Origin of the sequence: Alteraurantiacibacter aestuarii (assembly GCF_009827405.1) — a bacterium.
Taxonomy (GTDB): Bacteria; Pseudomonadota; Alphaproteobacteria; order Sphingomonadales; family Sphingomonadaceae; genus Alteraurantiacibacter; species Alteraurantiacibacter aestuarii.
This window is the reverse complement of the sequence record NZ_WTYY01000002.1, coordinates 280946-510900: the sequence shown is the minus strand read 5'-3', so window position 1 is coordinate 510900 and position 229955 is coordinate 280946. Positions and strand designations below refer to the sequence as shown.

216 protein-coding genes and 1 tRNA gene (2 of these 217 running past the window's edge) are annotated in these 229955 nt (G+C 63.0%); 139 read left to right on the top strand and 78 right to left on the bottom strand.

The genetic code is table 11. The features are described 5' to 3' along the window. Positions 1-1902, top strand: the 3' portion of a protein-coding gene (locus tag GRI32_RS05050; protein ID WP_160590059.1) for a hypothetical protein. It extends 2520 nt beyond the left edge of the window; 1902 of the gene's 4422 nt are visible here — the last part of the coding sequence; its start codon lies off the left edge, out of view; it ends in the stop codon at positions 1900-1902. Positions 1903-1924: 22 nt separating this feature from the next. Here the strand turns inward: GRI32_RS05050 and GRI32_RS05045 are convergent, their stop codons facing one another. Together GRI32_RS05045 and GRI32_RS05040 are read right to left on the bottom strand one after the other, a co-directional pair. Beyond that, the gene (locus GRI32_RS05045; protein ID WP_237437403.1) at positions 1925-2473 is read right to left on the bottom strand and encodes a T6SS effector amidase Tae4 family protein; all 549 of its coding nucleotides are present in this window, start codon (positions 2471-2473) and stop codon (positions 1925-1927) included. 5 nt (positions 2474-2478) lie between these two features. Further along, positions 2479-3114 (bottom strand): hypothetical protein, encoded by a 636-nt coding sequence (locus tag GRI32_RS05040; protein WP_160590056.1) that lies wholly within the window; start codon positions 3112-3114, stop codon positions 2479-2481. Here GRI32_RS05040 and GRI32_RS05035 point away from each other — a divergent pair. From GRI32_RS05035 to GRI32_RS04955, 17 genes are all read left to right on the top strand, one after another. Beyond that, entirely contained in the window at positions 3113-3295 is a 183-nt protein-coding gene (locus GRI32_RS05035) for a hypothetical protein (RefSeq protein WP_160590054.1), read from the top strand. The two genes, GRI32_RS05040 and GRI32_RS05035, sit on opposite strands and share 2 nt — an antisense overlap. Before the next feature lie 103 nt (positions 3296-3398). Continuing rightward, positions 3399-7328 (top strand): SIR2 family protein, encoded by a 3930-nt coding sequence (locus GRI32_RS05030; protein ID WP_160590053.1) that lies wholly within the window; start codon positions 3399-3401, stop codon positions 7326-7328. A 117-nt stretch (positions 7329-7445) separates the two neighbouring features. Beyond that, a complete protein-coding gene (locus tag GRI32_RS05025) occupies positions 7446-8843 on the top strand; it encodes a tetratricopeptide repeat protein (RefSeq protein ID WP_160590051.1) in 1398 nt (465 codons plus the stop codon). Between the two features lie 179 nt (positions 8844-9022). Next, the gene (locus tag GRI32_RS05020; RefSeq protein WP_160590050.1) at positions 9023-14428 is read left to right on the top strand and encodes an autotransporter-associated beta strand repeat-containing protein; all 5406 of its coding nucleotides are present in this window, start codon (positions 9023-9025) and stop codon (positions 14426-14428) included. A 184-nt stretch (positions 14429-14612) separates the two neighbouring features. Continuing rightward, positions 14613-15014, top strand: a complete 402-nt coding sequence (locus GRI32_RS05015) for a hypothetical protein (RefSeq protein WP_160590048.1) — start codon at positions 14613-14615, stop codon at positions 15012-15014. A 68-nt stretch (positions 15015-15082) separates the two neighbouring features. Beyond that, positions 15083-15661 carry an ANTAR domain-containing response regulator gene (locus tag GRI32_RS05010; protein WP_160590047.1) on the top strand — a complete coding sequence of 193 codons (579 nt, stop codon included), beginning with the start codon at positions 15083-15085 and terminating at the stop codon, positions 15659-15661. Between the two features lie 2 nt (positions 15662-15663). Continuing rightward, on the top strand, positions 15664-16875 hold the full coding sequence (locus GRI32_RS05005; RefSeq protein WP_160590045.1) for a CmpA/NrtA family ABC transporter substrate-binding protein: 1212 nt from the start codon (positions 15664-15666) through the stop codon (positions 16873-16875). Positions 16876-17099: 224 nt separating this feature from the next. Next, the gene (locus GRI32_RS05000) at positions 17100-18524 is read left to right on the top strand and encodes a CmpA/NrtA family ABC transporter substrate-binding protein (RefSeq protein ID WP_202385935.1); all 1425 of its coding nucleotides are present in this window, start codon (positions 17100-17102) and stop codon (positions 18522-18524) included. Positions 18525-18553: 29 nt separating this feature from the next. After that, positions 18554-19618 (top strand): ABC transporter permease, encoded by a 1065-nt coding sequence (locus GRI32_RS04995; RefSeq protein WP_237437381.1) that lies wholly within the window; start codon positions 18554-18556, stop codon positions 19616-19618. Next, the gene (locus GRI32_RS04990; RefSeq protein WP_237437380.1) at positions 19615-21318 is read left to right on the top strand and encodes an ABC transporter ATP-binding protein; all 1704 of its coding nucleotides are present in this window, start codon (positions 19615-19617) and stop codon (positions 21316-21318) included. Before GRI32_RS04995 ends, GRI32_RS04990 begins: the two co-directional genes overlap by 4 nt. 156 nt (positions 21319-21474) lie before the next feature. After that, positions 21475-22686, top strand: a complete 1212-nt coding sequence (locus GRI32_RS04985) for an alginate export family protein (RefSeq protein WP_160590044.1) — start codon at positions 21475-21477, stop codon at positions 22684-22686. Positions 22687-22935: 249 nt separating this feature from the next. Continuing rightward, a complete protein-coding gene (gene nirB / locus GRI32_RS04980; protein ID WP_160590042.1) occupies positions 22936-25422 on the top strand; it encodes a nitrite reductase large subunit NirB in 2487 nt (828 codons plus the stop codon). Next, positions 25419-25805, top strand: a complete 387-nt coding sequence (gene nirD, locus GRI32_RS04975) for a nitrite reductase small subunit NirD (protein WP_237437379.1) — start codon at positions 25419-25421, stop codon at positions 25803-25805. The genes nirB and nirD overlap by 4 nt, the downstream gene beginning before the upstream one ends. 4 nt (positions 25806-25809) lie before the next feature. Further along, positions 25810-28398 (top strand): nitrate reductase, encoded by a 2589-nt coding sequence (locus GRI32_RS04970; protein ID WP_160590041.1) that lies wholly within the window; start codon positions 25810-25812, stop codon positions 28396-28398. 17 nt (positions 28399-28415) lie between these two features. After that, positions 28416-29210, top strand: coding sequence for a uroporphyrinogen-III C-methyltransferase (gene cobA / locus GRI32_RS04965; protein ID WP_160590039.1), 795 nt, complete (start codon positions 28416-28418; stop codon positions 29208-29210). Between the two features lie 84 nt (positions 29211-29294). Further along, positions 29295-29690: a hypothetical protein gene (locus tag GRI32_RS04960; RefSeq protein WP_160590038.1), complete on the top strand. Its 396-nt coding sequence runs from the start codon at positions 29295-29297 to the stop codon at positions 29688-29690. Between the two features lie 2 nt (positions 29691-29692). Further along, entirely contained in the window at positions 29693-30682 is a 990-nt protein-coding gene (locus GRI32_RS04955) for a FecR family protein (RefSeq protein WP_160590037.1), read from the top strand. A gap of 38 nt (positions 30683-30720) precedes the next feature. Here GRI32_RS04955 and GRI32_RS04950 read toward each other — a convergent pair whose 3' ends face one another. After that, entirely contained in the window at positions 30721-32961 is a 2241-nt protein-coding gene (locus GRI32_RS04950; protein WP_160590035.1) for a CHASE2 domain-containing protein, read from the bottom strand. A gap of 107 nt (positions 32962-33068) precedes the next feature. Here GRI32_RS04950 and GRI32_RS04945 point away from each other — a divergent pair, with 107 nt between their 5' ends. From GRI32_RS04945 to GRI32_RS04920, 6 genes are all read left to right on the top strand, one after another. Then, positions 33069-33290, top strand: coding sequence for an RHS repeat-associated core domain-containing protein (locus GRI32_RS04945; protein WP_337190155.1), 222 nt, complete (start codon positions 33069-33071; stop codon positions 33288-33290). Between the two features lie 416 nt (positions 33291-33706). Next, on the top strand, positions 33707-34192 hold the full coding sequence (locus GRI32_RS04940) for a hypothetical protein (RefSeq protein ID WP_160590034.1): 486 nt from the start codon (positions 33707-33709) through the stop codon (positions 34190-34192). 90 nt (positions 34193-34282) lie between these two features. Then, complete coding sequence (locus GRI32_RS10685; protein WP_337190162.1) at positions 34283-34993, top strand: RHS repeat-associated core domain-containing protein; 711 nt, start codon at positions 34283-34285, stop codon at positions 34991-34993. 22 nt (positions 34994-35015) lie between these two features. After that, entirely contained in the window at positions 35016-35291 is a 276-nt protein-coding gene (locus GRI32_RS04930) for a hypothetical protein (protein ID WP_160590032.1), read from the top strand. 676 nt (positions 35292-35967) lie between these two features. Further along, positions 35968-36183, top strand: coding sequence for a glutathione S-transferase N-terminal domain-containing protein (locus tag GRI32_RS04925; RefSeq protein ID WP_160590030.1), 216 nt, complete (start codon positions 35968-35970; stop codon positions 36181-36183). A 34-nt stretch (positions 36184-36217) separates the two neighbouring features. Beyond that, positions 36218-37603 (top strand): MFS transporter, encoded by a 1386-nt coding sequence (locus GRI32_RS04920; RefSeq protein WP_160590028.1) that lies wholly within the window; start codon positions 36218-36220, stop codon positions 37601-37603. 86 nt (positions 37604-37689) lie between these two features. Here GRI32_RS04920 and GRI32_RS04915 read toward each other — a convergent pair whose 3' ends face one another. Next, positions 37690-38604 carry an SDR family NAD(P)-dependent oxidoreductase gene (locus tag GRI32_RS04915; RefSeq protein WP_160590027.1) on the bottom strand — a complete coding sequence of 305 codons (915 nt, stop codon included), beginning with the start codon at positions 38602-38604 and terminating at the stop codon, positions 37690-37692. Then, on the bottom strand, positions 38601-39512 hold the full coding sequence (locus tag GRI32_RS04910) for an SDR family NAD(P)-dependent oxidoreductase (RefSeq protein ID WP_160590025.1): 912 nt from the start codon (positions 39510-39512) through the stop codon (positions 38601-38603). The genes GRI32_RS04915 and GRI32_RS04910 overlap by 4 nt, the downstream gene beginning before the upstream one ends. Positions 39513-39614: 102 nt before the next feature. Between GRI32_RS04910 and GRI32_RS04905 the strand changes: the two genes are divergently transcribed. The 3 genes from GRI32_RS04905 (at position 39615) to GRI32_RS04895 (ending at position 41950) form a co-directional block, all read left to right on the top strand. Beyond that, positions 39615-40331, top strand: coding sequence for a glutathione S-transferase family protein (locus GRI32_RS04905; RefSeq protein ID WP_160590023.1), 717 nt, complete (start codon positions 39615-39617; stop codon positions 40329-40331). 108 nt (positions 40332-40439) lie between these two features. Next, complete coding sequence (locus GRI32_RS04900; protein WP_160590021.1) at positions 40440-40931, top strand: cupin domain-containing protein; 492 nt, start codon at positions 40440-40442, stop codon at positions 40929-40931. Between the two features lie 17 nt (positions 40932-40948). After that, positions 40949-41950 carry a hydroxyquinol 1,2-dioxygenase gene (locus GRI32_RS04895; RefSeq protein ID WP_160590020.1) on the top strand — a complete coding sequence of 334 codons (1002 nt, stop codon included), beginning with the start codon at positions 40949-40951 and terminating at the stop codon, positions 41948-41950. Between the two features lie 9 nt (positions 41951-41959). Here the strand turns inward: GRI32_RS04895 and GRI32_RS04890 are convergent, their stop codons facing one another. Beyond that, on the bottom strand, positions 41960-43318 hold the full coding sequence (locus GRI32_RS04890) for a sigma-54-dependent transcriptional regulator (protein ID WP_160590019.1): 1359 nt from the start codon (positions 43316-43318) through the stop codon (positions 41960-41962). Beyond that, positions 43315-44997 carry a sensor histidine kinase gene (locus GRI32_RS04885; protein ID WP_160590017.1) on the bottom strand — a complete coding sequence of 561 codons (1683 nt, stop codon included), beginning with the start codon at positions 44995-44997 and terminating at the stop codon, positions 43315-43317. Before GRI32_RS04885 ends, GRI32_RS04890 begins: the two co-directional genes overlap by 4 nt. A 201-nt stretch (positions 44998-45198) precedes the next feature. Between GRI32_RS04885 and GRI32_RS04880 the strand changes: the two genes are divergently transcribed. From GRI32_RS04880 to GRI32_RS04825, 12 genes are all read left to right on the top strand, one after another. Further along, on the top strand, positions 45199-46596 hold the full coding sequence (locus GRI32_RS04880) for a dicarboxylate/amino acid:cation symporter (protein WP_160590016.1): 1398 nt from the start codon (positions 45199-45201) through the stop codon (positions 46594-46596). Then, positions 46593-47534 carry an alpha/beta hydrolase gene (locus GRI32_RS04875; protein ID WP_160590014.1) on the top strand — a complete coding sequence of 314 codons (942 nt, stop codon included), beginning with the start codon at positions 46593-46595 and terminating at the stop codon, positions 47532-47534. Before GRI32_RS04880 ends, GRI32_RS04875 begins: the two co-directional genes overlap by 4 nt. 23 nt (positions 47535-47557) lie before the next feature. Next, positions 47558-50662: a TonB-dependent receptor domain-containing protein gene (locus tag GRI32_RS04870; protein ID WP_160590013.1), complete on the top strand. Its 3105-nt coding sequence runs from the start codon at positions 47558-47560 to the stop codon at positions 50660-50662. 74 nt (positions 50663-50736) lie between these two features. Next, entirely contained in the window at positions 50737-51843 is a 1107-nt protein-coding gene (locus GRI32_RS04865) for a M14 family metallopeptidase (RefSeq protein ID WP_160590011.1), read from the top strand. Between the two features lie 589 nt (positions 51844-52432). Beyond that, positions 52433-53182 (top strand): hypothetical protein, encoded by a 750-nt coding sequence (locus GRI32_RS04860; protein WP_160590010.1) that lies wholly within the window; start codon positions 52433-52435, stop codon positions 53180-53182. Between the two features lie 59 nt (positions 53183-53241). Continuing rightward, the gene (locus tag GRI32_RS04855; protein WP_160590008.1) at positions 53242-55842 is read left to right on the top strand and encodes a phage tail sheath family protein; all 2601 of its coding nucleotides are present in this window, start codon (positions 53242-53244) and stop codon (positions 55840-55842) included. A gap of 35 nt (positions 55843-55877) precedes the next feature. Continuing rightward, a complete protein-coding gene (locus GRI32_RS04850; protein ID WP_160590006.1) occupies positions 55878-56441 on the top strand; it encodes a phage tail protein in 564 nt (187 codons plus the stop codon). Between the two features lie 3 nt (positions 56442-56444). Further along, positions 56445-57176, top strand: a complete 732-nt coding sequence (locus GRI32_RS04845) for a hypothetical protein (RefSeq protein WP_160590004.1) — start codon at positions 56445-56447, stop codon at positions 57174-57176. 4 nt (positions 57177-57180) lie between these two features. Then, complete coding sequence (locus GRI32_RS04840; RefSeq protein WP_160590001.1) at positions 57181-57600, top strand: hypothetical protein; 420 nt, start codon at positions 57181-57183, stop codon at positions 57598-57600. Further along, the gene (locus tag GRI32_RS04835) at positions 57597-58238 is read left to right on the top strand and encodes a Pvc16 family protein (protein ID WP_160589999.1); all 642 of its coding nucleotides are present in this window, start codon (positions 57597-57599) and stop codon (positions 58236-58238) included. Before GRI32_RS04840 ends, GRI32_RS04835 begins: the two co-directional genes overlap by 4 nt. Further along, positions 58235-60175, top strand: coding sequence for an ATP-binding protein (locus GRI32_RS04830; RefSeq protein ID WP_160589997.1), 1941 nt, complete (start codon positions 58235-58237; stop codon positions 60173-60175). The genes GRI32_RS04835 and GRI32_RS04830 overlap by 4 nt, the downstream gene beginning before the upstream one ends. Continuing rightward, positions 60175-61194, top strand: coding sequence for a hypothetical protein (locus GRI32_RS04825; protein WP_160589996.1), 1020 nt, complete (start codon positions 60175-60177; stop codon positions 61192-61194). The genes GRI32_RS04830 and GRI32_RS04825 overlap by 1 nt, the downstream gene beginning before the upstream one ends. A gap of 71 nt (positions 61195-61265) precedes the next feature. Here GRI32_RS04825 and GRI32_RS04820 read toward each other — a convergent pair whose 3' ends face one another. Continuing rightward, entirely contained in the window at positions 61266-61433 is a 168-nt protein-coding gene (locus tag GRI32_RS04820; RefSeq protein ID WP_160589994.1) for a hypothetical protein, read from the bottom strand. On the opposite strand from GRI32_RS04820, the gene GRI32_RS04815 reads away from it, so the two are divergent. The 12 genes from GRI32_RS04815 (at position 61432) to GRI32_RS04760 (ending at position 75693) form a co-directional block, all read left to right on the top strand. Further along, positions 61432-62358, top strand: a complete 927-nt coding sequence (locus GRI32_RS04815) for a hypothetical protein (RefSeq protein WP_160589993.1) — start codon at positions 61432-61434, stop codon at positions 62356-62358. The genes GRI32_RS04820 and GRI32_RS04815 overlap by 2 nt on opposite strands. A 30-nt stretch (positions 62359-62388) precedes the next feature. After that, positions 62389-63045 (top strand): hypothetical protein, encoded by a 657-nt coding sequence (locus tag GRI32_RS04810; RefSeq protein ID WP_160589991.1) that lies wholly within the window; start codon positions 62389-62391, stop codon positions 63043-63045. 15 nt (positions 63046-63060) lie between these two features. Continuing rightward, positions 63061-63369, top strand: a complete 309-nt coding sequence (locus GRI32_RS04805) for a LysM peptidoglycan-binding domain-containing protein (protein ID WP_160589990.1) — start codon at positions 63061-63063, stop codon at positions 63367-63369. After that, entirely contained in the window at positions 63366-64511 is a 1146-nt protein-coding gene (locus GRI32_RS04800) for a hypothetical protein (protein ID WP_160589988.1), read from the top strand. Before GRI32_RS04805 ends, GRI32_RS04800 begins: the two co-directional genes overlap by 4 nt. Continuing rightward, positions 64508-65341, top strand: coding sequence for a phage baseplate assembly protein V (locus GRI32_RS10680; RefSeq protein WP_202385933.1), 834 nt, complete (start codon positions 64508-64510; stop codon positions 65339-65341). The genes GRI32_RS04800 and GRI32_RS10680 overlap by 4 nt, the downstream gene beginning before the upstream one ends. Next, positions 65338-65709, top strand: a complete 372-nt coding sequence (locus GRI32_RS04790; protein WP_160589987.1) for a GPW/gp25 family protein — start codon at positions 65338-65340, stop codon at positions 65707-65709. The genes GRI32_RS10680 and GRI32_RS04790 overlap by 4 nt, the downstream gene beginning before the upstream one ends. Further along, on the top strand, positions 65706-67211 hold the full coding sequence (locus tag GRI32_RS04785) for a baseplate J/gp47 family protein (RefSeq protein WP_160589985.1): 1506 nt from the start codon (positions 65706-65708) through the stop codon (positions 67209-67211). The genes GRI32_RS04790 and GRI32_RS04785 overlap by 4 nt, the downstream gene beginning before the upstream one ends. After that, complete coding sequence (locus tag GRI32_RS04780; RefSeq protein WP_160589984.1) at positions 67208-71515, top strand: baseplate J/gp47 family protein; 4308 nt, start codon at positions 67208-67210, stop codon at positions 71513-71515. Before GRI32_RS04785 ends, GRI32_RS04780 begins: the two co-directional genes overlap by 4 nt. Beyond that, positions 71512-73305, top strand: coding sequence for a hypothetical protein (locus GRI32_RS04775; protein WP_160589982.1), 1794 nt, complete (start codon positions 71512-71514; stop codon positions 73303-73305). The genes GRI32_RS04780 and GRI32_RS04775 overlap by 4 nt, the downstream gene beginning before the upstream one ends. A gap of 81 nt (positions 73306-73386) precedes the next feature. Further along, on the top strand, positions 73387-74313 hold the full coding sequence (locus GRI32_RS04770) for an alpha/beta fold hydrolase (RefSeq protein ID WP_237437378.1): 927 nt from the start codon (positions 73387-73389) through the stop codon (positions 74311-74313). A gap of 112 nt (positions 74314-74425) precedes the next feature. Further along, complete coding sequence (locus GRI32_RS04765; RefSeq protein ID WP_237437377.1) at positions 74426-75058, top strand: class I SAM-dependent methyltransferase; 633 nt, start codon at positions 74426-74428, stop codon at positions 75056-75058. An 8-nt stretch (positions 75059-75066) separates the two neighbouring features. Next, positions 75067-75693: a DUF962 domain-containing protein gene (locus tag GRI32_RS04760; protein ID WP_237437376.1), complete on the top strand. Its 627-nt coding sequence runs from the start codon at positions 75067-75069 to the stop codon at positions 75691-75693. A 22-nt stretch (positions 75694-75715) separates the two neighbouring features. On the opposite strand, the gene GRI32_RS04755 is transcribed toward GRI32_RS04760, so the two are convergent. Further along, positions 75716-77386, bottom strand: coding sequence for an aminotransferase class III-fold pyridoxal phosphate-dependent enzyme (locus GRI32_RS04755; protein ID WP_337190154.1), 1671 nt, complete (start codon positions 77384-77386; stop codon positions 75716-75718). 35 nt (positions 77387-77421) lie between these two features. Between GRI32_RS04755 and asd the strand changes: the two genes are divergently transcribed. The 3 genes from asd to GRI32_RS04740 all read left to right on the top strand — a co-directional run bounded on the left by asd (position 77422) and on the right by GRI32_RS04740 (position 81706). Next, a complete protein-coding gene (gene asd / locus GRI32_RS04750) occupies positions 77422-78318 on the top strand; it encodes an archaetidylserine decarboxylase (RefSeq protein WP_160589977.1) in 897 nt (298 codons plus the stop codon). Between the two features lie 161 nt (positions 78319-78479). Then, positions 78480-80789, top strand: coding sequence for an AAA family ATPase (locus tag GRI32_RS04745; RefSeq protein WP_160589976.1), 2310 nt, complete (start codon positions 78480-78482; stop codon positions 80787-80789). 11 nt (positions 80790-80800) lie between these two features. Further along, positions 80801-81706: an HNH endonuclease family protein gene (locus GRI32_RS04740; protein ID WP_160589975.1), complete on the top strand. Its 906-nt coding sequence runs from the start codon at positions 80801-80803 to the stop codon at positions 81704-81706. 40 nt (positions 81707-81746) lie between these two features. Here the strand turns inward: GRI32_RS04740 and GRI32_RS04735 are convergent, their stop codons facing one another. Next, a complete protein-coding gene (locus GRI32_RS04735) occupies positions 81747-83282 on the bottom strand; it encodes an alpha/beta hydrolase family protein (protein ID WP_160589974.1) in 1536 nt (511 codons plus the stop codon). Positions 83283-83453: 171 nt separating this feature from the next. On the opposite strand from GRI32_RS04735, the gene pobA reads away from it, so the two are divergent. The 3 genes from pobA to GRI32_RS04720 all read left to right on the top strand — a co-directional run bounded on the left by pobA (position 83454) and on the right by GRI32_RS04720 (position 87218). Continuing rightward, a complete protein-coding gene (gene pobA / locus GRI32_RS04730; protein ID WP_160589973.1) occupies positions 83454-84623 on the top strand; it encodes a 4-hydroxybenzoate 3-monooxygenase in 1170 nt (389 codons plus the stop codon). Between the two features lie 107 nt (positions 84624-84730). Further along, positions 84731-85633, top strand: a complete 903-nt coding sequence (locus GRI32_RS04725) for an alpha/beta hydrolase (RefSeq protein ID WP_160589972.1) — start codon at positions 84731-84733, stop codon at positions 85631-85633. Continuing rightward, on the top strand, positions 85626-87218 hold the full coding sequence (locus tag GRI32_RS04720; RefSeq protein WP_160589971.1) for a flavin-containing monooxygenase: 1593 nt from the start codon (positions 85626-85628) through the stop codon (positions 87216-87218). Before GRI32_RS04725 ends, GRI32_RS04720 begins: the two co-directional genes overlap by 8 nt. 43 nt (positions 87219-87261) lie before the next feature. On the opposite strand, the gene GRI32_RS04715 is transcribed toward GRI32_RS04720, so the two are convergent. Next, positions 87262-87405, bottom strand: coding sequence for a hypothetical protein (locus tag GRI32_RS04715; RefSeq protein ID WP_160589970.1), 144 nt, complete (start codon positions 87403-87405; stop codon positions 87262-87264). Positions 87406-87672: 267 nt separating this feature from the next. Here GRI32_RS04715 and GRI32_RS04710 point away from each other — a divergent pair, with 267 nt between their 5' ends. Further along, positions 87673-88368, top strand: a complete 696-nt coding sequence (locus GRI32_RS04710; RefSeq protein ID WP_160589969.1) for a pirin family protein — start codon at positions 87673-87675, stop codon at positions 88366-88368. A 99-nt stretch (positions 88369-88467) separates the two neighbouring features. On the opposite strand, the gene GRI32_RS04705 is transcribed toward GRI32_RS04710, so the two are convergent. From GRI32_RS04705 to GRI32_RS04690, 4 genes are read right to left on the bottom strand one after another with little or no spacing between them, the layout of a single operon-like run. Continuing rightward, positions 88468-89664 carry an ABC transporter permease gene (locus tag GRI32_RS04705; protein ID WP_160589968.1) on the bottom strand — a complete coding sequence of 399 codons (1197 nt, stop codon included), beginning with the start codon at positions 89662-89664 and terminating at the stop codon, positions 88468-88470. Further along, complete coding sequence (locus tag GRI32_RS04700; RefSeq protein WP_160589967.1) at positions 89664-90392, bottom strand: ATP-binding cassette domain-containing protein; 729 nt, start codon at positions 90390-90392, stop codon at positions 89664-89666. Before GRI32_RS04700 ends, GRI32_RS04705 begins: the two co-directional genes overlap by 1 nt. Beyond that, on the bottom strand, positions 90389-91687 hold the full coding sequence (locus tag GRI32_RS04695; RefSeq protein ID WP_160589966.1) for an efflux RND transporter periplasmic adaptor subunit: 1299 nt from the start codon (positions 91685-91687) through the stop codon (positions 90389-90391). The genes GRI32_RS04700 and GRI32_RS04695 overlap by 4 nt, the downstream gene beginning before the upstream one ends. Continuing rightward, entirely contained in the window at positions 91687-93084 is a 1398-nt protein-coding gene (locus GRI32_RS04690; RefSeq protein ID WP_337190153.1) for an efflux transporter outer membrane subunit, read from the bottom strand. The genes GRI32_RS04695 and GRI32_RS04690 overlap by 1 nt, the downstream gene beginning before the upstream one ends. Before the next feature lie 204 nt (positions 93085-93288). On the opposite strand from GRI32_RS04690, the gene GRI32_RS04685 reads away from it, so the two are divergent. Genes GRI32_RS04685 through GRI32_RS04670 form a run of 4 tightly spaced genes read left to right on the top strand, consistent with a single transcriptional unit; the run spans position 93289 to position 96745 of the window. Next, on the top strand, positions 93289-94350 hold the full coding sequence (locus tag GRI32_RS04685) for a HupE/UreJ family protein (RefSeq protein ID WP_160589964.1): 1062 nt from the start codon (positions 93289-93291) through the stop codon (positions 94348-94350). Then, positions 94350-95297, top strand: coding sequence for an MBL fold metallo-hydrolase (locus tag GRI32_RS04680; RefSeq protein ID WP_160589963.1), 948 nt, complete (start codon positions 94350-94352; stop codon positions 95295-95297). The genes GRI32_RS04685 and GRI32_RS04680 overlap by 1 nt, the downstream gene beginning before the upstream one ends. Before the next feature lies 1 nt (position 95298). Then, positions 95299-96171: an XdhC family protein gene (locus tag GRI32_RS04675; protein WP_160589962.1), complete on the top strand. Its 873-nt coding sequence runs from the start codon at positions 95299-95301 to the stop codon at positions 96169-96171. Next, positions 96131-96745 carry a nucleotidyltransferase family protein gene (locus GRI32_RS04670; RefSeq protein WP_160589961.1) on the top strand — a complete coding sequence of 205 codons (615 nt, stop codon included), beginning with the start codon at positions 96131-96133 and terminating at the stop codon, positions 96743-96745. The genes GRI32_RS04675 and GRI32_RS04670 overlap by 41 nt, the downstream gene beginning before the upstream one ends. Here GRI32_RS04670 and GRI32_RS04665 read toward each other — a convergent pair. From GRI32_RS04665 to GRI32_RS04610, 12 genes are all read right to left on the bottom strand, one after another. After that, entirely contained in the window at positions 96732-97544 is an 813-nt protein-coding gene (locus tag GRI32_RS04665) for a nuclear transport factor 2 family protein (protein WP_160589960.1), read from the bottom strand. The two genes, GRI32_RS04670 and GRI32_RS04665, sit on opposite strands and share 14 nt — an antisense overlap. Beyond that, positions 97541-99547, bottom strand: coding sequence for an acetyl-CoA carboxylase biotin carboxylase subunit (locus GRI32_RS04660; protein ID WP_160589959.1), 2007 nt, complete (start codon positions 99545-99547; stop codon positions 97541-97543). Before GRI32_RS04660 ends, GRI32_RS04665 begins: the two co-directional genes overlap by 4 nt. A 133-nt stretch (positions 99548-99680) precedes the next feature. Next, positions 99681-100967 carry an O-acetylhomoserine aminocarboxypropyltransferase gene (locus GRI32_RS04655; protein WP_160589958.1) on the bottom strand — a complete coding sequence of 429 codons (1287 nt, stop codon included), beginning with the start codon at positions 100965-100967 and terminating at the stop codon, positions 99681-99683. Continuing rightward, positions 100964-101536, bottom strand: coding sequence for a lysozyme inhibitor LprI family protein (locus GRI32_RS04650; RefSeq protein ID WP_160589957.1), 573 nt, complete (start codon positions 101534-101536; stop codon positions 100964-100966). The genes GRI32_RS04655 and GRI32_RS04650 overlap by 4 nt, the downstream gene beginning before the upstream one ends. Continuing rightward, a complete protein-coding gene (bioB, locus tag GRI32_RS04645; protein WP_160589956.1) occupies positions 101533-102540 on the bottom strand; it encodes a biotin synthase BioB in 1008 nt (335 codons plus the stop codon). The genes GRI32_RS04650 and bioB overlap by 4 nt, the downstream gene beginning before the upstream one ends. Next, positions 102537-104663 (bottom strand): methylmalonyl-CoA mutase, encoded by a 2127-nt coding sequence (gene scpA, locus GRI32_RS04640; protein ID WP_337190152.1) that lies wholly within the window; start codon positions 104661-104663, stop codon positions 102537-102539. Before scpA ends, bioB begins: the two co-directional genes overlap by 4 nt. A gap of 110 nt (positions 104664-104773) precedes the next feature. Further along, positions 104774-105196: a methylmalonyl-CoA epimerase gene (mce, locus tag GRI32_RS04635; RefSeq protein WP_160589954.1), complete on the bottom strand. Its 423-nt coding sequence runs from the start codon at positions 105194-105196 to the stop codon at positions 104774-104776. Between the two features lie 34 nt (positions 105197-105230). Further along, positions 105231-106058, bottom strand: coding sequence for an HAD-IIA family hydrolase (locus tag GRI32_RS04630; RefSeq protein WP_160589953.1), 828 nt, complete (start codon positions 106056-106058; stop codon positions 105231-105233). Next, positions 106055-107515 carry a biotin carboxyl carrier protein gene (locus tag GRI32_RS04625; protein ID WP_160589952.1) on the bottom strand — a complete coding sequence of 487 codons (1461 nt, stop codon included), beginning with the start codon at positions 107513-107515 and terminating at the stop codon, positions 106055-106057. Before GRI32_RS04625 ends, GRI32_RS04630 begins: the two co-directional genes overlap by 4 nt. Beyond that, a complete protein-coding gene (locus GRI32_RS04620) occupies positions 107515-108018 on the bottom strand; it encodes a biotin/lipoyl-containing protein (RefSeq protein WP_160589951.1) in 504 nt (167 codons plus the stop codon). The genes GRI32_RS04625 and GRI32_RS04620 overlap by 1 nt, the downstream gene beginning before the upstream one ends. Then, positions 108015-109052 carry a PEP/pyruvate-binding domain-containing protein gene (locus tag GRI32_RS04615; RefSeq protein WP_160589950.1) on the bottom strand — a complete coding sequence of 346 codons (1038 nt, stop codon included), beginning with the start codon at positions 109050-109052 and terminating at the stop codon, positions 108015-108017. Before GRI32_RS04615 ends, GRI32_RS04620 begins: the two co-directional genes overlap by 4 nt. Before the next feature lie 4 nt (positions 109053-109056). After that, positions 109057-110919 (bottom strand): PEP-utilizing enzyme, encoded by a 1863-nt coding sequence (locus tag GRI32_RS04610; RefSeq protein WP_160589949.1) that lies wholly within the window; start codon positions 110917-110919, stop codon positions 109057-109059. A gap of 338 nt (positions 110920-111257) precedes the next feature. Here GRI32_RS04610 and GRI32_RS04605 point away from each other — a divergent pair, with 338 nt between their 5' ends. From GRI32_RS04605 to GRI32_RS04590, 4 genes are all read left to right on the top strand, one after another. Continuing rightward, complete coding sequence (locus tag GRI32_RS04605; RefSeq protein ID WP_160589948.1) at positions 111258-112451, top strand: cation:proton antiporter; 1194 nt, start codon at positions 111258-111260, stop codon at positions 112449-112451. Between the two features lie 79 nt (positions 112452-112530). Beyond that, positions 112531-112941, top strand: coding sequence for a GFA family protein (locus tag GRI32_RS04600; protein ID WP_160589947.1), 411 nt, complete (start codon positions 112531-112533; stop codon positions 112939-112941). Between the two features lie 23 nt (positions 112942-112964). After that, positions 112965-114017 (top strand): TIGR00341 family protein, encoded by a 1053-nt coding sequence (locus GRI32_RS04595; RefSeq protein ID WP_160589946.1) that lies wholly within the window; start codon positions 112965-112967, stop codon positions 114015-114017. A 103-nt stretch (positions 114018-114120) separates the two neighbouring features. Beyond that, positions 114121-115056, top strand: a complete 936-nt coding sequence (locus GRI32_RS04590) for a DUF8021 domain-containing protein (protein WP_160589945.1) — start codon at positions 114121-114123, stop codon at positions 115054-115056. A 37-nt stretch (positions 115057-115093) separates the two neighbouring features. Here GRI32_RS04590 and GRI32_RS04585 read toward each other — a convergent pair whose 3' ends face one another. Next, positions 115094-116080 carry an AraC family transcriptional regulator gene (locus GRI32_RS04585; RefSeq protein ID WP_160589944.1) on the bottom strand — a complete coding sequence of 329 codons (987 nt, stop codon included), beginning with the start codon at positions 116078-116080 and terminating at the stop codon, positions 115094-115096. A 155-nt stretch (positions 116081-116235) separates the two neighbouring features. On the opposite strand from GRI32_RS04585, the gene GRI32_RS04580 reads away from it, so the two are divergent. From GRI32_RS04580 to GRI32_RS04545, 8 genes are all read left to right on the top strand, one after another. Further along, the gene (locus GRI32_RS04580) at positions 116236-118122 is read left to right on the top strand and encodes a nuclear transport factor 2 family protein (protein ID WP_160589943.1); all 1887 of its coding nucleotides are present in this window, start codon (positions 116236-116238) and stop codon (positions 118120-118122) included. A 34-nt stretch (positions 118123-118156) separates the two neighbouring features. Continuing rightward, positions 118157-118897 (top strand): hypothetical protein, encoded by a 741-nt coding sequence (locus GRI32_RS04575; protein ID WP_160589942.1) that lies wholly within the window; start codon positions 118157-118159, stop codon positions 118895-118897. 30 nt (positions 118898-118927) lie between these two features. Then, positions 118928-119962: an amidohydrolase family protein gene (locus GRI32_RS04570; protein WP_160589941.1), complete on the top strand. Its 1035-nt coding sequence runs from the start codon at positions 118928-118930 to the stop codon at positions 119960-119962. Positions 119963-119977: 15 nt separating this feature from the next. Beyond that, positions 119978-120445, top strand: coding sequence for a hypothetical protein (locus tag GRI32_RS04565; protein WP_160589940.1), 468 nt, complete (start codon positions 119978-119980; stop codon positions 120443-120445). A gap of 8 nt (positions 120446-120453) precedes the next feature. Then, positions 120454-121578, top strand: a complete 1125-nt coding sequence (locus tag GRI32_RS04560; protein ID WP_160589939.1) for a CaiB/BaiF CoA transferase family protein — start codon at positions 120454-120456, stop codon at positions 121576-121578. Next, a complete protein-coding gene (locus GRI32_RS04555) occupies positions 121578-122744 on the top strand; it encodes an OsmC family protein (protein WP_160589938.1) in 1167 nt (388 codons plus the stop codon). The genes GRI32_RS04560 and GRI32_RS04555 overlap by 1 nt, the downstream gene beginning before the upstream one ends. A 6-nt stretch (positions 122745-122750) precedes the next feature. Then, positions 122751-123320, top strand: coding sequence for a CDP-alcohol phosphatidyltransferase family protein (locus tag GRI32_RS04550; protein ID WP_160589937.1), 570 nt, complete (start codon positions 122751-122753; stop codon positions 123318-123320). Between the two features lie 133 nt (positions 123321-123453). Beyond that, the gene (locus tag GRI32_RS04545; protein WP_160589936.1) at positions 123454-124149 is read left to right on the top strand and encodes a CDP-alcohol phosphatidyltransferase family protein; all 696 of its coding nucleotides are present in this window, start codon (positions 123454-123456) and stop codon (positions 124147-124149) included. Between the two features lie 39 nt (positions 124150-124188). Here GRI32_RS04545 and GRI32_RS04540 read toward each other — a convergent pair whose 3' ends face one another. The 9 genes from GRI32_RS04540 to GRI32_RS04500 form a co-directional block, all read right to left on the bottom strand. After that, positions 124189-125031 (bottom strand): class III extradiol dioxygenase subunit beta, encoded by an 843-nt coding sequence (locus tag GRI32_RS04540; protein ID WP_160589935.1) that lies wholly within the window; start codon positions 125029-125031, stop codon positions 124189-124191. Continuing rightward, the gene (gene ligA, locus GRI32_RS04535; RefSeq protein ID WP_160589934.1) at positions 125031-125435 is read right to left on the bottom strand and encodes a protocatechuate 4,5-dioxygenase subunit alpha; all 405 of its coding nucleotides are present in this window, start codon (positions 125433-125435) and stop codon (positions 125031-125033) included. Before ligA ends, GRI32_RS04540 begins: the two co-directional genes overlap by 1 nt. 123 nt (positions 125436-125558) lie before the next feature. After that, the gene (locus tag GRI32_RS04530; RefSeq protein WP_160589933.1) at positions 125559-126467 is read right to left on the bottom strand and encodes a DUF8021 domain-containing protein; all 909 of its coding nucleotides are present in this window, start codon (positions 126465-126467) and stop codon (positions 125559-125561) included. Positions 126468-126488: 21 nt separating this feature from the next. Next, entirely contained in the window at positions 126489-127505 is a 1017-nt protein-coding gene (locus GRI32_RS04525) for a DUF8021 domain-containing protein (RefSeq protein ID WP_160589932.1), read from the bottom strand. A 68-nt stretch (positions 127506-127573) separates the two neighbouring features. Further along, positions 127574-128206, bottom strand: coding sequence for a glutathione S-transferase family protein (locus GRI32_RS04520; protein ID WP_160589931.1), 633 nt, complete (start codon positions 128204-128206; stop codon positions 127574-127576). Beyond that, positions 128203-128865 carry a hypothetical protein gene (locus GRI32_RS04515; RefSeq protein WP_202385931.1) on the bottom strand — a complete coding sequence of 221 codons (663 nt, stop codon included), beginning with the start codon at positions 128863-128865 and terminating at the stop codon, positions 128203-128205. Before GRI32_RS04515 ends, GRI32_RS04520 begins: the two co-directional genes overlap by 4 nt. Positions 128866-128892: 27 nt before the next feature. Beyond that, positions 128893-129300: a hypothetical protein gene (locus GRI32_RS04510; RefSeq protein ID WP_160589930.1), complete on the bottom strand. Its 408-nt coding sequence runs from the start codon at positions 129298-129300 to the stop codon at positions 128893-128895. Positions 129301-129336: 36 nt separating this feature from the next. Continuing rightward, positions 129337-131301 carry an acetate--CoA ligase gene (gene acs / locus GRI32_RS04505; protein ID WP_160589929.1) on the bottom strand — a complete coding sequence of 655 codons (1965 nt, stop codon included), beginning with the start codon at positions 131299-131301 and terminating at the stop codon, positions 129337-129339. 47 nt (positions 131302-131348) lie between these two features. After that, positions 131349-131792 carry a MarR family winged helix-turn-helix transcriptional regulator gene (locus tag GRI32_RS04500; protein WP_237437375.1) on the bottom strand — a complete coding sequence of 148 codons (444 nt, stop codon included), beginning with the start codon at positions 131790-131792 and terminating at the stop codon, positions 131349-131351. 77 nt (positions 131793-131869) lie between these two features. On the opposite strand from GRI32_RS04500, the gene GRI32_RS04495 reads away from it, so the two are divergent. The 3 genes from GRI32_RS04495 to GRI32_RS04485 all read left to right on the top strand — a co-directional run bounded on the left by GRI32_RS04495 (position 131870) and on the right by GRI32_RS04485 (position 135330). After that, positions 131870-132733, top strand: a complete 864-nt coding sequence (locus tag GRI32_RS04495; protein WP_160589928.1) for a p-hydroxycinnamoyl CoA hydratase/lyase — start codon at positions 131870-131872, stop codon at positions 132731-132733. 122 nt (positions 132734-132855) lie between these two features. Then, the gene (locus GRI32_RS04490) at positions 132856-134976 is read left to right on the top strand and encodes an acetate--CoA ligase family protein (RefSeq protein ID WP_237437374.1); all 2121 of its coding nucleotides are present in this window, start codon (positions 132856-132858) and stop codon (positions 134974-134976) included. Between the two features lie 162 nt (positions 134977-135138). Next, entirely contained in the window at positions 135139-135330 is a 192-nt protein-coding gene (locus GRI32_RS04485; RefSeq protein WP_160589926.1) for a hypothetical protein, read from the top strand. A gap of 267 nt (positions 135331-135597) precedes the next feature. Here the strand turns inward: GRI32_RS04485 and GRI32_RS10675 are convergent, their stop codons facing one another. The 7 genes from GRI32_RS10675 to tsaD all read right to left on the bottom strand — a co-directional run bounded on the left by GRI32_RS10675 (position 135598) and on the right by tsaD (position 143007). Next, positions 135598-136359 carry a hypothetical protein gene (locus GRI32_RS10675; protein WP_237437373.1) on the bottom strand — a complete coding sequence of 254 codons (762 nt, stop codon included), beginning with the start codon at positions 136357-136359 and terminating at the stop codon, positions 135598-135600. A 231-nt stretch (positions 136360-136590) separates the two neighbouring features. Next, positions 136591-137766 (bottom strand): acyl-CoA dehydrogenase, encoded by a 1176-nt coding sequence (locus tag GRI32_RS04475; RefSeq protein WP_160590262.1) that lies wholly within the window; start codon positions 137764-137766, stop codon positions 136591-136593. A 110-nt stretch (positions 137767-137876) separates the two neighbouring features. Beyond that, complete coding sequence (locus GRI32_RS04470; RefSeq protein ID WP_160589925.1) at positions 137877-138422, bottom strand: hypothetical protein; 546 nt, start codon at positions 138420-138422, stop codon at positions 137877-137879. Between the two features lie 183 nt (positions 138423-138605). After that, a complete protein-coding gene (locus tag GRI32_RS04465) occupies positions 138606-139355 on the bottom strand; it encodes an OmpA family protein (protein ID WP_160589924.1) in 750 nt (249 codons plus the stop codon). Positions 139356-139415: 60 nt separating this feature from the next. Beyond that, positions 139416-140966 (bottom strand): lipopolysaccharide biosynthesis protein, encoded by a 1551-nt coding sequence (locus GRI32_RS04460; protein WP_202385928.1) that lies wholly within the window; start codon positions 140964-140966, stop codon positions 139416-139418. Then, the gene (locus tag GRI32_RS04455; protein WP_160589923.1) at positions 140963-141961 is read right to left on the bottom strand and encodes an NAD(P)H-dependent glycerol-3-phosphate dehydrogenase; all 999 of its coding nucleotides are present in this window, start codon (positions 141959-141961) and stop codon (positions 140963-140965) included. Before GRI32_RS04455 ends, GRI32_RS04460 begins: the two co-directional genes overlap by 4 nt. Further along, entirely contained in the window at positions 141958-143007 is a 1050-nt protein-coding gene (tsaD, locus tag GRI32_RS04450) for a tRNA (adenosine(37)-N6)-threonylcarbamoyltransferase complex transferase subunit TsaD (RefSeq protein WP_160589922.1), read from the bottom strand. Before tsaD ends, GRI32_RS04455 begins: the two co-directional genes overlap by 4 nt. A gap of 48 nt (positions 143008-143055) precedes the next feature. Between tsaD and hemC the strand changes: the two genes are divergently transcribed. From hemC to GRI32_RS04435, 3 genes are read left to right on the top strand one after another with little or no spacing between them, the layout of a single operon-like run. Then, positions 143056-143982, top strand: a complete 927-nt coding sequence (hemC, locus tag GRI32_RS04445) for a hydroxymethylbilane synthase (RefSeq protein ID WP_160589921.1) — start codon at positions 143056-143058, stop codon at positions 143980-143982. Further along, complete coding sequence (locus GRI32_RS04440) at positions 143982-144662, top strand: uroporphyrinogen-III synthase (protein ID WP_160589920.1); 681 nt, start codon at positions 143982-143984, stop codon at positions 144660-144662. The genes hemC and GRI32_RS04440 overlap by 1 nt, the downstream gene beginning before the upstream one ends. Then, entirely contained in the window at positions 144663-145646 is a 984-nt protein-coding gene (locus GRI32_RS04435) for a hypothetical protein (RefSeq protein ID WP_337190151.1), read from the top strand. It abuts the gene before it with no gap. A gap of 37 nt (positions 145647-145683) precedes the next feature. Here the strand turns inward: GRI32_RS04435 and GRI32_RS04430 are convergent, their stop codons facing one another. Then, positions 145684-146943 carry an FAD-dependent monooxygenase gene (locus tag GRI32_RS04430; protein WP_237437372.1) on the bottom strand — a complete coding sequence of 420 codons (1260 nt, stop codon included), beginning with the start codon at positions 146941-146943 and terminating at the stop codon, positions 145684-145686. Here GRI32_RS04430 and GRI32_RS04425 point away from each other — a divergent pair. Next, positions 146927-148981 carry a protein-disulfide reductase DsbD family protein gene (locus tag GRI32_RS04425; RefSeq protein ID WP_237437371.1) on the top strand — a complete coding sequence of 685 codons (2055 nt, stop codon included), beginning with the start codon at positions 146927-146929 and terminating at the stop codon, positions 148979-148981. The genes GRI32_RS04430 and GRI32_RS04425 overlap by 17 nt on opposite strands. 4 nt (positions 148982-148985) lie before the next feature. Here the strand turns inward: GRI32_RS04425 and GRI32_RS04420 are convergent, their stop codons facing one another. Together GRI32_RS04420 and uvrB are read right to left on the bottom strand one after the other, a co-directional pair. Then, positions 148986-149567 carry a hypothetical protein gene (locus tag GRI32_RS04420; protein WP_160589917.1) on the bottom strand — a complete coding sequence of 194 codons (582 nt, stop codon included), beginning with the start codon at positions 149565-149567 and terminating at the stop codon, positions 148986-148988. Continuing rightward, complete coding sequence (gene uvrB, locus GRI32_RS04415) at positions 149564-151750, bottom strand: excinuclease ABC subunit UvrB (RefSeq protein WP_160589916.1); 2187 nt, start codon at positions 151748-151750, stop codon at positions 149564-149566. The genes GRI32_RS04420 and uvrB overlap by 4 nt, the downstream gene beginning before the upstream one ends. A 155-nt stretch (positions 151751-151905) precedes the next feature. Between uvrB and GRI32_RS04410 the strand changes: the two genes are divergently transcribed. The 8 genes from GRI32_RS04410 to GRI32_RS04375 all read left to right on the top strand — a co-directional run bounded on the left by GRI32_RS04410 (position 151906) and on the right by GRI32_RS04375 (position 158826). Beyond that, on the top strand, positions 151906-152439 hold the full coding sequence (locus tag GRI32_RS04410) for a DUF3617 domain-containing protein (protein WP_160589915.1): 534 nt from the start codon (positions 151906-151908) through the stop codon (positions 152437-152439). Next, the gene (locus tag GRI32_RS04405; RefSeq protein ID WP_160589914.1) at positions 152430-152963 is read left to right on the top strand and encodes a DUF3617 domain-containing protein; all 534 of its coding nucleotides are present in this window, start codon (positions 152430-152432) and stop codon (positions 152961-152963) included. Before GRI32_RS04410 ends, GRI32_RS04405 begins: the two co-directional genes overlap by 10 nt. A gap of 71 nt (positions 152964-153034) precedes the next feature. Next, a complete protein-coding gene (locus GRI32_RS04400) occupies positions 153035-153829 on the top strand; it encodes an esterase/lipase family protein (RefSeq protein WP_160589913.1) in 795 nt (264 codons plus the stop codon). 78 nt (positions 153830-153907) lie between these two features. Further along, the gene (locus tag GRI32_RS04395) at positions 153908-155338 is read left to right on the top strand and encodes a circularly permuted type 2 ATP-grasp protein (RefSeq protein ID WP_160589912.1); all 1431 of its coding nucleotides are present in this window, start codon (positions 153908-153910) and stop codon (positions 155336-155338) included. A gap of 16 nt (positions 155339-155354) precedes the next feature. Beyond that, positions 155355-156299 carry an alpha-E domain-containing protein gene (locus GRI32_RS04390; RefSeq protein WP_160589911.1) on the top strand — a complete coding sequence of 315 codons (945 nt, stop codon included), beginning with the start codon at positions 155355-155357 and terminating at the stop codon, positions 156297-156299. Positions 156300-156315: 16 nt separating this feature from the next. Next, on the top strand, positions 156316-157131 hold the full coding sequence (locus GRI32_RS04385; protein ID WP_160589910.1) for a transglutaminase family protein: 816 nt from the start codon (positions 156316-156318) through the stop codon (positions 157129-157131). Between the two features lie 50 nt (positions 157132-157181). Further along, complete coding sequence (locus tag GRI32_RS04380; RefSeq protein WP_160589909.1) at positions 157182-157943, top strand: proteasome-type protease; 762 nt, start codon at positions 157182-157184, stop codon at positions 157941-157943. Positions 157944-158148: 205 nt separating this feature from the next. Beyond that, entirely contained in the window at positions 158149-158826 is a 678-nt protein-coding gene (locus GRI32_RS04375) for a response regulator transcription factor (RefSeq protein ID WP_160589908.1), read from the top strand. A gap of 40 nt (positions 158827-158866) precedes the next feature. On the opposite strand, the gene GRI32_RS04370 is transcribed toward GRI32_RS04375, so the two are convergent. Continuing rightward, on the bottom strand, positions 158867-159547 hold the full coding sequence (locus tag GRI32_RS04370; protein WP_160589907.1) for an extensin family protein: 681 nt from the start codon (positions 159545-159547) through the stop codon (positions 158867-158869). Positions 159548-159720: 173 nt separating this feature from the next. Between GRI32_RS04370 and GRI32_RS04365 the strand changes: the two genes are divergently transcribed. From GRI32_RS04365 to GRI32_RS04355, 3 genes are all read left to right on the top strand, one after another. Beyond that, complete coding sequence (locus GRI32_RS04365; RefSeq protein ID WP_160589906.1) at positions 159721-160881, top strand: phosphoserine transaminase; 1161 nt, start codon at positions 159721-159723, stop codon at positions 160879-160881. A gap of 111 nt (positions 160882-160992) precedes the next feature. Beyond that, positions 160993-162576 carry a phosphoglycerate dehydrogenase gene (gene serA / locus GRI32_RS04360; protein WP_160589905.1) on the top strand — a complete coding sequence of 528 codons (1584 nt, stop codon included), beginning with the start codon at positions 160993-160995 and terminating at the stop codon, positions 162574-162576. A gap of 28 nt (positions 162577-162604) precedes the next feature. Continuing rightward, positions 162605-163717, top strand: coding sequence for an ATP phosphoribosyltransferase regulatory subunit (locus GRI32_RS04355; protein WP_160589904.1), 1113 nt, complete (start codon positions 162605-162607; stop codon positions 163715-163717). Between the two features lie 14 nt (positions 163718-163731). Here the strand turns inward: GRI32_RS04355 and GRI32_RS04350 are convergent, their stop codons facing one another. From GRI32_RS04350 to GRI32_RS04340, 3 genes are all read right to left on the bottom strand, one after another. Next, the gene (locus GRI32_RS04350; RefSeq protein WP_160589903.1) at positions 163732-164343 is read right to left on the bottom strand and encodes a glutathione S-transferase; all 612 of its coding nucleotides are present in this window, start codon (positions 164341-164343) and stop codon (positions 163732-163734) included. Further along, positions 164333-165283 (bottom strand): oxygen-dependent tRNA uridine(34) hydroxylase TrhO, encoded by a 951-nt coding sequence (gene trhO / locus GRI32_RS04345; protein ID WP_160589902.1) that lies wholly within the window; start codon positions 165281-165283, stop codon positions 164333-164335. Before trhO ends, GRI32_RS04350 begins: the two co-directional genes overlap by 11 nt. Positions 165284-165347: 64 nt before the next feature. Next, positions 165348-166220, bottom strand: coding sequence for an alpha/beta fold hydrolase (locus GRI32_RS04340; RefSeq protein WP_160589901.1), 873 nt, complete (start codon positions 166218-166220; stop codon positions 165348-165350). A 223-nt stretch (positions 166221-166443) separates the two neighbouring features. On the opposite strand from GRI32_RS04340, the gene GRI32_RS04335 reads away from it, so the two are divergent. Next, positions 166444-167733 carry an adenylosuccinate synthase gene (locus GRI32_RS04335; protein ID WP_160589900.1) on the top strand — a complete coding sequence of 430 codons (1290 nt, stop codon included), beginning with the start codon at positions 166444-166446 and terminating at the stop codon, positions 167731-167733. 93 nt (positions 167734-167826) lie between these two features. Continuing rightward, a complete protein-coding gene (locus GRI32_RS04330; RefSeq protein WP_160589899.1) occupies positions 167827-168825 on the top strand; it encodes a helix-turn-helix domain-containing protein in 999 nt (332 codons plus the stop codon). A gap of 110 nt (positions 168826-168935) precedes the next feature. Here the strand turns inward: GRI32_RS04330 and GRI32_RS04325 are convergent. Continuing rightward, positions 168936-169011 (bottom strand) — tRNA-Val (locus tag GRI32_RS04325). 96 nt (positions 169012-169107) lie between these two features. On the opposite strand from GRI32_RS04325, the gene GRI32_RS04320 reads away from it, so the two are divergent. After that, positions 169108-170355 (top strand): FAD-dependent oxidoreductase, encoded by a 1248-nt coding sequence (locus GRI32_RS04320; RefSeq protein WP_160589898.1) that lies wholly within the window; start codon positions 169108-169110, stop codon positions 170353-170355. Here GRI32_RS04320 and GRI32_RS04315 read toward each other — a convergent pair. Next, positions 170321-170974 (bottom strand): peptidase associated/transthyretin-like domain-containing protein, encoded by a 654-nt coding sequence (locus GRI32_RS04315; RefSeq protein WP_160589897.1) that lies wholly within the window; start codon positions 170972-170974, stop codon positions 170321-170323. The genes GRI32_RS04320 and GRI32_RS04315 overlap by 35 nt on opposite strands. 121 nt (positions 170975-171095) lie before the next feature. Beyond that, positions 171096-171647 (bottom strand): TlpA family protein disulfide reductase, encoded by a 552-nt coding sequence (locus GRI32_RS04310; RefSeq protein WP_160589896.1) that lies wholly within the window; start codon positions 171645-171647, stop codon positions 171096-171098. Positions 171648-171708: 61 nt separating this feature from the next. On the opposite strand from GRI32_RS04310, the gene argH reads away from it, so the two are divergent. The 7 genes from argH (at position 171709) to GRI32_RS04275 (ending at position 177534) form a co-directional block, all read left to right on the top strand. Next, positions 171709-173085: an argininosuccinate lyase gene (gene argH / locus GRI32_RS04305; RefSeq protein ID WP_160590256.1), complete on the top strand. Its 1377-nt coding sequence runs from the start codon at positions 171709-171711 to the stop codon at positions 173083-173085. Further along, positions 173082-173321, top strand: a complete 240-nt coding sequence (locus GRI32_RS04300) for a hypothetical protein (protein ID WP_160589895.1) — start codon at positions 173082-173084, stop codon at positions 173319-173321. Before argH ends, GRI32_RS04300 begins: the two co-directional genes overlap by 4 nt. 12 nt (positions 173322-173333) lie before the next feature. Continuing rightward, entirely contained in the window at positions 173334-174596 is a 1263-nt protein-coding gene (gene lysA / locus GRI32_RS04295) for a diaminopimelate decarboxylase (protein WP_160589894.1), read from the top strand. A 14-nt stretch (positions 174597-174610) separates the two neighbouring features. Continuing rightward, a complete protein-coding gene (locus GRI32_RS04290; protein ID WP_160589893.1) occupies positions 174611-175396 on the top strand; it encodes a precorrin-2 dehydrogenase/sirohydrochlorin ferrochelatase family protein in 786 nt (261 codons plus the stop codon). A 102-nt stretch (positions 175397-175498) separates the two neighbouring features. Beyond that, positions 175499-175660, top strand: coding sequence for a hypothetical protein (locus GRI32_RS04285; protein ID WP_160589892.1), 162 nt, complete (start codon positions 175499-175501; stop codon positions 175658-175660). An 18-nt stretch (positions 175661-175678) separates the two neighbouring features. Further along, a complete protein-coding gene (locus tag GRI32_RS04280; protein ID WP_160589891.1) occupies positions 175679-176632 on the top strand; it encodes a hypothetical protein in 954 nt (317 codons plus the stop codon). Then, positions 176632-177534, top strand: coding sequence for a transposase (locus tag GRI32_RS04275; RefSeq protein WP_160589890.1), 903 nt, complete (start codon positions 176632-176634; stop codon positions 177532-177534). The genes GRI32_RS04280 and GRI32_RS04275 overlap by 1 nt, the downstream gene beginning before the upstream one ends. A 13-nt stretch (positions 177535-177547) precedes the next feature. On the opposite strand, the gene ruvX is transcribed toward GRI32_RS04275, so the two are convergent. The 7 genes from ruvX to pyrE are packed head-to-tail and all read right to left on the bottom strand — an operon-like array spanning position 177548 to position 182884. Beyond that, positions 177548-178030 carry a Holliday junction resolvase RuvX gene (ruvX, locus tag GRI32_RS04270; protein ID WP_337190150.1) on the bottom strand — a complete coding sequence of 161 codons (483 nt, stop codon included), beginning with the start codon at positions 178028-178030 and terminating at the stop codon, positions 177548-177550. Beyond that, a complete protein-coding gene (locus GRI32_RS04265; RefSeq protein ID WP_160589889.1) occupies positions 178012-179151 on the bottom strand; it encodes a DUF3089 domain-containing protein in 1140 nt (379 codons plus the stop codon). Before GRI32_RS04265 ends, ruvX begins: the two co-directional genes overlap by 19 nt. Beyond that, the gene (locus GRI32_RS04260) at positions 179144-180256 is read right to left on the bottom strand and encodes an AI-2E family transporter (protein WP_160589888.1); all 1113 of its coding nucleotides are present in this window, start codon (positions 180254-180256) and stop codon (positions 179144-179146) included. The genes GRI32_RS04265 and GRI32_RS04260 overlap by 8 nt, the downstream gene beginning before the upstream one ends. Beyond that, positions 180249-181136: a signal peptidase I gene (gene lepB, locus GRI32_RS04255; RefSeq protein ID WP_337190149.1), complete on the bottom strand. Its 888-nt coding sequence runs from the start codon at positions 181134-181136 to the stop codon at positions 180249-180251. The genes GRI32_RS04260 and lepB overlap by 8 nt, the downstream gene beginning before the upstream one ends. Further along, entirely contained in the window at positions 181133-181534 is a 402-nt protein-coding gene (gene acpS / locus GRI32_RS04250) for a holo-ACP synthase (RefSeq protein WP_160590250.1), read from the bottom strand. The genes lepB and acpS overlap by 4 nt, the downstream gene beginning before the upstream one ends. A gap of 10 nt (positions 181535-181544) precedes the next feature. Then, positions 181545-182291 carry a pyridoxine 5'-phosphate synthase gene (locus GRI32_RS04245; protein WP_160590248.1) on the bottom strand — a complete coding sequence of 249 codons (747 nt, stop codon included), beginning with the start codon at positions 182289-182291 and terminating at the stop codon, positions 181545-181547. Positions 182292-182296: 5 nt separating this feature from the next. Continuing rightward, the gene (gene pyrE, locus GRI32_RS04240; protein WP_160589887.1) at positions 182297-182884 is read right to left on the bottom strand and encodes an orotate phosphoribosyltransferase; all 588 of its coding nucleotides are present in this window, start codon (positions 182882-182884) and stop codon (positions 182297-182299) included. A 228-nt stretch (positions 182885-183112) separates the two neighbouring features. On the opposite strand from pyrE, the gene coxB reads away from it, so the two are divergent. The 10 genes from coxB (at position 183113) to GRI32_RS04195 (ending at position 191914) form a co-directional block, all read left to right on the top strand. Beyond that, complete coding sequence (gene coxB / locus GRI32_RS04235) at positions 183113-184129, top strand: cytochrome c oxidase subunit II (protein ID WP_419866761.1); 1017 nt, start codon at positions 183113-183115, stop codon at positions 184127-184129. 54 nt (positions 184130-184183) lie between these two features. Then, a complete protein-coding gene (ctaD, locus tag GRI32_RS04230) occupies positions 184184-185896 on the top strand; it encodes a cytochrome c oxidase subunit I (RefSeq protein ID WP_160589885.1) in 1713 nt (570 codons plus the stop codon). A 119-nt stretch (positions 185897-186015) separates the two neighbouring features. Beyond that, positions 186016-186924 (top strand): heme o synthase, encoded by a 909-nt coding sequence (locus tag GRI32_RS04225; RefSeq protein ID WP_160589884.1) that lies wholly within the window; start codon positions 186016-186018, stop codon positions 186922-186924. Then, positions 186921-187046 (top strand): hypothetical protein, encoded by a 126-nt coding sequence (locus tag GRI32_RS10850; protein ID WP_272916778.1) that lies wholly within the window; start codon positions 186921-186923, stop codon positions 187044-187046. The genes GRI32_RS04225 and GRI32_RS10850 overlap by 4 nt, the downstream gene beginning before the upstream one ends. Then, positions 187046-187612: a cytochrome c oxidase assembly protein gene (locus GRI32_RS04220; protein ID WP_160589883.1), complete on the top strand. Its 567-nt coding sequence runs from the start codon at positions 187046-187048 to the stop codon at positions 187610-187612. Before GRI32_RS10850 ends, GRI32_RS04220 begins: the two co-directional genes overlap by 1 nt. Before the next feature lie 68 nt (positions 187613-187680). Further along, the gene (locus GRI32_RS04215) at positions 187681-188541 is read left to right on the top strand and encodes a cytochrome c oxidase subunit 3 (RefSeq protein ID WP_160589882.1); all 861 of its coding nucleotides are present in this window, start codon (positions 187681-187683) and stop codon (positions 188539-188541) included. A gap of 94 nt (positions 188542-188635) precedes the next feature. Continuing rightward, positions 188636-188965 (top strand): DUF983 domain-containing protein, encoded by a 330-nt coding sequence (locus tag GRI32_RS04210; RefSeq protein ID WP_160589881.1) that lies wholly within the window; start codon positions 188636-188638, stop codon positions 188963-188965. After that, positions 188962-189576: an SURF1 family protein gene (locus GRI32_RS04205; protein ID WP_160589880.1), complete on the top strand. Its 615-nt coding sequence runs from the start codon at positions 188962-188964 to the stop codon at positions 189574-189576. Before GRI32_RS04210 ends, GRI32_RS04205 begins: the two co-directional genes overlap by 4 nt. Positions 189577-189589: 13 nt before the next feature. Beyond that, entirely contained in the window at positions 189590-190990 is a 1401-nt protein-coding gene (gene thrC, locus GRI32_RS04200; protein ID WP_160589879.1) for a threonine synthase, read from the top strand. A gap of 9 nt (positions 190991-190999) precedes the next feature. After that, on the top strand, positions 191000-191914 hold the full coding sequence (locus GRI32_RS04195; RefSeq protein ID WP_160589878.1) for a class I SAM-dependent methyltransferase: 915 nt from the start codon (positions 191000-191002) through the stop codon (positions 191912-191914). Here GRI32_RS04195 and GRI32_RS04190 read toward each other — a convergent pair. Then, entirely contained in the window at positions 191911-192666 is a 756-nt protein-coding gene (locus GRI32_RS04190; protein ID WP_160589877.1) for a DUF1499 domain-containing protein, read from the bottom strand. The genes GRI32_RS04195 and GRI32_RS04190 overlap by 4 nt on opposite strands. Positions 192667-192793: 127 nt before the next feature. Between GRI32_RS04190 and GRI32_RS04185 the strand changes: the two genes are divergently transcribed. The 6 genes from GRI32_RS04185 to GRI32_RS04160 all read left to right on the top strand — a co-directional run bounded on the left by GRI32_RS04185 (position 192794) and on the right by GRI32_RS04160 (position 195773). Further along, on the top strand, positions 192794-193162 hold the full coding sequence (locus tag GRI32_RS04185; protein ID WP_160589876.1) for a dihydroneopterin aldolase: 369 nt from the start codon (positions 192794-192796) through the stop codon (positions 193160-193162). After that, positions 193162-193533: a Rossmann fold domain-containing protein gene (locus GRI32_RS04180; RefSeq protein WP_160589875.1), complete on the top strand. Its 372-nt coding sequence runs from the start codon at positions 193162-193164 to the stop codon at positions 193531-193533. Before GRI32_RS04185 ends, GRI32_RS04180 begins: the two co-directional genes overlap by 1 nt. An 11-nt stretch (positions 193534-193544) precedes the next feature. After that, a complete protein-coding gene (gene moaA, locus GRI32_RS04175) occupies positions 193545-194549 on the top strand; it encodes a GTP 3',8-cyclase MoaA (protein ID WP_160589874.1) in 1005 nt (334 codons plus the stop codon). A 16-nt stretch (positions 194550-194565) separates the two neighbouring features. Continuing rightward, positions 194566-194808: a MoaD/ThiS family protein gene (locus GRI32_RS04170; RefSeq protein ID WP_160589873.1), complete on the top strand. Its 243-nt coding sequence runs from the start codon at positions 194566-194568 to the stop codon at positions 194806-194808. 2 nt (positions 194809-194810) lie between these two features. Continuing rightward, on the top strand, positions 194811-195260 hold the full coding sequence (locus GRI32_RS04165) for a molybdenum cofactor biosynthesis protein MoaE (RefSeq protein ID WP_160589872.1): 450 nt from the start codon (positions 194811-194813) through the stop codon (positions 195258-195260). 78 nt (positions 195261-195338) lie between these two features. Next, the gene (locus GRI32_RS04160; RefSeq protein ID WP_160589871.1) at positions 195339-195773 is read left to right on the top strand and encodes a hypothetical protein; all 435 of its coding nucleotides are present in this window, start codon (positions 195339-195341) and stop codon (positions 195771-195773) included. Between the two features lie 20 nt (positions 195774-195793). Here the strand turns inward: GRI32_RS04160 and GRI32_RS04155 are convergent, their stop codons facing one another. Together GRI32_RS04155 and GRI32_RS04150 are read right to left on the bottom strand one after the other, a co-directional pair. Further along, entirely contained in the window at positions 195794-196477 is a 684-nt protein-coding gene (locus GRI32_RS04155) for a Crp/Fnr family transcriptional regulator (protein ID WP_160589870.1), read from the bottom strand. Then, complete coding sequence (locus tag GRI32_RS04150) at positions 196474-197010, bottom strand: hypothetical protein (RefSeq protein ID WP_160589869.1); 537 nt, start codon at positions 197008-197010, stop codon at positions 196474-196476. The genes GRI32_RS04155 and GRI32_RS04150 overlap by 4 nt, the downstream gene beginning before the upstream one ends. A 208-nt stretch (positions 197011-197218) precedes the next feature. On the opposite strand from GRI32_RS04150, the gene rplU reads away from it, so the two are divergent. The 3 genes from rplU to GRI32_RS04135 all read left to right on the top strand — a co-directional run bounded on the left by rplU (position 197219) and on the right by GRI32_RS04135 (position 198757). Further along, entirely contained in the window at positions 197219-197677 is a 459-nt protein-coding gene (rplU, locus tag GRI32_RS04145) for a 50S ribosomal protein L21 (RefSeq protein WP_160589868.1), read from the top strand. A gap of 35 nt (positions 197678-197712) precedes the next feature. Continuing rightward, positions 197713-197982 carry a 50S ribosomal protein L27 gene (rpmA, locus tag GRI32_RS04140; RefSeq protein ID WP_160589867.1) on the top strand — a complete coding sequence of 90 codons (270 nt, stop codon included), beginning with the start codon at positions 197713-197715 and terminating at the stop codon, positions 197980-197982. A gap of 178 nt (positions 197983-198160) precedes the next feature. Continuing rightward, positions 198161-198757, top strand: coding sequence for a GNAT family N-acetyltransferase (locus GRI32_RS04135; RefSeq protein WP_160589866.1), 597 nt, complete (start codon positions 198161-198163; stop codon positions 198755-198757). Positions 198758-198808: 51 nt separating this feature from the next. Here the strand turns inward: GRI32_RS04135 and GRI32_RS04130 are convergent, their stop codons facing one another. Further along, a complete protein-coding gene (locus GRI32_RS04130; protein ID WP_160589865.1) occupies positions 198809-199708 on the bottom strand; it encodes a metal-dependent hydrolase in 900 nt (299 codons plus the stop codon). Positions 199709-199737: 29 nt separating this feature from the next. Between GRI32_RS04130 and GRI32_RS04125 the strand changes: the two genes are divergently transcribed. Continuing rightward, positions 199738-200340 (top strand): TetR/AcrR family transcriptional regulator, encoded by a 603-nt coding sequence (locus GRI32_RS04125; RefSeq protein WP_160589864.1) that lies wholly within the window; start codon positions 199738-199740, stop codon positions 200338-200340. Positions 200341-200345: 5 nt separating this feature from the next. Here the strand turns inward: GRI32_RS04125 and ygfZ are convergent, their stop codons facing one another. Beyond that, on the bottom strand, positions 200346-201086 hold the full coding sequence (ygfZ, locus tag GRI32_RS04120; RefSeq protein ID WP_160589863.1) for a CAF17-like 4Fe-4S cluster assembly/insertion protein YgfZ: 741 nt from the start codon (positions 201084-201086) through the stop codon (positions 200346-200348). A gap of 138 nt (positions 201087-201224) precedes the next feature. Between ygfZ and GRI32_RS04115 the strand changes: the two genes are divergently transcribed. Next, positions 201225-202112, top strand: coding sequence for a DMT family transporter (locus GRI32_RS04115; RefSeq protein ID WP_160589862.1), 888 nt, complete (start codon positions 201225-201227; stop codon positions 202110-202112). Between the two features lie 40 nt (positions 202113-202152). Then, on the top strand, positions 202153-203190 hold the full coding sequence (gene pyrC, locus GRI32_RS04110) for a dihydroorotase (RefSeq protein ID WP_160589861.1): 1038 nt from the start codon (positions 202153-202155) through the stop codon (positions 203188-203190). Here pyrC and rarD read toward each other — a convergent pair. After that, a complete protein-coding gene (rarD, locus tag GRI32_RS04105; RefSeq protein WP_160589860.1) occupies positions 203187-204107 on the bottom strand; it encodes an EamA family transporter RarD in 921 nt (306 codons plus the stop codon). The genes pyrC and rarD overlap by 4 nt on opposite strands. Positions 204108-204470: 363 nt before the next feature. Here rarD and GRI32_RS04100 point away from each other — a divergent pair, with 363 nt between their 5' ends. Continuing rightward, positions 204471-205202: a hypothetical protein gene (locus GRI32_RS04100; RefSeq protein ID WP_160589859.1), complete on the top strand. Its 732-nt coding sequence runs from the start codon at positions 204471-204473 to the stop codon at positions 205200-205202. A 22-nt stretch (positions 205203-205224) separates the two neighbouring features. Here the strand turns inward: GRI32_RS04100 and astD are convergent, their stop codons facing one another. Further along, the gene (gene astD / locus GRI32_RS04095) at positions 205225-206634 is read right to left on the bottom strand and encodes a succinylglutamate-semialdehyde dehydrogenase (RefSeq protein ID WP_160590246.1); all 1410 of its coding nucleotides are present in this window, start codon (positions 206632-206634) and stop codon (positions 205225-205227) included. A gap of 134 nt (positions 206635-206768) precedes the next feature. Then, entirely contained in the window at positions 206769-208166 is a 1398-nt protein-coding gene (locus GRI32_RS04090) for a protein adenylyltransferase SelO family protein (RefSeq protein WP_160589858.1), read from the bottom strand. Between the two features lie 70 nt (positions 208167-208236). Here GRI32_RS04090 and GRI32_RS04085 point away from each other — a divergent pair, with 70 nt between their 5' ends. The 5 genes from GRI32_RS04085 (at position 208237) to GRI32_RS04065 (ending at position 213955) form a co-directional block, all read left to right on the top strand. Then, positions 208237-209100, top strand: coding sequence for an alpha/beta fold hydrolase (locus tag GRI32_RS04085; RefSeq protein ID WP_160589857.1), 864 nt, complete (start codon positions 208237-208239; stop codon positions 209098-209100). After that, positions 209097-210251, top strand: a complete 1155-nt coding sequence (locus GRI32_RS04080) for a glycosyltransferase family 4 protein (RefSeq protein WP_160589856.1) — start codon at positions 209097-209099, stop codon at positions 210249-210251. The genes GRI32_RS04085 and GRI32_RS04080 overlap by 4 nt, the downstream gene beginning before the upstream one ends. 131 nt (positions 210252-210382) lie before the next feature. Next, a complete protein-coding gene (locus GRI32_RS04075; protein WP_160589855.1) occupies positions 210383-211147 on the top strand; it encodes a tetratricopeptide repeat protein in 765 nt (254 codons plus the stop codon). A gap of 35 nt (positions 211148-211182) precedes the next feature. After that, positions 211183-212526 (top strand): PQQ-like beta-propeller repeat protein, encoded by a 1344-nt coding sequence (locus GRI32_RS04070; protein WP_237437370.1) that lies wholly within the window; start codon positions 211183-211185, stop codon positions 212524-212526. 70 nt (positions 212527-212596) lie between these two features. Then, a complete protein-coding gene (locus tag GRI32_RS04065) occupies positions 212597-213955 on the top strand; it encodes a DUF1295 domain-containing protein (protein WP_160589853.1) in 1359 nt (452 codons plus the stop codon). Between the two features lie 19 nt (positions 213956-213974). Here the strand turns inward: GRI32_RS04065 and ubiA are convergent, their stop codons facing one another. Beyond that, on the bottom strand, positions 213975-214877 hold the full coding sequence (ubiA, locus tag GRI32_RS04060; RefSeq protein WP_337190148.1) for a 4-hydroxybenzoate octaprenyltransferase: 903 nt from the start codon (positions 214875-214877) through the stop codon (positions 213975-213977). Positions 214878-214935: 58 nt separating this feature from the next. Here ubiA and GRI32_RS04055 point away from each other — a divergent pair, with 58 nt between their 5' ends. The 3 genes from GRI32_RS04055 to GRI32_RS04045 all read left to right on the top strand — a co-directional run bounded on the left by GRI32_RS04055 (position 214936) and on the right by GRI32_RS04045 (position 217939). Further along, positions 214936-215709: a class I SAM-dependent methyltransferase gene (locus GRI32_RS04055; RefSeq protein WP_160589851.1), complete on the top strand. Its 774-nt coding sequence runs from the start codon at positions 214936-214938 to the stop codon at positions 215707-215709. Between the two features lie 20 nt (positions 215710-215729). Continuing rightward, positions 215730-216482, top strand: coding sequence for a 16S rRNA (uracil(1498)-N(3))-methyltransferase (locus tag GRI32_RS04050; protein WP_160590244.1), 753 nt, complete (start codon positions 215730-215732; stop codon positions 216480-216482). An 86-nt stretch (positions 216483-216568) separates the two neighbouring features. Beyond that, a complete protein-coding gene (locus GRI32_RS04045) occupies positions 216569-217939 on the top strand; it encodes a glutamate--cysteine ligase (RefSeq protein WP_160589850.1) in 1371 nt (456 codons plus the stop codon). Between the two features lie 50 nt (positions 217940-217989). On the opposite strand, the gene GRI32_RS04040 is transcribed toward GRI32_RS04045, so the two are convergent. Further along, entirely contained in the window at positions 217990-218361 is a 372-nt protein-coding gene (locus tag GRI32_RS04040) for a VOC family protein (RefSeq protein ID WP_160590242.1), read from the bottom strand. Positions 218362-218503: 142 nt separating this feature from the next. Between GRI32_RS04040 and soxR the strand changes: the two genes are divergently transcribed. Then, the gene (gene soxR, locus GRI32_RS04035; protein WP_160589849.1) at positions 218504-218947 is read left to right on the top strand and encodes a redox-sensitive transcriptional activator SoxR; all 444 of its coding nucleotides are present in this window, start codon (positions 218504-218506) and stop codon (positions 218945-218947) included. A 13-nt stretch (positions 218948-218960) separates the two neighbouring features. Then, positions 218961-219386, top strand: coding sequence for a GNAT family acetyltransferase (locus GRI32_RS04030; RefSeq protein WP_202385926.1), 426 nt, complete (start codon positions 218961-218963; stop codon positions 219384-219386). 3 nt (positions 219387-219389) lie between these two features. Here GRI32_RS04030 and GRI32_RS04025 read toward each other — a convergent pair whose 3' ends face one another. From GRI32_RS04025 to GRI32_RS04000, 6 genes are all read right to left on the bottom strand, one after another. Continuing rightward, positions 219390-220127, bottom strand: a complete 738-nt coding sequence (locus GRI32_RS04025) for a superoxide dismutase (protein ID WP_160589847.1) — start codon at positions 220125-220127, stop codon at positions 219390-219392. An 87-nt stretch (positions 220128-220214) separates the two neighbouring features. Further along, complete coding sequence (locus tag GRI32_RS04020) at positions 220215-220694, bottom strand: GNAT family N-acetyltransferase (RefSeq protein WP_160589846.1); 480 nt, start codon at positions 220692-220694, stop codon at positions 220215-220217. Positions 220695-220700: 6 nt separating this feature from the next. Further along, entirely contained in the window at positions 220701-224126 is a 3426-nt protein-coding gene (locus GRI32_RS04015; protein WP_160589845.1) for an AAA family ATPase, read from the bottom strand. 26 nt (positions 224127-224152) lie between these two features. Next, positions 224153-224905 (bottom strand): thioredoxin domain-containing protein, encoded by a 753-nt coding sequence (locus tag GRI32_RS04010; protein ID WP_160589844.1) that lies wholly within the window; start codon positions 224903-224905, stop codon positions 224153-224155. A 107-nt stretch (positions 224906-225012) separates the two neighbouring features. After that, positions 225013-225702 (bottom strand): thioredoxin domain-containing protein, encoded by a 690-nt coding sequence (locus GRI32_RS04005; protein ID WP_160589843.1) that lies wholly within the window; start codon positions 225700-225702, stop codon positions 225013-225015. Continuing rightward, entirely contained in the window at positions 225699-226271 is a 573-nt protein-coding gene (locus GRI32_RS04000; RefSeq protein WP_160589842.1) for a DUF721 domain-containing protein, read from the bottom strand. Before GRI32_RS04000 ends, GRI32_RS04005 begins: the two co-directional genes overlap by 4 nt. Before the next feature lie 29 nt (positions 226272-226300). Between GRI32_RS04000 and GRI32_RS03995 the strand changes: the two genes are divergently transcribed. Further along, positions 226301-227338 (top strand): A/G-specific adenine glycosylase, encoded by a 1038-nt coding sequence (locus GRI32_RS03995; RefSeq protein WP_160589841.1) that lies wholly within the window; start codon positions 226301-226303, stop codon positions 227336-227338. Here GRI32_RS03995 and GRI32_RS03990 read toward each other — a convergent pair. Then, positions 227335-227556: a hypothetical protein gene (locus GRI32_RS03990; RefSeq protein ID WP_160589840.1), complete on the bottom strand. Its 222-nt coding sequence runs from the start codon at positions 227554-227556 to the stop codon at positions 227335-227337. The genes GRI32_RS03995 and GRI32_RS03990 overlap by 4 nt on opposite strands. A gap of 135 nt (positions 227557-227691) precedes the next feature. Between GRI32_RS03990 and GRI32_RS03985 the strand changes: the two genes are divergently transcribed. The 3 genes in view from GRI32_RS03985 to GRI32_RS03975 are tightly spaced (each overlapping or abutting the next) and all read left to right on the top strand, a layout consistent with a single transcriptional unit that may run on beyond the window. Beyond that, entirely contained in the window at positions 227692-229026 is a 1335-nt protein-coding gene (locus tag GRI32_RS03985; protein WP_337190147.1) for a serine hydrolase domain-containing protein, read from the top strand. Further along, positions 229026-229922, top strand: a complete 897-nt coding sequence (nudC, locus tag GRI32_RS03980) for an NAD(+) diphosphatase (protein WP_160589838.1) — start codon at positions 229026-229028, stop codon at positions 229920-229922. Before GRI32_RS03985 ends, nudC begins: the two co-directional genes overlap by 1 nt. Next, a protein-coding gene (locus GRI32_RS03975) for a DsbA family oxidoreductase (protein ID WP_160589837.1) crosses the window boundary here: on the top strand, positions 229919-229955 show its 5' end (the start). The gene runs 644 nt beyond the window's last position; the window shows 37 of its 681 coding nt (coding positions 1-37); its start codon is at positions 229919-229921; its stop codon lies off the right edge, out of view. Before nudC ends, GRI32_RS03975 begins: the two co-directional genes overlap by 4 nt.

The window sequence follows — 229955 nt, the reverse complement described above, 5'->3', positions numbered from 1 at the left end:
TCTTCCGTTGATCCGGCTACGGTTGCCGACCTGTCTGTTGTCGGCAAGAAACTCGCTATCACCCTGCCAGCGGGCCAGCAGTTTCTGGTCGAAATCCGCACGGTGGTGGACAGCGGCTTCTTCGAGGAGGGCGTGGATCGGCGCTTTGGTGATCTGGGCCGGGCCATCGCGGGCAAGCCCTATCGCGAATTTGGCGCCGCCGTGCTGGCCTTCGAATGCCTGCCAGCGACCGATGACATGCCCACGCCAGAGGCGGTGTGGAAGGCCATGCGCATAGAAGACGCAAATGGCGTCACCATCGCGCGCCTGTCTCCCGAAATGGATGACGAAACCTTCGATTATGTCGGCCGGATCGAGACGGTACGGCAGGCGTGGATCTGGGATGGGGGTCCGGTGCTGCCCGACGGACTGCCGCGGAATTTCACCAAGCTGGAGGAGGTGGGGCCGAGGCCGAATGCTGCACGCAGCAAGGATTTCGTGGAGTTCGAGGAGGACTATTTCTCCGGACGCGGCCTGTCCGGGCTGGCCGAACCGCCGGTGCAGCACAGTGCATTTGCGCAGGACGAGCTTTTTGCCCTGGGCCAGCGCAGCGATCGCGGTGCCGGATACATGCGGATACGATGCCGCCTGACAAGCCGGTATGATGCCTTGCGCAGGCCACTGGGCTTTACTGAAGCGCAGCTGCAGGTGTCATCACGCCTGTCCTCTGCTGCAACCAATGGAGCGCAATCCACGGGCGATCCGCTGGGCGGCTGGCGCGGGCGAGGGCTGGCGTGCCGGGGTGCGGCAAGATTGCCCACCCCGCGCATCGCCGTGGCCGCTCCGATGTTCTCAACCGCCGCACCGGGAGCGGCTTCGGGCGGTATACTGCTGTTCCTCGACCACCCGATGTTCGATACCGATCACGGCGGCGGTCTGGCCGAGCGGCTGGTGGCTGAGATCTGCATAGAGCAAATCCCGCGCAGACTGGTGCGCGTGGGCGATCAGGATCTTGCCGAGCCGGGCGAGACAGCAGCGCTGATGGTCGGCATGGACGGTGTCAGCAGCGACGGTGACGGCAATCCGTTCACCGCGCCAGATACCGGCGATGCCGTGCACCGCAGCCGCATTGCCACGCGCGATCCGGGAAGCGAAAGCTGGGATGGTCATGATCCCCAGCTGTGGACTCCGGGTGGCACAAGTCAGGGCACGGCACGTCTGCCCTGTTCGGCGATCCTTGGCTCTACGCTGGAGCCGGGCGCATCGGCGCCCATCATGAATTTCTCCATGGCGCTGCTCGATCCCGTGATCGGCGGAAAGCCGGAATACGCCCTCAGACCCGGGACCATGGCGCGCATTCGCGTGCGCACGGAGCTTGATCCCGCATTGGTGGAAGATGGTTCGGGTGAGCGAGTTTCACCCTGGTCGGCAGAAATCTGGGTGCAGATGCGCGCGATGGTGCCCGGCTCGCAAGATAGCGGCGAATGGACAAGGGAAGCGGATTCAGGCGAAATTCGGCTCACTCCGAAAGACACTGCCGCCCATGCCTATTTCAAGCATTTGCAGGAGGTGCATCGCGACCACGCTCCGGACGACAATGCGCCCTATCTGATTTCCGGTCTGGTCGCGGTGGTGGGCACCATCATTCGCGATATCAATGGCGAGGAACAGCTGCGCCCGCTGCATGTGCGTGAGGTCGATGTTGATGATGAGGAGCTGACCGTGCTCGATGCAGGCGATGTTTCCGACAATTGCTTTATCCGTCTGCTGGAGGTTGAACGGGTAACCATGCCGGCCTCGGCAGAGGCGGCGCGGCAGAACACGCCCAGGCGCTGGATCGATCCTGCGCAGCCCGATCTGGAACCGGCCGAGCGCATCGTCACCATCGGCCCGCTTTTCAGGGTCAAGGTTCCGCCAGCATGATCGTGCTGGCGGCGCTGGCGAATTAGCTGACGGCCCAGAGGCGGAAATCGAATGCCTTGGCCACGTGGGGCACGGGGCATTTGTAAACGCAGCCCTTGCCGTTCCACAGATCGGCGTGTCCTGAAGCGTCCGAAAAATTGGCGTGATACATCAGTATGCCGGTCTTGCGCGGCACGTCGGCGAAATTGAACGGCGTGCCCGGCTGCTTCGACATGCCCCAGGTTTCTGCGCCCAGCACATCTTCCAGAAAGGTCTGGAGAGTGCGGACCCTGATGATGATGTGATTGCCGTTCTTGTCCTTGTGATTACCGTCGGCAACGCCGTATTTCCTGGCGACCGGCGACGGCGAGGCGTTGAACGCCACCGACATGCGTATGGCACAGGTGTTCTGGTAGTCGGGATGATCGACCAGATCGGCAAATCCGCCGCCCAGAATATTGGTGTACAGATGTTTGCGCGACCGGTCCGGGTCGTCAGCATACTGGGCCGGATAATCAGCCTGCAGTTGTTTGAATGAAATTGCCATTGTCACCTCCCATTTTTCAGCTGCCGGCAAGCGAAGTGCCGGCATCGTGCTCAAGGCTGGTCGTCGCCGGTAACCTCGGCACAGATTGGCGTGAATTCCTTCACGTTCTCGCGATAGGCGCGGGCCCGCGGGCCTGACCCGTTATAGGCGCGGATCGCTTCCCACAGGTCACCGTTCTGGGCCTTGAGCTTCTCATCCAGTTCGCCTGTGACCTTGGCCAGGCAATTGCCGAAGTCATACCACTTCCGCTCCCGGAAAAAGTCCGGATCGGTGTAGCAATATTGCAGGTCATACTGGAAGATGCCGTATCCCTTGTAGAGCCAGTCCCTGGCGGACCAGTTCATCAGGCGGCGATATTTGTTCGCCTCATCTATCAGCAGCTGGGCAAATTCATCGCCAAAATCGGCGCGAAAGGCTGCTGCGTTGACGGGCCTGACACCTCGGGACGAATTGGGTGCATCGCCGCTGGCATCGAACACGCAGCGCGCAAGTATCGTCGCCGGGTCATGGTGATCGATCCAGCCGACCCACCGGTAAGCCGTTTCCTGACAGGCGATCGCACACAGATGCTTGAGCCGGTAAGGCTTGCCGACCACGGCCTGTTCCATCGGTGAGCGGAAATGTTCGATCAGCCATTCTGTGGCCTTGATCGCCTGCTTGCGGCTTATGGGAAGTTCATTTGCCATGTCTGGCTCCACTGCAATCCTGACGGTCTTTTCTTTCGTAATAGGCTGGTTTGTAATGAAAATTCTGATGAAGCCAAAACAAATTCATCCTGCCGCAGCAGTATTCACTTGGACGCTTGATTGTGAATTCAGCAGAGAAGGCTCCCAATTTCAAGCGGTGGTGACCAATAAGAACTTGTAAACGTGGGCTATTGCTCCAAAACTCGCCGGGAACGAAAGTTACAGGCAGGCATGGAACGATGCCTGGCGGCGCGTGAGGCGCTGGTTGAAATGCTGGGGGGCAAATGGACGGAGCCTATATTCAGACATATCTGCTCAATCGTCAGGCCGATTCCAATCGGTTGCGGCGGCGGGCCTATGAAAAGTTTGCCATCGCCCTGCGCAGTGGCCGGATGATTGCCTTCACCGGCTCCTATGCTTCGCAACATCTGGGATATGACAGCTGGGGTTCAATGAGCGCCGGGTATCTGGATTCTGTTGAAAAAAAGGATCCGCAGCTCGTCGCGCAGCTCAAGGCAATGATGGCGGACAATAATCGGCAGTTTGACGATACCGATCTGATGGATATTGCGGAACTCAGTGCGCATCTTGACCGGCATGTGGACGTAGAGGCGTTCAACAAGAATCGCGAGGATCTGGCCAGCAAGTTCGCATTGCCAAAATCGTTGAAAGATTTTGGCCATCTGCCCGATGTTTCATCCGCACTGATACACGATCTGGGCCTGCGCCGGATAATTACACTCAACTATGATCTTGAGCATGAGTGGACCGCATTTGTCGGGCCGCAGGACAAATCCGGGAAGGATGGGCAACAACGCAAGGACATCCTTGACAGCTGCTTTGGCGGCAAAGGCCCGGTCAGGAAGCGCGTGGTTCCCGGTTTTGGTCCGGTAGTGAGCGAGGTTCTGGGGCGCAAGCAAAGTGCAGAGCTCATCAGTTTTGCCTTGCATGATGATGATACGCGCTGCCGCATTCTGCACCTCCACGGGCGCAAGGATTGCCCAGAGACCATGATCGTCTCCCGGCGCGACTACCGCGATCTTTATTGGCAGAATGGTTTTTCAAGGCTCCCGTTCGAATATGGATTGCGCACGATCCTGTCGGGCAATCCCATATTGTTTGTCGGGCTGGGCATGTCCGAACAGGAAATCATGAAGCATTTCGAACAGTTCCTGAGCGACAATCCCAATCGTCGTTCAGTGCCGATGTTCCTGCTGTGGAAATCCCAAGGTAATGCCAATGCTGATCGGGCACTCAGGTTGCTGTTCAACCGCAAGCTGGGCGTCTCTGTCCTGTTCGACAAGGAGATCGCCGAAATCTCCGGCAAGGCCGATGAATATGTCGAGGCGTTGGCCAAGGCGCCGGATGAAGCGATCAGTAACGGGTTACGGCTCGAACTCCCTCTGCGCTACCTTGCCCAATGGTGCCGCACGACCAAGGCCCAGCTTCCGGTCACAGATGATATTCGCAATCCGCAGCTCAAGTTCAAAGGCGGGCCGGAACGTATCAATATCTGGCATGCAGAGATGAAAGATCCGCCGTCTCTGGCAGATGAAAGCGCCAGGGAGGTGGCAGCTTACCTGCGCGGTCTTCCTGCCATGCTGGTTGTTACCGGAAAGGCCGGAAGCGGGCGCGGGAGCTGGACGGAAACCTTCGCGACCTCACTTCTGAATGGCAGGACGAACTCCACACGGGTTGTCGTCATCAACGGATCCTTCGCGACCGAGACGGATTCGATCTTTGCGATTCTGTCTGGTGCCTACGACGGCCAGACTGCGTTCGAGGAAGCGCAGAGTCGGCTCACGGCAACAATGCAGATGCACAGTTTTCTGATGAAGTCGGTCCATTCGCAGCTGTCGGCGGAACCGGACGGAGAAGTAGAGGAACTGGTGATTATCATCAACGGCATGGAACGGTTCGTGGCACACAACGGGACCGCGCTCAGCACGGAACTGGACATGCTGATCCGTTTCATTCCCAACGCCTTTGCATTCATGCATCCGAATATGAGGAGGCGACTGGAAAAGCGTTTGCGGCTGATCCTGGTCGGCAGTCCGCGCCTGCTGCGATATGTCGGACAGGTGGCACCGGGCAGCTTCAAGGAATTGCAGCTGGTCCGTGATAGCGAGCCGAAGACATCCAGCATCGTTGACCCTGAGACTGGCGAAAAATTCAGGATCACGAGCGATGGGCCAACTTTCTTTGAACATCTGGCGGGCAACCTTCACCTGTCCGCCAGTCCGCCCACCAGTGTTGACGCCACGGTTACCCGGCAGGAGTTTCTTGCCCGGGTGGCAGAGCATGTGGGCAAGAGCCGACCAAACATGGCCTTTGCCATCCTCAGGTCACTGGCGTTCATTGGTCAGCCGGTGGAGCGCCATGTGCTGGCCCATGTTGTCGCCACCGAACAGGGCAAGGGCAATCCCGAAACAAAGGATGCGTTTAAGGACCGGATCAAGGAAGTTGATACTGAACTGGACTGGCTGATCGCCAACGGGATGGTCCTGAATATCGAGTCCTTTCCCGGCCAGGTGCGCCGGGTGGGCATGCACAAGGCGCTGGTTGCCGAGATTCGCGAGCGATACGGCGTGCCGCTGTCCGATGCCCGGCTTGCCGCAGGCTTCAATCTGGGGCTTTTTGCGGCGCAACCGCTCAACAGCGTGCTGCCTGAACAGGAATGGCATGACGAGTTGGCCCGAATGGTCGATTTCCTGTGCGGCCAGTATCAGGATCCCTCACCAGTCTTGCCACTGCTCCACCATCTGGCAGTTCAACTGCGGCGGGACAATCAGGTTGAGCTCAAGTCCGCATTATTGCATGATCTGACCCCGCCCCAGATTGCCAGCATGAGCTCTGCCCGGCAGGCGGATTGTCTGCGCGCTGCCCTCTCTCTCATGCGCAGCTATTTCTCCACCTCGTCCCTGCTGATGCAGGGCAATCACGGGCTGGATGTATGGCTGCGCAATGCGCCGCTGACCGATCACGCGGATCGCCTGCGGCGGCTGATCCGCCTGCACGACCAGGGCAGCCTGCTGCGCGGCATGATGCGGGCCAAATGTCCGCCCAAGGATCTGGACAAGCTGAACAAGCAACTTGGCTCTCCGGCGTTCTATGCCGATGATCTGTGCTGGCTTTACAATGAACTGGGCGTGGTGCTCGTTACGCAAGGCAAGCTGATCGAAGCCCGCGAAGCGCTGGAACAGGCGCAGGCCATCAACACGAAATGGATCGAATTCGGGGAGCGCCATCACAATTGGCGGCGCATTGCCATCAATCTGGTGCAGGTCTCCATCGATCAGGGCATGATCGAAGGTGCCGAGGAACTGCTGAGAGAAGTCGAAACCGCGATCGAGAACGACGCCCGACTGGTCTTGAGCGACAAGCAGTGGAAGAGCCTGCCCGGCGGGCCCTATGACAGCTTCCGGGACTATGCTCTGCGGCATTTCTCCAAACGGGGCGGTTCACGCTCGACACGCGCTGTGGACCAGTATTTTCCCGCCAACCTGTTTCTGGGGATCGGCCTGGTCATGGGTTATCGCGGCGTGTGCCAGCATTTGCGCGGCGCGCTGGCTCCGGCGGAGAATTATTTCAAGGATGCGATCAGGTTGATGGAATTGCTGGGCGAACAGCGCGCCTTTGCAATCTTTCAGCGTCACAATGTTTCGCTGTTGCGGCAGCTTCGCAAGATGGATGATGCCCTGGAAGCGCAGCGCCTGTGCGTCAGCAGCGCTGGCCCTTCGCGGCAGACCGATATCGATCACTCTGGCCGGATCGCGCTGGGCGAACATGGCTACCTCGCCAGTCGTGAGCAGGAACAGTGGCACCAGGCGCAAATGCTGCCCCAGCTCAAGGAAACCCTGCGTTATGCCACGGCCTGCGATATGTACCGCCTCCAGATCGAGGCGTTGCAGCAGATCGCCTTCCTGCAACTGAAGCTGGGGGATACGGATTCGGCATTCGAATATGTCTCTGATGCCTCGGCCATCGCGGCGCGCAATGGATTTGGGTTGCGCAAGATCGGTTTGCGCATGCTGCTGGGCCGTATTCTGGCAAGCAGGAATGAGAAGGACGCCGCACGCATCATTCTGGCTGAGGCATCAAAGCTGGGCACCCGCATCGGATATGCCCGCGCAGCCGAGGTTTCCGAAGATGAACTGGTCAAACTGGAGGCTGATCGTGTGGACATGCCCCAGGCCGGTACGCGCCGCGACTAGGTGGTGCGGAATGCGATCTGCGCACCTGCAATTGAGTGCTGAGGCCGTTGTGCGCTTGCATCGCTGTTATGCTTGTGGAACCTGCATGGAGGCATTCCTGCCAATGGAAACGGTTTGATGCGGATTGACGGTTGGAAATCCATTGCTGTTTATCTGGGCAGGGAACGCACCACCGCCATGCGCTGGGCTGCGGAGCGCGGCATGCCTGTCCACCGCATTCCGGGCGCGGGGCGCGGCAGCGTGTTTGCTCTATCCGATGAAATCGATGCCTGGCTGAAGGCCGGTGGTGATGCTGGTGCCGGAGCCGGAGCCGGGGTGGGCGTCGATCAACCGGGCGAGGGGGCAGGCAATGTGCCGGTGTCCACCGCGCCAGACAGCTCGATCTTCACCCGGGTGCGGGCGCTGAAGCTGCGATATCTGGCTCCGGTCGGTTTTGCCGGACTGGCCCTTGGCGCTTATGCCTACACCCAGCCCGGTGCGGAACAGCCGCGCGCGGAACTGCCTGCCAATGCCGCATTGGCCGCGCTGTATCTGGATGCGCGCGGCGATTGGGCGGAGCGCAGCGGCGCCTCCATCGAACAGGCCATTGCCAAGCTGCAACGCGTTGTGGAGCGCGAGCCCGGCTTTGCGCCAGCCTATGCCGCGCTGGCCGATTGCTACGTGCTGGCGCGCGAATTTGGCTCGCTTGGCGATGCAGAGGCTTTCGCCCGCGCGCAGGCCGCAGCCGATGCGGCCTTGCGCATAGACCCGGAAAATGCGGCGGCGCTGCGGGCGGATGGTTTTCTGCATTACTGGTGGCGCAATGACGGTGTGGCCGCAAAGGCCAGCTTCGAGCGGTCGATGGCGCTGGGGCCTGGCGATGCGCAGAGCCACTTCTGGTATGGCAACATCCTGATCGACAATGGCGATTTTGCCGAAGGGCTGGCGCAGCTTGACCGGGCGCGGTTGCTTGAACCGGCATCGCTGGCGCTGCAGGCCGATATTGCCTGGGCGCGCTGGTCGGCCGGTCAGGAAGCAGAGGCGCGCAGCAGCCTTGAGGACCTGCGCGATCGCAACCCGCAGCTGGCCACTATTCGCGATTATCTGGCGGTGATCTACCTGGCCGACGGGTCCATTCCCGCTTTCGTGAAGGAAGCAAGGGCACTGGCCGATATTCGCCAGGATGCAGGCAGCCTGCGGGAGGCTGAGCTGCTGGAAGCCTCACTCCCGCGCGGAAGCGAGGCCGTGCTGAACCTGCTGCTGGCAGAGACAATGGGCGAGTTCCAGCGCGGCGACCGCACGCAGCTGGTGTGGCCGATCTATGTCGCCAGCATGGCCGGCAGCAAGGCGCAGGTCCGCCGGTTGCTCGATATGGCGCAAGCCCGCAATGAACATTGGGGCAGCGCCGGCCTGCTGCGACAGGTGGCCAAGCGCTGGCAGGATGACAGCCAGATTTCCGCCATGCTGGAAATGCGCCGCAACCCCAGCCTGCTGCTCGCCGCCAGCCAGGGTGCCCGGACCAGACCGGCGGGTTGACGCATTCTGGCAGCGATTGCGCCCGAAGTTGCACGCGCAAAGCCGCAGGAAACCGCGATAAACCGCTATTTGCAGCATCTTGCCACTTTGAGCGGGACCACTAGCGCCCGCACAATCATCCGCGATGACGCGCCACCGCCCAATTGCCGGGCAAGGGCGCATGACAGCGGAGATGTCCCATGCTTCACGCTTCTTCAAATGCTCCCCGCAGGGCCCGCCTTGGCAGCCTGCTGCTGGCCGGTGTCGCCAGCATCGCCGTGACTGCAACGGCACAGGCCCAGTCACGCTGGGACGGGAGTGAGAGCACCAACTATGGCGAAGCCGGGAACTGGAGCACCAACACCATTCCCGATTCCGCAACCGCCGTGGTGATCGACAGCACAACCAACGCTCCGGTGATTGAGAACACCGCAACAGAAGAAGCGCGCAATCTGGCTGTGGGAGAGGCTGGCACGGGCCAGCTGACCATAAGGACCGGCGGCGATCTGGTGCTGGGCGATGTGAGCAATGGCGGCAGCCTGTCCATTGGCGGATCGCAGACCACTGCGGCCACCGGCGGCAATGGATCAGTTTTCGTAACCGGGACAGGATCGACCATCTCCGGCCCGGGCGGCCTGACGCTGGGCGTGGCGATTACGCAAAACAGCATCGGCCTGCTGGATATCCGCAATGGCGCGGTGGTGACGTCCAGCTCGGGCCGGATCGGCACCGGCCAGGGCAGCGCCGGAACCGTCAACGCGATCGGCGCCGGATCGCGCTGGGACATCACCAGCAATGCGGCAGGGATCACCATCGGCAATCTCAACTTCGCCGATGCGGTGGGCACGCTCAATGTGCTGGACGGCGGGGTAGTAAGCTATCCCGGCGGCGTGGGCTGGACGCTGGGGGCGGGCGGCACGATCAATGTGGCCGGGGCCGGCTCGCAGCTGACCGTGCCCACTGCCATTCAAACGCGCGGCGCGATCAATGTCAGCAATGGGGGCAGCGTCAGCTTTGACAGTATTCAAGGGCAATTCGGCGCATCAATCTCGGTCAGCGGGGTCAATTCCACTTTCACCACCGGCAATCTGGCGCTGGCGCATGGTACAGATGCCACTGGCGGGTCGCTGCTGGTGGAAAATGGCGGACGGCTGACCAGCGTGGGCTTCGGCCTTGCTTCCAACGGCGTGCCGGCCAGCATTGATGTGCTGATCAGCGGTGCGGGATCGGAATGGATCATCGCCGCTGGCGGTGCGCAGAACCTGGGGGCTGGCACCAATCTGGTGGATTTCCAGATCCTGGGCGGCGCAGTGGTAGACAGCACTGCCAGCATCAACAACTGGTCGATCGGTCAGGGGACATCTGTGCTGGTGTCTGGTGTCGGCTCGCAATTGCTCAGCGGCGGTGTGCTGAATTTCAACGCCACCACCGTGGGCGTGGTCCCCGGCACATTCATCATCGAAAACGGCGGCGAGGTGACGGTCAATGCCAATGGCCTGAGCGCGCTGGGATCGCTGGGCGGTCCGGTCAGCCGCAGTGTGGTGGTGCGCAGCGGGGGAGCGCTGAATTTCATTGGCGGGACGGGCGCAGGCCTGTCGGTGCGCAATGGTTCGATCCTGGTCGATGGCGGCACGCTGACCGGGCGGCTGGAACTGGCGGGCGAGGCTGATCGCCGCACCACCGTGACCGTGCAGGGCGGCGGCCTGATTGATGGCACCGGCGGCGGCAATTGGTCCGCCGATGCCGAAACCGATTTCATCGTCACCGGCGCCAATTCGCGCCTGATCGCGGTGGGCGCACCGGTTGTCGGCGGCGATGTCACCGTGTCAGCGGGCGGCAATGCCAGCTTCCAGGCCATCGACCTGGGAAGTGCCACCCGGACCAATTCCCTGACGGTTTCAGGCGCCAATTCCCAATTTACAGCGGGGGATTTCTTTGTCTCGCGCTTCACCGGTTTCAACACCAATGTGCTGGTGGAAAATGGCGGCAGGCTGGTCACCGGACGGGTGCTGGCTGCAACGAACAGCAACAACAGCGTGGTCAATCTGACTGTAACCGGCGCGAATTCGCTGTGGCAGATCATCTCTGGCGCGACCGCGCTGGACTTCGGCGCCGGTGCGGGGGATGTGAACCTGTCCATCCTCAATGGCGCAAGGTTCCAGAGCCTTTCCGCCATCAATCCTAGCTTCCGGCCGAACACCGATGTGCTGATCTCCGGCGCGGGCAGCACTTTCGATACAGCCGGCAACATCAGCTTCGGCGGTGCCAGCGTGGGCGAGCCAGTGGGTACGATTTTTGTCACCAACGGGGGCAGCCTGACTACGCGCGGTGCCAGCGACAGTGGCCTGGGCTTTGGCGGCGTCCTGCGCACCATGAGCATCACGGGTGGCAGCAGCTGGATCATGACCGGCGGTGCAAATTCCGGCCTGCAGATCGAAACAACGGACCTGCTGGTTGATAACAGCACACTGTCGGCAGAGGGCATTGTCAGCATCGGCCTGCGCTTTACCGGCACCAACCTGACCCTGCTCGATTCCGATTTCACCGCACGCCAGCTGAATCTTGGTTCAGTTGCCGGAAATACCGTCAATATCGGCGGCACGCGCACCAGCGCGGCGGGGGCCGCGGGGCTGTTCAATGTCGGCTCTGTCGGTCTGACCAATGCCAATACTCTGGTGCTCAACCATACTCAGCAGAACTACGACATATCCTCTGTCATTACCGGCAGCGCTGGCAGCAGCGGTCCACCGCGGATCGAGCATCTGGCCGGCGATACGATCTTTTCCGGCGCGGGCGGCGGCTATGGCGGCGTGCTCGACATCACCGGCGGCCGCGTGCGGGTGAACGGTACGCTGGGCGGAAACGCCATGCAGACTTCGGTCAGCAATGGCGCAACGCTGGGCGGATCGGGCACCATCGGCGGCGCGGTGAGCATTGCCGATGGCACGCTGGCGGCGGGCAATTCTCCCGGTACGCTGACGATTGGCGGGGCCTTGTCGCTGTCATCGGCATCCCTGCTGCAATTTGAACTGGGCGCGCCGGACCTTGCACCGGGCACCGGCAGTGACCTCATCAGCGTTGGCGGGAATCTCACGCTCGACGGCACTCTCAATGTGATCGATGCAGGCGGCTTTGGCGGCGGGCTGTACCGGCTGATCGACTATGGCGGCACGCTGACCGACAACGGGCTGGAGATCGGCAGCGTCCCCGCAGCCTTTGTTGCTGACGGGCTGACCCTGAGCCTGGCCACCACGGGGCAGGTCAACCTGATCGTGGATGCGCCCACTCCGACACCAACACCCACTCCGACACCAACACCAACCCCGACGCCCACTCCAACGCCTACGCCCACGCCGACTCCCACTCCCACCCCAACACCCTCACCGGCGCTCGATTTCATCTTCTGGGATGGCGCGAATACTGCGGCCAACGGGCGGATCGATGGCGGCAGCGGCACATGGAATGCCAGCGCCACCAACTGGACCATTGCCAATGGCAGCGCCAACGGAGCCTTTGAACCGGCGGATTTCCTGATCTTCACTGCGCCGACCGCTCCCGTGGAGGCGTCCGCCCCCTCGATCACAACGCAGGCGGTGCAGCCTTCCTCCGCATCGGGCATAATCACCATCTCGGACGATGCGGGACCGGTCACTCTGGCCAATGGCGCGCAGTTCGCGATCAATGGCTATACCGTCACCGGCGATGCGCTGGGGCTGACAGGCAATGTCACCATTCGTGTGGGCGACGGGACCAGCGATGGCGCGGCTTTCGTCGCTACGCTGGACGTGCCGGTCACCGGGGCGGGCAGGCTGATCAAGACCGATCTGGGAACGCTGATCCTGGCCGGTGCCGACAGCTATTCCGGCGGCACACTGGTCAGTTCGGGCACGCTGCAGGGCACATCTGCCACGCTGGGCGGTGCCATTGAAGTGGAGCAGGCGGGCACGCTGCTGTTCAACCAGCAGGCCGCGGGCAGCTTTGCCGGCACGCTTTCAGGACGGGGCGCCGTTTTGAAGGAGGGCGAGGGTGTGCTGACCATTTCCGGCAATTCGTCCGCCTATCTGGGGCAGATGCGGCTGACCGCAGGTGGCATCAATCTGACCGGGCAGATCGGCTCCACCCTGCTGGGAGCAGGGCTGGTCACATCCGCCAGCACCACGCTCACCGGCAACGGCACCGTCGGCAATCTGAATCTGGCAGGGGAGATCGCACCGGGAACGGGAACGGCCACTTTCAACGTGCTGGGCAACGCCATCTTCCGCGCGGGATCGACGTATCAGGTCGATCTGGCCGCCAGCGGAGCGAGTGACCGGGTTTACGCCGATGACGATGTGATCATCGAAGGCGGGACCGTGGTGATAAACCTGCTCGATCCGGAACAGGCCTATACCGATGGCTCGACCTTCGTGATTGCCGAGGGCGGGGAAGGGCTGAGCGGCACGTTCGCAGGCCTGAGCGAGAATTCCGCCTTCCTCGATTTCACCCTTGGCTACACCTCGTCCACGGCATTCCTGACGCTGGAACAGGTGCTGACTTTCCCCGATGTGGCGCTGACCTTCAACCAGCGGCAGGCGTCGCTGGGGCTGATGGAGCTCGGCCAGACCAGCGGATCGGACAGTCTGGCGGTCTATAACGCCATCCTGCCTCTGGACGCGGCAAGTGCCCGGGCGGCCTTCGATTCCGCTTCCGGCGAGATCTATGCCGATATCGTGGCATCGGGCCAGCAGGCGGCGCTGGAGCGCGGCGCGGCCATGCTGCGGCGCGGGCTGGAGCCGGGCGCGCAAGGCTGGGATGCGTGGGCATCGGGGCAGATCGGCCGCACAAGAGTGGCCGGTGATGGCAATGGCGCCCGCTTCACCCGCAATGGTGAGGCGCTTGAGCTGGGGATCGACTATCACGGACCGTCGGACAGCTGGGCCATCGGCATCAGCGGCGGCTGGAATCAGGCCGATGTGACCAATGACGATCGCCGTTCGCGCGCACAGCTGGACGGCTGGTTCGTCGGCGGATTTGCCCGCTATGGCGATCTGGGCGCGGGCGTCAGCCTGAGCGCGGCCGCCTCCTATGCGCAGCTCGATGGCAACAGCCAGCGCGCCATCACCGTGGGGGCGCTCAACCGCACCGCCAGCGCGCAGGTGGACAGCAGCTTTACCGCCGCTTCGATCGATCTGCGTTACGGTGTGGACATGGATGGCTGGGCCATCGGGCCATCGCTGGGCCTTGACCATGCATCGGCCCGGATCGGTAGTTTCAGCGAAAGTGGAGCGGGCGCATTGTCGCTATCGAGCGGCGGCTTTTCCGATCGGCGGATGCGCTATGCGGCTGGCGGGTTCATTTCCTTCAACGCCGATGGCACGCGCCTGCTGCTGGATGCCCGCTATGCCGGGCAGGATAGTGACAACATGCTCGCCAGCCTGCGGCTTGCCGGATCACCGCGGGACTTTTCCATCCTGCCGGCACGCGGCGGCGACAAGGGCCTGCTCCTCGACGGAACGGCAAGTTTCGACCTGAGCGATACTATCTCCGTGGGCGGCGAAGGGGGCGCCTATCTTGCCAATGGCGCAAGCAGCTTTTCCGCCAGCGCCTGGCTGCGCTGGAGCTTCTGACCGCGCAGCCGATACCTGACAGACAAGTGCAACCTGCAAGGCCCCGGCATGCGGCCCAACTTTGATAGGTAATGCTGAAATTTTCCATCACGCAGGGCCCCGGGCAATGCTCCCAGACCGCCGTGATGGCGCTGCCAACCACCGGTTTTCTGGGTAAAGCAAGCTTGCCATCGGAACATGCCTTGTGACTGGCGCAATCGGCGGTTTCAGCCTTGCGGCGCAGGCGGCAACGCAGACGGCAACGCAGGCGGTCGACAATGAAGTCACATCGCCGGTCGTGGTGCTCGTCGATGATTCGCTCACTGTTACCGATACCGGCAGCATCAATGTTGATGATAACGACGGTGTGAAGGTCAATGGCGACAACGTGACCACCACCAACAATGGCGGTACCGTCGTGGTCGCGGACAATGACTTCCTGATCGACTATTCGGCCGCTTTGGGCGGTGCCATTCAGGACGGTGTTGCCGCAGCTACCATCGATGCCCGCATTGCCGCATCGCTCAACGGCCTTGGCAACCTCGCCAGTTCCACGCTGGAAAGCCATCTCCACAGCCGCACGAATGGCAGCGTGTGGACCACGTGATGTCGCTTTTCTGACTTTTGTCGCTTTTGCTGCTTGTGCACACTAATGTTGCGGTGCAATATATTGGCATGAAAATCGCCATCGTTGATGAAAGCCCGGCGCGCGCCTCGATCATCGAGGAAGGCCTGGTCGAACTCGACAATCGCGAGGTTTTCATCCTCACCAAACGCGAAGGTCTGCTGGCCCAGATCGAACTGATCGGGCCCGATATCGTGCTGATCGACCTGGGCAATCCCTCGCGTGACGTGCTGGAGGAATACTTCGCCGTCAGCCGGGCACTGGCCCGGCCAATCGCCATGTTTGTGGATGAAAGCGACGATGCGGCCATCGCCGCCTCCATCGATGCGGGCGTGTCTGCCTATGTGGTGGATGGCCTTTCCAGCAATCGCATTCGGCCCCTGCTCGACCTCGCTGTGCGGCGTTTCAATGCCTTTGCGCGCCTGCAATCGGACCTGGTGGAGGCCAAGGGAAAACTGGCCGAGCGTGAACTGATCGACAAGGCCAAGCGCATCCTGATGGATTCCAGGCGCGTGACCGAGCCGGAAGCCTATGGCGAGCTGCGACGCAAGGCGATGTCGTCCAGCAAGAAGATCGTCGATATTGCAGAAGCGGTCGTGACTGCCGCTGAACTGATGGGAGATAATTGAGCATGGCTTCAGGCGAACTGACCATCGGATTTCTCCCGCTTGTGGATGCCTGCCTGCCCATTCTGGCGCATGAGCACGGCTTTGCCGAGGACGAGGGCGTGAAGCTCAGTTTCGTCAAGGATGTCAGCTGGGCAACCGTTCTCGACAGGCTGCTGTATGGGCACACCGATGCCGCGCACATGCTCGCCCCGCTGGCGATTGCGACAACGCTGGGCCTTGGGCGGCCAGCCCAGAAACTGGTGGCGCCGTTCGTGCTCGGCCTCAATGGCAATGGCGTGACTCTGGCCAAGGTGCTGGCAGAAAAGATCGCTACGCCAGGGGCTTACGCCAATCCGGTGACATTGGGTGCGAAGTTGAAAGTTGAAGCGGCCGAGCGCAAGGCGGCGGGCCGCAAGCTGCGCTTTGGCGTGGTGCACCGCTATTCCAGCCACAATCACAAATTGCGCTACTGGCTGGCGGCGTCGGGAATCCGGCCCGATGAGGACGTCGAAATCCTCACCGTGGCGCCGCCGTTCGTGGCCGATGCGCTGGCCAGTGGAGAGATCGACGGAGCCTGTGTGGGAGAGCCGTGGAACAGCCTGTGCGTGGAGCGCGACGTGGGCACGATCGTGCTGGCCACGGCGCAGATCTGGCGGCGCGGGGTGGAAAAGGTGCTGGCCATGAGAGAGGCCCGGCTGGATGAATTGCGGCCGCAGACCGAAGGCCTGATCCGCGCCATGCGCCGCGCCGGAAAGCACTTTGTCGACCCTGAGAATTTCGCCCTGAACGCCCGGATTCTGGCGCGCCAGAGCTATCTCGATGCGGATGAAAAGCTGATCGCGCGGGCCATTTCGGATCGCCTTGTCCTCACCCACGGGGCGAACCCGGTGCACTTTCCCGATTTCATGTTCCAGCATAGCGAAGCGGCCAATTTCCCGTGGGTCAGCCAGGCCGCCTGGCTGTACTCGCAGATGGTCCGCTGGGATCAGCTCAGCTTCGATTCTTCCGATGCCGAAAAGGCCCGTCAGGTGTTCCGTCCCGACATCTATCGCTCTGCCCTGAGCGATACGGGAGACGATTTGCCCGCCGCCAATTCAAAGGTTGAGGGCAGTGTCACCCAGTTGACACAAGTGGGTACTCAGCAGGGTTCTATAACCCTGTCGGCAAACAGTTTCTTCGATGGTCGCACCTTCGATCCCGAAGCTGTCGAGAGCTATCTTGACGCCCTTCCATGAACAGATTTTTTTGCTGCAGTGCAAAAAATCGCTTTACGAAATCGGTCCGAATCGCATATCTCTGCTGGCGAACGAAGCGTCCGCACCCGCCGATGGGTGACCAAAAGGACCTTCGATCGGTTTCAACATTGCGTGGCAACGTAGCCGCCCGAACTGGTTCCCATTCCGGGGCCAAGTCGAGGCGGTTTTTTTGCGTTCTGCGCTGATTTGAGAAGGTGGCAAGGATGAGCATTTCGCGACGGGGATTTACCAAACGCCTGACAATGGCAGCCATGGCCGGCGTGGCCAGCCTGGCTCTTGCTGGCTGTGGTTCAAGCGACGAAGCGGGTGAGACCGTGGCCGCCGCCAACCTGGATGGTGCCATCGAAAAACCCAATCTGACGCTCGGCTTCATCAAGCTGACCGACATGGCGCCGCTGGCCATCGCGCAGGAAAAGGGCTTTTTCGCCGATGAGGGGCTGAACGTCAGCCTGGTGCCGCAGGCGAACTGGAAAGTGCTGCTGGATGGTGTGATCGGCGGACAGCTGGACGGGGCGCACATGCTGGCCGGTCAGCCGATTGCCGCCACCATCGGCTATGGCACGCAGGCCGATCTGATCGCCCCGTTGAGCATGGATCTGAACGGCAATGCCATCACCCTGTCCAACCGCGTGTGGCAGATGATCCGTGACGATCTGCCCGAGGAAAACGGCCGCCCGATCCATCCGATCTCGGCATCCTACCTGCGCCCGGTGGTCGATGCGTTCGAAGCCGAGGGCAAGACCTTCAACATGGGCATGGTCTTCCCGGTCAGCACGCATAATTACGAATTGCGCTACTGGCTGGCTGCCGGCGGCCTGAACCCCGGTTTCTACACCGATGGCGACGTGGCCGGAACGGTTGGCGCCGATGTCCAGCTGTCCGTTACCCCGCCGCCGCAGATGCCCGCCACGATGGAGGCAGGCACGATCGAGGGCTATTGCGTGGGTGAGCCGTGGAACCAGCAGGCGGTGTTCATGAACATCGGCGTGCCGGTGATCACCGATGACGAGATCTGGAACGACAATCCCGAGAAGGTCTTTGGCCTGCGCAAGGATTTTGCAGAGAAATATCCGGCCACCACTGCCGCCATGCTGCGCGCCATCATCCGCGCTCAGGAATGGCTCGATGAAGACAATGGCGCCAACCGCGCCGAAGCGGTGGAGATCCTCTCACGCTCCAACTACGTGGGCGCCGATGCAGAGGTTATCGCTGCCAGCATGACCGGCGTGTTCACCTTCGAACAGGGGGACACCCGCCCGGCAGAAGGCTTCAACATCTTCTTCGATAAATATGCCGGCTATCCCTACTATTCGGATGCCGTCTGGTACCTTACCCAGATGCGCCGCTGGGGCCAGATCGCCGAAGACAAGAGCGATGACTGGTATTTCAACACGGCCCGCGCCGTCTATCGCCCGGACCTGTACCTTGCAGCCGCCAACCAGCTTGTCGAACGCGGCGAGATCGAGGCGGATGACGTGCCGGAAACCGATGGCTTCCGCGGTCCGCAAACCGGCTTCATCGATGGCCTCACCTATAATGGCCGCACTCCCAACCAGTATCTGTCCAGCTTCAAGATCGGCTTGCAGCAGGGGCAGCGCGTGACGGCATCGGGCGTTTCAGGAACCTGATCGGGATCATGAACAAAGGAAATTCAGCAATGGCTACCGCTTTCGATGAAATGCGCCAGACCGGTGACCCGGCTCCTGCACCCAGTCAGAACCGGGCTGCCGATGATGTGGCACCGGAGGCAAAATCCACATCCCAATCCACGGCCCCATCCACGGCTCCATTGTTGGGCGGGAAGGGCCGACAAATCGCCGGACAGCTGCTGGCCCCCTTCATCGGCATCGTGCTGTTCCTGGCCATGTGGGCCGTGCTCGCCCCGCAGGTGGACACTTCGCTGGGCGCCTTGCCGGGGCCGGTGGAAGTGGCCGAGCAGGGCGTGTCCCTGTTCGATGAATGGAGCGCAGCGAAGGAACTGGAGTCCGCGTTCTACGCCGATCAGGAAGCGCGCAACGCTGCCTATATCGCTGCGGGAGAGCCGGGGCGGGTGACCGATTTCGAATATTCAGGCCCGCCCACCTTCGTGGACCAGATCATCACCTCGCTCGCCACGGTGGCGCTGGGATTTGTGCTGGCAACGCTGGTGGCTGTGCCCATCGGCCTGATTTGCGGACTTTCGCCGCTGGTCAATTCGGCCATCAATCCGCTGGTGCAGATCATGAAGCCGGTCAGCCCGCTGGCATGGCTGCCGATCGTGACCATGGTCATCTCGGCACTGGTCACCAGCGCCGATCCGATCCTGGCCAAGGCCTTCATCATCTCGGCTCTGGTGGTGATGCTGTGTTCGCTGTGGCCAACGCTGATCAATACGGCGGTGGGCACCAGCAGCATAGACAAGGACCTGCTCAACGTTGGCCGCGTGCTCAAGCTGGGCTGGTTTGCCAAGCTGACCCGCCTCGTGCTGCCCGCATCGCTGCCGTACATCTTTACCGGCATGCGCCTGTCGCTGGGCGTCGGCTGGATGGTGCTGATCGCAGCAGAGATGCTGGCGCAGAACCCGGGCCTGGGCAAATTCGTGTGGGATGAATTCCAGAACGGCTCCAGCCAGTCGCTTGCGCGGATCATGTTCGCCGTCGTTGTCATCGGCTTCATCGGCTTCGGTCTGGACCGGATCATGATGTGGCTGGAAGCGCTTGTCTCCAGGAACCGGACGATATGACCATGACCAGCCACAACAGCGCCATGCCGATCCTCTCGCTCAAAGGCGTCACCAAAAGCTACGCCGGTCAATCGGGCGAAACGAGCCATGTCCTTGGCGGGATCGACCTCGATATTGCCGAAGGCGAGTTCGTGGCCATCCTGGGGTTTTCCGGCGCGGGCAAGACCACGCTGATCAATTCCGTGGCTGGCCTTGTTGAACCCGATGGCGGCGAGATCCTGCTGCGCGGCAAGCCGATTGACGGGCCGAGCAAGGATCGCGGGCTGGTGTTCCAGTCCTACTCGCTGTTCCCGTGGCTTTCGGTGCAGGCCAATGTCGCGCTGGCGGTGGACGCGGTGCACAAGGACAAGTCTGCGGCAGAGCGCGCCGCGCTGGTGAAGCAGAAGGTCGAACTGGTCGGGCTTGGCCATGCGATGGACCGCAAGCCGGCGCAGCTTTCCGGCGGCATGCGCCAGCGTGTTGCGGTGGCGCGTGCGCTGGCGATGGAGCCGGAAATCCTGCTGCTGGATGAGCCGCTGTCCGCGCTCGATGCGCTGACCCGCGCCAAATTGCAGGATGAGATCGAACGGATCCGCAAGGAGGAGGGTCGCACCATTCTTCTCGTCACCAATGACGTGGACGAAGCGCTCCTTCTGGCCGACCGTGTCGCGGTGTTGACCCCTTCACCCGCGGCACGGATTGGCGGAATCTGGGAGGTGGACGTTGCCCGTCCGCGTGACCGTGAGGCGGTGAACGACGATCCCGGCTATCAGCGGCTGCGCAAGGAAATCGTCTCCTATCTCGGATCGCTCAATGATGAGTCCGGCACGGTGGGCGAAAGCGCGGTGGACCTGCCCAACGTCACACCGCTGGACCTGGCCCCGCCGCCGCAAGCGTACCGCGATGCGGCGCAAAGCCCGGTGACCACGCGTTTTCTGGAATTCTTCAAGCTGGACAAGGTCTATCCCACGCCGAAGGGCCCGCTCAAGGTAGTGGAGGACTTCAACCTGCTGATGAACAAGGGGGAATTCATCTCGCTCATCGGCCATTCGGGTTGCGGCAAGTCCACCGTGCTGACGATGGCTGCCGGCCTGAACGAGATTTCAGGCGGTGGCATCGTGCTCGAAAATCGCGAGATTACCGCCGCCGGGCCGGACAAGGCGGTGGTGTTCCAGTCGCCCAGCCTGATGCCATGGCTCACCGCGCGCCAGAATGTCGCGCTGGGGGTGGAGCGGGTCTATCCGCATGCCTCCCGGTCGGAACGCCGCGATATCGTCGACTATTACCTCGACCGTGTCGGTCTGGGCGATGCGAAGGACAAGATGGCGGCGGAAATGTCCAACGGCATGCGCCAGCGCGTCGGCATTGCCCGCGCCTTCGCCCTCTCGCCGCGCCTGCTGTTGCTGGATGAACCGTTCGGCATGCTCGACAGCCTGACCCGCTGGGACTTGCAGGACGTGCTGGTGGAAACATGGAACCGCACCAAGGTGACCGCGATCATGGTCACCCATGATGTGGATGAGGCGATCCTGCTGGCGGACCGGGTGGTGATGATGACCAATGGGCCGCGCGCCACCATCGGCAAGGTGCTGGAGGTTGATCTGCCGCGCCCGCGCCATCGCCGCGAACTGCTCGAACATCCCAAATTCTACAAGTACCGGCAGGAAGTGCTGCACTTCCTTGCCGAATATGATCACGGGCCAACCGCAAAGGTAGCCTGATAGTCCCTCGGGAGAGGCCGGGGATGGCAAGGGCGCCACACCCCGCGAACTGAACCACATCGCCGGCCCGAGCCGGCACAAGGCGGGCAATGGCGCTCGCCTCTCATTCCAATTCTGGATGGTGGACCATGTCGGTCCGCTCAGGGAGGTGCTCCAATGCTGAAGAAATCTTGTCTGCTCGCTGCCATTTCGGTTCTTTCCATCTCCACGCCCGCAATGGCCGGCGTGGGCGATCCGATCCCGCTGGGCGATGATCTGGTGATGGACATCACCGCCAATGCGCGCGTCCGCTATGAAACGGTCGATCAGGACAATGCGCTGGGCAATGCCGATGCGCTGACCGTGCGCGCCCGCGTTGGTGCCACCTTCAGTGCGTGGGGCATCCAGATGCTGGTGGAAGGCGAAGGCACCACTGCGCTGGTCGATGATTTCAACGATACACTGCCCGGTAACGGGGTGGAGCCGTTCTCCGTGGTTGCCGATCCTGACAATCTGGAACTCAACCGGGCGCAGATCTCCTATATGAAGGACGGCAGCGGCATCACGCTGGGCCGTCAGCGGATCATCATGGGCAATGCCCGTTTTGTCGGCAATGTCGGCTGGCGGCAGAATGAACAGACCTTCGATGCCGTCCGCGCGCAGGCCAAGCTTGGCGTGGTCAACTTCGATGGCGTCTATGCCACGTCCAACCGCACGATTTTTGGCGTGGATAGCCCCAACGAGCATTTCGACGGTGACATGTTCCTGCTCAATGCCGGTCTCGATCTTGAGGCGGTGGATGTTACCGCCTTTGCCTATATCCTGGAATTTGACACGCGCGCGGCCTTCTCCAGCGAGACGTTCGGCCTGACCGCCAGCACTGCCATTCCGCTGGGCAGCACCAATGTGACCCTGTCAGCCACCTATGCCACGCAGAGCGATGCTGATCTGAACCCGGCCAACTATACCGCCGATTTCATCAGCGTGACCGCCGGTGTGGGCGTTGCCGGTTTCAACCTGTCAGCCAATTATGAGGAGCTGGGCAGCGACGGCGGCGTGGCAGCCTTCCAGACGCCCTTGGCCACGCTGCATGCCTTTCAGGGCTGGGCGGATATCTTCCTGACCACCCCGGCGGCGGGCGTGCGCGACTATAATGCCAGCATCGCGCGCCAGTTCGCCCTGCCGGGCATCGGCAATGTCAACGCAGCGGTCGCCTATCACAAGTTCGAAAGCGATTTCGGCAGCGTCAGTTATGGCAGCGAATGGGATGCCTCGCTCGGCTTCCGCCTGGCGGGCGTGGGCATGTTGCTGAAATATGCCAATTACAATTCCAGCGGCTTTTCCGTCGATACGCAGAAGCTGTGGCTGCAGGCCGAATTCGGTTTTTGATGGTTCGTGCCGGGGAAGCGACAGGCCGATTGTTGCGGTGCAATATATTTGCTTGTCGCTTCCCACCTCGATAGTGTAGCAAAGCGAAGTACGGGAATCGCGTGGTCCAGTGTCGGACTGCCTGGAGTCGAAACCCGCCAATCTAGATGCGTGGCAGTGGAGCCGCCTGTTGAACCCTGAAGGGGGTGAGACAAGGCGGCTTTTTTGCGTGCGCTTTCGGCCCGGGAAAACCGGGTCAGGAGACAGGACATGAATGCGCAAAGCGGCTTTGCAGGGCCTCCCAAAGTGAAAGAGCGGCTGGTCGTGATCGGCAACGGCATGGCCGGGTGCCGGGCGGTGGAGGAAATCCTCGAACGCGATCCCGGTCGCTATGCCGTGACCATTTTCGGGGCCGAGCCGCGGGTCAATTACAACCGCATCATGCTCTCTCCCGTCCTCGCCGGAGAGAAGACCTTCGATGAGATCGTCATCAACGGGCAGGACTGGTACGATGACAATGGCATCACGCTGGTGGGCGGCGATCCGGTTGCCGGCATCGACCGGAAAACCCGCACGATTGTCAGCGCATCGGGGCGGGTGGAGCCGTATGACAAGCTGCTGATCGCGACCGGTTCCGATCCGTTCATCATTCCCATTCCCGGCAATGACCTGCCCGGTGTCGTGACTTTCCGCGATCTGGACGATGTCGACAAGATGCTCGCTGCCGCCGAAACCGGCGGTGATGCGGTGGTGATCGGCGGTGGCCTGCTGGGACTGGAGGCTGCGCATGGCCTCTCACTCCGCGGCATGAAGGTCACTGTCGTTCACCTGATGCCCACGCTGATGGAACGCCAGCTGGATGAAGCGGCGGGCTGGTTGCTGCGACAGGAACTGGAAAGCCGGGGCCAGACCATCCTGACCGGCGCCAACACCGGGGTGATCCACGCCGTGGAAGGACGGGTGGCGGGGATCGAGCTGGAGGACGGCACCAGGGTCAAGGCGGACATTGTGGTGATGGCCGCCGGGATCAAGCCATCCACCACGCTGGCGCGGCAGGCCGGGCTCGATTGCGAGCGTGGCATCATGGTGGATGACCACATGGTCACGTCGGACCCGGACATTCTGGCGGTGGGCGAATGCGTGCAGCATCGCGGCCTGTGCTATGGTCTGGTCGCGCCGCTGTGGGACATGTGCCGGGCACTGGCCGATCATCTGACCGATGCGCCCAGCGGCTATGAGGGATCAGTCACCTCAACCAAGCTTAAGGTTTCCGGAATCGACCTGTTTTCCGCTGGCGATTTCTCCGGCGGGGACGAGTGCGAGGACATCGTCATGCGCGATGCCGCGCGCGGCGTTTACAAGCGGCTGGTGCTGAAGGATGACAGGATCATCGGCGCGGTCCTCTATGGCGATACCGCCGATGGAAACTGGTATTTCGACCTCCTGCGAAAGGAGGAGGATGTCTCGGACATTCGTGAGGGGCTGATCTTCGGTCAGGCCTTCGCCAGCGGGGGTGCCCTTGCGGACCCTAATGCCGCCGTTGCTGCCCTTTCGGACGACGCAGAAATCTGCGGGTGCAACGGCGTTTCAAAGGGCAAGGTCGTCCAGTGCATCACCAAGGGCGCGCACAGCCTCGATGCGGTCAGGTCCACCTGCAAGGCTTCGGCCAGCTGCGGGTCCTGCACCGGGCTGGTGGAAAGCCTGCTGTCGCTGACTCTGGGGGGTGAGGTGGAAACCGGCCCCTCCACCATGTGCAAATGCACCAGCTTCACCCATGACGATGTTCGCCGCCTGATCGTGGAAAAGGGCCTGCGCGAGATTCCCGAAGTGATGCAGGAATTGCACTGGACCACGCCCGATGGCTGTTCCTCCTGCCGTCCCGCGCTCAATTACTATCTGCTGTGCGCATGGCCGGGCCAATATGTTGACGATCAGAAGAGCCGTTTCGTCAACGAACGCATGCACGCCAATATCCAGAAGGACGGCACATACTCGGTTGTCCCGCGCATGTGGGGCGGGCTGACCAATCCGCGCGAACTGCGCGCCATCGCCGATGTGGTGGAGAAGTATGATGCGCCCATGGTCAAGGTGACCGGCGGCCAGCGGCTGGATATCTTCGGCATCAAGAAGGAGGATCTGCCCGCCGTGTGGGCCGATCTGAACGCTGCCGGGATGGTCTCTGGCCATGCATACGGCAAGGCGCTGCGCACGGTGAAAACCTGCGTCGGCAGCGAATGGTGCCGCTTCGGCACGCAGGATTCCACCGGGCTGGGCGTGAAGATAGAGCACATGACCTGGGGCAGCTGGATGCCGCACAAGTTCAAGATCGCTGTCAGCGGATGCCCGCGCAATTGTGCAGAAGCGACGATCAAGGACTTCGGCATCGTCTGCGTGGACAGCGGCTATGAACTGCACATCGGCGGCAATGGCGGGATCAAGGTCCGCGCCACGGACTTCCTGTGCAAGGTGGAGACAGAAGCGCAGGCGATGGAGCACTGCGCCGCCTTCATCCAGCTGTACCGCGAAGATGCGCATTATCTGGAACGCACCGCCCCGTGGCTGGAACGCAAGGGGCTGGACTGGATCAAGGCGCAGCTGTTCGATGATCCCGAAACCATCGGCAGGCTGGCCGCGCGCTTCCGCTTTTCGCAACAGTTTTCGCAGGATGATCCCTGGGCGCAGCGCGCCGCGGGCGATCGCAAGGATTTGCACAGCCACCTGGCACAGGTGCGCCCGCTTTCGATGGAGAACGCATGATGGCTGCTGTTGGCACCTGGCTGGATATCGGCCCGACCACGCAGATCGAGGCAGGGACCGCGCGCACCTTGCCGGTGGAAGGGGGTGAGGAGATCGCCGTTTTCCACACGATGCGCGGTGAGTTCTATGCGCTGGTCAACAAATGTCCGCACAAGGCCGGACCGCTGAGCCAGGGCATCGTCCACGGCGACACGGTGTCCTGCCCCTTGCACAACTGGCGCATTTCATTGCGCACGGGCGAGGCGCAGGGAGAGGACAAGGGATGCACGCCCACCATCCCGCTCAAGCTGGATGGCGGTCGGATCTTCCTGCTGCGTGAGGCGGTTATTGCTCCTGCACATGCAGCGGCGAAAAGCGCAACCACGCCAGCCAGGGCCGCCTGACCGCATGGCGGCGATCCGCACAACCTGCGCCTATTGCGGTGTTGGCTGCGGCATCAAGGCCGCGGTCACCGGACCGCGCAGCGTAGCGATCAAGGGCGACGTGGATCACCCGGCCAATTTCGGCCGCCTGTGCTCCAAGGGCACGCACCTGGGCGAAACCGTCGGGCTTGAAGGCCGCCTGCTGCATCCGATGATCGGGCAGCAGCGGGCGAGCTGGGACGATGCGCTGGACGAAGCCGCGCTGCGGCTGCGCCAGACGATTGCCGAACACGGCCCCGATGCGGTTGGTTTCTATGTCTCGGGCCAGTTGCTGACCGAGGATTATTACGTCGTCAACAAGCTGGCCAAGGGCTTCGTCGGCACCGGCAATATCGATACCAATTCTCGCCTGTGCATGGCCAGCGCGGTCGCCGCGCATATCCGCGCATTCGGGGAGGACGTGGTCCCGTGCTCCTATGACGATATCGACCATGCGGACCTGATCGTGCTGGTCGGGTCCAACACCGCATGGTGCCACCCGATCATCTGGCAGCGCATCGAAAAGGCGCGTGAGGAGCGCGGCACGAAGCTGGTGGTGATCGATCCCCGCCGCACCGAAACCGCTGAGGGTGCCGACCTGCATATCGCGGTGCCGCCAGACGGCGATGTGGCGCTGTTCAACGCCCTTCTGGCCGCGCTGCATGACCGCGGGCTGGTGGACGGAGAGTTCCTGCAATCCAGCTGCGACGTGCCGGACGGGTTCTGGAACGGGATCGACGCCGCGCAGCACGGCATCGATGCAGTCGATTTTGCGCAGCTGGTGGAGATGGCCTGCGCCCATCCGCGCATGCTGACGATGTTCAGCCAGGGCGCAAACCAGTCTGTCAGCGGGACGGACAAGGGCAATGCCATCATCAACCTCCACCTCGCCACCGGACGGATCAATGCGCCGGGCGCAGGGCCGTTCAGCATCACCGGCCAGCCCAATGCCATGGGCGGGCGCGAAGTTGGCGGGCTGTCCAGCACGCTGGCATGCCATCTCGGCTTCTCTGCTGAAGAGCGCGCCGATGTGGCGACATTCTGGAATGCGCCCAACATCTGCGGCAAGCCCGGCCTGAAGGCTGTCGACCTGTTTCGCGCGGTTCATTCCGGCCAGATCAAGTTCCTGTGGGTGATGGCCACCAATCCCGCCGTCTCCATGCCCGATGCCGCATTCGTGCGCGAGGCGCTGCGCCGCTGTCCCACGCTGGTGGTGTCAGACATCATTGCAGGCAGCGACACCGCGCGCATGGCCGATATTCGCCTGCCAGCGCTCGGCTGGGGGGAAAAGGACGGCACCGTCACCAATTCCGAACGACGCATTTCGCGCCAGCGCGCACTTCTGCCTGCGCCGGGAGAAGCGCGCGCAGACTGGCAGATCGTGTGCGATCTTGCCGCGCGGCTGGGTCACGGCGCTGCCTTCGATTTCAGCGAGCCATCGCAGATCTTCGCCGAATATGCGGCGATGACAGCGCTCGCCCGCGATCACGGAAAGGTCCTGGACCTGACAGGCTGGGCGGATTGCACGTCCGCGCAGTATCAGGAGATGGAGCCGTTCCAGTGGGGCGGGCGGCAGCCGCTTGCTGGTGGATTCCCGCATGAAAGCGGCAGGGCGCAGCTTGTGGCTGTGCAAACGCCCGCAGCGCTGGCCACCTCCCAGGCCTATCCCTTGCAGCTCAATACCGGGCGATATCGTGACCAGTGGCACACGATGACCCGCACCGGGCTCAGCCCCAGGCTGGCATCGCACAGGCGGGAGCCATTGCTGGAAGTACACCCTGCCGATGCTGGCGATCATGGTCTTGGCGATGGCGGGCTGGCCAAGGTCAGCACTCCGTTTGGTGAGGCGGTGTACCGCGTGTGCCTTTCCGACGGACAGCGCCGGGGGGACATTTACGTGCCCATGCACTGGTCACGGCAAACCGGCGCGCACAGCGGCACGGGCGGGCTGGTCCATCCGCTGTTCGATCCCATTTCCGGCCAGCCCGGCTTCAAGAACGTGGCTGCCACCATGGCGCCGGTGGAACCGGACTGGCGCGCTTTCCTGCTGTCCCGATTGCCGCTGACCGCCGATATGCTGGCAGGCACGCTCTATTGGGCACAGTCCGCGGTCGATGGCGGCTGGCTGACCGAAATCGCCGGGGACGGGGCCGTCGCGCTCGATAATCTGTTGCCGCAAGGCGACCGCAGCGAAGTGGCCGACCGGGCGCGCGGGATGCAGCGGATTATCGTCCACGGCGCTGATGGGGACCTTGAAGCTGCGTTTTTCCTGACCCGTTCGGGCGCTTTGCCGGACCGTGACTGGATCGCGCAGCAGTTCTCCTCGCCGGGCGCAGAAATGGTGGAACTGCTCGCCGCGCGCCCGTCCACCCCCGCGCCGGATCGCGGGAAACTGGTCTGCGTGTGCCACGATGTGCGCGATCAGGAGATCGGCGCAGCCATCGAAGGCGGGGCAGATACGATCAAGGGCGTTGGTGCCTGCACCCGTGCTGGCACCAATTGCGGCAGTTGCCGCCCGATCATTGCCCGGATGATCGAGGATGCGCGCGCTCTCACCGCGCAGGCCGTCAAATGATCGGGAAGGAAAGCACCATGATTGCAAGCGGCGAAGTGTGGCTGGTCGGTGCAGGGCCGGGCGATCCGGACCTCCTGACGCGCAAGGCGGAAAAGCTGATCTGTTCTGCCAGCGTGATCTTCCATGATGCGCTGGTGGGGGCAGGCGTGCTGGCGCTGGTTCCCCCGCACGTGCGGCTGGTATCGGTGGGCAAGCGCTCTGGCCGCCATTCGAAGGACCAGAAGACCATCGATGCGCTGATTGTGGAGGCGGCCCTCGCCGGTGAACGCGTGGTGCGGCTGAAAGGCGGCGATCCCTCCATATTCGGACGCGCGAGCGAAGAACTCGAAGCCTGCCACGCTGCTGGCATAGCGGTGCACATCTGCCCCGGTGTTACCGCCGCCAGCGCGGCGGCTGCTGGCCTCGGCCTGTCGCTCACGCTGCGCGGTCTGGCGCGGCGGCTGACCTTTGTCACCGCGCATACGGTCAAGGGCCAGGTGGTATCGCTCGACTGGGCGGCGCTGGCCGATCCCGAAGCGACCTTGGCCATCTATATGGGCAAGGCCGCCGCGCCGCAGGTATCCGCCGGACTGATCGCGGCGGGGCTGGCTCCGGATACTCCCGTCGCTCTGGTGGAAAATGCCAGCCTGGACGGGGAGAGCCATTTCTTCACCCGGCTGGACCTGCTTCCGCTGGCCGCGCGCACGGCGCTGGCGGGCGGGCCTGCGGTGATCCTGATTGGCCGCGCACTGGCCGGAAGGCATGGGCATGGCGCGAAATCTGCCGCCACGCAGGCTGCCGGGGCGACTGTGCCTGTCCTGCACGGGCGCTGATCCACAGGTCAGCCGGGTCCCACCATCGTTTGCCACTTGCCCCGCGCCTATGGCATAGTGCGCACAGGCAAGGGAGTATTCTCGATGATGCGGTCTCGCGTTCAAGGGTTTCTGGCCGGCGTTGTTCTTGGCACCAGTGCCATCGCGGTGATTTCGCTGGGGTCCGTCCCTGCGCGCGCGGAAACGCTGGAGGAGCTTGATGCCCTTTCCGACCTGACCGCCGATGAGGCGACCGGCATCGCCGCTGCCCGCGATCAGGCCACGCGCGGCCAGTTGCTCGATGCGCTGGCCACGCTGGAGCGCGTTCTCGCCGTCTTCCCCACTTCGCAGAACGCGCTGCTGATGCATGCGCTTTACCTGTGCCAGATAGATGACCGGCAGGGCGGGCTGGTGGAAATCGGCAAGCTGAAGGAAAAGAAATTCGGCGCGCAGGTGCTGTCTGATGCGCGCGCCCAGTGCCAGCGCGGCGGGGGAGCCTGATCATGGCAAGACCCAACCGTTTTCTCACCCTGCTGGCCTGTGGCAGCATGCTCTCCTCCACGCTTCTGGCCGCGCCGGCAGCCGCGCAGCGGGTGGAAGTGGGCAATGCCGCCACTGTGGTGGGCGAGGTGCGGCTGAGCAATGACCAGATCAGGAACCCGCAGGAGATACAGCGCCGCCAGCGCCTCGCCTGGGGCGATCAGATCGACACCGGCAGACGCTCGCAATTGCAGATATTGCTGCTCGACCGCTCCACCTTCGGCATTGGTGCGCGATCCAGCATGCGGATCGATCGCTTCGTCTATGACCCTGAAGAAGGGCGATCGATGTTCGTCACCTTCATCAAGGGCGCGCTGCGGTATTTTTCCGGCAGGCAGGAGGGGGAAAACACCGCCGATATCCAGACCCCGTCCGGCCGCATCGGTATTCGCGGCACCGCGCTGGACGTGCTTGTGGGCAAGGATGCCGAGAACATCGCCGAGGATGAGCAATTCGTCGGCAACGTGCGCAGCAATGACGATGAAGCCACTCTGGTGGTCCTGCGCGGACCTGGTGCGCAGACGGCTGGCGAGCTGACCGTCGGACTGGTGGAGGTGGAGGCCGCAGGCGTGACCGTGGTGCTGGATCAGCCGGGGCTGGCCGCATATATCCCGCGCAACGGTGCGCCGCCTATCGGGCCATTCCGGATATCGGATGCAGGTCTGGCCAAGGTGCAGGACGAGATTTCCCCGTCGGTCGCGCGCGCTGCCGATGGCGGCGGATTGCTGGATACGCTGCTGCCGGTTGCCGTTGGTGCCATTGCGGTTGGTGTACTGGTGGCGACAACCGGCGGTGGTGATGATGACCGTCCCCCCACGCAGGGCAGCGGGCAGACCCCGGATACAGCCGGCCAGCCCGGCGCCAATGATTATCCCGATTACCCTCCAAACACTGCCGGAACCAGCCCGAACAGCACCAGTGACACGGGCGGATCGAACAACCAGATCGATTGACGCAGGACGGCGGGTAGTGAGCAACGAATAGGCGGAGGCTATTTCTCCGTCGCCTGGAAAACGCCGTCCCAGCCTTCTCCCGGCGGGGCAGCGCGCAGCGCAGCGATGCGCCGGGCAAACAGGCTGTGCAGGCCGGGAACGCACAAGGCCTGATAATCGGCCAGACCGCCTGCCAGCGCCGTCTCCGCCGCGTCCCATTGCTGCGCGCGGTATGCTGCCAGCATGGCCGCATGCGCCCGTGCCAGCCGGATAAAGCGCTCGTCCGCCAGCAGATCCGCGTCACCCAGCAGGGCGAACAGCTTGGCGGGCGCGGCGCGGCCGACCACGCGCACATTGTCGATCTCGAACACAGCGAAGCCGTCCAGCTTCTGCACCAGCGCGTTGCCGGCGATGATCGGTACGCCATATTGCTTGGTCAGCCCCTCCAGCCGCGCGGCGACGTTCACCGTGTCACCGATCAGCGAATAGGACAGCCTCTGGCGCGATCCCATATTGCCCACGCAGCACAGGCCTGAATTGAGGCCGATGCCGATCTTCACCTCTCCCGGCCAGACAGCCCCTTCGCGGCCCGGCATGGTGCGGTTCAGCTCATTGGTGGCGGCGATCATCGCCAGGGCAGCGCGTGCGGCGTTGCGGTGATGGTCCGGATCGTCGAGCGGGGCGTTCCAGAAAGCGAGGATGGCATCGCCGATATACTTGTCCAGCGTGGCCCGGTGGGCGAGCAATATGTCGCTCATCGGGGTGAGGAAATCGATCAGGAAATCGATCACCTGACGCGGGGAATAGCGCTCTGAAATGCTGGAGAAGCCGCGGATGTCACACATCAGCACGCTCATGTCGCGCTCCTCCCCGCCCAGTTCCAGCTTGCTGGGATCGGCGGCGATCTGGCGGACCATTTCGGGCGAGAGGAAACGGTCGAAGGCCGCGTGGATATAGCTGCGCTGGCGCTCCTCGCGGTAGAACACCATCACCGTCTGCACGCCATAGATTACCACCAGCGCCAGCACCGGATAGGTGGGATCGAGCAGGTAATTCGCGCTGGTGAAGGCAAACCAGCTGCCCGCCGCCACCGCCGCCATTCCCGCCATTGCCGCCAATGCCCCCAGCGCCGCGCCCAGCCGGGGCAGCAGCAGCGCCAGCCCTGCGCCCAGCAGCACCACCAGCACGCGTTCAAGGCCGATGGCCCAGTCTGGCCGCTCCAGAAAATGGCCGGACAGGATCTGCTCCGCCGCTGCGGCGTGGACGGTCACACCCGCAATCCGCTCGCTCAGCGGAGTGGAGACGAGGTCCTGCAGGCCCACCGCGCTGCCGCCGACGAAGACGATCTTGCCCGCCACCTCCCGCGCCAGATCCTGATCGCTCAGGGCGCCGCTGATGATCGGTCCGGCGGGGATCATCTTGCGCTGGCCCGGTTCGGGATAATGCACCCACATCTCGCCTGCGTCATTCACCGGTATCTCTATGCCATCCAGCCGCACGGACACTGCCGCGCCGGGGGCAGAGGCGTTCTCCCCGCTACCATCGCTGGCCACCAGATTGGGCGATCCGGCATCGCGCGCCACGCGCACCGCTTCCAATGACAGCGACGGAACCAGCACTCCGCGATGGATGGCCACCAATGGCACGCGCCGCACGATCCCGTCGGCATCGTTATCCAGGCTGAGCGAGCCATTGCCCGCCGCCGCCTGCTCCAGCACCGGCAGCGGCTGCAAGGATCCGGCATAGCTTCTGACATGCGCCGTTGGCAGCGATCCGTGTAGGGTGAAGCTGGCCACAGGCTCGATATCGCGGCCACGCTGCGCTGCTTCCAGGAAGAAACCGGTCACCACCGGCACGGTGGAGAAACTCTCGGCGAACAGCGCATCATTGCTGGGCAGGCCGGCCAGAGCCTCGCTCAATGCCGTGCCGCGGCCCAATTGTTCATAGCGCGCGGCGATGTTGGCGGGCGATGTCCGGTCAGCTTCCGAGAACACGATGTCATAGGCGACCACCGCCGCCCCGGCCTCTCCCAACCGGCGGGTAAGCTGCGCCAGTTCGGTGCGCGGCCACGGCCACTGGCCCAGCTGCGCAATCGCCTCCTCGTCTATGTCGACAACGGCCACGCCCTGGGGTGCGCTATCCTGATTGGGAGCCAGCACCTGAAACGCATCGAATATCTGCATGCGCACACGCTGCAGCGGTGCGCTGTCCGCCAGTTGCAGCAACACCACCAATGCCAGCGCGGAAAAGCCGGCCAGTTGCGGCCCAAACTTCTCCAGCCGTGCAAGAAATGCTGCCATTGGCCCTCCCCACGGGCGATCAGGCAAACAGCGTATGATCGCGCGGAGGCAGCGTATGATCGCACGGAGGCGAATGCAAATCCCATGACAGACTGGCACAGTATTCCGTGCCCGCCGCCACCAACTCCGGGCGGTTCCAGTATACCGGGCAGGCATGGCTTCCCGAACTGGGCCTCTATTATTATAAGGCGCGCATGTACTCGCCCACGCCAGGCCGCTTCATGCAGACCGATCCGATTGGCTATGCCGACGGGATGAACATTCCCAATATTTTCTTCCAAGCTCCGAGGAATAATGACAATTCGGTTGCTCCTTCTGAGGCGCCGTGAAGTGATGACATCTGCTCCATTCAAGAGCGACGTCAGCGACACGAGGATGCTGTAGCAGAATCTGCGCTTGCCGTCCGTTCCCCTGGTTACTTAATTGTAACAAATGTTTCCTTTCGCGTGATTTTTTTAGGGACCAGACGGAAATTTGATTTCACCGCCAAGTTGTCGAGCAGTTGCCGACTTCGTCGCTTATCGTCCAGGTGCCGAGGGTCCTGGCAGTAGGTTTATCGTAGAAGTGAAGACGGGCAATGCATGCCTAAGCGCCAATCAAAGCCAAGTGTATCCAGATGATGGATCAAGGATTTTACTCCCAGTAGGAGCAAAAGCATTCGCCGCAGGCTACGAACCTGGCGCACCAATATTCACGCTGCCGATTGATTTAAAAATTGAAAGATGCCCATAAATTGAAATTGGACATGAACAAATACGAGCAATTCTTAGACGGGTTAGGCATGACATTGTGCCTAAGGAGCTTCACCGATTTTGGAGAGGTCTTCGTCCGGGCAATTGACCAAAACTTCTCATACCAAATTGTAATTAGTGGGAATGCGCGATTTCTAGAGATTTTGATGCAGATTACGATGAATGAAAAGCGAGGTGGAGTATTGCGAACTGCTGCTGACATCGCGCGTCAGAAGCAGATCGACTGTTATCCAAGCACTCCAATTCTAACGCGTTCGTTTTCTGATATGAAAACGAATATGTCTCTAGCTCAAGCCTATCAATCTGCCAATCTTGATTACTTATCTGCACATACTGACGAAATCTGCGATCTTTTGGAGGTTGCTCAAGAGCAATTTACAGATCCAGAATCAGAGAAAACGGGATGGAATTTCTCGCACGTTCCCAAAAGTCGGAAGGAGTATTTTGAGTCCGTATACAATTACCACAAATCCGAATGATGCTGGAGTTGAATTTTTCTGCGACTCCAAAAGAGTCACGGTGACAGGTGCAATAATCCCTAATTATCAACGCTCTGCGGAGGCAGCGATATTCGCATCAACACCTATGATGATTATGGCGTGCCCGCCGCCCCCAACTCTGGGCGGTTCCAGTATACCGGGCAGGCATGGCTTCCCGAACTGGGCCTCTATTACTATAAGGCGCGCATGTACTCGCCCACGCCAGGCCGCTTCATGCAGACCGATCCGATTGGCTATGCCGATGGAAGTGTGGTAGCCGATATTATCGTGATTGGTTGCAGGAACTACAATTCTGTTCCGCTCGGTGGCGGGTTTGGCGGAGCCGGATTGTTTGGTTTCTCAGATCCATTTGACGGCCATCTTGCCGAGTATGAAGAGCAATTGGCTCGAGATACAATTGTAGTAACGGCTAAGCGAGATGATGGGCCCACAGTCTTTGTCACGGCTGATGCCGTGGCGCCGCAAAGTGTTGAGGCTGAGCTTCCTTATGACCGGCGACCTGGGTCTAACAATGTCTTAGATGGGTGCACCGGAGTGCCGGACATTTTTCCTCGGTCGTGCGCTGCACATGATGTCTGCTACCAAACGCGGGGAATTCCTCGGGGCCAATGTGATCGAGAATTTCACGCCAATATGCATGTGGAAAGGCCGGAACTATTCGAGCCGCTTCTACGCCCACCTAGCTCTCCCAATATTACTCCCGTTGCGCCTCAAGAAACCTATTTCGTAGGTGTGCGGCTCTTTGGGGGGGATTGCAAGGTAGCTAGGCGGGTTGTTTGAATAATCCAATCGGAACATGGGCATGGATTTAGCCGCTTACGCCGTTGCTGTTGTTATGTCGGTCATCTCGGTGACGGTGTTCAGGATGATCACAAGTATACGATGGGCAGTTAAGCTGCCTCTCGCCGTTATTTCTGCTTTGACCGTAACGGAGATCATTGCCGTTGGCTTCATATACCCCTCCATAGGTTCCACCTATGGCATCGCAATCATGTTTCATCTTATCGTCATATCGATTACCGCCCTCGTCACCTTTGGTATTTTGTCGCAGCGAACACATTCGAATGACAAAAGTTGAAAAGATATTATTGGCCTTATGGTTGTTCGTTGAGCTTCCATACATTGCTGCTGGATGGATATACAACGGAGGGATCGGTCTGTATCTTCTTCGAAGAGACCCTAATCAATTTGACGTTGTAGATATTTCAGTAGAGATTCTAGTCTCTTACGGGATACCAATTTACATAGCTCTGGCGATATCGATCAGGTTCATCCGCCGTTGAAGTTATCACGATCGACTACCGAACCGCGCCGCAAAGTGTGAATGTGGGTGATAGCTGGGCAAACCTGCCTGCGGCTCATGATCCACGTGTCCAACAGCGCGCCATTAGTGCACTCAATAGTTCGCTATCTAATTACGGTGACAGGTGCAATAACCCCCAATAATTGACGCTCCGCGGAGGCCGCGCTCTTCGCTCCCAACGGCTCGGCTTCCTCGCATTGTCCTTCCCGGTATTCCGCATCATGTCACCCAGCGCGGTAGCCGGCGTGAGCAGACGTTTTTTGAGGACGGCGATTATGCGCTCTATCTCGATCTTGTGGCCGATGCTTTGGAGGCAGGCGACCGAATTGAACGGATCGGCCTTGCGCGCCCAGCCTGTCAAAGTCGCACCCGGCACGCCATTGTTTGACAGGCATCGGGCCCCAACCTAGACCTTTCGCGAATGCCTGCCAAAGGCATGAGGGAGAGGGGAATGCTCGAGGTTTTGACCTGGGAGCCTGACGCCAATTCGGGCAAGCCGCTGCTTTGCCTGCATGACAAGGGCGTGCCTTTCACCCACCGCTATATCGACATGGGGCAGGGCCGGCATGTCTCTCCCGAATTTCTCGCCATCGATCCTGCCGCGACGATCCCGGCAGTGGCGCACATGCCAATCATTGCCGCGATGGGTCCGGAACTGTGCCGCTGAGGCTGACCGGGAACTGAGTTTGGGGGGAGAGCCGATGGCGAGTGTTGTTGCACATGTTGTTGCACAGGGGGAGAGCGCTTTGCCGCGCGGGCAAGAGCCGTATCCGCCCTCTGGCCAGGGCTGGTATGCGGTTGGCATATTGGCGCTCACCACCACCTTCGCCATGCTGGACCAGGGCATTTTGGGTCTGCTGATCCAGCAGATCATCGTCGATTTCGGGCTGACAGACACGCAGGCAAGCCTGCTGCTGGGTCCGGCCTTCGTGCTGTTTTATGTGGTGCTGGGCGTGCCCCTGTCGGTGCTGATCGATCGCTGGCGGCGCACATGGATCATCTCTGTGGGCATTTTCGTGTGGAGCGCGGCCACGGCAGCCTGCGGACTGGCGAGCAACTTTGTCCAGCTGTTCATCGCCCGCTTCGTGGTGGGCGCGGGTGAGGCGGTGAACGGCCCGGCGGCCTATTCCATCGTGGCCGATTACTTCCCGCGTGACAAATTGCCGCGCGCGGTGGCGACCTTGCAGATCGGCTCTGTCGCGGGCAGCGGATTGTCGCTGCTGCTGGGCGGGGCGATGATCTGGATGGTTGCCAATATCGGCAATCCGGTGCTGCCGCTGGTCGGCCAGTTGCAGCCCTGGCAGGTGGTGTTCCTGGGCGTTGGCCTGCCGGGCATACTGGTCTCGCTGCTGTTGCTGACGGTCAAGGAACCGCCGCGCCGGATGATCAGGTCGCAGGTCTCGCAGGTTCCGGTGATCGGCGCGGTCAAATATATGTGGGCCAAGTTCCCCATATTCGGCCCGATGTTCATCGGCCTCACGCTCGGCTCGCTCGATGCCGGCGGGCGGGCATGGGGGGCCGCATTCTTTGAACGCACCTATGGCTGGCCGCCGTCCACATATGGCATGGTATCGGGCGTGGTCTCCATCGTGGCGATGCTGCTGGGGCTGTATCTGGGCGCCAAATGGGTCGACTGGTTCCAGGCGCGCGGCAAGATGGACGGGGCCTATCGCGTCATTCTCTACACCCGCTTCTTCGCCATTCCCTTCGCCATTCTGATGCCGATGATGCCCACACCCGAACTGGCGGTGGCGTTCAACGCGGTGGCCATGCTGACGCTGGGGATGACCGGGCCGATGCTGAATGCGGTGATGCTGATCATCACCCCCAATCAGGTGCGCGGGCAGGTGATGGCGCTGTACCTGTTCATCTTCACCGTGATTGGCCAGGGCCTCTCACCGGTGATTACCGGGGCGACCACCGATTACATCTTCACGTCGCCCGATGACCTGCGCTGGTCGATCATGCTGTTGCACATCATCTTCCTGCCCGCCGCACTGGTGGTGACATGGCTGGGGCTGAAGCCGTTCCGGCAGGAAGTGGACCGGCTCAATGCCGAAGATGCGGCTGAAGCTGCAAGCGCATGACCGGCGCTTCACGGTGGTGGATGAGGAGCGCCAGCAAGCCTTCGCTTTCGCCTGATCCAGGGTGGCTTGGTCAAAGACCGCCGAAGTTATTTCTCTGAATAGATCGGGCTTCCCACCAGGCCGGGTATCAAATCCTGCGCGGTCCTGGTGCGTGCTGCGTCCTCGCCCATCGCGCGCATCACCGCATCGAAACGCTGCTGCACGCCGGGGCGATATTCGGGCGCGGTGAAGATGTAGAGCGCATTGTCCCTGATTCCCTGCAGCACGATTTCGCCCGCTTCTTCCGGGCTGGCGGTCAGGCTTTGCAGCCGTGCCAGATCATCCTCGCTGAAATTGAAACCGGGCGGCGGGCCGCTGGGCGCGTCTTCCTGCTGCGCGTTGGCAAAGCGACCGGGACGGGTGGCCTCATAATCGCGGAGATTGCTGCGCACCCCGCCGGGGCAGAATGCCGATACGCCTATGCCTTCGGGTGCCAGCTCAGCGCGCAGGGCTTCGGAAAAGCCGACCACGGCAAACTTGGTCGCCACATAGATCCCGGCACCGCTATATTGCAGAATGCCGGCCATGCTGGCGGTATTGACCACGTGCCCGCCTTCACCATGCGCGCGGATGCGCGGCAGCCATGTGTGCACGCCGTTGAACAGCGAATTGATGTTGATATCGACCGCCCAGTCCCAGTCCTGATAGCTGGCCTTGCCGATGGATTTGGCCATGCCGATCCCGGCATTGTTGCACAGCACGTGCAGATTGCCCAAGGCGCTCTCCACCTGCTGTGCGGCTTCTTCATAGGCGTCACGGTCGGTGACATCGAGCGTGAGGAAAATGGCATTGTTCGCCAGCCCCGCATCGGCCATTTCCGCGCGCGCCTGATCCAGATGATCCTCGCGAATATCGGCGATGGCCACTTTCATGCCGGCCCCGGCGAAGGACTTGGCCATGCCCAGCCCGATGCCGCTGGCGCCGCCGGTGACAAAGGCGGTCTTGCCCGCAACATCCTTCATGACCGGCGCTCCCCGTCCGCAACATCGCCCAGCGCATCGGCCACGGCCCTGGCTTCCGCAGTCATCTTCGCGCGGCGCAATTCGCCTTCCCTGCGCCTGTCGTCGATTTCATAATCGGTGGGGAAGGCGGCCAGCATCTCGTCAAAATAGGCGGCCACTTCATCGCGAAATTCGCCGTGGGGGAAGATATACAGCTGGTTGTCCTCTATCGCGCGGGCCACGATTTCACCGATTTCGGCGGTCGACATGCCTGCCTCTATCGGATCGCGCTTTTCGCTGCTGACAGCTTCGCCCCCATGCGCCTTGCGGTACAGATCGCCCGCCGTCATGGCGCGCGTCTGGGTCATGCCAGGGCACAGCACTGACGCGCCGATCCTGTATGGTGCCAGCGCCAGCCGCAGCGCATCCGTCATGCCCCTGATGGCGAATTTGCTGGTGGCATATATGCCCGCAAATGCGGGGACCGGGATCATGCCCGCCATCGAACTGGTGTTGACCACATGCCCGCCTTCGCCGTGCGCCTTCATGCCGGGCAGGAAGGTGATCAGGCCGTTGATCGTGCCGCCAAGGTTGACGTCCATCACATAGTCCCAGTCTTCGTAGGAAGCCTCGTCAATCGGATTGCGCTGGCTGACCCCCACATTGTTGCACAGCACGTGCACATTGCCGAAAGTGGCGGCGGTGCGCTGCTGCGCATCGGCCATGGCGGCGCGGTCGGTCACATCCAGTTGCAGGCACATCACCCGGTTGGTGTGGCCCAGTTCACCCGCGGCTTCATCCAGATGGTTTTGCAGCAGGTCCGCCAGCACCACATTCATGCCGCGAGCCAGGAAGGCGCGGGCCATGCCAAGGCCAATCCCGCTGCCACCGCCGGTGATAACGGCCGTCCTGCCGGAGAATTCGCGCATCAATCCCTCTCCCGTGCGGCTTGTCTTGCCACGTGCTCACACACTAAGATGAAAGCAGCTGATTGCCACAAGGAAAATCGGCCGGAATATCGGGGACGGGGAATGCTTTCACTTTACCATTTCGGACCAGTGGCCAATTCACTTACCCCGCTATTGTGCCTGCTGGAAAAGGGGCTGGCATTTGAAAACCGCCTGCTCAATTCTCGCAATTGGGAGCATCACGATCCCGCCTTCCGCAAGATCAGCCCCGAAGGCATGGTGCCGGTGCTGGTGCATGACGGGCGCGTGGTGCGCGAATCCACCGTGATCAATGAATATCTGGAGGATGTCTTCACCGACAATCCGCTGCGCCCCGCCGATATGTGGGAGCGAGCGGAAATGCGCGTGTGGACCAAATATGTGGATGAGTATTTCTGCCCCGCGCTCACCGTGCTGGGCGCACATGGCGCAACGCCCTTTGCATCGAAGATAGACAAGGCGGAAATGGCGCAGCGGCTGGCCAACATGCCCAATGCCGAAGTGCGCGCAAAGTGGGAGAAAGTGTCCAGCACCGGCTTCAGCGAGGCAGAGCTGGAGGACGCGCGCCGCCGCCTCGGCAATGTGGCGTACAAGCTGGAGGGGCAGCTGGCGCACGGGCAGGACTGGCTGCTGGGCGAGCAATATACGCTGGCCGATATCAAATGGTATTCGATGGTGCCCGGCCTGCCGCGCATGATGCCCGCTATCTGCAACCCGGAGGCAACGCCTGCGATCATGGCCTGGCTGGAGCGTATGGTCGGCCGCGAGGCGGTGCGGCAGCTGGAGGGTTTCCACCCCTAGCTGCGCGCTCCTGCATCAAGGGCCGCTTTGCGCATTGCCCTTTGTCCGCCTTCAATGATAGCTTCGCTTCCAGATCGGCAAACTACCGGCACATGGGAGGGGCTTACATTGGCCTATAATACGCGCATCGGATCGCTCGATTCCTACACCAAGGGTGTGATCGAGCTGAAGGACGACCTGCAGAAATACGCTTTTTCCAACATCTTCGAAGTGGCGGGCGCGGCCAAGCCATTTGAACGGATCGCGGTGGCGCAGAACCTTGAATATGTGGCTGAAGCGATGCGGGTGGAAGGCGATTCCCCGTGGTATGTCGCCCCGCATGATGAATTCGCCATCGTGATGGACGGGGAAGTCACCTTTCGCTTCATCAAGATGCAGGATGACCAGCTCCCCAGCCATGAAGGCGGCGCCATGCAGCTGGGCGCGCAGCCCAATGGCCCGGTGATGGGCAAGGTCACCGCGCGGCGCGGACACCAGGTGCTGCTGCCCAAAGGCGCGGCCTACCAGATGGGCTCGGCCGCGCCGGCAGTCACGCTGATCCAGACCATGGACGGGCCGGTAACGGTCAAGCGCTGGTCTGAAATCTGCACGCTGGATTGACGGGAAAGGACAAGGCAATGGACGCAATTACCACCCCCGATAGCACCAAGGTCATCTCGACCGGCACCGATCCCGATACCGGCTATGACAGCTTCCGACTCGGCAATTTTGAATTCACCCGCGATGAATATTTCGCCCACATCAAATGGCCCAAGGGCAGCCATATCATCGAGGTCGACCGCTTCCTGCGGGCGATGGTGCGCGATATCGGCTGGGGCTTCTTCTACGGCTGGATCTTCTTCGACGATATTTTCGGCACCACCAATCACTACGGCACGGTGGACATGTTCGCCGGCTCCTATGACCGCGGGTACAAGGACCAGGGGCTGGATTATCTGGAAACCTTCGATGCGCAGGTGATCAGCGAGGCGTTTGAGACGATCTCGCGCAACTGGATCAACGAAGGCTATGATCCGCTGAGCGCGCCGCTGGAAACCGGCACGCCGATCGGCCCCAAGACGGTTGAGCGCACGGACGAGCTGGTGCGCGGCTTCCGTCCGGCGGAACGCATGCTGGGCCTTGAAGGCGATGCACCCGTTCGCTCCGACGCAACCGGCCATCCGATCAACCGCGCCTTTGCCGATATGGAATTCGACACGCCCGATATCGAATGCGAGCCGGGCTTTGAGGGCCAGCTGCATGCAATCAACCTGTTCGACCATATCGCCCGCGCAGATGTGACGTGGAACCCGTCCTTCACCGCCATTACCGGGGCCAGCATCTGCTGCGTGACATCGGAAGAGCACATGCTGCCGGTGATCCACGGCAATGACCGGAACGAATGGTTCATCCAGCTGACCGACGAAATTCACTGGAACATTGCGGACAAGGCCACCGGCGCGCCGCGTGGCCGGATCGTGATGAAGGCGGGCGATGTGTGCGCCATGCCGGCAGACATTCGCCATCAGGGCTTCTCGCCCAAGCGATCGATGCTGATGGTGATGGAAAACGGCACGCCCGGTCTGGAAAAGCGCTACGAATCCGGCGAGCTGAAACCCTATCCGGTCGATTTCGGGTAAGTTGGCGGCCTAGCTTTCGGAACGGAAATCTGCGGGTCTCAGGCCGTATCGGGCCAGCTTGTCATACAGCGTCTTGCGCTGGATTTTCAGGCTGGCCGCCACCGCCACCGCGCGCCCGCCATTGCGGCGCAGCGCATCTTCCAGCACCGCGCGTTCAAACCGCTCGACCATGCCGCGCAGCGATTGTTCATCCTGCCCGGCGTTTTCGCTGCCGGGAGCGATACGGGCGAACTGTGACAGGCCGAGCACGAAATTGCGGGCAAAGGCGCGCAGTTCGCGCAGGTTGCCGGTCCAGTCATGGCTGGCCAGATGGTGCCATTCCAGCTCGCTGATGGGCTGGGCAACCAGTTCCAGATCACGCTCATATTCGGCCACGAAATGGCGGAATATCTCCGGTATGTCGTCGCGCCGCTCTGCCAGCGTGGGCAGGGTGATCCTGATTCCGGACAGGCGGTGAAACAGCGACGTGGCCACGGCGGAGGCGGTGGGCAGGCCTTCGCCGTGGCGGGTGGCAGAGATTACGCGGATATTCACATTGCGCGGCCGGTCTGCGCCGATGGGCAGGACCGTGCGGCTTTCCACCATGCTCAGCAGCCGCGCCTGTATCGCCTCGGGCATGGTGGCGATCTCGTCCAGGAACAGCGTGCCGCCATTGGCCTTTTCTATCAGGCCAAGGCGCGACAGGCCGGAATAGGATTGGCCACTGCCCGGATCGCGTCCGAAGATCAGCAGTTCGGCATCCTCATGCGCCACGATCCCGGCATCGATGGTGATGAACGGGCGGCGATGGCGCGGCCCCAGATCGTGAATCTGCCGCGCCACGAAGTTCTTGCCCGTGCCGCTTGCGCCCGCGATCATCAGGTCGATATCGGCGGCGGCAACGTCTGCGATCATGCGGCTCAGCCTTTCGGCCTGTTGCGATGATCCCAGCACGCGCGGCGGTACGCGCCCGGCCAGTTCGCTACGCAATTTGCGGTTTTCGATCACCAGCGCGCGCTTGTCCGCAGCGCGGCGGATGGCATCGAACAATTGCCCGCTGGAATAAGGCTTGGTCAGGAAGTCGGCGGCACCGTCCTTCATCGCCTCCACCGCCATCGCCACATCGCCGTGCCCGGTGGTGAAGATCAGCGGCAGGTCCGCATCGCGCCGCCGGACCTCGTCAAAGAACTCCAGCCCGTCCATGCCCGGCAAGCGGATGTCGCTGACGATGACGCCGGGGAAATCCGCCTCCAGCCTGCGCAGCGCCGATGCGGCATTGCCGTGCGCTTCGACCTGAAAGCCCTCCAGCTCAAGGCCCTGCACAGTGGCCTCTCGCAGCGTCTCGTCATCCTCGACGAAGATCACGCGCGTGTTTGCATCCTCGATCATGCGCGGGGAATCCGCATGGTGAAGTGGGCGCCGCTTGCGCTGCTGCTGGCGGTCAGATCGCCGCCCAGCTCACGCATGATGTCGCGCGATATCACCAGGCCCAGTCCCAGCCCGTCGGCCTTGGTGGTGGCAAACGGCTGGAACAGCTGGTCCATCAGTGCCTCGTCTATCCCCGGTCCGTTGTCGCTGACGGTGAGCAGGCAGTCCTTTTCGTCAGCGACAATGGTGATGGCAATCTCGCCTTCCGGTCCGGCAGCATCGATGGCATTTTGCAGCAGGTTCACCAGCACTTGTTCCAGCCGCACATGTTCCGCCTGGACGATGATGGCCATCGTGTCCTCGGCAGGCAGGACAAGCTGCACCCCAAGGCTCTCCACCCGTTCATGCAGCAGCAGCAGAGCGCCGCGGATGGCCTGGCCGATCTCCATTGCCCGGGGATCAGATGGCTGGCGGCGGCTGAAGCGGCGCAATTCCCCGGTGATGCGGCCGATCCTCTCGGTCAATTCAACGATGCGGGTGAAATTCTGGGCCGCGCCCTGACTGTTGCCCGCCGCGAGCATGCGCGTGCCGTTTTCGGCAAAGACACGCGCGGCGGCGGTGGGCTGGGCGATTTCATGGCCCACACCGGCGGAAATCTGGCCCAGCGTGGCCAGCCGGTTTGCCTGGGTCAGCTGCTCTCGCAAGGTGCGGGTGCGTTCTGCCGCCGCGGCTTCCACGGTGACAAGGCGCTGGCGGCGCAGATACAGCCAGCCCCACACCGCCAGCCCGAGAATGGCCAGCGCGAACAGCAGCAGCAGCCTGCCATTGGCAATCGCGGCCTCCACCTGCGGTGAGGGGTCGACAAGCAGGTGCAGTTCCCACCCGTCAAGCGCGATTGGCTGCTGCGCGTCGAGCAGCGGAGCGGTCAGCACCCGGTCCAGCGTATCCGCCCGGCGAATTTCGAGCGGCTGAAGCGCTTCAATGCCGAACTGCTGGCGGTCGGCTTCCACATCCCGGCCTTCCAGCGCAGCGGGTGTGGCGGCCCGGAAGCGCCAGTCCGGATTGCTGGCGAGCAGCACCACGCCGTCCCTGTCCGTGACATAGACGCCCTCCGTCGCCGCGCGCCAGCTGGCCTCCAGCGTATCGAACTCCACTTTCACCGCGACAATGCCGATGGGGTCCGATGCCGGCCCGATGCGCTGGGCGACATAGAGGCCGGGGCGGCGGCTGACCGTGCCAAGCGCGAACTGCGTGGCGGAGCCTTGCTCCATCGCGGTGCGGAAATAGCGGCGGAAGCGGTAGTTCGATCCCACGAAGCTGGTCGGCAGGCGCCAGTTGCTGGCCGCCAGCGTCTCGCCCTCATCGGTCATCAGATAGATTGCTGCGGCACTGGTCTGCATGGCCAGCGCTTCCAGCCGCTCGTTCATCATCGCGCGCTGGCCGATCTCACCGGACAGGAAGGATTGCACCTGGGGGTCCTGCGCCAGCACCAGCGGCACCAGGATGAACTTGTCCAGTTCGCTTTGCAGGCCGGAGGAAAGGATCGCGGCATCATTGCGCGCCAGCGATCCCGCTTCGGCAATCGCCTGCGTGCGCATCAACCGGTCAATGCCCCACAATAGCAGGCCCGCCAGCACCGCCAGCGCCAGCGTGGCGAGGCCCGATCGGATGCGGGAGGAGGATAGCGAGATAGCGCTCATGACAGGAACACTGTGCGGAAAATCGCACAGGTGTCAAAATATCTGTATATTTTTCCGCACAATTTATCCGCGAAGTTTCTCTAACATATTGTAATACGGCGTTTGTATGGTTCTCCGGCCAACACTTGTTGAGCCGCCACACCTCTGGCTACACTGCGCCAACAAACGCCCGCAAAGGGCAATAGAGGATCGGGAGACACAATGGCGGCGAGCATTTCCGCAGACGGATCAACTGTAGCTGCACCGCGCAAGCCGCTCTACCGCATGCTCTATATCCAGGTGCTGACCGCGATTGTCGCGGGCGCTGTGCTGGGCCATTTCTTCCCCGAACTGGGATCCTCGCTCAAACCGCTGGGTGATGGCTTCATCAAGCTGGTGAAGATGATCATCGCGCCGGTGATCTTCCTGACCGTGGCCACCGGCATTGCCGGGATGAAGGACATGAGCCAGGTGGGCAGCGTGGCGGGCAAGGCGCTCGCCTATTTCCTGTTCTTTTCCACGCTGGCGCTGATCGTCGGCCTGGCGGTGGGCAATATCATCCAGCCGGGGTCCGGCCTCAATATCGATCCCGCCTCGCTTGATGTGGGCGCGGTGGCCAATTACGCGCAGACGGCGGAGGAGCAGACGCTGTCGGGCTTTGTGCTCGACATCATCCCCACCACATTGTTCAGCGCCATGACCGACGGCAAGATCCTGCAGGTGCTGCTGGTATCGATCCTGTCCGGCATCGCGCTGTCCGCCACCCGCCCGCATTCCGACCTGGTACTCGACGTGCTGACTTCGCTGGGTGAGGCGATCTTCAAGCTGGTGCACATGCTGATGAAGTTCGCCCCGATCGGAGCCTTCGGCGCGATTGCCTTCACCATTGGCGAATTCGGCATTGGCTCGCTTGCCAGCCTGGCGGCGCTGGTCGGCACGTTCTACCTCACATCCCTGCTGTTCGTGATCGTGGTGCTGGGCATCACCGCGCGTTTGGCGGGCTTCTCCATCTTCAAGCTGATCAAGTATCTGCGTGAGGAATTGCTGCTGGTGCTGGGCACATCCTCGTCCGAAGCGGCGCTGCCCAGCCTGATGGAAAAGATGGAGATCGCCGGTTGCCGCAAGACCGTGGTCGGGCTGGTGGTGCCCACCGGCTATTCCTTCAATCTGGACGGCACCAATATCTATATGACGCTGGCCGCGCTGTTCATTGCGCAGGCGGTGGGCATCGATCTGTCGCTGGGTGAACAGCTGGCGCTGGTGCTGGTGGCGATGATCAGTTCCAAGGGCGCCGCAGGCGTAACCGGCGCAGGCTTCGTGATCCTGGCGGCCACGCTTTCCGTCGTCCCCACCGTGCCTGTTGCCGGCATGGCGCTGATCCTGGGCATCGACCGCTTCATGAGCGAGTGCCGCGCGCTGACCAATTTCATCGGCAATGCCGTGGCCACCGTGGTTGTGGCCAAGTGGGAAAATGCGCTCGACACAGACAGACTGCGCGCCGCGATGGCGGGCACTCCCATGCTGCTGCCCGAGGAAGATATCGAACGCCACGAACGCAGCGGCCCGCATAGCGAGGCGCTGGCCGAACAGATGGCCGAAGCATTGGAGGGTCCGCGATGATTTCCCGGCGCAACATTCTGCGCAGCACTGCCGGTCTGGCGGGCGCTGCGGCCGTGGCGCGGGTCCAGCCTGCTCTCGCGCACGATCTGGAAGAGATCATGCTGTGGCCGGGCGATCCGCCGGGCAATGGCCGCGTGCGGGGGCCGGAGGAGGTTGGCGGACCGGGCACCGGCTATGGCGCGGTGTCCAATATCTCCACCCCGCGCATGCGCGTCTATCGGCCCAATGTGGCCAACGGCAAGGCCGTGCTGGTGTGCGGTGGCGGCGGCTATTTCCGTATCCAGCTGTGGAAGGAAAGCACGCCCATTGCCAGTCTGCTGGCGCTGAAGGGCTACACGGTGTTCGAGCTGATCTACCGCCTGCCCAATGATGGGTGGGATGCCAGCGCGCCGTTCATGGATGCGCAGCGGGCGATGAAGATCATCCGCTCCCGCGCCGCAGACTTCGGCATCAGGCCGGACCGCATCGGCATCATGGGATTTTCCGCCGGGGGACATCTGGCCGGATATACCGCGCTGCTGCCCGATCAGCAGCTGTATGCCGGCGGTGACAGCCATGAGGCGCAGTCAGCACGGCCCGATTTTTCGGCGCTGCTGTTCCCGGTCGTGTCCATGCGCGCGCCATTCGATACCACGCGCACGCGGCGCGAGATCATTGGCGATGATGCCAATCGCGCGGCGGAGGATGCCTGGTCGCTGGACACGCACGCCAGCGGATCATCGCCGCCCACGCTGATCATTTCGGCAGCGGATGACACCATCACGCCGCCGGGACACGGGATCAGCCTGTTCCAGGCCCTGCGCGCCAGGGGCGCACCGGCGGAACTGCATATCTTCGAGGACGGTGGCCACGGCTGGGGCCTTGGCACCGACAACCAGATCCTGAGTCAATGGCCGGACATTTTCGAAAACTGGATCGGCAAGAGAACATTCGAATGACTTCGATAAAGGGGAATATCGCCATGAGCATTACCACCATCGGCAAGCTGGCCCTGCTGTGCAGCACCAGCCTTGTCGCCACCACCATTTCCGCCAATGCGCAGGACGCGCAGCCCGCGGCCAGCGAGCAGGGCCAGTCGCGCACGCGTGACAATGACGTGATCGTCGTCACCGGCACGCAGATCAAGGGCGCAAAGATCGACGATGTGCTGCCGGTCACCGTGCTTGACGAGACATCGATCGAGGCGATCAACCCGTCTTCGGGCGATGAGCTGTTCCGCGCCATTCCGCAGGCCGGTGCCGTGGCCTTTAACGAGCAGAACACCACCGGCGGTGTGAACAGCGCGCGCGGCGATATCGCCTCGATCAACCTGCGCTCGCTCGGCACGGGCAATACGCTGCTGCTGCTCAATGGCCGCCGCATGGTTCTCGATCCCGGTTTCCAGACGGAACTGCTGGTGCCTGTCGTCTCTCCCGACACCAATTCCATCATGCCGGGCAGCGTGCGCCGCGTGGAAGTGCTGCGCGATGGCGCCTCTGCCATTTACGGCGCCGATGCGGTGGCAGGCGTGGTCAACACCGTGCTGCGCAGCAACCGCGAGGGCGGTTTCATCGAGGGCAATTACCGCTTCTCTGACGGAACCGACTTGTGGAACGGCAGCCTGCGCGGCGGCCTGGGTTTCGATTTCAACGATGGCCGCAGCAATATCACCGTCTATGCCGGCTATTTCCATGAGAACGGCATTCCCGCCAGCGAGCGCTTCTATTCGCAAAGCAGCGATCGCCGCTACGACCCGCGCCTTGTCGGCACGCCGTGGGAGGGTGATAGCGATTTCCGCGGCACTTCCACGCTCACCCCGTGGGGCCAGTTCGACATTCAGGGATCGCGCGCCAGTTCGGCGACCGATATTGGCGACGATGATTTCCAGATCCAGCCAGACAGCTTCTCCGGTTGCCTGCTCGATCTGGGCAATGGCATTTGCGCCGACAATGGCACTTCGGTGGACGTTGACCTGCGCTATGACCTTGATGCCGACCGCACGCTCTATTCTGACAAAGACCGCTATAATGCGTCTGTGCTGTTCAACCATGAACTGACAGAGGCGCTGGAGTTCTATTTCGAAGGCAGCTTCTATCGCACCAAGTCCGAGCGGCTGCGTGAATCAAGCGCCAATCTGACAGCGGTTCCCATCGGCATTTCCCGCAATGCGTACTGGAACCCGTTTGGCCCCGTTACCTTCCCCGATGGTTCGCCCAATCCCAACCGCCTGACCGATGGCATTGACGGCGTATCGAGCAGCGGACGTGACCTGATCATGGAACGCTACCGCGTGATCGATGCCGGGCCGCGTCTGGGCACGGTGGACAAGAATGAGTTCCGCCTCGTCTTCGGCCTGCGCGGTGATTTTGGAGAATGGGATTTCGATACCGGCTTCGTCTATCATCAGGCAAACAAGACCGATCTGACGCGGGGCCGCATATCGACCACCGCTTTCCAGGACCAGATCAACCTCAGCGATCCCAGCGCCTATAATCCGTTCAATGGCGGCTGCTATTACGATGATGGCCGGATTGCGCCTGCCAATGGCGATTGCACACCTAACAGCGATGCCGCGCTCGACCCCATCCGCATCGATGTGTTCCGCAAGGGTGAAACCACTCTGGCGCTGGCCGATTTCAAGGTTTCGCGCGACGATATCTTCACCATTCCCGGCGGCGATGTGGGTGTGGCAGCCGGTGTGGAATTCCGCCGCGAGACCTTTATCGATGATCGCGATCCGCGCCTTGATGGCACGTTCACCTTCACCGATTCAGTAACCGGAGATTTCTTCGGCAGCGATGTGCTGGGCTCCAGCCCGTCACCCGATACCAGCGGCAACCGAGAAGTTTATTCGGGCTTTGCCGAGCTGTTCGTGCCGGTCGTCTCGCCCGAAATGGACATCCCGCTGGTGCAGGATTTCGTGGTCCAGCTGGCTGGCCGGTTCGAACATTTCACCGATATCAAGGAAACCACCGTGGTCCCGCGTATCGCTGCATCGTGGACATTGTTCGATGGCCTGATGGCCCGCGGCGCATGGTCACGCGGCTTCCGTGCGCCCAACCTGGTGCAGGTGAACGATGTGGGCACCACCCGCGTCAACACGCGCGATGATTACGTGCAGTGCTATGCGCAGATCCTGAAGGACGATATCGACACATTCGATGATTGTTCGGGCGAGGGCACCGTATCCCTGCGCACCGGCACCAATGTGCTGAAGCCCGAGGATACCGAAAGCATCAACCTGGGCCTGGTGCTGACACCCGGCTTCATTCCGGGACTGGTGATCACGGCCGATTACTGGCGTGTCCAGCAGGATGGCATCGTCGGCGTGTTCGGTGATGACAATGCCATCGCCCTCGATCTGCTGCGCCGCCTGGACGGCGGATTCAATGAAAACGTGCTGCGCGATGATCCCGATGCAGACCAGATTGCGCTGTTCGAAGGCACGGGTCTGGACGCCGTGGGTGACGTTCGGCAGGTGCTCGATCCCTATCGCAACCTTGACAGCCGCACGGTCAAGGGCTGGGATTTCGGCCTGCAATATGCGGTGCCCGATTTCGGCCTTGGCGATTTCGATGTCGCGCTCAATGCCGCCTATCTCGACAGTTTCTTCCAGTCGCCCGGCGCGGATGGGCAGGAACTTCTCGATGCCGTGGCCGATGGCACATTGCCTGACAGCATCGTCATCAGCGACATCGGCGAGCTTCGTGAGCTGAACGGCCGGCCCAAATGGCGCTGGACCGCGCAGGTCAACTGGAACAATGGCCCCTTCCGCATCAGCTGGTTTGGGCGCTATGTAGGCGGTGTGTTTGATGACAGCGTCACCCAGGATGCCACCGATATCAATGGCGATCCCAATCCCGATCCCGGCTCCTTCTACCGGGTGGATGACTGGTTCGTCATGAATGCGTCGATCAGCTATTCGATCGACAATGATGGCCCGCTGGATGGCACGCGCTTCCGTTTCGGCATCAACAACCTGACCAACAAGGCGCCGCCGCTGGCCGACGAATCCTATGGCTATTTCAGCGATCTGCACGATGGACGCGGCCGCCAGTACACCTTCGAAATCCGCAAGCGCTGGTGACCTGATTGGCTGCATTTGACGCCAGATGGCTGTTAGCCTCGGCAATCCTCCTGGCGGGGGCAGGGTGCACCACCTTGACCCCGCCAGTTGGCGTTTCGGCATCAGCTGCAACCGGCTGCCACACGCAGCAGGCGGCCATTTCGTTCGATTTCGATGGAGCACCGCAGTCCGCCTGCGTGATTGAGGGGGAGCGGCAGTTCGCCATTGTCATCACCCCCGAACACGCCCCGCCGATCAATCCCAGCCCGTGGTATGCCTTTCGCTATGAAGCGCGCGGCAATGCGCCGATCAGCGTGCGGATCGATTATCTGGGTGCGGCCCATCGCTACACGCCCAAGCTGACCACTGCGGAGGGCACCAGCGAGATTTCCGCGCAGAGCGTCGATAATAGCGGAAGCGCCGTGCTCACGCTTCCGCCGGGCAGCGGCACCGTCAGCGCGCAGCCACTGATCGTGCAGCAGGATTATGATCGCCAGCTGGGCCAGCTTTCCGCGCTGGACGGGGTGGAACGCCTTACGCTGGGATATTCCCACACCGGCCTGCCGATAGAGGCGCTGCATTATGGCGACAGCTCCGCGCCCGAACTGATCGTGCTGCTGGGCCGTCAGCATCCGCCCGAAGTGACCGGCGCCTATGCGATGGAGCCCTTTCTGGAACAGGTGCTGGCCCGGCTCGCCAGCGATCCGGCGGCGCACGGGCGCTTCCAGTTGCTGGCCGTGCCGCTGCTCAACCCCGATGGCGTGGCGCGCGGACACTGGCGCGCCAATCTGGGCGGCAAGGACCTCAACCGTGACTGGGGGCTGTTCACCCAGCCGGAAACTGCCGCCGTGGGACGCTGGCTGGATGCCATGCCGCAAACCGCCAGGCCGGTGGTGATGCTGGATTTCCATTCCACCCAGAATAATCTGTTCTATGTTCAGGGCGACGAGGCAAGCGCTCCGCAGCGCCAGTTCCTGTCTCGCTGGCTGGAGGGGCGGGAACAGGAGTTTGCCGGATATCCATTCACCATAGAGCGCCGCAATGCCAACCCGGGATCGGGCACTTCGAAGAACTGGTTCCACGAGGCCTACGACATTCCCGCATACACCTACGAGGTGTCCGACAGCGCCGATCCGCAAGCTGCAGATGCTGCGGCACGGCAGCTGGCCGATGACCTGATCGACGTGCTGCTGCTGGATTGAAACGCTGCTTCGGCAGCGATCCGGACGTCAAAAGCCGACAATTGAAACGCGTCTTTGGTCGCCTGCGAGCGCATGGTGAACCCGCGCTGGTGGCTATCGCGTACAGCCGAAAGAAGGCTTCTGCGTCATCCCTGTCAATCAGGGGGCTATAAAAATGGCTCAATCTCAACAAAAAACAGATAAAATCGCGTGCCTTTAATAAAAATTCCAAAAAGGGAATATTAATATTTAAACATATAAATTGAATTAATTATAGAAGAAACTTGGATATTATAAAATATGATAATGTTATGTACTCAGTATATAAATGAGCAATAGATTGACAATATAATGCTCTGAGAAACAGTCATAAGCATACATAATTATAAAATCACGCAGATAGTTTCCCACTCAACTAAGTATATATTGGTAAGATAAGTATGAGTTTTTGAATATTTCAATATATATTCTACTGTGTAGGAAAAATACTATGAAATAGTTCATAATTAAGGAATCTGTCCCAAATTGGGTGGCAATTTTTGCGTCGATTGACTCTAAAGCAGTATAATATCGATCTGCATCCGAGATGAATTTACTCGGGAGCAAATTGATGGCGAACTCCAAGAAGCGATCCAAAGTATCTGAGCAGCCGGTGGCGGAGCGCCGCTCAAATTCAGACGACTATTTGGCGATTTCGGCGCTTATTGCGTCGATATCGCAGCTAGATGTGGAAACAAACCTGACATCCGCACTTCAGAATATTGCTGATGTGAAGATGCTGAATACCGAGCCGCAAGCTATATCTGAGCAACTTGGCAGAGCTCTCGACGTTGCTTTGGGTATCTACGAAGGGCAGGAAACTTCGCCTGGCGACGAGTGCGGCAACCTACCTTCGGACATAACAACTCCGTGCAACACCTATGATACCAGCATCGCGGATGCCAAATATGCTGATCGCAAGGATCAGGTGGCCGCAAACACGGCCTATAAATCCGCAGTAAACGCCTGGAATACCGCTGTGGCAGTTTACAATGATGCTGTTTCGGCCGCGAAGGTCGATGTCGATCACGCGCAAACAACGGCGATGAATGCGATCGGAGCCAAGTTCAACGACGACAGCAGCAGTCGGTGTGATTTCCTGATCGCCACTCTCAAGACAGACATCGCCACTGCTGTTCAGGCCTATGTCTCGGCTGTCGAAGCTGCCGGTTCGGCCCTGGCATCTGCGGCGGGCACGATGATGACCGCCTATGTCACCTACATCGGTGCCACCGAAAACACAGTGGTGGCCAAACTGCTGACCACAGCAACCGCCGAACAGACCTTCTGGCAGAGCGTCGAATCCATTCGCGATCAGTGATCCCGGCTTTCAGCCGGCGATCCTGAATCCGCCTGATCCAATAGAACAGAGGAAGCCCCATGAGCGTCGAAGTCAGCTATCCCGGTGTCTATATCGAGGAATTGCCCAGCGGCCAGAAAACGGTCACGCCGGTTGCCACCAATATTGCGGCCTTCGTGGGAAGGGCGCTGTTCGGATCGACCGACGAGCCGATCACGATCAACAGCTATGGAGATTTCCAGAACCTGTTTGGCGGGCTGCAGTTCGATTATCCGATGAGCTATGCGGTCCAGGATTTCTTCAACAATGGCGGATCGCAGGCGGTTATCGCGCGGCTGTTCGAGCCGACTTTGGGCGATGGCGCGGCGCGGATGCGCTTCCCGCCCGCACCCCCTGCAGCGCCCGATGGCTGGCTGATCGATGCCAATGCGACGGCCGGGGCAACCAGCCTCACCGTAGCTCCGCCAGATGCCGAGTCGGAGGCTGCACCCGTTGCCGGCATGACCTTCGCGCTGGAAGGCGATCCCGGCACTCAATATACCGTAACCGGCTTCACCCCGGCCAATAAGACCAAGAAGACATTGGCAAGCGTCACGATTGCCCCGGTCCTGGCAAGGGACTTCCGCAAATGCACCAAGATGGTGTTTCAGGCCGGGCCAAGTCCGTCAGGCTGGACAGGTTTTGCAGGGGGCAACAACCAGATCACCCTGGCGGGTGGCAGCGGCATTCCCGAACTTGGCGACCTGATCCAGTTCGCCAATGACACCACCGGCGCATCCTATGCGATCATCGCCAGCCCGCAGGTGACCGGGACCGACCCGAACAATCTGACGCTCAAGCTGACCCTGTCCGGCAAGCCCACGGCGGCCGACGGCGCGGTGATCTTCTCATCGCCTGTCGCCCTGCCGATGCCGCTGGGCTGGGAGATCGAGCAGACCGCGCTGAACAGCGCCAAGACCATCGCCACGCTCTCCATCATCAATGGCACCAACGCGCCACTGCCCGGCGATCAGTTCACCGTTGCCAATGATCCCAACACCTATGTGGTGGGCACATATACCGCGGCGACGGCCAAGGCGGACGCCACGATTACGGTCACCATTCTGGGCGGCGGGACTTTTTCGTCTACGCAGTTCTGCCTCTGCTGCGCGCCGATCTTCAACCGCGCGCCGCCTGAAAACGCCACGATCAAGAAACTGGCCAAGTCCGGCGATATATCGATCACGATAACCCCGCCGGAACTGGGCACGGTGGATATTGGCGACACATTCCAGGTCGAAGGTGACGATACCTTCTACAGCGTGCGCCACATCGATCAGAACACGATCTATTTCCTGCCCAAGGCCGAGGCCGACTTTACCAAGACCGGTATCACCTTCTTCCCGACGCTCCAGCTCAAGGCTGCCAATCCGGGCAAGTGGGGCAATCTGCTGACCGCCAAGACGGACAAGAACGGCATTTCTGCGGAAACCGCCAAGCAGTTCCAGAGCGAATATCAGATTACCGCGGACGACCTGTTTAACCTGACGCTGACGCTCTACAATGCCAAAGGTCAGGCGATTGCCAGCGAACGTTACCTCAACCTGTCGGTATCGAAGGAAGGGGAGAAGCAATATTACCCCAACCGGGTGGACAAGGTGCTGGCCAGCGAATCCGCGCTTGCCCGGGTGGACCAGATTTCCGGCATGCCGCCCGGCGATGGCCAGGTGGCACAAGGTGTGGGTGGCAATAACGGCACCTATCTGACGCCGACGACCTACCTCGGCAATCAGGACCGCAAGACAGGTATCTACCTGCTTGAAAAGACCGATCTGTTCAATCTGCTGTGCATTCCGCCAGACCGCCGTTTCCTGCCCGAAGTGGCCGAATCGATGCAGGATCTGGACGTGCTGGTACGCGGTGCGGCAGCGGAATATTGCACCAACAAGCGCGCCTTCTTCATTGTCGATCCGCCTGCAAACTGGGCGGACAAGGCAAGGCAGGGCCTGCTCTCGCAGCTTGATCCCTCGCAGGTCGGGATCACCGGCGCCAATGCCGGGGGCCAGGAATATGCGCGCAATTGCGCCGTCTACTTCCCGCGCATCTGGAAAGAAGACCTCAAGATGAAGGGGCGTCAGGCGTTGTTCCCGCCTTGCGGTGCGATTGCCGGTGTCATGGCCGCAACCGATGTCGGGCGCGGCGTGTGGAAAGCACCCGCCGGGCAGGCAGCGGGTCTGGCAGGCGTCAGCAAGCTGGACGTCAAGCTGACCGACGCAGAGAACGGTGAGCTCAATCCCAAGGGCATCAACTGCCTGCGCAGCTTCCCGATCGTGGGTCCGGTGGTGTGGGGTTCACGCACATTGCGCGGCGCCGATGCATTCGAGGACGCCTACAAATACATCCCGGTCCGCCGCTTCACGCTGTTCGTGGAGGAATCCCTCTACCGCAGCACGCAATGGGCGGTGTTTGAACCCAATAACGAAGCGCTGTGGTCATCCCTGCGGCTGGAAGTGGGTTCCTTCCTGGCAGGCCTCGCACGCCAGGGCGCGCTGTATGATTACACGGTGCAATGCGATGCCAAGAACAACACGGCTGACCGCATTGCCCGGGGAATCGTGACCGTCACCGTCGGGATCGCGCCGGTAGATCCGGCGGAGTTCGTCATCCTGCAAATTCAGCAAACCGCGCCTGCAAGCGCGTGATCTGAAACAGCCTCGCCAAGGATTGAGATAGAACCATGTCAACCAACACCGAATTTCCCAAGGCGACTTACCGCTACGATCCGTATCGCAGCCACAAATTCCGTCTCAAGTGGGATGGCAAATATGTGGCGGGCGTCTCGAAAGTCAGCGCGCTTTCGCGATCTACGCAGGTCGTCACCCATCGATCGGGCGGTGATCCGTCGGTCCCGCGGCGGATGCCCGGACAGAGCGAATATGCGGCGATCACGCTGGAGCGCGGCGTCACCCACGATCCGGCCTTCGAGCAATGGGCCAACAAGGTGTGGGATTATCACAATCACATCACCGATGATCAGCAGGGCGGCACCGGCAATCAGGACGTATCGCTCAAGGATTTCCGCAAGGACATTATCCTGGAGGTCTATAACGAGGCGGGCCAGAAGGTGCTGGCGTATAATATCTATCGCTGCTGGCCGTCGGAATTCGTCGCGCTTCCAGAGCTTGATGCCAATGGCAATGCCGTGGCCATTTCGATGCTCAAGCTTGAGAACGAAGGCTGGGAGAAGGATACCTCCGTCGCCGAACCGGCCGAGCCCAGCTACACACTGCCAGCGAGCTAAGCCGTGCCTGCGATCTCGCCAGCACAGATGGTGGCGATCTGGGAACGCGGCAAGCCGCAACCGGATTGGCAGCGCGCGCTCGAAATCGTGGCCGCGGGCGAGGAATGCGGCGACGCGGAGCACCTGCGCACGCTGACGCTGGGCGAGCGCAATGCCCGCCTGTTCGCGCTGCGCAAGGCCACTATCGGCCCGATCATGCGCGCCTTCGTCAAATGTCCGCAATGCAGCGAGCCGCTGGAATTCGAACAGTCGATAGACGAATTGCTGGATGGCAACGCCGCCGCGCCGCAGCGCGAGTTCAGCTTCGCCATCGATGGCTACACCCTCCATTGCCGGCTGCATGACAGCACCGATATTGCGCACACTGCGGATCTCTTTTTCGAGGAAGAAATTGCCGAGGCGCTGGTCGATCGCGCCTTGCTGAAGGCCGAACATGCGGGCGAAACACTGCCATCGGCGGCGCTGAGCGACAGCATGCGTGCGGCCATCGCGCGCGAAGTTGCTGCCCGCGATCCGCTGTCTCGCCCCGGCGTGGCGCTGGGCTGCGCTGCGTGCGAACATGTGTGGCAGGCTCCGCTCGATATCGCCGCCTTCTTCTGGACCGAGATCGAACGCCTGGCCCGGACCACGCTGGACGATGTGATCGCGCTGGCGCGGGGCTATGGCTGGCGCGAGAACGATATCCTGGAAATGGGCGCATCGCGGCGTCAGCTCTATCTCGAAGCGCTGGAGTGATGCCATGTCCAGTTCCGATTGGTTAGTGCGCGCTATTCAGGGAGACAGACCGCAAGTCAGCCCGGCGGCGGACTATGGCGCCCGGACGATAGACTTCTCTGCCCGTCACCAGAGCGAGGCCAAGCGCAGCCAGCCCATCCCCTTGCCGCTGCCGGTGATCGAACCGCGCAAGCTGCGCGGCGATGGCATGCCGGTGCGCTTTGCGGCTGGCAGTATCCGCCCGTCCGACCTGCCGATGCCCGTACAGGGCCATTCGCGCCCCGCTGCGCTGCAAATTCCCGGCGCGATCACGCCGCGGCCAGAGGATCATGACGAGGCCCTGTCCGCCGCGCGCCGGTCCACGCCCTCGCGTCGGCAGCGGATGGCAGCATCAGGCAGGACCGATCGGATGAGCCCGGATCAGATCAGGCGGGATCTGGGATGAGCGATTATCGCAGCATCGCCATGGTAACTTCCGCCTTGCAGCGCATTATCCAGACAGCGGTGAACGAGGTGCTGGACCGGGCGCGCGTGCATGTTGGCCCGCCCGATGCAAAGGATCACGATGGCAAGTCGGAGGTCAATCTCTACCTTTACCAGGTAACCACCAACGCCGAACTGCGCAATCACGATCTCCCGCGCTGGGGGGCGGACGGGAAACTGTGGCGCAAGCCGCAGGCCGCCATCAACCTGCATTACCTGATCAGCTTTTCGGGCGACGGGCTGGAGCCGGAACTGATGATGGGCAAGGTCGTGGGCAGGTTCCACGGCATGCCGCAGATCAGCCGCGCCCGGCTGGAGAATCTGGCGACCACGGAGCATTACACACCAAAGGGCGCGGTCGATCTGCTTGGGGCAGACCTTTCGGGCCAGCATGACACGATCTGCATCACCCCGAGCTATCTCGATTTTGACGAGATTTCGAAGCTGTGGTCATCGTTCTTCCAGGTCCGCCATCGCCGCACGCTGATGTATGTCGTTCATCCGCTGATGATCGATGCCGAACAGGCCGAATCCCTGCCCGAAGCCCTGCCCGAAGCGCAGGATGAAACAGCGGCTTACCGTGCCGGGGCGGGCCGATGAACGCGCCTTTGGAGAATATCGCCAAGAAGGCTCTGGTCGAAGATCTGCGACGCATCAGGCAGATGCTCGCGGCCTATGCCGGTGGCGATGTGGACGCTGTGCGGCAGGGCGAGCCGCCGTTGCGCTTTTCCACGCTGGATGGGGCCAGCAGTCCCACCCCGCTGGCATGGCTGATGCAGATTTTCGGCCTGACTGAATTTGAAGCCGACATCCTGCTGTTGTGTGCGGCGATGGAACTGGATGCCGAATGCGCGCATCAGGTTGTGCGCCTGCAGGATGGCGCCACGCCCACTTTCTCGCTCGCGCTGGCGGCATTCCCGGGTGCGCACTGGAGCGCGCTGCTGCCCGATGCTCCCCTGCGGTCCTGGCGCCTGCTGCATGTCGAGAAAGACATGCCGATCACCACCGCCACGCTGCGCATCGATGAACGGATACTGCATTATCTGGTGGGCCTGTCCAGCCGTGATCCGGGCACCGAAAGCCAGATGAAACTGGTGGAGGCCGATCTCGAACTCACCCCCGGTCACCGGCAACTGGCGCTGAATATCGCGAGCAGCTGGCGCGAAGCGACGCAAGCGGCCGAGGCGCCGCCATCGATCATGTTGCGCGGCGGCGATCCCGTTCTCAAGCGTGCAATCATTGCCGCTGCGGCGGCAAAGCTTGGCTATTGCGTGCACGAAATCCGCCTGCGCGATCTGCCAGCGGACAGGCACGAGCTGGCCGTGCTGATCCGTCAGGTTGAGCGCGAGGCGCTGATCAGTTCAAGCTGGATCATGCTTGCTGCCGGCAATGGCGCGATCGAGGGAGAGGCTCGCGAGCGGCTCGATCTGGTTCTTGCCCATGCCACGCTGCCGGTCACTGTTTCGTGCGGAGAGGCTCCCGATGGCGAACAGCGTCTGGCGGGTTTCGGTGTCCCGGCGGTCCCTCCTGCTGAAAGGCTGGAGCTGTGGCGCCAGCTGCTGCCGCCCGGTGTGGTTGCCGAACGGGCGATGGCGCAGCTGGGCTTCCAGTTCGATCTGTCCGTTGCCGCCATGCGCGCGGCGATCATGGAAGCGCGGGCGCAGACCGGCAGTGACGAGCCGCTGGACAAGGCGCTGTGGCGCGCCTGCCGCGATCAGGCGCGTTCAAGCATGCCGCCATCGGTTCGCCGGCAGGAACCCCGGGCAGACTGGAACAGCCTGATGCTGCCAGCGCGCGAGCGGGACCTGCTGCGCACCATCGCACAGCAGGTTGCCGCGCGTGCGGCGGTTCACGGAACATGGGGAATGGGCGCATCGGGCGCTGGCGGGATCGGTATTTCCGCGCTGTTTGCGGGGCCAAGCGGCACCGGCAAGACGCTGGCCGCAGAAGTGCTGGCGAATGAACTTCAGCTTGATCTGTACCGCATCGATCTGAGCATGGTCGTCTCAAAATACATTGGCGAGACCGAGGAGAACCTTCGCGCGCTGTTCGATGCGGCAGAGAAGGGCGGCGCCATCTTGCTGTTCGATGAAGCTGATGCGCTGTTCGGCAAGCGCAGCGAAGTGAAGGACAGCCAGGACCGGCACGCCAACATGGAAGTCAGCTATCTGCTCCAACGGATGGAAAGCTATGGCGGGCTGGCGATTCTGACCAGCAATCTGAAGGACAATCTGGACGAGGCGTTCCTGCGCCGCCTGCGCTTCATTATCGACTTTCCCTTCCCGGATGGTCCCGCCCGAAAAGCCATCTGGCGCGCAGCTTTCCCGGCACAAACCCCGCTGGACGGCGTGGATTTTGACAGGCTGGCAAAGCTGCATCTGGCCGGCGGCAGCATTCGCAATATTGCCCTGAACGCCGCTTTCCTCGCCGCGCACCAGGGCTGCGCCATCACCATGTCCCACATCGAGCAGTCCGCGCGGCTCGAATATGAAAAGCTCGGCCGCGCCCCTGGCGATGAAGAACTGGGAGGCTGGTGATGGGCAAGACCCCGGGCAACGGAAAGGCGAAGGCGGCCCAAAAGGGGCCCGGCAAGAAGATTGGCAAGGCCGACCGAACGACTTCCAGGGTGAGGACCAAGTCGCAGGTGCGGAGGGTCAAACCGCTGGCGCGCAAGGATCAGCGCGGCTGGAATTTTGATCATGAGAACGAGATCGCCGAATGGCAGGGACGCGGCCCAAGAACCCCTTTGGAAGATACCGGATACGGGCATTATACGGAGCGAGAGCAGCAACTTCTGCAAATGCCCGATGAGCATAAGGGCGGCCATGGCGGCTCGATGAAGAGCCTGCGCACGCACCATGCCGTTCCGGAAGAGGCGCTGAACCAGCTCTCCGATGTTGCCTATATGGCGAGCGCCCGGCTGGGACGGTATTACGAGGGGCCGACCGAATACAGCGGACTGGACCCGTCACCGGTCAAAGCCAGCGTTGGACACCGGGACAAGAACGCTCACAGGAAGGAATTCAGGCGGGCAACCGGCGAAGCCAGCGCCACCCGCTATCAGCAGGCCTCAGGAGATTATGTACCTGGGACCGATTATGAGATTCTCCATGCTCACGGCGTCGGTGAAGTTGGCAAGGTGAGCCAGCAGATCGTCAATCTTGCGTCTGCATCGCAAGGTGCCAATTCGCAGATGATCCCCTACGACAAGGCGATTTCCGGCAATCCCAGGATCCGCGTCGGCAGCTATTTCCAGAAGAAAAAGGGAACCCACCAGGCGGTGGCGATCCATCAGGTCTATTATCACGAAGCCATGGGCGACCAACCCATTTTTCATCAGCAGGTCGAACCGCATCGACCGGAGATGTCGCGCGAAGAATATGAATATCACGAAGCGCAGGCGGAAAGGCTGAAACAGCACATTCGCGCGCTCGAAGGCCCTCACGATGACGGATCGATCCAGCCCATGCAGATGGATGAGGAGAAGGATCAAGACGAAGATGAGGAAGCCGCTGCGACAATGGCATCGATGAGCATGCAGCGGGGTCATTTCTGATGACAGGCCTCGTCCACCCTCCTGTGCCCGGCACAAGCCGCCCATGCGGGGAGGCGCTTTGTGGCTAGTCGTTACGGTCCGCAAGCGGTGAAGACCGTGATCAGGAAAGCGCCTGGCGCGGCAGCTGCGCTGAGCCGGTCGATGGGGGCAGCGGCTGCGGTTCCTCGCCATTCATTCTCGACGCTTTCGCCGCGCTCATCACGATCGTCCGGTCCCGCCTCCAGCCTGTTTCGCACCATGAGCCTGCCGAACCAGGTGATCCGCCGCGAGCTGCATATCGCCGCGCAGGGCAGTGGCAGGCCCGCGGATCAAACCTCCAGCGTCACCCGTGTTGGCGATGATTATCACGGTGACACCGTGACCATCGCCGGACCGGGCAAAGGGCATCATGACTGGCGTGAGTGGCCAGCATTTGGCGGTGTCCAGACGGAAAGAGGCCAGCAGTCGCGGATTGACGAGACCATGCGGGAATTGGTTGCAGCCCACCGCCGCGGGGATGACGAGATTCACCTGTCGGGCCACAGCCGAGGTGCGGCGAACCAGATTCTGGCGGCCCAGATCCTGCATCACCGGGGCCTGATCTGTCCCGACACGGGTGAACAGGTAAGGCCGCCCGGCGTGACGGTCCACAGCCTCAACCTGGCCGATACGGTGCCCGAAATGGGCAAAGGCCATATGACCGTGGAGACAGCAGAGGGGCGTCGCAACGTGCCCTATGAACACAAGGATGCCGCGATTCCGCCCAATGTCTTGCGGGTGAATAATTACGTGGCCGGGGGTGAGGAGCGCCTGCGTTTTCGCGATCTGCCGATCCAGGCATCCTCCTCAACTGCGGTGCAGACGCATATCGTGCCCAATGCGGTCCATTCAGACGTCGGCGGTACACCCGGTTTCCAGAAGGATGCCGGTGATCTGGTGGTTTCGCATGCGGTTCAGTCACTGGGCCAGCAATACCCGGGCCAGTTTGGCACTGGCGGCGTGATGGCTGCCGGGGCCTATAATGCGGCGCTTCGCCGCCAGCAGCAGCGCCAGCCTGCACCCGGACTGGTGGAACAGGGAATTGGCCTGGTCACCGGAACGCAACAGCGGCAGTTCCCGCTCACCGCCCAGCCCCTGGGGTTTCGCGACGAGGATGAAGAAAGCGTGGTGTCCGGTGAACATTGACGCGCCCACCAGCAGCAGGAGCGTGCAGCCATGACTTATCAGGCGCGCGGTCCCAAGGTTTTGAAGGGCGCTTTCGTCACCATTCCGGTGTCAGGCGGATCGCCCAGCACGGTCGCCTTCCAGTATAATCCCGCCACATTGAAGCGCAGTCTGCAGCCACAGTTGGTCGGCGGGGAGCCGCAGGCGCGCTCGCAAGCGGTGCGCTTTACCGGTCCGCCGGTGCAGACCATCAGCATCGATATTGAACTGGATGCGGCAGACGGCATGTGCAGCGGCAATGCCGCCGCGCTGGCATCGGGCAGCCTGCCGCAGCTCGCCCAGCTTGAACTGCTGGTCTATCCGCAGCTTGCCGCCGTCAAACAGGCACAGGCGCAGCTGGCATCGGGCGTGATGGAAATTGCCGCCAAGACAGCGCCGCGCACGCTGTTTGTCTGGGGTGCCAAGCGCGTGCTGCCGGTCAGCCTGACGGGTTACCAGATATCGGAGGAGCTGTTCGATAACCGGCTCAACCCGGTGCAGGTGACGGTTTCGGTCACCATGCGCGTGCTCAGCTACACCGATCTGGACGCCTCCAGTCGCGCCAGTTTCGACTTCATGACCTATCAGCAGAATCTGGTCGAACTGGCCAGTTCGGCTGGCGGTTCTGGCCAGGCCACGGGCACCGGCATCAACGCCGGATCGTATTAAGGGGAGGGCGCACAGATGTTCGACCCCTCCAGCCGCTATCACGGCCTGCCCAACAGGCTCCACCGCAGGAGCGACGGGCGCGAATATGTGTACAAGGCGCGCCGCCTGATCCGCGACGATGCCGCTGTGCCCGCCAGCCATGAAGTGACCGTTGGCGCCGATGAGAGACTGGACACGATCGCCGCGCGTGAACTGGGCGACCCGCTGGCTTTCTGGCGCATCGCGGATGCCAATCCCACGCTCGATCCGTTCGCGCTGGTTGAACCGGGCACGACCTTGAAGATACCCTCTCTGGACCATGATTGCGCGCAGGTGGATGAATGAGCGCGCCCGGGTCCATCCAGCTCGAACTGTGGCTGGGCGACATGGTTGCCCGTCCGGCACCGGCGCAGGTCACGGCGCTGCTGCGCGGTGCCCAGGTCACGCGCAATTGCCAGGCTCCGGGGACTTTCCAGCTGACCTTCCGGCTCGACCGGGAAACCGGCTCCAGGGCCGACTTCGCATTGCTGACCGGCGGCATGGTCAAGCCGTGGAGCCGGGTGCTGGTGATGGTCCGGCTGGGATCGCAGCGCACCACGCTGATCGATGGTTTCGCCACCGCGCAGGCCTTGTCGCATGACGGGGACAGCGGTGCCTCGCAACTGGTCGTGTCGGGCGAGGATGTGTCCATCGTGATGGACCGGCTGCAACTGTCGCTGGAATATCCGGAGATGGGCGATGCGGCCATCGCCGCGCTGGTGCTAGCGAAATATTCGCTGGTGGGGATCGTGCCCGAAGTCACCCCAACGCCGTTCGATCTGGTCCCGCTGGAGATAGAGCGCACATCGCAGCAGAACGATACGGACCGAGCCTTCCTGTCCCGGATTGCCGCACGCAATGGCTATCGCTTTGCCGTCAGGCCGGGGCCAGCACCGCAGACCAATATCGCTTCATGGGGACCACCGGAGAATATCGGTAGCGTGCAAACACCGCTTTCGGTCGACCTTGGCGGGGCGACCAATGTCTCGAAGATCAACTTCCAGCTCGATGCTGCCGCGCCGGTGCAGGTGCTGGGCATGGTGCAGGACAATGATACGCAAATCGATGCGCCACTGGTAACGGTGGGCAGCACGCGCATTCCGCATCTGGCCACAAATCCCGCGCTTGATGCGCTGGGCCTGATGCAACGGCGCGAACTCTATACCGATCCGCGCCATGGCTATCTGCAGGCGATGCACGATGCGCAGGTCCGCACCGATACCACCTCGCAAGGGGTGCTGAAGGTTACGGGCGAGCTGGATACGCTGCGCTATGGCGGCGTGCTGGATGTGCCGGGCCTGATCGACCTGCGCGGTGTGGGCACGCATTATGACGGGCGTTACCGGGTCGAGCAGGTGACGCATAACCTCGGCATTGGCAGCTATACCCAGTCCTTCACGCTTGCCCGTGAGGGTACTGGCAGCACTATTTCGCAGGTGGCGGCATGAAGTGGCTGCGCAGGAAAAAAGCTGGCGAGGAGCGCTTCTGGGGCAAGTATCGCGGCAAGGTGATGGAGAACAAGGACCCGCTGTTCCAGGGCCGGATCATTGCCAGGGTGCCATCCATTTCCGGATCGCTGCTGAACTGGGCGCTGCCTTGCGTGCCTTATGCGGGCAAGGATGTGGGGTTCTATGCCATTCCGCCCGTGGGCGCCAATGTGTGGATCGAATTTGAAGGCGGTGACCCGGATTATCCGGTCTGGGCGGGCTGCTTCTGGGGGCCGGAGGATATCATCCACGCGCCCGAACCGGTGGTTCCCGAACTCAAGGTGTTCAAGACCGCGCACACCACCATCATCATCAACGATCTGGACGAGGTTGGCGGCTACAGCGTCCATTGCAACACCCCCGCCGTGGATGTGCCGCTGTCGATGGTGTTCAATTCCGAAGGCATCAAGCTCACCTGTCCCGAAGCCAACTTCCAGATGACGCCCGAAAGCATCACCCAGACCGTCCCCGAAGCGCGGGTTTCGGTAACCGCGGCGCGCATATCGATGACGGTGCCCGAGAGCACGCTGAACATGACGCCCGAAGTGCTGTCGCTGGCCGTGCCCGCTTCCTCGATCGAGCTGAGCGGGGAAGCGATCGAGGTTGAGGCACCAGAGGTGAGCGTGGACGGCGAAGTCAACATGATGCCTCTGGTCACGATTGAGGGCGACAATAACGTGGCAGGCGCGCTGACGGTGGAGCTGGAGGCCAATGTGGCCGGTGCGGTCACCATCGAGGGCGGGCTTGCCATCGAAGGCGGCGGCGAGATCGACGGGGCGCCGATCCTGTGACCACCAGAGCCGCCTTTCCCTATGGCCTGTTGCCTGCCGGCCCGACCCGGCTGGCCGAGGTTGACGATGTCCTGGCGCAGATGCTGGCGCAGATTGTGCTGGTCAGGCCCGGCGAGCGCGTGAACCGCCCCGACTTTGGCAGCCCCCTGCATGATCTGGTGTTCGATCCTTCTTCGGAAGCCGTTACCGCAGCCTTCGCCGCGCTGGTGCAAAGCGCGATCCGCCAGTGGGGGGGCACGACGATCGATGTGCTGGCGGTGGACATAAAGCCTGCTGGCGAGCGGGCGGAAGTGCACGTGACCTACTGCGATGCCCGCACCCGCACCGCGCACCGTATCGTCCTGCCATATTATGGAGAGACCGCGTGACGGCGGCGGCAAGCACCTATCTGGCGCGCGATTATGCCAGCATGCGGCGTCTGCTGATTGCCGAGCTGGAAGCGGCGGTGCCCGGTGCGGCGGATCTGCCGGTGGCCAGCATCGAAATGACGCTGATCGAGGCTATGGCCTATATCGGCGACTATCTGTCCTATGCCCAGGATGCGGCCGCGACGGAGGCCTATCTTCAGACCTGCCGGCAACGCCTGTCAGCCGCCCGCCACGCCGTGTTGCTGGGAAAACGGCTGAATGAGGGGTGCTGTGCCCGCACGCTGCTGCAATTTGATACCGGCGCAGACGCTGTGGAACTGCCCGCAGGGACGCAGGCACTCAGCCGCTTGGCCGGGCATGATGCGGTGCATGTGGGCGCGGCAGATGCGGCTGGCGATGTGGCACATGCTGCAACCGGATTTTCCACCCTGCATCCACTGACCGTGCGCCGGGAGAATGCCAGATTCAGCCTGTCGGACGCTTGCCCCACTCTCCTTGCGGGGGCCTGCCATGCCATGCTGGATGCGCGCGCAAAAGGGCTGGGCAGGGGTGATATCCTGTTGTTCCGGCACGTGGAAAGCGGCTGGGCGCAAGGTGTCAGGCTCAGCAGCGTGCACGTGGAAGGCGATGAGACGCGCGTGGAATGGCTGCCCGCCGATGCGCTGGCCCCTGCCATTCCCACATCCGGTCATTGGCAGGTGCTGGGCAATATCGCCGTGGCTGAGGAAGGCACGGCGGTTGAGCTTGCAGAGCCGGTGGTGCTGGATCGCTGCGGTACAGCGGCACTGGTGCGCGCGCCCGCGCCAGCTTTCGCCATGCCATTCGATAGCGACCGGGCCAAAGGCCTGCCACTGGCGCCGCAGCTGGCGTGCGATCCAGACATGGCCGAGCCGGTGATGTGGCTGGATGAGCAATGGGATCGCCAGCACGCAGCATGGCCCTTTGCGCGCTGGAGCGCCCGCCGTGATCTGCTGTCCATTGCACCCGGCACCCGCGCCTTTGTGCCCGAGGTGATCGGGGATGATCTGCTGCGGCTGCGCTTTGCCGATGATCCGGCCCATCCGGTTCCAGGCGATGTGCCCGCCTATGCCACATACCGGTCCGGCAAGGGCGCGCGCGGCAATATCGCCGCCAACACCCTGGTCCATCTCGTCGATGCCGACCAGCGCATTCGCCAGGTGAGCAACCCGTTGCCAGCATCTGGCGGATGCGATGCCGAGCCTTTGGTCACTGCACGCCGCACGATCCTGTCCCGGTGCGAGGGTGCCGCGCCGGGCCGCTGCGTCACCCCTGCCGACTATGCAGCGCTGGTTGCCCGCCATGAAGATGTGGCTGGCGCAAGTGGCGCGCCCACATTCGCCAACGGTTTGCGCCGTATCGACATATCCGTCCGGCGCGGTGCGGGCCGCAGCGTGGATGCGGACTTCAGGCGCGCGCTGCTCGATCTGATAGCGCCTGCCTGCCTGCTGGGTGATGTGGTGCACATCGGGGACGCGGGATGAGCGAGACAGTCCCCCCGGTTGAAAGCCACGCCGAAGCGCCCCCATCACCGGCATCGGCTGCGGTGCTGAGGCGCCTGCTGGCCGGAGCAGGGCGCACGCCCACGCTGGCGGGGCTGGTTTCGGACATGCCCGGCGATGTCAGCCGGGCCCTGCTGGGAGCATGGGCAACCGCCTGCGATATTCTCGGCTTCTACCGCGATCGCATTGCCGACGAGGCCTATCTTGCCAGCGCGCAGGAAGACGCATCGATCCTGTGGCTCGCCCGCATGGCCGGACTGAAGCGCCAGCCGCCACAGGTGGCCAGCACGCTGCTGAGCGTGACCCTGGCCGATGCGGCGGGCCAGCCGCGCGAGGTTTCACTGGCGCAGCGCGGCGCACTTGCAGTGCAGAACATTCCGCCTGCGGGCGAAGCTCCGGTGATCTTCGAAAGCACCGATATCATCGACCTGAAGCTGCGCTGGAATGCGATGACATTGGGCAGGCCATCGGTGGCCAGCGCGGCGGTTATCAGGCCCGGCGCGCTGAGCATGGCCTTTCCGGCAGGATCGGTGGATCTGCACAAGGGCGACGGCCTGCTGATCACCCTGGCGGACGATCCGGGCGCCGATCCGCCGCCCAAGCAGGCACGCTCTGTCTTCGTCATCGTGGACGCTGTCGAACATGACAGTCTGGCGGGCGTGACGCTGGCCAGCTGGTCCACTCCGTTCCCGCAGCTGTATTCACCAGAGCCGCAGTGCAAGCCATATCATCAGCCTTACGCTGTCCAGACGGTGGAGACATTCCGTAACCGCGCGGGCCTGTTCGGCCGGACTGCGCGCGCGTGGAGCGAGCTTCCCGCCGACCAGCAGCGCAAGTCTGGCACTGTTCCGGGTGGTCTGGTCCAGCTGAACGCCAAGCTGGGACAGCGCTGGCAGAACGCCAGCAAGGGATTGCCGCCGGGCGATGTCAGCTGTGTCCACCAGCTTGCCGACGGCACAATTCTGGCTGGCACCGGCGGCGGCCTGTACGTTCGCGAGAAACATGGTGAGTGGAAGGCGGCAAGGCTCCCGGCCGGGCGGCACGATATTCGCGCCATCACGGATCTGCCGGTGATCGTGCATGACCAGCCCAGCAGCTGCTGGCTTGTCCGCCAGCTTGAAAAGTTCAGCATCGTGCGTTGGCTTTTGCACCTGTTGCACCTCGATCGCGGGCAGAAGCGCGACGGTCTGCTGTATGCCGGAACCGCTGCTGGCTTGTTGCTGAGTTCCGATGATCGCGGGGCAAGCTGGGCGCAGGTCGGCCCATCGGCCAAGGCGCACGGTGCCCCCATCAATGATCTGCTGGTCATCCCCGGCAGCGGAACGGGGCCGGATCGGATTGTGGCGGCCACCAACCTGGGGTTGCAGCTGTTCAACTTTGCCACCGCCAAATGGGAAGTGACCACCAAGCTGCCCAGGGCCGGAACTTTTGATCCCGGCCTGAGCGGGGTGGCGGTCAACGCGCTGGCGCTGTTCAAAGGCTCGATCGTGGCGGCAAGCCAGCATGGCCTGCTCGTCTATCCCGTCAGCAAGGCGGGAAAGAAAACGGGCGCAAAGGGCAAACCGGCGCCGTTGTTCTCATGGTACAAGGCCAGCCTGCCGGGCAATCCCGATGTCGCCTGCACCAGCCTGTGCATGGCGCATGGCGGCAAGACCCTGTTCGTGGGAACTGGAGCCGGAATGGTCGCCACGCCCAACCTAGGCCGCTGGCGGGAATGCAACAGGGGCCTGTCCGATCCCGCGCCCGCGATCACATCGCTGGCGTTGCACGGCACGGACCTGTTTGCTGCCAGCGCCACCGGCATCATCCGCACACACCACGACTCCATCCACTGGCACAGCCTTTCGGATGAAGTGCTTGTGCTGTTCAGCGCCGATGGCTCGATGGTAAAGGAACTGGTGCAGCGCGGGACGTCGGGCAGCGATCTGATCGCCCGCTTTGCGCTTGCAGGAATTGCCGTGTCGCAAGCCGCCAGCTGGGAACGGGTCGATCCACCGCATGGCGCTGATTTTGCATGGATGCTCAAGAACCCGCTCGCCAAGGCCGAGCAGACGGACCATCACAAGTTGGATCGCTATCTGCTGGTCCAGCGCGGCACCGTTGTGCGTGTGGCGAAAATTGTCGCTCTGCCCGGTGTGAACGGGCTTTCCGCCTGTGGCCAGACATTGCTGGCCGCCACGCAGCGGGGCGATCCGGTTGACAGGCAGTGGCCCGATTTCGCCAATGCGGCTGACGAGCTGGTGCTGGACCGCAAGGTCGACGGGCTCAAGGCGGGTGCCCGCTTCCTGATGGCCGCTGCCGGGTCGAAGGCACAGACACCCGGCCTGCCCGATCCGGCCATTGTCGATCCTGATGCCTACAGGGTCGAGAGTGCATCCACCCGGTTGCACCGCGCATTTGGCAAGGCCGCCAATGTCACATCGGTAACGCTGGCTGAACCGTCCCCGGCGGTCACGCTGATGGACCTGCGCACCGCTCGCCTGTTCTTCAGCACCGGCATGGCCACGCCGCTGGCTACCCCGCCTCCCGAAGCTCCACTGCAGGGTTCAATACTGGATCTGGGATCACCGGCAGCGGGGTTGGGCATGCATCGCAAGCTGATCCTGTCCGGGCCGCGCCGCGCGCTTTTCGCGGTGCCAGACCTTCTGGCTCTGCTGGAAGGCGAACTGGACGATGCGATTTCAGCCACGGTGCGCTTGTTGCCCGGAGTAAAACGCAACAGCGTGATGCCGGAGCTTGATCAGGGCGTGATCGGCACTGCCGCGCGCCCCCTGCTTGCTGCTGCGGGCCTGGCATTGTCACGCAGTGCAAGCTGCCTCGCCCATGTTCCGGGCCAGCAATGGCTGATCCGCGATGGGGACCGGGGCTGGCACCTGATAGCGCCTTTAGAAGACGTCTGGTGCCAGCCGCTCCCCTTGCTCGAACTGGTTATGGCGGGTGAGGGCGAGAAGTCATGCCAGGTGGCCGGCGAGGACGGAGCGGCCTTTCCCCTGCCGCCGCTGCATGATTGCGTCTGGCAATCCCCCGCCTCCTGGCAGCAATCCGTGGCGCAATCGGTCAAGGTCGCACAAGATGTGACTGGCGACAGCTTGCTGGCAGGCGGCAAAGTCGGCCTGATCGCTCCGGTCACAGTCCCCTTCGACCGGGCGAACTGCCGCGTCTCTGCCAATGTTGTCACGGGACAGCAGACGCAGACCATCGCAGTGGAGGTGCTGGGTGATGGGAAGGGCAACGGGCCAGGCGGCAGGCAGGGCAGGGCCCTTCAGCTGAGCACTTCCCCGCTGGCATGGTCCGGCCCCGATGCGAGCGGTGCGGCGTGGCCTGATCTTGAGGTCTATGTCGATCCACCCGCTGGCGCCATAACCCGCCAGGACGCACAGCTGCTGAAGCAGGGACAGCGCTGGTATCCGACGGCCAGCATCGCCTGTGCCGGACCCGATGACCGGGTGTTCGAGATTGAAAACGGGCCGCACGGCAAGTCGCGGCTTCGCTTTGGCGACGGGCGCAACGGCGCCGCCCTGCCCGGCGGAACCAGCAATGTTGCGGCCACATACCGCACCGGAGGCGGCGCAGCGGGCAATGTACGGGCCAACAGCCTGCGGGTCCTGCGCCGGCGATCTTCCGGGGTCAGCAAGTGTACCAATCCCCTGCCGGCCAGCGGGGGCAGGGACAGCCAGCCAATCGCCTCGCTTTGCCGCAGGGCGGCGTCACACAGGTGCATCAATCAGCGGATCGTGACGCTGCGTGACTATGTCGCCTTTGCCGAGGATTTTGCCGGAGTGGTATCCGCCCGCGCGCAAGTGCTGGAGAAGGGCACCAAGGTGGCGATCAGTGTGCTGTGGGATGCAGAGTTGGGCGATCAGGAGCGATCTGACCGCACGCAAGCACTTGAAACGGCCATCGCGCAGTGCAGGGCCGATGCGCTCGATCTGGCCGTGTCCAGCGCCTGGCCGCTACTGTTCTCGCTTGAGGTGCAGGTCACGCCGACACCGCAGGCCAATGGCGATCTGCTTCCGGGACTGGTGGCACAGGCACTCTACGATGCCTTTGGCCCCGGGGCGTGGACGATCGGCCAACCGCTGGACAGGCAGCATGTCGAAATGGTGGCCAGGCGTGTGCCCGGCGTCGCCAGCGTCGGTCCCTGCACGATCAGGATCGCGGGCGAGGATGCCGCGCTGGACCGGCTCGAGCCGCGCCCTTCTGACATTACCGCCGGCGATCACCACTATGCCGCCCAGATGCCCGTGCTGGCGGCCAGCTGTGATGCACGGGTGAGCCTGACATGATGCGCGCAGCCCCATCATTCTTCGATCTGTTGCCAGAGCTTTACCGGCGGGCGGATAGGCTGGCGGGCAATGGCCAGTTGCAGGCGCTGACAGGGCTGCTGGACAGCGCCCGCGGCGATGTGGAGCGCGATATCCAGGCGCTCTATGCGGACTGGTTTGTGGAAACCTGCGCCCCGGGGGTGCTTGGCGATCTGGCGCAGCTGGCCGGGTGGCAGGGACCGCCGGAAGGCGCGTATGATGCGCGGGCAATGGTGGCCAGCGCGGCGCAACTCAACCAGACCCGCGGCACCGCTTCAGCAGCGCAGCGCTACCTCTCCCAATTGAGCGGGTGGCCTGTCAGCGTGAGGACAGACGACGCCGCAGGAGGGGCAGCGATCACTGTCTGGCAAGCAAGGTTGCGCCATCTGCGCGGCTCCACGCCCGTCCATGCACGGCGCGAAGGCCCGCATGGCCGCTGCTTCCGCCTGCATCCGCTGGGGTTCGATGCTCCGCTCTACCAGCGGCCGGGGGGCGATGGAGGCACCGATCTTGCCACTGGTCCCGCGCTGGAACGGGAGCTGGGGGACGATGTGCTCGCCGCCCATGTCTGCGTCAGCGTGCGCAAGGATGATGGAAGCTGGCAGCGGCTCTCCCTGCGGATGGGCGAACTGTCCGGCTGGTATTGCCGGGACATCGGCGAGCGTGAGGCGATTGTCGATCCGCAAACGGGGCGGATGCTGCTGGGCCGGGGTCCTTTCGAGATGGCCGATATTCTCGTCGATTGCACGATCAGCGAGATACTCCCGTGTGACAGGCGCTCAGAACTGGAACCGGCGGCCAGCGGCTGCTGGGTGGCGCATGTCCACCGTTCGGCCCCGCCAGGATCGCGCGGCGGGGTGCAGTATTTCCGCAGCCTGCGAGAGGCGCTCGACATCGCGGCGGGAGTTTCGGCTGATATCCATATCCGCCTGCTCGATTCCACGCGGCAGGAACTTGGAGAAGCGGGGCTGGCGGACAAGACCGGCAATTGTCCGCCCGATCCCAACCGCGCGCGGCACATCACCATAGAGGCGCGTTCAGGCGAAACGCCTGTTATCGCCGGAGTTCTGCGCTTCACCGCCGCGCACAGAGGCCTTGCGGTCGCACTCAGGGGCCTCACGCTGGATGGATCGATCGAGATTACCGGCAAGGTCTCCGCCGCGCTCGAATCCTGCATTGTCGCGCCGATTGCCCGCATGCGCAGCAGGGATACGATGGCTCCGGCAATCCGCTGCTGGTACGATGGCGCTGACAGGTGCGCCCTCAGCCTTCAGTCCTGCGCCATCGGGCCAATCGTCACGCATGGCCAATCGCTTGTGTACATGACGGACAGTGTGGTGGACGGCTACCGGCAGCGCAATGCCGTGGACGGCATGGCCAGACTGCACCTCACCCGCTCGACCATATTTGGCGATTTGAACTGCCTATCGATCGAGGGGCAGGACAGCGCCTTCATCGGACTGGCGATTGCCGGGGAAGGTGCTGCCATTCCCGGCTACCCGGAGGGACGCGACCAGTTCATCAGCAGCGACATCGCGCAGCCGGGCTATGCCATGCCGCGCCGGGGAAGCGCCTCGCTGGCGACCCGCGATGCGGGAAATTTTCCTGATATCGGAGCGACCAGACTGCTCGACATTCCTGCCCGTGAGGATCTGGTGAGGCAGGCTGTCGGCCTTGATGCAGATGCGGCTGATGGCTCCTCGCCAATTATCCCGCTGGGCGTGAAGGTCACCCTGCGCTTTATCCAGCAAGACGGCAGCGTCCATGATTAATGCGACAATTGTGACCATCTGACGATAGCCGCAAACCGCTCTTTGCATCTGGCGCGTTTTGGGAGATAAGTGGCGAACATAATGCCCCGCCACACAGTATTCCCGCGCCGGATACTTCCAGAAGCCATGTCGGTTACGCCATGGCTGGCTGATGACGGGTGGAGTTTGCGCAGTTTTTCGCTGCCCGCGCAGGCACCCTTGCCAAAAGGAAACATCTTGTTTCTGGGCGGGCGGGCCGATTTCTTCGAGAAATATCTGGAGCCGGTGCAGACGTGGAGCGCGGCAGGCTGGCAGGTGTCCGGCTTTGACTGGCGCGGGCAGGGCGGGTCCGGGCAAACCCACGCGGACGGCTGTTGCCACATGCCCGATTTCGGCCTTTTCCTGTCCGACCTTGAAGGCTTTGCCGCGCAGTGGATGGAACGATCCAGCGGCCCGCATGTCGTGATCGGCCATTCAATGGGCGCACATGTGGTGCTGCGCGCAGTGGCAGAGAGGCGAATCCAGCCCGATGGCATCATCCTGTCTTCGCCCATGCTGGGGATCAGGGCCGGACCGCTTGGCCAGCGCACCATCGGCCTGGCGGGGCAGCTGGGCCGGGTTCCCATGCTGAGCAGCAAGCCGGTGTGGGGCAAGAAAACGCCCACTCCGCGCCAGCACATCACCACCTGCCCCGATCGTCATGCAGACAAATTATGGTGGAAGGCGAAGCAGCCGGAACTGGCGCGCGGCGGCCCTACGTGGGGCTGGCTGGCGGGAGCTGTCGCATCGCTGGAAGCGTGTGAGCGGCAATTGCGGCGAAGGCCGATGGTGCTGCCGTGCATGATGCTGTGCGCCAGAAGTGACCTGGTGGTGGACAATCGCGCGATCAATCGGCTGGCCGCCTGTCTTCCGCGCCTCAGCCGTCATGAAATTTTCGGTGCGGGCCATGAATTGTTGCGCGAACGTGACCGCCCGCGCGGCGAGGCGATGGCGCTTATCGCCCGATTTTGCGAAGAAATCCGCAGCTGAGAACGCCGCCGCGCGCCCTTGCGGACACATCTCTGTCCCGGGTCTGTAGCAGGCATGCAATATTCGCAACGCATCTGCCCTGATGAAGAGGGAGCAATTTGCACTTATGACAATGCAAACGGCAGGTGTGGCGGCAGCATATGATCGCTGGGCACCGATTTACGATCTGGTTTTCGGCGGAGTCTTCGCCACTGGCAGGCGCGAGGCTGTGGTTGCGGCCGAGCAGGTTGGCCAGCGCATCCTTGAGGTGGGGATCGGCACCGGCATATCCCTGCCGCATTACCGTGCCGACAGCCGGCTGACCGGGGTCGATATCTCCCAATCCATGCTCGCCAAGGCCGAAAAGCGCGCCGCCCGGCTGGGCCTTTGCAACATTGACAGGCTGGCGGCGATGGATGCCGAGCGCATGCAATTCGCCGACGATGAATTCGATGTGGTGGTGGCGCAATATGTCGTCACCTCCGTGCCTGACCCGGAGGCCGCTCTCGACGAATTCCTGCGTGTGGTGAAACCCGGCGGCCAGATCATCATCACCACCCGCATAGGCGCCGGGCATGGCCTGCGCGGCAGCATCGAAAAGGCGCTGATGCCGGTCACCAGCAAGCTGGGCTGGCGCACCGAATTTCCCTGGAAGCGATATCAGGAATGGGCGGCGCGCAATTCCGGCGTGCGCCTGATCGAGCGGCGCGATCTGCCTCCGCTCGGCCATTTTTCGCTCCTCCGTTACGAAAAGATCGAAGGTTGAGACATCTCATGCACATTCGTGAAGACAGCAGACTGGCGCATTTTCGGGACCATTTGCGCGAACAGCGGTGGGACGATCACCGCTATTACCATCACAATCTGGTCAACCAGAGCCTGCACTTCGTCAGCGCGATAACCTTTCTGGTCGCCTATGTGATCGTGTGGCGCGATCCGTGGCTGGCGGCGCTGCTGGGCTGGGGCATTTCGATGACCAGCCGCCAGGCGGGCCACTTCTTTTTCGAGCCGCATGACTATGATCAGGTCAATGATTGCAGCCATGAATACAAGGAAGAGATCAAGGTCGGTTACAACCTTGCGCGCAAGGTGGTGCTGATGGGGTTGTGGGCGTTCAGCCCGGTGCTGCTGCTGGCCAATCCATCGCTGTTCGGACTGGTTACGCCGCATGCCGGACTGATGAGTTTCCTGGAGAACCTTGGCATGATGTGGCTGGCGCTGGGCGTGGGCGGACTGGTGTTCCGCACGGTGCAATTGTTCTTCATCCGCGATGTGGAGACGGGTCTGGTCTGGGCGACCAAGATCCTGACCGACCCGTTCAACGATTTTCGCCTCTATTGCCGTGCACCGGGCCAGCTGGCGCGGCGCGCGGCAGCATGGCGGCCCGGCAAGGCCAGTTGATCCCGGCTCAGCCGAATTTGGTTTAGGCGGAGCGGCCCAGCACGTGGCCGATCATTTCGTTCCTCAGCCGGCGACGGATCGCCTTGTCGCCCGCCTCGCCTTCGCTGGCGCGCCACCACCAGCCGCCGCTCTGCATCTGCTGCACAGCGGCGAGGAAGCGGCGCTCGACCTCGGCGAAGTCATCATCGGTATAGGCCAGGCTGAAGATGAAGCGGCCCGATCCCACCCAGCTCAGCGCCAGTCCCTGCGCGCGCAGATAGAATTGCAGCATCCAGTGATAACGGCCCGCCTGCGTGAAACAGACCATCCATATGGTGCCCAGATTGTTGATCCGAACCGGGTATCCGCCAGCCTCCAGCTGCGCGTTGAGGCTGTCGGCGCGGTCATTCCAGCGCGCGTCCAGCCCGTCATACAGCGCCATGCCCGTGGGCGTTTCCATGTACCGCAGGAAGGCGTCCATCGCGCCCATCACATAGGGGTGGGAATTGAACGTGCCGCGGGCAAAGCAGATGTCGGCGGGCTTGTCCTCGCGGTAACGCTTCATCAGGGCGGCACGCCCGCACACCACGCCCACCGGCAGTCCGCCGCCCAGCGTCTTGCCATAGGTGACCATGTCGGGCGTGACGCCGAAATATTCGCATGCCCCGCGCTGCGCCAGGCGGAAGCCGGTGAACACCTCATCCATGATCAGCACGATCCCGGCCTTGTTGCAGGTGTGTTGCAGGCGGGCGAGCCATGCGGCGTAATCGGCGCGCGATACGCTGGCCTGCTTGCGGCCTGTCACCAGCGTGGAATCGCCCGGCGCATTGCTGTTGGGATGCATTGCCTGCAACGGATTGACCAGCACGCAGGCGATATCCCGGCGCGTTGCCAGCACCTTAAGCGCCGCCTCGCTCATGTCTGCCAGCGTCAGCGTGTTGTCTGCCGGAACGGGATTGCCGATGCCCGGCTGCACATCGCCCCACCACCCGTGATAGGCCCCGGCAAAGCGCACCACGCGGGCACGGCCGGTGTGATAGCGTGCCAGCCGCACCGCCTGCATCACCGCTTCGGTGCCGGACATGTGGAAGGACACCGCATCCAGCCCGGAAATTTCCTTCAGCCGCGCCACATTATCCAGCACCAGCGGGTGCAGGCCGGACAGGGTCGGGCCAAGATCGGCGGTGCTGGCAATCCCCTGCGCCACCAGATCGCGGTACGCATCCACGCCCAGCAGATTGACGCCATAGGAGCCGGTCAGGTCGTAAAACGCATTGCCGTCCAGATCGGTCAGCTTCACGCCGGACGATGCCTGATAGAACGATCCGGAAGACAGATGCCGCCGCACCAGCGCGCTGAACTGGAATGGCACGCGGTAAGTGCTGGTGAAGTCCACATCGGGGATGCTGTGCGCCGCCTGTGCGCTCATCTCGGCAGATTTTGGGAAGCGAGCGCGATAGGTGTCCGCCAGCGCGGCAAATGCTTCCTGCCGCTGTGCCGCCACATCGGCAGGCGCATCATCGGCGTTGGCAAAATTGCCCTCGTCAAAGGCATAGTGCGGGATCAGCCGCGCCGCGCGCTTGGCCATGCGGACATGGCCGACCAGCCCCTTGTGCTTGGCGGCGGAGAGCTGGAGGCGGCGGCGGGCGGGGCGCAATGTCACCAGCGCCGCCGCACTGCCCAGCAAGGCCCAGCCAATCGAAGATATCTTCACAAATGCTCCTTCACATTCAGCCCGGGAAGCCCGCCATGAGTCTGCGATCCGCCATCAAGCGCCTGACCGCGCAGGAGGATCTCAACTTCCTCCTCACCAACTGCATCCCGCGCCATGCCGCGACCCGCTTCATGGGCTGGTTCAGCAAGCGCGAACATCCGCTGGTGCGGCTGCCCTCGATCGCCCTTTGGCAATTGTTTTGTGACGTCGATCTGACACACGCGGAGAAAGCGCGATTTTCCAGCCTGCACGATGCTTTCACCCGCAGGCTGAAGCCCGGCGCGCGGGCGTTTGTGGACGATCCCGCCGTGCTGGCGTCCCCGTGCGATGCCATCGTCGGCGCAACTGGAACGGTCACGGCGGGGCAGGCGCACCAGATCAAGGGCTTCGATTATGAACTGGCCGAATTGCTGGGCGATGCGGCGCTGGCAAGCGAGTTTGAGGGCGGGCAGTTCGTCACCCTGCGGCTGACAGCGGGCATGTATCACCGCTTCCACGCGCCCGCCGATCTGGTGGTGGAGCAGGTGCGTTATATCTCCGGCGATACGTGGAATGTGAACCCGGTGGCGCTCAAACGGGTGGAGCGGCTTTATTGCCGCAATGAACGCGCGCCGATCAGCGTGCGGCTGGCCGGGCGGCTGGCTGGCCCCCTTGCCGCTGGCGACCGGCTGCTGCTGGTGCCGGTGGCGGCGATACTGGTGGCGAGCATCCGCCTGCCCTTCCTCGATCCCATCCGCAATGTGCGCGATAGCGTGGCGGGCGTGTGGCAAGGCGCATTCGCCTTTTCACGCGGGCAGGAGATGGGCTGGTTCGAACATGGCTCCACCATAGTCGTGTTCGCCCCGCCGCATTACCGGCTGGCCGATGGCATAATCGAGGGCGCGGTGATCGAAGCGGGCTACGCGCTGATGACCAGCACGGGCAAGGATTGAAGTCGGCAGCGAAAGCCCGTTTCTCACCCCGGCAATCAAATAATGCGCGGTTTTACTTAACCGTCACAAATCGCCCTGGCGCTATACTTCAAACTTGCAGCCTCGCGATTGAGGCGTAACCTGCACGGTGACCGCAATTCACGCCAGAGGCAGGATCACCCATGCGCTTTTTCGACCGCAGTCAGATGGAACGGCCCAAGATGCTCGATTCTACTCGGGTGCGGGCGGCGCTGGATGAGGTCATGAGCTATCTCGGGCTGGAAGATCAGAAGATGATCAGTCAGCGGCGCATGCGGATCGATACCGATCTTCTGAACCATCCCGATATCACCGGCGCGGTGTTTGAGGGCTTCGGCGAGATATGCGCCTATTGTGAAACGCCCGCCAGCACATCGGGCCTGGGCGTGGGTCATCACCGCCCGCTGGGCGGGGCCGCCGATGAGAGCGGGGCGACCAGCCAGCTGCATTATGTGTGGCTGGCCTATGAGTGGGAGAACCTGCTGCCCGTTTGCGCTGCCTGTAATCGCCACAAGGGCAATCGTTTCTGGGTTATGGGCGAGCGGGGACGGCTGCGGGCGTCGATCCGTGAATTGCGCGGCGATGGTGAAAACAGCAGATCGCTCACCTCATCAATGGTCGGGGACCCGGTGCGGATGGAGCATGCCCTGCTGCTGGACCCTACCTTCGATGGCATAGCGGACGAGCTGCAATTCCTTCCCGGTGGAACGGCCTTTGCGGCGGGCAAGCGCGGTGCAGCCACGATTGAAATGCTGGGCCTCAACCGCGCGGACCTTGTCTCCGCGCGCAAGCAGGCCATGCGCTTCATGGCATCGATCCTGCTCAAGGATCTGGAGCATGTCGAAGCCATTCCCACGGGCGCTGAACACGGCTGGGCTTCTTATCTCATCGGCTTCGACAATTCGCTGATCCTGCCGCATCGCGGGGCGGTGACGCTGGCGTTGATGCGGCAGGCGAACGAATGGCTTCCGGGCAACTCTACCCTGCCGGTGATGCTGGGGCTGCTGGAAAAGCTGGAGGGGTCCGAACGTTACGACCTGCTCCGCCCGTTCCTTGAAGATGAGGCGCAGACAGGCTCAACCGCTCCGCCGCCGCCCGCACCGGCCAAGCGCCCCAGAAAGCCCTCGCGCACCGTCCGCAAGCAGGACCTGCCCGCCGCGGAACTGCCGCTGGAGAAGGTCACCATCAGCAATTTCAAGGCGCTGGCGGGGATCGAATTCGAACTGCCCAGCCAGACGCAGGATTTGCGCCGCGTTCCGTGCATGCTGATCCTGGGCGAGAACGCCACGGGCAAAAGCTCCGTCCTGGAAGCGATTGCCATGGCGCTGCTGGGCACGGGCGAAGTGGCTGAGCTGGACAAGCTGCTGGACGATGAGACGATCACCCCGTCCGAATTCCAGCACCGGCCCGATTTCGATAACTGGGATGTGCTGGCCACGGACCCGTTGCAGGTGTCCGTCTCCTTCCTGGGGCAGGAGCAGGGCGCCTATCTGGAGGGCGGCGGCAAGCAGTGCCATTTCGGCGGCAGCCTGGCCCCGTCCAAGATATTGCTCGCCTATGGGCCGCGCCGGTTCTTCGTGAAGAGGACCTCCCGCCGATACCGCGCGCCAGCATGGCGGGTGCGATCGCTGTTCGATCCGATGATGGTGATCCCCAATCCCATCCAGTGGCTGCTGGAACTGGATGACGAGAAGAAATTCGATGCCGCCGTGCGCGCGCTGCGAGTGGTGCTGATGCTGGATGATGACGCCAAGATCTTGCGCGACGGGGAGCGTATCCTGATCGATACGCCGCAGGGCAGCACACCGCTTTCCAAGATGTCCGTCGGTTACAAATCCATCGTCGCCCTGTCAGTCGATATCATCCGTGAGCTGTTCCACCATTACGATAATCTGGAGGATGCCCACGGCGTGGTGCTGGTGGATGAGATCGAAACGCACCTCCACCCGCGCTGGAAAATGCAGATCGTCGGCCTGTTGCGAGAGGCCTTTCCCAAGGTGCAGTTCATCCTCACCACGCACGATCCGCTGTGCCTGCGCGGCATGCAGCAGGGTGAGGTGTTCGTGCTCCAGCGCAATGAGGACAACGCCCGGGTGGAGACGCTGGAGGAGTTGCCCAATGTGCAGGGCATGCGCGCCGAACAGATCCTCACGTCCGAATTCTTCGGCCTGGGCTCCACCGATCCGGAAACCGACGCCAAGGTGGAGCGCTATCATTTCCTCGCCAAGAAAGTGGGCCGCACCGCCGCCGAGGAGGATGAGCGCAAGACACTGGTTGCGCAGATCGACAAGCGCATGATGGTTGGCACCACGATGGAGGAGCAGGTCAATGCTGCGGCGCTGTCGGTGATATCCGAAGGGACCGAGATCGATACCCTGCCGCTCGCACCGGTACGGGACGGTGATCGCAAGCGCATGATGAAGCAGGCCCTGTCTGGGCTGCTGTCGGATTAGGGGCGCGCGCAGTGATCAGGATCGAACGCGAACCCACCCCCGCCGTGCTCGACTTTGGCGATGCGGAAAGTCCCGCCGCCAGGGAGCGGCAGGCAATCGTCGATTATCTGGCGGCCGAGGGAAAGCTTCCCAAATCGCCGAAGTTCGAGGTCTATGCCCACGCCCAGGTGAAAGACGTGCTGATCGCCATGCATCACGGAAAATGCGCCTATTGCGAGATTTTGACGAGCGGCGGCTTTGACGGCGATGTGGAGCATTACCGGCCCAAGAAGGGCATCACCGATGCGGACAAGGCGGGGGTGGAGCATCCCGGTTACTGGTGGCTGGCGATGGCGTGGGAGAACCTGCTGCTGAGCTGCCAGCACTGCAACCAGTCTCGCCGTCAGCTGATCCACCAGGCCGGCCTGTCCGAAGCCGATATCGAACGCGAGCTGCGCGAAAAGAAGCTCAGGACCACCGGCAAGAAAAACCGCTTTCCCGTTGAAAACAATGCCTGGGTGCTGGATTTCCAGGCCGATATGGCGGGCGAACATCCGCTGCTGCTCAATCCGTGCGATACCGATCCTGAAGACCTGTTCGAGTGGGAGTTCGAGCGCTCCATATCCACCGTCAAACCGCGCGGCGGCGATCCGCGGGCGGAGGCGACCATCGAGATTCTGGGCCTCAACCGCCGCTTCCTGACAGAGGCGCGGGTGACGGTGCTCAATGGCCTGCGGCTCAAGCGCAAGAAGATCATCGACCGGCTCAACCGCGTCTCCGCCATGGAAGATGAGCAACTCGCCGCTGAACTGATGCAGACCGTGGTGGAGGATATGCTGGAGGTGAAGCAGGCGTGCAGCGCGGAAAATCCCTTCGCCGGTCTGGCGCGCGCTTTCCGCCGCAAATTGCAGGGCGAGATTGAGGCGATGCTGGCCTGAGGTGCGCCAGTTCCCCGCCAGTTCCCCGCCAGTTCCCGGATCAGTTCTCCTTCAGCGCCAGCGCATCCCTCAGCGCCTGGATATGGGCGGGGACGTGTGCCGCATCCCCGGTTTTCGCAGCGTCCATGTTCCAGTAGAGCAAATGCGTGAACCAGCGCTTCTTGCGGTCTTGCGGCGTACCGCCAGCGGTAGGAAGCACGGCAATATCCCTGATGCCGCTGACGGGCTTTTCCGTCTCGCCCGCGTCCAGCCCGAATATATCCGCCACAGGCCCGGAAACGATATCGCCGCCCACCACGCCGCGCAGGGGAGAGAAGATATTGGTCCAGCGGGTGAAGGCGAACAGCGCGGCGTGGTGCGGCACGCGCGGGGCTTCCAGATCGTGGGTAACACCTTCGCCCTTCACCTTGCCGGTGCGATAGGTGAAATGCAGTTTCTTGGTGGTGCCGTCATATTCCATCACCGGCGGGCAGGCGGGCAGCACGCGCTTGTCCTTGGCCTTTGAAACCGCCGCGCGGTCTTTTTCCATCAGGAATTCGGCGTGGGTGAGGGGTGATCCCATGGTCACGAAATCGCTGACGATCCACGGATTGCCCAAGGCGTTGAGCTCGCGGCGGCACAGCGCCTGCAATTTGCGGAATTCATCGAGATCGAAGTTGCCACCTGCCCGCGCGCTGCGGATCATCTCCTCCATCTGCGCGCGGCGGGGCTGGCGGAAGCCTTTCAGCTTTTCGGGATCGATCCGGTCATTGTGCCGGCCAAAGGCGTGGGTCAGGATATCGTAGCCCACGATGGTGCCCAGCGAATGGCCAACCACGATGATCCTGTCGTACCGGCTTTTGCCAGCCGATCCATCCTCTCCCACACCCATCAGTTCTTCCAGCAGGCGCACGCCATTCTCGCGGATTGCCTGGCGAATGGCGATGTTGCGGGGCTGGGCGCGGACATAGCGCGCCACATCGCCGACATGGCTGATCATGACCTTGATGATGAAGGCGCCAATCCCGCTCAGGACTGCCCAGACGAATGCCGTCATCCACCCCGGCCAGGATTGCACCCCGGCGGCGAGGCGGAATATCCAGTCGATTGCCGCAATGCCGGTCATTTGCGGGTCGATGGGCGTATCGCTGATTGCCATGCCGGCCAGGATCGATATCGCCACGAAGCCCAGCGTGATCACCCACATTAACAGCCACGCCGGGATCAGGCCGCGCGGCACATTGGTGAACGGATTGCGCCACATCAGGCCAAACAGCCAGTCCTTGACCATCTCGAAGCTGGTGCCGGTAACCTGATGCGCCCAGTAATATTCGAAAAAGTCGAACCGCCGCTGCGAATGGCCCGATCCGCGCGATTCGGTGGTGATCAGTCGCAGTTCGAAACTGCGATTGCGCTCATCAGGTTTGCTCCACGCGGCGTTTTCCTGCCGTGGCTTGCCAGTTCTGGGATCGACGCGGCTGGGTGTAATCAGCGACATGTCGCGGCTCCACACAGTATCGACAAAGCCGGAAAGTGTTTCCATCGGGATCTGTTCACCAATACCGTGAATCAGGATTATCGCTGTTCTATTGGCCACAGATGTCTCCCCCGTTCGAATCAGCACGCTGACCGTGAATTATTACCAGACTTCGCCGCGCCGCTCCAATCGCGGCGGTTGATCGGCGCTCCTCCTGCATCGGGCTGGACATTGGCGCCGCGGGCGGACACATCGTCAGTCAATCTGGAACAGGCAGCTATCAGGCAGGACATGAAAACACAGGTTTGCATCATCGGGGCGGGTCCGGCGGGACTTTTGCTGGGCCATTTGCTGCGGGCAGAGGGCGTGGACTGCGTTATCCTGGAACGGCGAACGCCAGACTATGTGCTCAGCCGCATCCGCGCAGGCGTGCTGGAAAACATCACCGTATCGTTGATGGAACGGCTTGGGCTGGACGCCCGGCTGAAGGCGGAGGGCCTGCCGCACGATGGCTTCAACCTGGCCGATGGCGAGCGGCTGATCCGCATCGATATCAAGGCCCTGACCGGCCAGCAGGTGGTGGTTTATGGCCAGACTGAGCTGACCCAGGACCTGATGGACGCCGCCGAAGCGCGCGATCTGCAGGTGATCTATGAAGCCGCTGATACCGCGCTGCACGATGTGGAAAGCGATGCGCCCTATGTCACCTACAACAAGGGCGACACGCCCCAGCGTATCGATTGCCGCATCATTGTGGGCTGTGATGGCTTTTATGGCCCCACCCGCCAGGCCATCCCCGCATCCGCCGGGCAGGAGTATGAGCGGGTCTATCCCTTTGGCTGGCTGGGCATCCTGGCCGATGTGCCGCCGTGCAACCATGAACTTATCTATGCCAATCATGAGCGCGGCTTTGCCCTGGCCAGCATGCGCAGCCCCACGCGCAGCCGCTATTACATCGACGTGCCGCTGACGGAGCGGGTGGAAAACTGGAGCGATGACCGGCTGTGGGATGAGCTGGCGATCCGCCTTGGCCCCGAAGCGGCGGCCAATATGACGCGCGGACCGGCGCTGGAAAAAAGCATCGCCCCGCTGCGATCCTATGTGTTTGCGCCGATGCGGCATGGTTCGCTGATGCTGTGCGGCGATGCGGCGCATATCGTGCCGCCAACGGGCGCCAAGGGCCTGAACCTTGCCGCCAGCGACGTGCATTATGCCGCCGCTGCGCTGACCAGCTTCTTCAAGGCCAATGATGCCGATGCCATTGCGGCCTATTCGGACACGGCGCTGGCGCGGGTGTGGAAGTGCGAACGGTTCAGCTGGTCGCTGACCAAGCTGATGCACCGTTTTCCCGACGATGGCCCCTTTGAACGCGCCATGCAGGTGGCAGAGCTGGACTACATCGCCACCAGCGTGGCAGCGCAGACCAGCATTGCGGAAAACTACGTGGGGTTGCCCGTCTGACAAACACCATCGCGGCCACCATCGCGGCAGACTTCCCACACAGGCTCAATCGCGTATGATCCTCTCCAGACGGGCCAGCAAGGCCCGCGACATGGGGAGGATAAGGCATGGCGAGCGAAGCCTTGCAGGAACTGATTGCAGGCATGCGAGCGGGCGGACCGGATTTTTCCGGCGATCTGTCCAGGGCGCGTGACGAATTCGAGGCCTTGCTGGCCACCATGCCGGTGGACGCCGGCTTTTCCTTCAATGACGTGCAGCTGGGCGGCGTGGCCGCACTGCACTGCAAGACCGGCCCGGCGCGCGCTGGTGCGCTACTCTATCTGCATGGCGGGGCCTTTGTTTCGGGCAGCGCGCAGGGGTATCGCGGGCTGGCGGCCAATGTCGGTCAGGCAGCGGGCCTGCCCACCTATGCGCTGGATTACCGGCTGGCGCCCGAACACCCTTTTCCCGCCGCCATCGATGATGCGCTGACGGCCTATCGCGCGCTGCTGAGCAGCGGGATGAAGGCGGACAGGATCGTGATCGCGGGCGATTCCGCGGGCGGCGGTCTGGCGTTGTCGCTGCTGGTGAAGCTGCGCGAAGAAGGGCTGGAAATGCCTGCGGCCGCCTATCTGCTTTCCCCGTGGGCGGATCTTTCCTGCAGCGGAGGCAGCATGCAGAGCAAGGCTCAGGCCGATCCCGCGCTGACCGAAAAGGGGCTGCATATCGCGGCAGGCCAGTATCTTGCCGGAACGCCCGTCGGCGATCCGCTGGCATCACCCGCCCACGCCGATCTGTCAGGCCTGCCGCCACTGCTGGTGCAGGTCGGTTCGGCGGAGATATTGCTCGATGATGCGGTGATGGTGGCGTCCCGGGCCGGGGCGGCGGGCACGCATGTGCAGTTGGAGATATGGCCGGACATGCCGCATGTCTGGCAAAGCTTCGCCTTCATGCTGGATGAAGGGCGCGCCGCGCTGGACGCAGCAGGTGCCTTCATGCGCAACCACACTTCGGGAGCCAGCCATGCCTGATTCTGCGAAGCTGGATGCGCTGATCGTAGGGGCGGGATTTTCGGGCCTCTACATGCTGCACAAATTGCGGCAGGAGGGCTTTTCGGCGCAGGTGGTGGAGGCCGGATCGGGCGTGGGCGGGACGTGGTTCTGGAACCGCTATCCCGGCGCGCGCTGCGATATTCCCAGCCTCGAATATTCCTATTCCTTCGATCCGCAGCTGGAGCAGGAGTGGGAATGGACAGAGCGCTATGCCGCGCAGGGGGAAATCCTCTCCTACCTCGATCATGTTGCCGACCGCTACGATCTGCGGCGGGACATCGCATTCGACACCCGCGTCACCGCCGCGCACTGGGACGAAGCAACATCGCGCTGGCAGGTGGAGACGGACACCGGCGGCAGCTTTGACGTGCAGTTCCTGATCCTGGCCACCGGCGCGCTTTCCGAACCGAAAATGCCCGACCTGCCCGGTCTGGAGAAGTTCGAAGGCAAGGTGCTGCACACGGCCAAGTGGGACGATAGCGTGGACCTGAAGGGCAAGACCGTCTGCCATTTCGGCACCGGCTCCTCGGGCATTCAGGCGGTGGCGGCGATGAGCGAATATGTCGGCCATCTCACCGTATTCCAGCGCACGCCCAGCTATGCCGTTCCGGCCAATAACCGACCGCTCGAAGATGGCGAGCAGGAGGCGGCCAAGGCCACCTACCGCGAAAAGCGCGACGTGGCGCGCCATTCACCGCTGGGCTTCGCCGCCCCGCCCATGCCCGGCAGCGCCAAGACGTTTGCACCCGCCGCGCTGAAGGAACGGCTGGAACAGGCCTGGAATGCCGGCACCACCGGACTTCTCAATGCTTTCGAGGACCTGTTGTTTGATGAAACATCGAACGAACTGGCGGCGAAATTCGCGCGCGGCAAGATTGCCGATGCGGTGCGCGATCCCGATGATGCGCGCAAGCTGACCCCGGACTATCCGCTGGGATCGCGGCGGCTGTGCAGCGAAATCGGCTTTTACGATGCGCTCAACAGGGACAATGTCGAACTGGTCGATGTGCGCGAGGAAAAGGTGGTCGATATCACCGCCCATGCGGTGATCACGGACAAGGCCAGCTATGCCGCCGATGCCATCGTGCTGGCCACCGGCTTCGATGCCTGCGTCGGCGCCGTCCTGGCGATCGACATCCGGGGCCGGGGCGGCCAGCAGATTGGCGAGGAATGGGCCAATGGGCCGCGCGCCTTCCTGGGCCTGACCGTGTCCGGCTTTCCCAACATGTTTGCCATCACCGGGCCGGGCAGCCCGTCTGTGCTGTCCAACGTGGTCGTCTCCATCGAACAGCATGTGGAATGGGTAGCGCGCTGTCTTTGCGATATGCGCGCCAGCGGCAAGCGGGTGATCGAAGCCGATGCCGATGCCGAGCAGGAATGGATGCGCCATGTGGACGAAGTGGCGCAGACCACGCTCTTCCCGCGTGCGGACAGCTGGTACAAGGGCCGCACCCGCGATGGGCGCGATGTGTTCATGCCCTATGTCGGCGGTGTGGGCGCGTACCGGGCAAAGTGCGATGAAATTGCCGCTGCCGGATATGAGGGCTTTGCGCTTAGCAGTTAGGGCCGGATGGCCATGTCAGGACAGCAAGGTCGGCCCTGCATGTTCAGCCCTGCATGTTCATGGCCAGGATCGCCACCGCGCCGGCAAGGCCAAGCAGCGCGAGGGCGATTCGCGCCTTGTCGATCCGGCCATCCTCGCTTTGTGGCGGAGAATCAGCGATTTCACGATGTGCGCGCCGGTCCCTCATCGTCGCAAGCTCCCCGTTAGGAAGCGCGCAGACTGCCAAATAGCACCGGCAAGTCAAGTCAGGCCCGGTTCAGCCCACCAAGGCGGGTCGAACCTTGATCACGCAGGTGGAAGTACCGTGTCGATACAGGGTTATCTTGTCAGTCCCGGAAAGCTTCCTATTTGGCTTCCAACACCCCTTAAACCGCCGTCGGGCCTGCTGGACCTTGCGTCCCGCACAGGCACGTCACAGCCTTCCGCCGTTACCGGCGCAGCATGGAGAACTGGCATGATCGATATTCGCCGTTTCGAAACGCTTGGCGGTGCCAACCACGGTTGGCTCGATGCCAATTTCCATTTCTCCTTCGCCGAATATTTCGACCAGCGCCGCATGCACTGGGGCAGGTTGCGGGTGTGGAATGACGATATCATTGGCCCAAGGTCCGGCTTTCCGCCGCATCCGCATTCCGACATGGAAATCATCACCTACGTGCGCAAGGGCGCGATCACGCACAAGGATTCGCTGGGCAATGAGGGCCGTACCGAAGCGGGCGACGTGCAGGTGATGAGCGCCGGCACCGGCATCACCCATGCCGAATACAACCTTGAGGACGAGGAAACGCACAGCTTCCAGTTGTGGATACTGCCAGACAGCAAGGGGCACGCCCCAAGCTGGGGAACTAGGCAGTTCCCCCGGGATGATCGCGCAGGGCGCTTTGTGGTACTGGCAAGCGGCCGCGAAGGTGATGGCGATGCCCTGCGCATCCATGCCGATGCGCGCGTACTGGGCGCAAATGTCAGGGCTGGCGAGACGATCGAATATGACCTGGGCGGACGCAAGGCCTACCTCGTTCCCGCCAGCGGACAGATCGAAATTGAAGGGGAAGTGATCAATGCCCGCGATGGGGTGGCAATTGCTGACCTTGCGACCTTGCAAATTGTTGCGGTGCAAGATAGCGAATTGGTTATGGTAGATACCGCCTGATTCCTTGCTTGGGGTAAAGTCAGGCGGCGGGCCGCGTCTTTTTGCAAAGGCGTGGCCCTTTCCTTTTTTGGCAGCAATACTTGCGCTGTTTCTTGAATTCTATTCGTGCCGCAGCGCTTCGATCGGGTCGAGCATACTGGCCCTGCGCGCCGGGAAATAGCCGAACATGATCCCGATCAGTGCCGAGATCACAAAGCTGAGTATGTTGATGAAGGGGTCGAACACGAAGGGGAAACCCAGCGCGCTGGACAGGCTGAAGGACAGCAGGAAGCCGAGTAATATACCCACCAGGCCGCCAAAGCAGCACAGTACCACTGCCTCTGTCAGGAACTGCATGCGCACCTCGCGCGCCAGTGCGCCAATGGCCAGGCGGATGCCGATCTCGCGGGTGCGCTCCGTCACCGAAACCAGCATGATGTTCATGATGCCCACACCGCCCACAACCAGGCTGATGGCGGCAATGGCGGCCACCATGATGGTGAGCGTGCCCACCGTGCTGGCAACCGTTTCATTGATGGCGGCCGTATCGACGATATCGAAGTCATTGGCCTGACCCGCCAGCAGCACCCGCCGCTCCCGCAGCAGGTCAATCAGCGAATTGGTCATGGTGTCCCCATCATAGGCGGAGTCATAGGATATCACCATGTAACCGATGTTGTTGTTGCCGGTGAAGCGGCGCTGGACATTGGTGAGCGGCATGAACACCGAATTGTCATCATCGCCGCCGCCGCCGACTGAGCCGCGCGTGGCAAATACGCCGATCACCTGACACGAGACATTGTTGAGGCGCATGCGCTCACCCACCGGACTCTGTCCGGGGATGAAAATCTCCTCCAGCACCGTCGGGCCGATGATGCAGACGTTGGAACCGGCCTGTTCCTCTGCCGGAGTGAACCGGCGGCCATCATCCATGTCTATTCCGCGCGCATCCATGAAATCGTTGCTGACGCCTTCGACCTTGGTTTCCCAGTCCTGTCCGTTGTGGATGGCGGTGACGTTCTGGTCGACCTGCCCTGCCACGGCCTTCACCCCGGCGATCTGTTCGCGCACGGCGGTGACGTCGTCCTCGTCAAAGGCGCGGAACTGGCCGCGTTCGCCCTGAACCGGGAAGACGATGTAGAGATTGGAGCCGAGCGAACTGATCTGTTCCTCGATATCGGCAGTTACGCCGCGACCCAGCGTGACCATGGTGATCACGGCGGCGACGCCAATGATGATGCCCAGCGTGGTCAGGAAGCTGCGCATCAGGTGGCGGCGGATCTCGCGCATGGCGAGCAGGAGCGTGGTGCCGAACATCAGGCGGTCACGCCTTCATGCTTGCCGTGGCGGACGCGGTTGCCATTCTCCACCCGTTCCACCAGCCCATCCTTGAAGTGGACGATGGTCTTGGCAAAATCGGCCATTTCCGGCTCATGCGTCACCATCAATATGGTGATGCCCTGGCGGTTGAGTTCACCCAGAAACTCCATGATCTCGATCGAGCGTTCGGAATCCAGATTGCCCGTCGGCTCATCGGCCAGCAGCACTTCGGGATCGGTCACCAGCGCACGGGCAATGGCCACGCGCTGCTGCTGACCGCCGGAAAGTTCCGCCGGAGTATGGTGTGCCCAAGGCGCCAGTCCCACACGGTCCAGCGCGCGCATGGCAGAGGCGTGGCGTTCGGACTTGCTTGCCCCGCGATAGACCAGCGGCAGCTCCACATTCTCCACCGCAGTGGTGCGCGCCAGCAGGTTGAAGCCCTGGAAGACGAAGCCGAGGTAACGGCGCCGCAACAATGATCGCTGATCCTTGTTGAGCGATTGCACTTCCGTGCCCAGGAAGCGGAACTTGCCCGTAGTCGGCACGTCCAGGCAGCCCAGAATGTTCATGGTGGTGGATTTGCCCGAGCCCGATGGCCCCATCACGGCAACAAAATCGCCGCGCTGGATGCTCATGTTCACGCCCTTGAGCGCCTGGAATGCAGCCGCGCCCGTGCCAAAGGTCTTGGTTATCCCCTCCAGTTCGATGATGGGGCCTGAGCTCACTGATCAGAGGCCCTGATCGCCGTGATCACCTTCATGCCAGCTTCCAGCTCGTCAGACGTGACCACGGTATAGCGTCCGTCGCTCAGCCCGGTGGTGACCAGTATCGCGCGCGGCTTGCCATCATCGCCCAGTACATAGACATTTTGCTGGCTGCCCGCGCCAATGCTGGCCGTGACCTCTTCGCGTTCAAGCCCGAAGTCATTGCCGGGTCCGCCGCCCAGCTGGACGCCCCCGTCTTCCTCTTGCTTGGGTGGCTCGAAACGCAGCGCGCCATTGGGCACGGCCAGCTGGTTGGCGGTGCTTTCCGTGGCGATATTGGCGGTTGCCGTCATGCCCGGACGCAGCAGTCCGCTGGCGTTGTCCACCGTGAGGCGAGCTTCATATTCGACCACCGAATTGCTGTTTGTTGTCTCAGCTGTAGTGGCGATATTGCCCGATGCGAGGTCCACCCGCTCCACCTGAGCGGGGAACTGGCGGCCCGGATAGGCATCGACGGTGAAGGTGGCGGACTGGTTCGCCTCGACCTGGCCAACATCGGCCTCGTCAATGTCCACGCGCAGCTGCATGATGGCGAGGTCTTCGGCCAGGATGAACAGCGTGGGCGTGTTGAAACTGGCAGCCACGGTCTGGCCCGGTTCCACCTGCCGCACCAGCACCACGCCCGAAACGGGGGAGCGGATCACCGCGCGGTCGCGGTTGGTCAGGGCGGTGGACAGCGATGCCTGCGCCGATGCCACATTGGCTTCTGCCGAAGCGAGCGCGGCCCGGTCACGCCGCACCGATCCTTCGGCCGATTGCATCTCTGCCTGCGAGGGCACGCGGCCATCGGACAGGCGATAGACTTCGCGCAGACGCTCCAGCTGGGCGGTGTCGACTTCCAGCGTGGCGCGTGCCTGCTCAACCGATGCGCGCGAGGCGTTGAGGTTTGCGCGGCTCTGCAGGATCTGATCGTCGATCACATCGGTATTGATCCGCGCCAGCACCTGACCGCGCGATACGATGTCATTCACGTCAACCAGCACGTCATCAATCCGGCCGGATACTTCGGAGCCGACTTCCACCTGGTTGGTGGGGCGCAGATTGCCGGTGGCGGTGACCACCAGATCAAGCGAGCGTGCCTCTACCTCCTCGGTGATATAGTCGACCGGCTGATCGCCGCGGCCAAAGATGGCATAGGCAATCAGCGCCAGAACGATGAGCAGGGCCGGGATCCAGACAATCCGCCGCTTGTAGAATGGTTTGGTGGCGTCTTCGCCCAGAAAGGCATCGATGTCCTGCGCTTGCGTGTCGTTCATCACTCGGTCCTGTCACTGGCAGGTAAGGGGAAGTCCTGCTCGCTCCATCCGCCGCCAAGCGCCTGGGTCAGGCGCACAAAGGCGCTGGCCCTGTCAGCCTGAGCGGAGACGAGCTGGTTACGGGCGGAAAGTAATTGGTTCTCTGCCGAAAGCAGGGTCTGGAAATCGGTCAATCCCGCCTGATACTGGCTGCGCGCCAGTATGGCCGAGTTGCTGGCTGCATCCAGCGCTTCATTGATGATGCCGACGCGGGTGTCGGCGCTGCGCTGGTCAACGGCGGCGCTTTCGACATCTTCCAGCGCGCCCAGAATCGATTGTTCCCATGCCGCCAATGCGCCGCGCGCGCCAGCCTCTGCACTGTCGATCTGCGCCTGTGTGCGGCCGCCATCGAAGATCAGCTGGCTGACGCTGGCAAACACGCTGGATGTCAGCACATCGAAAAGGTTGCTGATGCCCAGCGAATTGGTGCCGATATTGCCGCCCAGCCGAACCAGCGGCAGCAATTGCGCGCGGGCCACGCCGATCCGCGCGGTGCTGGCCAGCAGATTGGCTTCCGCGCCGCGCACATCGGGGCGGCGGCGCAGCACATCAGCGGGGGGCGCAAAGCCCGCCAGCAACGCCGGCTGGGGAATGGGCTTGACCGCCTGAAAAGCAGTCAGCACGCGTCCCGGCGGCTCCCCGATCAGGGTGGAAATGGCATTGGCGGTGGAAGTCAGGCTGCTTTCCAGCGAAGGAATGGTGGCGGCGGTCTGGGCGCGCTGGGTGCGGGCCTGTTCCACATCCAGGCTGGACACCAGCCCCGCCTGATTGCGCCAGCGGGCGATCCGCAGGTTGTCTTCCTGATAGGCCAGCGTGCTGCGGGCAATTTCCAGCTGCTGCGCGATCGAGCGGGCGTTGATGGCGGAAATCGCCACCTGGCCCACGATCAGCCGCTGCAGGTCTGCCAGCGAATATCCGGCGGACAGCAGGTCTGCCTCCGCCGCGTTCACATTGCCGCTGATCTGGCCGAACAGGTCCAGTTCCCACGATGCGTCCGCGCCCAGCGAAAAGCCGAACTGGTTGGTGGACAGATCACCCAGGTCGCGGCTGACCCGTCCGCTGCCCGAAACGGAAGGCAGGAAGCTGGACCGGGCCTGCACCAGACGCGCGCGCGACTGATCCAGCCGTGCGGCGCTTTGCGCCAGGTCCAGATTATTGGCGATGGACGCTTCGACCAGCTGGGTCAGCAGCGGATCGTCCAGCAGCAGCCAGTAATCGGTAATGTCGACGGAGATGGGGGCAGGATCGCTTTGCGCCCACTGATCGGGAATTGCGAAACTGGCCGCAGGCGGAGCAACATCTGCATGGGTGCAGCCGCTGGATAGCAGTGCAATCGCCATGGCTGTACTGCTCAGCACGCCCATTTTCATGTCTGGTTGAAAACCCAAGATTCCCCCGAATGGCACTTATTTGATCCCTGCTGCCCGCCTATCGCCGATCAGTGCTTGCTCCAATTGCAACCTTGTAACAAAGGGTAACAGGCCATCATGCATGTTATCCACCGTATATCGTTGTTCATGAAACTTAATTGCGCACCTGTCCTGCCCGTGCAACGCATTTGCATGCGCTGGCTTATGTTGTTTGGCCTGCTGTTCTTCCCTTTTACTGTCCAGGCCCATCCGGTCCCGTTCAGCTATCTCGATCTCGATCTGCAAGAACAGCAAATCGAAGGCACTTTGACAGTGCATCTGATCGACATCGGACATGAACTTGAAATGGACGAAGTGGCGATATTGCTCGACCAGGGTGTGTTGTCCAGCCAATACAGCCAAATCGGATCAGTTCTTGACGGCATGATCTCGATCGGCGCCGGAGAATTGCCCGCGCCGGAGTGGCAATCGGCAGAACCCTTGCCGGGCGACGATGCCATAAGGCTGCGCTTCACCATTCCCGCCCCGTCACCCGGCGCGCTGGAAGTGGACGCCAATCTGTTCCCGCGCGATCCGCTGCACCAGACCTTCGTCAATGTTTATGAAGATGGCGATCTGCGCCAGCAGTGGCTGTTTGATCGGGGGAGCGACCCGCAGACCTATTTTACCGGAACGAGCGCCGGTGTGCTGGCGGTGATGGGCACCTTCGTCCCGTCCGGCATTCACCACATCATGATCGGGCCGGATCACGTACTCTTCATCATCGGCCTGATCCTGCTGGGCGGCAGCTGGCGGCGGCTGGCGATCATCGTCACCAGCTTCACCATCGGCCATTCGGTGACTTTGTCCCTCGCGGCGCTGGATATCGTGATGATCCCGGCCGGGATCATCGAACCGCTGATCGCGCTCAGCATCGTGGTGGTGGGGGCGGATAACCTGCTGCGCGGCGATGGCCGGGACCTGCGTGCGGGTCTGGCCTTCGCCTTCGGGCTGATCCACGGTTTCGGCTTTGCCTATGTGCTGCGCGAGTTCGGCCTGCCCGATGCATCGCTGGCTTGGTCGCTGTTTTCCTTCAATCTGGGCGTGGAAATCGGCCAGCTGGCTATCGTGGCGGTGGTTGCGGGCCTGATGCTGCTGCTGCGCCGCCGATCCGAAAAAGCGGCGCGACACACCGCGACAATTGGCTCGCTTGCGGTAATGGCGGCTGGTGCCTATTGGTTTGTTGACAGAGTCTTTTTTGCGGGAGTGGGATGATGAAGCGGATTGCGGTCCTTGGGGCCATTGTGGTGAGCGGCCTGACGGCAGTGGGTGTAACTGCGCAGGGCCTGCCCGGCATCGAAGGCATCGAGCATGTGGCCGGCAAGGTCTACAAGATCGCCGGCGCCGGCGGCAACACGGTGGTGTTCGAACGCGCCAATGATGTCGTGCTGATCGATACCAAGCTGCCCAACAGCGGTGAAGCGATCATGACCGAGGTTCGCAAGATCACCGACAAGCCGCTGGCGATGATCATCAACACCCATTCGCACCCCGATCACATGGGTTCCAACAACGAACTGAGCGGTGACGGCATCGAAGTCATCGCACACGTGAATTCGGAAAAGCGGATGGAGGCCGAGGGCGGTCCGTTTGGCGCGTCCAACGTCGATCGCAGCTTCTCCAGCCACATGAAGATCGGTGAAGGCGCTGACGAGATTGACCTGTATTACTTCGGCGCGGGCCATACCGATGGCGATGCCTTCGTGGCCTTCCCCGCCGCGCGCACGGTGATGGCGGGCGATATCTACGCCTGGCACATGTCTCCGCTGATCGATCCCGGCTCCGGCGGCTCCATGCTGGCACTGCCGACTTCGGTGACGGCGGCCTATTACACCATTCCCAACGTCGATTACTGGATTCAGGGTCATGGCGGCGTCAGCACGTCGTCTGAATTCCTCAGCTTCGTGACCTTCAACCGTGCGCTGGTGCAGATTGCCGAGCAGACGGTGCAATCGGGCGGTACGGAGCGTGAAGCGCTCGACCGGCTGGCTGCCAACCCAAGCTTCGCCATCTTCCTGGGTACTGAAACACTGCCGGGCCTGGAATATGGCGGCAGCCCCAAGTCGCGCGCTCTCATCAACCTGATGGTGGCCTTCCAGGAATTGCGCGGCGAAGAACCGCAGCTGATCATGGGCCTGCCACGGGAAGAATGGCCCGAGTAATGTGCTGAGCGCGGCTGCGCTGGGAAACGACCATGACGCCCTGCGCGCCGCGTGCGCGCAGGGCGTTGGTCTGTGCACGATAACCCATATCGAAGGCAGTTTCTCGCGCCGCCTTGGCGCGCAGCTGGCTGTGCGCGCTGATGGCAGCGTTGTTGGCAGCCTGGCCGATGGCTGCCTTGAAAACCAGCTTGCGGCAGAGATCGCCAAGGGCGGGGAGCGCCGGGTAATGCGCTTTGGCGCCGGCTCCCCGATGATCGATTTTCGCCTGCCATGCGGCAGTGGCCTCGACATACTGGTCGATCCCGCTCCCGATCATGCGGCCTGCCGCGATGTGGTGGCAAAGCTTGACCGGCGGGAGGCAGCGATGCTGGCCTTGCCGATGGGAGCACTGGCACAGCGTCATTATGTCCCGGCGCTGCGGCTGGCGCTGTTTGGCGAGGGGCCGGAACTCGATGCGCTGGCCCTTCTCGCGCGGACGGCAGGGCTGGCAGTCGAAACCCACAGCAAGGACGGGAGCGAGGGCCGATCTTCCGATCTTTCGCTGGGCAAGTCCCCCAGCGGCATCGCCATCGACAGATGGTGCGCGGTGATCCTGCTGTTCCACGATCACGAATGGGAGCAGGCGATCCTGCAATGGGCGCTCCAAACACCGGCCTTCTTCATCGGCGCGCAGGGCGGTCAGACCGCGCGCGAGGAGCGGGCCGAGCGCCTGCTGGCCAGCGGCGTTGCGCCCGGCCAGATGGCGCGCATCGCCAGCCCGATCGGCATTGTCCAGCACAGCCGTGAACCCGTGGCGCTGGCGCTGTCCATCCTCGCCTCCGTGGTGGGTGAATATGAGGCGATCCACCCGCACCATGCACCGCGCGGTGGCTGAACCGGCTCCGCTGGTCGCCGTGCTGGCAGCGGGCGGGGCAACGCGCTTTGGCGGCGGCAAGCTGGATGCGTTGTGCGCTGGCAAGCCTGTCGGGCAATGGGTGCTGGATGCGGTTGCAGGGGCGGGGCTTGCCGCAGGCGTGATTGTGGTGGGAGAGGACCCGCCGCAATTTGCACTGGCTTCGGGCTGGAGCCTGATCGTCAATCACAGCGCGGAAGCGGGCCTTGGCACATCGCTGGCTCTGGCGGCAAACCATGCGCAGAAGGCGGATCGAGATCTGCTGGTGCTTCTTGCGGACATGCCGCTGATTACCGCTGCACATTTGCGCGAGTTGGCGTGTCAGCCCGGCACCAGCGCTACCGTGTCTGGTTCGACCTATGCCGGAGTGCCCGCGTTGTTCCACAAATGCCATTTGCCGCAGCTTGAAAAGTCATGCGGTGATCGCGGCGCAGCAGCCTTCTTGACGAGTCTGATCGACCTTGAGCATGTGCAAGTTGATCCTGCCATGCTCATCGATATCGATACGCCCGCCGATCTGGCGCGGGCAGAGCAGATATTGCTCAGGCGCGGGTAGTCACCGGCTCCCCGCCGCGCTGCACGCCGATATGGCAGATGCGGCCTTCGCGCAGGGCATAGGTCACGATCACCCGCACATCGATGTAATCGCCCTTGGCCAGCGCCCCGACCACGAAATCGGGCGCGTCCTGCACGGCGGTGAAGCGGCTGGTGCAATCGACGATCAACCGCTCATCATCGGCATCGAGCGAATGGATGGTCAGCGTCTCGCGCACCGATTTGAACATCTCGCTGTAGAAATCGGCAATGGCCTGCGCGCCGCGGATCGGCGGCAGGCTGCTGAGTTCCAGCACCACGTCATCGGTGTAGAAACGCGTGTAGCGGGCCGGATCGCCCGCCGAAAAGGCGGCGGCGTATGCGTCATAGGCCGCCAGCTGGCTGGGGTGTCCGCCCAGCGGAGCCAATCTGGTCACGCCCTGTTCGGGCGGCCATGCGGCGGTGGTCAATCGGGTGATCCTGCCCGCATCATCCAGATCGTAGCGGGCGAGGAATTTCACCGTGATGCTGTCACCGGGAAACATCTCGCCAAAGGGGAAGTCCGGGCGGTGCCTGGTGGCGTGGAAATCCATGTCGATGTCGGCAAAGATGGTGTTTTCGTCCTGCACATAATGCTGGATGCGCGGACATTCGCGCACGCCGTCATGCGCCCAGGCCAGGAATTCGCGCATCCCCTGCTTGCCGCTGCGCACGCCGCTGCCCGAATGCATGGCGCAGTCTTCGGCGAAGAAGCGCTCCACCAGAGCATCGTCATCGCCGGTCAGGAACATGTCGATATAGGCGAGATAGTCCATGCTCATGCCAGCTCCAGGATCACGAAATCAGTCGCCAGGCTGTCCCCTTCGGCAGCGTTGACGGTGGCAATCGTGCCGGCCTTGGTGGCGCGCAGGATGTTCTCCATCTTCATCGCCTCTATCGTTGCCAGTGGCTGACCGGCAGCTACCTCATCGCCTTGTTCCACATGCAGCTTCATCAGCAGGCCGGGCATCGGGCAGATCAGCAGGCGGGATGTATCGGGCGGTGTCTTTTCCAGCATGTGCTGCGTCAGCGGGGCCAGCCTTGCGGGCAGCACACGCGTGTGATGCCTGCGGCCGTGGGTGGTGATCGTCCAGCGATGGCGCTGGCGGCTGACTTGCAGCCCCAGCCGCTCGGTCCTGCCCGTGGCTTCGGCCAGGCGCATGCCCGGTGCCCATGAACATGTGCCATCGATCCGGTGGCCATCGACGATCGCATGGCCGTCACCCAGCGTCACATGGAACTGCTGGCCATTGTTGAACACCGCCCAGTCGGCGGGCAGCGGCGGCGCTCCGTCGATCTTGCCAGTGGTGCGCCCGGCGCGGGCCGTGCGGGTGAATTCCATGCCCGCCGCGCAGGCAGCGATCACCCGGCACCGCTCCTCATCTGCCGGAGCGCCGGAGAAGCCATCGGGATATTCCTCGGCAATGAAGCCGGTGGAAAGGTCCCCGCTGCGAAAGCGCGGATGCTGCATCAGGGCGGAGAGGAAATCGGTGTTATGGCCCGGCCCCTCGATCTCGAAATCGTCGAGCGCGCGGATCTGCAGGTCCGCCGCCTGATCGCGGGTTTCGCCCCAGGTGATCAGCTTGGCGATCATCGGGTCGTAATGGATGGAGACCTCGCCGCCTTCGGCCACGCCGTCATCCACGCGGACATTGTCCACCCCGCGCAAGCCCCCGCTCCACGGCTTTGCCGGTGGTCTGTAGCGCACCAGCCGCCCGGTGCTGGGCAGGAAGCCGCGATAGGGGTCCTCGGCATAGACGCGCGTTTCGATGGCGTGTCCGTCAATGCCGATATCGGCTTGCGTGAACGGCAGCGCCTCACCTGCGGCAACGCGGATCATCTGTTCGACCAGGTCGATGCCGGTGGTCGCCTCTGTCACGGGGTGTTCCACCTGCAGGCGGGTGTTCATTTCCAGGAAGTAGAAGCTCTCGCCCGTGGGGTCTGCGCCGCTGACGATCAGCTCCACCGTGCCTGCCGAGTGATACCCCACCGCCGCCGCCAGCGCGATGGCCTGTGCGCCCATCTTGGCGCGCATTTCGGGGGTCACGAAGGGGGAGGGGGCTTCCTCCACCACCTTCTGGTGGCGGCGCTGGATCGAGCATTCACGCTCATTCAGATGGACGATATTGCCGTGCTTGTCGCCCAGCACCTGAATTTCGATATGACGCGGGTGTTCGATGAATTTCTCAATGAACACGCGCTCATCGCCAAAGCTGTGAAGCCCCTCTCGCTGGGTGGCCTCGAAGCCGTCCTCCACGTCCGTATCATTCCACGCCAGCCGCATGCCCTTGCCGCCGCCGCCCGCGCTGGCCTTCATCATCACCGGATAACCGATACGGTTTGCTTCTTTCAAAGCATGTGCCGTATCGGAGATTTCACCGTCAGAGCCGGGAACGGTATTCACGCCCGCCCTGGCGGCGAGCCGCTTGGATTCAATCTTGTCACCCATCGCCGCAATGGCGTTCACCGGCGGACCGATAAAGGCGATGCCCTCGGCCTCCAGCGCTTCCACGAAACTGGCCCGTTCGGACAGGAAGCCATAGCCGGGATGCACCGCCTGTGCGCCAGTTGCCTTGCAGGCTGCGATGATCTTGTCCGCCAGCAGATAACTCTCCGCCGCCGGAGCAGGACCGATATGCACCGCCTCATCCGCCATGCGCACAAATGGCGCGCGCGCATCGGCATCGGAATAGACCGCCACCGTGGCAATCCCCATGCGCCGCGCAGTGGTGATAACCCGGCAGGCGATTTCGCCGCGATTGGCGATCAGGATTTTGGTGAACATCAGACCCTGCCTTCCCTGTCACCCTGAACTTGTTTCAGGGTCCATTTCGCAAATCGATGCGTTGCCGCAGCTTGCCGGATGGATGCTGAAACGAGTTCAGCATGACGAAAATTGATTGCGAACATGGGTGTGATCAAACCTTCGCCAGTCCGGCATCCAGATCGGCAATGATATCGTCGATATGCTCAATCCCCACGGACACACGCACCACGTCCGGACCCGCACCAGCCGCAACCAGTTCCTCTGCCGAAAGCTGGCTGTGGGTGGTGGAGGCGGGGTGGATGATCAGGCTGCGGGTGTCGCCGATATTGGCCAGGTGGCTGAACAGCTCCACGCCTTCGACCAGCTTGACGCCTGCCTCAAATCCGCCCTTCAGCCCGAAGGTGAACACCGCGCCGCCGAGGCCGCCCAGATATTGCTGCGCCAATGCGTGATAGGGATCGTCCGGCAGGCCGGCATAGGACACCCAGCCAACCTTGGGATGCGCCTTCAGCCATGTGGCCAGCGCCAGCGCATTGCTGCAATGCCGCTCCATCCGCAGCGCCAGCGTCTCCATGCCGGTCAGCGTCAGGAAGGCGTTTTGCGGAGCCATTGCCGGGCCCAGATCGCGCAGGCCCAGCACCCGGCACCCGATGATGAAGGCGATGGGGCCAACCGGCGCCAGCGCATCGGTCAGCACCGCGCCGTGGTATGACGGATTGGGTGCGGTGAGCGAGGGGAACTTGTCGCTGGCGGCCCAGTCAAACTTGCCCGAATCCACGATCAGACCGCCGACCGAATTGCCATGGCCGTTGAGGAATTTGGTGGTCGAATGAACGACAATATCGGCGCCATGTTCAATCGGGCGGCACAGGGCGGGGCTGGCCATGGTGTTGTCCACCATCAGCGGCACGCCTGCTTCATGCGCGACCTTGGCCAGCGCGGCGATATCCGTCACCACGCCGCCGGGATTGGCGAGGCTTTCGACGAACACCACGCGGGTATTCTCATCAATGGCCGCCGCCACTTCTGCCAGATTATCGGCATCGACAAAGCGCGCCTCCCAGCCGAATTTCTGGAAGCTGTTGCCAATCTGGTTGAGCGATCCGCCGTACAGCTTCTTCGCCGCGACGATGTTGCAGCCCGGTTCCATCAGCGTGTGAAAGGCGATGAACTGCGCCGCATGGCCCGATGCCACACCCAGCGCGCCCACGCCGCCTTCCAGCGCCGCGATCTTGCCTTCCAGCGCGGCATTGGTGGGGTTCATGATGCGGGTGTAGATATTGCCGAATTCCTGCAGCGAGAACAGCTTGGCCGCATGCTCGGCATCGTCGAACACGTAACTGGCCGTCTGGTAGATCGGCGTGATCCGCGCCTTGGTGGTGGGATCAGGCTCGCAGCCAGCGTGGACAGTGAGTGTTTCGAGGCGTTGGTTGGTCATTGAGTTTCCTCCCCCAAGTCTAGTTCTGGCCCGAACTGGGCACGATAGAAGCGCATCATATCCTCAATTTCGTCAGCCCGCACGGCGGCAAGACGCGCGCTGCAGAAATTGCGGTCGGCAGTTCCACCCCAGCCGCCACGCCCCCTGTGCGCTTCGGCTTCGCACTGGGCGGCGGCATAATCCCGCCATGCCTCTTGCGACAAGGTGAGCAGGTCCATCAAGGCCGGGATATTGCAGCCGGTGGTGCTGTCTTCGCGTGTGCACTCATCGCGCAGGTAACTGTCAGCAACGTCGGCAATCAGCACCGACTGGTCCCATGTCGTCTCAAGCTCGCCTTCAGCCAGCGCGGCAAGCTGCTGGGAGCACGTCAACTCGCCGGGATATGCCGGGCCGTGGCACCACTTATCGCCCGCTGCGAAGCGCTGGGTGCGCGAAAGGCCCGGCTGCGCCATGGCATCCTCCAGCGTTTCGAACTGCGTGATCGCGTCATCCGCAACTTGCCCGGAAGCGCTGGCAGGAAGCAGGGAAAATGCGGCGGCGAGCACCAGCAATGTCGCCTGCGTTCTCATTCCGCCGCCGCCATTTTGCACGCCCGCATCGGTTCCGCGCCCTGCATCGGCGTTAACCCCAGCCGCGCAAACATCGCCGCATCCTCATCATCGCCCGCATTGGGCGCGGTGAGGAGCTTGTCGCCGGTGAAGATCGAGTTCGCCCCAGCCATGAAACACATGGCCTGCGTGGCCTCGCTCATGGACTCGCGGCCTGCAGACAGGCGCACCATGCTTAGCGGCATGCAGATGCGCGCCACGGCGATGGTGCGGATGAATTCGATATCGTCGATTTTCGCCAGCGGTGTATCCGCCAGCATATCGCCCAGCACCGTGCCTTTTACCGGCACCAGCGCATTGACCGGCACGCTTTCGGGATGCCGCTCCAAGGTTGCCAGCGTGTGGACGAAGCCCACCCGATCGCTGCGCGTTTCGCCCATGCCGACGATGCCGCCCGAACAGACGTTGATGCCCGATTGGCGGACGTTACCCAGCGTATCCAGCCGGTCCTGATAATTGCGCGTGGTGATAACCCGTTCGTAATATTCCGGCCCGGTGTCGATATTGTGGTTGTAGTAATCGAGGCCCGCCTCGGCCAGCATATCGGCCTGTTGGGGCGTCAACATGCCCAGCGTCATGCAGGTTTCCAGCCCCATGGCGCGCACACCGGCCACGATCTGCACAATCGCGGGCATGTCGCGGTCCTTGGGATTGCGCCATGCCGCGCCCATGCAGAAGCGCTGGCTGCCCGCATCCTTGGCCTGCGCGGCGCGCTGGAGGACTTGTTGCACGTCCATCAGCTTGGTCGCCTCAACGCCGCTGTCAGCCTTCACGCTTTGGCTGCAATAGCCGCAGTCTTCCGGGCAACCGCCGGTCTTGATCGACAGCAGAGTGCACAATTGCACCTCGTCTGCGGCATGGTGCAGGCGGTGCGTTTCGGCGGCGCGGAAGACCAGTTCAGTGAACGGCAGGTCAAACAGCGCGGCGATTTCCTCGCGGGTCCAGTCGGTGCGGATTTGGGTCATTCAGGGTCCTCAATCGGCGGCATATTATGCCCCAGCAGGCGAAGCATATCGGCTGCGCATTCGACCACGTTGGAGCCGGGGCCGTAAATGCCCTGCACACCTGCTTCGCGCAGGAAATCATAGTCTTGCGGCGGAATAACGCCACCTGCCACCACCTTGATATCGGCGCGGCCTGCTTCGCGAAGATGCTGGATCAGTTCGGGCACGAGCGTCTTGTGACCAGCCGCCAGCGAGCTTGCGCCGACCGCATCCACGTCCAGTTCCAGCGCCATTGTAGCGGTTTCTTGCGGTGTCTGGAACAGCGGCCCGCTGGTGACGTCAAAGCCCATTCCGGCAAAGGCCCCGGCGATGACATTGGCGCCGCGATCGTGCCCATCCTGCCCCATCTTGGCCACCAGCAGGCGCGGTTTGCGGCCAAGGCGGGCGGTCACTGCCTCTACTCCGGCGATCACCTGCGCATAGCGGGCATCGCCGGCATAGGCCTGCTTATAGACGCCGGTGACGGGTGTGGGGGTTGTGCCATAGCGGCCGAACACGTCCTCCATCGCGGCGGAAATCTCGCCCAGTGTCGCATCGGCGCGGGCCGCTTCCACGGCGAGGGCGAGCAGGTTGCCGTCCCCCCTTGCACCCTCTCGCAATGCGTCCAGGGCCGCCTTGCATGCAGCTTCATCACGGCCACTTCGCACCTTGGCAAGGCGCGTGATCTGCCCAAGCCGCACGGCGTGATTATCAATGTCGAGCGTGTCGATGCGGGAGCGGTCTTCGGATGGATATTTGTTCACCCCCACCACCACGTCTTCGCCCCGGTCCACGCGCGCCTGCCTGGCGGCAGCGGCTTCTTCGATGCGGCGCTTGGGCATGCCGCTGGCGACAGCTGCGGTCATGCCGCCAAGCGCGTCCACCTCGGCCATCAGTTCGCGCGCCTTGTCGGCCAGTTCCGCTGTCAGAGCCTCGACATAATAGCTGCCGCCCAGCGGATCGACGACATTGGTGATGCCCGTCTCCTCGGCCAGCACCAGCTGCGTGTTGCGGGCGATGCGGGCGGAAAAATCGGTCGGCAGGGCCAGCGCCTCATCCAGCGCATTGGTGTGCAGGCTTTGCGTGCCGCCCAAGATGGCCGCCATCGCCTCCACCGTGGTGCGGATGACATTGTTGTAGGGGTCCTGCTCCTGCAGCGACACGCCGGACGTCTGGCAATGGGTGCGCAGCATCTTTGACTTGGGATTTTGCGCCCCAAGCCCCTCCATCACCTCATGCCACAGCGTTCGTGCAGCGCGCAGCTTGGCGACCTCCATGAACACATTCATGCCTATGCCGAAGAAGAACGACAGGCGCGGGGCGAAATCATCGATATGCTGGCCCGCTGCCACGGCGCGTTTCACATATTCCTTGCCGTCGGCGATGGTGAAGGCGAGCTCCTGCACCGCCGTCGCACCCGCTTCATGCATGTGATAGCCGCTGATGGAGATCGAGTTGAAACGCGGCATTTCGGCGGAACAATAGGCGATAATGTCCGACACAATCCGCATGCTTGGCTGCGGCGGATAGATGTAGGTGTTGCGGACCATGAACTCCTTGAGAATGTCGTTCTGGATCGTCCCGGACAGCTGATCGCGCGAAACGCCCTGCCGTTCCGCCGCCACGATATAGAAGGCCATGACCGGGATAACCGCGCCGTTCATTGTCATCGAAACACTCATTTCACCGAGCGGGATCTGGTCAAACAGGATCTGCATGTCGGCCACCGTATCGATGGCCACGCCCGCCTTGCCGACATCGCCGACAACGCGCGGATGATCGGAGTCATACCCGCGGTGCGTGGCGAGGTCGAAAGCCACGCTCAGTCCCTTTTGCCCGGCGGCGAGGTTGCGGCGGTAGAAGGCGTTGGAATCCTCGGCGGTGGAGAAGCCCGCATACTGCCGGATCGTCCACGGGCGGCCGGTGTACATGCTGGCATAAGGCCCGCGCGTGAAGGGCGCGAAGCCCGGCAGGCCGGGATCGGCAGGGGCGTCTTCAGCGGTGTAGAGCGGCTGGATCGCGATGCCTTCGGGCGTGTGCCAGGTGAGGTCGCGGCCTTTCACCTCTTTGGAGGCCTTGGCCTGCCATTCGGATTTGTCAGCCACGAACAACTCCCCCGTCATGCTGAACTTGTTTCAGCATCCATGTGCTCGCTTCAACAGACGGCGCAATTGGAGAAATGGACCCTGAAACAAGTTCAGGGTGACGATATTGATTAAACATCACCCGGAGTTTCCATGATCTCTGTCAGGATGCCGCCCATGTCCTTTGGGTGGACGAAGAAGATCGGCGTGCCATGCGCGCCAATGCGCGTGGGGCCAAGGATGCGCTTGCCCTGCGCTTCGAAATTGGTCCGCGCCGCCTCGATATCAGGCACTTCGAAACACATGTGATGCTGTCCGCCCAGCGGGTTCCTGGCGAGGAAACTGGTGATGGGCGATGTCTTATCCAGCGGGCTGAGCAGTTCCATCTGCGCCGCGCCTTCGGCAGTATCCATGAAGCACACCAGCACGCCCTGTTCGGGCATTTCGAACGGGGGCGTGGTCAGCGTGGCACCCGCGCTCTCCCGCCAATGGGCAATCGCCGCGTCCATATCGGGCACGGCAATGCCGACATGGTTCAGGCGTCCGAGTTTCATGGTGTTTGCCTCTCCCGAATAGCTCGGACGAAGGCTAGCCCAATCCGCAGGCCTTTACCAACTCGCTGATGTTGGGGATCACCAGATCTGGGGTCTTTTCGGGCGGCTGGCTCGCCCATTGCGCGGCATCGGTGGCTCCGCTGGTGACGGCAATGCCGATGGCGCCGCTGGCGACGGCCATCTGCATTTCGGCGGTGGCATCGTCTCCCACCACGCCCACGTCCTGCTGCGCGCAGCCCAGAACCTCGGCGATCATCTCCATCGCGTGCGTGCTGGGCTTGCCAGTGGGTTCAGGCTCCATCCCGGTGACGCGCGAAATCGCCCCGTTGATGGCGCAGCTATAGCCGAAGCTGCGGCCTTCCTTGGTGGCGAAATACGGCACGTCGGAAGCGGACAGGAACGCTGCGCCATCCAGCACCCGGCTGCAGGCGATGTGGATATGGTCCATCACGCATTCGGGATGCCAGGCGACATAGACCGCATCGGCATAATCCGCCGCCGCATCGCCCGGCAGGCAGCAGTTGATGGCCATTTCGGACAGCGCATCGACCACGCCCTGCGTGCCCAGCACCAGCACATTGTCATAGCCCCGGTCCGCAATCACGCGCGCGGCCACGGAGTTGGGGGTGAACAGCTTTTCGTCCGGCACGGGAACGCCCGCATCGCGCAGGCGCGGGCCCTGTACGCGCGCGGCATAGGCGCTGCCATTGGTCAGCGCGAGCCACGGAATGCCCAGCCGGTCCAGCTCCTGCAGAGCCTCAGCCGCGCCTTCAATCGCGTCATAACTGCCCAGCTTGCGGTTGGACAGGATCAGCGTTCCGTCCAGATCGAACATGAAGCCTTTGGGTGTGCGAACGCTCATGCAGAAACTTCCAGTTTGAAATCGTCTTTTTCGACGCTGAACTGATCGACATCGCGGCGGGCCAGGATAGTGCGGACAAGCTCCATCACCGCCACCGTATCGGGATCATATTCTTGGCGAGCGGGACCGGCGGCCTGCATTGCATCGACCAGATCGACGGGCATGGTGGCGCGCAGCAGGAATTCCTCGTCAGACAGGTTCGATCCGATCCTGCGGCGCAGTTCGGGCAGGTCGGCCATGCCGGTTTCGGCCTGCAATTCCTTCGTTCGCGGATTGGCCATGATGCGGTCCATCACCGCCTGATCGACCGGAGCATTGGGGCGGCCAAACTTGCCGATGGCGAAGCGGATGATCTCATCCGGGATGATCGCCCAGCGTTCCTTGCCGGTCACGTTCATCACCGCCTGCGTCTGCAGCATCTGGGCAAAGGGGGTCATCACGATGGGCCAGCCCAGTTCCTCACGCACGCGGCCGATTTCCTCGATCACTGCGCCTTCCAGATGGCTCGCGCGCTGGTCTGCCAGATGGCGGCGCATGGTGCCGACCATTCCGCCGGGCAGGTTGTGTTTGTAATAGGCGGCATCGAACGCCATCGGGCTGCCGGTGGGAAGCCCCTCGGCCTCGGCCATGGCAGTCCAGAAATCGGCGACTTCCTGTGCGGCCTCGTCATCGATATCGACGGTGTGGCCCTGTGCCCGCAGATTGGCGATCATGCGCATGATCGGCGGATTGCTGGTGCCATCCGCTGCGCCGCCGCTGGCGCATTGCACGGCGGTAACGCCCAGTTCCGCAGCTTCCAGACAGGCCGGTTCGGCCTGGCCGATGGTGCAGTGATTGTGCAGTTCCAGCGCCTTGTCGCCGATCTGGGCCATGATGGCGGGGATCAGTGTCTGTGCGCGCTTGGGGGTCAGCAGGCCGCCGGGGTCCTTGATATACAGCGCGTCAATGTCCGGGCTGGCGGCCATGATCCGCGCGGCCTCGGCATAATGGGCATCGTCGTGGATCGGGCTGATGGAGAACACCAGCGCGCCCACCACCTGCTCTCCGCCAGCGCGCTTGACCAGCTTCGCCACTTCCACATTGCTGCTGGCGTCATTCATCGGATCGGCCAGCGCGAAACGGCGGATGCCGTTGGTGGCCAGCGTCCTGAATGCCAGCTCCATGAAATCGGGCGTGGCGGTTTCCCACGCGATGAAGCGGAAGCCGGTGGACAGGAACTGCAGCGGCGTGTCCTTGCAGATCGCCGCCATGGAGCGAATGCGCTCCCACGGGTCTTCCTGCTTGTAGCGCACCGCCACGCCCATGTGGGTGGAGGTGGTGAAATCGATTGCCTTGTAGCCCGCGCGCTCCATCGCAGGCGCCACGGTCAGCGTCTTGGCGGTATCGACGCCGAGCGCCCCCCACAGGCACTGATTGCCATCACGCAGGCTTGTCTCGACGATCTGGATATTGGCCATCAGCCGCCCACTTTCACGCGGACCAGCGGCTGGCCTTCTTCCACCGGCTTGCCGTTCTCGGCCAGGATCGCGGTGACAGTGCCGGAAACGCCGGCGCGGATCGGATTCATCAGCTTCATCACCTCGATAATGGCGATGGTTGTATCCTCGCTGACGCTGTCGCCAAGCTGGACAAAGGGCGGTTCGCCCGGTCGCGGGGTGAGGTAGAAATTGCCCAACAGCGGCGCGACCACGTCGACTTCTCCGGCACCGGGGCCGCTGCTGGCGGAAGGTGCGGGAGCGGGTGCTGGTGCCGGTGCTGCATTGCGTGAGGGTGCACGGCCAGACCTGGCGGGCGGGGCCTCATCCTCAATCTCTTCATCATCGCCGCCGCTCCATCCGCCGCCGCCATCGCGGCGAATACGCAGGCGAAATTCGCCCATCTGCAGATCGAGCGAACGGAAGTGGCTTTCGTCCAGCAGCGCAGCAATCTCGGCAATGTCCTTGCCGGTAAGGCGGCTCACTTCCTGCCCCCGAAGATGTTCATCACATGCGCCAGTGGGTTATCGACCGGCTTGGTCACCGATGCCACGTCCTTGGCCGACCACACGGTTTCGGGCCGCGACTGGAGCAGCAATATGTTGCCGTCCTTGTCCAGCGCCCATTCGATATCCTGCGCCTTGCCGTAATGCCGCTCCACCTTGCGGCCCACTTCGCGCAGGCCCATCAGGTCTTCGTCTGTCAGGCAGGGTGTGGTGCGTTCATCGCCTTCCAGCTCAATCTCGACAATGCCGCCGCCCGGTGCGGGCACCTGCTTGGCGTGCTTGTCCGAGATATCGCGCGCGGAAATCTCTCCGGTGATCTTGCCGACCACCCATTTGTCCGGCGTTACCTCGCCTGAGACGACAGAGGAGCCAAGCCCCCATGCGCCTTCGATGGTGATCACGGACTTGTCGCCGGTGGTCGGGCTGCGGGTGAACATCACCCCGGCACAGCGCGCATCGACCATCTGCTGGATGACCACGGCCATCGCCACGCCATCCTCGGGAAAGTCCTGCTTGCGGCGATAGATCATGCTCTCGACCGAATAGAGACTGCCCCAGCATTCGCGCACCTTCATCGCCATGTCCTGCGCGGTCAGCACCCACAGGAATGTGTCCTGCAGGCCGGCAAAGCTGGCATCGTCGGCGTCTTCAGTGGTGGCGGAGGATCGCACGGCGACCGGCTGGCCGTCCGGGCACAGCTCGTCCATCGCCGACATGATCGCCTGTTCCACCGCTGGCGGCATGGGTTCGTTCATCACGCGGGCGCGCAATTGTTCGGACAGGCGGGTGGCCGCGCCCAGGTCATTGGGGTCGAGCGCTTCGACCTGCCCGCGCACGTCCTCGCGCGCTTCCAGTGCGGCGAGGAATGTCTCGAACGCGCTGGTGGTGACCACGAAACCGGGCGGCACGGCAATGCCGGCCTGCGTCAGCTCACCCAGAGAGCCGCCCTTTCCGCCCACGGTCGGGCGATCGGCAATGCCGACATCGGCAAACCATGCAACAGCAGGGGTCATTGGCTCAGACTTCCTCGAGCAGTTTTTCTGCATCCGCGTCCAGATCATCGAGGATGGTCACGGTGCCGCGGCCGCCATCCACGCGGATGCGCATGCCGTCCTTGATCAGCTTGGTCGCCTTGCCCGTGCCGACAACGGCGGGCAGGCCATATTCGCGCGCCACGATGGCCATGTGGCTCATCGATCCGCCAATGTCCGATACCGCCGCGCCAATCTTCTGGAAGATCGGCGACCAGGTGGGGTTGGTAACCTGGCACACCAGGATATCGCCCTGCTGGATGCGGCCCATCTCGGCCACGGACTTGACCACGCGCGCGGTGCCTTCGACCACGCCCGAACAGGCGGCAAAGCCTTTCAGTTCCTTCTCGTTCTCGGTTCCGTCGTCGAGCCATTTGTCGAGATTTTCGCGGGTGATGCCCCACAGCATGTTGATGGCCGGATCGTCGATCGCATCGGGAACGGCGCCAAGGGCAGGCGGGCAGTCATGCTTGCCCCATTCCTCAATCGCCGCCCGGCGCTGGGCCACCAGTGCAGGCCAGTGCTTGGGGCCGCGCGCTTCGGCGCCGATGCCCCACGCGAGCATCAGGTCGATGATCGCGCTTTCCAGCTCATATTGGGTGAGGTGGAACACGTCCTCCTCCACCCCGTCGTCACCGAAGAAGCCATGTGCCAGCAGCAACCGGCCAAACTCCCGGATCTTGTTGAAGAACAGGTTGGTGTACCAGTGCTCGCAATAGAACTTGTGGCCTTCGACGTATGGGAACACGCGGTGCGCCAGACTGATCAGCTGGTCATAGGTGGCCTTGTCTTCCTCTGTGTCCAGCAGTTCGCGGTAATCGATCACCAGCTGTTCACGCTCTTCGATCAGCTGCGCGGTCGGGCGTTCCAGGTTCATGCCGGCCTTGATCTTCTCGATATAGCCGGGGAAGGCGGCGAAGGGCAGCGACAGGTCATCATTCCAGCTGCGGTGATAATGGTAGAAGCCATCGCCGCTGCTGACGTTGAACCACGGGTTGCGGCTGGTCTCCAGCTCGGCCAGCCATGCCTGGCCTTTCTCACCCAGCGCGTCGAGGTCTGTCAGCACCTTTTCGATATCGGCATTGTCGACGAAATGCGCATCCACGCCCAGTTCCACCGCGCTGCGGGCGAGGCGCTTCACTTCCTCGTCCGGGCGGAAGATCTCGGCTTCCATGCCCGCCACCATGCGGCTGATCGCCTGGTCGGAAATCTCCGGGAAGGCCTTCTTGCAGAAATCGAAAAAGGTCATGTAGGCGCCATAGCCCAGCAGCAGGAATTCGAAGTGGTGGTGCCACATCCGGTGGTACCCTTCGATCTGCTTCTGGTAGATCACCAGCAGATCATGACTGGCGGCCACGCCCTTGCCGGTATGGGTCGTTTCGATCGGCTCATAATCGGGCAGGGACGGGGTGGGCAGCGCCTGCGCATCGGCGATCAGCGCCTTCATCTTGTCTTTCCACTGGGCGTACAGGTCTTCCCAGTTTTCGTAATAATAGAAGGCGCGCTTCTGGAATTCGCCAATGCGCTCCTCGATCTCGGCCGGATCGGTCACCGCCACGCCGCCGATGAACACGCGGCCGTTGATGACGCGGTGTTCAATGCCCTTGGCCGTGGGCAGCACATGCACGCGGGTGTTGAACGCGCCCATCGCGACATAGGCGGCCTCTGCCGTGATCATGTCGAAATGATGCATCGGCTCGGGAAAATGCATGGAGTTGTAGAACCAGAACTTGCTGTCATCCTCCGGCACGAAATGGGTGTAATAGGGGTATGCGGCCTGCGCCTGCTCAGTGCCCGGCACCACTTCCAGCGAACTGGGAAGCGGGAAGCCCTTTTTCGTATCGCTCATGGATATCCTCTCAAGCAATTTAGGGGCGCCGCCCTGCCTCTTGTGGACAGTGGCGGCGCGCCCAGGCCTCCTCTCCGAGGCTTAACTTTGCGCACTTTTCGACCCGAAGTGCTCAAAGGCTGATCGTCATTTGAAACGGTGATACAGCACTGCGGGGTTAAACCCCAAGGATTCTTGCGCATATCAATTAGGATAAAAGCGCAGGGTAATTTGTCTTGGTTGCATGTGAGACAAGCGCGCGAGAGGCCACTTTCCAAGCTGCCGGTTCAGGCGCATCTCATCATCCGGGGGGCTGCCTGATTCGCGGCATGCCAACGCTGGAGACCTGCTGCCAAATCATGCCCACGACAAGTGAGACCTTCCTCGTCGCCCTGCTGCTGATCTTCACCGTGCCCTTTGCCATATGGCGAGGGCTGCGCACGGATTACTATGCTCCGCTGGTGGTGGTGCAGATAATTGGCGGCATCGTGCTGGGGCCGGGCGTGCTGGGGGCAGTCTGGCCAGCCTATTATTCCGCCATCTTCACCCCCGATGTGATCGGTGCACTGAACGGTATTGCGTGGTGGGCGGTGATGATGTTCGTGTTCGTGGCGGGTGTGGAACTGGATCTGAGTGCGGCCTGGGCCAACCGCCGGGAATCCGCGATCACCGCCTCGCTGGCGCTGGCAACGCCGCTGGCATTTGGCGCGGCGGCAGGTGCGCTGGTGCTTGCCACACCGGGCTGGCTGGGGCCGCAAGGCTCGCTTGCGCAGGGCGTGCTGGGCATTGGCATGGCCTGCGCGGTCACCGCCTTGCCGATCCTGGTCCTGCTGATGGAGAAGCTGGGCATTTTCCACCAGCCGCTGGGCCAGCGCCTGCTGCGCTATGCCAGTCTGGATGATCTGGCGATCTGGGGGGTGCTGGCTATCATCCTGCTGGATGTGGAGCGGATCGCGCGGCAGGGCGCGTTCCTGCTGGCATTCGCGCTGGCGGCCCGGGCCGTGCGCAAGGCCATGCGCAGACTGGCGGAAACCGATCGCTGGTATGTGGGTCTGGTGTGGCTGGCAGGCTGCGGTCTGGCGGCGGACTGGGCCGGGCTGCACTTCATGGTCGGTGCCTTTCTGGCCGGCTGCGTGCTCGATACCGGCTGGTTTTCGCGCCAGAAGCTCGACTCCTTCCGCGAGATTGTACTGCTTACGGTGATGCCGGTGTTTTTCCTGTCCACCGGCCTCAGAACGGACTGGAGCGGCGGCGGTCTGGCAGTTTTCGCCGTGGCCGGCCTGCTGCTGGCGGCATCAGTGGCGGGCAAGCTGGTGGGCGTACATATGGCCGGGCGCCTGCTCGGCTGGCGCAAGGGGGAGGCATCGCTGATCGGCTGGCTGTTGCAGACCAAGGCGCTGATCATGATCATTTTTGCCAATGTCCTGCTCGACAAGGCGATCATCACTTCGCAGACCTTCACCGCGCTGCTGCTGATGGCGGTGGCCAGCACCATGCTGACCGTGCCGATGGTGTCCCCGCGCCTCAGGCGGTTGCAGGACGTGAGTGAATAGGCAGGATCAAATCGCTTGTTTTTGGCGGCCCGCGCGATCAGGCTGGCTGGCGACTGTTTGAACAAGCGGGGAAGGTCTCATGACACTTGAAGGCGGATGCCTTTGTGCAAGGTCGCGCTATGCGATTTCTGGCGAAGTCGAGTGGGCGGGCAGCTGCTATTGCACCGACTGCCAGAAGGAATCGGGCAGCGGCCACCTGACCGCCGTCGCCGTGCCGGCTGCTGCGATCAGTTTTTCAGGACCGACAAGAGTGTTCCAGTCCATTGGCGGCAGTGGCGGCAATATTGACCGGATTTTCTGCGCCGAATGCGGCAGCACGCTGTTCAGCCATCCGCATGTGATGGGTGACATACGCATCGTGCGCGCTGGCACGCTGGACGATTCCTCTGCCGTTGAACCGGCCATGGCGGTGTTCTGCAGCCAGGCGTCGGCGTGGGACCAGCCGCCGGCGGGCATCGCCACCTTCGCCCAGATGCCGCCAGTCCAGTAACTCGCCGGGTGAGGTAGCACACGATGTCGGCACGCCTGGTGGAAGTCTATCTGCCCGATACCCATGCCGATCGGCTGGAGATCGTGCTCGCCCGCCATGCGCGCCGCTTCTGGCGTGAAAGCGTGCCGGGCAATCAGGAGAAGTACTCCTGCCTGGTCCAGCAACGCTATACCGAACGCCTGCTGGAAGACCTTGAGAGCGAATTTGCCGAGCTGGAGGGCTTCACCGCGCTTGTCTCTCAGATAGAGGCGGCCATTCCTCCCGTGATCGAATCCGCCGAAACGGAACTGATCGATCTTCGCGACAGGCCACCACCCACGCGGCTGGAGCGTTTTCTTACCCGTGACCGCATCAGCACCGACGAGCTGTATGACGATATCGAGGAAAGCCTCCACATCACCCCCAGCTTCCTGCTCACGGTATTGCTGTCTGCGGTGATTGCCGGGCTGGGCATGCGCAGCGGACAGACCGCGGTGGTGATCGGCGCCATGATCATCGCCCCGCTGCTGGGCCCGACAATGGGTGTGGCGCTGGCGGCAACGGTGGGCAATGGAAAGCTGGGCCGCGAGGCCGCGATCACGCTGACAGTGGGCAGCATCGTTGCCGTGCTGGCCGGGGTCGCAGTGGGCATGATGGTGGAGATCGATCCGCTGGTGCCCGAATTGCACAACCGCACGCTGGTGCAGCCTGCCGATATTGCGCTGGCGCTGGCTTGCGGAATGGCGGGCGTGCTGGCGTTCAGCCGCGCTGCCTCGCTCACGCTGGTGGGGGTGATGATCGCCGTCGCGCTGGTGCCGCCGCTGGCCGCTTCGGGCATTTACCTTGGCGCCGGATATCCGGTGGCGAGCGGCAATGCGCTGTTCCTGTTCACCATCAACCTGGTGTGCGTGAACGTGGCGGGCATCGCCACCTTCCTGTTTCAGGGCCTGCCGCCCAAGAGCTGGCGCATGACTGGCGGCATCTTCGCCACCTGGACGGTGGTGCTGATCATCCTGGCATCGCTGATGGCCGGACGGCTGGTGCTGGGGCTGGGCACGCTTGAACATGTCGGCAGCGCGCTGGCTCCGATGATGTAGTTCCCTGCGGGGGATCGGGGCTTGTCCTGCGCTGCTGCGGGGTGCACCTATCAAGCCAGTCCCGAGCGCCTGCAACGGGCATTGGCCGGGTATGGAGGGGATAATGGCAGAGTTTTTTCGCGCGATTCACGCCAGGGCCTGCGCCGCTGCCGGTGCATTGATGCTGCTTGCCCTGCTGCCGCAGGCCGCCTCCGCTCAGGCCCCCGCCGCTCAGGCCGCCACCGCTCACGACTGTGACAGGCAATGTCTTTCTGGGATGATCACCGCCTATATCGATGCCCTGGTTGCGCATGATCCGGCAAATCTGCCTTTGCCCGAGCATGTGCGTTTTACCGAGGATTCGTACGAAATCGAAATTGGTCAGGGCTTGTGGGAAACGGTCACGGCCAAGGGCGGCTTTCGGCAGGATTACATAGACAGCGCAAGGCAGATCGCCGCCGCGCATGTGGAGCTTCGCGAAGGCGACATCCCGGTGCTCTATTCACTTGTCCTGCATGTGGAGGACAGCCGGATTGCCGGCATCGAAACGCTGATCCAGCGTATTGCACCGGATTCGCCGTGGCAGCCGACACAGCTTGGCGCGCCGATCCGGGGGATGAATGATCCGGTGCCAGCCGCACAAAGGCAATCGCGCGAATCCATGATCCGAACGGCGCTGACCTATACCGAAGGGCTCAGGATCGGCAATTTCACCGACGGCGGCACGCCCTTTGCGGCGCAAACCTACCGCGTGGAAAACGGGGTGATCACTGCCGGGCCGGGCTGCGGACGCGCAGATTGCGGCATGTATGCCCAGCGCATCATGCTGCATCCCGATATCATCCCCAGCGTGGCTGCGGTGGATGAGGAGAACGGCGTGGTGGTGCTGTGGATGAACTTTGGCTTCACCAATTCCTATGGCGATGGCAATGCGCTGGTGACGTATGAGGCGTTCAAGATATGGGGCGGACAGATCCGGTCGATCAACGCCTTTTTCCGCACCATGCCACTGGCAACTCCGCGCTTCTGGAATTCGACGGACCCGATTGCCATTCCATAGGGCCGGGCCAAATTCCGGCGTTCCAGCCCGGATATGATCAGCTGCGCGGAGCGTTTCCTGCGCGCCATTCACGCGGGGTGACGCCATAGCGTTTGCGGAACAGGCGGGTGAAATATCCCGGATCGAGGAAGCCGGTGCGAAAGGCGATATCGGCGATCGACAGATTGCCCGCGCGCGGATCGCACAGCAACTCGCTTGCCCGGTCCAGCCTGGTGGCGTTGAGTTCCTGCACAAAGCTGGTGCTGCTGCCTGCCAGCAGCGTCTGCAGATAGCGTTTGGAAATGCCCACCTGCTCGGCCACCATTTCCGGCGAGAGGTCGGGATCGGAGTAATCGTCCTCGATCCGCCGCAGGATGCGGCTGGCCAGCTGGCCGCGGTGGCGCCCGTGCTGGTTGCGGGTTTCATCGCCCAGCTCCACTCCGGTGGCCAGCGCCAGCAAATTGCCGAACTGCTCGGCAATCAGCGGGCGGGGCAGCGGAGAATCGTCCAGCCCGCCATCAAGGATCGTCTCCAGCAGCGCGCCCAGCGGCGCACCCCAGCCCTTGCGTGCAGACATGGGCCGCGCCAGCAGGCCGGTGGGATCGGGCAGGTACTTGTCCAGCCAGCCCTGCGGCATCATCAAATCCACCGCCTCATGCTCGGTGGCCATTTCCATCTGGTAGAAGCGGGTGTTGTCCAGCATCACGAACTGGCCGGGCTCCACATCGAACACGCGACCGGCCATATTGGTCTTCAGCACGCCGTCGCGCGCATAAACCAGCTGGATCGAGGGTGTGGCGCGCATGGTGGTGTGATGCGCGCCGATATGCGTCACCCGCTGCGCCGGGGCATACAGGTGCAGCAACCGCAGCTGGCCGATTCCGTGGCTGATCCAGCGCGCGGCAAAGGCGTCTGCATCGAACACCTCCACTTCGATGGGGGCGATGGTGCTGGCGGCCCAGTCACGCCACGCGCTGATCGCCTCCCGCTGGCCAAGCCCGGTGGAGGTCCAGCTGTCATCCTGAGAAATTGCGGGTTTTGCCATGATGCGCAGGCTAGGGCGCGCAGCGCGGCGGGGCAAGCTTTGGGCAATTGAGCAGTTGTCCTGATCAGTGCAACCGCTAGGGTCTGCGCCAGGGTCGGGGTGGCGATTGGCGGGAGGGTCTGGATGCAAATTGTCTGTGCTGGGACGCTTGAGGCATGGTGGTGATCCGCTGGCTGGCTCTGGCGATGGCAGCCTTGCTGCTGGCCCCGCAAACCGCCGCTGCGCAGGATCTGGCGGTACAAACCGCGCAGGCGGAAGACCTCACCTCCGTGCGCGAGATCAAGCGGGTGCAGGCCGCACTGGGCCATCTGGCCATCGGCGGCCGGTGGGAGAATATCGGCGCCTTGTTCACCGATGATGCGGTGCTGCAATGGAATGCCGGGGAAGTGCGCGGGCGCAGCGCCATAATTGCCCATTTGCGTGATAATCAGGGCGGCGGCGCGGACGGCATGGCGGTGGGCCGCATGAATCTGCGCCTGTTCATCAGCCCGGTGATTACGCTGGCCGCCGATGGGCGATCTGCCACCGGACGCTGGCACGAAGTGGCGATGATGGCGCAGGCCGGGGTCTCCGCCGATTGGGCGGGCGGCACCCATGTTGTCCAGTATCGCCTGACAGATGACGGCTGGCGCATCGCCGAAATGCGCTATTTCCCGCAATTTGCCGGACCTTATGCCGATGGCTGGAGCCATGATGCGGCAACTCTGGTGCGCGCGCCCTATCATTATACGCCCGATCAGGCCGGCGTGGTCATTCCGCAAAGGCGGGCGAGTCGGCCCCAGACCCAGGCCGAGATCGATACGCGGGCGAGCCTGCTTCTGGGGGCAAGCCGGGCACAGAACCTTGTTGCTGCCTTTGGCTATTACCTCGATCGCGGCATGTTTGATGATGCGGCGGAGCTGTTCGCACCCGGTGCCAGCATCCGCGTGCAGGGGCAGGGCGTGTGGAGCGGGCCAGACGGTGCGCGCCGCTTACTCAGCCGCTTCGGGACGCCGGGCCTGGACGAAGGTGAGATGAACGATCACCCCTTGCTGATGCCGCTGGTCAATGTGGGGGCGGACGGCAATTCCGTGATCGTCAACGTGGTGGAACTGGGGATGGAAGGCCAGCACGGCGGCACCGGATACTGGTCCGCCGCACTGGTGGATTTCCGCCTTGTGCGCGCAGAGGATGGCATATGGCGCATCGCCGCCATGCAGCGCGTGCCGCTGATGCGATCAACCTATCAGGATGGATGGGCGCATCCGCTGCCAGCATCGCTGCCCGTTCCCGCAGGCGGAGAGCCGGACAGCGCGCGCGAGCGGGAGGTCGGCTTCGATGCCGCGCCCACCGTGGTCATGCCCTCCAGCCTGTCGCTGATCGCACCTTCGGCGCGCGAAGCCGTGGTTGCCCCCGTTCCCGGCGCGCTGGCGATGGCCGAGGCGTTTGACGGGGCGGAGAATGTCTCCAACGCCTATGGCTATTACATCGATCAGTTTGCCTGGCGGGACACCGCCGCCATATTTGCCCGCGACGGGTGGAAGGAGCTGTCCTACATCGGCACCTTCATCGGCCGCGATCGCGTGCTCGCCAGCCTGATCCAGCGTTACGGCGAAGGCGGGCCGAACGATGCCATGCAGGCGATTCACCAGAAGACCCAGCCTTATGTGACTGTCATGGACGGCGGTCAGCGCGCGATGGTGCGCACGCGGCTGATGCAGATGAATTCGTCCGCCAGCGGCCCGGGCAGCTGGATTGCCGGGATCTACGAGAACCAGGTGGTCAAGGAAGGTGGCATCTGGCGCATCCACGGGATGGACCTCGATTATGTCTGGCTGGCCGATTACGCCAGCGGCTGGACCGGTATCGATCCGGCGGGCAGCGCACGCTTTGGCGTGTCTGATGATGTGATTGCCGAATTTGCTCCCGATGCCCCCTTGCGCGGCGAGACATTCGCGCCATTCCCGCGTATTGCACCCGTGGGATTTCACTTTGCCAATCCGGTCAGCGGGCGCGAACCTGCTGTCAGGTTGCGCTGGTCTGACGGTCATCGCGGTCCATAAGGGCCGGGTGACTGGTCTGTGGGGAGGGTAACGCATGGCGACTGTTTCATCGTCCAAAGTCGGAAAATCGGGCTTTCGTCCCAGCTTCCACCTGTGGCTGGTGCTGGCGATGGCGGCCTTTGTCTTCACCGGTTTTGGCCTGACCTACCTTGGCCCGGTTGCTGCGGGAACGCGCACCGGGGATGCCCCCATCGTCCACCTGCACGGAATCGCCTTTTTCAGCTGGATGGTGCTGCTGGTGGTGCAGGCGCTGCTGGTCAATATGCGCAATGTGAAGCTGCACCGATCGCTCGGCATGTTCGGAATTGCCGTGGCCACGCTGGTGGTGGTGATGGGCGTGTTCATCACCATCGCCGCCGCCTCCACCACCGATCTGGTGGGCAATGGGCCGGGCGTGTTCTACCTGTCGGTGTTCGCGCCGCCCAGCTTTGCCATCCTGTTCGTGATGGCCATCCGCGCGGTGAAGACGCCGGTGGTGCATCGCAGCCTGATATTGATCGCCACCATCAGCATCCTGATGCCCGGTATCAACCGCGTATACATGGCCGGTGTCGGGCTGGATTACGTACCCTTCGTGCAAACCTACATGACCATGAACGCCTTTCTGGCCGCAGTTGTGTGGCATGAATGGCGCGGCGCAGGCACCGTCAGCCGCGCCACATGGATCGGCGCTGCCATCGTGGTGGTGCCGCAACTGCTGCTCTATCCGGTCTCCTCCACAAAGGGCTGGGCGGATTTTGTCTTCTGGCTGGGTTCATTTGCCACATATCACTGATAACAAACCTACCAAATAGAGAGGGAAGTCATGGGAAAAACACGTCTGATCGCCTGCGAGGAAGCCTGGTCGATCCCCGAAGTTGCCGAGGAATTGCGCAAGGTTGCACGCGGACCGTCACAAAGCAGCGACAAGCTGCTGGTAGGCGGCATCTACGATGCGGACCATGACACCACCGGCTATGGCAAGATGAACTTCCTCGAAGGGTTGAAGGACGTGGAGGGCCAGCGCCTGTCGCAGATGGACGAATATGGCGTGGACATGCACCTGCTCACACTCACCGCGCCCGGCGTGCAGATGTTCGATGCCGATACCGCTACCGAGCTGGCAGCGCTGGCGAATGACCGGATGGCCGCAATCTGCGCCAAATATCCCAGGCGCTTTGCCGGGCTTGGCAGCTTTGCCCCGCATTCGCCCAAGCGCGCGGCCAAGGAAATCCAGCGGGTGATGACCGATCTCAAGCTCAACGGCATGGTGGTGAACGGCCATACCAATGGCGAGTATTTCGATGATCCCAAGTTCTGGCCGATCTTCGAGGCGGCAGAGGCGATGAATGCCACCATCTATATCCACCCGCGCGGGCCGTCAGACACGCTGAAGGGTCCGCTGATGGACTATGCGATGGATAGCGCCATGTGGGCATATGGGGTGGAAGTGGGCACCAACATGCTGCGGATGATGGCGGGCGGCGTGTTCGACCATTTCCCCAACCTCAAGATCTGCGTCGGCCATATGGGCGAGATGGTGCCGTTCTTCATCTGGCGCATCAATTTCATGAACAGCCGCGCGCAGCAGGTGGGCCGTGCGCCCAGGACCAAGCGCAGCATGGAAGAGTATTTCAAGGACAATTTCGTCTTCACCACCAGCGGCGTGGAAGACCCGCTGGCGCTGCGCTATGCGATTGACCGCATGGGCATTGAAAACGTCATCTGGGCGATCGACTATCCCTATCAGCCGATGAAGCCGGCGGTGGATTTCATCGAGAACTTCCAGTGCACCGATGCAGAGCGCCATGCACTCACTCATGGAAATGCCGAGCGCGTGTTCCATATAGCACCCGAGTAACAGGGGAATTTGCGGATGATTGCTTTTGTCGGTTTCATGGCTGCGGTGATGCTGGTGTTGCTGTTTGCGCCTGCCTCTGCGGCGGCACGGCTGCTGCACCGGCAACTGGTTGAACTGCCGCTGGAACGCCTCGCCCGGATGGAGCGCCATCATCTGATCATGCTGATGATCATGGTCGGCTTCATGATCGGCGGCGGGGAGATCATGGCCCTGATGGGGCCTGAAATCATCGCTACCTATGCGCTGGATCTTTCGATCTACCTCGATCTGGTGATGGTCAGCTATGCGGTTTCGGTTGCGCGGCAGACCAGGACTGCACTGGCGCATCTGCGCGGCAGTTTCAGCCGATTGCTCAGGCGGCCCGAGGCTGGCAGGCGCAGGCGGGCTGTCCGCAAACAGGATCGCAGCAGTCCGGCCAACGATGATGAAACCGACCCTGCCTTTGGCAACCTCAGGCCCCATGCCATGCTGATGGCTGCGTGAGACTGGCCATGACTGCACCGCTTGAAGGTATCAAGGTTGTCGAACTGGCGCGTATCCTGGCCGGCCCGTGGGCTGGTCAGGTGCTCGCCGATCTGGGCGCGGAAGTGATCAAGGTGGAAAGCCCCGAAGGCGATGACACGCGCCGCTGGGGGCCGCCCTTCATCGAAAACGCCGATGGCACCAAGGACGCGGCCTATTTCCACGCCGCCAATCGCGGCAAGACCTCCATCCTTGCCAATTTCAGGGACGCGGATGACCTCGCCCGGGTGATCGACCTGATCCGCGATGCCGATGTGCTGATCGAGAATTTCAAGACCGGCGGCCTCGCCAAATTCGGCCTCGATTATGAAAGCTGCGCGAAGATCAATCCGCGCCTCGTCTATTGCTCGATCACCGGCTTTGGCCATGATGGACCCTATGCCGCCTATGCGGGCTATGATTTCATCGTTCAGGGGATGAGCGGGATCATGGATCTGACGGGCGAAAAGGACGGCCCGCCAATCAAGATCGGGATGGCCTATGCGGATATCATGACCGGGCTTTACGGGGTGATCGGCATACAAGCCGCGCTGCACCAGCGCGAAAAGACCGGGCGCGGCCAGCATATCGACATGGCGCTGCTGGATGTGATGGTGGGCACGCTGGCCAATCAGGCGATGAACTACCTCACCAGCGGCGTGGTGCCGCACCGCATGGGCAACGCCCATCCCAATATCGTGCCTTACGAATCCTTCCCCACATCCGATGGCTGGCTGATCATCGCGGTCGGTAATGATCGCCAGTTCTCCCGGCTTGCAGGGCTGATCGGGATAGAGGTGCAGCCCGGCTGGCAGACCAATGAAGGCCGGGTGGAACACCGCGAAGCCGTGTCTGCCGCCGTCAGCGAGAAGACCCGCCAGTGGCCGCGTAACAAGCTGCTGCTGGAACTGGAGGAGCACGGTATCCCCGCCGGCCCGATCAACGATGTGGGTGAGGCGCTGAACGATCCGCAGGTGAAGGCGCGCGGCATGGTGCTGGATATGCAGCGGCGCGACGGCACACGGGTCAAGGGCATCCGCACGCCGATCAGTTTCTCCGATGCCGAACTGGCGCTGGGGACCCCGTCACCGCGCATGCCGCACCGGGAGGATTGATGGCCGCGCACGGCAATATCCTCGGCCCTGATCCGCGCCCGTCCTTCTTCGCGGTGGAGGGCGGGGCACAGCGCCTTGCCCCGCCAGCAGACCGCAAGGGCCTCGCCGTGAGATTTGCCGCGCGGTCGCTGTCAGTGATGCAGAAGGAGGGGCTGGTGGCTTCTTCCGCGGGCGATCAGGTGTGGCGGCTGGTGTCCGACGAAGGCGCCTATCTGGACGGATTTGACGAGGCGCCGTGCCCGCTGTCCTTCCTCACCACCGGCATGGTTTCAAGCTACATGACGGAGCTGCTGGCGCTGGCCAAACAGCGCGGCATTGCCATCCGCGACGTCACGCTGGTGCAGGACAATTACTACACGATGAAAGGCTCCGCGCTCAAAGGCACGATGACCGGCGGCGCGAAGGACATCGACCTTGAAGCGCGGATAGACAGCGACGCCGATGCCGAGGCGTTGCGCGCGCTGGTTTATGATGCGGTGGCAGCATCGCCGCTTAACGGCCTGATGCGCGGTGAAAAAGAGAGCCTGTTCACACTTTCTCTCAACGGTGAGGAAGTGAAGCCGGACAAGGCAAGGCCGGTGGCGGGGGATGTGCCGGGTGATCCCTCGGCGCAGATAATCGGCGCGCAGCCCGCCACCAGCGAAGCCTTCATCCGCCGCGCCGGGACCAGCCCGCTGACAGCGGAAGCCACCTCCTCGCAAAGCTCCAGCCTTGCCGAGGAACAGGACCGCATTTTGCACATTCGCGGCATCTGCACCCTGCGCGAAGACGGGGTGAAAATGGTCGAACAGCAATTGTTCAACCCGCACGGCTCCATCTTTCATTATCTGTGCGATGAGGAAGGCCGCGCGCCCGATGCCGCCAGCTATATCGCCGCCGGAATCGGCTTCTGCTTCATGACCCAGCTTGGCCGTTACGCGAAGATCGCGAGGAAGGACCTGTCCGCCTACAACATCGTGCAGGACATCCATTTCTCGCGCGGCGGAGCCAGCGGCGGCACGGGGCAGGCGGGCAGTGCCGACCCGGTTGAAACGCATGTCTATCTGCAAAGCGCTGAGGACGAGGCCTTCGCCAGAGCCGCGCTCGACATGGGCGAACAGACCTGTTTCCTGCACGCCTTCTGCCGCACCGATCTGAAGGCGCGCGTGCGGGTTTCGCAGCTTTAGCCCGCCATGCGTGCCATCGCCTCCAGGTTCGCCGATTTCCTGACCGTATACCGGCTGGCTGCGGCACCCGTGTTGGCATTCATGGCGATGAGCGGGCACCGCGATGCCTTTTTCATCCTGCTGATCATAAGCCTGGCCACCGATCTGGTCGATGGCCCGATTGCCCGGTGGGCCGGCCATGCCTCTGCATTCGGGGCAAAGCTCGATTCGATGGCCGATGGTTCCACGCTGATCGTCGGCTTTTTCGGGCTGTGGCTGTTTGAGCGACACACTATGCAGGCCGATGTCTTCTGGCTCTACCTGTTCTTTGCCACCTATGCCGCTGCGGCGACTACCAGCCTGATCAAATTCCGCACGCTGCCAGCCTATCACCTGTATCTGTCCAAGACCGCCGCCAGCTTTTCAGGGCCGTTCGTCGCATGGCTCTATTTCGTCGATTACTCGCGCCCGTTCTTCATCGTGCTGGCCTCCATCGGGGTGATGGCAAATTGCGAATCCGTCCTCGTCACCCGGCGCCTGAAGCGCTTTCGGGCCGACGTCGGCAGCCTGCTGTTCGTGGAGCCCGGCCAGCGCTGAAGACTGATGGCAACGACCGGCTGCGCTGACCCGACGCACCTGTCCGTGACAGCCATGCCTCCACACGCCTGAACTGATGCTCTGGACATGAGGCGAAAATTCACGGTAAATAGCTCTTTGGAAGCTGTCAGCGATGGATCCAGTACAAGGGGTACAAGCGGCCCCTATCAACCGCATTCAGGAGAATCTGGTCGCCCGGATTGAACGGCGCGCGCTCAACCGTCTGTGCGCCGATATGCCGCACTGGGTCACGCCCGACATGCTGACCTATACCGGACTGGTCGGGGCCTTGCTGGTATTCGCCGGATATCTTGCCAGCAATCTTGATCCCAACTGGCTGCTGCTGTCCATCGGCGGATATATTGTCCACTGGTTCGGCGATTCACTGGACGGCAGTCTGGCCCGCTTCCGCAAGATCGAGCGCCCGCGCTATGGCTATTTCCTCGATCACAGCTGCGACGGGTTTGCCACCATGCTGGTGGTGGTCGGTATCGGTCTCAGCTCCTATGTCGCGCTCAAGGTCGCGCTGATCGCGCTTGCGGGATATCTGCTGATGTCGATCCACGCATTTCTGTCCGTGCGCGTGCTGGGAGAATTGCGGCTCTCCTACCTCAACGCCGGGCCGACAGAGCTGCGGCTGATCCTGATCGGACTGACGCTGGCGATGTATTTCGCCGGACCCGAACAGGCGATCATCTGGGACCTCAACGGTTTCGATCTGTTTGTGGGCGGTGTCGGCCTGCTGCTGATCGCGCTGTTCGTGGTGCAGACCGCCGCCACCGCGCGGCGACTGTCCAAGGAAGAACCGGCGAGGAATCACCGCCAGTAAGCGGGCCATTACGTCGGGGCCAGCCTCCGGCGACCGGCCCTAGCTGCGCGCCTCATACACCACATGGCCCACTGCGGTGTTGCTGGCGGGCACGCGGTAGAAGCGGTGGAGTTCTTCCACGCCATAGCCCAGCGCCGCGCGCATGATCAGCCACATGATCAGCTCGATCCCCTCGGTCCCCGCTTCGCGCAGATATTCGATGCGGGTCATCGGGGTCAGCTCTTCCGGCTCATGCGCCAGCAGATCGAGGAAGCGGTTGTCGAACTCGGCATTGATCAGGCCGGCGCGCGTACCCTGCAACTGGTGGCTCATCCCGCCCGTGCCCCAGATCTGCACGTTCAGGTCTTCCGGGAAGGTCTTCACCGCATTGCGGATCGCCTCGCCCAGTTTCCAGCAGCGCTCGCCCGACGGGGTGGGGAACTGGGTGACGTTGACCGCCAGCGGAATGACCTTGCACGGCCATTCCTCCGGCTGGCCGAACACCAGGGACAGCGGCACGGTGCACCCGTGATCGACGTCCATCTCGTTGATGATGGTGATGTCGAATTCATCGATCACCAGCTGTTCTGCCACATGGGCGGCCAGGTCGGAATGGTTGTGCACGGTGGGCACCGGGCGGCGGCCCCAGCCTTCATCGGCGGGCAGGAATTCATCGGCAAAGCCGATCGCGAACGTGGGCACGATGTCCAGCATCAGCGCCGATGCGTGATCGTTATAGACCAGGATCACCACGTCGGGCGTGTTGCTCTTGATCCATTCCTTGACGAATTCGTAGCCGTCGAAAATCGGCTTCCAGTATTCGTCCTGGGTTTTGCCAAGGTCGATGGCCGCGCCGATGGCGGGCACATGGCTGGTGGCGATACCGGCGGTTATGCGCGCCATCAGTTCTGATCCTTCTTGGAACGCAGGCCTTCGGGCGAACGCCCGCCCTCGCGCATCATTGCCGCATATTCTTCTGCCGACATGCCCGACATGGAGCTGACCGCCTTCTGCGCGCTCCAGCCATCGGTGCTGGCCAGCTTGACCAGGAAATACATGTTTCCGCCCAGCTCGATCAGGCGGCTGAGGTCGCGCGCGAGCACGCCTTGCTTCTGCTCCTCGGTCATCTTGTAGCGGTCCAGATAGGCGCGCTCGTCAGCCTTGAACGCCTCGCGGTTCTCCGGCTTCATCAGGCTCATGCAGAATTTGTGCAGGTGATAGGCTTCGCGAGAGCGCTTTGCCGTGAACACCTTAGTGCCTGGAATATCTTCCAGATCTTCGAGCGAGTAGAGCCTTGTCCGGGCCATGGTGCAGACCTTTTATATGAATATCACCGCCCCCGTAACAGGGGCGGTGATATCAAGCCAGTCATTGGCAATTGCAAAGACTGCAACTGCCGGTGCAGTTAAGACGCACTTATGGTGCTTTTGTCAGGCGTTGGGATCGGCCTGGCCCATCATCATCCCGCCTTCATCATTGGCCTGCGGGCCGGGAATGGCGGTGAGCGTGTGAACCTGGCGGAACTTGCCATCGATATAGCGGAAGCTGTGCGAATCCGGGCCGCCGGTCGATCCGCCAAAGCGGCAGAACACGTTGATCACGCCCAGTTCCTCATCGATCAGGTAATCGCGATTGACGATATACAGCACGCCGCCCGGCATGCCGACTTCGCAGCTGGCATCCGCCCGGCCTTCCCGGTTGGTATAGGCACCGCCTTCCAGCCGGGCGCAGGGCGTGCCCCACGGAATATCGGTGAACTTGTCGGCAAAGCCATCCAGATAGGCATTGGCCCCGCGGATCATTTCCGATGGCGAGGTGCGCTGGTAAGGGGTCAGCGGTCCCCAGTTCTCTCGTTGCGTATACAGCAGATAGGCATTGGCGTTGAACAGCCAGTCACCCTGCTCGGTAACGATGGAATCGACGCGGATGATCTCCCCGTCATGCATGTAAAGCCGCGTGCCGATGACATAGGGATGGCCGCCCTCGGTCACGATGATTTCGGTAAAGGTCTTGCACCGGCGGTCATCGTGAAAGCTCATCGCATGGGCGATGGGCAGGGCGGTGTTCCACAGGCCTGCGGACGCCTCCACCGTTTCCATGTTCTGCAGGTAATGCGCGTTCGATGCCAGCGGCAGGGCGGAAGTGTCGCCGCTGCGCTGTGCCTCCACGAAAGCCGTGGTGGCGGCTTTCAGCTGGTCACGGTCGCAGGTCGGATGATCCTGCAACGGCGCGAACGGGCTGGGCGGCGGGCCATTCTGCGCCATTGCGGGCGCGGAGATGGCAAGGGCCGCCAGCGCTACGACTGAGTGCGCGGCGATGGTGGTCAGTTTCTTCAGCATGTCTTGTCCCCCCAGAAGTGTTCAGCGAATGTCCTGCGGTTCTTCGCTGCGGCAGGCCTCATAGGTGCTCCAGCCGGAACACATGCCGTATGGGCCGCGGATGAAGATCGCTTCGATATGGCTGATCTTGCCCTGGTCGATCTTGAACAATTCGCCCAGCTGCCAGCTCCAGTTGATCGGACGGTGGTCGAAGAAGGCGAAGGCGAACACCACGCCGCGTTCCCGGTCCACCGCCACAATGCGGCGATCGCGGATCGATGTGACCGCGCCGATCAGCGTGGTTTCCAGCTGCTGGCGGCAACCGGCGCGCGCGCCAGAGCCTTCCGGCCCGGCGGTGACGATGCCGTTTTCATAGCGGATGCAGTCGTCGGTGAAGGGGTAGTAATCATTGCCGGTATTGCGCTCCACCGCCTCGAAATAGGCGCTGGCCATTTCCACCAGTTCGGCGCGCGTGTGGCGCTCGCCTGCGGGAACGGCGGTGAGATAGGCCGGGTTGGGCGATCCCATGGCTTCCACCATCTCGCCGGTATTGCCAAACGGTCCAGCCGGGGCAGCATTCGCGCCCAGCGGGCGATCGGGCCGTGCGGCGATCTGTTCGATTTCGGAGATCTTGCCGTCCGCATCGATGCGCAGGCGCAGGCTCACCCCAACAGGCTCCGGATCGCGCTGCGGGCCGGTGGCAGAGCTGTTTGCCTGCTCCCTGACGGTGAGCAGAGCGGCGACCTGCTGCGTTTCCACGTCGGGAACGATCAGCTGGTAAGTGCCGGCACCCGTGGTGGTGGCCCACAGACCTTCATTGCCCAGCGGCAATTCCACGCCGTTTTCGGTGAAGCGCACGCTGCGGGCGAACAGGTCATCGGACACCGTGCCATCGGCCATTGCCTGGACATAGCGCTCGACAAAATTTTCCAGGCATTCGCGCTGGCATTCATATTGCGGCAGCGGCACCCCGGCCACCTGCGCCGATGCCGGCACGGCCAGAGTGCTGGCAAAACTCATTGCGGCAACAGCAGTTGCCAGACGAATCTGTCGGATCATTATTCCCTCCCAAGAATCTCTCAGGCGGGGAGTTAATCAGCTTTACAGTCGCTTGGCCAGACGGTTCGTCAGGCTTCTTGCGCGCGCTGGTATGCCGGCCGCGCCTGCAAGCGCTGCCAATAGGCGACCACGTGACCGGGAAGCACCGCTTCGCATTTGGTGAATTCCGCCAGCAGGAAGGCATAGCCGATGGAGATATCGGCAATGGTGAAGCGCGCTCCGGTCACATAATCGCGCCCGTCTGCCAGATGATCGTCCAGATAGGCGATGCGCTTTTTCAGCTGGCCCAGCTGGTCCTGGATCGTGGCATTGCTCTGCTCCCCGGTGAAGATGCGGGTGCGGAAGATCGTGCCGATGGGCGTGGCCAGGTCCGCCTCGCCGAAATGCAGGAATTGCAGGTGCTCGGCGTAGGCTGCGGGATCGGGCATGGGGCCGGTGGTAAGGCCTGCCGCCTTTGCCTCTCCCGCCACCAGCCGCCGCCCGGTGAGATATTGCAGGATCGCCAGGCTCTCGAACATCACGATGGGGGTTTGCGCATCGGTATCCTCGATGGTCGGCACAGAACCGAGCGGGTTCACCTTCAGGAAGCTGTCGGGCACCGGAATGCCGAATTTCTCCAGCGCATAGTCTTCTCCCAGTTCCTCCATCAGCCAGACGACGCGCTGGCTGCGCGAATTGGGGACGTGGTAGATTTTGATCATGGCTCTTGCTCTCCCTGCGCCGTTGCGCGGAACATATTGAGGATCGCCGCCATCGCCAGCGGAAAGGTGATCGCCCATGCGGCCGCTGGCCAGATCAGCACGGGGAAGGCCATTTGCAGGGCCAGGAACGGCAGGATCGCACCGTTGGCAATCATCGCAAATCTGGCGAATTTGGCGCGCGATGACAGCGGCAGGCCGAATGCGGCGATCAGCGTGGCCGCGCTCATCAGGCTGTAGCCCAGCAGGTCGATGGCAAACAGGAAGGATTCGTAAGGGACGAACAGCAGCAGCTCTATGCCTGCCGTTTCGCCACTGGCGATGCGCGGGGCGACAAAGGTCAGCTGGACGAAATAGACCATGCCGGTCAGCGTCGCATACATGATCGCAAAGGCCAGGCCCGCCAGCGTGAACACCTTGCGATCAGCAGGGGCGCTGACGTGCAGCGCGGCACACAGCACCACAAAGGCAGGGCCGAGCAGCAACGATGGCGCGAGCAGCAGGAAGATGCCCAGCGCCGTGCTTGAAGCGTTGGGCCCTCCGCCAGAACCCAGCATCCCCGCCCATTCGAACAGCTGGGCGATGATATAGGCCAGGCTGAAAGCCAGCGAAGCGGCGGCGGACCAGATGCCTGTTCGCCTTGTGGCGAGGGAAAGGATCATGCTGCGCCCTCCATCGGCAAGGCGCGATCAGTCAGCCAGCTTGCGCGCGACAAGCCAGCCGCCGATCACCCCGCCGACCACCTTCAGGCCGTGCGCCAGAAGATAGGCCGGGCGAACGCTGCTCTCCAGGTCGAAGTCGGCGACTGCGCCATTCGCGATCAGCGTCAGCGCCACGTAGAGCACGATGCCCCACAGTCCGGCGACAAAGCCGTTGAGGACCGGAGCAGTGGTTCCGTTTGCCGTCCAATAGCCGGCCGGAATGAACAGCAGCAGCGCCAGCGGCGGGATCACCATATCCAGCACCGGGTTGGGGTCCGGCATGGACGCGAACAGCGCGATGGTGATGGCTATCAGCACGATCTCGACAGCGACCGCGGCGATCAACGGACGGCCCCGGCGCAATCGCGGCGCGGTGGTTGCAGTATTGCTTGCCATGATTATTCCCCCTCCAGCGACCCGGAGGGGAAATTATCATGCGTGCGGCCGGTTCGCCAGCAGATCATCCACCACGCCGGGATCGGCCAGAGTGGACGTGTCCCCCAGATTGCCGACATCGTTCTCGGCGATCTTGCGCAGGATGCGGCGCATGATCTTTCCACTGCGCGTCTTGGGCAGGCCGGGAGCAAATTGCACCACGTCGGGCGTGGCGATGGGGCCTATTTCCTTGCGCACCCACTGCACCAGTTCCCTGCGCAATTCGTCGCTGTCATCGGTTCCCGCAACAGTGGTGACATAGGCATAGATGCCCTGACCCTTCACGTCATGCGGCATGCCGACAACGGCAGCTTCGGCCACCTTGGGATGGAGGACCAGCGCGCTCTCCACCTCGGCAGTGCCCATGCGATGGCCGGATACGTTGATCACATCGTCGATGCGGCCGGTTATCCAGTAATAGCCGTCCTCATCCCGGCGGCAGCCATCGCCGGTGAAATACATGCCCGGATAGGTGCTGAAATAGGTCTGGAAGAAGCGCTCGTGATCGCCAAAGATGCTGCGCATCTGGCCGGGCCAGCTATCCAGGATGACCAGCGCGCCCTCTGTTGCGCCTTCCAGCAGCGTGCCTTTTTCCGGATCGACCAGCGCGGGCTGCACGCCGAACATCGGCCTGCTGGCACTGCCGGGCTTCAGCGCCGTGGCGCCGGGCAGTGGGGTGATCATGTGGCCGCCTGTCTCTGTCTGCCACCACGTGTCGACAATCGGGCAGCGCTTTTCGCCCACCACATTATAATACCATTCCCACGCCTCGGGATTGATCGGCTCGCCTACGGAACCAAGTACTTTCAGGCTCTTGCGGCTGGTTCTTGTCACATAGTCATCACCTTCGCGCATCAGTGCGCGCAGGGCGGTGGGGGCGGCGTAGAAAATCTCTACCTGATACTTGTCGATGATGTGCCAGAAACGGCTGAAATCCGGGTAATTGGGCACGCCTTCGAACATCAGCGAGGTGCCGCCATTGGCCAGCGGACCATAGACGACATAGGAATGCCCGGTGACCCAGCCGATATCGGCGGCGCACCAGTAGATCTGGTTCGAACCATCGGCATGGGGGCGGTAATCGAAGGTGTATTCATGCGTCATGGAACACCACACGCCATATCCGCCAGTGGTGTGGAGCACGCCCTTGGGCTTTCCCGTGGATCCTGAAGTATAGAGGATAAACAGCGGATCTTCGGCGTTTATTTCTTCCGGCTCGCAAATATGGCTGCCCGCGGCGATGGCTTCGTGCCACCACACGTCGCGGCTTTCATCCATGGGGATGTCGGCACCGGTATGCTGCACCACGATGACGCGGCTGACGTCCCTGGCGTGATGCTCCAGCGCCTCATCCACATTGGCTTTCAGCGGAATGCGCTTGCCGCCGCGCAGGCCTTCGTCGGCGGTGATGACGATGGTGCTGGCGCAATCGTCGATCCTGCCGCCCAGCGCCTCCGGGCTGAAACCGGCGAACACGATCGAATGCGCTGCGCCGATGCGGGCGCAGGCGAGCATGGCCACAGCAGCTTCGGGGATCATCGGCAGGTAGATCGTCACCCGCTCCCCCTTGGTCACGCCATTGGCCTTGAGCACATTGGCAAAGCGGCACACCTGTTCGTGCAGATCGTTATAGGTGAGGATGCGGTTGCGGCTTGTAGGATCGTCCGGCTCCCAGATGATCGCCGGCGTATTGCCGTGCGTTTCCAGGTGGCGATCGAGGCAGTTGGCGGACAGGTTGAGCGTGCCGTCCCAGAACCAGCGAATGCCGAAATCCTGCTGGTCGAAGCTGGTGCCCTTCACCTGCGTGAACGGCTTGATCCAGTCGAGCCGCTGCGCCTCCTCGCGCCAGAAGCCTTCCGGGTCTTCGATGGAGCGACGGTATTTCTCATCATAGGTGGCGGCGTCGATGATGGCGTTGTTCGCCCATTCGCTGCTGACCGGATAGACTGCGTTGTCGCTCATTTCGTGCTCCCAGGGGTCTTTGTGCAAGACTTAGGGAATGGGCTGCCTCAACGCCAGAGGGCATCCAGCGCGGGCAGCAAATGATCGCGGTGCTGCGCCGGAATGCGGGCGAGAAGTTCGGCTTCGAACCGCTCGATCATCGTGCGCGCCTGTTGCGTAATCTCGGCTCCCTGTGCGGTCAGCGTCAGTCCTTGCGACTTGCCGTCAATCGCCTTGCGTTCAATCAGCCCGGCATCTTCCAGCCGTTTGAGCAGCGGCACCATGTTGGCGCGCTGGATATCCAGCTGGCGGCCAAGAGCGCTGGCGGTGACGTCGGGATTCTCGCCGATCAGGATCAGCAGCGACGCATCGACCTGACGCAGGTTCAGCTCCCCCAGGCGGCTCGCCAGTTCAGCCGCCGCGGCATTGGCGGCGCGGCGCAGCGAATAGCCGGGCAGGGAGGGAAGCGGATCGCGCATCGTGCAACGGGGATAGCGATTGTTGTTGCTCATAGCAATCACAATCGCTATGGGCGATAGCAATTCAAGCCCACAGGGACGCGAATCGCGCCCTTTACAGGAGAGCAGTCATGGCCAAGCCATCCCAACCCGATCCCCGTCCCGAAGAAGAGACCGTCAAGTATGACGTGATTGACGGCGTTGCGTGGGTTTCCTTCAACCGCCCCGACAAGCGCAACTGCATGAGCCCCAAGCTCAACCGCCAGATGCTGCGCGTGCTGGAAGAACTGGAATTTCGCGACGATGTGCAGGTGCTGGTGCTGACGGGTGAAGGCACGTCATGGTCGGCCGGCATGGATCTGCTGGAGTATTTCCGCGAAGCCGAACAAGTGGGCCTGTCGCAGGTGCGCAAGCATCAGCGCGAAGCCTACAGCTGGTGGGAACGCCTGCGCTGGTATGAAAAGCCTACCGTCGCCATGATCAATGGCTGGTGTTTTGGCGGTGCTTACGGCCCGCTGTTCGCCTGTGACCTCGCCTTCTGCGCCGATGAAGCACAATTCGGCCTGTCCGAAATCAACTGGGCCATCCTGCCCGGCGGCGGCGCATCCAAGGTGGCGGCCAATCTGATGGGTTTCCGCGATGCCATGTATCACGCCATGATGGGTGAAAACCTGACCGGTCCGCAGGCTGCGGCCAAGGGCATGGTCAACGAATCGCTGCCCGCTGACAAGTTGAAGGCGCGTGTGCAGGAAGTGGCCGATGTGCTGAAGGCCAAGGACAGTCAGGCCGTGCGCGCCACCAAATGGGCGATGCGCCGCGTCATGGAAATGACCTATGACAATGCCGAGGACTATCTGATCCGGGCGCAGGAAGCCCTGAACCAGTTCGGCGGCATTGCATCGCGCAAGGAGGCCACCAAGCAGTTCCTTGATGACAAGACCTTCAAGCCCGGCCTTGGCGTTTTCGACAAGACCAAGCTGCAAAAGGAAGACTGATCGCATGATCGGAGCGGCGGCACGGGCACTTGTCCATGCCGCCGCTTCTTCCTAGGGAAACCAGAACCAGAGAACATGCCCCGGTGCTGCCGGGGTTTTGCATGTCCAGAGGGATGAGAGAAATGACCACCCGCCGTTTCACCAATGACCAGATCGATCGCCTGCTGCGTCCCAGGAGCGTTGCCGTTGTCGGCGCTTCGGATCGCCACGGCGCGCTGGGCGCCACGCTGCTCAACAATCTGGTTCAGTATGAATTCGACGGGGACATCTACCCGGTCAATCCCAAGCGCGACGAGCTGCTCGGCCTCAAGGTCTATCACTCGGTCAACGATCTGCCCGAAGGCGTGGATTGCGCCGTGCTGGCGATCCCGCGCCCCTTCGTGATCCAGACCGTGCGCGATCTGGCAGAGCGCGGCTGCGGCGCGGTGGTTATCTATTCCGCCGGTTTCTCCGAAGCCGGGGAAGAGGGCATGCGCGACCAGATCGAACTGGGCGAGATTGCCGGGAAATACGGCATGGTCATCGAAGGCCCCAACTGCCTGGGCTGCACCAATTACATCGCCCGCGTGCCGCTGACCTTCGTGGAAACCAACATGGTCAGCCCCGGCCCCAATGACCGCGCCGTGGGGATCGCCAGCCAGTCCGGCGCGCTTGCCGCCGTGCTCGCCACTGCGCTGCATCCGCGCGGCTGCTTCGTCTCAACCTCTGTTTCCACCGGCAATGAGGCGGCTTCGGGCGTTGAGGATTATGTCGAATGGCTGGTGGATGATCCCGCCACCCACGTCATCACCCTGTATGTCGAAAGCCTGCGCCGCCCGAAGGCCTTCATCGCTGCCGCCCGCCGCGCGCGCGAAGCCGGCAAGCCGGTGATCATGCTGCACCCGGGCAAGAGCGACAAGGCGCAGGAAAGCGCCGCCACGCATACGGGCGCGATGGCCGGTGACTACGCGCTGATGAAGACCAAGCTGATGCGCGAAGGCGTGATCTTCGCCGATACGCTGGAGGAACTGGCCGACATCACCGAGATCGCCCTGCGCTGCAAATCGCTGCCCGGCGCCAACATGGCGGTGCTGGGTGAAAGCGGCGCGCTGCGCGGCCTCGCCTTCGACATTGCCGAGGATATCGGCCTCGACCTGATCCACCTGGACGATGACAACAGCCCGGAACTGCGCGCCATCCTGCCCGATTTCGTGCCGGTGTCGAACCCCACGGACATCACCGCGCTGGGCCTCAGCGAGCCGGAGATCTACACCAAGGTGCTGACCGCGCTGCTGGAAGATGATCGCATCGGATCGGTGGTCGCATCGATCATCCAGTCTGACCCGATCACCTCCAGGATCAAGTTCCCCGCCATCATCAAGGTGCTGGAAGACGGCACTTTCCCCAAGCCGCTGGTGTTTGCCGGGGTGGATGAGGGCGCGCGCGTACCGCAGGAATATATCGACGGCCTGCGCGCCGTGGGCATTCCGTGGTTCCCCAGCACCGAACGCGCCTATCGCGCGATCGCCCGCCTGGCAGACCTGTCCAAGCGCGACCTGACCGATCGCTCGCAGGAACCCATCGTGGTTCCCGGCCTCGCTTCCGAAAGCGGCGTGATCCCCGAATACAAGGCCAAGGCGCTGCTCGGCCCGCTGGGCATTTCCTTCCCGCAAAGCCAGTTCGCCGCCACGGCGGAGGAAGCTGCCTCGGTCGCCGAAGCGCTCGGCTATCCGGTGGTGATGAAGGCGCAGGCCGCCGCGCTGGGTCACAAGAGCGATGCGGGCGGGGTGATCCTCAACCTCAAGACCCGTGCCGACGTGGCCGAGGCGTTTGAGCGCATGTACCAGAACGTCGCCAATTACGATGCCTCCATCGCGCTGGACGGTGTGCTGGTTGAAAAGATGGGCCGCATGGGCACCGAAATGATCGTCGGCGCCAAGTCCGATCCCGAATGGGGTCCGGTGGTGCTGGCGGGCTTTGGCGGCGTGACTGCCGAAATCCTCAAGGACGTGAAGCTGTTCACGCCCGACATGGGCAAGGACCAGGTTGTCGCCGGTCTGTTGGGCCTGAAGCAGGCAGCGCTGCTCAAGGGCTATCGCGGATCGCCCGAACTGGATGTGGACGCGCTGGCAGACCTCATCGTGCAGATGGGCCGCATCATGGACGGCAACCCCGCCATCCGCGAAATCGACCTCAACCCGGTGATCCTCCATCCCAGGGGAGAAGGCGTTGTGGCGCTGGATGCCCTGATGCTGGTGGACTGATGCCGGTGGACTGATGCCGTTGGACTGATGCCGTTGGACTGATGCTGGCAGATTGACGGGCCAAAGAGTCCCGGAACGGTAACAAAGCAGGATCACACTTCGCACCGGGCAGGATTCGCCCGATGCGGAGGCAGTCCAATCAAAGGCGAATTGATCCAAGGCATGTCCGGCGCATATTGCGCCTGCCCCAGCGACGACATCTGCGCGGATGAGGATGTGATGCTGGCTGAGCTGGCAGCCACGCTTTATGCCTGGCCCAATCGGAATATCGTGTTCGAAAAGGCGATCCATGCCGTTGCGCTGGAACTGCTGGCGATGGCGCAGCATGCAGTCGCTGAGGCACCCGGGGATTAGGCCACCGAACCGGCGCAATGATCGGCGCATTGTTCGGCGCTTAAAGGCGCTTTCCTACAGGCGGGGGTTTCGTCCAATCGGCGGGAGGCTCTTTCCACCGTCGATCCATACAGTTGCGGCTCTGCGCCGCTTTCCCGACAAGCGTCACCTTGTGAAAGTTGACTAAGCTGCTGGTTTGCAATGATAGTTATGGAAATGCCAAGGTGACACGGTGTCACCTTTGTCACCTTCGCCACCGTTGTCATCTGCGCAGCCCTCCGGCAGATCCTATCGCACGCGCCTGTCATAGGTGATTCTGATGCGCACCCAGCTTCCCACCAGCGAGGCGTTGCCGCGCCGGGGCGGGCGGACCTGGAACTGCCACGCTGCGGCCAGCACGGCGCGTTGCAGGTTCGATCCGGTGGGATATTCCTCCAGCCCCACGCAATCTTCCACCCGCCAGCCCGGCGCGGTCTTGCAGGCGATCAGCGCCCAGCTTCCGGGATTGGCGGTGGAAAGATATCCGGCCATCTCCTGATCGGTCGGTTCCTGATACCAACGCGCACCATACATCGGCGATCCATCGGGGGCGGTCCCGACCACCTGGCTGTCAGCGGGATTGGCGGCGGGCGCGGGCGGACCATAGGCAGGCCCGCTGGGCGCATCGGGCCGTCGGCGCGGCAGGTTGGATATGTCGGTGGAGGCAAATTCCTCGGGCGTCAGCGTAACCACGGGCGGGCCGACCGGATTGACGGACAAGGCGCGTTCCAGCGTGGGTGCGGGTGGGGGAAGCTGGCTATCGGGCGTTTGCTCGCTTGGAGTGGCTGGCACCTGGACTGCGGGCTGCGTCGCCGCCTGTTCCTCCTGCGCGGGAGCCTGCTCGGCCGCCTGCGATACGTCGAAGCTGGCGATGCTGGAATCGCTGCCGGCAGGCTGGAATCCGGTGCGGCCCATCATCACGATCAGGAGGATCAGCAGAGCCTCCAGCACCAGCGCGAGCACCATGCCCACGGCGCGTTCGCCAAACCGCTCGCGCAGGCGGTCCGCCATGCGAAGGGCCGGGTTGCCGCGAACCGCTGCTGGTGATGTCTGCTTCAAGATGGCCGGAAAGCCTTTTGCGTTAGGGAGCAATACGCCGGATAGCCGCCATTACACCGCTCTGCGAGCCATGTCCTGCCTGTCGCGTGCGCCTGCCTTCCGCGCGCGATAATATGGCGGCGATGAACGGCAGCTTTCACCGCGTCCACCAGCCGCCATCATGCTCCAATCGAAAGCCTGCGATCAGAAGGCAGCGATATCGGTGATGGCGCGGCCCAGGATCAGCGCGTGAATATCGGCCGTCCCTTCATAGGTGTTGACCGTCTCCAGGTTCAGCATGTGGCGCATCACTTGATATTCTTCCGATATGCCATTGCCGCCATGCATGTCCCGCGCGGCGCGCGCCACGTCCAGCGCCTTGCCCACATTGTTGCGCTTGACGACGGAGATCATCTCGGGCGCGAAACGCCCCTCATCCATCAGCCTGCCAACGCGCAGCGACGCCTGCGCGCCGAGCGAAATCTCGGTCAGCATATTGGCGAGCTTGAACTGGAACAGCTGGTTGGCGGCGAGCGGCTTGCCGAACTGCTTGCGATCGAGGCCATACTGGCGCGCGGCATGCAGGCAGAATTCCGCCGCACCCAGAACGCCCCAGCTGATGCCGTAACGTGCGCGGTTGAGGCAGCCGAACGGCCCCTTGATCCCCTCCACGCCGGGCAGCAGGGCATCGGCGGGCAGCTTGACCTCGTCCATCTGGATCATGCCGGTGGTGCTGGCGCGTAGCGAAAGCTTGCCGCCGATCTTGGGCGCGGAAAGTCCCGCCATGCCCTTTTCCAGAATGAAGCCGCGGATCTTGCCGCCATGCGCTTCTGACTTGGCCCACACGATGAACACATCGGCGAAGGGTGAGTTGGAAATCCACGTCTTGGAACCGCTGATGGTGTAGCCATCGCCATCCTTCTTGGCGGTGGTCAGCATGCCGGCAGGGTCGGAGCCCGCATCGGGCTCGGTCAGGCCAAAGCAGCCGATCAGTTCACCGCTGGCGAGGCGCGGCAGGTACTTCTGCTTCTGCTCTTCGGAGCCGTAAGCGTGGATCGGATACATCACCAGGCTGGACTGGACAGAGGCCATTGAGCGGTAACCCGAATCGACCCGCTCAATCTCGCGCGCGACAAGGCCATAGGCGACATAGCTGGCACCCGCGCCGCCATATTCATCGGGCACAGTCACGCCCAGCAGCCCCGCCTCTCCCATCAAGGGGAACAGTTCGGATGCGTCCACCTCGTCGCGGAAGTCGTCGATCACGCGCGGTTGCAGCACGTCTTGCGCAAAGCCGTGCGCGGCTTCGCGGATCATCCGCTCTTCGTCGGTAAGCTGGTCGTCCAGATTGAGGGGGTCTGCCCAGTCGAAAGGCACCATTCCGGCCATGAAACAAGTCTCCTTTGCAACCGCCTTAGCGACATTGGAACGGCTCGCCAATCCACTTGGGCAATAAGCGTAAGCGCGCCGGAAATTCCGGCCTGTCGCTGTCAGTTGCGTCCGAACTGGCTTTCATAGGCAACCAGGTCGCCAGCGGCCAGAAGCCGGGCCTGGGTCACCCAGTCATCGCGGCGGATGCGGCCCTGAAAGCGGCCCATCTGCGCGTCCACGCGGTCAATCTCGGCATCGTCCCATGCGGCGATCTGGGCAAAGCTGGTGATCCCCATTTCGGCCAGCTGGCTGTTCAGCTTGGGACCAAGACCCTTGATCCGGGTGAGATCGTCTGCCTTGGCGGCTGCCGGTGCCGGTGCCGGTGCCGGTGCCGGTGTGGGAGCAGGGGCGGGCGCTGGAGTAGCTGCAACGGGCGCCACTTCTGGCGTCGCCGCGGGCTTTGGCTGAACGGTGGCGTGTCTGGCAACGGCGGGCGGAGCATCGATCAGCGCCTGATTGCGCTTGGCGGTCTGCGCGCCGTCTTCCTTGCTTTCCAGCTCGACACTGGTCTTGCGATTGGCGACGAAAATCCACCAGGCGACGATCAGCCCGATGATCACTGCAATCACCAGCAGAACCCAGTTTGCCTGTATCAGTTCAGCCATCTTCCCAACCTTTCAATCTATTCCCGGCCCCAGATCAGCCAGCCAATGCCAAAGCCCAGCGCATAAGCGACCAGCAGAAGGACCAGCAGTTCGAGCCAGATGGGCATGATGGGTTCTCTAGGGTGGCTGGGGGCGATTCGGCAATGCGCCAGTTGGGACAGCAGAATGTGCGGCGGGGTTTGTTCAGTGCGGTCCGGGCGTATCGACCGGGGTCGGGCGAATTGGCTCCGTCGCGATAACGGCGAATTCGATGCGCCGGTTGGCGGGGTCAGCAGGGTCCAGCCCTTCGACAGGATCGCGTGAGCCGATGCCGCGAACGCGCAGTCCGTCTTCGGGAATGCCGCGGCGGACCAGTTCGCTGCGCACAGCTTCTGCCCGCACTTGCGAGAGTTCCAGATTGCCCGGTTCCGGGCCGGAGCTGTCTGTATGGCCGGTGATCGAGATGATGCTGCCAAGGCAGGGCCGCAGGGCGGTGGCTACCTCATCGATCAGCTCCGCGCTGGCGGCATCGATCCGTGCGGAGCTTTCCTCAAAGCGGATGGTGCGCGCGCGCAGCAAGGCATCGACATCTTCCTGGCAGTGCAGCGGCTTGACCGCCTGGACTTCTGCCTCGGTCAGCATGTTGCCATCGGCCCAGCGCACGCCGCCCACACCCTTGGTATTGCCCACCGCGCGGGCGATGCGGGCGCGGGTCGCTTCGCTCAGCGGTTCGCCGCCGCTGAGCACGGGATGGCGGCTGGGCAGCCCATTGGGAGAACTGAAGCGCGCTTTCACCTGACCGCCGCCGCCTGCCTGTTCGATCGCGGCATCGGCGCGCTGCGAAAGCGTGGCGGCGATATCGGCACCGGTCATGCGTCCGCCAATCACCGCCAGCAGGAAAATCATGAAAGCGCCAAGCGCCAGGGCAATGCGGGGTTTGCGAAGCAGGGACATGCGCTGCCTCCTAGCCTGACTGGCCCATGCGCGTCGAGCCTGTGTGACGCGCCGCGACCCTCAAGTATCGGTCTTTTCTGCGGCCAGCGCCTGATTATCGTCATCGCTTTTCCTGCGGCGGAACAGCACCCGGTCTTCCGGTCCGAAACCGCGTGTCCAGATGATCCAGCCGTAAACACCCAGTATTGCAGGGATGCCGAATGCCAGCTCCGCCCATTCGGGCAGCATGATCACCACCTGGCCCACCGCCACTGCGGCGGCTGTTGCCCACACCAGCGGCCAGCGCCAGTTGTTGATCGGATGTTGCAAGATGCGGCTGAGCATTACTGCCTTGATGACCGAGGCCGCTGCCAGCGCCAGCATCAGGGCCGCTGCCGCCGCGGCTGCACGGAAGTAATCCGCCCGCGCGGCACTGCCGAAATCGAGCTGGTCGATCAGCAGCATGGCCCCCACGGTCAGCAGGCCCTGCAACACGATAGTGCCGATGGAGACCCACAGGTTCCTGACCCGCGCGACATAGATCAGCGCCGCTTCTGCCACCACGGCGGTTGCCGCCACAACTTCTGCCGCCAGCAGGAAGGCCAGCGCGCCAGTGCCCGGCACGAATTCCCCGCCATTGCCGAACAGGCCCATCAGCGCCTCCCCCGGAATGCCCAGCGCCAGTGCGATGCCGGCCTGCGCGGCCACGATCCAGAAGCCCACCTGGCACACCTGCCGGGCGATGGCGGCGTAATCCTTTTCCTTCAGCTTGGCGGTGATCACCGGGCCAAGGATCGGTTCAAAACTGGTCTTGAGCTTTTGCGGAAGGCTGGCGACCTGCTGGGCCATGTAATAAATGCCCACCGCAATCGGTCCGGCAAACAGGCCAAGGATGAAGATATCGAGCCGCCTTGTCCCCCATTCGATCGCATCGGCCACCGCCAGCGGCAGCGCGCGCATGATCATCCGGGCGATGCGCAGCGGGTTCGGCACCCACGATCCGGGCAGGCCATAGGTACGGAAGAACGGCCGCAACGCCGCCGCAAGCCCGGCATAGATGGAGGCGAGATAGGCCATCGCCAGACCAGATTCGCTGATCTGCGGGATAAAGAAGAACACACCGGCAAGGATGGATATGCTCCACGGCTCCACCACGGCGCGGGCGCGCACGGTGGTGGCGATATCGAATTTATACGCCTGCGCCGCCAGAACGATCTCGGTCAGCGCAAAGCCGGGGATCGCCAGCACGATCAACCTGTCCAGATCTGTATATTCGCCGCTGGGGAACAGCGGGGCGGGGAATGCATAGAGGATGGCCGCGCCGATGATTGAGAACACCAGCGCCACCAGCATGCTGTCGGCAATCAGTTGCGCCTGGTCTTCCTCGCCATCCACCAGCCGCTGGGCCAGGCCGCGTTTCTCCCCGATGGAGCTGACCAGCGCCACCAGTTCGACCAGGATCAGGGCAGACGCAAAGCGCCCCACCGCTTCGGCCCCGTAGAGCTGTCCGGCGATGAACAGGAAGGGCAGGCGCGCAGCCAGCCGCAGCAGGAAGCCCAGGAAATTGGTCCGTCCGCCCTTGGCCAATGCGGCGATATCGCCGCCGGGCTTGTCTGCAGCGGCCTCGCTCAAGGATCGGTGCCTTCAGCCTTGAGCGGGCGGGTGAGAAGATCCTGCACAACCGCACCCGCCGATCCGCCATCCAGCAGGCGGCACACGGCATCGACGATGGGCATGGCCACGTTCAGTCTTACCGCCAGATCGCGCAGCACGGGCGCGGTGTGCGCGCCTTCGGCCACGGTGCGCCGGTCGGCCATCAGCGAGGCGGCGCTCTGCCCTTCGCCCAACGCCTTGCCGAGCGAGAAATTGCGGCTGGAAGTGGAGGAGCAAGTGAGCACCATGTCTCCCAGGCCGCACAGGCCCGCCAGCGTGTCGCGGCTGGCACCCAGCGCCTCGCCAAAACGCAGCATTTCGGCATAGCCGCGGCTGATCAGCGCGGCGCGGGCGTTCTGGCCAAGGCGCAGTCCCTCCACCACGCCGCAGGCAATGGCGAGCACGTTCTTGACCGATCCGCCGACTTCCGCGCCGACAAGGTCTTCCGAATAATAGGGCCGGAAAGTGGGCCGGGCGATGACTGGGGACAGCCGTTCCCACTGCTGCGCCCCGCCGCCGCAGGCAAGAGTGACGGCGGTGGGCAGGCCGGCGGCCACCTCATGCGCAAAGGTGGGGCCGGACAGCACGGCAATGTCGCTGGCGGGCGCGATATCATGCGCCACATCATGCATCATCCGGCCCGATCCCGCCTCGATACCCTTGGAACACAGCACCAGATCGCGCGGCAATGCGGGCATTGCGCGCATCACACTGCCCAGATGCTGCGCCGGGGTGACAATCAGCGCGATGTCGAGCGCGGCGATGCGCGCCAGATCGTCGGTTGCCTGAATGCCGGGGGCCAGCACGGCCGAGGGGAGGTAAAGATCATTGCAGCGGCTGGTGTTGATCGTATCCGCCAGCCCATCTTCCAGCGCCCACAGCAGCACGTCGCGGCCATCGCTGGCGAGCATCTGCGCCAGCGCGGTGCCCCATGCACCGGCTCCCACCACGCCGATTGTCAACGCCTTGCTCATGCCTTCACTCCTGCGCCGCGCACCGGCTCTGCCTGTGGATCGAGTGGCCAGCGCGGACGGGCGGATATATCAAGCGGATCGCCCCCAATGCCAAGCGCCAGCCGCTCTATTCCTGCCCACGCGATCATTGCCGCGTTGTCTGTACACAGCATCAATGGCGGGGCGGTGAATGAAAGGCCATGCGCGCTGGCCAGCTGCTCCAGCGCGGCACGAATTGTGCGGTTGGCGGCGACACCGCCTGCCACCACCAGCGCACTGACCTCGCCCATATCGGCCAGCGCGATCTTCAGCCGGTCCACCAGACATTCGACCGCGGCCTGCTGGAAGCTGGCGGCGATATCTTCTGCGGCATAGGCACCGCTTTCGGCAGCGCGCATGACCGCGCTTTTCAGCCCGGCGAAGGAGAAATGCGGCTCCCCGCTGCCCACCAGCGGGCGCGGCAGCGGCACGGCGAAGGGATCGCCGGTTGCAGCCAGTTTTTCCACCGCCGGACCGCCGGGATAGCCAAGACCCAGGATCTTGGCGGTCTTGTCGAACGCTTCACCCAGCGCATCATCAATGGTGGTGGCGCAGCGGCGATACCGGCCCACGCCGTCCACCCGCAATATCTGGCAATGGCCGCCCGATACCAGCAGCAGGGCATAGGGAAATTCCAGCGCGGGATCGGCCAGGCGCGGGCTGAGCGCATGGCCTTCAAGGTGATTGATCGCCAGCAGCGGCCTGTCGCTCGCCATCGCCAGCGCCTTGGCTGTGACCAGACCAACCATGACCCCGCCGATCAGACCGGGACCGGCGGTGGCGGCAATGGCGTCACAATCGTCCAGCGATTTGCCCGCTTCGCGCAGCACCTTGTCGATAATCGGGGTCAGCCGCTCTGCATGGGCGCGTGCGGCAATTTCGGGGACCACGCCGCCATAAGGGGCGTGTTCCGCCTCCTGACTGGCGATGATCTGGGCGAGGATACGCCTGTGCCCATCCGCCCCGGCTTCAACGAGGGCGGCGGCGGTTTCGTCGCACGAACTTTCAATTCCAAGTACAAGCACCATCGCGGCGCTTCCACTGGACGTAAATGCCCATTAGGGCAAGCAACCCATATGACCCAGAACATCAAGATACGGCTCGGAACGCGGCGCTCGCCGCTGGCAATGGTGCAGGCGGAGGAGACCCGCAACCGGCTGTGCGAAGCGCATGGCTGGGAATTGAGCGCGGTGCAGCTGGTTCCCGTTACCGCCAGCGGAGACAAGGTGCAGGACCGCCCGCTGGCCGATATCGGCGGCAAGGCGCTGTGGACCAAGGAACTGGACCAGTGGCTGGCCGAAGGCACAATTGATGCTGCGGTCCATTCGCTGAAAGACGTGGAAACGATCCGCCCCGCTGAACTGACCATCGCCGCCATCTTGCCGCGCGCGGACAAGGCCGACAGGCTGATCGGCGCAGAATCGCTCGCCGCATTGCGCCCCGGGGCGGTGATCGGCACCAGTGCCCCGCGCCGTGCGGCGCAGGCCTTGCACATGCGGCCCGATTGCACTGTGGTGAGCCTGCGCGGCAATGTCGCCACCCGTCTGGCCAAGCTGGCTGCGGGCGAGGTGGATGCCACCTTCCTGGCGGCTGCGGGGCTGGACCGGCTGGGGCAGGGCACCACCGGCCACTCACTGGATGTGGAACATTGGCTGCCGGCCCCGGCACAAGGGGCCATCGCGGTGGAATGCCGCACGAATGACGCGGCGGCGCTGGCGGCATTGGCGGCACTCGACCACGCGCCCAGCCGTGCTGAGGTGATGGCAGAGCGGGCGCTGCTGCTGGCGCTGGGCGGGACGTGCCATTCGTCGATCGCGGTATTGTGCAATCTGAAAGGGCAGGAACTGCACATGCGCGCGGCGCTGTTCAGTCCCGACGGGGCAGAGCGGGTGGAAGCAGAAGCGCGCTTTGCCGCCGGTGACGCGCAGGCTCCCGCACTCCTCGCGCAGGAGCTGCTTTCGCGGGCGAGCGCGGCCATAACCGATTGCTTTGCTGCCAGCTGATGAGCACGGCGATCCTCTCGATCCGTCCCCAGCCGGGCGCGCAGGCAACCTGCCAGACGGGCGCCGAGATGGGACTGGAGATCACCCCGTACCCGCTTTCACGCATAGAGCCGCTGGCGTGGGAGGCACCCGATCCGGCCACCATCGATGCGCTGCTGATCGGCAGCGCCAACGCCATTCGTCACGGCGGAGAGAGCCTGCGCGCCTTGCGGGGCAAGCCCGTATTCGCGGTGGGGCGCAGCACGGCTGCCGTGGCCAAAAGCGCCGGCTTCACCGTGCAACTGGCCGGGCAGGGCGGGTTGCAGGAACTGCTGTCCCGGATTCCGGCCGGCAGGGTGCGCCTGCTGCGTATTGCCGGGCGCGACCATGTGCCGCTGCAATTGCCCGAACAGGTGAGCATGGAAACGCGCATCGCCTACGCGGCGCAGGACGTGGCCATGCCCGATCCGATGCAGGCGCAACTGGCAGAGGGCGCGCTGGTGCTGCTGCATTCAGCAGGCAGCGCCCGGCACTTGCGCGCCGAATGCGAACGGCTGAATCTGGACCTGGGCGCAATCGCCATCGCCGCGCTGGGGCCGCGCATTGCCGATGCGGCGGGCGAAGGCTGGGCGCGGATCGGCACTGCTCCACAACCCACGGATCAGGCGCTGTTGGCCTTGGCGGCAGACATGTGCCATTAGGTGCGCTTCCTGAATGAGGCGCTGCAAAGGCGCCCGGCCAGGGTCGCTAAGGACGTTATGGAAGAAGGCTACTCATATCCCCGTCAGACTGCGCAATCGCGCAGGCTTTCCACGCGCGCAATCGTGCTGGCCGTGCTGGCCGCTTTCCTGCTGGGCGTGCTGGCCACATTCATCATGACGCGCGGCGATGGCATGACGCTGGGCGAATTGTTCCGCCTGCGCAGCGATGATCAGCAGATCGTGGTTGATCCCGCGCTGTTGGGCGCGTCTCCCACTCCCACCTCATCCGAACCGGCAGAGGAAGTCGTGCAGGAAGCGCGCGCTGCGGTTGAGCGTGTGCAGCAGGTGGAGGTGCAGACCGGCGGCATAGACCAGCGCGTGGCGGCGATGGAACAGCGGCTGACCAGGCTGGACCTGCAATCGCAAGCCGCCGCCGGCAATGCCGCACGCGCGGAAGGCCTGCTGATTGCCTTTGCCGCGCGCCGCGCGATCGAACGCGGCCAGCCGCTGGGCTATCTGGAAGATCAGCTGCGGCTGCGCTTTGGCGATGCCCGGCCCAATGCGGTGCAGACGGTGATCGATGCCGCGGCCAATCCGGTGACGCTGGAACAACTGGTTGCCCGGCTGGATGGCATCGCGCCCGATCTGGTTGATGTACCGGACGATATGGGCCTGCTCTCGCGCATTGGCCATGAACTGTCCCAGCTGTTTGTGATCCGCACCGATGATACGCCTTCGCCCGTGGCGGAGAACCGGCTGGAACGGGCGCGCACCAATCTGGAGAGCGGGCGGATAGAATTCGCCATCACCGAGATTCGCAACATGCCCAATGCAGCACTGGCGGAACGGTGGATCGCCGATGCGGAGCTTTATGCCGCCGCCCAGCGCGCGCTTGAAGCGCTGGAAACCGCCGCCATTCTGGAGCCGAGGGACCTGCGTGATGCTTCGGGCGACCGCGTGGCCCAGCCCAGCCCCGCAAACTAACCCGGCCAGGTAGGTAGGCGGGCCAGTCCCGCTTTACCTAGCCCTTGAGCAATTCCGGCATTTTCCCGCTCACGCCGCGTGCCTCATCCATGAACCAGCGCTTGAGCGCGGGTGTGCGCTGCACAGCGGCCATGCCCATGCGGCGGATGATGCTGGGGGCCTTGCCGGGAATGCCGAACAGGCGCGTCAGCCCATCGGTGGCCAGCGCCACGGTGAAGCTGTCCAGCCCGCGCCAGTTTTCATACCGGGTGAGCAATTGCGCATCGCCCGGGTCCAGCCCCAGCCGCATGCCTTCTGCCAGCACTTCCACAAGCGTGCCGACATCGCGCAGGCCCAGGTTCAGGCCCTGTCCGGCAATGGGGTGAATGCCATGCGCGCTGTCGCCCACCAGCGCCAGACGCTGCGCGGTGATGCGCGCGGTGTGATGGAAGCCCAGCGGATAGGACATCACCTTGCCGTGCTTTTCGATAGCACCGAAAACGCCATGCATGCGCTTGGCCACTTCGGCGGTGAAGGCGCGGTCTGACAAGGCCAGAACACCCGCTGCATCGTCTTCCGAAACGGTCCACACCAGCGCGCTGCGATGGCGGCCCTGATCATCGTCTAGCAATGGCAGCAGGGCAAACGGACCGGCGGGGTAGAAAATCTCCCACGCCACATTGCCGTGAGGTTTTTCATGCGTCAGGCTGGCGATCATCGCGCGGTGCGAATAATCCCATTTGGCGATTGCGATGCCTGCCTCATCGCGCGTGGGCGACTGGCGCCCCTCGGCTGCGACCATCAGGCTGGCTTCCAGCTTCGTGCCGTCTTCCAGCATGGCGGAAACGCCGTGCTCGCCGCGCGTGCGGGACACGACATTGGCCCTGGAATGCCAGGAGATCAGCGGCTCCTTCGCCGCCGCTTCGAACAGGGCGAGGCGCAACTGCTGGTTGGCGAACATCCGGCCCAGCGATCCTTCATGCGGTTCCGGCTGGAAATCCAGCCTGCCGGGCTTCATGCCATCTGTCACCGCAATGCTGGCGATCGGGCAGCCGAATGGTTCCAGCGCGTCGGCAATGCCGATATTGGTGAACAGGTTCCAGCTGGCGGTGGAAATGGCCGAGGCGCGCCCGTCAAAGCCCTCCGCCGTCAGTTCCGCCGGGTCTGCCCGGTCCACCACGTGGCTGGACATTCCCTGCCGCGCGGCGGCAAGGGCCAGTGTCATGCCCACCAGGCCGCCACCAAGGATCAGGAGTTCGCGCTTGTCCGTCATGGCTGCTGCTCCTAGATCGTCTCCCACGATGCGCGCAAGTCTCATGGACCTTTTCCGGTATCTGCTGGTGGCAGTGGCGCTCAGCCTCGCGCTTCCCAACGCCGCGTGGGCGCAGGGCAATCCGCCGGACATGATGGACCGCGGCAGCGCGCGGCTGGTGGCCGAACGCGCCATCGCACCGGGCGCATCGGGCGATCTGGCGCTGGTGTTCCTGCCCAATGAGGGCTGGCACGGCTATTGGCGCAATCCCGGCGACGCGGGGCAGGGCATGGTGCTGGAATGGCAGCTGCCCGCAGGCTGGAGCGTGGGTGAGACGCAATATCCGGTGCCCCAGACCTATGTGATCCAGGGGATCATGAACCACATCTTCGAAGGCGAGCACGCCGTGCTGGTGCCGCTGGCGGTGCCGGACGGAACCGCGCCGGGCGCCTATCGGGTCACCGTGTTCGCGCGCTGGCTGACGTGCAGCGAGAGCCTGTGCGTGCCGCAGCAGGCCACGCTTTCCACCGCGATATCCGTTGGTGAGGGTGTAGAGGTCCACCCGCGCTTCGATAGCTGGCGCGCGGCCATCGCGCCGCTGCTGGACCGCAAGGCCAGCCTGCAATTCACCGCCGAGGCACTGCGCCTGTCGATCCCCCTTCCGGCGGCGATGGAAATTGCCAGCCCGCATGTGTTCATCGCGCAGGAGCAACTGGTCGATTACAACGCGCCGCAGCGTTTCTACCGCGATGGCGATGCGCTGATCGTGGAAATTCCGCGCGGCGGCCTGCGGCATGAGGCTCAGGCGGTAAGCGGTATCATCGCGCTGGGCGGCGCGCGTGACGGCCTGCGGTTCGAGGCGGAGCCGGGTGAGGTGTCTACCGGCGGAGAAGCGCTGGACGGGACCGAACAGCCCACCTCTCTGGCATGGCTGATCCTTGCCGCGCTGGCAGGCGGGCTGATCCTCAACCTGATGCCCTGCGTGTTCCCGATCCTGAGCCTGAAGGCGATGACGCTTGCCCGCGCCGGCGAGAGCGCGGCGGGCGCGCGGCGCGAGGCGCTGGCCTATAGCGCCGGTGTGGTGCTGGCCTGCCTTGCGCTGGGCGGCCTGCTGCTGGCGCTGCGGGCGGGCGGGGAACAGATCGGCTGGGCATTTCAGTTGCAGGAACCCGGCGTGGTCGTCGCGCTGCTGGTGCTGGCGGTGCTGATCACGGCGAATTTCGCGGGCCTGTTCGAACTGCCCTCACTCTCCGTAACGCGCACAGGCGGGCCGGGCTCCTCCTTTGCCACCGGCCTGCTGGCCGCTTTCGTGGCGACACCTTGCACCGGGCCATTCATGGCGGCGGCGCTGGGTGCGGCACTGCTGCTGCCGACCGCGCAGGCGCTGCTGCTGTTTGCCGCGCTGGGCCTTGGTCTGGCGCTGCCGTTCCTGCTGCTCGGCTTCGTCCCGGCGCTGAGGAACCGCCTGCCAAGGCCGGGACCGTGGATGGACCGTTTCCGCAAGGCGATGGCGATCCCGATGGGGCTGACCGCGCTGGCGCTGATCTGGCTGGCCACGCGACTGGGCGGGCAGGGCTTTGCGCTGGTGGCGCTGGTGATGACAGTGGGACTGGTGATCGCGCTGATGGTGACCGGCAGATTGCAGCGTGCGGGCAAGCTGGCGTGGCCCGCCTTTGGCCTGATAGCCGCGCCCTTTGCCCTGTTTGGCGCCTTTGCCCTGCCGGCAAGCTTTACGCCTGCCACTGCGGGACAGGCAGAATCGATTCATTCACCGATCAATTACAGCGAGGCGGCCCTCGCCGAAGCGCGCGCATCGGGCCAGCCGGTGTTCCTGTGGTTCACCGCCGACTGGTGCCTGACCTGCAAGGTGAACGAGGGCGTGGCGATAGAGCGCGACGAGGTGCGCGACGCGTTCGAAGCGGCGGGCGTGGTCACCATGCGCGGCGACTGGACCGTGCGCGATGAGGCGATCACCCGCTTCCTGACCGAGCAGGGCGCTGCCGGTGTGCCGCTCTACCTGTGGTATCCGGTCAATGGGCCGCCCCAACAGCTGCCGCAATTGCTGACGCCAGACATGCTGGTGGAACTGGCCGAGGCTGGCTGACCGGCTACTCGGCAGCCTCTTCGGTAGAGGCCTGCGCCTGCTCGTCATCCTGCGCCTGCATCACCTGTCCGCCTGCGCGGCACCAGGTCACGAATTCTCCCGGAATGCGGCTGCCCGCGATTTCCAGCATCCCGCCACCGGGCAGGGTGGCGGTGATGTCGCGCGGGCCGGTGAACACGTCCAGCTGCGGATCATCGGCGGGCAATGTCGCTTCCCAGCGCCACTCGCCATCGGTCAATTTGGCATCGACCAGAAAGCGCGAGCGCATGCCATTGCCGATCACCGGAAACAGCGCGGAAAGGCCGGGCCGGGCAGGTGCATGACGGATGATCGCCAGCTGCGGCGGGCTTTGCTGCAGGCGGCAATCCAGTGTGATCAGCGGATCCTGGTCTGCCTCGCCAAAATGGATCGCCTGCCCGCTTTGATTGACCACCCATGCGGCAGTCGACGTGTCCGGCGATTCCAGCATCACCTGCGGAGAGCTGGTCCGCACATTGGCCAGCGCAATGCGCTGCACCGGCGCAGGCTCCGGCCTGTCGCAGGCGGCAAGCGGCAGGATACAGATCGCCGCGATCAGCAGTCTCACTTGCCGAATTTCCTCTGCGTCTTGCCGTAGCGCATCTTGCGCGTGCCGGGTTTGCCTTCGTTGGATCGCCCGACCATCGGCGCCTTCTTGTCGCCATCGGGAATGCCCAGTTCGCCTGCTTCCAGCCGGCGGATTTCGTCGCGCAGGCGGCCTGCTTCCTCGAACTCCAGATCGGCGGCGGCATTGCGCATGCGCTTTTCCAGATCCTCGATATAGCTGCGCAGATTGTGGCCGACGAGGTTGTTGACCGCATCGTCCTCGATCTCCACCAGCACGCTGTCACGGCTGGCGGTGTGCGCCACGATATCCTGAATGCCGCGCTTGATGGTGGTGGGGGTGATGCCGTGCGCTTCGTTATATTCGCGCTGCTTCTCGCGCCGCCGATCGGTCTCCGCCATGGCGCGTTCCATGCTGCCGGTGATCCGGTCTGCATACAGGATCACCTTGCCATCCACGTTGCGCGCGGCGCGGCCGATGGTCTGGATCAGCGAGGTTTCGCTGCGCAGGAAGCCTTCCTTGTCCGCGTCCAGAATGCACACCAGCCCGCATTCGGGAATGTCCAGCCCTTCGCGCAGCAGGTTGATGCCCACCAGCACGTCATACACGCCCAGCCGCAGGTCGCGGATCAGCTCGATCCTCTCCAGCGTCTCGACATCGGAATGCATGTAGCGCACGCGCAGCCCCGCTTCGTGCATGAACTCGGTCAGGTCCTCGGCCATGCGCTTGGTCAGCGTGGTAACCAGCGTGCGATAGCCGTTCTGCGCCACCTGGCGACATTGCTCGATGCAATCCTGCACCTGATCTTCCACCGGGCGGATTTCCACCGGCGGATCGATCAGGCCGGTGGGGCGGATCACCTGTTCGGCAAACACGCCGCCGGTCTGCTCCAGCTCCCACGTGCCGGGAGTGGCGGAAACGGCCACGGTCTGCGGGCGCATCGCATCCCATTCGTTGAAGCGCAGCGGGCGGTTGTCGATGCAGCTGGGCAGACGAAAGCCATATTCGGCCAGCGTGATCTTGCGCCGGTGATCGCCCTTGGACATGGCGCCGATCTGCGGCACCGTCTGGTGGCTTTCATCCACGAACAGCAGCGCGTTTTCGGGCAGATATTCGAACAAGGTGGGCGGCGGCTCGCCCGGCAGGCGCCCGGTCAGGAAGCGGCTGTAATTCTCGATCCCGTTGCAGCTGCCGGTGGCGGCGATCATCTCCAGGTCGAAGTTGGTGCGTTGTTCCAGCCGCTGGTGTTCCAGCAGCTTGCCCTCCGCCTCCAGCTCCTTCAGCCGCTCCTCCAGTTCGAAGCGGATTGCCTGCGTCGCCTGCTTCATGGTCGGGCCGGGCGTGACATAGTGCGAATTGGCATAGACGCGCACCGCATCCAGCGCCGTGCCCCTGGTTCCTGTCAGGGGATCGAATTCGCTGATCTCCTCGATCTCGTCACCAAAGAAGCTGATCCGCCAGGCGGTGTCTTCCAGATGGCTGGGATAGAGTTCCAGATTGTCACCCCGCACGCGGAAAGTGCCGCGGGTGAAGGCGGCGTCATTGCGCTTGTATTGCAGCGAAACCAGCTTGCGGATCAGTTCGCGCTGGTCGGCCGTTTCGCCCCGCTTGATGTCGAAGATCATGGCCGAATAGGTCTCGACCGAACCGATGCCGTAGATGCACGATACAGAGGCCACGATCAGCACGTCGTCCCGTTCGAGCAGCGAGCGGGTAGCCGAATGGCGCATCCGGTCGATTGCCTCGTTCACGCTCGACTCTTTCTCGATGTAAGTGTCGGAGCGCGGGACATAGGCTTCGGGCTGGTAGTAATCGTAATAGGAGACGAAATATTCCACCGCGTTTTCAGGGAAGAAGCTCTTGAACTCACCATACAGCTGCGCGGCCAGGATCTTGTTGGGCGCCAGCACCAGTGCGGGGCGCTGCAATTCCTCGATCATCCTGGCCATGGTGAAGGTCTTGCCGCTGCCGGTAACGCCCAGCAGCACCTGCGTCTGCTCGCCTTCCTTCGCCGCCGCCACCAGATCGGCAATGGCGGTTGGCTGATCGCCCGCCGCCTCATAATCGGAGACGAGCTTGAACGCCTTGCCCGGAAGCGATTTTTCCGGGCGCTGCGGTTTATGCGGGGTGAAGGAGGCTGACGTATCAGGCTCTTCCAGTCCGCGGCGGATTACGAGTTCGGCCATGTGCATTCATATGGGGAAGAGCGCGCCAACGCGCAATCTCATTGGCAATCGGCGTATTGGCTCATTGGCTGATTGGCATATGGCATCAGGCTTGTTAGTTTGCCGGTATATTGGCGGGGAGGGATTCCCTGCCCGCTATCCTTGGGGGAATTCCAATGCGCAAATCCTTGTATGTCCTGCCGCTGGCCGCGGCCCTTGCCCTGACTGCCTGTGGCGGCGATGCCGATGGCGATGATGTCACCGCGGACGAAATGGCCAGCCAGCTGGCCGATGCCGAAACGCCGCAGCCGGGCCAGTACCGCTCCACCCAGGAACTGCTGGAACTCGACGTGCCCGGAATGCCGGAGGAAATGGCGGGCATGATGCGTTCCGCCTTTGCCGAGGGCGCGGCGGAAGAGACGACCTATTGCCTGACCGCGGAAGACGCGGCCAGTTCGCGTGAGCAGATGCTGGCCAACATGGCCGAGAGCGACTGCAACGTGGAGCGTTTTGACATGTCCGGCGGCACCATCGACGCGGCGATGAACTGTCCCACGGGCCAGGGCATTACCGGCGATGTCAGCCTGACCGGAACGATGGATGGCAATGGCGCGGACATGGTGATGAGCTTTTCGGCTGACATGCCCGGCATGGGTCCGGGTACCATCCGCATGCGCGTGGTTTCCGAGCGGATCGGAGAATGTTCCTGACCCGCAGGGCTGCGGCCCTTGTCCTGTTATTGACCGGTCAGGTGCTGGCGGGCTGTTCCAGCGAACCGCCCAGTCAGGAGGATATGCTCGCCAGCGCGGGCAACATGGTGAAGCCGCTGCCCGGCCTCTATCGCACCACCTCCCGGCTCACGTCGTTTGACCTGCCTTCCGCCAGTCCGCAGGAAGCGCAGCGCATGCGTACGATGATGGACGTGCTGGAACCGCAGGAAGGCACGATCTGCCTGACCGGCGCCGATGCCGACGAGGGCTTTGTGGCCCTGCTGCGCGACATCCAGGAGGGTGATTGCGCGGTGGAGAGTTTCGATGCCGGGGCCACGCGCCTGCACGCCAGATTGCAATGTCCCGGCGCCGGCGGCAGTTCCAGCACGGTGGAGATGACGGGCACGGGCAGCGCCGAAAGCTCGCGCATGCAGCTCGACATTGAACAACGCGGGCCAGCCATTCCGGGCGGGCTGCTGGAAATGCAGTTCGTCGTCGAGAATCAGCGCGTCGGCGATTGCTGACGCCTGTTGCGGAAATATGTCCGGCTTCAACCATTGCTGGCCCAACAAGTCAGTTGTGTTACAAGGAAGCTATGGGCGCCGCAAAACTGAAACATTTTCCTGTTGCACAGGGCCTGTCCGAAAGGGCGGGGATGCTCGCCCATGCGGTCTCGCGCCGGGTCGAACTGTTGCGCCAGCAGCCGCCGCACAATGCCGCGCACCCCTCCCGCGTGCTGATGCTGGGGGAGAGTACGGCCTTTGTTGAGCCGGTGCTGCGCCACTTGCGCGCGCCTTTGCAGGTTCCCGTGGCCAGCCAGCGCAAAATCGTGATCCTTCTGCCCGGCTTTGCCACCCACCCGTTGCGCATGCGCTATATGGCGCGCCAGCTGGAAGCTGCCGGTCATGTGGTGAAGCGCTGGGGCATGGGTTTCAACTTCGGCCCGACGGAGGAGAATTTCGAAATCCTCTCCCGCCGGGTGTGCGATGTGCATGATCGCTATGGCCAGAAGGTGGTTCTGGTGGGCTGGAGCCTTGGCGGAATTTTCGCGCGGGAGATTGCCAAGCGCCATCCGCAGCATGTGGCCAAGGTGGTGACGATGGGCGCGCCGTTCAGCCACACGCCCTATTCCAACAATGTCTGGCGCATCTACCAGCTGATTACCGGCCATTCGGTAGAGAGTCCGCCGGTCGCGGCAAATATCGCCGCCAAGCCCCCGGTGGAGACGGTGGCTTTCTGGAGCCCGCGAGACGGGGTGGTTGCAGCGCGCAGCGCATGCGGCTGTGCCGGAGAGCGAGACCGGACCCGCGCCTTGCGCTGTACGCACATGGGCTTCTCCAATTCGGCAGAGGCCATCCTGGCTGTTGCCGAGGAACTCGATGCCGCCTGATCCTGACGGCATTTTTTCAAGACGGCGCTTGGCGCAAGCATTTAAACGTGTAGTGTTGCAGTGCGGCAAAAGGTGTTTATGAGTAATCCAGACGTTCCGAATTTCGACGAAATGTTTGAGCCAGACGGCACGGTCCGTCCGGCATACCGCGATTATGCGAACTGGCTTGACCAGCAGGAACCCGCGGCCATGCGCCGCAAGAATGCCGAAGCCGAGAATTTCTTCCGCCGCAGCGGTATTACTTTCAACGTTTATGGAGAGGGCGATGGCGAAGAACGCCTGATCCCCTTCGACATGGTGCCGCGCATCGTGACCGGCAGCGAATGGCGCCGCCTGTCTCGCGGGATCGAACAGCGGGTGCGCGCGCTCAACGCCTTCATGCATGATCTTTACCACCGGCAGGAGATCATCCGTTCGGGCCGCCTGCCGCAGCGCCTGTTCAGCAATAACGAAGCATGGCTTCCCGAAATGGTCGGCTTCAATCCGCCCGGCGGCGTGTACACGCACATCGTCGGCATCGATCTGGTCCGCACCGGACCTGATGAATTCATGGTGCTCGAAGACAATGCCCGCACGCCCAGCGGCGTGTCCTACATGCTGGAAAATCGCGAGACGATGATTGCGATGTTCCCTGAGCTGTTTTCCCGCATTCCGGTCCAGCGCGTATCCGATTACCCGCGCCGACTGGCGAAAAGTCTGGCCGCCTGTGCGCCCAGCGCCACGACGGACAAGCCGGTGATCGCGGTGCTGACGCCGGGCATCTATAACTCGGCCTATTTCGAGCATGCCTTCCTGGCCGATCAGATGACGGCTGAACTGGTGGAAGCGAGCGATCTGCGGGTGATTGGCGGGCGCGTGCAGATGCGTACCACGTCGGGCTACAAGCCGATCGACGTGCTCTATCGCCGCGTCGATGACGATTTCCTCGATCCGCTGACTTTCAATCCCGGCAGCATGCTTGGTGTGCCCGGCATCATGGATGTCTATCGCTCCGGCGGGATTACCATCGCCAACGCGCCGGGAACGGGTGTTGCCGATGACAAGGCGATCTACAGCTTCATGCCGGAGATCGTGGAGTTTTATACCGGTGAAAAGCCGCTGCTGCCCAATGTGCCGACCTGGCGCTGCGCGGAAGCGGACAGCCTCGCCTATGTGCTGGACAATATTGCCGATCTGGTGGTGAAGGAAGTTCACGGTTCCGGCGGCTATGGCATGCTGATCGGGCCGACCTCTTCCAAGCGAGAGCTGGCGGATTTCACCAAGAAGCTTCAGGCGAGGCCGGAAAACTATATCGCCCAGCCGACGCTGGCGCTGTCCACCGTGCCGATCTTCACCAAGGCCGGCCTCGCGCCGCGCCATGTGGATCTGCGTCCGTTCGTGCTGGTGTCGCCCAACGGGGTGGATATCACGCCCGGCGGCCTGACCCGCGTAGCGCTGAAGAAGGGCTCGCTGGTCGTCAATTCAAGTCAGGGCGGCGGCACCAAGGATACCTGGGTACTGGACGACTGATGGCAGGAGCACTCACATGTTAGGCCGGACCGCCAGCTCCATATTCTGGATGTACCGCTATCTCGAACGGGCGGAGAACACCGCCCGCCTGCTGGAGGCCGGCGCCCGCATGGCGTTGACCCGCGGGGCCGATGGGGCGGAAGATGAATGGCGTTCCGTCATCGTCACGCTGGGCCTGCGCAAGGCGTATGAAGCGGCGCATGATGTCTATACCGGGCCGCAGGTGTGCAATTTCGTGCTGCGCGATGCCGACAACGCCGAAAGCGTGCTGAAGATGGTGGAAAGTGCGCGCAACAACGCGCGCGCATCGCGAACGTCCATCACCGCAGAAGTGTGGGAAGCGGTGAATGAAGGATGGATGACGCTGAAGGGCGCGATGGCCCGGCCAGTGCGCGATGCTGCGCTGGGCGAAGTGCTGCGGCAGATCCGGCGCGAGGCCACTCTGGTGCGCGGTGCCACCTATGGCTCGATGTATCGCAATGACATCTATCATTTCGCGCGGTCCGGCACCTATCTTGAACGGGCGGACAACACCGCCCGTATCCTCGACGTCAAATATTACCTGCTGCTGCCGTCCTATTCCTATGTCGGCTCCACGCTGGATTCGGGCCAGTGGGACAATGTGCTGCGGTCACTGTCCGGTCGGCGCGCGCATCGCTCGCTCAACGCCGGCAGAATGGATGCGCGCGGCATTGCCGAACTGCTGATCCTGGATGGCCGTTTCCCGCGCAGCTTCCCCTTTTGTTACGAGGCGCTGTCCGACAATCTTCAGGCTCTCGCAGAAATGCACGGTCAGGAGAGCAGGGCGAACACCCTGATGCAGGAGGCGAAGAACAAGCTGGCCGCGGCGACCATCGACACCATCTTCGATACCGGGCTGCATGAATTCCTCGTCAATTTCATCGTTGGCAACCAGGCTATCGCCACCGCGATTGCCGAAGATTACCTGTTTGCCGATTGATCCGGGGTCCACAATCATGCGCTTAGCCATCAATCACACGACCCATTACGTGTTCGACCAGCCGGTAAAGCACGCGTTGCAGCGCCTGCGGCTGACGCCCAAGGCAACGCAGGGGCAGATCATTGTCGACTGGACGATGAGCTTTGAAGGCGCGGTGCTGGAACTGGAATATGATGACCAGAACTTCAATCACACCTCGCTGATCTCGGTCCTTCCCGGAACGCAGGAAGTGGTCGTCAGATGTCAGGGCACGGTGGACACCAATGACAGTGCGGGCGTTCTGGGTACCCATTCGGGCTTCCTGCCGCTGTGGTCGTTTCTGGCGCAGACCAAGCGCACGCGGCCAGGGCCAAAGCTGAATGCGCTGATCGCTGCCGTTCGCCGTAATGATGATGACAAGCTGGCCATGCTGCACAGTCTTTCGGCCGCCACGATCGAAGCGGTGAAATATGAAATTGGCGTGACCCATGTGGACACCACCGCGGAACAGGCGCTGGCCGATGGCGGCGGCGTTTGCCAGGACCACGCACAGATCTTCATTGGTGCGGCGCGCGCATTGGGCATTCCGGCGCGTTATGTCAGTGGCTATCTGATGATGAATGACCGGATCCAGCAGGAGGCAACCCACGCCTGGGCGGAAGCCCATGTGGAGGGGCTTGGCTGGGTCGGTTTCGATGTTTCGAACGGTATCAGCCCGGATGAGCGCTATGTGCGTGTCGCCACGGGCCGTGACTACCGCGATGCGGCACCCATAACGGGCACCAGCTATGGTGCATCGACCAAGGACCTGACTGTCGACCTTTCGGTCGAACAGCAGATGGTCCAACAATGACGGTCCGGACAATTGTCTGCCGTTGAATTCTTGAAAGTACAGGTACTCAAATGACTTATTGCGTTGGCATGGTGCTCGACAAGGGCCTGGTCCTGATGAGCGATACGCGCACCAATTCGGGCGTCGACAATATCTCGATCTTCCGCAAGATGACCCACTGGACGGTGCCGGGAGAGCGCATCCTGTCGCTGATGACGGCGGGCAATCTGGCCACCACCCAGGCGGTGATCAGCCGGCTGGAGGAGCGCACCAAGGCACCGGGAGAGAGGCAGAACTCGCTGCTGGAACTGCCCACCATGTTCCAGGTGGCTGTGGAGATCGGCAAGCTGCTGCGCGAAACCGTGCACGCCACCCAGTCCGAAAACGGCCAGAACGGCAAGGGGCGCTTTACCGCCTCGATCATCCTCGCCGGGCAGATTGCCGGGATGGAGCCGCGCCTGTTCATGATCTACCCGGAAGGCAATTTCATCGAAGCCAGCTTCGACACGCCGTTCTTCCAGATTGGCGAAACCAAGTATGGCCGCCCGATCCTGATCCGCGCCTATGACCGCTCGATGAGCTTTGAAGATGCGGTGAAGCTGCTGATGGTCAGCTTCGATTCCACGCTCAAGGCCAATCTCTCGGTCGGCCTGCCGCTGGACCTGATGGTGATCGAGCGTGACAATTTCGAGCCGCTGCATATGCGCCGGATTGACCAGACCGATCCTTATTTCGATGCCATCTCATCGAGCTGGAGCGAAGCCTTGCGCAGTGCGTTCCACTCCCTGCCGGATTACAGCTTCCAGCAGGACACGGACAAGGCAACTCGTTGAATTGCCTCAACAACTAGGTGTCTCTACCTAGGGAAAACATCATAAGTAGACTTCCTTTCCGGGATAATACCGAATTCCGCTCCACAATGGATGGAATTCAATCGTGCAATTCTCCCGAAAAACAGTCGCCCGGCAGGTATATTTGCTTGGTTATGGTTCAGACCTTTCGTGCCAGGCCCCGCCAATGGCTGCACATATCTGAGCCATGGAAAAACGACTCACACTTCACATCCTGGGCGGCGACAGCCGTCTTCGCGCGGAACATTCACGCCTGGCCTTTTCGCTCGGCCATCATGCAGAGGTCTATTCGGATATCGCCGAATTGCTGATGATGTCGCCCACGAAAGGCGTGATCATCGCCTGCGACAGTATCCTCACCAGCGGGGTGGACAGCCTGCTCGAACGGCTCAGCGATGCCGGTGTCTGGTTGCCGGTGGTCGCCGCCTCTCACGCGCCCGATGTGGATGAGGTGGTGCAGGCGATCAGGGCCGGTGCGCTCGATTATCTGCGCCTGCCCCTGAACGAGGAGGAGTTCAGCCGCATGGCCACGCATGTGATGGTCGATGCGGGCCGCCATGCCGAAGCACGCCGCCGGCTGGTGGAAGCCCGCCAGCGGATCGGCACGCTGAGCAAGCGAGAGCGTGAAGTGCTGGAATGGCTGAGCGAGGGATGTTCCAACAAGGCGATTGCCCGGGCGCTGGAAATCAGTCCGCGTACAGTGGAAATCCACCGCGCCAACATGATGGAAAAGCTCGGCGCGCAGCATGCCGCCGAAGTGGTGCGCCTGCGTCTGGAAGCCAATTACGACGTGGACGGTAGTGCCACCTACCAGACATTCGACGAAGGTGAGCGGGCCCCGCGTGCGCGGCTGGCTGGCGAATAGCTCTGTCCTCAGCCCTCGGCGGCCATAGGCACGGGCCAGATCAACGGCAGAACGAACTGCCCTCCATCACCCCTTCGACGTGGAAATGATCGCGGTGGGCGGCGTTGTATTCAGGGCCGAGCACGGTCGCAAAGCGGCGGCACGCGCTGCCTTGCACCACCCGCAGGAACTCCCGCTCTGCCGAAGAGCCATTGTTCCAGTCATCGGCCACGCTGATGCGGCGGCCATCGGCCAGGATGAAGGCGGCCACATCGATGGCTCCGGCGGTGGCATGGGCGGATCGGCGCGCGGAACCGGCAACATTGCGGCAGGAATAGCTGCCCATGGTCTCTATGCGTTGCAGCGGCGATCCCAGCAGCTGGCGGGCGGCGCGGTCCACGCCGAAGCGTGCCCAGCTGGCAAAGACATTGCCCACATCGCATTGCACGGGGCCGATATTGCTGACCGCCATGGTGGTGATATCGCTGCGCAGCGCGGTCAGCTGGACAGTGCCGATGTTGCTGCACCCCTCACCAGTATAGCGATCGGGAAGGGGGGAGAACTGCACACCTGCCTGGCCAAGCCGGGTCAGGCACTGGCTCTCCTGCGGGCGGGCGGCGGTGGCAACGGTAACGCTTTGCTGCGCGCGGGGCGCAGCGCGCTGTTGCCCGCGTGATTCGGGCACGACCGAGCATCCGGATAGCAGTGCAGCCGACATGGCGATGATGGCAAAGCGGGTCATACTGATGTTTCTGGCGGACCTGTGGTTAATATTTTCCTAATTTCCGGATGGCGAGCGCGCGCAGCGGTGCAGAAATCATAATCGCGCTTGACTCAGATCGGCATCCGCCTAGGGCCGCCGACGGGCCACGCGGTCCCAACGCCGCGCGAGCTCTCTGCAAGGAGAGAATACAAATGAGTACCGAACCTACGCTTCGTCCGGAGCGCCCGTTTTTTTCATCCGGACCCACCTGCAAATTTCCCGGCTGGTCGCTCGACAAGCTCGATATCAAGAGCCTGGGACGTTCGCATCGCTCCAAATATGCCAAGGGCCGGCTGAAATATGCCATCGACCTGAGCAAGGAATTGCTCGGCGTTCCCGATGATTATCTGGTCGGCATCATGCCCGGCTCCGATACCGGCGCGCTGGAATGCGCGATGTGGTCCATGCTGGGCAACCGCCCGACAACTGTGGCCGCATGGGAAAGCTTCGGCAACGTGTGGATTCAGGATGCGGTCAAGCAGCTCAAGCTGCCCAACCTGCAGGTGCTGGACGCCGATTACGGCCATATTCCCGATCTTGCGCAGATCCCCCAGGAAAACGATGTCGTTTTCACCTGGAACGGCACCACTTCGGGCGCGAAGATCCCCAATACGGATTGGCTTGCGCCGGGCCGCGAAGGCATCACCATCAACGATGCCACCAGCGCCGTGTTCGCGATGGAGATGGATTGGGCCAAGCTCGATGCCACCACCTACAGCTGGCAGAAGGTGCTGGGCTCAGAAGCGCAGCACGGCATGCTGATCCTCAGCCCCAAGGCGGTTGAGCGGATCGAAAGCTATGATCCCGAATGGCCGCTTCCCAAGCTGTTCCGCCTGAAGAAGGGTAACAAGATCAACACCGGCATCTTCGAAGGCGCCACGATCAACACCCCCTCCATGCTGGCGACCGAAGATTACATCATGGCGCTGGAATGGGCCAGGTCGATCGGTGGCCGCAAGGCGATGTTCGAACGTGCCGATGCCAATGCCAAGATCGTGACCGACTGGATCGAGAGCACGCCCTGGCTGCGCAACATGGTTCCCGATCCCGCCCAGCGCACCAACACCGGTGTGTGCATGGTCTTCCAGGGCGAGTGGTATGACAACCTCTCCGCTGAAGAGCAGGCAGCTGTGCCCAAGACCATCGCTTCCAAGCTTGAAGCAATGGACATCGGCTATGATTTCAACGGCTACCGCGATGCTCCGCCGTCGCTGCGCATCTGGTGCGGTGGTTCGGTGGAAGCCGAGGATATCAAGCGCCTGCTGCCGTGGATCGAATGGGCTTATGAAGCCCTGAAGAACGGCACGCTGTAAAGCTGACCGGCGTGGCCCCGCTTCGTGCGGGGCCCGCTATCCCCTTTTTCAAACGGCGACGCCACACATCCCCCTTTCGCGCGCCTGTTCTCATTTTACGGGAGAATTCCCATGACCAAGCCCAAAGTACTCATTGCCGACAAGATGGACCCCAATGCCGCCAAGATCTTTGAAGATCGCGGCTGCGATGTGGACGTCATCACCGGCAAGACGCCCGAAGAACTGATCGCCATCATCGGCCAGTACGATGGCCTCGCCATTCGGTCTTCCACCAAGGTGACGGCAGAGATCCTCGATGCGGCCACCAATCTGAAGGTCATCGGCCGCGCCGGCATTGGCGTGGACAATGTCGACATCCCCTACGCCAGTTCAAAGGGCGTGGTGGTGATGAACACGCCGTTCGGCAATTCCATCACCACTGCCGAACACGCCATCGCCCTGATGTTCGCACTGGCCCGGCAAATTCCGGAAGCCAATGCGCAGACGCAGCAGGGGCTGTGGCCGAAGAACGGCTTCATGGGCGTGGAAGTCACCGGCAAGGTGCTGGGCCTGATCGGCGCCGGCAATATCGGCTCCATCGTCGCATCGCGCGCGCTGGGCCTGAAGATGAAGGTTGTCGCCTACGATCCCTTCCTGACGCCCGAACGCGCCGTGGAAATGGGCGTGGAGAAGGTCGATCTGGAACAGCTGCTGGAACGGGCCGATTTCATCACCCTGCACACGCCGCTGACCGATGAGACGCGCAACATCCTCAACCGTGATCGTCTGGCCAAGGCCAAGAAGGGCGTGCGCATCGTCAATTGCGCGCGCGGCGGGCTGATCGATGAGGTCGCTCTGAAGGAAGCGCTCGACAGCGGCCATGTGGCAGGCGCCGCGCTGGACGTGTTTGCAGTGGAACCGGCCAAGGAAAGCCCGCTGTTCGGCACGCCCAATTTCATCTGCACCCCGCATCTGGGTGCATCGACCACTGAAGCGCAGGTCAACGTGGCCTTGCAGGTGGCCGAACAGATGAGCGACTTCCTGCTCACCGGCGGCGTTACCAATGCGCTCAACATGCCTTCGCTCAGCGCCGAGGAAGCGCCCAAGCTGAAGCCGTACATGGCGCTGGCGGAAAAGCTCGGCTCGCTGGTCAGCCAGCTGGCTCACGGCAATCTGACCGAAATCACCATCGAGCGTTCGGGCGCTGCTGCCGAACTCAACGGCAAGCCGATCGAAGGTGCGGTTCTGGCCGGCTTCATGCGCCACTATTCGGACACGGTGAACATGGTCAACGCGCCTTACCTGGCGAAGGAGCGCGGCTTGCAGGTCCGTTCCGTCCGTTACGAGCACGAGGGCGTGTACCACACGCTACTGCGCGTGACCGTGGCCACCAGCCAGGGACCGCGTTCGGTTGCCGGTACGCTGTTCGGCGAAAACGCACCGCGTCTGGTGGAGATCTTCGGTATCGGGATCGAAGCCGATCTGGATGGCCACATGCTCTATGTCGTCAACCAGGATGCGCCCGGCTTCATCGGCCGTATGGGCTCGCTGATGGGTGAGGCCGGAATCAACATCGGCACCTTCCACCTTGGTCGCCGCGAAGCGGGCGGGGAAGCTGTGCTGCTGCTTTCGGTTGACCAGCGCATCCCTGCCGATGTGATCGACAAGGCCAGCAAAATCGAAGGCGTGAAGGTCGTGAAGGCGTTGTCTTTCTGACGTGGAAGGCGCTAGGGGCTTGCGGGTGATGAACGATCCTACATCGGACCTGCTGCCCGAAGGGCTGGAAGACCGCCTGCCGCAAAGCGCGGCAGCGGCAGCCCGTATCGAATATGCTGCAATGGCGGTGATGGGCGCGCACGGTTTTGACCGTGTGCGCCCTCCGCTTATCGAATTTGAAAAGAGCATGGCCCGTCGCACCGATGGCCTGCTGACGCGGCACATGTTCCGCTTCGTCGATCCCAAGAGCCTGCGCACGCTGGCGCTGCGATCGGACATTACCGCACAGGTCGGGCGCATTTCCGCCACCAGCCTTGCCACCACGCCGCGCCCGCTGCGCCTGTGCTATGCTGGGCAGGTGGTGCGCATCGCCGGGGACCAGCTGGAGCCGCGGCGCGAAAACCTGCAGATCGGCGCGGAGCTGATCGGCAGTGACAGCGCGGCTGCGGCAGGCGAAATGGTAGAGCTGGCGATTGCCGCTCTCGAAGCTGCCGGTGCCACCGGCATCTCTGTCGATTTCACCCTGCCGGATCTGGTGGATACGCTGGCACAGGATACCTGTCCGCTCGATCCCGAGCAGCGCGATGCCGTGCGCCGCGAGCTGGATGCCAAGGATGCAGGCGGGCTGAAGGAAGCGGGCGGCGAGGCGTATATCCCGCTGCTGTTCGCCAGCGGACCGTTCGAGGAAGCCGCCGAGAAACTCGCCGCCTTCGATGCCGGCGGGGCGCTGGCCACCCGGCTGGAAGGCCTGCGCCAGATTGCCGCACGCGTGGCGGGCAAGGCGCGGCTGACGCTCGATCCGTCAGAACGCCACGGCTTTGAATATCAGAGCTGGTTCGGCTTCACGATCTTTGCCGATGGCGTGCGCGGTGCGCTGGGCCGCGGCGGCACCTACATGATCGGCGGCAGTAACGAGCCTGCCACCGGCTTCTCGCTCTACCCCGAAGAACTGGTCGAGGCGGTGAAGGGTAATGAGGACCTCGGCGCCAAGGTGTTCCTGCCGCTGGGCCATGATCGCGGCGCTGCGGCGCAGTTGCGCGGCGAAGGCTGGCGCACGCTGGCGGCGCTTTCGGAACAGGATGATCCGGCAAAGCTGGGCTGCTCCCACGTGTTGCAGGGCGAAGAGCCGGTCGCGCTGTAGATCAGTCGGCCAGATTAGTCGGTCGGCACCCAAATCGGGTGCTTTGCCATGATCGCGGTGAACAGGTCCGATGCCAGATAGCTCTCCAGCCAGGCCTGCAAGGCTGGCAATTGCTGTGCAACAAACCAGTCCCGGTCAGTATGTGCGAATTGCCGCACGAAGGGCGCGATGGCCGCATCGGTGAAGCTGCGGGTTGGTCCGCACAGGAATGGCTGCTGCGCCAGCCGCTGCTCCAGATCTTGCAGGATCGCCAGGCCTCCCGCGCGGTGTTCCAGCGGATCGGCGCCATCAAAGCGCGAGGGATATTTGTAGCGGTCGAGGTGCTGCTTGAACGGCCCGTCATTGGCGGCGATCAGTGCATCGTCAGTGCCGCTCAGCCATCCTTCGGGGTCGCTCAGCGCCAGTGCCCAGCGCATGATATCGAGGCTTTCCTCCAGCACGCGTCCATCCGGCAACAACAGCACCGGCACCGTGCCCTTGGGAGAGATTTCCAGCATATGCGCAGGCTTGTCGCGCAGCACGATCTCCCGGTGTTCGATCGCTATGCCGCTGTTCTGCAATGCCAATCGTGCGCGCATGGCATAGGGGCAGCGGCGAAAGCTGTAGAAGACCGGCCTATCGGTCATCCGTACCGGCCAGCCTTGCACCGACATGCGCCTGGCCGCGCTTCCTTGCCAGCCGCATCTGCTTCTGGCGTTCGGCATAGCGGCTGCGCTGCTGCGGCGTGCGCTGAGCGTGGCAATGCGGGCAGGACACGCCGTTTTCATAGAATTCCGAAGCCCGGTCCTCCTCATCCAGAGGGTGGCGGCAGGCGCGGCACAGCGTGTAATCGCCCTGCTGCAGGCCGTGACCCACGCTGACGCGTTCGTCGAACACGAAGCACTCACCGCGCCAGCGGCTTTCCTCCTCGGGGATATGTTCGAGGTAGGAGAGGATGCCGCCCTTCAGGTGATAGACGTCCTCGATCCCTTCGGAGCGCAGGAAGGCGGTCGACTTTTCGCAGCGAATGCCGCCGGTGCAATACATCGCCACCCTGGGCTTGTTGGTGCGGCCCAGCAGCTCTGCCCGGCGGGCGCGGAACCATGCGGGGAAATCGCGGAAACTGGTGGTCCTGGGATCAATCGCGCCTTCGAACTGGCCGATCGAAACCTCATAATCGTTGCGCGTGTCGATCACGATCGTGTCCGGGTCTGCGATCAGCGCGTTCCAGTCCTGCGGATCGACATAGGTGCCCACGTCGCCCACCGGATCGACACCGGGCTGGCCCAGCGTCACGATCTCCTTCTTCAGCCGCACTTTCATCCGGATGAAGGGAATCTCTGCCGCGCGCGAGAACTTGATTCCGATATCGGCGCAGCCGGGCAGGGCGCGGATGTGACCCAGCACCGCGGCAATGGCATCATCGGTTCCGGCGATGGTGCCGTTGATGCCTTCCTCCGCGATCAGGATGGTGCCCTTGATGCCCTGCGTATCGCAGACCTGCTGCAGCGGTGCCTGCACCGCCGCGCAATCGGTAAAGCGCGTGAACTGGTAAAGTGCGGCAACGCAGATCGGCAAGCTGGTCATGATGGCAGCGCCTTTAGCATGGCCGCAGCAAAAGCAAAGCCGCCGGGGTGCAGCCGCGCGCTGATCAGCGGGCGAATATCCGCGCCAGGAATGCATCCACTACCGCGGTTGCCGGGTAATCCGCCTCTCCCAGATCGCGATTGATGGCCCGGTGCCCGCGCAGGCCCCGGCCGGAAAATCCCTGTACCGTGGCGGGCGTTCCGGCGCGGCGCAGGGCCGCACCCAGCTCCCCGCTCTGGCGCGTACCGTCCTCGCGCTGAACATGCAGGATCAGGAATTCCGGAGCATTGGGCGCGGCGGCGTGCAGCGTGGGCGACAAGGCCCGCTGGCGTGCCGGATCGGTGCCGAACGCCTGGCGATAGGTATTGCCCATCAGCCGCGCATTCTCGTCCATCTGGTCGGGCACATCATAGGCCGCCCCGTCCAGCGGGATGATCCCGGCCACCGCATCCATCGGCAGGCCTGCACCGCGAAAATATTGCGGATCAGTGCCCACCAGCGCCACCAGGTGCGCGCCCGCACTGTGGCCGATCAGTGCGATACGCCCTGTATCGAAGTGCAGCGTCGCGGCGCGCTGGCGCAGGAAGGCGAGCGCGGCGGCAACATCGGCGCCCTGCTGCTCCACGGTGAAATCCGGCACAAGGCGGTAATCGATGGAGGCGACGGCGTAACCCAGCGCCTGCCAATGCTCCAGCTTGGCGGAGCGGCGCATCATGGTCTTGTCCCCGCGCTTCCACCCGCCGCCGTGGACGAACACCACCAGCGGAGCATCCAGCGATGCGCCGGGCCAGTAATCCAGCGTCTGCGCATCGTCGCTGCCATAGGCCAGCGTCTGCATGGTGGCATCCCGGCTCTGCGCGTTGATGGCGGCGGACAGCGGCGGCATGGCCGGCACCACCAGTGCGGCGGCAATCAGCGTCAGGGCAAGTTTTCGCACGGGGTCGCTCCTGTTCAACATGCGTGCAATGCTGGCGGGCACATGAATTGTGCATGACCGGGGCGCGATGGCGCCCGTTTCCACCATCTGCGGTTGACATTGCATACCGCCACGCTAGGCCGCGCAACGCAATCGGAGCGCTGCTCCGGCCTGTCTCATCCCGGCGTCGAGTCCTGTCGAAGGACGCCTTCGGATCCACCTGGCAGGGTGGAGGAGTGTACCCATGGCCAACGTAACCGTGATCGGCGCCCAGTGGGGCGATGAAGGCAAAGGCAAGATTGTCGACTGGCTGGCGTCTCGCGCCGATGTCGTCGTCAGGTTCCAGGGCGGGCACAATGCCGGCCATACGCTGGTTGTCGGCAACACCACCTACAAGCTCAGCCTGCTGCCTTCGGGCATCGTCACCGGCACATTGTCGCTGATCGGCAATGGCGTGGTGCTCGATCCGTGGGCGCTGAAGGACGAGATTACCCGGCTGGAAGGGCAGGGCGTTGCGATCACGCCGGAGAACTTCGGTATTGCCGACAATTGCCCGCTGATCCTGCCCGTACATGGTGAGCTGGACGTGATGCGCGAAGCTGCCGCCGGCAAGGGCAAGATCGGCACCACCGGACGCGGCATCGGCCCGGCCTATGAAGACAAGGTGGGCCGCCGCGCCATCCGCGTGTGCGACCTTGCCCACCTGCACGAACTGGAACCCCAGCTGGACCGTCTGTGCGCGCATCACGATGCGCTGCGCGCCGGCTTTGGCGAGCCGCCGATCGATCGCGCCGCCCTGCTGGAAAAGCTGCGCGGGATTGCGCCGTTCGTGATGCAATACGCCCAGCCGGTGTGGAAGCGGTTGAACGAGGTCAAGCGGGCCGGGGCGAAGATCCTGTTCGAGGGCGCGCAGGGTGTGCTGCTCGATGTCGATCACGGCACCTATCCCTTCGTCACCTCCTCCAACACGGTCAGCGGCACCGTGGCCAGCGGATCGGGCCTTGGCCCCAGCTCCGCAGGCTTCGTGCTGGGGATCGTCAAAGCCTACACCACCCGCGTCGGCTCCGGCCCGTTCCCCACCGAACTGGAGGATGAAGTCGGCCAGACACTGGGCGAAAAGGGCCATGAATTCGGCACCGTTACCGCCCGCAAGCGCCGCTGCGGCTGGTTCGATGCGGTGCTGGTGCGCCAGACCTGCGCCATTTCCGGCGTCACCGGCATTGCGCTGACCAAGATCGACGTGCTCGACGGGTTTGAGACGATCAAGATATGCACCGGCTACATGCTCGATGGCCAGATGCTCGATTACCTGCCCGCCCACGCCGCCGATCAGGCCCGCGTGCAGCCGGTGTATGAGGAGATCGAGGGCTGGGAAGGCACCACCGTGGGTGCGCGCAGCTGGGCTGACCTTCCCGCGCAGGCGATCAAGTACATTCGCCGGATCGAGGAACTGATCGATTGCCCGGTGGCCAGCGTGTCCACCAGCCCCCAGCGCGACGACACCATACTGGTGCGCGATCCTTTCGCGGACTGATCACGCCGACCGGTCCCGCTACCGACCACACAATTCTTGACACGATCCCCATTTGTTCTCATCCTGTTCCAATACGAATCAGGGAGTTCTTCGATGGGTCAGGTCAATTTTGCCTATGGTGCCGTGGCCGATGCGGTTGGCCTGCCGTTTGCTGTTTCGGTGTTTGCCGATGATGACCGCCTGCGGGACGAGATTTGCGCCGATGTCGAATCCGCCGGACTGGGAATGCGCGAATGCGGTTCTCTGGCGCAATTGCTCGAAGGCGATCCCCGCAGCCTGGGGGAAGCGATCCTGATCGATTGCCCGCTGCCCGGTGCACAGGGACTGGCCGCGCTTTCCCGCCTCGATACGCGCGCCGCGCGCTCTGGTGCGCGCCTGGTGATTTCCACCAGCGTGGACGGGCTGGAGGATGTGTTTGCCTGTTGTTCGCAGTCCGATCCGCAAATCCTCGTCAGTCCGCGGCGGGCCGAACGGGTGATCGCGCTGGGGCAGATGCTGGCTCGCATTCCCAATCTGCGCCTGCGCGAATTGTCCGATGAAGACCGGCTTACCCTGTTGCGCCTGACGGAGCAGGTGAACCAGATTTCCGAGAAGCTGGAACGGATGGGAGAGCCTGCAGAATCTGGACGCAGTGTCCGCAGTCCCACACGGGCTTTTCGGTTTGACGAGCAGGCGGGCGGCCCGCAATCAACCGGTGACAAGCAATCGTCGAGCGACCGGCTGGTGCGTTCCACCCGCCCGCCATTGCCCGATCCCCGGCTGGTGCGCCGGATCATCCATCAGCGGCAGCTGCGGGCGCGCTTCTTCGATGGGGACCTGTTTGCCGATCCCGCGTGGGACATGCTGCTCGATCTCACCGCCGCGCGGGTTGAACATAACCGTGTTTCGGTCACTTCCTTGTGCATTGCATCGGGCGTGCCGCCCACCACCGCGCTGCGCTGGATCAGCCAGATGACCGATTCCGGACTGCTGGAGAGGGTGGAGGATGACACCGATCGCCGCCGCGCCTTCATCGCGCTGAGCGACAAGGCAACCGATGGCATGGCCCGTTATTTTGATGAAATGGGCAAGAACGCCGCGCAACTGGTGTGAACGCCCTGATCGCAGGGGCAGCAGAGCCGCGGGCCGTTATTCCGGCTTCATTTGCAGTGGGAATTTCCGATCTGAAAACCATCCGCCAGATGGCTTTGCCTGGTCGAAAATGGTGGGCGATGACGGGCTCGAACCGCCGACCCTCTCGGTGTAAACGAGATGCTCTACCAACTGAGCTAATCGCCCCACTATCGCAATAGCGACGCGGCCCCTAGCGCAAGCTTGCGGCGCTGGGAAGACCCAGTGTTGGAAGTTTCTTCGCTCCGCTGTTAGGCCAGCGCGATGAACCGCCTCGATATCGCCATCGCCGGCTGCGGAATTGCCGGACTCGCTTCGGCTTTATTGCTGCACAGGCAGGGGCACCGCGTCACTCTGTACGATCGCTTTGCCCGGCCGCGCCCGGTCGGCTCCGGCCTGATGATCCAGCCCACCGGCCTGGCCGTGCTCGCGCGGCTGGGCCTGGCGCAGACCGCCGTTGCCAGGGGTGCGCCGATCCAGCGCCTGCACGGGCTGAACCGCGAAGGGGAAGCGGTGCTGGAGGCGGATTATGCCGATCTTTCCGTGCCCGGCGTTTTCGGCCTCGGCATCCACCGCGCCAGCCTGTTCGATCTCCTTCATTCTGCCGTGCTGGCGGAAAAGATCCCCGTGCTGACCGATCATGAGATCTGCACCAGCGAGGAAGGCACGGGCCAGCGGATCATTCGATTTGCCAATCGCGATGCGCCCGCCAGCCATGATCTGCTGGTTGATTGTCTGGGCGTCGGGTCCCCGCTGACACCCTCGCAAGGCCAGTATCTACCCTTTGGCGCGCTGTGGACCACGTTGGAATGGCCGGAGGACGGCGCATTTGACCTCACCTTGCTGGAACAGCGATATGAAGCAGCGCACCGCATGGTTGGGATATTGCCCACCGGTGTGCGCCACAGCGGCGGGCGGCGGGAGTTCTCCTTCTTCTGGTCCCTGCAACAGCAGGATCATGCCGCGTGGCAGGCCAATGGACTGCAATGCTGGAAGGATGAGGTGCGCGGCCTGTGGCCACAGTGCGAGACGATCCTGCCGCAGATCGCCAGCGCCGATCAGATGACATTTGCCCGCTATGCGCACCGCACCTTCGCTACGCCGGTGGAAGCGCGGCTGATCCATATCGGTGATGCCTGGCATTCGGCCAGCCCGCAGCTGGGGCAGGGTGCCAACATGGCGCTGCTGGATGCCTGGGCTTTGGCTCTGGGGCTGGCGGGGGAGGGTGACCTGCAAGCGCGCCTGCATGGCGCGATTGCCCTGCGGCAGGCGCATGTGCGGCTGTATCAAAGGCTGACAGCGGCTTTCACCCCGCTCTATCAGTCGCACAAAGGTGCACCGGCAGCCTTGCGCGACCTGCTGCTGGCACCGGCATCGCGCATTGCGCCAGGCCCGGCGATAAAGGCGATGCTGGTGGCAGGCATGGCCGGATCACCGCTGGGCAGGCTGGGCCTTGCCTTTCCCGATTACGAAGCACTCAGGCCGAAAGGGCAATCCGCGCCCGGGCAGTAAATCCGGACTGTGCATCGCCCTCCATCGCCAGCATCATGTGGCTGCGGTCATCGCCCCTGAATGCCCAGTCGCGCTCGGCAGGCCAGCGGGCGAGATTGGCGGCGCTGTCACCGTAAAGCGCGCGGTCGCCATACACCTCCTCGCACGGTCCGGTCGGCAAGCCCAGCTGCGATACCAGAAGCGGCGCAACGCCGCCCATCGCTGCTTCCACATCGCTGAAAATCTCGACATGCAGATGCGGTGCGCGCCCGCCGTAACAGCCCGGTACAATGGAACTGAAACGCGCTGTGCCCGCCGTGTCGGTGGGTTGTAGCCCGCGCAGATAGTTCACGTCGCGCCTTGTATAGAGCGAATATTCGCCCCCTGCATCGCATTGCCACAGATAGATCGCGCGGCGTGCCAGCACTGCGCAATCATCGTCCGAACGGGTCAGCTCCAGCTCGATCTGCATCGGAACGCCGCCAGCCTCACCTTCCAGCCCGGCAAAGCTGGGGCGAATGTCACTGCGCAGGACATCGGCGAGGTCGAGCACGTTGATCCGTGCGTCGCGCCCGCCCACGCCATCTGCGGGGTATGGCCCGCGAATCTCTGTGGGCGTTACCCGGCAGGCCGCCGCCACTGCTGCCTGCGCGCATGCGCTTGACCCACAGCCCGCCAGCATTGTCCCACCAATCCCGGTGGCAAAGGCGCCAAGAAAGCGCCGCCGCTGTATGTCACGGCAGAACTGCGAGTCTTGGGGTTTACCCGTCATCGGCCAAAGCCTCCTGCACCAGCACGCGCGCTTCCTCGCTGCCCCAGTCATAGGAGCCGATCACGCGCCACACTTCCTTGCCGTCTGCATTATACAGCACCGTCAGCGGCAGCACCGCGCCGCCGCCAAAGGCAATCGCCAGATCGTTGTTAGGGTCCATCCATCGCGGCAGGTTGGTAAAGCCCCGCTCCTCGAAAAACGGCACCACGGCGTCGGCTCCGGACAGGTCCTCGCTCACCGTCAGCACGCGCACGTCTTCGCCCAGCTCGCCCGCAAGCGCATCCAGCAGCGGCATTTCCACCACGCAGGGCGCGCACCAGGTGGCCCACAAATTGAGCAGGATGGGCCTGTCGCCGCTATCGGCCAGCTCCATCGTGATGCCTGCCGGGTCGCTCAGCATCACCGCCGGAATCGCCTCTCCGGCAAAGGTGCGGTCCAGCGTGCCGGTGAATTCCTCGACTCCGGTTTCCGAAGAGACTTCTTCGCCGCCTTGCGCGGGGTCTGCCTCCCCGGTATCGCAACCCGCCAGAGCGGCAGCCATCAGGCAGGCCAGGAATGCAGGGAATTTTTTCGTCTTGAGCAAGGGTAGTGCCTCCAACAGCATGTGGGGTGGGCGGTTCGCGGAAGGGCCGTCTGCCATCATGCGTGAGATTAACGCATCGATCCCGTTCGACAAAGCCCTGTGGCGACAGGACATCGCCGCCAGCCGCGCGCATGTGGCGATGCTGGCCGCCTGCGACATTGTGACCGCAGACGATGCACAGACGATTCTGGACGGTCTGGAGCGCGTTTCGGGCGAGTATGAAGCCAATGGCGTGCCCGAGGACTGGGACCTCGAAGATATCCACATGACCACCGAGAGCCGCCTTGCCGAACTGATCGGCCCGGTTGCTGGCCGCCTGCATACGGCGCGCAGCCGCAACGACCAGGTGGCGACCGATTTCCGCCTGTGGGTGCGTGAGGCGATGGACGATGTCGATGCCGGGCTGGCCGCGCTGCAGGATGCGCTGGTGACGCAAGCAGAGGCGCATGCCGGTTCCATCATGCCCGGTTTCACCCATTTGCAGACCGCACAGCCGGTGACGCTGGGCCATCACCTGATGGCCTATTACGAGATGATGCGGCGCGACCGTTCGCGCTTTGCCGATGCGCGCGCGCGGATGAATGAAAGCCCGCTGGGCAGCGCGGCACTGGCTGGCACCGGCTTTCCGATAGACCGGGAAATGACCGCGCAGGCGCTGGGCTTCGATGCGCCCACGCGCAACAGCCTGGATGCCGTGTCGGACCGCGATTTCGCCATCGATTTCCTGCAGGCCGCGGCGCAGTGCAGCCTGCACCTGTCCCGCCTGGCGGAAGAATTCGTGATCTGGGCCAGCCAGCCTTTCGGCTTTGTGCGCATGGCCGATTCGCTCTCCACCGGCTCATCCATCATGCCGCAGAAGAAAAACCCCGATGCGGCAGAGCTGGTGCGCGGCCATGCCGGGCGGATCGTGGGCTGTGTCACTGCTCTGATGGTGACGATGAAGGGCCTGCCGCTCGCCTATTCCAAGGATATGCAGGACGACAAGCCGCCGGTTTTCGAAGCCGCGCAGCTGCTCGGCCTGTCGATCGCGGCGATGACCGGCATGGTGGCGGAAAGCACTTTCAGGACCGAACGCATGCGCCAGGCGGCAGAGCTTGGCTATGCCACGGCAACCGATCTGGCAGACTGGCTGGTGCGCGCGGCGAATATTCCGTTCCGTGAGGCGCATCACATCACCGGCGCTGCGGTCAAGCTGGCGGAAAGCCGCGGAATCGCGCTGGATGCGCTGCCGCTGGACGATTTGCAGGCCATCGATGCCCGGATTGACGAGCGGGTCTATGCCGCCTTGTCGGTGGAGGCTTCCGTGGCCGCACGCGCTTCTTATGGCGGCACTGCGCCCGATCAGGTGCGCGCCCGCGTGGCAGAGGCGCGTGCACAGCTGGAGGCCGAGCGATGAAGAAACCGGCCATAGCGGCCCTGGCGCTGATGCTGTGTTCCTGTGGCCAGATGGGCGAACTGGAACCGCTGGAGGGCGCATCGCTGCCGCCTGCTCCGCACGGTGCGACAGATCCGCTGACATCGTCCGAGCTGCTTGAAACCAGCCCGCAGGCCGTGCCCGAACGCAGCGTGGAATTGCGCCGCGAATCCGAAGAACGCGAGGACGATCCCTTTGATCTCCCGCCCGAAGGTTAGACTGTTTTAAATATGGACCATTTCCAGCTGAAGAACGGCGAGCTGCACGCCGAAGACGTGCCTATGTCGCGCATTGCCGAGGAATTTGGCACGCCCGTCTATGTCTATTCGCGCGCCACGCTTGAACGCCACGCACGGGTGTTTCGCGAAGCGTTGACGCCGCTGGGCAAGATCCATCTGGCCTTTGCGGTGAAGAGCAACCCCAACCTTGCCGTGCTGCGCGTGATGCAGCGCGAGGGGTTTGGCGCTGACGTGGTATCGGGTGGAGAGCTGGCGCGCGCGCTGGCCGCTGGCATGCCCGCATCGGACATAGTGTTTTCCGGTGTTGGCAAGACCACCCGGGAAATGATGCAGGGCCTCGATGTGGGAATCGGCCAGTTCAACATCGAGAGCGAGGAAGAAGGCGTGGAGCTGGCCCGCATCGCCGATGCCGCAGGCCGCACCGCCCATTGCGCGCTGCGGGTCAATCCCGATATCGACGCCGGAACGCATGAGAAGATTTCCACCGGCAAGAGCGACAACAAGTTCGGCGTGCCGATTGATCAGGCTGCCGGCATGTATGCGCGGCTGTCTGCGCTTCCCGGCCTCGATATGCGCGGACTTGCGGTGCATATCGGCAGCCAGCTCTCCGATCTTGCTCCGCTGGAGGAGGCATTTGCCAAGGTGGGCGCGCTGATGGCGGACATTCGCGCCGCTGGCTTCACGGTGACCCATGTCGATCTGGGCGGTGGACTGGGCGTGCCTTACAAGGCGGGCGAAGTGATGCCCAGCCCGGCCGAATATGGCGCCATGGTTGCCCGCGCGACCAAGGGCTGGGACGTGACGCTGATGTTCGAACCGGGCCGCGTGATTGCGGGCAATGCCGGTGTTTTGCTGACCGAAGTGATCCGCGTGAAGCGCAATGCCAACCGCGATCCGTTCGTGATTGTCGATGCGGCGATGAACGATCTGGCGCGGCCCGCGCTTTATGGCGCCTGGCATGATTTTGACGCGGTGGAGCCCACCGGCCAGCGGATGACCGCCAATATCGTCGGCCCGATCTGCGAAACCGGCGACACTTTCGCTATGGGGCGTGAGATGGATGCGCTGGAAGCGGGCGACCTGGCGGTATTCCGCACCGCCGGAGCCTATGGCGCGACCATGGCATCATCCTACAATTCGCGCGGCTTCGTGGCCGAGGTGATGGTGGATGGGGACCGCGTGGCCAGCGTGGCAGACCGTATCCTGCCAGAAGATATCTACGCTGCCGAGCGCGTGCCCGAATGGCTCGACTGAGATAGGAACAGGCCATGCGATCGCTCCCGCTCTTCCACCGCCTGACCGGACAGCCGGTTATCGTATTGGGAGACGGGCCGATGGCCGAACCCAAGCAGCGGCTTGTCGAACGGGCCGGGGGGCTGGTGATCGGCGATCTGCAGGAAGGCATCGACAAAGGCGCCCGGCTGGCCTTCATCGCGCATGAAAGTCAGTCCGCGTGCGAGGGCGATGCCATTCGCGCGCGCTGCGCCGGGTTACTGGTCAATGTGGTGGACCGACCGGACCTGTGCGATTTCACCACGCCCAGCCTGCTGGAACGCGATCCGGTGATCGTGGCCATCGGCACATCGGGCGCATCGGCGGGACTTGCCAAGCAATTGCGGCTGCGGCTGGAAGGGCTGCTGCCGTCCGATCTGGGCGATCTGGCCAGCGCGCTCAATTCCCTGCGCGACCGGATCAAACAGCGCTGGCCGCGCATGGGTGACAGGCGCCAGGCGCTCGACAATGCGCTGACCGCAGGTGGCCCGCTCGATCCGCTGCGGGCAGGGGCGGCAGGCCGTATCGAGGACTGGCTGCACGGGGCGGCGAATGCCGGCGAGGCAGGCCGCATCGAAATCACCATTGCCAGCGATGACCCGGAGGAGCTGACCCTGCGGCAGGCCCGCCTGCTCGGCAGTGCCGACGTGATTCTGCATGATCCGCATATCCCACCGCAGATTCTCGATCGCGCGCGCGCCGACGCCTTGCGCTTTGCTTTGCCATACCACGGTCATGAATCGGACGGCCTGGTCCTGATTATCACTCGCGCAAGTCATTGATTTTCAATCTATTACAATCATTTAATTTAACTCCTTGTCCGCTTCCCGCCACTCCATAGGCAGGCGGGGCGCGGGGCTCCGCCGGCAGACGGAGAAAAAAATATGAAACTGCCCAAGATCGATCTGGCGAGCCTGCCTGATCTCAACACCATCACCGGAATGTTCGGTTCCATGCGCACTCCCAACCCCGGCCATGACGATACGATCGTTGTCATCGCCACCATCGTTTACGAATCGTCGCCTCCCGGCGGCGGTCTGTTCTGAGGCGCCAGGGTCGCAGCGATGCGTATTGATCCCAGCATCGCGGCGCTGCGGGGCAACAGAGCCCCGCAGCGTCAGGCCCAGGCCGCGATGAAAGTGGCCTGTGATGACTGGCGCGCCGAAAAAGGCGTGGCCCAGGCACTGGCCGAATTCGAAAATTTCGGCACAGGCGCGGCGCTGGAGGATTGCCCGCTTCTCGAAGACATCTTCACCGGCCAGGGCGCGGCTGAGCAGCTGATGAGCGCGCTTGTGAGCCATTTCTGCGCCGCTCTGTCCGGCAACTGGCTGGGCCATCCGCCCTTCCGCAATGGGTATGATGGTCGCGCATCCACCATTCTGCTGGGCAAGACCGGGCGCGCGCAAATGCTCCTTCAGGCCCGCGAACCGGGCACGTTTGAGTATCCCTGTGCCACCTTCAGCGATGCCTTGCGCTATGATGCCACGCTGGCCGGATCGGCCAGTGCGCGCATCCTGCGCATTCACGGCCCGCGCGAACTGGTGAGCTTCAGTGAGGAACCCATCACCCTGCGCGCCGGTGTGCGCCTGGCATTCGACTGTTCCAGCGAGATGCTGATTGCCGAAACGGTCGAGACAAGGCTGGTCACATTGCGCCTGTTGCAGGTGGGCGCACCGCCGCAGCCGGGGCGCGAATATTGCCGGGAGACCGGCCGCCTGCTGCACCAGTCATCGGGCAGTCTGGCCACCAGTCGCAAGGAGATGATGGTCACGCTGCTCGGCCGCATGGAATGTACAAAGGCGCCGCCTGTCCTAAGTCGCCTTGCGCGCGATGAGCATGACGAAAGCCTGCGCTGGCAGGCGGTTCGTGAATGTCTGGCGCTGGACACCGCGCAGGGCTTCACCCTGCTTTGCCAAATTGCCCGCGACATGGAGGATGGCCTGTCCGATCCGGCCGGCGCGCTGCGCGCCCAGCTGCTGGAAACCCATCCGCAATTGCGCGAACTGGAGACACAATAATGCCAAGAGTGATCGACTACCGCGACGATGCAACCAGCTCGCTGGGTGATTGCGTAGAGGCGTTGAAGAGCGATGGTTTCCACCCGCAGGAGGAGGAATCGCTGCTGTCCGCCGCGCGCTGGCTGCGCCGTCTGGGCAATGATCGCCAGTTCCTGGCCGACATCATGCTGGCCGAACTCAAGGATTCTGCAGGCGGTGAGGAAGACGCCAGCTCCTACGGCGCGCAGGTGGTGATGCTTTCACCGCTGGGCCGCGAATTCTTCCTGCGGGCCAATTTCTGGCCCTCGCAGCAGGACTACGTGTTCCGCGCATCGGGCCATTCTGCCTTCAGCTATGAATTGCCGCACGATCACAATTTCGATTTCCTCACCCTCGGCTATTTCGGGCCGGGCTATGCGTCCGACTATTACGAATATGATTATGAGGCGGTGGAGGGCGTGATCGGAGAAAAGGCCGGGCTGCGTTTTGTCGAACGATCGACCCTCGATCCGGGCAAGCTGATGCATTACCGCGCGCACCGTGATGTGCATTCGCAATTGCCGCCTCAAAGCCTCTCCGTCTCGCTCAACATCATGCACTCGGGCGGCGCGCAGGGTTGGCTCGACCAGTATCGCTTCGATGTCGAGAAGGATGAGATTGCAGGCGTCATCAGTCCCGGCGGCAGCGAGATATTCCTGCGCGTGGCGGTTGGTCTGGGCGGCGATGACGCGCGCGATCTGGCGGAGAACTTTGCCCGCCACCATCCCAGCGAACGGATGCGGCTGACGGCGCTGGAAGCGCAGGCAGGCATTCTGCCGGTGGCGGAGCGCGACGCGCTGTGGCGAAGGGCAGAAGGCAATGGCAGCCGCCTGATTGCGGGCGAGGCGACCAATCGCCGCGCCGCCCTGGCTACTGCGGCCTAGATACTGCTGCGGCCTACAGAATACCCCCGGCCAGCCGGTCTATCGCCCCTTGCAGGATGATCGCGGCGGCGTGGCTGTCGATCTTCTCGGCGCGTTTGGCGCGGCTGAAATCCTGCGAGATCATCGCCCGTTCGGCGCTGGTGGTGGACCAGCGCTCGTCCCACAGCAGCACCGGCAGCTCCAGCACCGCCAGGTTGCGGGCAAAGGCGCGGCTGGCCTGCGCACGCGGCCCCGCGCTGCCATCCATGTTGAGCGGCAGGCCGATGACGATGCCTTTCACATTGCGCTGGCCAATCAGCACTTCCAGCGCGGCCTTGTCCTTGGTGAACTTGCCCTTGGCCAGCGTCTTGCCCGCCGTGGCGAAGCTCCACTGCGCGTCGCAAAAGGCGGTGCCTATGGTCTTGGTGCCAAGATCCAGCCCCAGCAGCGCGCCGCCTTCTGGCAGTGCATCGCGAAACTCCGCTGCGCTTTCGGTAATCAGCTTCCCTGCTCCCACGCTGCCACGCGGCGCACCACATCCTGTTGCAGGGACCGCCAGAACAGCGGGATGTCATAGACGTGGTAATTGTTGAACGGCAGCACGTAGGTGCCCATTTCCGGCGGATCGCCGATCAGCAGAAAACCGGCATCGTCGCAGCGCGCGGGCACGGCACCTGTCACCAGTTCGCCACTGCCCAGATCATCGCTGGGAACCAGCGTACCCAGATTGGCCCCTGCAGGCTCGCTGCCGCCGGGCGCGCCGGATAGCGGATTGGTGCACAATATCGGGCTGTCGCCGCGCAGCTCTCCATCAAAGCCGGTGCTGCCCGCATATTGCGAGAACATGATCCCGGGGTCCGCCGGTTCGGCAAAACTGGCCCAGCTGACGATGCAGCCGGCCTGCTGGGCCGTGGCGCAGGCAGGCAGGGGCAGGGCGGGCAGATCGTGTTCCACCGATATTGGCCAGCCGATGGGATATGCCATGGCGATGCGCTGTTGCAGCGGCGTGCCGGCAATGCGCTCCCTCAGTAGCCGCAGGATATGCTGCGATCCCTGACTGTGCCCGGCCAACACGATCGGCATATCCGCATCAATGCTGGAGAGGAAATAGGTGAAGGCCAGGTCCACGTCGCGGTAAGCGGCATCCACCGCCTGCTTTGCTTCGTCGCTGTCGGAAAGAAACGCGCCGAAAGTGGCCTGGCGATAACGCGGTGCCCAGATTTCGCTCGCCTGATTGAAAGCGCTGCCCAGACCGCGCACCAGCAGCCGGGCAAGGTCCTGCGATGGCTCATCGTCGAGCGGAGCATTCCACACCCGGTTGTCGGTAAAGCTGGTGGGGTGGACGAAGAAAACCGCAAAGCGCGGTAGGGGCGTGTCATTGACCGCAGGCGGCGGCACAGACCCTTCGGCCTCCTGCGGTTGCCAGCGCGCCGGATCATTGGGCGCACCCATGCCGGGACGGGAGAACCACATGTCCGGATTGGTATAGGCATTGTCCGCCAGCGCATCCTGCGGGACGAATTCCGTGCGCGGGACCAGGGTAAGCTGGGTCAGCTCCTTGCTGTAAATCCGCAGCACGAACAGCGTGACCGCCACCACCAGGATCAGGATGACTATGGTGTAGAGGAACCTACGCATCGCCCAGCGCCGCCACGGCTTCTTCCTTTGCGCGGATCACCGCCTGATCGCCATCCTCGTTCTGCTGCGCCCGGCGTTCCAGCGCCACCTTGATCATCGCCAGCAGCGGATCGGCCAGGAACAGGCCCAATATGCCGAACAATATGCCCATGATCAGCTGCGCCGCCAGTACCAGAGCAGGCGCCAGGTCCACAGTCTTCTTGGCGATCATCGGGATGATCACATAGCCATCGATATTCTGGATCAGGAAATAGACGAAGATCGTATAAAGCCCCATCTCCGTGCCGCCGGAAAAGCCCACCAGCACCATCAGCACGCCGGAAATTACCGCGCCGATATTGGGAATGAAGGCCAGCAGGCCGGTCAGTATGCCCAGCAGCGCGGCCATCGGCACGCCATAGAGCGCCAGCATCGCCCAGGTGAAGATACCTTCCACCACCATGCCGACAAGGCGGCCGAACATCAGCCGCCGCATGGTATAGGCCATGATGCTGACGGTGATGTAGAATTCATGGCGCTTCTCAGCCGGCATCATCCATGCCACGCCGCGTTCATACAGCCGCGGCTCGATCACCACGTAAATGCCGATGATGGCCACCACCACCAGCGTGGTGAGGCCGCCCAATATGCCGCCCAGTGCGCGGGTGACGGTGCCAAAACCGCTGATGGCCTGACCGATCAGGCCCTGCACGTCTGAAATGTCGATGGCGAAACCCTGCGTGTCCAGCCATTCGAACAGCTGGATCATCTGCGTTTCGACAATGGCCGGAAACTGCGCGGCCTCCTGCGAAATCTGCGATCCGGCAAACCAGCCGAGCCAGATCAGGAAGGCGACGCTGGACACCAGCACGATGGCGATGCGCCAGCTGCGCCCGATCTTGAGGCCCCGTCCCAGCAGGCGGACGCCGCCGTCGATCATCGCGGCGAACACCATCGCGCCGAAAATCACCAGCAGGCTTTGCGATATGTAAACGGTCAACACAGCCAGGCCGACCATGCCGATCCACACCGCAGCGCGGCTGGCTTCATGGCGCAGTTCGGGGTTGCTGATGCGCGTCGGGCTGGCGCCGATATTCGGCTCTGCGCCCTGTGGATCGCTACTCATGACTCGCTTCTCCCACGTCCAGCGCAGGTCGCAGGCTGGACCATGCGCGATCAGGCCTGAGAGAGGTGAACCATGTCAAGGGATTAAGGCTCGCCCGCCCGTCCAGGCTGAAGCTGATGAACTCCGCCCGTCCGCCCACATCGGCGATGGGAACCGGGCCCGCCAGCCCGCCGCCCACATAGACGCGGCTGTCAGCCGAATGGTCGCGGTTGTCACCCATCAGGAACACATGGCCATCGGGCACCACCAGCTCCTCGAAATTGTCGTAGATGCCTTCGCGGTGATCGATGATGAGGTAGGTTGCGCCATTGGGCAATGTTTCGCGGTAAGTCGGCGGCTCGAACACTACGCTGCCATCCTCCAGCCGCACGCGATATTCCTCGAAATCGCGCATGCAGGGTATGCCGTCGCACATATTCTGGTGCTCGGCGGGCAGGCGGACAGGCGGCTCCATGTCCTGCGGCACCGGCTCGCCGTTGAGGATGATTTGCCCGTCGACCATGGCGATGGTGTCACCCGGCAGGCCGATCACCCGCTTGATGTAATCCTCCGAACTGCCCGGCGGCACCACGATCACGATATCGCCATATTCGGGTGTGGACGGGGCAATGCGCCAGTCATCGCGCGGGAAGATGTGGAAGCTGGCGGACACCCAACTCCAGCCATAGGGATATTTGGACACGATCAGCCGGTCACCCACCAGCAGGTTGGGCATCATGCTGGAGGACGGGATGTAGAACGGCTTGGCGATGAAGGTGTGGAAGGCCAGTACGCCCAGCAGCATCAGCAACAGGCCACGGATCTCCGCCAGCCAGTTGATGCGGCCGGGTTCATCGGTCTTCTCCGCCGGGGGGGAGCCAGTGTCCGATTGGGTATTCACAGGCTGTGCGCCTCCAGAATGACAAAGGCCTGCGCCCACGGATGATCGTCGGTCAGGGTCAGGTGTATGGTGACCGTGTGACCTGCGGGCGTCAGTTCGATCAGCCGCGCCGCCGCGCCGCCTTCAAGGTGCAGGGTCGGCGCTCCTGATGGAGCATTGACCACGCCGATATCCTTCATGAACACGCCGCGCTTGAAACCGGTTCCCACGGCCTTGCTGAAAGCCTCCTTGGCGGCGAAGCGCTTGGCATAGGTGCCCGCGCGCGTGTGCGGACGGCGCGCGGCCTTGGCGCGCTCTATATCGGTGAAGACGCGCGCCTCGAACCGTTCGCCATAACGCTCCAGCGAATTGGCGATACGCTCTATGTTGCAGAGGTCCGATCCCATTCCGATGATCACAGATCGATCCTCACCGCGCATCATCCATCAGGTCGCGCATGCGGCGAACGGCTGCCTCAAGCCCAACGAACACCGCCTCACCCACAAGATAATGGCCGATATTGAGCTCGGCCAGTTGCGGGATTGCGGCAATCGGCTGGACGTTCTCATAGGTCAGGCCGTGGCCGGCATGCGGCTCAATCCCGTTCTTGGCGGCCAGCGCGGCCATATCGGTCAGGCGCTTCAGTTCGGCGGAGAGCTTCTCGCCGTCGCCGTCCAGATGGGCATGGGCGTATTCGCCGGTGTGAAACTCCACCACTGGTGCGCCCAGCCGCATGGCGGCCTCCAGCTGGCGCTCGCTCGCCTCGATAAACAGGCTGACGCGAATGCCGGCATCGGCAAGGCGGCTGACAATCGGGGCCAGCTGGTTGTGCAGGCCGGCGGCATCCAGGCCGCCCTCGGTCGTGCGCTCCTCGCGCTTTTCGGGAACGATGCAGGCGGCGTGGGGCATGTGCGCCAGGGCGATGGCGAGCATTTCCTCGGTCGCGGCCATTTCCAGGTTGAGCGGCAGGTTGGTGGCGGCCTGTATTCGGCGCAGGTCATCGTCGCGAATGTGCCTGCGATCCTCGCGCAGATGGGCGGTAATGCCATCGCCGCCCACGCGGGCGACGATTTCCGCCGCGCGCACGGGATCGGGATGGTCTCCGCCGCGCGCATTGCGAATGGTGGCGACGTGATCGATGTTCACGCCCAATCTGAGCCGGCCGGGGCGAAGCACCTGTGTCACTTCTTCAGGTCGCGGCTGCCGGGCTTGGTGATTGCCACCTTGGCCAGATCGGCTGGAACCTCATCCTCGGCATATGTGGGGAAGTTGATCGCCACCAGCGGGAAGAACGGCACGCCCAGATCAACAGAGCCCGCAGACCGGTCCACCAGCGCCGCCTCGGCAATCACGTCACCGCCCTCGGCCCGCACGCATTCCATGGCTTCGCGACTCGAAAGGCCGGTGGTCACGACATCTTCGACCATCAGCACTTTTGCGCCTTCGGGAATGGCGAATCCGCGCCGCAGTTCGAACGTGCCGGTGGGTCTTTCCACAAAAATCGCGTCCTTGCCCAGCGCCCGGCCTACCTCATGGCCGATGATCAGTCCGCCCATTGCGGGTGAGACCACCAGGTCGATCTTCTGGCGAATCTCGCGCGGGATCGACTGCACCAGCGCCAGCGCCAGCCGCCCGGCACGCTCGGGGTTCATCAGCACGCGGGCGCATTGCAGGTAATGCGCGGAATGGCGGCCAGAGGAGAGTTTGAAGTGCCCCTCCAGCAAGGCGTGGCAGCTGCGAAATTCGGCAAGGACCTCTTCTTCGGTCATAATTTGTGAATGCGCCTTTCGGTGGATCATCAGCATACAGGACCAAAGCCTGCATGGTAGTTCGTGAAAAATCTCCCTAGAAGCGCTTGAGGCATGGGGCAAGCGGGCGTATAGGCCCGCCCGATAAGGCCTTTTCTCGGGGCTATTTGGGCCTATTGCGCCCGCAACAGAACGGAAAGCGTTGGACAGATGAATTTCGGCGAGATCGCCCGCAAGCGGCTGCATATCATGGTAATTATGGCCGCGGCCGTGTCATTCCTTACTGCCCCGGTTACCGGATTCGCGCAGGAGACCGAGGCTGTCGAGGCAGTTGCCGCCGATGCAGCGGTTGAGGGTGCGGTTGTTGCCGATGCGGCTCCAGCGTTTGAACATTACGGTGCAGACATGATCGTCGGACAGCCGGTTTCGGCCAATGAAGACATGCTGGCATCGATGACTTTCCAGCCTCAGCACACCGCCAATGGCGATTATGCGCTGTGGATGCACGATGCGATCCTGATGCCGGTCATCACCGTGATCAGCCTGTTCGTGCTGGGCCTGCTGCTGTGGGTGGTGGCGCGCTATCGCAGGTCGCGTAATCCGGTGGCATCCAAGACCAGCCACAACACGCTGATCGAGATTATCTGGACGGTGATCCCGGTCATCATCCTGCTGGTGATCGCCGTTCCGTCCATCACCCTGCTGGCTCGCCAGTATCAGAGCCCGCCCGAAGATGCGCTGACCATCAAGGCCAATGGCTACCAGTGGTACTGGGGCTATGAATATGTGGACAATGGCGGCTTCGAAGTCATTTCCAACATGCTGAGCGATGAAGATGCGCTGTCTTCCGGTGAACCGCACCAGCTGGCGGTGGATAATCGCATGGTTGTGCCGGTTGGCGTGCCGATCCGTATCCAGACCTTCGGCAAGGACGTGATCCATGCCTTTGGCGTCCCCTCGCTGTGGTTCAAGATGGATGCCGTCCCGGGGCGCATCAATGAAAAGATGCTGCAGATCGACGAGCCGGGCATCTATTATGGCCAGTGCATGGAACTGTGCGGTGCGCGTCATGGCTATATGCCGATCGCCATCGAAGCGCGTCCCGTGGCTGAATATGAAGCATGGGTGCTGAGCCAGGGCGGTACACTCCCCGGCGCGGTTGCGGCCGTACCGGCTGAACCGGCGGCAGCTCCGGCGCCCGAAGCAGAAGTTGCTGTTCCGGCGGAAGAGATTGCCGCAGCCGACGCGGCTCAGGCGCAATCCTGATTTCGCCATTCGAATTTGTAAGTTTGACACGATAGACCAAGGTCCGAGACGAATATGGCCACGACTGCTGAAGGCTTTGATGCCCACCACGACGATCACGCACATGATGCGGATCACAAGCCAGGCTTTTTCGCGCGCTGGTTCATGTCCACCAATCACAAGGACATCGGCACGCTGTACCTGATCTTCGCGATCTTCGCGGGCATCATCGGCGGCATTGTATCGGGCATCATGCGTGCCGAACTGGCGCAGCCGGGCATCCAGGTGCTGGGCTGGTGGGTCGAGTTCATGGGCGGCGAAGCCAGCTTCGATGCCAATGGGCACATGTGGAACGTGCTGATTACCGCACACGGCCTGATCATGGTGTTCTTCATGGTCATGCCGGCCATGATCGGCGGTTTTGGCAACTGGTTCGTGCCGCTGATGATCGGCGCGCCGGACATGGCCTTCCCGCGCATGAACAACATCTCCTTCTGGCTGACGGTTGCCGGCTTCTGCTCGCTGATGTTCTCGGCCTTCGTGCCGGGCGGCGTCGGCAATGGCGCGGGCACGGGCTGGACCGTCTATGCTCCGCTGTCGACCAGCGGCTCTGTCGGGCCGGCAGTCGATTTCGCGATCTTCTCGCTCCACCTTGCGGGCGCAGGCTCGATCCTTGGCGCGACCAATTTCATCACCACCATCTTCAACATGCGTGCCCCCGGCATGACGCTGCACAAGATGCCGCTGTTCGTGTGGTCGGTGCTGGTCACTGCCTTCCTGCTGCTGCTGGCGCTGCCGGTTCTGGCCGCTGCCATCACCATGCTGCTGACCGATCGCAACTTTGGCACAACCTTCTTCGATCCGGCCGGTGGCGGTGATCCGATCCTGTACCAGCATCTGTTCTGGTTCTTCGGGCACCCCGAAGTGTACATCATGATCCTGCCGGGCTTCGGCATGATCAGCCAGATCGTGGCGACCTTCTCCAAGAAGCCGGTGTTCGGCTATCTGGGCATGGCCTATGCCATGGTCGCCATCGGCGTGGTCGGCTTCATCGTATGGGCGCACCACATGTATACCGTGGGCCTGGACGTGAATACGAAGATGTATTTCACCGCCGCAACCATGGTCATCGCGGTGCCCACCGGCATCAAGATCTTCAGCTGGATCGCCACCATGTGGGGCGGATCGATTGAATTCAAATCACCGATGGTGTGGGCGATGGGCTTCATCTTCCTGTTCACCGTTGGCGGCGTGACCGGCGTTGTGCTGGCCAATGGCGGCATCGACGACAACCTGCACGATACCTATTACGTGGTGGCGCATTTCCACTATGTGCTGTCGATGGGTGCGGTGTTCTCGCTGTTCGCGGGCTGGTATTACTGGTTCCCGAAAATGAGCGGCCGGATGCATTCCGAATTCCTCGCCCACCTGCACTTCTGGATCTTCTTCATCGGTGTGAACATCATCTTCTTCCCGCAGCACTTCCTGGGCCTGCAGGGCATGGCGCGCCGCTATCCGGACTACACGCCGGCCTTCGAATACTGGAACCACATTTCCAGCCTGGGCTATTACGTGATGGCGGGCAGCATGCTGATCTTCTTCGTGAACACCGCTTATGCGCTGATCGCGGGCAAGAAGGCGGAAGCCAATTACTGGGGCGAAGGCGCCACCACGCTTGAGTGGTCGCTGTCCAGCCCGCCGCCGTTCCACCAGTTCGAAACGCTGCCCGTGATCGAGGACCACCATTCCTCCAACGATCACATCAGCCAGGCTCCGGCCAAGGCCTGATCGCAGTGTCCCCGGCGCGTTCGGGGTACAAGAAAAGGGGTGGGGGCGCGGACGGGAACGACCGCGCCCCTGCTTGCAAATGACCTCCCGTTGAGTTGGAGCCGTAAAAGACAATCGCCATGGCCATAACCGCCGCCCCTGTTCAGACCATGCCTGCCGAATGGCGCGATTTCTTCGCCCTGACCAAGCCGCGCGTGATGAGCCTGGTGGTGTTTACCGGGCTTGCCGGCCTGCTGGCAGCTCCCGGCCATATCCACCCGGTTCTCGGCTTCACCGCAATCCTGTGCATTGCGCTGGGTGCTGGCGGCGCGGCCACGCTCAACCAGTGGTGGGAGGCCGATCTCGATGCCGGGATGAAGCGCACCGCCAAGCGCCCGATTCCGCAAGGCAGGATGCGGCGCGAGGATGCGCGCGATTTCGGCCTGCTGCTGTCCTGCACGTCCGTGGGTGTGATGGGGCTGGCGATCCACTGGCTGGCGGCGATCATCCTGGCCGTGTCGATCGTTTATTACGCCGTGGTCTACACCATGTGGCTCAAGCCGCGCACGCCGCAGAATATCGTCATTGGCGGCGGGGCAGGGGCCTTTCCTCCGCTGATCGGCTGGGTCGCGGTGACGGGCGATATCACCGCCATGCCCCTGCTGCTGTTTGCCATCATCTTCATCTGGACCCCACCGCATTTCTGGGCGCTGGCGCTGTTCGTGCAGACGGATTACGCCAAGGTCGGCATTCCGATGATGCCGGTGGTCGCGGGCGAGAAGAGCACGCGCAGGCAGATCTTCGCCTATTCCATCGGCCTGCTGCTGATCAGCCTGACGCCGTGGGCAATTGGCGGCACCGGCGCGATCTACGGAATTGCGGCGCTGGCACTTTCCGGCCTGTTTCTGGCACTGTCCGTGCCCGTGGGCTTTCGCACCTCGGTTCCCGGCGATACCATGAAGCCCGAAAAGCGGCTGTTCGCCTATTCGGTGCTGTATCTTTTCGCGCTTTTCACCGCTTTGGTGGCAGACAGGATGATCCTCTCATGACCCCGCAGGAACAGGAAGAATTCACCCGCCGGCGCAAGGCCCGCAATCTGGTGTTCGCACTGGTGCTGTTTGGCTTCGTCGCGCTTTTCTATGCGATCACGATCGTGAGGATGGGTGACTGATGGCTGCGGGCGCGCTCGATAACCGCAATCGCCGCACCATGCTGATGGCGTTCGGCATGGCGCTGGCCATGCTGGGCCTGGGTTTTGCCGCGGTGCCGCTGTATAATCTTTTCTGCCGCGTCACCGGTTTTGCCGGCACCACACAGGTGGCGACTGAGGCCGAAGCGGACCTGGCCGCACGCATGGCGCAAAGCGCGGGCGGAAAGACCTATTCGATCCGCTTCGATGCCAATACCGCCAGCGATATGCCGTGGACATTCGAACCGGTTCAGGTGACCGATACAATCACCATCGGCCAGCGCGACATGGCAACCTACACCGCGCGCAACAATTCCAGCGAACCGATCACCGGCACGGCCACCTTCAATGTGGAGCCTGAGCAGGCCGGAATCTATTTCAACAAGATCCAGTGCTTCTGTTTCACGGAGCAGACCCTGCAACCGGGCCAGGAGGTCCGTATGCCGGTGCTTTACTACGTCGATCCAAAGGCTCTGGACGATCCGAACATGGAAGGTGTGGAACAGATTACCCTGTCTTACACATTCCACCGTGCAATAACCGACTGATAGGCTCTGGACCCTGCGGCTTCCGCGCTTTAAGGGCCTTCACGAAACGACTAATCAGGACTGACATCATGGCTGGCGCCAAGAACCACGATTATCACATTCTCGCTCCCGATATCTGGCCTCTGATCGGTGCAGCTTCTGCGCTGATCTTTACCAGCGGCATGGTGCTGTTCATGCATGACATGGCCAGCTGGCATCTGGTGCTGGGCATTGGTGTCGCCGGCCTGATTGCCACTTTCTTTTCCTGGTTCTCCAATATCGTGAAGGAAGCGCAGGCTGGCGATCACACGCCGGTTGTGCAGCTGCACCTGCGCTATGGGATGATCCTGTTCATCGCTTCGGAAGTGATGTTCTTCGTCGGCTGGTTCTGGAGCTGGTTCGATTTCGCCCTGTTCCCCGCGCCGCTGGAAGTAATTGACGGTGTGACGCGCAACCTGATTGGCGAAGAAGGCGCGGCCATGCTGGCCAAGTTCCCGCCGGAAGGCCTGCACGTCCTCGACGCATTCGACCTGCCGCTGCTCAACACGCTGATCCTGCTGTGCTCCGGCACCACGGTCACCTGGGCGCACCACTCGCTGATCCACGGCGACCGTGACGGGCTGAAGAAGGGCCTGTGGCTGACCATTGCCCTGGGCATCCTGTTTACCAGCATCCAGGCCTATGAATACAGCCACGCGCCGTTCCCCTTCGGCACCAACACCTATGGCTCGGCCTTCTACATGGCCACCGGCTTCCACGGCTTCCATGTGCTGGTCGGCACGATCTTCCTGATCGTCTGCCTGCGCCGCACCTATCTGGGCCACTTCACCCCGCGCCAGCACTTCGGCTTTGAGGCCGCAGCCTGGTACTGGCACTTCGTTGACGTGGTGTGGCTGTTCCTGTTCATCGTCGTCTACGTCTGGGGCGGTTGGGGCGCAGAGATCCATTGATCTCGTGACTGACCTTCCAGACACTCGCAAAGGGCAGCCCGCTTTAGGTGAGGCTGCCCTTTTCGGTTTGTGCCCGCGCTGCGGAGCCAGGACGATGTTCGACGGGGCGATCAAATTTGCCCCGCGCTGCACAGGCTGCGGCCTTGACTATTCCCGCTTCAACGTGGGGGACGGGCCAGCGGCCTTCCTGACGCTGATCGTCGGGGCAATAGTCGTCGGGCTGGCCATTTGGCTGCAACTGACCTTCGATCCGCCGTGGTGGCTGCACGTGGTCCTGTGGCTGCCGTTGATCGTGGGCGGGGTGGTTGCGGGCCTCAGGCTGTCCAAGGGGGCGCTGCTGGTGCGCGAATTTCGCAGCAATGCGGCTGAACACCGGCATGAACATGCCCGTGCACAGCGCCATGATGGAAGTGACTTGTCATGACGCGCAAGATTCCGATCATTCCCACCATCATTGTGCTGGCCGCCGTCGCCACCATGATCGCGCTGGGCTTCTGGCAGCTGGGGCGGCTGGATGAGAAAGAAGCGCTGATCGCCCGTTATCAGGCGCAGATTGCCGATGACGAGGTGGTACTCGGCAATTTCGGCGATCCTGATGCCCTGTTTCGCAGGGCAAGCTTCTATTGCGATCAGGGCCGTGACGCTTCGAGCATTTCGGGGCGCAACGCGCGCGGCGTCGCGGGCTGGGCCCATATCGTCACCTGCACCACCGGCAGTCCGGATACGGGATCGCAAGCTGGCGCTCCTTCCGCCTCGGCTGTTTTGCCAGAGGAGGTCGATCTTGTCCTTGGATGGTCGCGGGATCCCGAACTGGCCGAATGGACGCAGGGCCAGGTAGAGGGGATCGTGGCGCGCGGTGGAGAGCGGGGCTGGCGCATCGTGGCGGACCCGCCACTGGAAGGGCTTGAGCCCAATGCCACGCCCGATCCTGCCGACCTGCCCAACAACCATCTGGCCTATGCCGGGCAGTGGTTCTTCTTCGCGCTGACCGCGCTGGTCATCTATATACTGGCCTTGCGCCGCCGCTGGCGCTAACCGCGCTTTCGCAATGGAATATATTTCGACCAGAGGCAGCGCACAGGCGCTCGATTTCGAAGGGGTGACGCTGGCCGGCCTCGCCTCCGATGGCGGGCTGTATGTCCCGCGGGAATGGCCGCGCTTCACTGCGGCGCAGATCGCCGATATGCGCGGCCTGTCCTATGTTGAGCTGGCGGTGCGGGTGATGCTGCCCTTCGTCACGCCCAGCCTGACAGAGGATGAGCTGCGCGACCTGTGCACGCGCGCCTATGGCCGCTTCGCACATGAGGCGGTGACCCCGCTGACGCAGTTTGACCAGCAGCACTGGCTGCTGGAGCTGTTTCACGGGCCCACGCTGGCGTTCAAGGATGTGGCGCTGCAATTGCTGGGCCGCCTGTTCGAACATTTCCTGCAGAAGAATCAGGACCACCTGACCATCGTTGGCGCGACCAGCGGCGACACCGGTTCCGCCGCCATTGATGCGGTCGCCGGGCGGGAGCGGGTGGATATCTTCATGCTCCATCCCAAGGGCCGCGTCAGTGACGTGCAGCGCCGGCAGATGACCACCGTGCGCGCGCCCAATGTGCACAATATCGCCATCGAAGGCAGCTTCGATGATGCCCAGGCGATGGTGAAGCGCATGTTCGTGGATGATGCCATGACCGGGCGTTTTCGCATCAGTGCGGTCAATTCCATCAACTGGGCGCGGCTGATGGCGCAGGTGGTGTATTATTTCGCCGCCGCGCTCCAGCTTGGCGCGCCCGATCGCAAGGTTGCCTTCAGCGTGCCCACGGGCAATTTCGGCGATGTGTTCGCCGGCTATGTCGCGGCGCAGATGGGCCTGCCGATAGAGCGGCTGATCGTGGCCACCAACATTAACGATATCCTCTACCGCGCCCTGACCACGGGCGATTACTCGGCCGGAACGGTTACTCCCACCGCCGCGCCCAGCATGGATATCCAGGTCTCCTCCAACTTCGAGCGGCTGCTGTTCGATTGCGGCGGGCGCGATGGCAAGGCGCTGGCCGAGCAGATGCGCGGGTTTGAAGCGAGCAAGGCCATGCAACTGACCAATGCCCAGCGCGAAGGGGCAGCGGCGCTGTTCACCTCCGTGCGCGCGGACGGTGATGACATGGTCCGGGCGATGGCATGGGCGGCGGAGAACTGCGGCGAGGTGATCGACCCGCATACCGCCATCGGCCTGCACGGCGCGCGCAACTGCGGCATTGATCCCAGCGTGCCGATCGTCACGCTGGCCACGGCCCATCCGGCCAAGTTCCCCGATGCGGTGGAACGGGCCACGGGCATGCGTCCGCACCTGCCCTCTCGCATCGGCAATCTGTTTGACCGGCAGGAAGCCGTGGTTGAACTGCCGGGTGATTATGATGCCGTTGCCAGCTTCGTGGCGGAGCGTGCGACGCCGAGTTCATAGGAGGCGCTGATGGCCGATCTCCTTGACCAGCCGATACTGATGGAAGGCGCTGCCTGGGCCGATTATGGCCTGGTGGACAGCGGCAACGGGCGCAAGCTGGAACGCTATGGTCCGTTCCGCTTCATCCGTCCCGAACCGCAGGCGATGTGGCAGCCGCGGCTCGATGAAGACGGGCCGGAATGGCAGGCGCATGGCGAATTCGTGCCCGGATCGGATGAAGACGGCGGCGGCCGCTGGCATTTCAGCAAGAGCGTGCCCGGCGAAGGCTGGCCGCTGTCCTGGCAGGAGGTGCGCTTCACCGCCCAGTGCACGCCCTTCCGCCACCTGGGTTTCTTCCCCGATATGGCCCCGGTGTGGGAATGGATGCGCGCGCAGCTGGCGGGCCGCGATGATGCCAGCACGCTCAACCTGTTTGGCTATACCGGTGCCGGATCGCTGGCGCTGAGCCAGTGCGGCCCCGTGACCCATGTCGATGCGAGCAAGAAGTCGGTCGCCCAGGCGCGAGAGAATGCGGCGCTTTCCGGGATGACGGACCGGCCGATCCGCTGGCTGATCGACGATGCAGGCAAGTTCACCGCGCGCGAAGTGCGGCGAGAGAAGCGATATGACGGGATCATCCTCGATCCGCCCAAATTCGGACGCGGCCCCAATGGTGAGGTCTGGCGGCTGGAGGAAGGCCTGCCCGGTCTGATCGGCGAATGCCGCCAGCTGCTGGATGCGGACAGCCGCTTCTGCTTCCTCACCGTCTATGCCGTGCGCATGTCATCGCTGGCCATTGGCGGGCTGCTGGCAGAAGCCTTTGCCGGTCTTCCGGGCACGGTGGAACACGGCGAACTGGCTGTGCGCGAAGAGGGTGCGGGCGGGCAGGACAACGGCAGGCTGCTGCCCACCGCCATCTTTGCCCGCTGGAAAAACGACGGCTAGAGCGTCTGCAATTCGGCCAGGAAGGCTTCGATCCGCTTGGCGTTATAGCCAAGATCGGACAGGCCAACGCGGCTGACGGAGCGCATGTCCACGCGGGTGCTGCCATCGTCGATGGGGGTGACCTCCACGATCACGTCATCCCTGAAGCGCAGGTAGCCGGCATAGGCGGTGGCCTCCATGTGGCCTGCAGGAATATCGATGCTGGCGATGTCCCAGCCATTGCCTTCTGCCAGCGCGCGGGCATTGGCGAGCACTTCGCTGGGGCTCTTGTCGATCACCACCGGGCCGATATCGGGATATCCGGTGCGGTGCGCGGCGCGCCATTCTTCCTCGCTCTGGAACGGAATCAGATTGTCGGCGCGCAGTTCCAGCGTCTGGAACTGCGGCGGATCGTCCACATCGGTGGTGATGTCATGCAGCGGCGGGGCTTCCCCGGCGGGCAGGATCACGGCGTAATAGATCACCACCAGCAGGCCGCCCGAAAGCACCAGCGCAGTGGCGGATTGCCACTTGGGGCCGGTCTTGCGCACGAAAGCCAGCAGCAGGCCGATGGCGGCGATCACCGCCAGCGCGCGCGCCGGGTTGAGCAGCATCATGAAACCGATGAAGCCGCTCAGCTTGTCGATCATGTCATAGCGAGCGAGGGTGAGCGAGGTCACGGCGATCAGCACCGCAAGTATTGCACCGCCCAATGCGAATGCGCCGATCCATTTGACCCAGCGCGAACCAGTGCTTGCAGGTAGCGTTGCCATAATCACTTCTCCCCTCGATCTCTGGCGGCAAATTGGTCATATCCGCGGCTGTCAGTCAACACCGGCTAATGGCGGTGAAGGCCATGCTTTCTTGCCAATTGGCCGGGGTGGTGCCAGTGGGGCGCGCATGGCAGATAGCCTCATCCTCGAACTCGCCGACTTCGTGCATGATATCCATACGGGCATCTATTCCGAAGAGACCGGCCAGCCGCAGCCGCTGAAGTTCACCGTGCAGGTGAAATTCAAGGTGGCAGACCATTATGACGCGGATACCCCGCTCGATGCGTCGAAGAATTACATGGACCTGAAATTCGCCTGTTCGGAAGCGCTGGGTGACACGCATTACAAGCTGATCGAGGCGGTGGCCGACCACGTTTGCGAAACGCTGTTCCTGCAGGACAGCCGAGTCGAGCAGGTGAGCGTCAAGATCGTCAAGCTGGCGCTGAGCGAGGCGGATGAGCAGATCGGCATCACTCTGACGCGCGATCGCCGCTGATGGTGGAATTCGATCTGCGCGCTGTGCAATGGCCCGCCAGCCCGTTGGACTCAGCCGCCCTGTTCCACCGCGATCTGGCCCCGCAAGTGCGGGATCTGTTCGCCCGGCAAGGCATGTGGGCGGATATTGCGGTGGACGATGGCGAGGAACTGGCCGCGGTGGTGATATTCCCCGATGCCGACCACACGCACAGCCAATGGCGCATCGCCGCGATCCAGGATCTGGCGCGCGAGGCGGCACCCGGCCGGGTCAACGCCATTGCCGGCGGCGATGATGCTGCGGTTGCCCAGGCGGTGGACTATCTGACCGGCGCGCCGGGTGTGACCGGGCAAATCCTGCAAGTGGATGCAATTGCGGCTCAGGTGGACTAGATAGGCAGGCGATGAGTTGTTCCACCCCCCTGGTCGATGGCTTCAACCGCCGGATTTCCTATCTGCGCCTGTCGGTGACGGATCGCTGCGATCTGCGCTGCACCTATTGCATGCCAGAGATGATGACCTTCCTGCCCAAGAAGGATGTTCTCAGCCTGGAGGAGCTGCACAAGCTCGGCCTCGCCTTCATTGATCGCGGCATCACCAAGATCCGCCTGACCGGCGGGGAGCCGCTGGTCCGCCGCGATGTGATCCAGCTGATTCAGGCGCTGGGCCGCAAGCTGGGCGATGGTCTGGAAGAACTCACGCTCACCACCAATGGCACGCGGCTGGCAGAATTTGCCGACGATATTGCCGCAGCGGGCGTCAAACGCATCAATGTCAGCCTCGATACGATGGATTCGGTGCTGTTCGAGCAGCTTTCCCGCCGCGACCGGCTGGTGAAGGTGCTGCAAGGCATCGCCGCCGCCAGGGAAGCGGGCCTGAAGGTCAAGATCAACACGGTGGCACTCAAGGGCATCAACGAGGAGGAGATCCCCTTCCTGGTCGAATGGGCGCATGCCAACGGTCATGACATGACGCTGATCGAAGTCATGCCGCTGGGCGAGGTCGATGGCGAGCGTGTGGATCACTACCTGCCGCTGCCGGTCATTCGGGACCGGCTGGAGGCGATGTGGACGCTGGAAGACGTGAAGGACGATACCGGCGGCCCGGCGCGCTATGTCCGCATTCGTGAAACCGGCGGCGGGCGGCTGGGCTTCATCACTCCGCTGACCAATAATTTCTGCGCCACCTGCAACCGTATCCGCGTGACCGCCACGGGCGAGTTGTTTGCCTGCCTTGGCGGCGCGGAGAAGGTTGATCTGCGCGCGGCCCTGCGTTCCGATTCGCCCGATGAGCAGCTTGCTCTGGCGCTGGATGAGGCAATGCGGATCAAGCCGGAGAAGCACCACTTCCGCATAGAGGCCGGATCTGGCCCTGCGCAGCCGCGCCACATGTCGATGACCGGCGGCTGATGTTGAGGGGGCCGCGATGGCTGTGACACTCGTTTTCCTGGGCAAGCTGGCCGATCTGGCCGGTGTCAGTGACAAGCAGCTCGAGGGACCGCTCGACTGGCAGGGCCTGTGCGATGAATTGCAGGGGCCGCTGGCCGATGCCGTGAAGCAGGATCGCACCCGCATCGCGGTGAATGGGCAGGTGCTGGCCGACAAGACCTCCCTGTCCGCTGTGGACGGGGACGAGGTCGCCTTGCTGCCCCCTGTCAGCGGCGGCTGACCATGGCGCGTGATGTCAGGCTGCTGACCCAGCCGTTCAATCCCGGACAATTCGTGGGGCCGTTCACCAATGCCCATCCCGGCCTTGGCGGCGTGTGCACCTTTGTGGGCGAAGTGCGCGGTGACAGCGGCGTGGAAGCGCTGGAACTGCTGCACTACGAAAGGCTGACCCTGCCGGGCATGGAGAAACTGGCCGATTCCGCGATTGAGCGGTTTGACCTGATGGGCATGCTGATCGTCCATCGCTCCGGCGTGATGCACGTGGGGGAGCCGATCGTGCTGGTTTCTGCCGCCGCGAAGCATCGCCGCGAAGCCATCGAAGCGGTCGATTTCGCGATGGATCATCTGAAATCGGACAGCTGGTTCTGGAAGCGTGAAAAGCGCGCCGATGGCTGGCACTGGATCGAACCGCGCGAGCAGGACCACGACGATCTGGCGCGCTGGGCGCAATAGATTTACCGTTTTGACCGCGATCAAGGTAGTTCGCGAGGCAATGCATCATTCTTGTTTTGGAAGAGACAGGAGTGAGAGATGGTCGAGAAACTCAGCCGCGAAACGATTGCCCAGCATGCCATCGTGCATACCGCGATGCCTGCCGCGCACCGGCCCACCATCGTGGATCGCAGTTTCGAACTGCCCCGCGGCCTCTATATCGCCACCGTGGGTTGCTACCTGTCTTTCATGCTCGTCACCGGTCTTTGCTTTGGCAATCCCGGTCTGATCCTGCCGATGGGAGTGATTATCTTCCTCATCATCGCCGGTTTCGGAATCCCGACGATCTGGACGAAGCTGGCCCCTCAGTCACCCGTCAGGGCGAAGAGCTGGGCGCGTTTCCAGCAGGACGGAATCACGACGATTTCCGGTCATAATTCAGCAGCTCAGGCATCAGTGCAGGTATTGATCCTCCCTGTATTGGTCCTGATCTGGGGCGTGGCGGTTGTGACCATTGCCGCTATAGTGAGCTGAACTTTCACGCGACGACCGGTTCAGCCCATAAGTCCCAACTGCGCGGGGTCGATTAATTCGATCCCGCGCACACCATTCCGCCGCAGAATCCCTTCGCGCTCCAGCCTGGTCAGGCTGCGGCTGACGGTTTCGATGGTCAACCCCAGCATATTGGCCATTTCTCCGCGCGTCAGCGGCAGGTCGAATTTCTGCGCCATATGGCACGATGTCTTGCTGGCAGCATCGGCCATGCCGCGAATCAGACTCGCGACTCGGCCGATCGCGCTGGAGCGGCCGCTCAGTTCCAGCAATTTCCGGCTGCGTCGCAATTCCTCTTCGGTCCTGCGCAGCAATGCCTTGGCGAGTTTGGGATTCTCATCGAGCGCCTGCAACATCTCGCTGCGCGGAAACACGCACAGTTCGCTGTCCGTCAGCGCCACCACATCGTAGGTGGCAAACGGGGCAAACAATTCACCGATGAAGCCGGAGGGATGAACCAGCGCCAGAATGTGCTCGTTACCCTCGGTGTCGAAGGTGGCGATCTTCAGCGCGCCCGAAACCAGCATGGCGCAGGCGGCATCCTCCTCGCCCCTGGAGAAAAGTATATCCCCGCGCCTTAGCTTGCGTGTGCGTCCCGATCGGGCAAGGTCGTCCCGGGCCCCGTCATTCAGGACTGCGCACGCTGCCCTGTCGCGCACCGGGCATGTCTCGCATGCCAGATTCATGAATTAAGCGAATCCACCAGGCCTGCGATCAGCTGGTTCTGTTCATCGACAAGAGCGGAAATATCGTCGCGGGCCGCACCAATGCGCGCAATTTCACCGCCCTCAACCGCGGCATCGACATACAAGCGATCAATATCGGCGAGCGCGATCAGCGCATTGCTGCGTTTTGATTCCAGATCAGCCAGCGCGACCTGGGCCACGGACCAGCTTTCGCTGCCCACCGCTGCGCCGCGTGCGGGCTGCACACGCGATCGTGCGGTCTGCACGGCGGTGAGGAAGCCTGCATGGGCGGTGCGTGCGGTCTCTGTCAGGCTGGCAAGCTGCGCCAGCGTGGCGGGAGCTGTGGGGGCGGGGGTGAATACGGGCGCTGGCAGCATGCTGCCGGAGAATCGCTCCATATCGCGCACGGCCAGACTGGGATATTCCTGCGGCGTAGCGCAGCCTGCCGCAAGCAGGCTGGCACCCAGCGCGAACAGAGTGCCAATGATCCTGCCAGTGATACTGCCGGTGAATGGAATGCTGCGCGACCTCATGGATTCTGCCTTAGCGCGGGATCAAGAGACTTTCCAGCCATGCAAAAAGCCCGTCGATCCATGCAAAAATAGGTGCCTTCTTGTTGACAGCGCCACGAGCTTGGCATATCGGGCGGCTCACTTTGCGGTGCCCTACTCGGGCGCCTTTTTTGTCGTTGTAGTGGGATGGCCCCGCGTCAAAGACACCTAAAGAAACGGAACAAGCACCATGTTCGCAGTTGTGCGCACGGGCGGCAAGCAATATCGCGTCGCCGAAGGAGACAAGATCGCGGTCGAGAAACTGGCTGGTGAGGCCGGGGATACGATCGAGCTGGGCGATGTCCTGCTGGCCGGCGAAGGCGCCGACATGGCGGATGTTGCCAAGGTAAAGGTCTCGGCAGAGATCATCGCCCAGGCGAAGAGTGAGAAGGTGATCGTTTTCAAGAAACGTCGCCGTCACAACTATCGCCGCAAGAACGGCCACCGCCAGCAGATGACCCTGCTGCGCATCGTGGGCGTGGGTGAAGGCAAGAAGGCTGCGCCAAAGAAGGCTGAGGCTCCTGCAAAGGAAGCTCCCCAGGCCGCTGAGGCAAAGGCTGCACCGGCCAAGAAGCCGGCCGCTGCCAAGAAGCCTGCTGCCAAGAAGGCCCCCGCCAAGAAGCCGGCCGCCAAGGCCGACAAGGAATAATCCCGGACTACCGGGTGGATACGGAGTAAGACGAGATGGCACATAAAAAAGCTGGCGGTTCGTCGCGCAATGGTCGCGATTCAGCCGGTCGTCGCCTCGGCGTGAAGAAGTTCGGCGGTCAGGAAGTGATCGGCGGCAACATTATTATTCGCCAGCGTGGCACCAAGGTCTATCCGGGCGTGAATGTCGGGATGGGCAAGGATCACACGCTGTTTGCGCTCGAAGCAGGCCACGTGCGTTTCCACGATGGCAAGCTCGGCCGCAAATATGTGTCGGTCGACGCCATGGCGCAGGCAGCCGAATAATCGGATGATCCAAGGAAGGGGTCATCCACCGGGATGGCCCCTGTCGGGCGGCAAATAGCCCGGCATTCGCGAAGGAGATGGGGCCGCCCCGTCTCCTTTTTTTGTTTTCTCCTTCGCAACATGCACGTCACGCACCGCTGGTAGGACAGGCGGGCGGGGGCGATGGAGGAGAAACGCGATGTTCATGCGTACGCAGCGCCTGTTCCTGAGGCCGCCTTTCCCGGAGGATTGGCGCGAGGTTTACCGCGGCATCAATGATGCCGGTCTGGTGCGCATGCTCGCGCGTGCCCCGTGGCCTTACCGAGAGGACGACGCCAGGGCATATTGCGCGGCACAGCGCGATCCAATGGATGTGCGGCTGGCAATTGTGCTGCCGGGTGTCGATGGCGCGCCGCTGATCGGCCAGATCGGCATGGATTGCAGCGAGGATGTGCCCGAAATCGGCTACTGGATCGCGCGCGGCTATCGCAAGCGGGGCTATGCGACAGAGGCGCTGGGCGGGATACTGCAGATCGCTCGCATGCTGGGCGTCAGGCGCGTTCAGGCCGGGCACTACCTCGATAATCCGGCCAGCGGCGCGGTTTTGCGCAAGGCCGGTTTTCGCGAGACCGGAGAAATCCACCCGACTCATGCGCTGGGCCGCGGCGGACAGATGGTGCTGGCGCGGCGCTATGCCCTCAATCTGGATGAGCGGGTTGAGCCGGGCGGGGCGGGTGACGGGGAAGCGGATGTGGACGCGCAAATGCGCTCTGAAGCCAACCGTAAACCGGCCTGAACTGGTCGCCTGATTTCTTGCCGCAGAGGTTATCTGCCGCCGGGTCTGTAGCTATGCAGGCTCGGCGGACAGGTTCGCTGCCGAATATTCGCTGTCATACAGCGCGATCAGTGCCCGGTCGTCCTGATTCCACGGATGAAATCCCGGCAGGAAATAGGCCAGCCATGCAGGGAATATTCGCCGCAGGATGCCGGGCCTGACGAACAGATATGTCATCAGGCGCAGCTTTGCCCGCCAGCCGGTGATGCCGTCCTGTCTCAACAGATCGAGGCAGTCCTTGCTGCGATTGGTGATGAAGCTGCGGGTGATGTGCACCATCAGCAGGCTCTTCACCTTCCACCGTTTCCACCGGCTCCAGTCTCGGGTGGCGTGCAGCCACACGTCATAGGCGACACCCTTGTGCTCGATTTCCTCTGCCGCATGCCAGCGCCACAGTTCCACCTGCTCGCTGTCGCCGCCGACAAAGTGCCGGGGATGGGTGAGGAATTCATGCGCGAACATGGCGGTGAAATGTTCCAGCGCGATGGTGATGCCCAGCCACACGATGGGCTTGCGCGCGAATACATCGCCGATCAGACTTTCGACCCTGGCATCGATGCGCGACAGGTCATAGCCCGCCTGCTCAGCGCCGCGATTGAAGGCCAGATGTTCACGCGTGTGGTTGATTTCCTGCTTCACGAAGGCGCGGATTTCCTGCGCCAGCTTGGGGTCCACACCATCGCGATGTGCCTTGACCGCTTCGATGAACAGCGCCTCCCCGCGGGGGAAGGTGGCAGACAGGGCAGTGTGCCAGGCCGTGGCCACGGGATCGCCGTTCAGCCACCAGCGCGTAGCGGCGTCATCGCGGCCAAAGCGGCGGTTGCGCACGGTAATGGCCAGGCCTTCGGGGAATGTGCCTGCCTTGCCAGTGCCCTCTGTCACATCTACGTCAAACTTCGTGGGTGCGTTCATGGCGTCAGAATTGGAAATTATTAACACCAATGTCAATAAGAAAAAGACTCTCTCCAGAGGAAAGCCGCGCGGCGGCACTGGGCGCTGCGCGTGACCTGCTGATCGAGGCGGGGCCGCAGGCGGTAACGCTGAAGGCCGTGGCCACGCGCATTGACCGCACCCATGCGAATCTGCTGCATCATTTCGGCTCTGCCGCAGGCCTGCAAAAGGCGCTCGCCGCGCATATGGCCGGATCGGTGTGCGATACCATCGGCGATGCGGTGCGCGCCACGCGGGCGGGTATCGGCACGCCGCGCGAAGTGGTGGACCTGACCTTCGATGCGTTTGACCGCGAGGGCGGCGGCGCGCTGGCCAGCTGGATGCTGCTGTCGGGCAATGAGGATGCGCTCAACCCGATTGTCGAGACGATCCACCAGCTGGTGGACGAACTGCATCCGCAGGAGCTGGAGCCCGGGGCCGAGCGGACCATGCACGAAACCACCTATACGCTGGTGCTGCTGGCGCTGGGTGAGGCGCTGATGGGCCAGCAACTGGCCGAATCGCTGGGCGTGAAGCGCCAGACATCGCGCGATCGGGCAACCGCAATGATGACTGCATCCTTCAAGAAGGCCGGTGATATCGCCGGTGATTGAGCGGCCTAGTCGTCGCCAGGCGGTGTAAGGCTCATCCATTCAGGCGCCAGCTCCGCGGGGATATCGTCCACCCGCAGGTGATCCACCGCCAGCCCCAGTTCAGGGTAGGCTGCCTTGCGGCGCTTTTCTTCTGACATCTCCAGCGGGACCACCACCAGCCGGCGATTGACCTTCTGCCGCCAGTTCATCCGCGCGGTGTTTTCCTGCCCGACATAGCAGCCCTTGGTGAAGCTGACGCCGTGCAGGTCGGCGGCATTGGTTTCCAGCCACAGCACATCGCCCAGTTCCTCCAGGCCTTCCGCCACGCCGCAGCGCAGCCGGTGTTTCAGCCAGGCATCGTCGGCAGACTCGTCATCGTCCTGCGCCACGGCGATCCAGCGCTGGCCAAGCCCTGCATGGCGCGGATCGGGCGCGCCGCCATCGCCCATTTCGGCCTGCCAGTACACGCCCAGCTCATCCGCGCGGGAAATCGAGATCTTGCGCCGCAGGCGGTACATGGAAAGCCGCTTGGCCAAATCCTGGACCGCGTCCGCCTCACAATCCAGCAGCAGCGAATCGCCGCTGCCCGGCCAGACAATGAAGTCGAACAGCGTCTTGCCCTGTGCGCTCAGCAATCCGGCATAAACGGGCAACAGGCCCTTCACGTCATTGGTGACGAGGCCCTGGAGGAAATCGGCAACATCCTCGCCGCCGGTTTCAGGAGCGATGCGGAGGACCGCGCGGGAAAAGAGGCGTTCTGCTGGCATAGGTGAATAGGTGGCACGTAGCGGGAGGGATTCAATGTTTTCTTTCCGGGATGCCTCTCCGGTCCTTTCGTTTTTCGCCATCGCCGCGCTCGTCAGGATTGGTCTGGGGCCGCGAAAGGCCTATGCGGCTGCCCCATCATGCCTATTCGTGCATTCCTGCTGCTGACCGTGATCTGCCTTGTCTGGGCTCTCAACGTCGTGGTCAGCCGACTGGTAGTGGGCGACATGGGCGTGCCGCCGCTGTTCTATGCCGCCGCGCGATCATGCGTGGTGCTGGTGCTGCTGGCGCGCTGGCTGCGGCCCGTTCCGCCCCAACTGCTGCGCGTGATGCTGGTGACATTTGCCGTCAGCGGCGGGTCTTTCGCGCTGCTGTTCATCGGCTTGCAGCAGGCGAGCCCTTCCGCCTCTGCCGTCATCAGCCTGTCGGGCGCGCCGCTGACGGTGCTGTTCGCCATCGCCATACTGGGGGAAAAGATCGCCTGGAGGCGAGGGCTGGGCATCGCCCTGACCTTCATCGGCGTGCTGGTGGCGGTGGCCTCGCCCGCAGGATGGTCGGGCGGGGTGGGGCTGGTCTTCGTCTTTGCCTCTGCCGTGGTGGGGGCGATGGGATCGGTCCAGCTCAAGCGGATCGACCTGTCGCCGCTGCGCCTGCAGGCGTGGGCCGCGCTGGGGTCCAGCGTGGTGCTGATCCCGCTGTCCGCGCTGACCGAGCAGGGACAGATCGCCGCGAGCGTGGCGGGCGGCTGGCCACTGGCCGCGGCGCTGTTCTTCTCCGCGGTGATCGTCTCACTGGGTGCGCACACGCTCTATTTCCGGCTGATCCAGCGCTTCGATGCCAATCTGGTAGCACCGCTGACGCTGATGACGCCGATCTTCACCATTATCGCCGGTGCCACCATTACCGGAGACCGCGTGGGCGTGTTCCTGATTGCCGGGGCCGCCATCGCGGCCACGGGCGTGCTGGTGATCCTGATCCGCCCCAGCCGCGAACTGTTCAAGCCGCTGCTGGTGCGCTCCCGGCTGTGAGCCTCTTTTGCACCCGGCGTGAATATGGCAAGGGCGGGGCATGACATCATCCATCACCATTCGCAGGCCAGATGACTGGCACGTTCATTTGCGCGATGGCGCCATGCTGGCAGGCGTGGTGGGCCACACCGCGCGCCAGTTTGCCCGCGCCATCGTGATGCCCAACCTCTCCCCGCCAGTGGTGGATGTGGCTTCCGCCCGGGCATACCGCCAGCGGATCATGGACGCCGTTCCTGCGGGCATGGAATTCTCCCCGCTGATGACCGCCTACCTCACCGACAGCACAGATACTGAAGAGATGCGCCGCGGATTTGCCCAAGGCGTGTTCACCGCCGCCAAGCTCTATCCCGCAGGGGCCACCACCAATTCAGCCAGCGGAGTGACGGACATCGCCAATATCCGCGCCGTTCTGGAGGTGATGGCCGAGATCGGCATGCCGCTGTGCGTGCACGGTGAAGTGACCAGCGCCGATGTCGATATCTTTGACCGGGAGGCGGTGTTTATCGATCGTATTCTGGCCCCGCTGATTGCCGACCTGCCGCAGCTCAAGGTGATTTTCGAGCATCTGACCAGCGAGGAAGGCGTGGCCTTCGTGCAAGGCGCATCTGCCAATGTTGCCGCCACCATCACCCCGCAGCACCTGCATATCAACCGCAATGCCATGCTGGTGGGCGGGATGCGTCCACATGCCTATTGCCTGCCCGTGGCCAAGCGGGAGAAGCACCGGCTGGCGCTGCGCCGTGCAGCCACCTCTGGCAGTGCAAAGTTCTTTCTGGGCACGGACAGCGCCCCCCATGCCCGCGAAGCCAAGGAAAGCGCCTGCGGCTGTGCGGGTATCTTCAACGCCCCTTTCGCGCTGGAGAGTTATCTCACCGTGTTCGAGGATGAAGGCGCGCTGGACAGGTTCGAGGGCTTTGCCTCGCTCCACGGTCCGGCGTTTTACGGCCTGCCGGTGAACGGGCAGAGCGTGACGCTGGAGCGCGCCGATTGCCCCGTGCCGCAGGTGATGGATGTGGGTGCCGCGCAGCTGGTGCCGTTCCACGCTGGCGAGACCCTGCGCTGGCGCTTTGCCAGTTAGGCAGTTGTTGCCCTGGCTTTGGGTTTCGGCCTGAACAGCTCCCACGTGAACAGCGCCGCGGCGGCCCAGATCATGACGAAACAGGCCAGCTGCGCCGGTTTCAGATCCTCCCCAAAGACGAACAGGCCCATCAGGAACACGATGGTGGGCGATGTGAACTGCAGGAAGCCGATCACCGTATAGGGCATGCGCCGCGCCGCCGTGGCGAACATCAGCAGCGGGATGGCCGTCATCGGCCCGCTGCCCGCCACCGCCAGCGCCACGCCCGTGCCTTGCGCCAGTGCCGGGCCTTGCGGGCTGGCCCAGTACCATCCGACAATGCCCAGCGCCACGGGCATCAGGATCATCGATTCGACCGTCAGCCCCACCAGCGGACCTGCTTTCACCGTCTTGCGCAGCAGGCCGTAAATGCCAAACGTCATCGCCATCGACAGGCTGAGCCACAAGGTGGTGAGCGCCCCTGCGGCCAGCGCCGTCACGCCAATCGCGGCCAGGATCACCGCAGCCCATTGCCGCCCGGTCAGTTTCTCCTTCAGGAAGACCATCCCCAGCAGCATCATGTTCAGCGGCAGGATGTAATAGCCAAGGCTGGCGGCATAGACATGGCCGTGCTGGATGGCCCAGACATAGAGGAACCAGTTGATCCCGATCATCGCCGAACTGCCCAGCAGCGTCAGCACCGTGCGCCGGTCGCGCAGCACGGCGCGCAATTCTTCCCCACCTGCACGCCATAACAATATGGCGAAACACAGCGGCAGGGTGAAGACGAGTCGCCAGGCGACGAATTCCAGACTGGGTACGGTCTGCACCAGAATCAGGTACAGCGGCATGGAGCCCCACACCGCATGCGCGCCCAGCGCATAGGCCAGGGCGGACCCCTTGCCCGTGTGATCCTGCTGCGATTGTCCCCCGCTCATCGCACTACAGCTACGCCTTGCCGCTTGTAGGGGCAAGCTTTCCGCCCTCTTGCCAGCGGTTCAGATTTTTTCCATTAAAGACAAAGGGATCGATTGTTGGATTCGGTCGTTTCAATCACAGAATTGGCCTGGTCTTTCCCTGGTGGACCAGAGCCTGAGCGCGGCCTCAGGGTCGTATTCAGGGGGTCGCGCCAAGGCGTTCGCGTGGCGCAAGCTGCGCGGACGCCTTGAAACCTCGGCCGGCAAGAGGTGCTCAATCGGCCATCGGGTAATCTCGCCGGGTTATTTCGCCGCGCTATTTCGCCGCGTTAAATTGCTATTGGTGATTTGCCGGTAAGGCTGGCGGCCATGATCTGTCGCCCCATGCCAGCCTTGCGTTCTCTTGCGCTGATCGCAGCGCCTGTCCTGCTGCTGTGCGCATGCTCGGAGCAGGAGGAGGCAGAAAGCGAACTTGCCATCGACACCTCCGACCCGCTGATGTCGGGCGCGCTGGCAGACCAGATCCTGGTCGATCCCGACATGGTTAACCGCAACACCGGCAATATGGCCGCCAGCCTGGCCGGTCAGGATGGCTCGGTTCCTTTCCCGGATCAGGGCGCAGAAGCCATATTGGCCGCGCGTACCGAGGCTGTCGAACTGGTGGGCGGCAACAGCGCCATGCGCAGCGCCCCGCCGGCAACGCGCGTTGATGGCGAACTTCCGCCAGAAGCCGCGCTGAGCGTGGCCGCCCGCGCTGCCTCCGCTGGCGAAGGTAATGGCGATTGCGCCGCGCAGGCAGAATTCTCGGCCATATGGGCGGCCCGCATGCCGCAGGCCTTCCCGGTCTATCCGCGCGGCGCGGTGCATGAAGCGGCGGGCACGGATGCATCGCCCTGCGCACTGCGGGTGGTCAATTTCACCACGCCGGTGGATGCAGGCGACGTGATGGATTTCTATTATACCAGAGCCGTTGCCGATGGATTTTCCGCCCAGCGGGTGATCCAGGACGGCGATGACATATTGGGCGGCACGCGAGGCAGGGCCAGCTATATGGTGTTCGTCCGCCCGCATCCGGGCGGCGGCACGGATGTCGATCTGGTCACCAACGGGCGCTGATTACCTCTTTTCGCGCGGTTTCTTACTGGTCCTTGAACCCCACGCCCACGCTGGCGCGCGGCTGCTCCATTTCCGTGCTGGTGACCGGATAGGCGCAATAGTCGGCGGCGTAATAGGCCGCTGGACGGTGATTGCCTGAAAATCCGATGCCGCCGAACGGGGCAGCGGAGGATGCGCCATTGGTCGGCCTGTTCCAGTTCACGATTCCGGCGCGGATATTGGCCCAGAAGCGGTTATATTGCTCCGGCGTACCACCCACCAGAGAGGCCGAAAGTCCAAAACGGGTGTTGTTCGCCTCGGCAATGGCCTTGTCGAAATCGTCCACCTTGATGATCTGCAGCAAAGGGCCGAACAGCTCCACGTCGGGACGTTCGGCCATGTCGGTGATGTCGATCATGCCGGGCGTGATGAAGGGCCGGTTTTCGTCCAGCCGCCGCATGTGGCTGATCGCCTTGCCGCCGTTGGACAGCAGGTACAGAAAACTCTCGGTCAGCTGGTCTGCCGTGCGATTGTCTATCACCGGCCCCATGAAGGGCTGTGGATCATCGAACGGGCCGCCAATGATCAGCCGGTCGACCAGTTTCTTGAGGTGATCGATCACCTCGTCATACATAGTATCCTTCACGATCAGCCGCCGCGCGGCGGTGCAGCGCTGCCCGGCGGTGGTGAAGGCCGATTGCACGATCAGCGCGGCAACATCATTCAGCTTGGGCGTGTCCCACACGATCAGCGGATTGTTGCCGCCCATTTCCAGCGCCAGGATCTTGCCCGGTTCGGTCGCCAGCTTGCGATTGATGGCAATGCCGACCTGCGCCGATCCGGTGAACAATACGCCGTCCACATCGGGATGGGCGACCAGCGCCTTGCCCTCTTCCGGGCCGCCGATCAGCAATTGTACCACTGCAGAGGGAATGCCTGCGCGGTTCATGTATTTCAGCAGCGCTTCGCCCACCGCCGGTGTCTTCTCGCTCGGCTTGAGGATGATGGCGTTGCCGGCGATCAGCGCGGGGATGATGTGGCCGTTGGGCAGGTGCGCGGGGAAGTTGTACGGCCCCAGCACCGCCATCACGCCATGCGGCTTGTGGCGAACCGCAGCGGTGCCCTGAAGCCCGCTGTCCAGCTTGCGCTGGCCGGTGCGTTCGGCATAGGCGCGGATGGAGATTTCGACCTTGGCGATCACCGCTTCCACTTCGGTGCGGGCTTCCCACATTGGCTTGCCCGTCTCACGCGCGATCAGTTCGGCGAATTCATCCTGTTCCTTGCGCAGTTCGTTGACGAAGCGGCGCACCAGTTCGATCCTTGTGGCGAGCGACTGGGCTGCCCACTGCGGCCAGGCCCGGCGGGCAACGCCGACAATCTTGTCCACATCGCCATGCGCGCCGCGCCAAAGTTCTTCGCCTGTTGCAGGTTCGTAAGAAACCAGTTCTGTCATGGACAAGCCTGCGGACCTCTCATCTGATCGTCTGATGCAATTTTCTATCCCTTTACGGGTCTGGCCGCGATTTGGCCATGAATGGTTCCAGATGCAACTGCCAGCGTGATTTTGCCGGTCGGCGGGTGGATGTGTCAGGCGTGCCCGGCGGGGGCGGGCGGCTCGCCCAGGGCATTGCCCATCTGCCGCAGCGCCGCCACCTTGGCATGCAGCAATGACCAGTCATCGTGCCCGGCAATCGCGTCCCAGATGCTCTCTACCTCTTCGATCAGCATGGCTTCGGGCTGCGGCCCGTCCCAGTAGCTGTCCTGTTCGCCCACGGCCTCATATCCTGCAAGAGCCTGCGCCAGATCGCCGCTGGCATTGCGTCCGCCGCGATGGACGAAGTAGAAGATGTCCGGCCCGATATCGCCCGCGCGCATGGCTTTTTCCGCAGCATCGATCAGCTGCCCGTCATGCTCCAGCCCGCGGCTTTCCACGCCCAGCCGCCAGCAGAAACGGCGGATCATGTTGGCCTGGTAGCATTCGCCAAAGCGGTCGAGCGCGGCGATCAGCGGCTCGCTGTCTGCCAGTCGGCGCAGGGCGATGGCCAGCTGGCCAAGGTTCCAGCGCAGCGCTTCTGGCTGGCGGCCAAATGCATACAGGCCCTGATGATCGAAATAGGCGGCGGTGAATTCCGGCTGCCAGCGCGGCAGCCAGCGCCACGGGCCATAATCGAAGCTCTCCCCGGTGATGTTCATGTTGTCGGTGTTGAGCACGCCGTGGACAAACCCCGCCACCATGTAGGATGCGGCAAGGTCCGCCAGCCGTTCCACCGCCTGATGCATCAGGATGATCGCCGGCTGCTCGCGCCCCGGTGCATCGGCGGGCGGCATAGGGCCGGGAAATTGTGCCAGGCAATAATCGACCAGTGCGGCCAGATTATCGTCCTGCTGGAAGGCGGCGAGCCGCTGGAAGGTGCCGATGCGGATATGCGAATGCGACAGGCGCGTGAGCACGGCGGAGCGGGTGGGCGATGGCTCGTCCCCGCGCGTCAGCTCCTCACCTGTCTCCACCACGCTGAAAGTCTTGGAGGTGTTGACGCCCTGCGCCTCCAGCATCTCGGTGGCGAGAATCTCGCGCACCGCGCCTTTCAGCGTCAGCCGCCCGTCGCCGCTGCGGCTGTAGGGCGTGGTGCCGCTGCCCTTGGTGCCCAGATCGAGCAGGCGGCCCGATGCATCGCGAAACTGCGCAAACAGGAAGCCGCGCCCGTCGCCAATCTCGGGATTATACACGCGGAACTGGTGGCCGTGGTATTTCAGCGCCAGCGGGCGGGGCAGATTTTGCGGCAAGGGTTCGAAGCGGCCGAAATGGCCTGTCCATTCGCTGTCCGTCAGATTGCCCAGCCCAACCGCCTTGTCCCACCGCTGATTACGAAAGCGAAGGAGCGTTTGCGGAAACGACGCTGCGTCCACTCCATCGCCAATCCATTGGGCAATGGTGGTGATTTGCGGATCGGGGCGATAGGGGGCGGCTTGCGGTTCGGCGCGCATCTGGCATTAGTGGCGCTGGAACGGGCGCAGCGCAAGCGATGTTGATTCAAAGGGACGCATGGAAGCCATCATGAGCGATCAGGCCTGGCAGGATCAATTCTGGGAAAGTGCAGACGGTCTGAAGCTGCATTACCGCGATTATGCCGGTCCCGCCGATCGCCCGCCGATCCTGTGCATTCCCGGCCTGACCCGCAACGCCCGCGATTTTGAACCGATTGCCCAGGCATTTGCCGGGCAGTGGCGGCTGATCTGCGTCGATCTGCGCGGACGCGGTGACAGCGATTATGCCAAGGACACCTCCACCTATGCGCCCGCCCAATATGTGGCGGACATGGATGCGCTGTTCACCCAGGCCGGGCTGGACAGGGTGGTGGTCATCGGCACATCGCTGGGCGGCATTGTCGCCGCGCTGATGGCCGCGCAATGGCCAGACCGGCTGGCGGGCGCGGTGCTCAACGATATTGGTCCGGTGATAGAGGAGACGGGCCTGGCGCGGATCCGCGAATATGTGGGGCAGGGCCGCAGCTATCCCACCTGGATGCACGCTGCCCGCGCGCTGCGTGACAATGTGGGCGAGGCCTATCCCGATTTCTCGATTTCGGAATGGCTCCGTGTCACCAAGCGGCTGATGTATGTCGGCAATAGTGGCCGCATCACCTTCGATTATGACATGCGCATCGCCGACCCCTTCACCGATAGCGAAGCGGCGGAGCCGGTCGATATGTGGCCGTTTTTCAAGGCCTTGTCAGGCAAGCCCACGCTGACCTTGCGCGGCGAATTGTCTGATATCCTGTCTGACCGGACGCTGGAGAGGATGAAGGCTGAAATCGCCGGGATGGAAACGCTGACCATCGCCCGCACCGGCCACACGCCGACACTGGACGAGCCGGAGGCGCTGGCCGCCATCGCTCGCCTGCTGGACAAGATTGCATGAGCGCATCGGGTGATCGGCCGCGCATCCTCCACCTGCATTCCACTTTCGATGCAGGCGGCAAGGAAGTGCGCTGCGTGCGCCTGATCAACCGCTGGGGGAAGGAGGCGGATCACGCCATTGTCTCCGGCGATCTGGCAAAGCGCGGCGCGGCGCAATTGCTCTCCCCAAGGGTGCATGTCTCCTGGCCAAAATTTCCATCGTTGAGCGGCAGGCCCACTCCCGGACGGCTGGGCAAGATCGCCGCTGCGATGGCGGGCTATGACCTGATCTGCACCTATAACTGGGGCGCGATGGATGCGGTGATGGCGCACACATTGTTCGCCGATGTCCACAAGCTGCCGCCGCTGGTGCATCATGAGGATGGCTTCAACGAGGATGAAGCGATCAGGCTGAAGACCAGCCGCAACTGGTATCGCCGCATTGCGCTGGGGCGCACGGCAGCGCTGGTGGTGCCGTCGCGCAATCTGGAGCGGATCGCGCTGGAAGTGTGGCAGCAGCCGCGCACCCGCGTGCGCCGAATCGCCAATGGCATCGATACGCGCAGCTATGCCGCGCCGCCCAAGCGCGACATCCTGCCCGGGCTGGTGAAGCACAGGGATGAATTCTGGATCGGCTCCCTGGCCGGCCTGCGCGAGGTCAAGAACCTTGGCGCTCTGGTGCGCGCGATCAAGCGCATGCCGCCCGAATGGCAGCTGGTGATTGTGGGCGAGGGGCCGGAGCGCGCAAGACTGCTGGCGCTGGCGCAGGAATTGCAGGTGGAAGACCGCGTTCACCTGCCCGGCTTCATCGCCCAGCCGGAAAAGCTGGTCGGCCTGTTCGATATCTTCGCCCTGTCATCGCATTCAGAGCAATTCCCCATTTCCGTGGTGGAGGCGATGGCGGGCGGCCTGCCGGTGGTGGCGCCGCGCGTGGGGGACCTTGGCGAAATGGTCTCCTCCGACAACGGTCCCTATCTGGTCGATCCCGGTGATGAGGAGGCGCTGATCCAGTCGCTGTGGAAGCTGACCGGCAATGCCCCAGAGCGCAAGCGCATAGGCCAGGCCAACCGCACGAAGGCGCGTGCGGAATATGATGCGCTGGCCATGAGCGAGCGCTATCATGCCCTCTATTGGGGGCTGATGAATCGCCAGTCAGCACCGAAATCGGCTTAAGCCGCGGTTCACCCTTTGGGGGACAGGCTGAAATCCGCAATTGAATTGACCCGTCCTTGCGCTAAACAGCGCGGCCATCAGGCTTAACCATTACCAAGAAGATTGTGGCAAAAACTCCCAAAACCCCGTCCGTGACCATTCAATCCGGCAAGCCGGAGACCCGCGACCTTGAGCAGGAGATGCTCATGCGCGAGGTGGATGAGGCTGTGCGCAACGATACTGTTGGCACGGCATTCAAGAAATATGGCGTCACGGCAGGGATTGTCCTGGCTCTGGGCCTGGCGAGTTTCGCCGGATATCTCTACTGGCATTCCAGCCAGGAAGCCTCGCTGGAAGAACAGTCCGAGCAGCTGGTGCTGGCCATTGATGAGCTGGATGCGGGCAATCTGTCCGTCGCCGATGAGGAGCTGGCCGCGCTTTCCGCAGATGGCAGCCCGGGCGCAATGGCTTCTGCCAACATGCTGCGCGCCGCCATCGCGCTGGAGCAGGACCGCCCGCAGGACGCCGTCGCCTTCTATGACCGCGTGGCCAATAATGCCGACGCACCGCCGCCCATGCGCGATGCCGCCACCGTGCGCTCCGTCGCTATCCAGTTTGACGATATGGAACCGCAGGCGGTGATCGATCGGCTGGGGCCGCTGGCGGTTGCTGACAGTGACTGGTTCGGCAGTGCCGGGGAACTGGTGGCGATGGCCTATCTGGCGCAGGGGCGTGAGGATCAGGCCGGGCCGCTGCTGGTGCAGATCGCCAAGGATGAGGATGTGCCGCAAAGCCTGCGCGCCCGCACCCGCCAGCTTGCCGGCCTGCTGGGCTTCGATGCGGTCGAGGATGTTGAGGAAACGCTGGCTGAAATGCGCGGCGATGATGCTGAACAAGCACAGGGCGCGGCGCAATGAAGCCAAGCCTCATGAACCAGGATAATCATATGCCAATGCTACCGTCTCTCGCGCGCCTTCGCGCCGCTGGCACGATTGCCGTTTCTGCAATGGTGCTGAGTGCCTGCAGCATATTCGGCGGCGGAGACGATTCTCCCAACACACCCAGCGTTGGCAATCGCCAGCCTATTCTCTCGCGGATCGCCAGCGATGTTTCGGCCGATCCGGAACTCGCCAGTATTGCGGTCGTGCTGCCAACACCGGAAACCAATGTTGACTGGCCGCAGGCCGGGCGCACCGCCTCCAAGGCATCCGGCCATGTCACGCTTGCCGCCGCACCCGCGCGCGCATGGACCGTCGATATCGCCGGCAGCAGCAAGACCCGCCGTCTGGCCGCCGCACCGGTGATCGGTGACGGCAAGCTGTTCGTGGTCGATTCCGACGGCGTGATCCATGCTTTCGATGCTGCCACCGGCGCGCGTCGCTGGTCGCACCGTATCCAGGTTTCCGGTGATCTGAACGATGCCACATTCGGCGGCGGCGCCACCTTCTTTGATGGCAAGGTGTTTGCCACCAGCGGCACTGGCGATGTTGTGGCTCTGGACGCCAACAGCGGTGACGAACAGTGGCGCAAGAAGCCCGCCGGTCCGCTGCGCGGTTCGCCCACCGTGGCCTTCAATGCCGTTTATGTGATGACGCAGGACAACCAGATCCACGCGCTGGCCATCGCTGATGGCGCGCCTTTGTGGCAGGATGCCGCATCGTCCAGCCAGTCCGGCGTGTTCGGCGTGGCTGCTCCCGCCGCAGGGCAGGGCACGATCGTGGCCGGTTATTCCTCGGGTGAGCTGGTGGCCTATCGCTACGAAAACGGCCGCGACCTGTGGTACGATGCGCTGGCCCGTACCTCTATTTCCACGCAGGTTGGCGCGCTGACCGATGTCGATGCCGATCCGATCATCTCCAATGGCCAGGTCTTCGCGCTGGGGCAGGGTGGCCGCATGGCCGCTTATGAACTGACCACCGGACAGCGGATCTGGGAATTGACGCTGGCCGGCATTTCCACCCCCGCGATTGCCGGGGAATGGATATTCACCCTGACCGACGATGCCCGCCTGTTCGCGATTGCTCGTGCCAGTGGCCGCATTCGCTGGGTCACCCAGCTGGATGCGTGGCGCAATGCGAAAGACCGCGAAGGTCCGATCTTCTGGACCGGCCCGGTGCTGGCCAGCAACCGCCTGTGGATCGCCAGTTCGCGCGGTGAAGTGCGCTATGCCGATGTGACGACGGGGGAAACCACGGTCTTTACCGAGCTGGGCAACCCTGTCTCGCTGCCTCCGGTGGTGGCCAACAACACGCTCTACATCCTCGATGACAGCGGGCGGATCACAGCCTGGCGCTGAGCCGCCGCTGACCGCTAAATTTGTGCGTCCGTTACCCGCCTTTTAACCCTTTTGCGGTTAGGGCGGCGCCATGAGCGCGCAACCTGCCACCGCCACGCAGCCACCTGCCAGCGACGTATCCCCGTGGGTGGGATTTGTCGGCCTGGGCACGTTGCTCAGCTATATCGCGTTGTGCCGCGCCTGGCCCGATCTGGTGCTGGCTTTCGGCCTGCCCGGCCCGTCCGAGCGGATGTCCGGCCCCTATTCCGCGCTGGTCGCCATGATCCTTTCCGGCCTTGCGATGGCTGCATGGTCGCTGCTGGTGGACAAGGTTCATCGTAACCCATCCACCGGGATCGACTGGAGCCAACGCCGCAAAATTTCCGAAGTGATCGACGTGTCCGCCACCAAGCTGGCCGGGCTATGGGCGACATGGGCGGTGATCGGCCTGATCTACTGTCTGGGCCGCTGGTATTGGGACGGGCAATATCTGTTCGCCATGCGGGTGATCGGCGTTGCCGCCGTGCCCATGTTCATCCTGTCCGTTCCCTATGTCATCTGGCTCGACCGGGTGATGAAGAAGCCGCGCGACCATGCCTGGCATTTTGGCGCCATGCTGCTGGGGCGCGAGGCGTGGGACACGCATGAGGTCAAGAAGCACTGGCGGGCTTGGATCATCAAGGGCTTTTTCGGCGCCTTCATGATCTCCATCCTGCCGCCCGGTTTTGCCGCCGTCGTGGATGCCGATCTGGCGCAGCTTGCGGGCAATCCGGTGCTGGTGGGCACAATCCTGTTCGAACTGCTGTTCGTGATCGATGTGCAGATCGGCACCGTGGGTTACCTGCTCACCCTGCGTCCGCTCGATGCGCATATCCGCAGCGGCAATCCCTTTCTGGCAGGCTGGCTGGCCGCGTTGCTGTGCTATCCGCCGATGGTCTATGGCCTGATGGGCAATGGCGGGATGATCCAGTACGAATACAACACCGCCGGCTGGGGATACTGGTTCGATGGCCATGAAATGCTGCTGTGGGTCTGGGCCGGCTGGCTGGCCTTCCTGACCGCCATCTATGCCTGGGCGACCATCGCCTTTGGCATCCGCTTTTCCAACCTCACCTATCGCGGCGTGCTGACCAACGGGCCGTACCGCTTCACGCGCCACCCGGCCTATCTGTCAAAGAACCTGTTCTGGTGGTGTTCGTCCATGCCGTTCCTCGTCACCAGCGGTTCAATGGTCGATGTGATCCGCAACACCTTCTTCCTGGGTGTGGTGAGCGGCATCTATTACTGGCGCGCCCGCACCGAAGAGGCGCATTTGCTGGGTGAGGATGCCAAGTACCGTGAATACCATGCATGGATGCAGGAACACGGGCTGATCACCTCGCTGCTGGCCAAACTGCTCAAACGCGCCAATCCGCGCCCCGCTGCGCCGCAGCCACAGCCCGCGGAATAGCGCAGCCAACCTGCGTGGTTCAGGCGTTGCCGACCACAAGGCAGGCGGCTGCTACCAGTGCGCCAGCCCAGCGATTGCTGCGAAAGCGTTCCAGAGGGTTGCGGCCGTCAGCGGGATCGAGCGTGCTCGCCTGCCAGGCAAAATGCGCCGCCGCCGGGATCAGCGCCAGCAGGGCCACCCAGTCCGCCCGCAGCAGCCAGAAGGCGAGGGCAAGGCATGCGACTGACGCTGCGTAAAAGCCGCTGACGCCCAGTTTCACGTGATCGCCCAGCCGCAGCGCGCTGGACCTGATACCCACCAGCGCATCGTCCTCGCGGTCCTGAAGGGCATAGATCGTGTCATAGGCCATGCACCAGAAGAAGGCCCCGGCATAAAGCGCGGCCATCACGTCCAGCCTGTCTCCACGCATGGCCATCCAGCCAACCGGTGCGCCCCAGGTGAACACCAGCCCCAGCCACGCCTGCGGCCAGTGGGTGATGCGCTTCATGAACGGATAGGCCGCCACCAGCGCCAGGCTGCCCAAAGCCACCAGCTGCGCCTCCCAGCGCAGTTGCAGCAGCACCAGCAGGCCCACCGCGCACAGCACCAGCAGCCACGTCCACGCCGCCCTCAGGCTCACCCTGCCGCTGGCCACGGGGCGAACGGCGGTGCGCGCAACCTGCCGGTCCAGATCGGCATCGACGATATCGTTATAGACGCAGCCCGCGCCGCGCATGGCGATGGAGCCAAGCAGCAGCCACAGGATCATCTGCCATTGCAGACCCGCTCCCGAAAGCCACACGCCCCAGGCGCACGGCCAGAACAGCAGCCACCAGCCGATCGGGCGGTCAAACCGCGCCAGCAGGGCATAATCGCGCAGGGATGCGGGCAGCAGGCCCACAAGGCCGCGGTGTTCGCTATCGGGAGTAATGGTATCGGTCACGCGCAAGGCCCATAAAGATGTTGGACGCAGGGTGGAAGGCTTCGCTAGGGGAAATGGCATGATTGATGCGCGCGAACATAACCGGATAGGCTGGAACCAGCGGGTCGAGGACGGCGACATGTGGTCGATCCCGGTCGACGCGGAGACCATCGCCCGTGCACGCAAGGGTGACTGGGACGTCCTGCTGACCCCGACCAAACCCGTCCCGCGTGAATGGTTTGGCGATATTGCCGGCAAGGACATGCTGGGCCTTGCATCAGGCGGCGGGCAGCAATGCCCGGTCTTTGCCGCAGCCGGGGCGAATGTCTCCTGCCTCGATGCGTCCGAAGGCCAGTTGGGCCGCGATGCCGAGGTGGCTGAGCGCGAAGGCCTGCACATCCGTACCGTGCAGGGTTTCATGCATGATCTTTCCGCCTTTGAGGACGCCAGCTTCGATATCGTCTTCAACCCGTGCTCCACCGCCTTTGCGCCCGAAGTCATGCCCGTGTGGCGCGAATGTGCGCGCGTGCTGCGTCCCGGCGGCATTCTGATGACCGGTTTCTACAATCCGGTGTTCTTCGTGTTCGATCAGCTGGCGATGGACCGGGGCGAGCTGGTTGCGCGCCATGCGCTGCCATACAGCGACTTCGAACTGCCCGAGGACGAGCGTGAGAAGATGCTGGCCGATGATCCCACGCTGTGTTTCAGCCACACGCTGGAAACGCAGATCGGCGGACAATTGCAGGCCGGGCTGATGCTGAGCGATATGTTCGAGGATGGCTGGGCGCAGCTCCACGAACTCAGCGCGCTGTTCCCGCCCTTCATCGCCACGCGCGCAGTAAAGCGCGGCTGATCGTGGCCGCGCCTCGCCCGATGGTTCCGGCCTGGCCGCCGCGCAGCGCCCCGCGCCTGTTCGTGGATGGGCCGCTGTCCGCAGGTAGCCAGATCACGCTCGACGGTCCGCAGGCGCATTACCTGCTGCGCGTGATGCGCGTGGGTGAGGGGGACGGCGTGATCCTGTGCGACGATCTGACGGGCGAATGGTCGGCGCGCGTTGTCTCCGCCTCCAAACGTAACCTTGTGCTCGATCCGGTCGAACTGCTTCGCAAGCGTGAAGCGGTGCCCGATTTCTGGCTGTGCCCCGCGCTGCTGAAAAAGGACCGCTTCGACATGGTGCTGGAAAAAGCCACCGAACTGGGCGTGGCGCGCATCGTGCCGGTGCTCACGCGGCGCTGCGTGGCGGACAAGCTCAATGCCGAGCGCGCCCGCGCGATTGTGACCGAAGCTGCCGAACAATGCGCCCGCACCGCTCTGCCCGAACTGGCCGAAGTGACGAAGCTGGACGCCCTGCTGCGCGATTGGCCCGAAGATCGCGCGCTGTTTTTCGCCGATGAACTGGCTACAGGGCAGGGCGGGGAAAGCGCCGCGAAAGCCTTCGCCGCCCATACTGGTCCGGCTGCGCTGGTGATCGGCCCTGAAGGCGGATTTGACGATGCGGAGCGGGATGCGATTCGCGCGCATCCGCAAGCCCGCCCCATTTCGCTTGGCCCGCGTATCCTGCGCGGGGAGACCGCGGCTGTCGCCTCCACCGCGCTGTGGATGGGCACATGCGGCGATTGGGCCTGACTGAAATCGGACGTGAGCGACATGCATTTTGGACAAACACAATTTGATACTGGCGCAGCCGCGCCGCATCTCCTAACGGCCTTGGCATGAGCACGCGCAAGGCGTCAGATGGGGGGGAGCGGCCGATCGAGAGCCGCGACCAGTTGGTCCAGCCAATGCAGGACGGCGAAAAGCCGCCTGCTGCCTGGCGGATTGGCACCGAGCATGAAAAGCTCGTCTTCAAGAAGGCTGACAAGCACGCCCCGTCCTATGACGAGCCCGGCGGCATTCGCGACATTCTGATGTCCATGCGCCAGTTCGGCTGGGAACCGGTGGAGGAGAACGGCAAGGTCATCGCCATGAGCGGCGATGACGGCACCATCAGCCTGGAACCCGCAGGCCAGCTGGAACTGTCCGGCCAGCCGCTGGAAAACCTGCACCAGACCTGCGCCGAGACCGGTCGCCATTTGCAGCAATGCAAGATCGTGGGTGAGGAGCACGGCGTCGGTTTCCTGGGACTCGGCATGTGGCCGGACAAGACCCGCGCCGAACTGCCGATCATGCCCAAGGGCCGTTATGACATCATGCTGCGGCATATGCCGCGCGTGGGCGATCTGGGCCTGGACATGATGCTGCGCACCTGCACCATTCAGGTGAACCTCGATTATGCGAGCGAGGCCTGCATGGCCAAGAAGTTCCGCACCTCTCTGGCATTGCAGCCGCTGGCCACGGCGCTGTTCGCCAATTCGCCCTTTACCGAAGGCAAGCCCAACGGCTTCCTGTCCTATCGCAGCCATATCTGGAGCGACACCGATCCGCACCGCACGGGCATGCTGCCCTTCGTGTTCGAGGATGGCTTCGGGTATGAGCGCTATGTCGATTACATGCTCGACGTGCCGATGTATTTCGTCTTCCGCGACGGCAAATATATCGATGCCTCCGGGCAAAGCTTCCGCGATTTCCTGAAGGGCGAACTGCCTGCGCTGCCGGGCGAACTGCCCATGCCGAGCGACTGGTGGGATCACCTGTCCACCGCATTCCCCGAAGTGCGGCTGAAAAGCTTCCTGGAAATGCGTGGCGCCGATGGCGGCCCGTGGAACCGCATCTGCGCCCTGCCTGCCTTCTGGGTCGGCATTCTGTATGATCAGACCGCGCTGGATGCATCGTGGGATCTGGTCAAGGACTGGACGATGGAAGAGCGGGAGGAGCTGCGCAATGCGGTGCCCAGGATGGCGCTCGATGCACCCATTCCGGGCGGCCGCAAGCTGCGCGATCTGGCGGGCGAAGTGCTCGCCATTGCCGACCGCGGGCTGGTATCGCGCGCGCGGCTGAACGATGCCGGTGACAGCGAAGCCGGTTTTCTCGAGCCGCTGCACGAGATCGTGAAGAGCGGCAAAGTCCCCGCCCAGCGCCTGCTGGACAAGTTCAACGGCCCGTGGGGCGGAGACATTTCGCGGGTTTACGAAGAAAGCTTCTGAAGCGATCCCGGTTCAGGCCGGCGGGATCAGAAAATCCGGGTCCTATCGGGTCAGCCATAGCAGACCACCTCGAACTCGATCCCGTCCCAGTCGAAGAAGTAAAACCGCCTGCCCGGTTCGTAGTCGTCGTGGCCGAACGGCTCCAGCCCGGCTGCCACCACCATCTGTTCGGCAGCGTCCAGATCATCCACCAGCAGGCCGACATGGTTCATCGGCTTGCCCTTCTGCTGGCCTGCATGATCCTTGCCGTCAGTGTAGAGCGCCAGATAGGTGTCCGCCTCTCCCACATGGATGGTTTCACCGCCGCGCTGGGCCATGCCGCGCCACCGCTGCTGCCACCCCAGCAACTCCCTGAACAGATCGGCCGAGCGCTCGATGTCGCTGACGGTCAGATTCACATGTTCGATGCGTCCCTTGGGCATGGTTGATGTCATCCTTGAAATCCTTTGCACAAATCTTTGTCATCATTGGGTAATTCGCGACCGAATAATGACTTTGCGAATCACCGTTTGCCCATTGTGCAATCTAAAGCTAAGTTGAGGTCAAGAGATTGGGGAAAACTTTATGTTGGGGCCTGAGAAGTTCATTTCGATCGGCCAGCTGGCCAGCCGCACCGGCGTGGCGGTATCGGCGATCCGCTTTTATGAGGAGAAGGGCTTGTTGCAGCCGCTGCGCACCAGCGGCAATCAGCGCAAGTTCCTGCGCTCCGACATCCGCCGGGTCAGCTTTATCCTGATCGCCCAGAAGCTGGGGCTGGCGCTGGCGGAGATTGAGGATCAGCTCAAGAATCTGCCCGAAGGCCGCAACCCCACCCAGCATGACTGGCAGAAGATCAGCCGCCGCATGCGGGCGCAGATCGATGAGAAGATCCTCCTGCTCACCCGCACGCGCAGCCAGCTGGATCAGTGCATCGGCTGCGGCTGTCTCAGCCTGCAGAAATGCCAGCTGTACAACAAGGATGATCGGCTGGGCCTGAAGGGACCCGGCCCCAGGGCCGTGCTGGACTGATATGGGCAGCGAAATGGCCAGCATCAGGACCTATCAGGACGGTGATTTCGATGGCGTCCGCGCGATCTGGGAGGAGGCATTTCCCGGTGATCCCGCGCGCAACCGCGCCGAATTCGCCATCCCGGCAAAGCTGAAAGTCCAGCCGGAGCTGCTGCTGATCGCCGAAGCGGATGGCGAGATTATCGGCACCGCCATGGCCGGATATGATGGTCACCGGGGATGGCTGTATGCGGTTGCCGTCAGCCAGTCCGCCCGCCGCAAGGGCATCGGCTCCATGCTGATTGCCGAGGCCGAGCGGCGCCTGGCGGCAATGGGGTGTGGCAAGGTGAACCTTCAGGTGCGCGCCACCAATCATGCCACTGCGCAATTCTATCGCAAGCTGGGCTATCAGGCGGAGGAACGTATCAGCATGGGCAAGAGCATCGCCGCAGAGGGTTGAGGCTCAGCGCAGCGCCGCCTGATATCGCGCCTCCACGATTTCCCAGTCCAGATTGGCCATGAAGGCATCGACATAGCGCGCCGCTGCCGTGCCATAATCCATGTGGTAGCTATGCTCATACATATCCAGCGCGATCAGCGGAACGCCCGCGATAGCGCCGTGCATGTGATCCCAGGCCCAGTAATTATGCAGGGACCCGGTGTGCTGGTTGCAGGCAAGAATGCACCAGCCCGATCCGCCCGCCAGACTCATCGCCGTGCGGCGAAACTCTGCTTCCCACGCATCGATGCTGCCGAATGCGGCGGCCAGCGCAACGGCCAGAGATCCCCCCTTTTCGCCATCGCCGCCCAGTCCGTCAAAATAGAGTTCATGCAGGATGACGGAGCCGGTGCGGTGCAGTTCCTCGCGCTTCAGCCCGCCATAGACCGGCGCGGGGAAATCGGGGTCTGCCATGGCTGCGGCCAGCCGCTGCTCCACCACATTGAGCGCGCGCACGGACCCCTGGTAATTGTTCTGCCAATGGGAGGTGATCAGCCGCTCTGAAAGGCCCGTCAGCCGGGCCGGATCGAAGCGCAGGGGCCGGGGTTCATGCAGCGCGGAGAAGGCCGGGGGCCGCACAAGCGCGTCCTGTGCTGCACCTTGTGTTGCACCCTGCGCTGCGGCTGGCGTGGCCAGTGCTACCACGGTCAGGCCCGCAGCGCCTGCCGCTCCCAATGCCTGCCGCCGTGTGAAATCGTCCATGCCTCGTCTCCCTTGCTGGCAAAGATATCAGCCCTGGGGGATGTTGGCGCGAGCTATTTGTGATGCACTGCGCGGCGATGCTGCCGGTCAGCGGCCCATGTCGGTCATGCCCAGACTGCGGTAGAGTCGTTCGGCCCCCGACCGGTTGGCAATTTCCACCTTCAGTTCGACCGATTCGTATCCGTGCTGCGCGAAATGGGCGAAGCTGTGGAGAAGCAGCGCCTTGCCGATGCCGTGCCGGCGATGGCTGGCCGCAACGGCGAGGTCCTTGATGAAGGCATTTTTCCAGCACAGGCAGATTCCAACCAGCGCCTTGCCGGGACCACGGGCGAGAAAGATCGTGTCCGGCGCATAGTCGGGATCAGTCAGCAGCCAGTCGCGCCATGCGTCCAGAGCAGGCAGGGGGGAGCTCGCTTCGGCATAGATCTGCGTCAGCAGCGCGTGCACATGGTCACCATCACGCTCTGGATCGAATGTCGCCAGGCAGATGCCTTCGGGCCACACGGGCTGTTCCAGCGGATCGGACAGATATTTCGTCAGGCGACGAAAGGTCGCAGGTCCGGCCATAACGGGCTATTCCGCCGCCAGCAGTTCCTCGGCCGCGCCAAGGTCCACGCTGACGAGGCGGCTGATACCCTTTTCCACCATGGTCACGCCGAACAGGCGGTGCATGCGGCTCATCGTCACGGCATTATGGGTGACGATCAGATAGCGTGTGTCGGTTTCCTTCACCATCGAATCGAGCAGGTCGCAGAAGCGATCGATATTGGCATCGTCGAGCGGCGCATCGACCTCGTCCAGCACGCAAATTGGTGCCGGATTGGTTAAAAACAGCGCAAATATAAGCGCGGTTGCGGTTAGTGCTTGCTCGCCACCCGATAGCAGGCTGAGCGATTGCAGGCGCTTGCCCGGTGGCTGGGCGTAGATTTCCAGGCCAGCCTCCAGCGGATCATCGCTGTCGATCAGCGCCAGATGCGCCTGTCCGCCTTCGAACAGGCGGGTGAACAGGTGGCGGAAGTGGCCGTCCACCGCCTCGAACGCCGTGCGCAGGCGCTCGCGCCCCTCACGGTTGAGATTGCCGATCGATCCGCGCAGGCGGTTGACCGCCTCGGCCAGCTCCTCCTGCTCGGCGGCGCTGGCACCGTGTTCCTGCTCGATCCGGGCCAGCTCGTCGGCAGCCACAAGATTAACCGGGCCGATCCGCTCGCGGCTGGTGACGAGCCGGTCCATCTCCTCGCTTTCGGCGGAGGAATCCTTGACCTGCTCGGTATCGAACGCAAGCCTGCTGCCCAGCAGCGAGGGTGGGCACTGGAAGCGCTCGCCCGAAATGCGCGCCATTTCCTCGCGCCGGGATTCCTCGTTTTCCGCGCGCGCGGCCAGTGTGGCGCGGTTTTCCCGGGCGGTGGAGAGCGCTTCATTGGCTTCATGCAGCGCGCCTTCGGCCACGCGCATTTCCTCATTCGCGGCGTTCACTGCGGCATCGGCGGCGGCCAGTTCCGCCCCCAGCCGGGCGCGCACAGCCTCACCGCCCTCAATCTCACGCATCAGGCCTTCGGGCTTGGCTGCGGTGACGGCGCGTTCTTCCTCGATCTCCTCGAACCGCGCGGCCATGCCCGCCAGTCGCTGCGCCGCCTCGCCAGCGCGCGCCTGCCAGTTGCTCTTGTCCGATCGCTGGGCCGCCACACGTTCACGCGCCACGGCCAGCGCCTGATCATGCGCGGCAAGGCTGGCCATTGCCGCCTGCACCGCCTCACGCGCCGCCTCGTGCCGCGCGCGCGCAGCATCCAGCGAGGCGCGCCCGCTCGCCGGATCGGGCAGAGCGGCGCGCTTGTCCTGCGCGGCCTTCACTTCGCTTTCGGCAATTGTGCGCTGCTGGGCCAGTTCCTGTTCGGCGGCGGCGATTTCCTCCAGCCGCGCGGCCAACCGCTCGCGCCGGTCCTCTGCCTGATCGAGCGCGCGCAGGGCCTGACGCTCCGCCTCTGCGGCTTCATTCACCGCGCGCTCCACGGCCACCAGTTCGCGTTGCAGCTCTGATGCTTCCTCGCTCAGCCGTTCATGCATGGTCTGCGCAGCGGACAGAGCCTCCCGCAGCGCTGGCAACTGGCCTTCCAGATCCTCAAAGCGGTTGTCCGCTTCCAGCCGAGCAGCCTCGGCAGCGCCTTCCCCGCGCGCGATGAAGCCGTCCCAGCGGCGCAGGAAACCATCGCGTGTCACCAGCCATTCGCCCGGCGAAAGCACGCGCCCGTCGTCCGCATCGGCAACATGCACCAGGGCGAGGCGGGCAGCGAGCTGATCGGGGCAGGCGCGCACATGATCGGCCAGACTGTCCGCCACCTTGGTTGGCACGGCGGAGCCGGTCCAGAACCGCCCTTCGGCAGCCTTCTCCGGCATCCCCAATGGTGATTTGCCATCGCGGCCAAGCACTGCGGCGAGCGCGCGCTCATAGCCCTTTTCGGCCGAGAGCTTGTCCAGTGCGGAGGGCAGGCCGTGCTGGCTGCTCTGCCGCTTGGCGCGCGCTGCCCGGTCGCGTTCCAGCGCCTGAAACTCGCGCTCCACGCCCGCCAGTTCGGCCCGGGCAGACGATAGCGCGCTGGCGGCGGCATCGCGCTGCGCGGTCAGCGCATCCTTGCGGGCGCGTTCTGCTTCCAGCCGGGCGCGCAATTCCTCCAGCCGGGCGGCGGCATGTTCGGCATTGCCCCTGGCCTGCGTGACCGCCTGCTGCGGATCGCCTTCCTCGCTCAGGCTTTCGCGCTGAGCGGTCAGGCGGCGCGCGTCCTGGTCCAGCCGGTCCAGCCGCGATTGCGCCTGCGCCAGTTCAGCGTCCGCCACCCGCCACTCGGCCTCCACCCCGGCGTGATCCGCTGTGGCTTTGGCCAGCGCCAGTTCGGCAGTGCGGCCGGCGCGGTCCATATCTTCGGATCTGGCGAGCAGGGCGGGGCGCTTTGCCTCATCCTCCGCCAGCGCCTTTTCCCCTGCGGCCAGCGTCTGTTCCAGCGTCTTGAGCGCCTGCGCGGCATCGCGCGTCATCCGGTCAGCCTCGCCGCGATCTTCTTCCAGCCGCTGCTTCTGGCGGTCGAGATCGGCGAGGCGCTGCTGGGCGGCTTCCAGCTGGGTGGATAGCGCCGCCATGCGGTGACCGTGGGCGCTGGCATCATCGCGGCGGTCGGCCAGTTCCTCCCGCAAATCGGCCAGCTTCTGGGCGAGCTCGTGTTGCAGCTTCTGCGCCTGCCTGGCCGCTTCCTGTGCGCTGGCCACCTTGCCATCGGCCAGCTTGGCCTGTTCGCGGGCAGCCTCCGCCGCCGATGCCGCATCGCGCCACCGGGCGAACAGCAGCCGCGCCTCGGCAATCTGGATGGTGGCGGTCAGTTCCTTGTAGCGTTCGGCTTGCCGCGCCTGCCGCCGAAGCGACGATATCTGGCTGTCCAGTCCGGCCATCAGGTCCTCCAGCCGGGCGAGATTGCGCTCCGTCTGGTTGAGCTTGTTTTCGGCATCGCGGCGGCGGACATGCAGCCCGGCAATACCTGCTGCCTCTTCCAGCATCATCCGCCGTTCGGCAGGCTTGGCGGCGATGACCTGGGCGATCTTGCCCTGGCTGACCAGCGCGGGCGAATGCGCGCCGGTGGCGGCATCGGCGAACACCAGCGACACGTCCTTGGCCCGCACGTCGCTGCCATTGACGCGGTAGGCGCTGCCCGCGCCGCGCTCTATCCGGCGGGTGACGTTCAGCTCCTCACCCTGATCATCGGCGGCGTGGAGGACAACTTCGGCAAAATCGCGCGGAGGGCGGGTGGCGGTGCCCGCGAAGATCACATCCTCCATTCCGCCAGAGCGCATGGATTTGGGCGAGTTTTCACCCATCACCCAGCGGATTGCCTCCAGCAGGTTGGACTTGCCGCAGCCATTGGGGCCGACAACCCCCGTCAGCCCCGGTTCTATGCGCAGTTCAGCCGGCTCTACGAAGCTCTTGAACCCTGAGAGTCTGAGCTTCCTGATCTGCATCCGGCTGTGCCTTTATCCCGCGCCGCTCAGCGGGCGCCGGCTTGTTGCAGCGCGGCTTCGACGCTGGCCCAGTTGGCGCCATCGAGGCGTTGGCCATTGAGGAAGAACGTGGGCGTGCCGGTCACACCCGCTTCTTCCGACACGGTCTGGGTCGTTTCAGCCAGCGTCTGGATGGCGGCGACATCGTTGAAGCACGCAGCGGTCTGATCGCGGCTGATCCCGCGCGCGGCGAAGAACTCGCCCACTCCGCCTGCTTCGGCCAGCGCCAGGAAGCGCTGGTCATTGGGCAGGCTGTTGGCGGCTTCCAGTGCGGCGGTATTGTTCTGGAACGGACCGGTCACGGCGTTGAGATCGCCCCAGATCTGGTCGGCAATCGGCACGGCGGCGGTGACCGGGGAGCATTCCAGCGCGCGGGTCAGCAGCAGGTCGACCACGCCGTGGATCATCACGCTGCGGAATTCATAGCTGACGCGGCCCGATGCGACATATTCCTCATGCAGCTTGCGCGATCCGTCCATGGAAAACTGCGCACAGGCGGGACAGGTGAGCGAGCCATATTCGACCAGCTTGATCGGTGCATCGGGATTGCCCACCAGCCAGCCGGCCTGCTCCGTACGCACGGCCTGCAGGTTCCAGTCGCTGCCGGCAGGGGCTGCGATGGACTCAATGGGCTCTGCCGTCAGGCTGCCGGTGGCGTCATCCTCTGAACTGCAGGCGGCAAGCCCCAGAAACAGCGGGGCGGAAATAGTGGCAAGGGCGATGCTGCGCAGCATGGTCATCAGGTCAATCCAGTCATTTGCTTGTCGGGAAAAGGCTAGCCCAAGGGGCAGGGGTTCTCAAAATACGGGTTGCGGGCAAAACGGGCTTTTGCACAGGATATGCCCACCTATTGGCCCGCCGCGGTCAGCGATCGCTGCAAGTTGGCCCAATCGTGCACTCCGGCGACCATGGCGCCATTGATGGCGAAGCTTGGCGTGCCGGGAATTTCCCACCTTGTGTTGTCTGCCCGCGCGCGCTCGGCAACGGCACGTGCGGCTGCTTCATCCGTCAGGCACTGGTCCAGCTGCACAGAGCTGTATCCGCGCGGTTCCATCAGTTCGTAGAAGTCGAGATCGGAGGCGATGGCGCGCATGCGTGCGCCCACCGTGCCGGTGGTCCAGCGTTGGGTCTGTGCCGGAGTGGCCTCTATCGCCACCTGCAGCCAGCGCTCCTGCGCGCGCAGCATGGTGCGGTGATTGCCCCAGAACTTGCTTTCCGGTCCGCATTCGGTGGTCAGCACCGCCGCCAGATCCAGCGGATTGCGGATCACGTGGCGCACTTCCAGACTGGCCTGGCCGGTCTGGATATAGTTGAGCCGCAGGGGCGCATCCGATTGCAGTTCAAAATTGGCGCAATGCGGGCAGGAATAGCTGATAAAGGTGATCAGCTTGGTCGCCGCATCGGGATTGCCCAGACGGTGGCCGCCGTCAGTTTCTGAAAAAGTGGCGCCCCAGTCCTGCGTGCGCGCATTTTGCCCGCTGAGTGTAGTGAGCGGTGCTGCTGCCAGCAACAGCCCTGCCAGAATGGCGCGTTTCATCTGCCTTCGTCCTCTCTTGCCCCGATCGAGCGCGCCAGCGATTCGAGCACCGTGCGCAGTTCGGGGTCGCCAATATCGCGCAGGCTGTCACCCAGTTCCATCGGAATGGGTTTGAGCGACACCGGCGCAGCCCTGTTTGCCTCAGCATTCTGTGGCTTAACCTCACCTTGCCGCATTTTCACGCGGGCAACGGCCTTATAACCGAAGAAACGGTTCACCCGCTCGATTATTTCGGGAATGACGTGCTGGATCAGCGGAGCGTGAGCAGGCTTCACCACCAGCTGGAGGATGCCGTCGGCCTTCTCTCCCGGCGGGAAGCGGATCGATTCGGGGGCGCACACCCTGGCGTGGGTTTCGCCCACGATTTCCGGCCAGCGCGTCACCACCGATGCCTGGACAAAGCCAAAACGGCGAAAAGCGGCGCGGCCGATCTGCGGAACCAGTTCGGACACGGGTCTGGCCATGCCGCCGCGCGGGCGCTCATAGGGTTTCGGCTTCCCCTTGGCAGGACCCCTTGCAGGGGCCTTTGCGGGGGACTTCTTCTCAGGCTTGTCGCTGTCGCGTTCCATTGCGCGGATGGCTATGCCATGACCGGGGCATGGAGGATAGGGTCGCCAGCCTGCTTTTGGATTGGTACGCCGATCATGCGCGCAGCCTGACGTGGCGCGCGGCCCCCGGTAGTGCGCTGCCCGATCCGTACCGCGTGTGGCTGTCCGAAGTGATGTTGCAGCAGACCACCACCGCCGCCGTTGCCCCCTATTTCAGCAGATTTACCCAGAGATGGCCCGACGTGCAGGCTCTCGCCGCTGCACCGGAGGAGGAGGTTATGGCGGCATGGGCGGGCCTTGGATATTACTCGCGCGCCCGCAATCTTGTGGCCGCAGCGCGCGAAGTGGCGGCCATGGGCGGCTTTCCCGATACCGAGGAGGAACTGCGCCAGCTGCCGGGGCTGGGCGCCTATACCGCAGCGGCGATTGCGGCGATTGCCTTTGGCCGGCGCGCCGTGGTGGTGGATGCCAATGTCGAGCGGGTGGTCTCACGCCTGTTCGCGATAGAGGAGCCGCTGCCCGGATCGCGCAAGATCATCCGCCAACGGGCAGACAGCATTACGCCGGACGAGCGATCGGGTGATTTCGCGCAGGCGATGATGGATCTGGGCGCCACCATCTGCACCGCGCGCGATGCCAGGTGCCTGTTGTGTCCGTTGCAGGAAGTCTGTCAGGGCAGGGTAACGGGCGACCCGCTGCGCCTGCCGGTCAAGGCGGCCAAGAAGCCCAAGCCGTCGCGCACCGGAACCGCCTTCTGGATAGAGCGGGACAGCCATGTCTGGCTGGTCACACGGCCGGGCAGGGGCATGCTGGGGGGCATGCGCGCTCTGCCCGATGATGGCTGGTCTGCGGGCAGTGACGGCGATGAGGAGGCCCCGCTGTCAGGCGCGTGGCGCGCGGGCGGCGTGGTGCGGCACAGCTTCACCCATTTCCACCTGGAACTGGGCGTGGCGATCCATGCCGGGGATGATTGTGGTGAGCCATCCGGCCTGACCGGGGGCGAGTGGTGGCCGGTGGCGGAAATCGAAGCTGCCGGCCTGCCGACGCTGTTCGCCAAGGCAGCGCGGCTGGCGCTGGCGCGCGCTTAAAGGACGCCGCCGCCCAGCAACAGGCGGACCACCGCCACGGCAAAGATGATCAGGCAGAAATTGCGGCCACTGTCCGATTTCGAAAGCGCGCCGATGGCAATGCCCACCACAACCAGCGGCAGCGCCAGCCAGTTGCCCCAGCCAAGCAGGGGAATTTGCGACGGGATCACGATCACCAGTGACAGCAATCCGATGAGTATGGAGACAATATTGAGCATGTGTCTTATATAGATAAGACAGTGAAGTCTGACAAGTGTTGCGCCAGATTTATGCCAGTGATCCGTCGGCCTTGCGGGGCTGCAATCGCCTGCTACTGTCCCCGCTCGAACTGGATCAATACCCGGAGAAATCATGTGAACGCCTGCCAGGTTCTGGCCGCAAGTCTCTCGCGGCGCGCGGTGCTGCGCAGCACTGCCATGCTGGGTGCGGGCGCGGCGCTTTCTGCCGCCCCGTTTTCAAGCCCGGCGATGGCGCTGGCCAATGGCGGCTGGCCGCGCGTGCGCCGCATGGTCGATTCCTATGTGGAGGATGGCAAGGTGGCCAATATGGTAGCCGGCCTGGGCTTTGCGCAGGCCAGTCCCACCTTCATCGCCGCCGGGAATACCAGCTTTACCAGCGGCCTGATGGCGGGGCCGGATTCGCTTTACCGGATTTATTCGATGACCAAGCCGGTCACTGCCATGGCGGTGATGATGTGCATTGAAGATGGCCTGCTGACGCTGGACCAGCCGATTGCCGAAATCATTCCCGCCTTTGCCAACATGCAGGTGCAAAAGGAATATGACGGCGCGATCACGGCGGATAATCTGGAGCCCGCCGTGCGCCCCATCACCGTGCGCCACTGCCTGACGCACACGTCTGGCCTTGGCTATTCGATCGTCCAGCAGGGACCGATCGCGGCCTATTACAATGCCAATGGACTGGTGCCCGGCCAGGTCACCCGCCTGCCATTGCCGGACGGGATTTTCAGCGGCAGGCCGGCTCCCAGCCTGGAGGCCTTTGCCCACCAGCTTGCCGCCGCGCCGCTGGTCTATCAGCCGGGCACGCACTGGTCCTATTCCGTCGGGCTGGACCTGCTGGGCCGGGTGATCGAAGTGGTCACCGGCAAGGCGTTCGATACCTTCCTGCAGGAGCGCATCTTCACCCCCTGCGACATGACCAGTACCTTCTTCCGCGTGCCAGAGAGCGAGAAGGCCCGCCTTTCCGCCAATTACTTCGTGCTGGAAGGCGAACTGCTGCCGATCGACCTGCCCGACAGTTCGATCTTTCTGGACAAACCCGCCTTCCCCTTTGGCGGGGCGGGTCTGGTCTCCAGCTCCAGCGATTATGACCGCTTCCTGATGATGCTGGCGGGCTATGGCGCAATCGATGGTGTGCGCGTGATGAGCGAGGCCAGCGTGCGCCTCGCCACGTCCAACCTCCTGCCCGATACGCTCGCCCCCGATGGCGGCTTCAGCTTTGGTGAGCGCAAGTTCGGCTTTGGCGCGGGCGGACTGGTCGGGATTGACGATGCCGATGGCCTGTTTGGCTGGTTTGGCGCGGCGGGAACGGCCGGCCTGGTCAACCTCAAATCCGGCCTCCGGCACAATCTGATGACCCAGTACATGCCCTCCGGCGCCTATCCGGTTTACACCGATTTCCCCGTGCTGGCGGCCACCGACGCCGCAACGCAGACGATATTCCGATAATGGCTGCCGAGATTTCCTTTGCCGCGCACGGGCTGGACCGTGCCGATCACCTGCGCACCGATGCTGACAGGCTGGCGCAGCTGCGCGCCGGTCCCGATGCACTGCTGCTGGCGCTGGATGGCCTTGCGCCCGAACTGGACGCGGATGACCGGCTGGTGTGGACCGGTTTCGGGCAGCTGGCAGACGATGCGGATGTGGTTTTCCTTGGCCTGAAGGATGGCGCGCCCGCCTTTGCCGCTGTGCCGAATGAGGGCGATGACCTGCCCGCCTATGCCCACCGCAAGAGCTGGGCGGCGATCTCGCGTCTCTCGCAGGGAGAACTGGCGCTGTACGGCGGTGCGCGCAGCCTGGTGGACTGGCACGCGCGGCACCGGTTCTGCGCCAAATGCGGCGCGCCCACCGTGCTGGCCAAGGGCGGCTGGCAGCGCGATTGCCCTTCCTGCGAAGCACAGCACTTCCCGCGCACCGATCCCGTCGCCATCATGCTGGTGGAGAACTCCACTGCGAACGGGGGCGAGCTGCTGCTGGGCCGCGGCCCGCATTACCCCGCGCGCAGCTATTCCGCGCTGGCCGGTTTTATCGAGCCGGGGGAAACCATCGAACAGGCCGTATCGCGTGAAGTCCTGGAGGAGGCGGGCGTCACCGTCCATTCGGTCAGCTATATTGCCAGCCAGCCGTGGCCGTTCCCGTCGCAACTGATGATCGGCTGCCACGGTTTCACCGATCAGCGCGATCTGACGGTGGATTATACCGAGCTGGAGGACGCGCGCTGGTTCACCCGCGCCGAAGTGGCGGAGGCGATGGAGCATGGACGCGATGCCACCAGCTTCATTCCGCCGCCCAGACACGCTATTGCCAATCACCTGCTGAGATGGTGGCTGGAGCAAGAGACATGAGCGATAAACTGACCGTGGACATCTGGTCCGACG

Excerpts from the sequence above, each read along its gene's own strand:
- GRI32_RS04195 (WP_160589878.1), top strand. The coding sequence starts at position 191,000 with ATGGCCGATCTCCTTGACCAGCCGATACTGATGGAAGGCGCTGCCTGG.
- GRI32_RS04895 (WP_160590020.1), top strand. The coding sequence starts at position 40,949 with ATGGACGCAATTACCACCCCCGATAGCACCAAGGTCATCTCGACCGGC.
- trhO (WP_160589902.1), bottom strand. The coding sequence starts at position 165,283 with ATGACCAGCTTGCCGATCTGCGTTGCCGCACTTTACCAGTTCACGCGC.
- GRI32_RS04905 (WP_160590023.1), top strand. The coding sequence starts at position 39,615 with ATGCTTTCACTTTACCATTTCGGACCAGTGGCCAATTCACTTACCCCG.
- GRI32_RS04510 (WP_160589930.1), bottom strand. The coding sequence starts at position 129,300 with ATGGCAAGCAATACTGCAACCACCGCGCCGCGATTGCGCCGGGGCCGT.
- serA (WP_160589905.1), top strand. The coding sequence starts at position 160,993 with ATGACCAAGCCCAAAGTACTCATTGCCGACAAGATGGACCCCAATGCC.
- GRI32_RS04020 (WP_160589846.1), bottom strand. The coding sequence starts at position 220,694 with ATGGCCGGACCTGCGACCTTTCGTCGCCTGACGAAATATCTGTCCGAT.
- GRI32_RS04100 (WP_160589859.1), top strand. The coding sequence starts at position 204,471 with ATGCCAGCCTTGCGTTCTCTTGCGCTGATCGCAGCGCCTGTCCTGCTG.
- GRI32_RS04680 (WP_160589963.1), top strand. The coding sequence starts at position 94,350 with ATGAAGCGGATTGCGGTCCTTGGGGCCATTGTGGTGAGCGGCCTGACG.
- GRI32_RS04410 (WP_160589915.1), top strand. The coding sequence starts at position 151,906 with ATGCGCAAATCCTTGTATGTCCTGCCGCTGGCCGCGGCCCTTGCCCTG.
- GRI32_RS04695 (WP_160589966.1), bottom strand. The coding sequence starts at position 91,687 with ATGAACGACACGCAAGCGCAGGACATCGATGCCTTTCTGGGCGAAGAC.
- GRI32_RS04265 (WP_160589889.1), bottom strand. The coding sequence starts at position 179,151 with ATGCGTAGGTTCCTCTACACCATAGTCATCCTGATCCTGGTGGTGGCG.
- GRI32_RS04615 (WP_160589950.1), bottom strand. The coding sequence starts at position 109,052 with ATGACCCCTGCTGTTGCATGGTTTGCCGATGTCGGCATTGCCGATCGC.
- GRI32_RS04275 (WP_160589890.1), top strand. The coding sequence starts at position 176,632 with ATGCCAAGAGTGATCGACTACCGCGACGATGCAACCAGCTCGCTGGGT.
- GRI32_RS04080 (WP_160589856.1), top strand. The coding sequence starts at position 209,097 with ATGAGCGCATCGGGTGATCGGCCGCGCATCCTCCACCTGCATTCCACT.
- GRI32_RS04215 (WP_160589882.1), top strand. The coding sequence starts at position 187,681 with ATGGCTGGCGCCAAGAACCACGATTATCACATTCTCGCTCCCGATATC.
- GRI32_RS04335 (WP_160589900.1), top strand. The coding sequence starts at position 166,444 with ATGGCCAACGTAACCGTGATCGGCGCCCAGTGGGGCGATGAAGGCAAA.
- GRI32_RS04850 (WP_160590006.1), top strand. The coding sequence starts at position 55,878 with ATGTCAACCAACACCGAATTTCCCAAGGCGACTTACCGCTACGATCCG.
- GRI32_RS04670 (WP_160589961.1), top strand. The coding sequence starts at position 96,131 with ATGAGGCGATCCACCCGCACCATGCACCGCGCGGTGGCTGAACCGGCT.
- GRI32_RS04665 (WP_160589960.1), bottom strand. The coding sequence starts at position 97,544 with ATGAGCATGGACTATCTCGCCTATATCGACATGTTCCTGACCGGCGAT.
- GRI32_RS04300 (WP_160589895.1), top strand. The coding sequence starts at position 173,082 with ATGAAGAAACCGGCCATAGCGGCCCTGGCGCTGATGCTGTGTTCCTGT.
- GRI32_RS04310 (WP_160589896.1), bottom strand. The coding sequence starts at position 171,647 with ATGGCTGCCGCTCTGGCGGGTTGCGATACCGGGGAGGCAGACCCCGCG.
- GRI32_RS04530 (WP_160589933.1), bottom strand. The coding sequence starts at position 126,467 with ATGCTGAAGAAACTGACCACCATCGCCGCGCACTCAGTCGTAGCGCTG.
- GRI32_RS04550 (WP_160589937.1), top strand. The coding sequence starts at position 122,751 with ATGCGTGCCATCGCCTCCAGGTTCGCCGATTTCCTGACCGTATACCGG.
- GRI32_RS04525 (WP_160589932.1), bottom strand. The coding sequence starts at position 127,505 with ATGATCCGACAGATTCGTCTGGCAACTGCTGTTGCCGCAATGAGTTTT.
- GRI32_RS04720 (WP_160589971.1), top strand. The coding sequence starts at position 85,626 with ATGCCTGATTCTGCGAAGCTGGATGCGCTGATCGTAGGGGCGGGATTT.
- GRI32_RS04070 (WP_237437370.1), top strand. The coding sequence starts at position 211,183 with ATGCTACCGTCTCTCGCGCGCCTTCGCGCCGCTGGCACGATTGCCGTT.
- GRI32_RS04565 (WP_160589940.1), top strand. The coding sequence starts at position 119,978 with ATGATTGCTTTTGTCGGTTTCATGGCTGCGGTGATGCTGGTGTTGCTG.
- pyrC (WP_160589861.1), top strand. The coding sequence starts at position 202,153 with ATGACATCATCCATCACCATTCGCAGGCCAGATGACTGGCACGTTCAT.
- coxB (WP_419866761.1), top strand. The coding sequence starts at position 183,113 with ATGGTAATTATGGCCGCGGCCGTGTCATTCCTTACTGCCCCGGTTACC.
- GRI32_RS04130 (WP_160589865.1), bottom strand. The coding sequence starts at position 199,708 with ATGAACGCACCCACGAAGTTTGACGTAGATGTGACAGAGGGCACTGGC.
- GRI32_RS04930 (WP_160590032.1), top strand. The coding sequence starts at position 35,016 with ATGGATTTAGCCGCTTACGCCGTTGCTGTTGTTATGTCGGTCATCTCG.
- GRI32_RS04330 (WP_160589899.1), top strand. The coding sequence starts at position 167,827 with ATGGGTCAGGTCAATTTTGCCTATGGTGCCGTGGCCGATGCGGTTGGC.
- GRI32_RS04455 (WP_160589923.1), bottom strand. The coding sequence starts at position 141,961 with ATGAGCAAGGCGTTGACAATCGGCGTGGTGGGAGCCGGTGCATGGGGC.
- GRI32_RS04660 (WP_160589959.1), bottom strand. The coding sequence starts at position 99,547 with ATGTTCACCAAAATCCTGATCGCCAATCGCGGCGAAATCGCCTGCCGG.
- GRI32_RS04745 (WP_160589976.1), top strand. The coding sequence starts at position 78,480 with ATGCGCTTTTTCGACCGCAGTCAGATGGAACGGCCCAAGATGCTCGAT.
- astD (WP_160590246.1), bottom strand. The coding sequence starts at position 206,634 with ATGACAGAACTGGTTTCTTACGAACCTGCAACAGGCGAAGAACTTTGG.
- GRI32_RS04050 (WP_160590244.1), top strand. The coding sequence starts at position 215,730 with ATGGTTCCGGCCTGGCCGCCGCGCAGCGCCCCGCGCCTGTTCGTGGAT.
- GRI32_RS04880 (WP_160590016.1), top strand. The coding sequence starts at position 45,199 with ATGGCGGCGAGCATTTCCGCAGACGGATCAACTGTAGCTGCACCGCGC.
- GRI32_RS04765 (WP_237437377.1), top strand. The coding sequence starts at position 74,426 with ATGCAAACGGCAGGTGTGGCGGCAGCATATGATCGCTGGGCACCGATT.
- GRI32_RS04960 (WP_160590038.1), top strand. The coding sequence starts at position 29,295 with ATGATGCGGTCTCGCGTTCAAGGGTTTCTGGCCGGCGTTGTTCTTGGC.
- GRI32_RS04160 (WP_160589871.1), top strand. The coding sequence starts at position 195,339 with ATGGTCGAGAAACTCAGCCGCGAAACGATTGCCCAGCATGCCATCGTG.
- nudC (WP_160589838.1), top strand. The coding sequence starts at position 229,026 with ATGGCTGCCGAGATTTCCTTTGCCGCGCACGGGCTGGACCGTGCCGAT.
- GRI32_RS04155 (WP_160589870.1), bottom strand. The coding sequence starts at position 196,477 with ATGAATCTGGCATGCGAGACATGCCCGGTGCGCGACAGGGCAGCGTGC.
- GRI32_RS04840 (WP_160590001.1), top strand. The coding sequence starts at position 57,181 with ATGTCCAGTTCCGATTGGTTAGTGCGCGCTATTCAGGGAGACAGACCG.
- GRI32_RS04370 (WP_160589907.1), bottom strand. The coding sequence starts at position 159,547 with ATGACCCGCTTTGCCATCATCGCCATGTCGGCTGCACTGCTATCCGGA.
- GRI32_RS04860 (WP_160590010.1), top strand. The coding sequence starts at position 52,433 with ATGGCGAACTCCAAGAAGCGATCCAAAGTATCTGAGCAGCCGGTGGCG.
- acs (WP_160589929.1), bottom strand. The coding sequence starts at position 131,301 with ATGAGCGACAACGCAGTCTATCCGGTCAGCAGCGAATGGGCGAACAAC.
- GRI32_RS04625 (WP_160589952.1), bottom strand. The coding sequence starts at position 107,515 with ATGGCCAATATCCAGATCGTCGAGACAAGCCTGCGTGATGGCAATCAG.
- GRI32_RS04575 (WP_160589942.1), top strand. The coding sequence starts at position 118,157 with ATGGCGACTGTTTCATCGTCCAAAGTCGGAAAATCGGGCTTTCGTCCC.
- GRI32_RS04605 (WP_160589948.1), top strand. The coding sequence starts at position 111,258 with ATGCCCACGACAAGTGAGACCTTCCTCGTCGCCCTGCTGCTGATCTTC.
- GRI32_RS04630 (WP_160589953.1), bottom strand. The coding sequence starts at position 106,058 with ATGAGCGTTCGCACACCCAAAGGCTTCATGTTCGATCTGGACGGAACG.
- GRI32_RS04385 (WP_160589910.1), top strand. The coding sequence starts at position 156,316 with ATGCGCTTAGCCATCAATCACACGACCCATTACGTGTTCGACCAGCCG.
- GRI32_RS04220 (WP_160589883.1), top strand. The coding sequence starts at position 187,046 with ATGGCTGCGGGCGCGCTCGATAACCGCAATCGCCGCACCATGCTGATG.
- GRI32_RS04655 (WP_160589958.1), bottom strand. The coding sequence starts at position 100,967 with ATGACCAACCAACGCCTCGAAACACTCACTGTCCACGCTGGCTGCGAG.
- GRI32_RS10850 (WP_272916778.1), top strand. The coding sequence starts at position 186,921 with ATGACCCCGCAGGAACAGGAAGAATTCACCCGCCGGCGCAAGGCCCGC.
- GRI32_RS04085 (WP_160589857.1), top strand. The coding sequence starts at position 208,237 with ATGAGCGATCAGGCCTGGCAGGATCAATTCTGGGAAAGTGCAGACGGT.
- pyrE (WP_160589887.1), bottom strand. The coding sequence starts at position 182,884 with ATGACCGAAGAAGAGGTCCTTGCCGAATTTCGCAGCTGCCACGCCTTG.
- nirD (WP_237437379.1), top strand. The coding sequence starts at position 25,419 with ATGATGGCTGCTGTTGGCACCTGGCTGGATATCGGCCCGACCACGCAG.
- moaA (WP_160589874.1), top strand. The coding sequence starts at position 193,545 with ATGAGTTGTTCCACCCCCCTGGTCGATGGCTTCAACCGCCGGATTTCC.
- GRI32_RS04375 (WP_160589908.1), top strand. The coding sequence starts at position 158,149 with ATGGAAAAACGACTCACACTTCACATCCTGGGCGGCGACAGCCGTCTT.
- GRI32_RS04475 (WP_160590262.1), bottom strand. The coding sequence starts at position 137,766 with ATGGTGCCTTTCGACTGGGCAGACCCCCTCAATCTGGACGACCAGCTT.
- GRI32_RS04495 (WP_160589928.1), top strand. The coding sequence starts at position 131,870 with ATGGCCAAGCCATCCCAACCCGATCCCCGTCCCGAAGAAGAGACCGTC.
- GRI32_RS04025 (WP_160589847.1), bottom strand. The coding sequence starts at position 220,127 with ATGGACGATTTCACACGGCGGCAGGCATTGGGAGCGGCAGGCGCTGCG.
- GRI32_RS04780 (WP_160589984.1), top strand. The coding sequence starts at position 67,208 with ATGAGCGAGACAGTCCCCCCGGTTGAAAGCCACGCCGAAGCGCCCCCA.
- GRI32_RS04045 (WP_160589850.1), top strand. The coding sequence starts at position 216,569 with ATGAGCACGCGCAAGGCGTCAGATGGGGGGGAGCGGCCGATCGAGAGC.
- GRI32_RS04285 (WP_160589892.1), top strand. The coding sequence starts at position 175,499 with ATGAAACTGCCCAAGATCGATCTGGCGAGCCTGCCTGATCTCAACACC.
- rplU (WP_160589868.1), top strand. The coding sequence starts at position 197,219 with ATGTTCGCAGTTGTGCGCACGGGCGGCAAGCAATATCGCGTCGCCGAA.
- GRI32_RS04390 (WP_160589911.1), top strand. The coding sequence starts at position 155,355 with ATGTTAGGCCGGACCGCCAGCTCCATATTCTGGATGTACCGCTATCTC.
- GRI32_RS05000 (WP_202385935.1), top strand. The coding sequence starts at position 17,100 with ATGAGCATTTCGCGACGGGGATTTACCAAACGCCTGACAATGGCAGCC.
- GRI32_RS04090 (WP_160589858.1), bottom strand. The coding sequence starts at position 208,166 with ATGCGCGCCGAACCGCAAGCCGCCCCCTATCGCCCCGATCCGCAAATC.
- GRI32_RS04440 (WP_160589920.1), top strand. The coding sequence starts at position 143,982 with ATGAGCACGGCGATCCTCTCGATCCGTCCCCAGCCGGGCGCGCAGGCA.
- GRI32_RS05030 (WP_160590053.1), top strand. The coding sequence starts at position 3,399 with ATGGACGGAGCCTATATTCAGACATATCTGCTCAATCGTCAGGCCGAT.
- GRI32_RS04205 (WP_160589880.1), top strand. The coding sequence starts at position 188,962 with ATGACGCGCAAGATTCCGATCATTCCCACCATCATTGTGCTGGCCGCC.
- GRI32_RS04355 (WP_160589904.1), top strand. The coding sequence starts at position 162,605 with ATGAACGATCCTACATCGGACCTGCTGCCCGAAGGGCTGGAAGACCGC.
- GRI32_RS04590 (WP_160589945.1), top strand. The coding sequence starts at position 114,121 with ATGGCAGAGTTTTTTCGCGCGATTCACGCCAGGGCCTGCGCCGCTGCC.
- GRI32_RS04165 (WP_160589872.1), top strand. The coding sequence starts at position 194,811 with ATGGCGCGTGATGTCAGGCTGCTGACCCAGCCGTTCAATCCCGGACAA.
- rarD (WP_160589860.1), bottom strand. The coding sequence starts at position 204,107 with ATGAGCGGGGGACAATCGCAGCAGGATCACACGGGCAAGGGGTCCGCC.
- GRI32_RS04970 (WP_160590041.1), top strand. The coding sequence starts at position 25,810 with ATGGCGGCGATCCGCACAACCTGCGCCTATTGCGGTGTTGGCTGCGGC.
- GRI32_RS04470 (WP_160589925.1), bottom strand. The coding sequence starts at position 138,422 with ATGGCTGAACTGATACAGGCAAACTGGGTTCTGCTGGTGATTGCAGTG.
- GRI32_RS04210 (WP_160589881.1), top strand. The coding sequence starts at position 188,636 with ATGTTCGACGGGGCGATCAAATTTGCCCCGCGCTGCACAGGCTGCGGC.
- GRI32_RS04135 (WP_160589866.1), top strand. The coding sequence starts at position 198,161 with ATGTTCATGCGTACGCAGCGCCTGTTCCTGAGGCCGCCTTTCCCGGAG.
- argH (WP_160590256.1), top strand. The coding sequence starts at position 171,709 with ATGTGGGGTGGGCGGTTCGCGGAAGGGCCGTCTGCCATCATGCGTGAG.
- GRI32_RS04810 (WP_160589991.1), top strand. The coding sequence starts at position 62,389 with ATGACTTATCAGGCGCGCGGTCCCAAGGTTTTGAAGGGCGCTTTCGTC.
- GRI32_RS04190 (WP_160589877.1), bottom strand. The coding sequence starts at position 192,666 with ATGGCAACGCTACCTGCAAGCACTGGTTCGCGCTGGGTCAAATGGATC.
- GRI32_RS04580 (WP_160589943.1), top strand. The coding sequence starts at position 116,236 with ATGGTGGTGATCCGCTGGCTGGCTCTGGCGATGGCAGCCTTGCTGCTG.
- pobA (WP_160589973.1), top strand. The coding sequence starts at position 83,454 with ATGAAAACACAGGTTTGCATCATCGGGGCGGGTCCGGCGGGACTTTTG.
- ygfZ (WP_160589863.1), bottom strand. The coding sequence starts at position 201,086 with ATGCCAGCAGAACGCCTCTTTTCCCGCGCGGTCCTCCGCATCGCTCCT.
- cobA (WP_160590039.1), top strand. The coding sequence starts at position 28,416 with ATGATTGCAAGCGGCGAAGTGTGGCTGGTCGGTGCAGGGCCGGGCGAT.
- GRI32_RS04685 (WP_160589964.1), top strand. The coding sequence starts at position 93,289 with ATGCGCTGGCTTATGTTGTTTGGCCTGCTGTTCTTCCCTTTTACTGTC.
- nirB (WP_160590042.1), top strand. The coding sequence starts at position 22,936 with ATGAATGCGCAAAGCGGCTTTGCAGGGCCTCCCAAAGTGAAAGAGCGG.
- GRI32_RS04545 (WP_160589936.1), top strand. The coding sequence starts at position 123,454 with ATGGATCCAGTACAAGGGGTACAAGCGGCCCCTATCAACCGCATTCAG.
- GRI32_RS04600 (WP_160589947.1), top strand. The coding sequence starts at position 112,531 with ATGACACTTGAAGGCGGATGCCTTTGTGCAAGGTCGCGCTATGCGATT.
- GRI32_RS04990 (WP_237437380.1), top strand. The coding sequence starts at position 19,615 with ATGACCATGACCAGCCACAACAGCGCCATGCCGATCCTCTCGCTCAAA.
- GRI32_RS04650 (WP_160589957.1), bottom strand. The coding sequence starts at position 101,536 with ATGAGAACGCAGGCGACATTGCTGGTGCTCGCCGCCGCATTTTCCCTG.
- GRI32_RS04885 (WP_160590017.1), bottom strand. The coding sequence starts at position 44,997 with ATGAGCGCTATCTCGCTATCCTCCTCCCGCATCCGATCGGGCCTCGCC.
- GRI32_RS04065 (WP_160589853.1), top strand. The coding sequence starts at position 212,597 with ATGAGCGCGCAACCTGCCACCGCCACGCAGCCACCTGCCAGCGACGTA.
- GRI32_RS04825 (WP_160589996.1), top strand. The coding sequence starts at position 60,175 with ATGGGCAAGACCCCGGGCAACGGAAAGGCGAAGGCGGCCCAAAAGGGG.
- GRI32_RS04260 (WP_160589888.1), bottom strand. The coding sequence starts at position 180,256 with ATGAGTAGCGATCCACAGGGCGCAGAGCCGAATATCGGCGCCAGCCCG.
- GRI32_RS04835 (WP_160589999.1), top strand. The coding sequence starts at position 57,597 with ATGAGCGATTATCGCAGCATCGCCATGGTAACTTCCGCCTTGCAGCGC.
- GRI32_RS04710 (WP_160589969.1), top strand. The coding sequence starts at position 87,673 with ATGATCGATATTCGCCGTTTCGAAACGCTTGGCGGTGCCAACCACGGT.
- mce (WP_160589954.1), bottom strand. The coding sequence starts at position 105,196 with ATGAAACTCGGACGCCTGAACCATGTCGGCATTGCCGTGCCCGATATG.
- GRI32_RS04560 (WP_160589939.1), top strand. The coding sequence starts at position 120,454 with ATGACTGCACCGCTTGAAGGTATCAAGGTTGTCGAACTGGCGCGTATC.
- GRI32_RS04705 (WP_160589968.1), bottom strand. The coding sequence starts at position 89,664 with ATGTTCGGCACCACGCTCCTGCTCGCCATGCGCGAGATCCGCCGCCAC.
- GRI32_RS04870 (WP_160590013.1), top strand. The coding sequence starts at position 47,558 with ATGAGCATTACCACCATCGGCAAGCTGGCCCTGCTGTGCAGCACCAGC.
- GRI32_RS04125 (WP_160589864.1), top strand. The coding sequence starts at position 199,738 with ATGTCAATAAGAAAAAGACTCTCTCCAGAGGAAAGCCGCGCGGCGGCA.
- lysA (WP_160589894.1), top strand. The coding sequence starts at position 173,334 with ATGGACCATTTCCAGCTGAAGAACGGCGAGCTGCACGCCGAAGACGTG.
- GRI32_RS04555 (WP_160589938.1), top strand. The coding sequence starts at position 121,578 with ATGGCCGCGCACGGCAATATCCTCGGCCCTGATCCGCGCCCGTCCTTC.
- GRI32_RS04715 (WP_160589970.1), bottom strand. The coding sequence starts at position 87,405 with ATGAGGGACCGGCGCGCACATCGTGAAATCGCTGATTCTCCGCCACAA.
- uvrB (WP_160589916.1), bottom strand. The coding sequence starts at position 151,750 with ATGGCCGAACTCGTAATCCGCCGCGGACTGGAAGAGCCTGATACGTCA.
- GRI32_RS04920 (WP_160590028.1), top strand. The coding sequence starts at position 36,218 with ATGGCGAGTGTTGTTGCACATGTTGTTGCACAGGGGGAGAGCGCTTTG.
- GRI32_RS04515 (WP_202385931.1), bottom strand. The coding sequence starts at position 128,865 with ATGATCCTTTCCCTCGCCACAAGGCGAACAGGCATCTGGTCCGCCGCC.
- GRI32_RS04040 (WP_160590242.1), bottom strand. The coding sequence starts at position 218,361 with ATGCCCAAGGGACGCATCGAACATGTGAATCTGACCGTCAGCGACATC.
- rpmA (WP_160589867.1), top strand. The coding sequence starts at position 197,713 with ATGGCACATAAAAAAGCTGGCGGTTCGTCGCGCAATGGTCGCGATTCA.
- GRI32_RS04910 (WP_160590025.1), bottom strand. The coding sequence starts at position 39,512 with ATGCGCGAATTCTCCGGCAGGACGGCCGTTATCACCGGCGGTGGCAGC.
- GRI32_RS04775 (WP_160589982.1), top strand. The coding sequence starts at position 71,512 with ATGATGCGCGCAGCCCCATCATTCTTCGATCTGTTGCCAGAGCTTTAC.
- GRI32_RS04725 (WP_160589972.1), top strand. The coding sequence starts at position 84,731 with ATGGCGAGCGAAGCCTTGCAGGAACTGATTGCAGGCATGCGAGCGGGC.
- GRI32_RS04760 (WP_237437376.1), top strand. The coding sequence starts at position 75,067 with ATGCACATTCGTGAAGACAGCAGACTGGCGCATTTTCGGGACCATTTG.
- GRI32_RS04005 (WP_160589843.1), bottom strand. The coding sequence starts at position 225,702 with ATGAAACGCGCCATTCTGGCAGGGCTGTTGCTGGCAGCAGCACCGCTC.
- GRI32_RS03990 (WP_160589840.1), bottom strand. The coding sequence starts at position 227,556 with ATGCTCAATATTGTCTCCATACTCATCGGATTGCTGTCACTGGTGATC.
- GRI32_RS04015 (WP_160589845.1), bottom strand. The coding sequence starts at position 224,126 with ATGCAGATCAGGAAGCTCAGACTCTCAGGGTTCAAGAGCTTCGTAGAG.
- GRI32_RS04955 (WP_160590037.1), top strand. The coding sequence starts at position 29,693 with ATGGCAAGACCCAACCGTTTTCTCACCCTGCTGGCCTGTGGCAGCATG.
- GRI32_RS04365 (WP_160589906.1), top strand. The coding sequence starts at position 159,721 with ATGAGTACCGAACCTACGCTTCGTCCGGAGCGCCCGTTTTTTTCATCC.
- GRI32_RS04610 (WP_160589949.1), bottom strand. The coding sequence starts at position 110,919 with ATGAGCGATACGAAAAAGGGCTTCCCGCTTCCCAGTTCGCTGGAAGTG.
- GRI32_RS05035 (WP_160590054.1), top strand. The coding sequence starts at position 3,113 with ATGTCTGGCTCCACTGCAATCCTGACGGTCTTTTCTTTCGTAATAGGC.
- GRI32_RS04030 (WP_202385926.1), top strand. The coding sequence starts at position 218,961 with ATGGCCAGCATCAGGACCTATCAGGACGGTGATTTCGATGGCGTCCGC.
- GRI32_RS04115 (WP_160589862.1), top strand. The coding sequence starts at position 201,225 with ATGCCTATTCGTGCATTCCTGCTGCTGACCGTGATCTGCCTTGTCTGG.
- GRI32_RS04985 (WP_160590044.1), top strand. The coding sequence starts at position 21,475 with ATGCTGAAGAAATCTTGTCTGCTCGCTGCCATTTCGGTTCTTTCCATC.
- GRI32_RS04875 (WP_160590014.1), top strand. The coding sequence starts at position 46,593 with ATGATTTCCCGGCGCAACATTCTGCGCAGCACTGCCGGTCTGGCGGGC.
- GRI32_RS04925 (WP_160590030.1), top strand. The coding sequence starts at position 35,968 with ATGCTCGAGGTTTTGACCTGGGAGCCTGACGCCAATTCGGGCAAGCCG.
- GRI32_RS04405 (WP_160589914.1), top strand. The coding sequence starts at position 152,430 with ATGTTCCTGACCCGCAGGGCTGCGGCCCTTGTCCTGTTATTGACCGGT.
- GRI32_RS04815 (WP_160589993.1), top strand. The coding sequence starts at position 61,432 with ATGAGCCTGCCGAACCAGGTGATCCGCCGCGAGCTGCATATCGCCGCG.
- GRI32_RS04995 (WP_237437381.1), top strand. The coding sequence starts at position 18,554 with ATGGCTACCGCTTTCGATGAAATGCGCCAGACCGGTGACCCGGCTCCT.
- GRI32_RS10675 (WP_237437373.1), bottom strand. The coding sequence starts at position 136,359 with ATGGCGGACCGCCTGCGCGAGCGGTTTGGCGAACGCGCCGTGGGCATG.
- GRI32_RS04170 (WP_160589873.1), top strand. The coding sequence starts at position 194,566 with ATGGCTGTGACACTCGTTTTCCTGGGCAAGCTGGCCGATCTGGCCGGT.
- GRI32_RS05005 (WP_160590045.1), top strand. The coding sequence starts at position 15,664 with ATGGCTTCAGGCGAACTGACCATCGGATTTCTCCCGCTTGTGGATGCC.
- GRI32_RS05040 (WP_160590056.1), bottom strand. The coding sequence starts at position 3,114 with ATGGCAAATGAACTTCCCATAAGCCGCAAGCAGGCGATCAAGGCCACA.
- GRI32_RS04055 (WP_160589851.1), top strand. The coding sequence starts at position 214,936 with ATGATTGATGCGCGCGAACATAACCGGATAGGCTGGAACCAGCGGGTC.
- GRI32_RS04800 (WP_160589988.1), top strand. The coding sequence starts at position 63,366 with ATGAGCGCGCCCGGGTCCATCCAGCTCGAACTGTGGCTGGGCGACATG.
- GRI32_RS04395 (WP_160589912.1), top strand. The coding sequence starts at position 153,908 with ATGAGTAATCCAGACGTTCCGAATTTCGACGAAATGTTTGAGCCAGAC.
- GRI32_RS05045 (WP_237437403.1), bottom strand. The coding sequence starts at position 2,473 with ATGCCGGCACTTCGCTTGCCGGCAGCTGAAAAATGGGAGGTGACAATG.
- GRI32_RS04290 (WP_160589893.1), top strand. The coding sequence starts at position 174,611 with ATGCGATCGCTCCCGCTCTTCCACCGCCTGACCGGACAGCCGGTTATC.
- GRI32_RS05010 (WP_160590047.1), top strand. The coding sequence starts at position 15,083 with ATGAAAATCGCCATCGTTGATGAAAGCCCGGCGCGCGCCTCGATCATC.
- thrC (WP_160589879.1), top strand. The coding sequence starts at position 189,590 with ATGGAATATATTTCGACCAGAGGCAGCGCACAGGCGCTCGATTTCGAA.
- soxR (WP_160589849.1), top strand. The coding sequence starts at position 218,504 with ATGTTGGGGCCTGAGAAGTTCATTTCGATCGGCCAGCTGGCCAGCCGC.
- GRI32_RS04500 (WP_237437375.1), bottom strand. The coding sequence starts at position 131,792 with ATGAGCAACAACAATCGCTATCCCCGTTGCACGATGCGCGATCCGCTT.
- GRI32_RS04430 (WP_237437372.1), bottom strand. The coding sequence starts at position 146,943 with ATGAGACTTGCGCGCATCGTGGGAGACGATCTAGGAGCAGCAGCCATG.
- GRI32_RS04805 (WP_160589990.1), top strand. The coding sequence starts at position 63,061 with ATGTTCGACCCCTCCAGCCGCTATCACGGCCTGCCCAACAGGCTCCAC.
- asd (WP_160589977.1), top strand. The coding sequence starts at position 77,422 with ATGAGTCTGCGATCCGCCATCAAGCGCCTGACCGCGCAGGAGGATCTC.
- GRI32_RS04855 (WP_160590008.1), top strand. The coding sequence starts at position 53,242 with ATGAGCGTCGAAGTCAGCTATCCCGGTGTCTATATCGAGGAATTGCCC.
- GRI32_RS04185 (WP_160589876.1), top strand. The coding sequence starts at position 192,794 with ATGGCAGATAGCCTCATCCTCGAACTCGCCGACTTCGTGCATGATATC.
- GRI32_RS04830 (WP_160589997.1), top strand. The coding sequence starts at position 58,235 with ATGAACGCGCCTTTGGAGAATATCGCCAAGAAGGCTCTGGTCGAAGAT.
- GRI32_RS04820 (WP_160589994.1), bottom strand. The coding sequence starts at position 61,433 with ATGGTGCGAAACAGGCTGGAGGCGGGACCGGACGATCGTGATGAGCGC.
- GRI32_RS04570 (WP_160589941.1), top strand. The coding sequence starts at position 118,928 with ATGGGAAAAACACGTCTGATCGCCTGCGAGGAAGCCTGGTCGATCCCC.
- ligA (WP_160589934.1), bottom strand. The coding sequence starts at position 125,435 with ATGGCCCGGACAAGGCTCTACTCGCTCGAAGATCTGGAAGATATTCCA.
- GRI32_RS04400 (WP_160589913.1), top strand. The coding sequence starts at position 153,035 with ATGGGCGCCGCAAAACTGAAACATTTTCCTGTTGCACAGGGCCTGTCC.
- GRI32_RS04320 (WP_160589898.1), top strand. The coding sequence starts at position 169,108 with ATGAACCGCCTCGATATCGCCATCGCCGGCTGCGGAATTGCCGGACTC.
- GRI32_RS04940 (WP_160590034.1), top strand. The coding sequence starts at position 33,707 with ATGAACAAATACGAGCAATTCTTAGACGGGTTAGGCATGACATTGTGC.
- GRI32_RS04180 (WP_160589875.1), top strand. The coding sequence starts at position 193,162 with ATGGTGGAATTCGATCTGCGCGCTGTGCAATGGCCCGCCAGCCCGTTG.
- GRI32_RS04490 (WP_237437374.1), top strand. The coding sequence starts at position 132,856 with ATGACCACCCGCCGTTTCACCAATGACCAGATCGATCGCCTGCTGCGT.
- GRI32_RS04000 (WP_160589842.1), bottom strand. The coding sequence starts at position 226,271 with ATGGAACGCGACAGCGACAAGCCTGAGAAGAAGTCCCCCGCAAAGGCC.
- GRI32_RS04350 (WP_160589903.1), bottom strand. The coding sequence starts at position 164,343 with ATGACCGATAGGCCGGTCTTCTACAGCTTTCGCCGCTGCCCCTATGCC.
- GRI32_RS04520 (WP_160589931.1), bottom strand. The coding sequence starts at position 128,206 with ATGATCAAAATCTACCACGTCCCCAATTCGCGCAGCCAGCGCGTCGTC.
- GRI32_RS04280 (WP_160589891.1), top strand. The coding sequence starts at position 175,679 with ATGCGTATTGATCCCAGCATCGCGGCGCTGCGGGGCAACAGAGCCCCG.
- GRI32_RS04540 (WP_160589935.1), bottom strand. The coding sequence starts at position 125,031 with ATGGCGCGCATAACCGCCGGTATCGCCACCAGCCATGTGCCCGCCATC.
- GRI32_RS04425 (WP_237437371.1), top strand. The coding sequence starts at position 146,927 with ATGCGCGCAAGTCTCATGGACCTTTTCCGGTATCTGCTGGTGGCAGTG.
- GRI32_RS04465 (WP_160589924.1), bottom strand. The coding sequence starts at position 139,355 with ATGTCCCTGCTTCGCAAACCCCGCATTGCCCTGGCGCTTGGCGCTTTC.
- GRI32_RS04380 (WP_160589909.1), top strand. The coding sequence starts at position 157,182 with ATGACTTATTGCGTTGGCATGGTGCTCGACAAGGGCCTGGTCCTGATG.
- GRI32_RS04915 (WP_160590027.1), bottom strand. The coding sequence starts at position 38,604 with ATGAAGGATGTTGCGGGCAAGACCGCCTTTGTCACCGGCGGCGCCAGC.
- GRI32_RS04010 (WP_160589844.1), bottom strand. The coding sequence starts at position 224,905 with ATGACCATGCTGCGCAGCATCGCCCTTGCCACTATTTCCGCCCCGCTG.
- GRI32_RS05025 (WP_160590051.1), top strand. The coding sequence starts at position 7,446 with ATGCGGATTGACGGTTGGAAATCCATTGCTGTTTATCTGGGCAGGGAA.
- GRI32_RS10680 (WP_202385933.1), top strand. The coding sequence starts at position 64,508 with ATGAAGTGGCTGCGCAGGAAAAAAGCTGGCGAGGAGCGCTTCTGGGGC.
- tsaD (WP_160589922.1), bottom strand. The coding sequence starts at position 143,007 with ATGGTGCTTGTACTTGGAATTGAAAGTTCGTGCGACGAAACCGCCGCC.
- GRI32_RS04585 (WP_160589944.1), bottom strand. The coding sequence starts at position 116,080 with ATGGCAAAACCCGCAATTTCTCAGGATGACAGCTGGACCTCCACCGGG.
- GRI32_RS04225 (WP_160589884.1), top strand. The coding sequence starts at position 186,016 with ATGGCCATAACCGCCGCCCCTGTTCAGACCATGCCTGCCGAATGGCGC.
- GRI32_RS04595 (WP_160589946.1), top strand. The coding sequence starts at position 112,965 with ATGTCGGCACGCCTGGTGGAAGTCTATCTGCCCGATACCCATGCCGAT.
- GRI32_RS04150 (WP_160589869.1), bottom strand. The coding sequence starts at position 197,010 with ATGAGGTCGCGCAGCATTCCATTCACCGGCAGTATCACTGGCAGGATC.
- GRI32_RS04890 (WP_160590019.1), bottom strand. The coding sequence starts at position 43,318 with ATGATCGAGGATGCAAACACGCGCGTGATCTTCGTCGAGGATGACGAG.
- GRI32_RS03995 (WP_160589841.1), top strand. The coding sequence starts at position 226,301 with ATGGAGGATAGGGTCGCCAGCCTGCTTTTGGATTGGTACGCCGATCAT.
- GRI32_RS05020 (WP_160590050.1), top strand. The coding sequence starts at position 9,023 with ATGCTTCACGCTTCTTCAAATGCTCCCCGCAGGGCCCGCCTTGGCAGC.
- GRI32_RS04485 (WP_160589926.1), top strand. The coding sequence starts at position 135,139 with ATGTCCGGCGCATATTGCGCCTGCCCCAGCGACGACATCTGCGCGGAT.
- ctaD (WP_160589885.1), top strand. The coding sequence starts at position 184,184 with ATGGCCACGACTGCTGAAGGCTTTGATGCCCACCACGACGATCACGCA.
- bioB (WP_160589956.1), bottom strand. The coding sequence starts at position 102,540 with ATGACCCAAATCCGCACCGACTGGACCCGCGAGGAAATCGCCGCGCTG.
- hemC (WP_160589921.1), top strand. The coding sequence starts at position 143,056 with ATGACCCAGAACATCAAGATACGGCTCGGAACGCGGCGCTCGCCGCTG.
- GRI32_RS04770 (WP_237437378.1), top strand. The coding sequence starts at position 73,387 with ATGCCCCGCCACACAGTATTCCCGCGCCGGATACTTCCAGAAGCCATG.
- GRI32_RS04950 (WP_160590035.1), bottom strand. The coding sequence starts at position 32,961 with ATGGCAGCATTTCTTGCACGGCTGGAGAAGTTTGGGCCGCAACTGGCC.